This window comes from Micromonospora sp. ZG13, assembly GCF_059359355.1.
In genome coordinates, this window is the sequence record NZ_JCADBQ010000015.1 from 1 (window position 1) to 165,373 (window position 165,373).

The window sequence follows — 165,373 nt, forward strand, 5'->3', positions numbered from 1 at the left end:
TGCTCGGACTCCCTGCCCAACCAGGCGATACGGTCACCAGGACGCAACCCCGCCGCCTGGAGACCACGCGCCACCTGATTACTGACACGATGCAGGGTCGCGTAGTCGACACGCCGGCCCTCGCAGATGATCGCGACGGCGTCCGGCTGCTGAGCCGCGTGCCTGCGCGCCACGTCGACGAGCGTGCGCAACTGAACAGTCACCGGGTCCTCCTCAGTGGGCCTACGGATGGAGGCGACTCACGCCGCGAGACGCATGCCGGGCGGGTTGGCCAGAGCCATCCGCACCTCGTCCTCGGCGATGTCGTCGCCACTCCCCTTAGTGCGCGAGCGCGAACTGAACGTAATCAGCGCGCGTCCATCACCCGGTAACAGTGGAAGAACCGGCCCCGCGGGCCCGGGCGACAAATCGGTCCAGCAGCACGCCCCGGCGAGCGGGCGGGCGCACAGGCGGGAGCCAGGCGGAGCACGCGCGCGTGGGGGCCCGGCCGCACGAGCCGGCCGGGCCCCCGGGGGCGTCGCGGTTCAGCCGCCGAGGCTCGCCGCCGCCGAGGCGATCGCCGGGGCGAAGGTGCTCACCTGGGTGTAGACGCCGGGGTAGGAGGGCCGGGCGCAGCCGTTGCCCCAGCTCACGATGCCGACCTGGATCCAGGCGTTGCTCGCGTCCCGCCGGAACATCGGGCCGCCCGAGTCACCCTGGCAGGTGTCGATGCCGCCGCTGGCGTAGCCGGCGCAGATCTCCTCGCTCGCGATGATCTGACCGCCGTAGTAGGAGTTGCAGGTCGCGTCACTGACGAACGGCACGGTGGCCTTGCGCAGGTAGCGCTGCTGCGCGCCGCCCTCGCGGGTGGCGCCCCAGCCGGCGACCGTGAAGGTGCCGTTGTCGTACGCGGTGCTGGTGGCGATCTTCAGCGTCGGGAGCGTGGTGACCGGCGTGGCCAGCCGGATGAGGGCCCAGTCCTTGCCGTTGCCGTTGTAGCCGGGCGCCCGGTAGACGTAGTTCGAGCGCACCTGGATCCGGCTCGACGACTGGAGGTCCACCACGCCGAGGGTGGCGGTGATGCTGGTGTTCGTACCGGTCCCGCCGACGCAGTGCGCGGCGGTCAGCACCAGGCGCGGGCTGTAGAGCGAACCGCCGCAGCCCATGGAGAGCCGCACCATGAACGGGAACTCCCCCTGCGCGGCCAGCGTCCCGCCGACGACGTACGGGGTCACCTCGGGCCCGGGCTTGGCGGAGGCCGGAACGGCCAGGACGAACGAGCCGGCGGTGACCGCCACCAACGCGGCGGCCAACCGGCCGACGAGTGTGCGCCAACGGACCATGGGAGCCTCCCGAACCCTCGCGGCGCGCCGAGACGGTGCGCCGGAAACCGATGGCGGGAGCCTATGGATACGCATCGATGACTGGCAATGGCCCGACCCATCCCGCGTCGGTCATACCGTGGCCCGACGGAATCCGACCGCCCGACCGGACGCCGCCCGTTTTGCACCGGGACCGCCCGGGTACGGCCTTGGCATGGACACGAACACGAAGGCACACCTCGTTGGCGGCCCCCGCGACGGCAGCACCATCGACACGGGCGGCGACGCCCTCGTCGAGGTGGAGATCGACGGCATGATGCACCGCTACGTCCGGACCACCAAGCAGCACGGCGAGGACGGCACGGTCTACAACTACGACGGAATGGTGGCCCCGGACGGCGGGGAGCCCGGCGTCGAGGACCCGGAGGCCCGGGTGGCCTCCCCGAAGGCGGACGCGGAGGGCCACGGCGGGAAGCACTGAGCTGCGGATCAGCCCCGGCCGGGCACGGATGAACCGCGTCCGGCCGGGTAAGCAGCCCGCGACCTGGTGGAACGACCGGAGGTCGCGAGACCCCGCGACCGGACGCGCGGGCGGGCGGCGCAGGCCGGCCCGCCCGGGCGTACGGTCAGTTGTTGCTGATCCAGTTCCAGGCCGACACCACCCACTCGGTCTGCTGGAGGTAGGCGATCCCGAGACCGGCCAGGAAGACCGCCGTCACCAGGTGCGCCCCGCGCGCGCTGCGCCGCACCCGGCCCAACTGCCGCTCCAGCACCACCCGACCGAGCAGGCGGGCCAACGCGAACAGGCCGGCGGCCACCAGCAGGCTCAGCAGGAAGATCAGGAACGGGCCGGCGAGATCGCCGCCGCCCGAGATGGCCCAGATCCCCCAGCAGACGAAGGCGAAGAGCGCGCCGGCGGCACTCCACTCGCCGCCGCGCTTCAACTGCTCGACGTGCCAGCTCAGCGGCCGTCGCGGGGCCGGCGCGTCCGGCCAGCCCGTGCCCGTCGGCTCGTGCTCGACGACGGGGAACGGCTCCGTGCGCGACGTACGGGACTGCCCGACCGAGGCCACCCCCCGCTGGAACCCGTCGCGCTGCGGCGGCACCCCGGCACCGGGCTGCGGCGGCACCTCGACGGTCCGCTCGGCCCACGGCTGCGTCTGGTCGACCATCTCGTCCTCCCCTGGACCGACGGCGACCACCGGCCGCCGTCCGTTCCGAGGGTAGCCAGCCGGCAAACCGGGCGCCGAGGCCGCACCGGGGCACGGCACCCGAACCGCCGGCCCCGGTGCACGGACCGGCCGGGCCTGGCGCCGGGCTCAGGGCCGTGGGCCGTGACCGAGGTCACCGCCCACCCGCCTCGCCACACGCCCCCACCGCGCCACCCGCTCCCCACCGCGCCTTCCGGAGGAGGGCCACCGCTCGACCGACGGCGGACGCGCGAGGCGGCGCGGATCGGGCCGGGGCGGTACGGTCGGCTGATGGGGGACACGGAGCGCCGTCGGCGCCGGCTGCGGCACCCGACCGGTGACACGGGCGGGGCCGGCGGCCCGAACGCGACGACCGCCGGGGTGCACGACGGCCCCGAGCCGCCGCGTGCCCGCCGCAGCGGGCCGGGCGACGAGGGCGACCGCGGCCTGCGGGGTCTCGTCGGCCCCGGCTCCTCCCAGGTGAGCGTGACCGCCGCGATGCGGGCCCGCGACGCCGCCCGCCCCACGGACGAGGACCTGGCCGCGGCCGAGGAACGCGTGGTGATCATCCGCCGCAACTGGACGCCCCGCGAGGACCTCCCCCGCCGCTGACGGCGGATCGTCGTGGAAACCGCGACGGTGGACCGTGGCGGAACCGGTCCCTCGGGGCCACGAACCGTCCCGGATCCACCAGCCTGGCGGCGCCCGGAGTCACCCGGGCGCCGGGACGGCCGGTCGGGCGGTCAGGGCAGCGTGGGGAGCTGGCGGGTGCCCTCGTAGTCGGCCACCTGGGCGATCCGGCGGGCGTGCCGCTCGTTGCCCGAGAACGGGGTGGTCAGGAACGCCTCGACGATGGCGGTCGCCTCGTCCAGCGTGTGCTGACGGGCGCCGACCGCCACGACGTTCGCGTCGTTGTGCTCGCGGGCCAGCTGGGCGGTGTCGATGCTCCAGGCGAGGGCCGCCCGGACGCCGGCCACCTTGTTCGCGGCGATCTGCTCGCCGTTGCCCGAGCCGCCGATGACCACCCCGAGGCTGCCGCCGTCAGCCACCACCCGGTCGCCGGTGTGCAGGCAGAAGGCCGGGTAGTCGTCGTCCGGGTCGAAGGCGTGCGGGCCGACGTCGACCACGTCGTACCCCTCCTTGGTCAGGTGGTTGACCAGGTGCACCTTCAACTCGAAACCGGCGTGGTCGGATCCCAGGTAGACGCGCATACCGCGCAGTCTGTCAGGCCCGTCTCCGGGGCGGCGCGCGGGCGGCGCCCCGGAGGCGGATTCGTCACAGGGTCAGCGGGACAGCTCGGCGACCACCAGGCCGCCGCGCGCCTTCGGGGTGAACCAGGTGCTCTTGCGCGGCATCTTCTCCCGCGCCAGGTTGACCGCGACGAAGTCGTCCACCGTCACCGGTGCCACCAGCACCGCCAGCTCGGCCCGCCCCCCGTCGACCTCGCCGGTCAGCCAGCTCGCCGGGTAGTCGCCGCCAACGTAGGTGATCCGCTTGTCGCCCGGGTCGAGCCCGAGCGCGTCGCGCAGCAGCAGCCGCTCGACCAGGGCGTGGTCCAGGTTCTCCAGCCGGTTGTCGCCGACGTGCGGCAGGGTGACCGCGTACCCCTGGCCGGCGAGGCGCAGGTGCACGGTGCCGCCGGCCGCCGGGACCTCGACCGGGCCGTCGATCGGGCTGATCCGCGCGCCAGCGGCGCGCAGCCTGGCGAGCAGGTCGTCGGCGGTGGTGGGCAGCTCGCTGACCAGCCGGTTGTAGGGCTGAATCGCCACCGACGCCGGGGTCGTGATCACCGACAGGAAGCGCGGCAGCCCGCCGGTCTGGGCGGCGAGGCTGCGGTGGTTGCCGTCGGCCACGACCAGCTCGCCGCCGCCCGCCAGGGCGGTCAGCTCGTCCTGGCGCGGGCCCGGGCCGAGCAGCCAGATGGCGTGGGTGCGCCCCGCCTGGTCGGTGTCGGTCGCCGCCGGCGCGCCGGCCGCGTCGGTCGCCGCCGCCAGGGCGGCGTGCAGCTCGTCGCCGCGCCCGGTCTGGAGCAGGAGTACGGGCGACAGCAGGTGGCCCAGCGCCTCGGCGAGGGCCACCCGCTCCCGCACCTTCGCGATGAAGACGTCCTCGTTGCGGATGACCAGACCGGGCTCGTCGGCGCGGGTGGAGATCTGGTCGGTGTCGACCATGGCGAAGAGCCCGTACGCGTTCTCCTCCCCCGGCGCGCTGATCCGGTAGAGGACCACGACCTGCTCGGCCGGGGTGTAGCTGCCGTCGGCCTTCGCCTCGGCGAGCCGGGTCACCGCGTCCGGCAAGGCGTCGAGGAAGGACTTGCCCAGGCTCTCCGGCGCCCGATGCGGCATCTCGATGCCGAGGGCACTGTGCGGGTTCGCCTCGATGATCGCGGTGATCTCCGCGTCGTCGGCGAACTCGTCGTAGTTCTGCGCGCCGGTGCCGCCAGTGGTGATCCAGGCCCGGGCGATCGGATGCACGACCGTCATGTGCGAAGACGCTACCGGCGGCGCGGGTCCCGCCGGCGCGGGACCCACGCGTGGTCCACCAGATGAAAGAGCTACCGGGCGGGCGCCGGGTTCAGGCGGTGCGGTCGGGCTGTCCCGCCGCCCGGCGGTGCCGACCGCCCGGCGTGGGAGCGCCCGCCGGTCGCCGGCCCGGCACACCCGGCCCGGCGGGAACGATCCTGCGGGACCCGGCCGACGCCGCCGGCACCGGCCGATGCTCGGCGGGCAGGACGGGCGCCACGGACCGGTCGGCGGGCAGGACGGGCCGGTGCTCCGCCGGCGACACGGGCCGGTCGGGCGCCGCGACGGGCCGGCGCCCGGCCGGCGGGGTCAGCCGGGAGGTGGCCGGCACGCGGGCGACGCCGACCACGATCGGCGGGGCGAGCAGGTCCACCATGTGGGCGGGAAGGTCGGGACGGAGCGTCGGCCAGCGGGAGTCGTCGACCGACCAGTACGCCGTGTCCGGGCGCTCGGTCACCCCCTCCCGGGTCGACGGATCGTCACCGGGCACACGGTGCTTGGCCATCGGTTTTGCCTCCACGAGCTGCGGGGTGCGGCCCTGCGGGTCGCTGCGGCGGACACCGGGGCCAACGATCCCGCCGCCGTCCCGGTGACGCCCCGCACACCCTTCCCGCCCCTGCTCACCGTCGTTCCGTGGCCCGGCGAGGGGTCCGGGCCGGGATTCCGGCGCCGGGCCCCTCGGGTCGGCGGGAGGGCGGTCAGTCGAAGATCGGGTCGAGGTCCCGGGAGCGCTTGAGCTCGTAGAAGCCGGGGGTGGCGGCGACGAGCAGGACGCCGTCCCAGAGCCGGCCGGCGGCCTCGCCCTTGGGCGCCGGGGTGATCACCGGGCCGAAGAAGGCGACCGTGCCGCCGTCGGGACCCGGAGCGTGGATCACCGGGGTGCCGACGTCGGTGCCGACCGGGCGCATGCCGGCCTCATGGCTGGCCCGCAGCGCCTCGTCGTGGTCGCTGCCCTCGGCGACGTCGGCCAGCGCCGGGTCGAGCCCGACGTCGGTCAGCGCGGCCACGAACAGCTCCCGCGTGAACTTCTCCCGCCCGAGGTGGATCCGGGTGCCGAGCGCGGTGTAGAGCTTCCGGACGGCGTCCTGGCCGTACCGCTGCTCCACCGCTATGCAGACCCGCACCGGGCCCCAGCCGGTCCGCATCAGCTCCTGGTACTCCTCGGGCAGGTCCCGGCCCTCGTTGAGCACCGACAGGCTCATCACGCGGAACCGGACGTCCACGTCCCGGACCTTCTCCACCTCCAGCAGCCAACGGGAGGTGATCCACGCCCACGGGCAGAGGGGGTCGAAGAACATGTCTACGGCGGCACGCTCGCTCACGGCTGGTCCCTTCGAAACGGGGTGCGCCGGCCTCCCGGCGCCTCCTGCGATCTTCACCCCGGCGGGTATCGACCGACAGCGGAATGAGAGCGTGACCTCGCCCACCAAGGGGTGTTCATGCATGGAAGACTCGAATCCGGCCGTCACGAGCGGCCGATCACGGCGCCAACGGGGCGTGCTGCGAGACGGGATGGAGACGAAAGTGCCGGGAGTGCGCAACCTGACGCAGGTCGAGGCCACCGAGCGGGCCCGCCTGCTCGACGTGACCGGATACGACATCAGTCTGGACCTCTCGTCCGCCGTACGGGCGGCCGAGGCCCGCACCTTCCGTTCGAGGACCGAGGTCCGGTTCCGGTGCACGGAGCCCGGCGCGAGCACCTTCATCGAGCTGGCCGCCGACTCCGTACGCTCCGCCACGCTCAACGGCGCCCCGGTGGACCTGGGCGACTGGTCGGCCGAGAAGGGCCTGACCCTGTCGGGACTGGACAGCGACAACACGCTCGTCGTCGAGGCGGACTTCGCGTACTCGAACAGCGGGCAGGGGCTGCACCGCAGCGTCGACCCCGTCGACGGTGAGACCTACCTCTACAGCCAGTTCGAGACGGCCGACGCCCAGCGGGTCTACGCCTGCTTCGACCAGCCCGACCTGAAGAGCGTCTACACCTGGCACGCCACCGTCCCGGAGCACTGGAAGGTGGTCTCCAACATGCCGGTGGAGCGGGAGGAGGCGGCGGGCGAGGGCCTGAAGACGGTCCACTTCGCCACCTCGGTGCGGATGAGCACCTACATCACCGCCCTGTGCGCCGGGCCGTACCACGAGGTGCGCGACAGCCACGACGGCATCGACCTGGGCGCGTTCTGCCGGGCCTCGATGGCGCCGCACCTCGACTCGGACGACCTCTTCCTGGTCACCAAGCAGGGCTTCGACTTCTTCCACGAGCAGTTCGGCGTGCGCTACCCGCTGCCCAAGTACGACCAGCTGTGGGTGCCCGACTTCAACGCCGGCGCGATGGAGAACTTCGGCTGCGTCACGCACGCCGAGGCGCACTACCTCTTCCGCTCGCAGGTGACCGACTACGAGTACGAGCAGCGGGCCAACACGATCCTGCACGAGCTGGCGCACATGTGGTTCGGTGACCTGGTCACCATGCGCTGGTGGAACGACCTGTGGCTCAACGAGTCGTTCGCCGAGTGGGCCAGCCACTGGTGCAACACCCACGCCACCCGCTTCACCGAGGCCTGGACGACGTTCCTGTCCATCCGCAAGAACTGGGGCTACCGCCAGGACCAGCTCTCCTCCACCCACCCGGTCTACTGCGAGATGCCGGACCTGGAGGCGGTCGAGGTCAACTTCGACGGCATCACCTACGCCAAGGGCGCGAGCGTGCTCAAGCAGCTCGTCGCGTACGTCGGCGAGGAGCCGTTCCTGGCCGGGCTGCGGGCCTACTTCGCCAAGCACGCCTGGGGCAACGCCACCTTCGACGACCTGCTCTCCGAGCTGGAGACGGCCTCCGGCCGGGAGCTGCGCAAGTTCGCCGCCCAGTGGCTGGAGACGGCGCAGGTCAACACCCTGCGCCCGGAGCTGACGATCGGCGCGGACGGCACCTACGAGCAGGTGGTCGTGCTCCAGGAGGCGCCCGCCGGGCACCCGACGCTGCGGACCCACCGGATCGGGGTCGGCCTCTACGACCTGACGGACGGCCGGCTGGTCCGCCGCGAGCGTCACGAGGTCGACGTCACCGGCGACCGCACCGAGGTGTCCGCGCTGCGCGGCGTGCCCGCCGCCGACGTGCTGCTGCTCAACGACGACGACCTCACCTACACCAAGCTGCGCCTCGACGAGCGCTCGATGGCCACCGTCGTGCAGCACATCGCCGGCTTCGAGTCGTCGCTGGCCCGCGCGCTGTGCTGGACCGCCGCCTGGGACATGACCCGCGACGCCGAGCTGGCCGCCCGCGACTACGTGGCGCTGGTGCTGGCGGGGCTGCCGGCCGAGACCGACATCAACCTGGTCAACGCGGCCCTGCGCCAGGCCAACACGACGCTCACCTACTACGCCGACCCGGCCTGGGCGCCGACCGGCTGGGCGGAGCTGGCGCGCACCGCGCGTACGGCGCTGGCGGCGGCGGAGGCGGGCAGCGGCTTCCAGCTCACCTGGGCCCGCGCCTACGCCCAGGCGGCCCGCTCGGCCGAGGACCTCGCCGCCCTGCGCGGCTGGCTGGCCGGCAACGACGTGCCGGCCGGCCTGTCCATCGACACCGAGCTGCGCTGGGCCGTGCTGGACGCCCTGGTCGCCAACGGCGCGGCCGGCACCGCCGAGATCGAGGCCGAGCTGGCCGGGGACCGGACGGCCAGCGGCGAGCGGGAGGCCGCGTACGCGCACGCGCTGGTGCCGACGGCGGAGAACAAGGCCGCCGTCTGGGCCGAGCTGACCGGCCCGGAGGCGCTGCCGAACTGGCGCAACCGGGCGCTGTTGCAGGGCTTCACCCACCCGGCCCAGACGGAGCTGACCGCGTCCTACCGGGAGAAGTACTTCGCCGTGGTCGGCCAGGTCTGGGGCAGCCGGGACAGCGAGCCGGCGCAGGAGTTCGCGCAGCTGGCGTACCCGATGTTCCTGGTGGACGAGGAGACGGTGGCGGCCACCGACGCCTGGCTTGCCGGCGACGGCCACCCGGCGTCGCTGCGCCGGCTGGTGGCTGAGGGCCGCGACGGCGTCGTGCGCGCCCTGCGGGCCCGCGAGCGGGACGCCCGCGGCGCCTGACGTACGCCCGACACGGTGAAGCCCGGCCCGCACAGCGGACCGGGCTTCACCGTTGGACGTCGGGTGGGCTCGGGTCGGTCAGCCCTTGCCGGCGTGGCTGGCGAGCTGGTCGAGGCCGTTGATGATGCCGCCGGCCAGGTCGCCGCCGCCGAACGCCGCCACCATGGAGAGCGCGGCGAGCCGGGCGTACGTGTCGGGGATGCGCTTGCGGGCGTGCCGGCCGGTGACGATCTCCAGCTGCCGCTGGTTGGGCGACACCGCGATCAGGACCGACCGGTCGGGCTCGGCGAGCTGGCGGTGCAGCCGCTCGGCGTGCTCCCGGATCGGCTCGTCGAGGCCGCCGACGAAGACCGAGAAGACCAGACCGGTGCCCTGGTCGGCCAGGCGCAGGGCCTCGTCGATGCGCAGCAGCTGGCGGGTCGAGAACGGCCCGTCCAGCACCTCGGGCGGAGTCCCGGCCTGCTTCTCACCAACGGTCACTTGCGCCTCCGGTTCCACCGGCCGGCGCCTCGACGCCGGCCCGCTCGAGCTTGTGGCTGGTCAGCGCCGGCGCCTGCGCGCCCGCTGCCAGGGCGGTGCCGGCCGAGTCGGCCAGCTGCTCCGGCCGGCCCAGGAACCAGACCGGAGTGAAGTCGAAGCGCCGGCCCGGTCGGTAGCGCTTCGCGCCGCCACCGCCGCCACCACGGTTACCGGCGTACGCCAGACCGGCGATCACCAGCACCGCGGCCGCCGGGATGCCGACGAAGACCAGCAACGTCTCGGTTACAGACAATCCCAACGCCCCCAGGCGGAAGAAGAGACCTCAAGGATCCGGGTCGGGTGGACGATCATGGCGCCGACCGCCCGACACCGCTGCCATTCACGTTAGCGGAGCCCACGGCCCACCAGATTGCGGGGTGGCGATCCCATCCGCCACTGGAGTGCTCCAGTTGCGCAGCCGTGGCGATCAACCTCGCGTCGTCGCCGTACCGGCCAGTCAGTAGGACCCCCACGGGCAGCCCCTCGGCGGTGACACCCACCGGCAGCGAAACCGACGGATCACCCGTGACGTTGAAGACCGCGCAGTACGGCGAGAACCGGCGTTGCCGGTCGAAGTCTTCGGCCGGGTCGCCACCGGAGGCGAACCAGCCCAGCGGCGCCTGCGGCGCGGCGAGGGTGGGGCAGAGCAGCAGGTCGCAGCCGGCGGTACGGCGTACGCCGAGGCGTACCTGCGCCTGGAGTTCGCCGAGCGTGGCGGTGAGGGTGCCGGCGGAGATCTCCGCGCCCCGGGCGCGCAGGTGGCGGGTCAGCGGCAGCAGGTCGGCCTCCCGCTCGGGCGGCACGGGCGCGAGCGCCAGCACGTACCAGACGATCTCGAACAGCGGCCACACGGCGGGCCCGAGGGGCGCGGGGACGTCGACCACCTCGTGGCCGGCGGCGGTGAGCAGCGCCGCGGCCCGGTCCACGGCGGCGAGGCAGTCGGGGTGCACCGGCTCGTCGGCGAGCATCGGGGCGGTGAACCGTCCGACCCGCAGCCGCCCCGGGTCGGCCCGCCGGGCCGCGCCGAGCCAGCCGCCCTCGGGCGGGGCGGGCGCCAGGTAGGGCTCGCCGGGCACCGGCCGGGCCAGCACGTCGAGCAGTGCCGCCACGTCGGCGACCGTACGCCCGATCGGCCCGTTGGTCGGCAGGCCGTAGGCGCCGGAGCCCACCGGCCCGCCGGAGACCAGGCCCCGGCTCGGCTTGTAGCCGACAAGGCCGCACAGCGACGCGGGGATGCGCAGCGAGCCGCCGCCGTCGGAGCCCTGGGCGACCGGGACCAGCCCGGCCGCGACGGCCGCCGCCGCCCCTCCGCTGGAGCCGCCGGCGGTGTACGCCAGGCCCCACGGGTTGCGGGCCGGCGGCGCGACCAGCCCTTCGGAGTAGAGCGAGCAGCCCAGCTCGGAGGTCGTGGTCTTGCCCAGGCTCACCAGCCCGGCCTGCGCCATGAACCGGACCACGTCGGCGTCCACCGGCGGCACGAAGTCGGCGAACGCCGCCGAGCCGAACGTGGTGCGCACCCCGGCGGTGAGGGTGAGGTCCTTGATCGCGGTCGGCACGCCGTGCAACGGGCCGCGCTTGTCGGCCGGTACGGCGTCGGCGGCACGGGCCGCCGCGCGGGCCCGCTCGCCGGTGACCGTGACGAACGCGCCGACGGTGTCGCCGAGCGCGTCGACCCGGGTCAGGTGGTGCTCGACCAGCTCGACGCTCGACAGCTCGCCGCGGGCGATCGCGGCGGCCTGCTCCAGCGCCGTCAGGTCGTGCGGCTCAACCATCCCCTCATCCTGCCCGCCCGGCCGCCACTGTGCCGTACGACACGGCCGGCCCACGGTGCGACGCGCGCCATATCCCCCTGACATGACCACATCGGGATGACCGCCCACCGGCACCCGGCCCGCAGGATGGACCCGATCGATGGCGATCACCGTCCACCCGGTGGCCCCCCGCACCGCCGCCACCGACCCCCACCCCCGCAGGGAGCGTCGCCGTGCAACCCCTACCCGCTCTGCACCCCGTCCCCCGCCGTCGCTGGTCCTCGCGCGCCACCCGGCCGCTGCTGGCCCTCGCCCTGGTCGGCGCGAGCCTGACCGTCACACCCGCCGCACCGGCCGGCGCCCAGGACCTGCCCACGGCCGCGCCGCTCGCCGCCAACCCGTACGAGCGGGGTCCGGCGCCCACCGTGGCGAGCATCGAGGCCACCCGCGGCCCGTTCGCCACCGCGCAGACCACCGTCGCCGCCAGCAGCGTCAGCGGCTTCGGCGGCGGGACGATCTACTACCCGACCAGCACCGCCGAGGGCACCTTCGGCGCGGTCGCCATCTCCCCCGGCTTCACCGCGCGTCAGACCTCCGTCGCGTGGCTCGGCCCCCGCCTGGCCTCGCAGGGCTTCGTCGTCATCACCATCGACACCCGGTCCGTGTACGACCAGCCGGCCAGCCGGGGAACCCAACTGCTGGCCGCCCTGGACTACCTGACCAACACGAGCACCGTCCGCACCCGCATCGACCGGAACCGGCTCGCCGTGATGGGCCACTCGATGGGCGGCGGGGGCAGCCTGTCGGCGGCCAGCACGCGGCCCGCGTTGCAGGCGGCGATCCCGCTGACCGGCTGGCACACCCAGAAGAGCTGGTCGACGGTACGTGTACCGACCCTGGTCATCGGGGCCGAGAACGACACGGTGGCCCCGGTCTCGTCGCACTCGGAGCCGTTCTACACCAGCCTGCCGGCCACGCTCGACAAGGCGTACCTGGAGCTGAACGCGGCCAGCCACTCGGCGCCCACCTCGTCCAACGTGACGGTGGCGAAGTACAGCATCTCCTGGCTCAAGCGGTTCGTCGACGACGACACCCGCTACGAGCAGTTCCTCTGCCCGGCCCCCCGGGGCACGGCGATCGAGGAGTACCGGGACACCTGCCCGCACTCCTGAACCCACAGCTCCGGAGCCGTCGCGCGCACTGGGGGCCGCGACGGCTCCGGATTCCACCCGCCGGGCGGCGGGGCCCTTCGGGGACCGCGTCGCCCGGACGCGGGCTCAGGAGCGGGTGCCGAGGAACCGCAGCGCGTTGCCGCCCAGCAGCAGGGCGCGCTGTTCCCCGGTGAGGAAGTCCGCCTCGCGTACCACCCGGCCGACCGGCCGCTCCCCCAACGGGTACGGGTAGTCGCTGCCCACGAGCACCCGCTCGGCACCCATGGTGTCGACCAGCAGCCGCAGCGCAGGCGCGGAGAAGACCACCGAGTCGACGCAGAACCGGTCGACGTACGAGCTGGGCGGGGCGGTGGAGGCACCACGTACCAGGTCGCCACGGCGGTGCCAGGCGTTGTCGGCCCGGCCCAGCCAGAACGGGAAGCTGCCGCCGCCGTGCGCGAAGCAGATCCGCAGCGTGTCGGGCACCCGGTCGAAGACGCCGCCGAGGATCAGCGCCAGCACCGACAGGTGCGTCTCGGCGGGCATCCCGGCGAGCCAGCGGGCCATCCACCGGTCCAGCCGGGGGCCGCCCGGCATGTCCCACGGATGGACGAAGACCGGTGCGCCCACCTCGGCGCAGTGCGTCAGGAACTCCACGATCCCGGCGTCGTCCAGGTCGCGGTCGCCGACGTGGTTGCCGATCTCCACCCCGGCGTGCCCGGCCGCGAGGCAGCGGTCCAGCTCGGCGCAGGCCGCCTCCGGGTCCTGCAACGGCACCTGACAGAACGGCACCAGCCGGTCGCCACCGGCGGCGGTGACCTCCAGGGTCAGATCGTTGAAGATCCGCGCCACCTTCACCGCCTGCTCGGCGGGGCGGTCGTAGCTGAAGAAGACCGGGGTGGGCGAGACGACCTGCACGTCCACGCCGTCGGCGTCCATGTCGCCGAGCCGGGTCGGCGCGTCCCAGCACTCCGCCCCGACCGGGCGGAACTCCGTCTCCCCCACCATGATCATGGCGGCCCGCTCGGAGTCGACCCGCAGCCGGGGCCAGTCGGACCCGCCGCACGCCGCGCCGAGGTCCGGCCACCCCTTCGGTACGACGTGCGTGTGCACGTCGACCACCGGCGGCCGGGCCTGCCCGGGACCGCGCATCAGCCCTTGCCCGGGTGCAGCGCGCCGCAGTTCGCGCAGGTACGCGCGGCCTCGTCGGCGTAGAACGCCGCGAAGACCGGAGGCAGGTCGGCGGCGATGTCCCGGACCTGCAACTCGACCTCGTGCACCTTGTGCCCGCACTCGGCGCAGTACCACTGGAACTTCTCCAGCGTGCCCTCCTCGCGGACCCGCTCCACGACCACGCCGATCGAACCGGCCTCGGGGCGCTGCGGCGAGTGCGGGGTGTTGCGCGGCAGCATCCACATCTGACCCTCGCGCACGTGCACCGTACGCGGCCCCTCCGGGAGCATCAGGTTGATGTGCATGTTGCCCTTGACCTGGTAGAAGAACTCCTCGTACGGGTCGACGTGGAAGTCGGTGCGCTGGTTGGGGCCGCCCACCACCATCACGATGAAGTCGTCCCCGCCCGGGAACATCTCCTTGTTGCCGACCGGCGGCTTGAGCAGGTGCTGGTTCTCCGCGATCCAGCCCGGAAAGCTGAACGGCTCCGCGATCTCACTCACGACTGACCTCCTGACGGAAGAAGGGCCACGGCCTGGATTTCGATGAGCAGGTGCGGGTGGGGTAGCTGGTGCACGGCGACGGTGGTGCGGGTGGGTCCGGTGGCGTCGAAGTATTCGGCCCAGACCTGGTTGTAGCCGCCGAAGTCGTTCATGTTGACGAGGTAGGTGGTGACCTGCACGAGGTCGTTCAGGTCGGCGCCGACCGTCCGCAGCAGGTCGGCGATGTTGTCGATGACAGCCCTGGTCTGTGCGCGGATGTCGAGGTTGGTGGTGCCGAACTCGTCGACCTGCACGCCGGCGAAGGTGTTGTCGGGTCGGCGGCTGGAGGTGCCGGAGACGAAGACGAATCCGCCGGCGACCTTGACGTGCGGGAACGCGCCGCGGGGTGTGGCCTTGCCGGCGACGACGTGCGCCTGCGCGCTCATTCCGACGCCCGCAGTGAGGCGGTGCCGAGGTGTTCGACGACGGCGCGGACGTGAGCGCCGGGTTTGAGGGGCACGGCGGCGGTGGCGGCGCCGGCGAGGAACACCCAGCCTTCGCGCAGCCGTACGCCGTGGCGGCCGGCGAGGCGGATGCCTTCGTCGAGGGCGCGGCGGGGGTCGCCGAGGATCGCGGCGGTGGAGCCGACCTGCGCGACGCGTCCGTCGATCTCCAGCAGCACACCCAGGTTGTCCAGGCCGTCCGGGACCGGCGACCAGGCGCCGACGACGAACGCGGCGGCGGAGGTGTTGTCGGCGATGACGTCGGGCAGGGAGAAGCTGAAGTTGGCGTAGCGGGAGTCGATGACCTCGATCGCGGGGGCGACCGCCCGGACCGCGTCGGTGAAGTCGCCGACGGGCTCGCCGGGTTCGGGGAGGCGGTCGAGCAGGAACGCCACTTCGGGCTCGACGCGGGGGTGGATGAAGCTGGTGGGGTCGAGGGTGCCGCCGTCGGGGATGCGCATGGTGTCGGTGAGCCGGCCCCAGATGACCTCGTCCACGCCGACCTGCGCCATCTTCGCCTTGCTGGTCAGGCCCATCTTCAACCCCACCGCACGCTCACCCCGGTCGAGGCGACGCTGGATCAACGCGGTCTGCACCGCGTACGCCGCATCCACGTCCAGACCGGTCTCGGCGGCCAACTGCGGGATCGCGGTGGCGGTGTCGGCCGCCACGCCCAACCGCTCGGCGATACCGGCGGTGTCCGGGCCGATCATGATGTCTCCTTGCCGGCGAGGTCCAGTGCCACGTCCACGATCATGTCTTCCTGCCCGCCGACCATGCGGCGGCGGCCCAGCTCGACCAGGATCGAGCGCACGTCCACGCCGTACTTGTCCGAGGCCCGCTCCGCATGCCGCAGGAAACTGGAATACACCCCGGCGTAGCCGAGAGACAGGGTCTCCCGGTCGACCTGCACCGGCCGGTCCTGCAACGGACGCACAATGTCGTCGGCGGCGTCCATCAACGCGAACACGTCACAGCCATGCTCCCACCCGTGCAACTCCGCGACGGCCACGAACACCTCCAACGGCGCGTTACCCGCCCCCGCACCCTGCCCGGCCAGCGACGCGTCCACCCGCACCGTGCGCCCCGACGGCGAGCCCAGCGGACCGTCGCCGGCGATACGGCCGTGTTCGACCGCGACCACGCTGTTGGCCACGCCGAGGGACAGGTTGTGGTGGGCGTGGATACCGATCTGCGTGGTCGGCGCCAACACCTGACGGTACGCATCCACCCGCTCGGCCACGTCCGACATGAGTAGCCGGCCGCCGGAGTCGGTGACGTAGACACAGTGCGCCCCGTACGACTCCATCAACTTCGCCTGCCCCGCCAACCCGGCCGGGTCGTTCATGTGCGACATCATCAGGAACCCGGAGACGTCCATGCCGTTCTCCCGCGCCCACGCGATGTGCTGCGCCGAGATGTCGGCCTCCGTGCAGTGGGTGGCGATGCGCACACTCGTCACTCCGAGGGCCTTCGCCGCCTTCAGATCCGCGATCGTGCCGATACCCGGCAACAGCAGAGTCGTCAGCTTCGCCGAGGTCATCACCTCGGCCGCCGCCGAAATCCACTCGGCGTCACTGGCCGCACCATGACCGTAGTTCACACTCGAACCCGCAAGACCGTCACCATGGGCGACCTCGATCGCCGCCACCCCCGCCGCATCCAACGCCGCGGCGATCGTGCGAACCTGCTCCACCGTGTACCGGTGGGCGACGGCGTGCATGCCATCGCGCAACGTCACGTCCTGGATGTACAGATCGGTCACGACAGCACCCCCGAAGCAGCCTCGGAGCGCACCGCCACCAGCCGCTCGGCCGTACGCAGCGCCGCCGACGTCATGATGTCCAGATTCCCCGCGTACGCCGGCAGATAGTGCCCGGCGCCGGAGACCTCCAGGAACACCGACACCTGCAACCCGCGCAGATGTCGACCCAACGACGGCACATACGCATCCACCGGGTCGAACTGCACGTCCTGCTTCAACCGATAACCGGGCACGTACTCCTGCACCGACGCCACCATCTCCTTTACGGAGGCGGCGATCGCCGCCCGATCCGCGTCCGCGTCCTCACACAGGCAGTACACGGTGTCGCGCATCAACAACGGCGGGTCCGCCGGGTTCAACACGATGATCGCCTTACCCCGCTGCGCACCACCGACGACCTCGATCGCCCGCGCCGTGGTCTCGGTGAACTCGTCGATGTTCGCCCGCGTCCCCGGCCCCGCCGACCTCGACGCGATCGACGCCACGATCTCCCCGTACACCACCGGCGTCACCCGACCCACCGCCGCCACGATCGGCACCGTCGCCTGCCCACCACACGTCACCATGTTCACGTTGCGCTCGCCCAGATGCTCATCCAGATTCACCGGCGGCACCACATACGGGCCGACCGCCGCCGGCGTCAAATCCACCACCAGCCGACCATGCGCACGCAGCACCGCATCGTTACGTCGATGCGCACCCGCCGACGTCGCATCGAACACCAACTCCACATCCGCGAACTCCGGCATCGCCACCAAGCCGTCGACACCCTCAGCGGTCGTCGCCACACCCAACCTGCGCGCCCGCGCCAACCCGTCGGAATCGGGGTCGATGCCCACCATCGCCACCATCCGCAACGACTCCGACAGCCGCAGCACCTTGATCATCAGATCGGTGCCGATGTTGCCCGACCCGATCACCGCCACCCCGACGCTCACGACGCCTCCCCCTCACCGAAGACCGCAACGGTCGCCGACCCACCCCGCACGGTCACGACGCCTCCGCCGAGAAGCAGGTACGCACCGAACCCAGGCCGGAGATACGCGCCTCGTACGCCGCACCGGCCGTCACCGGCACCATCGGACCGAGCGCCCCGGACAGCACCACGTCGCCCGCGCGCAGCGGATCACCGGAGCGGGCCATCGTCTGCGCCAACCACTGCACCGCGTGCAACGGATTACCCAGGCAGGCGGCACCCGCCCCCACCGACACCGGCTCACCGGCCTCCTCCAGGACCATCCCGCACAACCGCAGGTCCACGTCGGCGAGCCGACGCGGCGCGGTACCGAGCACGAACAGGCCACTGGAGGCGTTGTCCGCCACCGTGTCCACGATCGAGATGTCCCAACCCGCCACCCGAGAATCCACGATCTCGATCGCCGGCAACACGTGATCCACCGCCCGGATCACGTCCGCGCTGGTGATCCGCTCGTCGGGCAGGTCCGCGCCGAGCACGAACGCGACCTCCGCCTCCACCCGAGGCTGCAACAGCCGGCCCATCGGCACCTCCGCGCCGTCCGGCACCGCCATGTCGTCGAGCAGCACGCCGAAGTCCGGCTGGAACACACCGAAGCTCTCCTGCACCGCCCGCGACGTCAAGCCAACCTTCGCACCGACCCGCCGGTGGCCGCGCTGCAACCACTGCCGCACCTGAAGCTGCTGCACCAGGTACGCCGACGTGACGTCCCCCTCCGGCAACAACCGCCCCCGCAGCGGCGGGCACGGCTTGCCGCTCTCCCGCGCCTCGACCAGCTCCCGCGCCGCCGCCTCGTAATCGACGCTCATGTCAGCTCCCCGCTCCGCTCGCCGCCGCCGCGACAGCGATGTGCTCGTCACGCCCGCTCATGTCAGGTCCACGCAGACGTTGGTCAACTCGGAATAGAAATCGAGGGAATGCACGCCACCCTCACGCCCGATACCCGACGCCTTCACCCCACCAAACGGCGTCCGCAGATCCCGCAGGAACCACGTGTTCACCCACACGATCCCCGCATCCAATCGCGCGCCGGCCCGATGCGCCCGCCCCACATCCCGCGTCCACACCGCCGCCGCCAACCCGTACTCCGTGCCGTTGGCCAGCGCGAACGCCTCGTCCTCATCATCGAACGGGGCGACATGCACCACCGGCCCGAAGATCTCCTCACGATTGGTCCGCGCATCCGCACCCAACCCCGTCAACACCGTCGGCTGCACATACGCACCACCATCACGAGCGTCACCGAACGCCGGCACACCACCCCCGGCCAACACCTGCGCGCCCTCGGTACGGGCAAGGTCGTAATAGCCCAGCACCTTGTCCCGATGCTGACGCGAAATCAACGGCATGTTCACCGTCGCCTCATCCGCCGGCCACCCGAACGACAGCTCACCAGCCCGCTCCGCCAACCGCGCCGTGAACTCCTCGAACACAGGCCGCTGCACGTAGATCCGCTCCGTGCAAAGGCAGACCTGACCACCATTGGTGAAACTCGACCGCACCGAACCCGCCACCGCCGCATCCAGATCGGCGTCGGCGAACACCAGACCCGCGTTCTTCCCACCCAACTCGAACGACACCGGCCGCACCCCATCAGCCGCCGCCCGCATGATCGCGCTGCCCGTCGCCGACTCACCGGTGAACGTGATCGCATCCACCCCCGGATGCCGGGTCAAAAACTCCCCCGCCGAATCCGGACCGAACCCGTGCACCAGATTGAACACACCCTCCGGCACACCCGCCGCGGCCATCACCTCCGCCAACAGCGTCGCCGACGCCGGCGTCTCCTCACTGGGCTTGACGATCACGGCATTGCCGCAGGCAAGGGCGGGGGCGACCTTCCACGTCAGCAACAGCAACGGCAGGTTCCACGGCACGACCACCGCCACCACACCCACCGGCTTACGCACGGCGTAGTTCAACGCCCGCCCACCCGACGGCGTCACCGTCGTGAACGACTCCGTCGGCGCCGTCGCCACGATCTCCGCGAACGCCCGGAAATTCGCCGCACCACGCGGAATGTCCAACGTGCGCGCCTGCGAGATCGACTTACCCGTATCCGCCACCTCAGCGGTCACCAGATCATCGAAACGACGCTCCAACTCCTCAGCCACCCGACGCAACACCTCCGCGCGTTCCCGCTCCCCCATCCGACCCCACGGCCCCCGCAGCGCCGCCCGTGCGGCGGCGACCGCGTCGTCCACGCACGCCCGATCCGCCTCGGCCACCTCGAACACCGACTCACCCGTCACCGGACTGCGCTTGACGAACCGCCGCCCACCCTCGACGAACTCACCACCGACGAAGTTGCGCAGCAGGCCCGGGCCGTCGGGCGCCCGTCCGGTCATCAGCCGGGGATCCCAGGTCACGGTCATCGACGCCTCCCTCGGCTGATCGTGAGGCCGACCGCCCCGGCCAGCAGCGCAGCCGCACCGGCGGCCACCGCCCCGAGCATCCGGTGCTGGCGGCGGACCCGGCGACGCACCTGGGCGTACGGGGTGGTCGAGAAGGACACCAGCTCGTAGCGGGACACGTACCGGCCCGGCAGCAGCCGCTCCAGCGCGTGCTCGACCTTGCGGCCGGCCTGGAACAGCGGCGAGGCGACCTTGTCCCGCATCTCCACGAAGTTCGCCAACGCCATCTGTGCGATCGCCTCGGCGTTCTCCTGGCGCCGCTGCTGGAACAGCGGCAGCGCCTCCGACCAGTCGTCGGCGCACTCGTCCAGGCAGCGGTCCAGCTCGACCACGTCCTCGAAGGCGCAGTTCGCGCCCTGGCCGTAGAACGGGACGATGGCGTGCGCCGCGTCGCCGAGCAGGCCCACCTTCCCGTACGCCTGCCACGGGGTGCAGCGGACGGTGCCGAGCACGCCCACCGGGTTGTGCTGGTAGTCGTCGACGAGGCCCGGGGCCAGCGGGGGCAGGTCCGGGTAGTGCTCGGCGAAGTGCCGCTCGATGGCCGCCGGGCTGCCCAGCGAGGCGAAACTGGCGGTGCCGTGGGTGGGCCAGAAGAGCGTGCAGGTGAACGAGCGGTCCGGGTTCGGCAGCGCGATCATCATCGAGGTGCCGCGCGGCCAGATGTGCAGCGCCTGCGGGTCGAGGGCGAACTCCCCGCCCAGCGGCGGGATCGTCAGCTCCTTGTAGCCGTAGTCGAGGAAGTCCACGCTCTCGGTCAGCAGCCCGTACGCCAGCAACTGCCCACGCACCGCGGAGCCGGCGCCGTCAGCGCCGAGCACGACCGACGCGGCGGCCGCGACCGTGCCCTGCGGGGTCTCGAAGGTCATCTCGCCGCTGGTCGCATCGAGCCCGACGAGCCGGTGGTCGAAGGCGACCCGCACCCCCGGCAGGCTGGTGGCCGCGTCCAGCAGCGCGTTGTTCAGCGCGCCCCGGCTGATCGAGTTGATTGCCCGGTCGCCGGAGGCGCTGTACGACTGGAACTGTGCCTCGCCGTCCACGGGGTGGATCATCCGGCCGCGCATCGGCAGCCCGTCCGCCAGCACCTGCTCGTCGAGCCCGATGCGGCGCAACGCGTCCAGGCCCCGCTCGGAGAGCGCCAGGTTGATGGAGCGTCCCCGCTCGACGGTGCCGGTACGCGGGTCGGGCCGCCGCTCGTAGAGCGCCACCGGGTAGCCGCGCCGGGCCAGGAAGCAGGCCAGCAGGCAGCCGGCCAGGCCCGCGCCGACCACCGCGATCTCGTTGCGTTCCTCGGTCATGAGTTGTTCACCTCCGCCACCGTGGCCGCCAGTGCCTCGGCGGCCCGCCAGCAGTCGTGGAACGTGGAGTAGAGCGGCACCGGGGCGAAGCGGATGATGTCCGGCTCCCGGGCGTCCGCGATCACCCCGTGCTCGTGCCGCAGCCGCTTGGCCAGCTCGGCCGCGCTGCCCGCGCCGATGCGCACCGAGAGCTGGCAGCCGCGCCGCTCCGGCTCGCGCGGGGTGACCACGGTCAGCGGACGGTTCGCAGTCACCTCGTCGAACAGCCCCGCCAGGTAGCCGGTGAGCCGGAGGCTGCGCTCGCGCAGCGCGGGCATCCCGACGGCGTCGAAGAGCTCCAGCGAGGTCCGTACCGGGCCCATCGCGAAGATCGGCGGGTTGGAGATCTGCCAGGCCTCCACGGTCGCCGGCGGCCGGGAGACGGGTGTCATCTCGAACCGGGTGGCCGCCTCGGTGCTCCACCAGCCCTCGAAGCGGGGCAGGTCCGGGTCGCCGAGGTGGCGCTCGTGCACGAAGACGCCGGCCAGTGCGCCGGGCCCGGAGTTCAGGTACTTGTAGGAGCACCAGGCGGCGAAGTCGACGTCCCAGTCGTGCAGCGCGAGCGGGACGTTGCCGGCGGCGTGCGCCAGGTCCCAGCCGACCACGGCCCCCGCCGCGCGGCCGGCGGCCGTGATCGCCGGGATGTCCATCAGCTCGCCGGTGAGGTAGTTGACCCCGCCGAGCAGCACCAGCGCCACCGTGTCGCCCTCGGCGGCCAGGAACGCGGTCACGTCCTCGGTGCGAAGGGTGTCCTCGCCGGCTCGCGGGCGCAGCCGGACGACCGTGGTGTCCGGGTCGAGGCCGTGGAAGCGGGCCTGGCTGCGCACGGCGTAGCTGTCCGAGGGGAAGGTGCTGTCCTCGATGACGATCCTGGTGCGCGCCCCGGCCGGCCGGTAGAAGCTGACCATCAGGAGGTGCAGGTTGACGGTCAGGGAGTTCATCACCACGACCTCCGCCGGGGTGGCGCCGACCAGTCGCGCGGCCGGCGCCGTCAGCAGCTCGTGGTACGGCAGCCAGGGGCGCTCCGCCTCCAGGTGCCCCTCGACCCCGAGCCGGCGCCACGCGTCCAGGTCGGCGGCGAGTTCGTCGCGGGTGGCCCGGGGTTGCAGGCCGAGGGAGTTGCCGGCCAGGTACGCGGCGTCGCGGAAGCGCCCGCCGTCGGCCGGCGGCACGTGGAACAGGTGGCGGTGCCCGGGATGGGCGGCGTCGAGGCGGCGCGCCTCGGCCTCACCGGCGGCGGAACCGAACAAATCGGATGTGGGGGTGGTCATGGGGTCGTCTCGCTCTCGGGTCACATCGCTGTCCGGGCCGACCACAGCTCGGGGAAGACCACCCGGGCCATGCTGCGCTGCAACCACGCCAGTCCGGCGGAGCCGCCGCTGCCGACCTTGGCGCCCATTGTGCGCTGCACGGCCTTGACGTGGTGCTGCCGCCAGTCGCCGAACTGCTCGGCCACCTCGGTCAGCGCCTCGCCCAGCATCCGCAGGTGGTTCTCCGGGCCGGGCTCGGCGTAGATGCGTACCCAGGCCGCCTCGACGGCGGCGTGCGGCTGGTGCTCGGCGGTGAACTCCCGGTCGAGCAGGTCGGCCGGCAGCTCGTGGCCGTGCCGGGCCAGCAGGGCGAGCACGTCGTCCCAGAGGCTCGGCGCCGCCAGGGTGGCGCGCAGTTCGGCGTACACGTCGGTCTGCCGCCGGAACGGCCGGATCAGCGTCTCGTCGCGGAGGCCGAGCAGGAACTCCAGGTGGCGGTACATCGCCGACTGGAAGCCGGAGCCCTCGCCCAGCAGGTTGCGGAACCGGTTGAAGTCGGCCGGGGTCATCCAGCGCAGCCCGTTCCAGGCCGCGTTCAGCCCCTCCAGGTGCAGCGCGGCGCGGCGCAGCGGGGCGAGCGCGTCCCACACCCGGTCGGCCCGCAGCAGCCGCTGCGTCTCGCGCAGCTCGTGGCAGGTCAGCCCGAAGTACAGCTCCATGATCTGGCTGACCATCAGGAAGGACATCTCGCCGGGGTCGTCGCTCAGCGGCTGCTGCAACCGGTGCAGCGTGCTGGCCTGCACGTACGCGTCGTACGGCACCCGCTCGGCGAACTCCAGCGTCGGTTCGCCGCCGTTGCGGGCGGCGCGGGCGGCGCGCTGCCGCGGGGTCGCCGGGCGCACCGCCGCCTGGACGGGTCCCCGCAGCTCCGTCTGCTCCACCGGTTGGCCTCCCTCTGCTCTGCGTCACCCGGGACGACCGACGGTCGGCCGTTTTCGGGATGACCGACATGATCTCTCGGCGGAACCCCTGATCGGAATGCCGGATCAACGGCACGCAGGCCCTCTGACCTGCGGCGCGGAAGGCATGAGCTGGTTTCGGGTTTGAGGAAGTAAGGTCGCCGCATGGACGACATGGACTGGGCGTTGCTGCGGGAACTGCAGGCCGACGCGCGGCTCTCCTTCAGCGAACTCTCCCGCCGGGTGCACCTGTCGCCGCCGGCCGTGGCCGAACGGGTACGCCGGCTGGAGGAGTCGGGCGTGATCACCGGCTACCACGCCCACGTCGACCTGACCCGGGCCGGCCGCACCGTGGTCGCGCTGATCCGAATGTCCTGCTACGGGTCGCGGTGCATCCTGCACGACCCGGACGTGGCGGGGTGGCCCGAGATCCTGGAGATCCACCGCATCACCGGCGACGCGTGCAGCATGCTCAAGGTGGCCGCCGGGTCGATCGACGACTTCGAGGCGGTCATCGACCGGCTTGCCCCGTACGGCCAGCCGTCCAGCACGATGGTGCTCTCCACTCCGCTGGCGTGGCAGCCCGTGACCCCCCTGCCCCCCGCCGACCGGCCCCGCTGACCCGCCCCGGGTTTGCCCCCCGGCCAGCGGGAAAGCAGGCCCTGTTGCCCGGGGGAGGATTTCCGGTGATCGTCACCGGAAGGGGGGATCATGCCGGTGCTCACAACGTTCCAACGTGCCCTGACCCGCGCCCTGACCGTGTTGGGCCTGGTCGCGGCGTTCGTCCTGACGACCGTCGCGCCCGCGTGGGCGGGAGACAACACCTTCGTCGAGGTGGTGCCCAACAGTGCGCAGGCCGGCACCCGGGTGAGCATCCGGGCCGGTTGCGACAACGCGAACAACCGCCAGGCCGACGTGCGCTCCGACGCCTTCGGACGGGTGATGCTGCGACCGGACAACGGCTTCCTGACCGGCCAGGTCACCATCCCGGGCAGCAAGGAACCCGGCGACTACCCGGTCGACCTGCGCTGCGACAACGGGAACACCGCGACCACCACGCTCACGGTGCTGAACATGGAGCAGCCCAGCAAGGGCCCGGCCACCGGGGGCGGTGGCACCGCCGGCGTCTCGGGCACCGGCTCGATGCTGATGGTCGGCGGTCTCGCGGTGGTGGCGCTGGCCGTGGGCTTCGGCTTCTTCGGCAACCGTCGCCGGACCGGGTCCGGTTCCTGACCCGCCGTCGCCATGGCCGGCTCCCAGAGGCGTACCAGGCGATCCGGGCCGGGCCGGGTCCGGGCGACCACCCGGCGGGCGCTGCGGGCGTCCCGCCGGGCGGCGGCCGCGACGGCCCGCCGGCTGCGCCGGGTGGCCGGGGAGGCGGTGTCGGCGAGCGTCGCCACCACCGATCCGGCCGCCGGTCCGCTGCCCACCCGACCCCGCTACCGCCGGATTCCGGCCGGCGGGCGGCTGGCCCCCGGCCGGGGGCCGGGCCTGCCGGTCCTGGTGATCGCCACGCTCATGGCGCTCATCGTCACCATGCTCGGCGTGGAGCGGATCGCGGGCGTGAGCGTGCTGCCGGAGCGGTTCCTCGCCGGACTGCGGCCCGCGCCGAAGAAGTTCCCGGTGCTGCCCGCCAGCCGGCCCGTCGGCATCGCCATCGACCCGATCGACGTCCGGGCGCCCGTGCACGCGGTCGGCATCGCCCCGGATGGCAGCATCGCGGTGCCCGACGCCGCCCGCGCCCAGGAGGCCGGCTGGTACGACCAGGGCCCGACCCCCGGGCAGTACGGGCCCTCGGTGATCGTCGGGCACGTCGACACCAGCACCGGGCCGGCGGTGTTCCACAAGCTGCGGGACCTGCGGGACGGCGACCGCATCGAGGTGGCCCGGCAGGACCGTTCGGTGGCGGTCTTCGAGGTGGACTCCGTCGAGCGCTTCGGCAAGGACCGGCTGCCGGTGGACGAGGTCTTCGGGGACTTCAGCCGCCCCCGGCTGCGCCTGATCACCTGCGGCGGGCGCTGGGTGGGTGGCGAGACCGGGTACGCCGACAACGTGGTGGTCTTCGCGTCCCTGGTCCGGGCCCGTACGGCGTGACCGGTGGCAGCGCCTCCTCGGCGACCGTCGGCACCGGCCGCGAGCGGCTCCGCCGGGTGCGGCCTGCTGACGCTCGACGCCGCGACCGCCGGGCCATGCGGCGCCGTCGCGTTCGGCGGGACGGGCGACGGTCAGGCAGCCTCGGACTCGCGCAGGTCGAGCCAGTCGGCCCAGCGGGGGTCCGGCGCCCGGTGGCCGAGCACCCGCCAGGCCGTGCCCCTCGGGGCGGCCGGCAGCGCGTGCAGCCGCCAGCCCAGCTCGGCGGGGGTCTTGTCGCCTTTGGTGTGGTTGCACCGGGCGCAGGCGGCCACCACGTTCTCCCAGGCGTGCCGGCCGCCCCGGCTGCGGGGGAAGACGTGGTCGATGGTCTCGGCGGGCCCCCGGCAGTAGGCGCAGCGCCAACCGTCGCGGGCGAAGATGGCGCGGCGGGAGAGCCCGACGTGGGTGCGGTAGGGCACCCGCACGAAGCGGGTGAGCCGGACGACCGACGGCACCGGCAGCGCGTCGTGGGCGCTGTGCAGGATGCCGTCCCCGTCGGCGACGCAGATCGCCTTGGCGGAGAGCACGAGAATGGCGGCGCGACGCACCGACACGACGCACAGCGGCTCGTAGGTGGCGTTGAGGACCAGCGCACCGGAGCCCACCGTGGGTCGTATGTCAGGCATCGCGTTCACCCTCCCGGTTCAGCGGCCCCCTACTCGCCACCGCCGACCGGAAACGGGCGCAGTCGCCCACCACGGCCGACGCCGGCCGGATCACCGACGTCCGTGCGCCCATCGTCCCTGATCGGCCCCCGGATTGCACGCACTAATGTCGGAAGCCGACCGGGCATCACCCGGAAACGGGCAGATCCGCCCTCTGAGCAGCGACGGATCCCTCCCACATCGCCGGCCGTCCGACGCCCGTCACCGCGCCCACCGCCCCGGAATCGAGATCCGATGATCATGCTTACGCATTGAAGCCGGTAAACACGATCAAGGAGAATCGCGATCGCTGGAGTGGCGGACGTGAAGCGGGAATCCACCATGACGCTGGCGGGAGCAAACGCACACGGAGGCTGTCTCCGGCGTCCACTGCGGGCCGCATTCGATCACCACCCGTGCGGTGCGACCCGGCGCCGCCTCCTTCGCGCGTCGCCGGCCGCGCCGGGCGTCGACACGGGCCCTGTCAGACCCGCACCAGGGAGGACAGCAGTGCCGCGGTCTCCTCGGGGTGGACCAGCACGGCGGCGTGGCTGACGTCGAGGGACCGCACGTCGAACGGGTTGTCCGGGGTGAGCGCGTCGGCGTCGGCGATGAACCGGTCCTGGAGCGCGATCGGTATCGCCCGGTCGGCGGTGAGCCGCACGTAGGTGCGGGGGACGCGACCCCAGGTCTCGGGGTCGGCCCGCTCCTCGCCGGCGTCCAGGCTCTCGTCCGGCTCCAGGGTGTTCAGGTAGCCGTGGAACTCGTCGTCGGTGCCGTCGGCCAGGACCGCCTCCCGGAGGATGGCGAGCAGTGCGGGGTCGGCGGTGCGCCAGTTGAACCGCAGCGCGCCGAGTTCCATCGGGTTCGCGGCGAGCAGGCCGCCGACGTCGTTCAGGGCGCTCGACGCGTTCTCCGCCGAGGCCTGGTAGCCGGCCGGGGTGTCGGCGGCGCAGCACCACGCCGAGATGTAGACCAGCCGGTCCACCAGCTCCGGGGCGGCGTTCGCGACCCCGGTCAGGGTGAGCCCGCCCCGGCTGTGCCCGACCAGGATGACCGGCCCGTGCTCGCGTACCCGCCGCACGACGTCCAGGACGTGCGCCACGTTGTCGGCGTGGCCGATGCCGGCCATCGCGCTCGGCGCGGTCGCCAGGGCGGCGAGATCCTGCGGGGCCTGGTACGCCGCCGGGAACGTCGCGCCGAAGCCGTGCCCGGGCAGGTCGACGGCCAGCGAGCGGTGCCCGCGCAGGGCCAGCTCCCGCTGCATGGGCGCCCACGTGAACGAGTTGCTGCCGGCACCGGGCACGAAGACGAAGGTGGAAGCTGTCATTTGATCATGGTAGTTCCGCTGTCACCTCGTATTCCCGGGGCGCACCTGACCCGTGCGCCCGCGCCCGGCGGCACGCTCCAGCCGGGGCCGGGTCACGACCCGGAGGGTCGACGGGATCCGGCCCCGCCGGGTGCGGTACGAAGACAGCGTGACCGTTGCCAGCCTGACGCTGCCCGCCCTGCCCGCCGTCGAGGCGCCGGACCCGGCTCCGTCGCCGACCTGCCTGGACGACGCCCTCTGCAAGAGCGTCTACGACATGACCGGCTCGGTGTGGTTCGCCGAGGGCAGCTACTGGATCCTGCTCAAGCCGCTGCGGATCGTGATGATCCTGCTGCTGGCGGTCGCCGCCCGGTGGCTGGTGCACCGGACGATCCGCCGACTGGTGCGGACGACCACCGACGCCGGCGTACCGACCATGCTGCGTCCGCTGCGCGAGCGGATCCCCACCGCCGCCGTCGAGCCCGGCGAGTTCGTGCCGGAGCGACGCCGGCAGCGGGCCGAGGCGATCGGGTCGGTGCTGCGCAGCCTGAGCACCGCGTTCATCTTCGGCATCGCGCTGTTGATGATCCTCAAGGAGTTCAGCTTCGACCTGGCCCCGCTGCTGGCCAGCGCCGGGATCGCGGGCGTAGCCCTGGGCTTCGGCGCGCAGAGCCTGGTCAAGGACCTGATCGCCGGCCTGTTCATGCTGATCGAGGACCAGTACGGCGTCGGCGACACCGTGGACCTCGGCGAGGCGACCGGCGTGGTGGAATCGGTCGGGCTGCGGGTCACCACCGTGCGCGACGGGCGGGGCGTGCTCTGGTACATCCGCAACGGCGAGATCGTCCGGGTGGGCAACAAGAGCCAGGGCTGGGCCCTGGTGGTGGTCGACCTGCCCATCGGCTTCGCCGGCACGGAGGAGGCCACGGCCGTGCTGCGGACCGCCGCCGCGTCGGTGGCGATGGACCCCGACCTGGCGCCGGAGATCGTCGAGGCGCCGGAGGTGCTGGGCGTCGAGCAGATGACGGTCGACGGCGCGGTGATCCGTACGGTGGTGAAGACGAGCGCCGACGGGCAGTTCGCCGTCGGCCGGGAGCTGCGCCGCCGGCTCGCCGAGGCGCTGGAGAACTCCGGTATCACCGCGAAGATCGCCGCCGCCCGGCTCTATCCCGGCATCCCGGTCCGCGCCCCCGGCGAGACCGGGCAGGGGGGCGCCACCTGAGGCGTCGGGGCGACGGCCGGCGGGGGTCGCGAGCCGGGCGGCCCCTCGGGTATCGTCCGTTCGTTCAGTCGGGGATGCGACGATCAACCCCTTCGCCCTAGCCAGTCGTCGGACGATCGGGCAAAATCCGGTGCACGCGCTCCCCCGGAGCGTGATCACGTCCTCGCTGATCCGTAGATCTGACGACGGTTCCCGGGCCGTCCATCACGAGTGGCCCGCCCAGGGGAACGATGGAGGCGACGGTGCCTGACGAGCGACCATCCCCGGAAGGTCCGGCTACCTTCCGCGAGGTGTTCGCCAATCGCGAGTACGGCGCCGTCTTCACAGCGAGCGCTCTCTCCTGGATCGGCGACTACATCGCCAAGGCCGCGGTCACCCTGCTGGTCTACGAGGAGACCCGGTCCGTCGCGCTCTCCGCCGCCGCCTTCGCGGTGAGCTACCTGCCCTGGCTGGTCGGCGGCCCCCTGCTCGCCACGCTCGCGGAGCGGCACCGCTACCGGCAGGTCATGGTGATCTGCGATCTCGTCCGGATGCTGCTGATGGTGTGCATCGCCATCCCCGGCATGCCCGTCGCGATGATCCTGGCCCTGCTCTTCGCCACCACACTGGCCAATCCACCGAGCCAGGCCGCCAAGTCGGCGCTGATTCCGCTGATCCTCACCGGGGACCGCCTGGTGGTCGGCCTGTCGATGATCAGCAGCGTCGGCCAGGCCGCGCAGGTCGTCGGCTACCTGGCGGGCGCGGCCATCGCCGCGTTCGATCCGACCGCCGCGCTCCTGGTGAACGCGGCGACCTTCGCCCTGTCGGCCGCGCTGGTGCGCTTCGGCGTGACCGACCGGCCGACGGCGATGACCGCCGCGCACCGCAGCCACCTGCTGCGGGAGACCGCGCAGGGCTTCCAGATCGTGTTCGGCACCCCGGTGCTGCGGGCCATCGCCGTGCTGGTCTTCGCGGCCATGCTCTTCTCCGTCGTGCCGGAGGGCCTCGCCGCGGCCTGGGCGAGCGAGCACGCCGGCCAGTTGGACGCCGGGGCCGCCCAGGCCATCATCATGGCCGCGAACCCCGTCGGCTTCATCCTCGGCGGGCTGATCGTCAGCCGGGCGTTCGGGCCGGACCGCCGGCTGAGTCTGATGCGGCCGTTGGCGGTGCTCTCGCCGCTGGCCCTGGTGCCCGCCCTGCTCGACCCGCCGCCGCTGGTGGTGGCGCTGCTCGCCGCCGCCTGCGGGTTCGCCGTCGCCGGCATGCTGCCGGTGGCCAACGGGCTCTTCGTCCGGGCCCTGCCCGACGGCTTCCGGGCCCGCGCCTTCGGGGTGATGGCGACCGGCGTCCAGGTCATCCAGGGCCTGGCCGTCCTGGTGACCGGGTTGCTGGCCGAGCGGTTCTCCATCCCGGTCGTGGTCGGGGTGTGGAGCGCGGTCGGGGTGCTGCTGATGACGCTCGCCGCCCTGCACTGGCCGAGCCGCTCGACGATCGACGCGGCCATCGAAGCGGCCCAGCAGCCGGGCGCGTCCACCCCCCGGCAGGCGGGCCCCGGCACGCCGGGGCGGCACGGGGAGGAACCGGCCGGCGGGCCGGCGCGTCGCTGGGCGGTCGCCCCGGCACGGCGGGACGGCAGCGGCACCCGGTGACCCGGCCCACAGCCGGCACCCCCCGGTCGCCCGGCGCGGCACCTGGCAGGATGGAACGGTGAATGCCGCAGGTGAGTCCGACCGGCCCGGTGCGTCGATGACCCTCTTCGAAGCGGTCGGCGGCGAGCCCACCTTCCGCAAGCTGGTGGACGAGTTCTACGCCGGGGTCGCCACCGACCCGCTGCTGCGCCCCATGTATCCCGAGGAGGACCTGGGCCCGGCTGCGGACCGGCTGGCCCTGTTCCTCATGCAGTACTGGGGCGGCCCCAACACGTACTCGGCGCAGCGCGGGCACCCGCGGCTGCGGATGCGCCACGCGCCGTACCGGATCGGTGCCGCCGAGCGGGACGCGTGGCTGCTGCACATGCGCCGCGCCGTCGACCGTCTCGACCTGCCGCCGGAGATCGCCACCGCGCTCTGGGACTACCTGGAGCGGGCCGCCTTCTTCATGGTCAACGCGATGGAGGACCCGGCGGGCCCGGCCTGATCCCGGTCAGCCCGACCGGGGCCGTGCGCCAGCCCGTGCCCGGCACCGCCCGGACGGCTCAGGTCCGACCGGGGGTCGCCGCGCCGCGCCCCGCGCCACCAGCCACCACGGCACGCCGCAGGCCGGCGTGACCGTGCCGCTGACCGGGACGGCTCAGAGCAGGGCGCCCTCGTCGTGCAGCCAGTCCACGAAGCTGGTGGCGACCGCCGCGCCGCAGTCGAGCATCTCGACCAGCAGCGCGTCGTGCGCCCCGGCGCCGAACGGCACCTGCAACTCCGCGTAGATCGGCAGCTGGCCGCGCTCGGTCGGGTCGCCGATGTAGGCCTTGCAGAAGCGGCGGGTGTGGTTCCACTCGTTGACCACCCGGTAGGCGCGGTCGGCCCAGTCCGGCGGCACCGTCGCGTGTGGACGGGCCCGCATCACCAGGATCTCGTCCTCCGGGCCCTCCAGCGTGACCAGCACGGCGTGCCGCTCCCACATGGCCAGCAGGTTGCCGTCGCCGTCGGCCAGGTAACGCACGTCGAGCATGTCGAGTGCGTCACAGACGCGGCGCAGGGTGACCGGCTCGACCGTGGCGGGCATGTCCGCGATCACGGCTCGCTCCGTCGGTGGGCAGTCGTCTCCCGGCTGACGCGGGGTCGGTGGTCCGACCCGGACGGTGCTCTCCACTGTGACCCCGCTCCGCCTTTCCGGGTCGCCGCCGCCGTTGGCGGGACCGGGGCGCCATGACCACCACGGCATCGCTCGCGCACCTCACTCCCCAGCGGATCCACTCGCCTACGGTGCGTTGGATCCGAGGATGGACGGTACCCGGACAGCCGGGTTGAGGCACCCCCCCAACGACAGCCCCAGGACAGAAGAATGAACACGGGTCATCCGAACGGATGAACTCAGAGCGGCCGCACGGCAAGTTCCGTGGCCTTCTGCGACCAGATCGCTCCGTACGGTCCCACCAGACCGACCCAACGGCCGACCGTCCGCACCTGGACGTCGCCCCCGTTCCCCCTCTCAGCCGACCCCTCGGAGGCCCCCAGGAAGCCCATCCGGACCAACCCCTGGACCATCCGCTGGGTCACCTCCACCGGCTCGCCGGGTGGGTCGTCCGGGGTGACGACCACCGGCACGTGGTCGAGCAGCGCGTCGCGCAGCGCCCGTTGCCCGACGGCACGGCCGCCGACGCCGTGGGTGCCGGCCTCGCGCAGGGCGTCGGCCGCCGCCGCCGCGATCCGCCGCAGCTCGCCGCCCGGCAGCGTCTCCACCCGGCGGCTCGCCGAGGGCGGCAGCGGCCAACGCCACCGCTCGTCCCGCCGCGTCGGCAGGGCCGCTCCGCCCGCCGCCAACTCGGCCAGCAAATCCCCGGCCGAGACCGTGGCGTCGCCGGGGCCGTCGCCGGCCACCGTCCGGACGACCAGCACGCCCCACGGCAGACGCCCCCAGAGGGCCGTACGGCCCCGCACGCCGCCCGACCGGAGCCGGACCGGCGCGTCGCGGTCCAGCCGGACGAGGCGGGCCAGGAAGGCCCCGGCGTCGGCGGCGTCCGCGATCCCGTGCCCGCCGTCGACCGGACCGCCGCCAGCGGCCCGCCCCGGGGCGGCCGGCCCGTCGGTCGCCGTCACGCCGCCGGCCCCTGCGGCGCGTACGTGAGCAGGAACGTCCGCTCCTCCGGGGTGATCCGCCGGGGCCGCTGCCGGGTCAGGTCGAACGGCACCAGCACCGAGCGGGCGCGGCTGGCCAGCACGTCACCGTCGAAGAGCTCGTAGGCGACGGTGAAGGACGCGCCCCGGATCTCCTCCACCCACAGCTCGATGCGCACGGTGGGGGCGGCCTCGGCGGTGGCCCGGCCGAGGGCGTACTCGACCGGGCGCAGGTAGTCGATCTCGTGCCGGCTGATCACGACGCCGTCGGCGAACGAGCCCACCCCCCACGCCCGGCCGCCGGCGAACATCAACGCCACCCGCGCCTCCTCGTAGAGGGTGAGGAAGCGCGAGTTGTTGATGTGCCCGTACGCGTCCAGGTCGGACCACCGCAGGGTGCAGTGGTACACGAAACGATCACTCATGGTCGGCAGCGGTCCGCGGGCTCAGTCGCGGGTCAGCTTGCGGTAGGTCACCCGGTGCGGCCGGGCCGCCTCCGCGCCGAGCCGGTCGATCTTGTTCTTCTCGTACGCCTCGAAGTTGCCCTCGAACCAGAACCACCGGGCCGGGTCCTCGTCGTCGCCCTCCCACGCCAGGATGTGCGTGGAGACCCGGTCGAGGAACATCCGGTCGTGGGAGATGACCACGGCGCAGCCGGGGAACTCCAGCAGCGCGTTCTCCAGGCTGGAGAGCGTCTCCACGTCCAGGTCGTTGGTGGGCTCGTCGAGCAGGATCACGTTTCCGCCGATCTTCAGCGTCAGCGCGAGGTTGAGCCGGTTGCGCTCGCCGCCGGAGAGCACCTTGGTCGGCTTCTGCTGATCCGGACCCTTGAACCCGAACGCCGCGATGTAGGCCCGCGACGGCATCTCGACCTTGCCGACCATGAGGTAGTCCAGGCCGTCGGAGACGACCTCCCAGACGCTCTTGTCACCGTCGAGGCCCTGCCGGTTCTGGTCGACGTACGACAGCGAGACGGTGGGGCCGACCCGGACCTCGCCGCTGGTCGGCTGCTCCAGCCCGACGATGGTCTTGAACAGGGTGGTCTTGCCGACGCCGTTCGGGCCGATGATGCCGACGATGCCGTTGCGCGGCAGCGAGAACGACAGGTTGTCGATCAACAGCCGGTCGCCGAAGCCCTTGCTCAGGTTCTGCACCTCGATGACCGTGTTGCCCAGGCGCGGGCCCGGCGGGATCTGGATCTCCTCGAAGTCCAGCTTCCGGGTCTTCTCCGCCTCGTTGGCCATCTCGTCGTAGCGGTCGAGTCGGGCCTTGGACTTGGTCTGCCGCGCCTTGGCGTTGGAGCGGACCCACTCCAGTTCCTCGGTGAGCCGCTTCTTCATCTTGGCGTCGCGGCGGCCCTCGACGGCCAGCCGGGCGGCCTTCTTCTCCAGGTAGGTGGAGTAGTTGCCCTCGTAGCCGATGGCCCGGCCGCGGTCCAGCTCCAGGATCCAGCCGGCCACCTTGTCGAGGAAGTACCGGTCGTGGGTGATCGCCATGACGGTGCCGGCGTACTTGGCCAGGTGCTGCTCCAGCCAGGAGACGCTCTCCGCGTCCAGGTGGTTGGTGGGCTCGTCGAGCAGCAGCAGGTCGGGGGCCTCCAGCAGCAGCTTGCACAGGGCCACGCGGCGGCGCTCACCGCCGGAGAGCTGGGTGACGTCGGCGTCCGGCGGCGGGCAGCGCAGCGCGTCCATCGCCAGTTCGAGCTTGGAGTCGATGTCCCACGCGTCGAGGTGGTCCAGCTCCTCCTGGAGCCGGCCCATCTCCTCCATCAGCTCGTCGGAGTAGTCGGTGGCCATCTGCTCGGCGATCTTGTTGAACCGCTCCAGCTTGGCCTTGGTCTCGGCGACCGCCTCCTCGACGTTGCCGAGCACGGTCTTGGCGTCGTTGAGCGGGGGCTCCTGGGCGAGCATGCCGACGGTGTAGCCGGGCATCAGCCGGGCCTCGCCGTTGCTCGGCTTGTCCAGTCCTGCCATGATCTTGAGGAGGCTGGACTTGCCCGCGCCGTTCGGGCCGACCACACCGATCTTGGCCCCCGGCAGGAAGCTCAGCGTCACGTTGTCGAGCACGACCTTGTCGCCGTGCGCCTTGCGCGCCTTTTCGAGGACGTAGATGTACTGGGCCACGGTGTGGGCTACCTCCGTAGGGTTGCGACTGGGGCCGGCGGGCGCGGGCGCGGGCGCGGGCTTCGACCTCCGCCCGCCGCCGCCGGCCGGTGGCCGGCCGCACGCACGCCATCCTCAATCCTGACAGGTACGCTGCGCCGCGCCCACATCACCCCGCCCCCGACGCTCCGGACGCGGCGCGCCACCCCTGCTTCCGAAAAGGGGTATCGACAAGATCACGCCAGGGGTTGGACCATCGTGGGAAGGGTAGGTGACTCCGGCACGGGGCCCCAGAAGCCGCAGCTACGCTCAGTACGCTCATTCGCGGTTGACCCGTCAGCACCCGGAGGTGGCCGAACGTGACCGTCCGCAGCTCCTTTGTCGTAGTGGCGAACCGGCTACCCGTCGACGAGGTGAGCACCCCCGAAGGACGGCAGTGGCGTCGCAGCCCCGGAGGGCTGGTGACCGCACTGCACCCCGTCCTCGCCGAACACCAGGGCACCTGGGTCGGCTGGGCCGGCGGCACCGGCGCCGCCCCCGAGCCCTTCGACCTGGAGGGCATCCGGCTGCACCCGGTACCGCTGAGCGCGGAGGAGCTGGAGCGCTACTACGAGGGCCAGTCCAACGCGACGATCTGGCCGCTCTACCACGACGCGGTGGAGACGCCGGCCTACAAGCGCCGCTGGCGCGAGGCGTACCGCCTGGTCAACGCCCGCTTCGCGGAGGCCGCGGCGGAGGTCGCGGCCGAGGGGGCGACGGTCTGGGTGCAGGACTACCAGCTCCAGCTCGTCCCGGCGATGCTCCGCGAGCTGCGGCCCGACCTGCGGATCGGCTTCTTCCTGCACATCCCGTTCCCGCCCATCGAGCTGTTCATGCAGATGCCGTTCCGCACCGAGATCCTGCGCGGCCTGCTCGGCGCCGACCTGGTCGGGTTCCAGCAGCGCCTCGCCGCGCAGAACTTCGTCCGGCTGGCCCGGCACCTGCTCGGGCTGCGCTACGAGGGGCAGATGATCCAGGTCGACGGCCGCCAGGTGAAGGCCGGCGCGTTCCCGATCTCCATCGACACCAGGGAGATGGAGCGGCTGGCCACCGACCCGGCGATCCAGGCCCGGGCGAAGGAGATCCGCGAGGAGCTGGGCAACCCGAAGACGATCATCCTGGGCGTCGACCGGCTGGATTACACCAAGGGCATCGAGTTGCGCCTGAAGGCCTTCCGCGAACTGCTGGCTGACGGAAAGTTGACAGTTCCCGACGCGGTCATGGTGCAGGTCGCCACGCCCAGCCGCGAGCGCGTGGAGCACTACCAGGCACTACGCGTGAAGGTGGAGCGCGAGGTCGGTCGGATTAATGGCGAATTCGGCAGGGTCGGCGTGCCGGCGGTGCATTATCTGCATCAGTCGTACAGTCGCACTGAACTGGCCGCGATGTACGCCGCCGCGGACGTGATGATGGTGACCCCGCTGCGAGACGGAATGAATCTGGTAGCCAAGGAGTACGTCGCATCGCGCGCCGACCAGGGCGGTGCACTCGTGCTCAGCGAGTTCGCCGGCGCCGCAACCGAGCTGCGTCAGGCGTTCCTGTGTAACCCGCACGACCCAGACGCGGTCAAGGACGCCCTGCTGAGGGCCGTGCATGTCGAGAAGCCGGAGGCCCGCCGCAGAATGCGGACAATGCAACGCCACCTACGCACCCACGACGTGGGGCACTGGGCGAAGTCGTTCCTCACCGAGCTCGGTGTGCCTCAATCGGAGGTCGCGTGAACGCCGCCAGCGAGATCGTCACCCCGGCGGCCGGCACGATGGACCCGGAGCTGCGCGCCGCCATCGGCCGCATCGCCCGGGTGCCCCAGCTTCTGATCGCCTGTGACTACGACGGCACCCTGGCGCCGATCGTGGAGGACCCGAGCAAGGCCGTGCCGCTGCCGGAGTCGGTGGCGGCCGTCCGGGCCCTGGCCGCCCTGCCCCAGACCACCGTGGCGGTGGTCTCCGGGCGGGCCCTGCGCGACCTCGCCGCGCTCTCCCGGCTGCCCAGCGAGGTCCACCTGGTCGGCAGCCACGGCTCCGAGTTCGACATCGGGTTCGTCGAGCGGCTCTCCCCCGAGCTGATCGCGGTCCGTACCCGGCTGCGCGACGCCCTGCGCGAGATCGCCTCGGCGCACCCGGGCATCCGGTTGGAGCGCAAGCCGGCGAGCGTCGCCGTGCACACCCGCGGGGTGGCCCCGCAGGTCGCGGCGGCCGTCATCGAGGCGGTCCGCAGTGGCCCCGCCACCTGGGACGACGTCACAGTCACCCAGGGCAAGGAGGTCATCGAGCTGTCGGTGGTCGCCACCCACAAGGGCACGGCCGTCGACCAGCTGCGCACCCAGCTCTCCGCCAGCGCGGTGCTCTTCATCGGCGACGACGTCACCGACGAGAACGCCTTCGGCAACCTGCACGGACCGGACGTCGGCATCAAGATCGGTCCCGGCGACACCAAGGCCGGCTACCGGGTCGCCGAGCCCATCGAGGCCGCCCGCGCCCTCGGCCTGCTGCTGGAGACCCGGCGGCACTGGCTCTTCGGCGAGCGGGCGGTCCCCATCGAGCGGCACTCGATGCTGGCCAACGGCCGGACGGTGGCCCTGCTCACCCCCGAGGCCAAGGTCACCTGGCTCTGCCACCCCAAGCCGGACTCGGCGGCGATCTTCGCCGACCTGGTCGGCGGCAGCCCGGCCGGGCACTTCAGCGTCGCCCCGGAGCGCGGCGGCATCCCGCTCGGCCAGCGCTACCGTTCGGGCACGATGACCGTCGAGACCCGGTGGTCGGGCCTGACCGTCACCGACTGGCTCGACAAGCCGGCCAGGGAGACCACGCCCGACGGCCCGGCCGTCGTCAGCGGCGACTCGACCCTGGTCCGGGTGCTGACCGGCTCGGGCCGGGCCCGGCTGGAGTTCGCGCCCCGGCCCGAGTTCGGCCAGGTCGCGGTGCAGTTGCAGCCGATCGGCGACGGCCTGCTGGTGCTCGGCTCCAACGAGCCGGTCGCGCTCTACTCCCCCGGTGTCGAGTGGCAGGTCAGCAACGACGGCGGCTACGAGACGGCGAAGGCGGTCGTCGACCTCTCCGCCGCCGGTGGGCAGGTCGTGCTGGAGCTGCGCTTCGGCACGCACAGCCTGGAACACCACCGGCTGCCGGTGCACGAGCGGCAGGCCCTGGCCGAGCAGCCGTGGAAGGACTGGGTGGCCACCCTGCGGCTGCCGAGCACCGCCCGGGACCTGGTGGTCCGCAGCGCGCTGACCCTGCGCGGGCTCTGCCACGAGGCCACCGGTTCGATCCTGGCCGCCGCGACCACGTCGCTGCCCGAGGAGCTGGGCGGCGTCCGCAACTGGGACTACCGCTACTGCTGGCTGCGGGACGCGGCGATGACCGCGCGTTCCCTGGTCGACCTGGGCTCGATCGAGGAGGCCGAGGCGCTGCTGCGCTGGGTCGACGGGTGCATCGAGCGCACCGGCGGGCACCCGGAGCGGCTGCACCCGCTCTACACGGTCGACGGCTACGAGCTGGGTGCCGAGGCGGTCATCGACACCCTGCCCGGCTACGCCGGCTCCCGGCCGGTGCGGGTCGGCAACCTCGCCAACCACCAGCTCCAGCTCGACGTGTTCGGGCCCATCGCGGACCTGATCGCGGCCGTCGCCGACGCCCGCGGCTCCGTACGCGAGGACGAGTGGCGGGTGCTCGACAACATGGTCGAGGCGGTCCGCCGCCGCTGGCACGAGCCCGACCACGGCATCTGGGAGGCCCGCCTCCCCCCGCGGCACCACATCTTCTCGAAGGTGATGTGCTGGATGACCGTCGACCGGGCGCTGCACGTCATGCGCCAGCACGGCGGCGAGGACCGCCCGGAGTGGGTGGAGCTGCGCGACCGCATCGGCGCCAACGTGCTGGAGTACGGCTGGCACGAGACCGTCGAGGCCTACAGCGTGGCGTACGGGGACGAGGACATGGACGCCTCGTCGCTGTGGATCGGGCTGTCGGGACTGCTCCCCGGCGACGACCCGCGCTTCCTCTCCACCGTGCTGCGGATCGAGGCGGATCTGCGCAGCGGCCCGGTCGTCTACCGCTACCACTGGGACGACGGCCTGCCCGGGCGCGAGGGCGGCTTCCACATCTGCACGGCGTGGCTCATCGAGGCGTACCTGCGCACCGGGCGGCGTACCGACGCCGAGGAGCTGTTCTCGCAGATGGTGGACACCGCCGGCCCGACGGGCCTGCTGCCCGAGCAGTACGACCCGATGGCCGAACGCGGGCTGGGCAACCACCCGCAGGCGTACAGCCACCTCGGTCTGATCCGCTGCGCGCTGCTGCTGGACAACATGCTCAAGCAGTGACCTGACCAGCGACGACGGCGGCCGGAGAGACTTCTCTCCGGCCGCCGTCACTCATTCCACGGGATCAGCCTGACCGCGCGGAGCGAGCGGGCTCCCCGGAGATCCCTCGGGACCAGCCCCGGCGAGGGCGTCGACCACGTCCCCGACGACCACCACCGCGGGCGGGCGCAGCCCCGCGGCGACCACGTCGACGGCCACCGCGCCGAGCGTGGAGCGCAGCACCCGCTGGGCCCCGGTGGTCGCCTCCTGCACCACGGCGGCCGGCGTCTGCGCCGGCCGGCCGTGCGCGACGAGCGTCGCGGTGATCGCCGCGAGGTTCTTCAGCCCCATCAGGACGACCAGCGTGCCGCGCAGTCCGGCCAGCGCGTCCCAGCGGACCAGGGAGGCCGGCGAGTCCGGCGCGACGTGCCCGGAGACCACGGTGAACTCGTGGGCCACGCCCCGATGGGTGACCGGGATGCCCGCCGCGGCCGGAGCCGCGATCGAGCTGGTCACGCCGGGCACCACGGTCACCGGCACACCGGCCGCCGCGCAGGCCAGCAGCTCCTCGCCGCCCCGGCCGAAGACGTACGGGTCGCCGCCCTTGAGCCGCACCACGGACCGGCCGGCGAGCGCCCGGTCCACCAGGATCCGGTTGATCTCCTCCTGGGCGCGGGACGGGCCGTAGGGGATCTTGGAGGCGTCGACCAGTTCGACGTCGGCGCGCAGCTCGTCGAGGAGCAGGCCGGGGACGAGCCGGTCGGCGACCACCACGTCGGCCTCGGTGAGCAGCCGCCAGCCCCGGACGGTGATCAGCTCCGGGTCCCCGGGGCCGGCGCCGACCAGCGCCACCCGCCCGGGCAGGGTGCCCGACGTCGTCCCCTCCGGCGCGGCGGGCGTCGACAGGGTGCCCTCGCGCACCTCCAGCAGGGCACGCACGGCGTCGCGGACGGCCATCGCCCGGCGCGGGTCGCCCCCGCCGAGCACCGCCACGGTCACCGGCCCGTGCCGGGTCACGGCCGGGGTCCAGGCGGTGGCGGCGGCACGGTCGTCGGCGCGTACGCAGAAGATGCGGCGCTCGGCGGCGGCGGCGCTGACCGACGCGGCGGCGAGCGGGTCGTCGATCGCGGCCTGCACCAGCCACGCGCCGTCCAGGTCGTCGGGGGCGAACCGGCGCGGCGCCCAGTGCAGCCGTCCCGCGTCGACGTGCGCGCGCAGCGCCGGGGTCAGCTCCGGCGCGACGAGCAGGACGTCCGCGCCGGCGTCGAGCAGGGCCGGCACCCGCCGGGTGGCCACCGCTCCCCCGCCCACCACGACCACCCGTCGGCCGGCGAGCCGCAGGCCCAGCGGGTACGGGTTGCCGCTCACGCCACCCTCCCGCCGCCGGGTGCGCTGGTTCGCCCGCTCACTTCTCGGCCACCCCCGCCGAGTCGAAGGTGGCGACCTCGTGCAGCACCCGGACCGCGCCGGTGACCACCGGCAGCGCGAGCAGCGCGCCGGTGCCCTCACCCAGGCGCAGCCCGAGGTCGATCAGCGGCTCCAGGCCCAGCCGGCGCAGCGCGACCGTGGCGCCCGGCTCGGCGGAGCGGTGCCCGGCCACCATGGCGGCCACGGCGTGCGGGGCGAACGCCGCCGCGGCGAGCGCCGCGGAGACCGCGATCACCCCGTCCAGCAGCACCGGCGTGCGGCGGGCGGCGGCGCCCAGGATCAGCCCGGCCAGCGCGGCGTGCTCCAGGCCGCCGACGGCGGCCAGCACGCCCAGCGGGTCGGCCGGGTCGGGGGCGTGCCGGCGCAGGGCGGCCCGCACGACGGCCACCTTGCGGGCGTACGTCGGGTCGTCGACCCCGGTGCCCCGGCCGGTCGTCTCCGCCGGGTCGATGCCGGCGAACGCGGCGATCAGGGCGGCGGCGGGTGTGGTGTTGCCGATGCCCATGTCGCCGGTGAGCAGGATGCCCGCACCGGCGTCGATCAGCTCGCCGGCCACCCGGATGCCGGTCTCGACGGCCGCGCGGGCCTCGTCGCGGGTCAGCGCGGCGGTCACCGCCAGGTCCCGGGTGCCGGCGCGGACGTTCGCCGCGACCAGCCGGGGCTCGTCGCGGGCCGGCCGGTCTCCGGCGTGCCCGCCCGGCGCGGCGACCGGCAGCGCGGTGGCCACGCCGACGTCGACCACGGTGACCGAGGCGCCGGCCTGCCGGGCGAACGCGTTGACCACCGCGCCGCCGGCGAGGAAGTTGCCGATCATCTGGGCGGTGACCTCCTGCGGCCAGGGCGTGACCCCCTGCGCGTGCACGCCGTGGTCACCGGCGAAGATCGCGACGGCGGCCGGCTCGGGCAGCGGCGGCGGGCAGTGCCCCGCCAGGCCGGCCAGGCGTACGGAGAGTTCCTCCAGGGCGCCGAGGGAGCCGGCAGGCTTCGTCAGCCGCCCCTGCAACTCCCGCGCGGCGGCCATGGCCGGCTCGTCGGGCGGCCGGATCGCCGCGATCGTGGTCTCCAGCATCACGCCTCCAGGATCTCTGCCAGTACCTCGGTGAACGCGTCGGTGGTGGCCCGGTCGCGTACGGCGACGCGCAGCCAGTCCGGGCCGAGACCGGGGAAGGTGTCGCCCCGGCGCACCGCCCAGCCGCGCCGCCGCAGGGCGAGCCGCACGTCGGCGGCCCCGGGCACGTGCACCAGCACGAACGCGCTGGCGGGTCGGCCGGCGACGCGTACGCCGGGCAGGGTCGACAGGCGGGCGACCAGGTGGTCGCGGTCGGCGGCGAGCCGGGCGGCGATGGCGCGCTCGGCCTCGACCGCGACGGGCGTGGCGCAGGCCGACGCGGCCGCCAGGGCCGGGGTGGAGACGGCCCAGAGCGGCTGGGCGGCGGCCAACCGCTCCAGCAGCGCGGCCTCGCCGAGCAGGTAGCCGATCCGCAGGCCGGCCAGTCCCCAGGTCTTGGTGAGGCTGCGGACCACCAGCAGGCCGGGCAGGTCCCGCCGCGCGGCCAGCGACTCCGGTTCGCCGGCCACGCCGGGGGCGACGGTGGTGTCGGCGAACGCCTCGTCGACGACCAGCACCCGGCCGGGCCGGGCCAGGGCGGCCAGGTCGGCGGCCGGATGCAGCACCGACGTGGGATTGGTCGGGTTGCCGATCATCACGAGGTCGGCGTCGGCGGGCACCCGGGCCGGGTCGAGCCGGAAGTCGTCGTCCGCGTCGAGCAGCACCCGCTCCACCCGGTGCCCGGCGGCGCGCAGCGCGGCCTCGGGCTCCGTGAACTGCGGATGCACCACCACCGGCCGGCGCACGCCGGTCAGCGCCCGGGCGAGCAGCACGAAGCCCTCGGCGGCACCGGCGGTGAGCAGCACCTCGGCGGGCGGGCGGCCGTGCCGGGCCGCGACGGCCGCGCGGGCCGGCCCCGGATCGGGGTACGCGGCGAGGTCGCCGAGCGCGGCGGTGATCGGGTCGGCCAGCCAGTCCGGCATCGCGTCGCGCCGCACGTTGACGGCGAGGTCGACCAGCCCCGGCCCCACCTCGGCGTCCCCGTGATGGGCGAGGTCCGGTCCGGCCTCGGGGCGGATGGCTTCGGCCCCGGGCCGGGCGGCTTCGGCCCCGGGCCCGGCTTGGGGTCCGGCCTCGGCTTCAGGCCCGCTTCCGGGGAGGGTCTCGGTCGGCTGACCACGCATGTCCGCGATCCTGCCGGGAAGGTGGCGCGCGGGACAGCGCATCCCGGCGTGGGCCGCATCACCACACGGGCGTTCATGAATATTTCTCAGGTACGAATCGGAAATGTCATAACTTGAGCGTGTGAGCAACCGACCCCTTGCTGCCGCTGGTCGTCTCGTTCCCCTCCTCCGCGCCGGACTGATCGCCGGCATCGTGGTCGCCGCCGTGGCGTACCCGGTGGCCGCCGCCACCGGCCTCGGCGCCAAGGTCACGGCGCACGCCATGGAACACAAGACCAAGATCCTCACCACCGCGTTGCCGGCCGAGACGTCGTACGTCTACGCCCCGGACGGCAAGACGGTGCTGACGATGTTCTACGAGGAGTACCGGCAGTACACGAAGCTGGCCGACATCTCGCCGAACATGCAGCAGGCGATCGTCGCCGCCGAGGACAACCGCTTCTACCAGCACCGGGGCGTCGACCCGAAGGGCGTCGCCCGCGCCTTCGTGGCGAACGCCCGCTCCAGCGGCGTCTCCCAGGGCGCCTCCACGCTCACCATGCAGTACGTCCGGATGGCACTGCGGGACAGCGCGAAGACGCCGAAGGAGGTGCAGGAGGCCACCCAGCAGACCAGCCTGCGCAAGGTCCGCGAGATGCGGATGGCGATGGACCTGGAGAAGGAGCTGAGCAAGGACCAGATCCTGGAGCGCTACCTCAACTCCGCGTACTTCGGGCACCGCGCGTACGGCATCTACGCGGCCAGCGAGATCTTCTTCTCCAAGGCCCCCAAGGACCTCAGCCCCGTCGAGGCGGCCACCCTCGCCGGCCTGGTCAAGTCCCCTTCCGAGTACGACCCGGCCAGCTCCGACCAGAAGGATGCCACCGGCCGGCGCAACTACGTGCTCGACCGGATGGCCCAACTCGGCTACCTCTCGCCGGACGCCGTCACGCAGGCGAAGTCCGAGCCGATCCGGCTCAAGCTGACGTACCCGCCGAACGACTGCGCCGCCGTGCCCGAGAAGTGGAACAGCTGGGGCTTCGCCTGCGACTACCTGAAGAACTGGTGGAGCGCGCAGCCCGCGTTCGGCGAGAACCGGCTGGAACGGATGGACAAGCTGCGCCGGGGCGGCTACCGGATCGTGCTCAGCATGGATCCCAAGATCCAGGAGGCGGCGGAGAAGAACGTCGGCGCCAAGGAGAACACCGGCAGCCCCTTCGCCAACGGCATCGTGGTCTCCGAGCCCGGCACCGGGCGGGTCAAGGCGATGGCGGTGAACCGGACGTACTCGCTGGACCTGAGCGAGAACGGGCAGAGCTCCAACCCCGAGGCCGGGCCGAACGTCAAGGCGAACTACCCGAACACCGTGGCGCCCCTGCTCGGTGGCGGCGACCTGCCGGGCTACCAGGCCGGCTCGACGTTCAAGATGTTCCCGATGCTGGCCGCGCTGAACGCGGGCATGCCGCTGTCCACCTCGTTCAACGCCCCGCACCGCTACCGCTCCGAGGTCTACGACGGCTGGGCGCCCTCCAACGCCAGCGGCGCGATGAGCGGCAACCAGACCATGTGGTCCGGCTTCGGCAAGTCGGTGAACACGTACTTCGTGTGGCTGGAGGAGCAGGTCGGCGCGGACAAGGCGGTCCATCTCGCCGAGCAGCTCGGGCTACGCTGGCGCACCGACGTCGACCGGGAGCAGGCGTCTCCGGCGAAGGTGAAGAAGTGGGGCGCGTTCACCCTCGGCGTCTCCGACGCCACGCCCCTGGAGATGGCCAACGCGTACGCCGCCATCGCCGCCGACGGCCGCTACTGCGAGGCGATCCCGGTGCAGGCGATCTACAACCGCGACGGCACGCCGACCACCTGGAAGACGGCCTCCGGGATCGAACGCGAGGTCGCCAAGCCGCGCTGCCGGCAGGTGGTCAACGCCGACGCGGCCCGCGCCGCCACCGACGCCGCGCGCTGCCCGACCGGCGACACCCCGGCCCGGGGAAGCTGCGGCGGCTGGTCGACCGCGGACAGCGTGCGGGGCACCGTCGGGCGCCCGGTGGCGGGCAAGACGGGCACCACCGACAGCACCCGGTCCGCCTGGTTCGTCGGCTACACCCCGGAGCTCGCGGCGGCCAGTTTCATCTCCGACCCGGACAACCCGTTCAACGCGGTCGGCGACGGCCAGTCGCAGATCCCGATCAAGGCGGTGGCGCAGACCCTCCGCGACGGCCTCAAGGGCCAGCCAACCCGCCAGTTCACCCCACCCTCGGACCGCATGGTCGGCTGAGCCGTGCCGGCCACGGTCGGAGGGGTGCCGGTCGCGGCGGCCACCGGAGGGCCACGGTCCCTCGTCCGGCCGCCGGGCCGCCCGCACCGGCCGCTCGGGCCGGGCGCGTCACCTGATCGCCGCGCCACCCGCGTCGGCCGCGCCGGCCGGGGCGCGTCAGCGGAGGTCGGCGGAGACGAGGGACCAGACCTCCAGGTCGACCCGGCCGCCCCGGACGAAGCCGGCGTTGCGGAGCAGGCCCTCGTAGCTGAAGCCACCCTTCTCCGCGACCCGGCGGGAGGCCAGGTTTCCGGGGGCGACCCGCAGCTCGACGCGCTGGAAGCCGTGTTCGAGGATCAGCGCGATGGCGAGCGCGTCGACCGCCTCGACCGCCAGGCCGAAGCCCCGGGCGTGCGCCGCCATCGCGTAGGAGACCTCCGTGCACCGGGCGCCCCAGTCGGTGCGCCGCGTCCACAGGCAGCCCACCACCCGGTCGTCCTCCCGGCGTACCACCGCGTAGTGGTCACCGTCGCCGCTGTCGCGTCGTTGCCGGGCCAGGTCGGTGCACCAGGCCAGCCCGTCGATCTGGCCGGAGGTGTCGGCCAGCGGCAGCCACCGCTGGGTCTGCCGGTCGCCGAAGACCTCGTCGGCCGCCGCCGCGTCGGCGGCGGTCAGCGCGCGTACCTCGGTGCGGGGCGTGGAGACCGTCAGCGCCGGGAAGCGCCGCACGGCCACCTGACCGATCACGCGGGCACCCCGTCCGGCCGGGCGGCCACGGGCTCGGCCGCCGCCGCGTCCGCGAGCCGGGCCGCCAGTCGCGGGTACGCCGCCCAGTGCAGGGTGAGCTGCGAGGCGTGCACGCCCCGCCAGACGAAGCCCTCGGGCGCCCCGCCGTCCCAACTCCACGCCGGCCGCGCCCCGGCGCGCGGGGTGAGCACCCCGCTGTGCTCCTTGTGCCCGGCCACCACCGTGCCCGCCGGGCCCACGAGGCTGTCCGTCAGCGCGGTCGCCGCCCGGTAGCCCACCACCAGGCCGTCACGGCGGGTGCCCACCGCGTCGAGCACGCCGCACATGGGCAGCCCGTCCAGTTCCCGGGCCAGCCAGAGCAGGCCGGCCCCCTCGGCGACGACGGGCCGCCCGGTGCGGGCCAGCTCGGCGACGGCGATGCAGAGCCGACGGTTGGCGGAGAGTTGCCCCGCGTACGACTCGGGCAGCCCGCCGCCGACGACCAGCGCGCCGGTGCCGGCGGGCAGCGCCTCGTCGTGCAGCGGGTCGACCGTCACCACCTCGGCGCCGGCCGCCCGCAGCAGCTCGACGGTCTCGGGATGGCTGTAGCTGCCGCCCGGCGTCCCGGCGACCGCGACGACGGGGCGTGGTCCGGCCGGCGGGCGCCCGGCACCTTCGCGCCCGGCCTCCGGCGTCCAGGGTGGCGCGGGCAGCGGCGGGGCGGAGCGGGCCAGACCCAGCAGCCGGTCCAGCTCGACGGTGGCGGCGACCGCCTCGCCGAGGCGGCGGACCGCGCGGGTGGCCTCGTCGGTGCGGGCCAGCGCTGGCACCGCCCCGTAGCGGCGGGCGGGCAGCACGGACGGCAGGTCCTGGCGGCGCAGCGCGCCGTAGACCGGTACGCCGATGTCGTCGAGCGCCTCACGCAGCAGCTCCTCGTGCCGGGAGGAGGCCACCCGATTGAGGATCACCCCGCCCAGCCAGAGCTGCTCGTCGTACGACCGGAAGCCGTGCACCAGGGCGGCCACCGACTGCCCCGTCGCGGCGACGTCGACCACCAGCACGACCGGGCTGCGCAGCGCGACGGCCACGGCGGCGGTCGACTCGCGCTCCGGGCGGCCGGCGAGGCTGTCGTACAGGCCCATGCTGCCCTGCACCACGGCGAGCCCGGCGCCGGCCGCGCCGTGGCCGACGAGCGGGACGATCCGGTCGGCGCCGACCAGCCGGGGGTCGAGGGTCCGCCCGGGGCGACCGGCGGCCAACCCGAGGTACGCGGCGTCGACCCGGTCGGGGCCGACCTTGAATCCGGCGACGTCGACGCCCCGGTCGGCGAAGGCGGCGAGCAGCCCGATCGCCAGCGCGTTCTTGCCGTGGCCGGAGGACGGTGCGCTGAGCACCAGGCGCGGCACGACGGTCATCATCGACTCCCTGCGGGGCGGCGGGGGACCTGCGGCGGGCCGACCGCGCGGTCCGCCCGCGTGACGATAGCCCAACCGACCGTCGGGTGGCCGCCGCCGAACGGGCATGCCGGCGGTGTCCCGCCGCCGCCGGGCGGACCCCGTCTGCGGTGTCGCGGCGGCGCCTGGCGGGTTCGGGCGTCGAGGTCCGGCCCGGAGGGGGCTGTCGCGGCGAGTGCCTCCGGTCACAGGGGTAGCCTCGTGTGTGTGTACCGGTTCCTGCTGACGCCTCGCTGGCTGGGCATTCTCGTGCTGACCCTGGTCGCCGCGGCGGTGATGGTGCTGCTCGGCAACTGGCAGCTGGACCGCTACCACAGCCGTACGGAGATCAACGAACGGATCGACGCCGGCCTGCGGATGGACCCGGTGCCGCTGCGCGACGTGCTGCCCGCCCCGACCGGCGGCAGCGGCACGGCCGGCCCCGCCCCCGCCGCGGAGAAGGCCTGGACCAAGGTCACCGTGACCGGCCGCTACGACCCGGCGAACGTGGTCCTGGTCCGGGGTCGCTCGGTGGATCGCACCGTCGGCTTCGAGGTGGTCACGCCGCTGGTGCTGGCCGACGGCACCGCCGTGCTGGTGGACCGGGGCTGGATTCCGCCGGCCCGGGGCGGCGACGCGACCGTCCAGCCGGACGTGCCGGCCCTGCCGTCCGGCGAGGTCACCGTGACGGGGCGGGTGCACCTGAGCGAGAGCGGCTCGGTCGCCGTCACCCGGCGCGACGGCAAGCTGGAGACCCGGCGCGTCGGCGTGCCCCGGCTCGCCCGCGAACTGCCCTACCCGGTGCACGGGGCGTACCTGCTGCTGGACGAGCAGTCCCCGGCTGCCGACCCGGTCTTCAAGGACGTACCGGTCGGATACACCAACAACTGGCAGAACTTCGGTTACGTCATGCAGTGGTGGATCTTCGCCGTGATGACCCTCTTCGGCTACGGCTGGGTGGCCCGCCGGGAGGCCCGCCGGCTGGCGGGCGTGGAGCCGAAGCGGCCCGTCGACCGGGCCGCCGAGCCCGCGCCGCAGGGCGCCGCCTGACCGGTCCCCCACGGGACACGGACGGCCCCCGCACGGGTACGCCGTCCCGTCTCACCCGGCGCGGATGCCGGGCGGCCCGCCGGCTCAGCCGGTGACGCGGCCGGCGTGGATGGCGCGTACGGCGTCGATGGTGTCGGCCTCCGCCGCCGTCTTGTCGTCGCGGTAGCGCAGCACCCGGGCGAAGCGCAGCGCCATCCCGCCCGGGTAGCGGGTGCTGGTCTGCACCCCGTCGAAGGCGATCTCGACCACCTGCTCGGGCCGGACCCGCACCACCCAGTCGCCGCGCTCGACGGCGAGGCCGAGGAAGCGCTCGGTCTGCCAGCGCAGCAGCTCGTCGGTGAGGCCCTTGAACGTCTTGCCGAGCATGACGAAGTCGCCGGTGCGCGGGTCGCGGGCGCCCAGATGCAGGTTGGACAGCCAGCCCTGACGCCGCCCGCTGCCCCACTCCACCGCCAGCACCACCAGGTCGAGGGTGTGCCGGGGCTTCACCTTCACCCAGGCCGCGCCGCGCCGGCCGGCGTCGTAGGGGGCGTCGGGCGCCTTCACGACGACTCCCTCCTGGCCGGCGTCGACGGCGGCGGCGAACGCCTCGCCGGCCGGCCCGGGGCCGTCGACCTCCACCCGGCCGACCAGCAGCGAGGCGTCGACGGCGGCGTCGAGCGCGGCCCAGCGATCCCGGCCGGGCCGGTCGACGAGGTCGTCGCCGTCGAGGTGCAGCAGGTCGAAGAAGTACGGCGTCAGCACCGTCTCGCCGGTGGTCTCGGCAGCCGCGCGCACGGCCGGGGCGACCGGGGCGCGGCCGGTGCCGCCCGCCGTGGTGCGCCGCGCCGCCCGGCTCGACGTCTGTTGGAAGGGCAGCGGCCGGCCCGTCTGGTCGAGCCCGATCGCCTCCCCGTCGAGCACCAGCTCGCGGGCGGGCAACGCCCGCACGGCGGCGACCACCTCCGGCACGCGGGCGGTGATGTCGTCCAGGCTGCGGGTGAACACGGCGATGTCGTCGCCCGAACGGTGGACCTGGATCCGGATGCCGTCGAGCTTGACGTCGACCACGGCGGGGGTGCCGGTGGCCGTGAGCGCCTCGTCGACCGACGGCGCGCTCTGCGCCAGCATCGGCGCGAGCGGGCGGCCGACCTGGAGGCCGAAGGCGGCCAGCGCCGCCGCGCCCCCGTCGAGCGCGGCGACCGCGACCGCGCGCAGGTCGCCGGCGAGCAGCAGCGCCCGGCGTACGGCGGCGACCGGCACCTCGGCGGCCCAGGCCACCGCGTCGGCGAGCAGGCCCGCCTGCGCGCCCTGGCGCAGCTCGCCGCTGAACAGCCCGGTGAGCAGCCGCTGTTCGTCGGCGGTGGCGGCGGCGAAGAGCGCGCCGAGCAGCTCCCGGCGGCGGGCCTGGGAGCCCGGCCCGTGCACGGACGCGATCTCGTCGATGGCCGCGTCGACGGCGGCCACGGTCAGGGTCGGCTCGGCGGCCGGCGGCGGCAGGTCACGCAGGCTCGCCCAGCCCACCCCGGTCTGCCGCTGACGCAGCTCACCGGCCAGCCAGCCGGCACCCGCCGGCACCTCGGGCGGGTCGAGCGCCCGCAGCGCGGCGGCGAGCAGCTCCACCTTGGCCCGCCGGGCCCGGGTGGCGCCGACTGCGGCGGAGGTGGCTGCCAGGTCGAGGAACCGCACGGCTCCATCCTGCCAGCCACCCCCGACACGACCCCGGCATTGCCGTGCCCGGGTTCCCACCGGCCTGCCCCGCCGCCTGCGACGCGCCGAGAACGTCGGCCCGTCGGGCAGCGGGCGGGTCAGGCCGAGACGGGCTCCTCGATGCGCAGGCCGCGGGCGCGGATCTCCTCGGCGACCCGGGAGAGCACCGTGTCGAGCGCGACCAGCGCCGCCGACAGGTCACCGAGCTGTTCCTTGAGCGTGTCCTCGGGCCACGCGGAGACGTCGACGTCCCCCAGTGCGCTGACGGCGGCCTCGAGCCGGCCCATCACCTCGTTCGTACGCATGTTCGAGAGGCTATAACAACCCCACGGGCGACACACCGCAAACTCCCACATCGACCCGGAAGTTACGGTTCCGACACCTACCGTCCGTCGACGACCGCCTCGGCCACGTTCCTGAGCAGCAGGGCCTCGGCCAGGCAGACCCGGCCGAACTCCCCGAGGTGCAGGCTCTCGTTCGGGCCGTGCGCCCGGGCGTGCGGGTCCTCCACGCCGGTCACCAGGATCGCCGCGCGCGGGAACATCTCCTGGAAGGTGGCGATGAACGGGATCGAGCCGCCGATGCCGAGGTCCACCGGGTCGGTGCCGTCCCAGGCGGTCCGGAACGCCGAGCGGGCCGCGTCGAACATCGGGCCGGACGCGTCGATGACGCACGGGTCGCCGTCGTGCTCGAAGGTGAGCGTCACCTGGGCACCCCAGGGGGCGTGCTTCTCCAGGTGGGCGCGCAGGGCCGCGTACGCCCGCTTCGGGTCGTCGCCCGGCGCCAGCCGTACGCTCAGCTTGGCCTTGGCGGTCGGCACCAGCGCGTTCGGCGCCTCCCCGGTGGCCGGGGCGTCGATGCCGAGCACCGCCAGCGCGGGCTTGGTCCAGAGCCGGTCGGTGATCCGCCCGGTGCCGATGAGGCTCACGCCCTCGGCCAGCCCGGCCTCGGCGCGGAACCGGTCCTCGGGGTAGTCGACGCTCGCGCCCTCCCGGGCGGCCAGCCCGTCGACCGCCACGTCGCCGGCGTCGGTGTGCAGGGTCGCCAGCAGCCGCGCCAGGGCGGTCAGCGCGTCCGGCACGGCGCCGCCGTACATGCCGCTGTGCACGGCGTGGTCGAGGGTGCGCACCTCCACGAAGCAGTTGACGATGCCGCGCAGGGAGGTGGTCAGCGCCGGTACGCCGATGTCCCAGTTGGCGGAGTCGGCGATGACGATGACGTCCGAGGCGATCTCGTCGCGGTGCTCGGCGAGCAGCCGCTCCAGCGAGTCGGAGCCGTACTCCTCCTCGCCCTCGATGAAGAGCACCACGCCGACCGGCAGCGCGTCACCGTACGCGCGCAGCGCCGCCACGTGCGCCATGATGCCGGCCTTGTCGTCGGCGGCGCCCCGGCCGTAGAGCCGGCCGTCCCGCTCCACCGGCTCGAACGGGTCCGACTCCCACAGCGTCAGGTCGCCGACCGGCTGCACGTCGTGGTGGGCGTAGAGCAGCACCGTCGGCGCCCCGGGCGGGGCCGCCTTCCTGCCCATGACCGCCGGCTGGCCGCCGGAGCGCACGATCTCGACGTCGAGCCCGCAGCCGCGCAGCAGTTCGGCAACCGCCTCGGCGGAGCGCTCCACGTGCGAGTGGTCGAAGCCCTCGAACGCGATGCCGGGGATGCGGACGAGACGTTCCAGGTCGGCGCGGACGCCGGGCATCTCCCGCTCGACGGCGGCCCGGACCTCGGACTCGGACATGATCGGTGTGGTCATGACCGGCATCGTATGCCGGCCTTACCGACCGCACCGCCCGAGCCCGCCGCGACGGCTCGTCCCCGGGCCGCCCGCCGACGCGGCGACCTGGCTCCCGGCCGCCCGCCGACGCGGCGACCTGGCTCCGGACGGCCGACGGCGCACGGCGACCTCGCTCCCGGACGGCCGACGGCGCCCGTGGTCACCCGCCGCCGACGGCCTCAGCGGCGGCGGACGTAGTAGCGGGCGGCATCGTGCGGCAGGCCCGGGGCGCCGTCGACCACCAGGTCCGCGCGCGCCTCGGTGCCGTCGGCGGCGAAGTGCGCCCGCTCCCCGAGGTGCCAGCGGCGCAACTCCGGCAGGATCGCCCGGCCGTCGCGCTCCAGCGCCCGGGCCAGCCGCAGCGGCGCCGGGGCGGTGACGAAGACGGCCAGGGTGAGGTCCGCGGCGACCGCTGCCCGCGCCGCGCTCACGCCCTCGACGAGGAGCACCGGCGCGACCGGGACCGGCACCGGACGCGGCAGGAAACTTCGCCGCACCCAGCTGTACCGGCGGTACGCCCCCGGCCGCCCGGCGCGCAGCGGCCCGAGCACCCACTCCTCCAGCCGGGGCCAGAAGGTGAGCTGGTCGTCCCAGCCGTCCAGCAGGTCGTCGGTGTGCACCACCGGCACCGGACCACCGCCGGGCAGGGCGGCGAGGGCGTCCGCGAGCCGCGCCGCGAACGCGCTCTTGCCCGCGCCGCTCGGCCCGTCCACCGCCACCAGCCGGGTCCGTCCCAACCGCGCCGGCCCGGCGAGCACCCGCCGGGCCAGCCGGTCGTACGCCTCGATCACCGCCACCGCCACGTGGCCGACGGTAACCAGCCCCGGATGCCCGACCACCGCGCGGGTCGGAAGCGCGTCGGCGCAGCCGTCGGTCCGCTGACGTGGGCGGCCCGGCGTGCCCGTCCGGGCGCTCCGATCGGGGGTCGCCCGAACGAGCGGTCGTCGGCTGGGCCGGGGCCATTCGTCGGGCGGAGCCCGGAACGGGGCGGGATGATCTGCTGGTGTCCCACAGCGTGATGAGTCCGGGCGTCGACGCCCTCCTGGAACAGGCCCGCGCCGGGGTACGCCGGCTGACCCCGCACCAGACCGTCGAGGCGGTCCGTACCGGCGCGTTGCTGGTCGACACCCGCACCGACGCACAGCGGCGGGAGCAGGGCGACCTCCCCGGCGCCATCGTGATCGACCGGACGGTGCTGGAATGGCGGCTCGATCCGGCCAGCGCCTGGCGGATACCCGAGGCCACCGGGTACGACCAGCGCATCGTGGTGGTGTGCCGCCAGGGCTACAGCTCCAGCCTCGCCGTGGCGAGCCTGCGGGCGCTCGGGCTGCACCACGCGACCGACATGATCGGCGGCGTACAGGCGTGGCGCGAGGCGGGACTGCCCATGTCCGACCGCCCCGCCGACATCCGCCCCTGAGCCCACCGCCCTGCCCCCTCACCCCACACCGTGCGCCCCCGCGCCGCGCGCCCGGCGCGCCCCGCAGCCCGCAGCCCGCAGCCAATGATCAAGAGGTTTGCGCCCTGATCCGGGGTTCCACAGGACGCAAACCTCTTGATCACTCCGGCGGGACGCGGCACGCGCCACGCGGGTGCGCGCGGGGCACGCGGGTGCGCGCGGGGCACGCGGGCGCGCGCGGGGCACGCGGGCGCGGGTGGGGCGGCGGGGTGGGGTGGGTCAGGGGGTTCCTGGGGCTCCGGGTGGGATGAAGGGGAGGGTGGCGGGCGGGCCGGACTCGACGAGACGCCAGAGGGCTTCGGTGTCGAGGTGCTCCTCGACCAGGTCGCCGAGCAGGTCCAGGGAACGCTCGCGGACGGCGGCGAAGGTCGTGTCGGGGGCCACCGTGAAGCCGGTCCGGCCGGCGAGCCGGGCCACCTCGGTCAGGAAGCGGCGGCGGAACCCGTCGGACTCGAAGGCCCCGTGCCAGTGGGTGCCGTGCACGGCACCCAGCACCGCCCCCTCGCCGCCGCCGTCCGCACAGGTCAGCAACGGGGTCAGCGCCGGGTCGGCGTGGGAGACGTACCCGTGGTGGATCTCGTAGCCGCGGACGGGGACGTCGCCGCCGACGGTGCCGGTCGACTGGCGGACGGTCTTGTGCGGGTCGAAGGTGACCTCGATCGGCAGCAGGCCCAGCCCCGGTACGCTCCCCTGCCGGCTCTCCACGGGGTCGTGGATCGCGCGGGCCAGCATCTGGAAGCCGCCGCAGATGCCGAGCAACGGCCTGCCCGCCGCCGCGTGCGCCAGTACGGCGTCGGCCAGGCCGGTCTGCCGCAGCCAGGCCAGGTCGGCCACGGTCGACTTCGAGCCGGGCAGTACGACCAGGTCGGCGGCGGCCAGTTCGGCGGGCTCGACGGTCAACCGGACCCGTACGCCCGGCTCGGTGGCGAGCGCCTCGACGTCGGTGGCGTTGCTGATCCGGGGCAGCCGGACCACGGCCACGTCCAGCCAGTCGGTGCCGCGCGGGGCGGCCGGTCGGCCGAGCACCCGGCCGTACGCGAGCGAGTCCTCCGCGTCGAGCCAGAGGTCGAGCGCCCAGGGCAGCACCCCGTACGTGGGGCGACCGGTGACCTGACGCAGCATGTCCAGCCCCGGCCGGAGGAGCCCGAGGTCGCCCCGGAACTTGTTGATCACGAAGCCGGCGATCAGCGCCTGGTCGGCCGGGTCCAGCAGGGCGAGGGTGCCGAACATCGAGGCGAAGACCCCGCCCCGGTCGATGTCGCCGACCACGATCGTGGGCAGGTTGGCGTGCCGGGCCAGGCCCATGTTGACGTAGTCGCCGGCCCGCAGGTTGATCTCCGCCGGGCTGCCGGCCCCCTCGCAGACCACCACGTCGTACGCGGCCCGCAACTCGGCGAGCGCCGCGTACGCCGTCTCGGCGAGCCGGGGCCGCAACTCGCGGAAGTTGCCGGCGGTGACCGTGTCGACCGCCTCGCCGAGCAGCACCACCTGGCTGGCCAGATCGCTGCCGGGCTTGAGCAGCACCGGGTTGAACCGCAGGTCGGGGGCGAGGCCACAGGCGGCGGCCTGCATCGCCTGGGCTCGCCCGATCTCGCCGCCCCGGCCGTCCGGGCCGACGACGACGGCCGAGTTGTTGGACATGTTCTGCGCCTTGAACGGCGCCACCTTCACGCCCCGGCGGTGCAGCCAGCGGCAGATGCCGGCGGTGAGCACGCTCTTGCCGGCGTCGGAGGTGGTGCCGGCGACCAGCAGGCCGCCGCTCACCGGTGGCTCCCGAGCCCGGCCGTACCCGCGCCGCCGCCGACGCCGCCCCGCCCGAGGATGGTGCGGCCGAGGGCGCCCGCCAGCCGCCCGAGCGTGAGTGGGTAGGCGGCGGCCAACCCGAGCGCGGCCAGCCCGACCGCGCCGGAGATCCGGGCGGCCCGCTTGAGGTGCCGCGCCTCGGGCCGGGGCCCGTCGCCGAGGAACGGGCGCACCTCGGAGCGGCCGAAGTAGACGTTGCGCCCGCCCAGCCGTACGCCGAGGGCGCCGGCCATCGCCGCCTCGCACTGCCCGGCGTTCGGGCTGGGATGGTCGTTGCGGTCCCGGCGCCACACGTGCAGCGCGCGTTCCCGGTCGCCGTGCGCGGTGGGCGCGACCGCGATGGTGAGCAGGCCCGTCAGCCGCGCGGGCACCAGGTTGAGCAGGTCGTCGAGGCGGGCGGCGGGGGTGCCGAACCGGGCGTACCGAGGCGAGCGGTGGCCCACCATCGCGTCGAGCGTGTTCGCCGCGCGGTAGCCGAGCAGGCCGGGCAGCCCCGCGACGGCGCCCCACAGCAGCGGGGCGACGACCGCGTCCGAGGTGTTCTCGGCGAGCGACTCGACGGTGGCGCGGGCCAGCTCGGGCTCGTCGAGCGCGGACGGGTCCCGGCCACAGAGGTGGCCGAGCCGTTGCCGGGCGGCCGGGAGGTCGCCCGCGCGCAGCGCACGCCCCATGACGGTGGCCTCGTGCCGCAGCGTACGCCCGCCGAGCACGGTCCAGGTGCCGGCGGCGACCAGCGCGGCCCGGGCCACCGGCCGGCGGCGGGTGGCGACCGTCGCGGCCACCCCGAGCAGCACCGGCGCGCCGACGGCCAGCGCGGTGAACGCCGTTCCGGCCAGCCGGTCCGGGCGGTACATCCGCCGTTCAAGGGCCCCGGCGGTGCGGCCGAAGCCGGCCACGGGGTGGTACCGACGGGGGTCGCCGAGGAGCGCGTCGAGGGCGTACCCCGCGACCAGTCCCGCCGCGGTCGCCACCGGCGTCGCCTGTCGCACCCGCCACCACCTCCGGCCGGCCAGCCTAGCCGAGCGCCCACCCGTCCCCGGCCGAACACCCGACCATCCGCGTCCCGTCCGTCGGCGCCCGGCGGCGTCCGACCGCGCCGGGTAGCGCCGCACCGGTCACCCGCCCGCCCCTCCCCGACGGCCCGGTCGTCCGCCGAAGCACCGCGGGCGACACGCGGGGTGACGACGGCACCGCCGCGCCACCCCGCCCCCGTCGTGCCACCCGGGTGCGGACGGTCACGCGGGCTGCGGCACCCGCCCCCGGCCCCGCCGGCCACGACCGGCCGGAGAGCCGCCCGCCTCGGCCGCGTCAGCCTCCTCGGCCGACAGGTCCGAGGGGCCCGGCAGGCCCGAGGGGCCCGCCTCCCCCGCCGCCGCGTCGCGCCCACCACCCCGGGCACCCGGTACGTCCCCCGCCGAGCCGGGCTCCGACGTCGAGCCGGGCTCGGGCACCGACCCGGACCCGGGCGTCGGGTCGTCGCCCTCCGGCCGCGGGTCGTGAGGCTCCTCGCCGTGGGAGTCGTCCGCCGGCTCGTCGAAGGGGTCGAGGGAGTTGTCGACGGTCGGCAGGACGCGTCCGGCCGGGAACGCGCCGAAGTCGGGGTCGAAGTCGTCGTCGAGCGGCCGGCGGTCGGGCAGGACGGGGGCCTCCTCGTCCGGCACCGGCTCGGTCGCCTCGCCGTGCACCCGGTGCTCGGCCTCGGCGTCCTCGACGGTGCTGGTCGTCATCGTCGGCCGGTTGCGCTGGAACCGGCTGCGGCCCCGGGACAGGTCGTGGCCGACGGCGACGGCCTCCAGCTCGTAGAGCGAACGGTGGTTGCCGGCGTCGTCGGTCCAGTCGCGGGTGTAGAGCCGGCCACAGACCACCACCGGGTCGCCGACCATCACGGAGGCGGCCACCCCCTCGGCGAGCTTGCGCCAGCAGTTGACCCGGACGCGCAGGCTGTTGCCGTCGACCCAGCGCCCGCTGTCGCGGTCGAGGCGGCGGGCGGTCGAGGCGACCTTGAAGTTGGCCACCAGGGTGTTGCTCTGGGTGGTGCGACGCCATTCCGGCGCGGTCAACACGTTGCCCACGATCGTGACGTAGGTGTCGAACATCGTCCCTCCAGGGGGAGATCGGGCTTGCCACGGCGAGTCGACTCGGTGCCGAGCCTGGGCCCTCGGCGCGGGGGCGCGCCAGCACCGCGCGTCGACCTGTGGACAACCGGACCGCCTGTGGACAAGAACCTGATCAAGATCCCGGTGTGCTAGGGCCGGTCGGCCCTGGGGAGCCCGCGCGATCGGTCCGATGATCTGGAGGCGGGCCGCCCTGCCGGCGACGGCCGCAGCACCAGGCCCCGCCGTGCGGCGGGAGCGCAGCCAGAACCGGCGGCGGCCGGGCGTCCGCGCCCGGGGTGAGGCGTCACGTTCCGGACGGAGCGTGACGGGGTATGGAGCCGATCAACCGCACCGCCGACAGCACGACGAACGAGAGGTCAGCGATCATGAAGATGACCAGCACCGCAGCCGCCACCGTCTCGGGCGAGGTGCGGCGATGAGCGCCGTCGCCAACCCGGCCACCGTGGCGGAATGCCTGCGGGTCGGCGCGGGGTTCTCCCAGGGCGACCGGAACTGGATCGCGGAGCAGTTCGCCACGCTCGACTCGCGGCTGGCCGGGTTCCACGCCGACGCCACCGAGCTGGAGGTGTCGGTCAAGGACCGGGAGGCCAAGGGTCAGAAGGTCACCCTGGAGTGCTGGATCGCCGGCCGCCAGAAGATCGTCACCACCTCCGGCGAGGAGGACCTGCACGCCGCGCTGAACGACGTCCGGGACGACCTGCGGCGGCGACTCAACGACGCGAAGACCAAGCAGGAGCCGCGGCACAACAAGCACCTGCGCGACGTACCCCCGCCGGTCGTCGAGGTCGAGCCCGACACCGACCCGGCCCGCGCCGAGGCCGAGACCGTCTGAGACGTACGCCTGGGGCCCCGTCCGCCGGGTGCGGGCGGGCGGGGCCGGACGGCGCCCGGGGCTACCGCCCGGTAGCTTCCCGGCGTACCGTCGCGGTCGTGGAACCGGACGTGCTGGGCCCGCCGTACGAGCGGCAGACGATCGACCTGGGCACCGACGACGAGGGCCCGGTGGTCGCCACCCTGGTCCGTCGCCGGGCCGACCGCCCTACGGGGCGGGCCGTGCTCTACGTGCACGGCTTCACCGACTACTTCTTCCAGGGCCACCTCGGTGACTTCTTCGCCGAGCGGGGATGGGACTTCTACGCCCTCGACCTGCGCAAGTACGGACGCAGCCTGCGGCCCCACCAGACGCCGAACTTCTGCCGCGACCTCAGCGACTACTTCCCGGAACTGGACGCCGCCGCGCGGATCATCCGCGAGGACGACGGTCACGACACGCTGCTCGCGATGGGCCACTCCACCGGCGGGCTGATCCTGCCGCTGTGGGCGCACGCCCGCCGCGACGCCGGGATCATCGACGGGCTCTTCCTGAACAGCCCCTTCTTCGACATCAACGCCCCCTGGCTGGTACGCCGCCCGCTCGCCGCCGCCGTCGGCCGGCTGGGCCGCCGGGCGCCCCGCCGGGTGCTGCCGTTCGGGCTGGGCACGGTCTACAGCGAGAGCATCCACGCCGAGCACCACGGCGAGTGGAACTACGACCTGACCTGGAAGCCCCTCGCCGGGTTCCCCGTGCGGGCCGGCTGGCTGAACGCCATCCGCAGCGCCCAGCGGCAGCTCCGCGCCGGCCTGGACATCCAGGTGCCGGTGCTACTCGCCTGCTCGACCCGCTCGTTCAGGGGAAAGAAGTGGCACGAGTCGGCGGCCCTCGCCGACGCCGTCCTGGACGTCGAGCACATGGTCCGCTGGGCTCCCCGCCTCGGCCGGCACGTCACCGTGGCGCGCTTCGACGGCGGGATGCACGACCTCACGCTCTCCGGCACCGCCGTACGGGAAAAGGTCTTCCAGGAGGTCGGACGCTGGGCCGACGCGTTCTTCGACGCCGGGCCGACGGCCCGCACCGGGGAGCGCCCACCGGCGAGCCGGCAGCCGGCGGACGACACCGACCCGGCGGACGCCCCCGTGCGGGGCGGCTGAGCGCCGCCCGCCCGCCGATCACGCCCCACCGACGGGCCGCCGGGTCTCACGACGCGTCGACGGCCGCCCGGATGCGGTCGAAGGTGGCCAGCGGGTGGCCGCCGTCGCGCGCCGGCAGCACCAGGCCCAGGCACCGCAGCCCCGGCCCGCCGTCGCCGTCGGCCTGCACGCCGAACACCGGCGCGCCGACGTAGCCGGCCGGCAGCTCCGCCATGAGCCGCACGACGCCGCCCACGCGCGCCACCCGCTCGATCGCCACCTCCAGCGGCCGGGCGCCGCCCGCGCCGACGCCGTGGGCCAGCACGACCGCCGATCCGGGCTCCGCGCCGATCCGGGCGATCGCGTCCCGATCGGCCGCGATCGCGTCCGGCACCTGTTGGGTACGCCACCGCCAACCTTCCCCGGCCGCGTGCTCGTGCAGCGCGACGGTGGGCAGGACGGCGACGCCGAGATCCCCGTGGTGCCGCCACCGGTCGGCGAGGTCGGACAGGGCCACGGCGTCGGCGGCGACCCCGGCCGGCTCGGTCACGCTCGCCCGCAGCCCGATCTCCCCCGCCCCGGCGTCGGTGAGCGCGTCGGCGGTCAGCAGGTGTTCCCGCCCCTGCCCGGTGAAGAGGAACGCGGTGCCCTCGCCCCGGTCGTCCGCCGCCCCGGCGTCGGTCCGGCGGATGGGCAGGATCGCGCGGCCGAGGAGCTGGCACAACTCGTAGGCGACGTCGTTCTCGGTGTCCGGGTCAAGCAGCACCAGCCGAGGGTACGGGCCGACGCACCCCGGGCCGCGCGGACGGCGGAACCCGCGTGACCGACGCCGGGGACGCGTGCGACCCTGGTCCGCGACGTGGAACGCGACCACCCGTTCCACCGGTCACCCGGTGGGCGGCGGTACCCTTCTCGCGCGACACGCACGCGCGCGCCCGTAGCTCAGCGGATAGAGCAGGGGACTTCTAATCCCAAGGCCGCAGGTTCGAATCCTGCCGGGCGCACAGGTACTTCTCTCGGCCGGACGGCTCCCGTGGAGCTATTCGTGGAGCCATCGAGCTAGCACCGGCCCGGTGGCAGGCATCAAGCGGCAACGTGGCGAGATCATGAAGCTCCCCAGCGGATCACTCCAGCGAGCAGGCCGAATGGGCTCCTACACCTCTCAACGTCTCACACCACTCCCCGCCGTCCCGCGGCCTCTTGCGAACTACATGCGGACTCACGCCGGCCGCGGTGGCGCATCGCCTTGACGACCATCGGCGCACCGGCTCTACTAATCGCCGTGGTGGATAGAGCCCAGGTCCCTCTGCCCGAGGACATCCCCGGGCAGGGGTCAAGTCCCGGGCTCTCGGCGAAGGAATACCTCACCGAGCGACTTGCCCAGTACCAGTCCTGGTACGACAAGAAGGCGGTGAAGGCGAAGGCTACCCACCTTCGAACCCGCACCGCTGCCGTAGTCGGGGGTTCCCTGGTTCCGGTCCTCGTCAACCTCGACTTTCCCTACGCCCAGGCGGTGACCACCGTCGTGAGTCTGATCGTGGCCGGGGCGGTGTCGTTGGAGAGTGTGTTCCGCTATCGGGAGCAGTGGAAGAATTACCGGTCGACGGAGCAGACGCTGGGGCACGAGAGGATCTACTTCCTCACACGAACCGGCGTGTACACCGATCTGGACGACGTCGCAGCCTTCACAACCCTGGTCGAGCGCGTGGAGGCGACGATCGCCAATGAGAATGCCGCGACTCTGAGCGTCATGACCCAAGTTGGCTTCGCTGGCGAAGACGGGCAGGCGGCGATCGAACGACAAGGCAGTAGGCAGTAGCCCTACAGGCGCCGGGGTGGCCGGGGGTCGAACCTCTGCCATCGGGATTAGACAAAGACCGGGATGGCTGGTCGGGCGGCTATGTCCCTGGTCAGCCCGTCCGTGATTGTCGGGCGACGTCGGTCTCAGTGGGCGGCCCTTGCTGCACGAATAGCTGTACAGCCAAGGCCGCACCTCGGCTCCTCACCGGTCATGCCGGACGCGGGCGCGGCGATCACGTCATCCGGGCCGAGAAGGGCAAGAAGTTAGGCAGGCGGCCTGCGAAGGTCGTGGTGCCGCCACTCTGCGCGTTGAGCGGTTCCGACTGGTTGCGCCCGCCGGAGTGGTCCAGGAATCCGGCGGTCGCCGGTGAACCAGGCGAAGGGCCGCTCGATCACCCACCGGTGCCGCCCGAGTCGGCGTGAGGACTCGATACCGCCGATCCCCAGGGTCAGACAGCCAGGGGACCCATGATCCGCTCGACCGGCTCCGGCACCCACTCGACGTCCTCGGCCACTCCCCCACCGGGCGTCGGGCGTCCAGAGAGTGGTCAATCGGCAGAGACCTGAGCGGAACTGACGTACATCAATGTAACGTTTCATCGATGTGAAGTGATGGGTTGCTGGGCGACCTGTCGGGGCAGCGCCGCCTCCACCGCATGAAACGTCGATGTCAAGGAGAGCAGAGCATGAACGAACATCGGGAGGGGCGGCTACGGACGCGATGGCGGCGGGCAGCCCGAACTGCCGTCGCGGCAGCGGCCTCTGTGGGGATCACCGTGCTGGCCCTCGGGTTCACGGCGGGTGCGGCCACGGCGAGCGGCAGCTCTGCCGACCGGGGCACGTCGAACGCCTCGCTCGCCGCCGGGCCGGTGTCCCGGGTCGCCGCAGGCGATCTGCACACCTGTGTGATCCGCACCGATGACGCACTCTGGTGCTGGGGCAACAACTTCTACGGCCAGCTCGGCGACGGCACCACCACGCAACGGACCACTCCGGTCCGCATCGGCGACGCCACCACCTGGGCGCGTATCGACGCCAGCATGAGCACCACCTGCGGGGTACGCACGGACGGAACGCTGTGGTGCTGGGGCAGCAACCACAACGGGCAGCTCGGCGACGGCACGACCACGAAACGGACCAGCCCCGTACGGATCGGCGACGGCACCTCCTGGGCCAGCGTCAGCACCGCCGCCAACCACACCTGTGCCGTCCAGACCACCGGCACCCTGTGGTGCTGGGGGTCGAACCGCCACGGGCAGCTCGGCACCGGCGTGACCCCCTATCTGGCGACCGCCCCGGTGCAGGTCGGCACGGCGACCACCTGGGCGAGCGTCACGACCGGGTACGCGCACACCTGCGCCACCCGCGCGGACCGGACCCTGTGGTGCTGGGGCAGCAGTTCGGACGGGCAGCTCGGTCTCGGCATCCGGGACTACCGGGCGACACCGACGCAGGTGGGCACCGCGACCACGTGGACCGGCGTGACGGCCGGGTACGTGCACACCTGCGCGGTCCGTGCCGACGGGACGCTGTGGTGCTGGGGCGAGAACGGGTACGGCCAGGTGGGCGGGGGCGTCGGCTTCCAGACCACCCCACTCCAGGTCGGCACCGCCACCACCTGGGCGAGGGTCGAGACGGGCATCGACTCCTCGTGCGCGACGCGCACCGACGGCAGCCTGTGGTGCTGGGGCAACAACGCGTCCGGGCAGCTCGGCGACGGCACCACCACCCACCGGTCGACCCCGACCCGGGTCGGTAGCGCCACCACCTGGACGGACAGCCTCGCCGCGTCCTATCACGCCTGCGCGATGCGCGCCGATGGCAGCCTGTGGTGCTGGGGCGACAACTCGTTCGGGCAGCTCGGCGACGGCACCACCACCCACCGGTCGGCCCCGGCACAGGTGACCCTGCCGGGCTGACCGCCACCGTGGACGAGCGGGGCTGTCGGTCCGCGCCGCTGCCGCGTCGGCGACGGCGCGGACCGACGGCCCCGCACCATCGGCCGGTTGACGGCGGCCGTCGCCGCGCCCGAGGGTGACCAGATGACGTCAAAGGTCTGGCTCACCCGTGATGAGGACTTCCGCCCAGGCGCCGAACTCTTCCGCAGCGACCGACTGTTCGCGCTGTGGACGTACTCGGCTACCCACGGGCAGTTGCTGCTGCGGGCGGACCTGGTGCCCGGCGGTGGCGCCCGCCTGCCGACGACGATCGAGGTGCTGTTCCACCCGGTCGACGCGGTGCGGATCGAGGCGGCGTACCGCGGTCTGGTGATCCGGTGCGCGACCGAGGAGGAGGCCACGCGGATCCGCGACGGCCTCTCGGACGACGGACACCGCTCCGGGAACTCCCGGGTGCTCGTGCTGGAGAGCGAGGGGGCGACGGGCTACGTGGTCACGGTCAACGTGGGGTGGTGCGAGGGCGAGCTGTCGGACCTGCAACCCTCGCTCTTCAACACGTTCAGCCCGTACATGCCGATGTGGCCGGTCAAGCCGCTCCTGGGCGTCGGCGGTGAGCTCGACATGGCCTCGCCGCAGGAGGTGGCGGAGGCGTTCCTCACGGGCCTGCCGGAGGGTGTACGACGAGAGCGGTACAGCAGCGTGTACCTGCTCACGGCGGTGACCGAGCAGGACAGCCGTCGACGCCGGGACAACCTGGGCGTCTTCCTCACCGAGGCGGACGCCGAGGAGGCGAGGCGACTGGTCGAGCCCCACGTCGCGAGCTGCTGGGTCGAACCTCTCCCGGTGGTGCTGTAGGAGGTCGTCAGCGGAGCCGGACGTCGAGGGTCGGGAAGTCGTACCAGGTCAGCTCAAAGGACGAGCCGCTCTGCGGCACCACCGGGAACACGCCCCAGCTCTCCACCCGCTCCCCTGGCGCGATGGTGAAGGACTCGTCGGGCCGCGTGGTGGTGCACCAGGTGGAGTCGGGACGCACCGTACGGCCGTCCGCCAGGACGATCTCCGAGGAGGTCCGGTCGACCTCGGCGGTCGGGCAGCTCACCGGCCACGGCACCGACGAGCCGTTGCGGTACGTCAGGTTCAGCCGCAGCTTGCCTCCGGTGGTCTGCGCGCTGACCAGCGTGACCGTCAGGCCCGACTGGCTGTAGACCAACTGGTCGAGCTGGTACGTCCGACCCGCCGGCTGATCCTTCGTCGGCGACGCACCGGCAGCCGGGGAGCCCGACGACGCACCGGCAGCCGGGGAGCCCGTCGACGGGCCGCCGACGGCGCCGGAGGTGGCCGTATCCCGCGCGGACGGTGTCGGGTCGGAGTCGCCCCGGTCGGCGAGGAACCAGCCGCCGAGGGTACCGACCACGGCCAGGCACGCCGTCACGGCGACGAGGGCGAGCAGGCCGACGTACCTTTTCGTCACGGTGGGCTCCCGACGGCGGTGAGAACGGCGACGGCGCGAAGGTAGCACCACCGTCCAAAGTCGGCGGCTCGTCGGTGGTGGGGCGTAGCGTCGGGGCATGGAGGTCGACTGGAACGGTGAGCTGCTCGAACAGCTCGACTGGCACTGGCAACGGCAGGCCCGCCGGCGCCTCGACGGGCTGACCGACGCCGAATACCACTGGGAGCCCGTCCCCGACGCCTGGGGCGTACGGCCGCGCGGGCGCAGCACCGCCCCGATGGCGGTCGGGCAGGGCGATCATCTGATCGAGTTCGCGATGCCGCAGCCCGATCCCGCGCCCGTCACCACGATCGCCTGGCGGATCGGGCACCTCGTCGTGGGGGTGTTCGGCGCACGCGTCGCCGCCCACTTCAGCGGTCCCCCGGTGGACTACGGCTCCTTCGCGTACGCAGGCACCGCCGACGCGGCGCTGGCGCAGCTCGACGAGGCGTACGACCGATGGATGGCCGGGGTGCGCGGCCTGGGCCTCGATGGCCTGGCCCGGCCGTGCGGCCCGGCGGAGGGACCCTACGCGGACCGGTCGCTGGCGACGCTCGTGCTGCACATCAACCGCGAGGCCATCCACCACCTCGCCGAGATCGCGTTGCTGCGCGACCTGCACCTGCGGCTCGGCTGACCCGACGGGATCACCGCCGGCACGGACAGGTGTCGCCGGGGCCGACGCCGGGTGCCATATGCTGCGCCGGTCGTCACGGGGCACGGGGAGGATCACATGCGACGCTGGCTGGGCGTCACGGCTTCGGCTGCGCTGGTCGCTGCGGCGGTCAGCGGGTGCGGCACGCCGGCCGGCACGGACGGGGACCTGACCGACGACTGGCGGCCGGTGGCCGAGGCCCGCCAGTTCACGCCGCAGACCGGCGAGTGTCACGTCGTCGCCGAGCCGACCGCCTACCTCACCAGCCACCAGCCGGTGGACTGCGCGAAGGCGCACCTCGTCGAGACGTTCCACATCGGCACGTTCACCGGCGACCTGGCCGCCCGCCCGGTTCCGCCGCGCGTCGGGTCGGCGGCGATGCGGTCCGCGTTCGCCGAGTGCGACGCCAAGGCCAAGGAGTACGTCGGCGGCGAGTGGCGCGACGCCCGGCTGTCGGTGCAGGTGGCGCCCACGTCGCCGGCCGGCTGGACGGGCGGCAGTCGGTGGTACCGGTGCGACCTGTTCGAACTCGACCCGGTGAGCGGCGCCAACGGCGACAACGATTCGGCCGTCAACCGGGCGGGCAGCCTCCGTGGTGTGCTGAAGGCGGCCACCCCGCTGCGGTACGGCTGCGCCGAGGAGGACGATTGGTCCAACCTGCTGGCGGTCCCGTGCACGAAGGTCCACCGCTTCGAGTACGTGGGCGTGTGGACCGCGCCGGACGTGTCCTACGACGACGCGACGAAGGACGAGGACGCCGTCCACGCGAAGTGCCGGCCGGTCATCGCCCGCTACGCGAAGGTGCCGGTCGACGGCATGCTCCGCTACCGCACGGGCAGCACGTACCGGTTCCCGTCGGAGCAGGCGTGGGCGCGCGGCGACCGGGGGGTGCGCTGCTGGTACTGGTCCAGCGGAAAGAAGCTGACCCGCTCGATCGCGGGCGGCGGCACGAAGGTCCTGCCGATCAACTGACCGGGCGTCGGCAGGGGCGGTGCGGGCAGGTCACCGTTCCGTCGGTGGTGCGCACCGGCCCCGGGAAGGGCTGACCGACCGGCGACACGGCACGCACCGAGGGTGATCGCGGGCGGATGCTCGTGCTATTCTCCGGCGTCGATCCCCCGTTTTGGCCCGGATCGGGTCGTTGTCGCAGAAGGACCCTCTTTCCCGATGCCGGCCGTCGCCGCACCGACCACGTCGCCGACCACGCTGGACACCCCGGCCGGTGGCGCGTTCACTCTCATCTTCACCCGCCTGCCGGCGCTGCTGCGCCTGGCCTGCGGCCTGGTCGGCGCGGTGGTCGCCCTGTCGGTGCGTACCCCGCCGGTCGAGCCGGCGCTGCTGGTTCCGGCCGTCGCGGCCCTGACCGCCTGGTCGGTCTGGTACGCGTTCCGCGCGCTGCGCCACGGCATCGGCCGCCCGATGGTGCTCGGCGACGTGGCGCTGACCGCCGCCGCCTGCCTGGCGATGCCGGTGCTGGTCGCCCCGGAGGTGCTGCCCGGCGAGGTGAGCTGGATCGCGGTGCTGGCCAGCACCACGGTCCTCAACGCGCAGGCCAACGCCCCCATCGGGTGGTCGGTTCCGGCGGGGCTGCTGGTGACGGTGGCGTACGCGGCCGGCGCGCACGCCGCCGGCCAGCCTGACGAGGCCGCCGCGCACGCGGTGACGCTGCTGGTGCAGACGGCCTGCGGCGCGCTGATCACCGCCATCATGCGGCGGCGGATCGGTCGGGCCGACGACGCCTTCGTGGCGCACCAGCGGCTCACCCGGGAGTCGCTGGTCGCCCGGACCTCGCGGGACGCGGAGCGGCGGCAGAACCGGGATCTGCACGACACGGTGCTGGCTACCCTGACGATGGTCGGGCTGGGCGCGGTCGCCGGCCCGTCCGCCGCGCTGCGCGAACGGTGCGCCGCCGACCTGCGTACCCTCACCGCGCTGGCCGACGCGCGGTCCGCGCCCGAGGAGGGGCCGGTGCCGCTGGACGGGCGGCTGCGGGCGGTGCGCGCCCGGCTGCCCGAACTGCCGGTCACCACCGAGCTCGCGCCGTGCGTCGTGCCCGCCCCGGTCGCCGAGGCGCTCGCGGAGAGCACGTACGCCGCGCTGTCCAACGTGCTGCGGCACGCGCCGGGCGCGTCCGCCGCGCTGCGGCTGAGCCGGGTCGCCGACGCCGTCGTGGTCGAGCTCGCCGACGACGGTCCGGGTTTCGACCCGGCGGCCGTTCCCGCGCACCGGTACGGACTACGTGAGTCGGTACGCGGCCGGATGTCCTCCGTCGGCGGGCGCGCCGAGATCGACTCGCGCCCCGGCGCCGGTACCCGGATCCGGTTGGAGTGGTCCGGTGTCGACTGAGACGACGACGGCTCCGGCGACGGCGGTGCCCGCGGCGCGTACGCCGGACGAGGGCCGGTCCCCGGCGGACCCGGCGGCGGCGGTGGCCGCCGCCTCCGACGGTGGCGCCCGGGTGGTGGCGGTGGTCATCGCGCTGGCCTGGCACACGGCGATCGCGCTGCCCGCGGTGCTGGGCGCGTGGGCGGAGCTGGCCGCGCCGGCGGTGGTCCTCGCCGGCTGGCTGCTCGTGGCGGCGGTCGGGGTGCTGGCCGGCCTCCGGCTGCTGCGCGGCGCGCGCCTGCCGGTCTGGCCGTTGGTCGCGCTGCTGCTGGTGGTCGACGCGGTGGTCGTCGCGGCGGCCGGTGAGCGGCAGCTCTTCACCGCCGCGAACTGGGTGTGGGGCACCCTCGGCTGGTTCTTCGTCGTGGTGCTGTGGGGGCGGCGGGCCTACGGGCTGATCGCGGCGCTGGGCGTACACGCGCTGATCGCGCTGGCCGGGGTGCTCGGCCACGGCGCGACCGGCCCCGCCGACCTGGCCCGGTACGCCATGTCCGTCCATGCCACGTCGACCCTTCAGGTGGCGGTCTTCGTGGGCGGCACGGCGATCGCGAGGCTGGCCCGGCAGCGGGCCGGCGCGGCGGCCGCCGCCCACGCGGCGGAGGCCGAGCGGGACGCCGCCGAACGGGCCCGGCGGGAGCGGCGCGCCCGCCTGACGCTGGCCGGTGGCGCCGCCGAGGAGGTGCTCGCGGAGCTGGCCGACGGCCGGGCCGACCCGGCCGACCCGGACGTGCAGCGGCGGGCCGTGCTGGCCGCCGCCCGGCTGCGCCGGCTCATCGCCGAGTCCGACGACGTGCCCGACCCGCTGCTGCACGAGCTGCGGGCCGCCGCCGACCTGGCGGAGCGCAACGGGCTGCCGATCGACCTGGTCACCATCGGCGACCCGCCGCCGCTGCCGGTGCAGGTGCGTCGCCGGCTGGCCGACCCGCTCACCGCGCTCCTGGCCGACGCCCGGGGCTGGGCCCGGCTGACCGTGGTCGCCGGGCCCGACGAGGTGGTGGTCAGCCTGGTCACGCCCGACCGGGTCGGCCCCGACACCGCCGGACCGCCGGGCGTCGACGGGCGGGTGGAGTACCTCTACGAGCGGGACGGGGAGATCAGATGGGCGCAGACCCGGTGGCGGGGATGACCGGTGGTCGGTCGGTGGGCGTGGCGATCGTGGACGACCACCCGGTCGTCATCGAGGGCGTACGCGTCTGGCTGGCCGCCGAGCCCCGGCTGCGGGTCCTGGCGACCGGTGACGACCCCGACGCCGTGCTGCGGGCCGCGCCCGACGCCGATGTGATCCTGCTCGACCTGCGGCTGCACGGGCGGATGGCCATGGACAAGCTCGCCGAGCTGAGCGCGGCCGGCCGGCGGGTGGTGGTCTACTCGGAGCACACCGACCCGCAGACGATGCTCGCCGCCCTGGACGCCGGGGCGGTCGCGTTCCTGGCCAAGCACGAGGGGCGGGAGCACTGCGTGGCCACCGTGCTGGCCGCCGCCAGCGACCGCCCGTACGTGCCGCCGGCGCTCGCCGGGGCGATCGTGGGCGACCCCCGCCCGGACCGGCCCGCCCTGTCCGACAAGGAACGCGAGGCGCTGCTGCTGTGGTTCCAGTCGATGTCGAAGGCGTCGGTGGCCCGTCGGATGCGGATCAGTGAACACACCGTGAAGCAGTACGTCGACCGGGCGCGCATCAAGTACACCCGAGCGGGGCGACCGGCCGCCACGAAGGCGGCGCTGCTCGCCCGGGCGATCGAGGACGGCCTAGTCCGGCCGGAGGAGATCGGCATCTACCGGTCACAGGCTTCCTACGACCGGCCGACCCCCTAACGGGCGTCATGACAGCCGGCCGGGGGTCGGCGACGCTCGTGGTGAGATGCCGTCGGCAGCGGAGGTCATGACGATGCACGATGACGCGTCCCCCTTCTTCATCGCCCCGCACCGCTTCGACGCGGACGACGGCGTGACCCCGGCGCTGGACCGGCGGCACGAGCTGGTCGTCGAGGCCGGCGAGCGGGTGCTCGCCCGGCGCCGGCTGCACGCGTCGGGGCACCTGCTCGGCCCGACGGAGGCGCGACTGCGGTGGACGTTGCCCGAGCCGGTGGCGGTCACCGTCACCGACCGGCGGATCGCGTACGTCGGCGCCGGGCCGCAGCTCGCCCTGGTCGGCGGGGCCGGTGCGGGCGCGCGGCACCGCCGGGGCGTACGGCTGCCGGGCCTGGTCAGCGGTCAGATCCGCTGGCAGTGGCCGTCCCGGCTGGAGCTGCTGGCGGCGGAGCCCGGGGAGCACGCCCGCCTGCTGGTGGTCTGCGACGCGCTGCGCACCATCCAGCAGCCGGCCCTGGGATTCACCGGGCCCGCCGGGGAGATCGTCGAACTGACCCGCCTGGCGCGCCGGGCGGTGGCCGGTTTCCGGCTGACCCACCCCGAGCTGGTCGACCTGTCGCCGCCCGAGCGGGACGTGCTGGCGGTGCGCGCCGGGGCCGGGCCGGGCGCTGGCGAGACCCGGATCACCCTGCCCGGGTCGCTGCCGGTCGAGTTCCAGTCCCGGGAGGACTACTACCGGCCGGGACGCGTCGACCGTGGCTGGCAGGGGCCCGCCGCCGGCGCGGCCTCCGGGCACCGGTGAAGCCGGCGGTACGGGCGGCCGCCCCGGCGCCGACGACCACGTGCGCCGGGGCGAAGCGCCGCCGGGAGGCTGTCACGCGTCGGGCGTAGCGGTGCCGGGAGCCGTCAGGCGCCGGGCGTAGGCGATGCCGGGCGGCTGTCACCGCGTCGGGCGTACGGCCGTGGGGATGTCAGGCGTCGGGGTCGACCGCGGCGGCCCGGCGACGCACCTCCAGCTCGGCGGCCTCCTCCAGGGTGGGTGCGGTGCCACCCAGGTGCTTCGGAAGCCACCAGGTGTCGTCGGGGCCGGCCGGCTTGTCGGGGTAGTCCCGCTGGGCGCGGTCGACGAGCGCGGTGAGCCGCGCCTTCAGGTCGACGGTCATCGCGTTGGCGTCCGGGTAGTCGGCCGGGTCCATCGGCTCGCCGACCAGGATGGTGATCGGGATGTGCCGGCGGTTGAGGGTGCGCGGCCGGCCCTTGGTCCAGAGCCGCTGCGTGCCCCAGATCGCCACCGGCAACACCGGCACGCCGGCCTCGGCGGCCATCCGGGTGGTCCCGCTCTTGAGTTCCTTGACCGTGAACGACCGGCTGATCGTGGCCTCGGGAAAGACGCCCACCACCTCGCCGCGCCTCAGGGCGCTGACCGCCGTCGCGTACGACCCGGCACCCGCCCGCCGGTCGACCGGGATGTGCCGCATGCCCCGCATCAACGGGCCCGAGATCTTGTGCGTGAAGACGGACTTCTTGGCCATGAACCGCACCAGCCGCTTCGCGGGGTTCGCGCCCAGCCCGCAGAAGATGAAGTCGAGGTAGCTGATGTGGTTGCTCGCCAGCACCGCCCCGCCCGTACGCGGCACGTGGTGCGCGCCCTCGATGGTGATCTTCAGGTCGAGGACCCGGAACATCGTCTTGGCGGCAGCGATCACGGGCGGGTACACGAGTTCCGGCATGGCGCGAACTTACCCTGCCCGGCTGAAGGCCATGCCGGCCCGCCGCGCCGCCGTGCCGGAACGCCTCCGCAGCCACTGCCCGCCGCCGCGTCGGGCCTCTCGGGCCGGTCGGGCCTGCCAGACCTGCCAACGAGCCGGCCGGGCCTCTCGGGCCGGCCGGGCCTTTCGGGCTGCGGCCTCGGGCGGCGGCGGGCCGGCGGCGCGCGGTCGGGTCGCGCCGCCGGCCCGGTCGCGCTAGTCGGTCAGCCGGTGCATGTCGAGGCGGCCCCGGGCGAACGCGTCGACGCGGCCCCACCGGCCCGGGATGTCCAGCACCTCGATCCGGCCCATCCCGATCGGCAGCCGGGGTTCCACCGCGAGGTGCCCCTCGTGCGGCTCCAGGCCGAGCATCGTGCGCAGCAGCAGCAGTGGCGTGCCGGTCGACCAGGCCTGCGGGCTGCACGCCGTCGGGTACTCGACGGGGAACTTGGTCAGCTCGCGCGGGTAGCCGCCGAACGCCTCCGGCAGCCGGCCCTCGAAGTAGGTGGCCGCGTCGAGGATGCCGTTGGCGATGACCGCCGCCTCCTCGGCGAAGCCGTACCGGCGCAGACCCCAGGCGATGAACGAGTTGTCGAACGGCCAGATCGTGCCGTTGTGGTAGCCGATCGGGTTGTAGCGCACCTCGCCCTCGGCCAGCGTGCGTACGCCCCAGCCGGTGAAGAGCCGGGGCCCGACCAGGTGCTGGGCGATCTTCTCGGCCCGGTCGTGGTCGATGATGCCGCTCCAGAGCAGGTGGCCGATGTTGGAGCTCAGCACGTCGCACTGGCGGCCGTCCGGGTCCAGGGCCAGGGCGTAGTACTCGCCGTCGTCCACCCAGAAGTCCCGGTTGAACCGTTCCTTCAGCGCCGCCGCCTCCCGCTCCAACCGGTCGGCCAACTCCGGGTCGCCCCAGAACTCACGGGCCAGCCGGGCGGCGCGCACCTTGGCGTCGTACGCGTACCCCTGCACCTCGCAGGTGGCCCGGGGAAACGGCGGCAGCGTGCCGTCGCGGTAGGAGATGGAGTCCCAGGAGTCCTTCCAGCACTGGTTCTCCAGGCCGGTGTCGGTGTTGCGGCGCTCGTACCAGATGTAGCCGTTGCCGACCAGGTCGGCGTAGTCGTCGATCCAGTTCAGCGCCGCCCGGCACTCCCGCTCCAACTCCATGACCAGCTCGACGTCCCCGCTCCACTTCTCGTACTCGTCGAGCAGCACCAGGAACAGCGGGGTCGCGTCCACCGACCCGTAGTACGGCGAGTGCGGCTGTTCCTCGAAGGCGGCGGTCTCGCCGTAGCGCATCTCGTGCAGGATCCGGCCCGGGTCCTCGTCCCGGAAGTCGTCGAACCGGGTGCCCTGCAGGGAGGCCAGGATCCGAAGCGTGGTCTTCGACAGCTCCGGCGTGAACGGCAGCGTCTGGAGGCAGGTCAGGATGCTGTCGCGGCCGAACATGGTCATGAACCAGGGCAGGCCGGCGGCCGGCAACGACGCCCCGCCGAGGGAGAGCGGCGAGAAGCGCAGCGCGGCCAGGTCGATGAGGCTGCGTCGGTACGTCGAGGCGACCCGGTCGTGCTGGCTGTTGACCTTGGGGGCCCTGGCGATCCACTCCTCGAGGTCGTGCTGGAGCGCGAGCCGCTCGGTGGTGTGCGCCCGCAGGCCCATCCGCAGGTCCCGACCGCCCGGGGAGAGCGCCATGGTCTTGACGTCGATCTCGGACTCCCACCGCTCGTTGGGCTGCAGGTGGATGGAGTAGGCGAAGCCCTTGCGGTCGTACCGCGGGGCCGGGGACGCGGAGATCAACGTCTCCCGGATGAAGTTGCCCCGCCGGTAGCCCAGGCGCAGCCGGTCCGACTCGACCTCCGTGTAGATCTCGCCCTTCTTGTTGAGGATCTCGTCCTTGACCTGGAACAGGTCGGCGAAGTCGGATGCCGCCTCCATCCTGATCTCCAGGTCGACCGCCTTCTCGTCGTGGTTGAGGATGGTGAGCGTCTCCCGGAAGCTGCCCCCCACCGCCCGCTCCCGGATGATCGACAATTTCGCGTCCACGTAGTGCGTCGCCATCCCCGGCACCAGGAAGAACCGGGCCTCGTAGTACTGGAGGTCGTCGTACGACAGGGGGGTGAGCCGGTCGCCGTTCACGGTCAGCACCCACGTCGACAGGTACCGGGTGTCCAGGGAGAAGAACCCGGTCGGCTCGCTCGGTGTCGCCTCGATGTCACCGGTGTCCTCCGACACCACGAAGGTGCTGCCGTCCAGGATCCGGATCGTGTTGCTCTGTGCCATCACCGCACCTCCCGATGGACCTCGAAATGCCGGCGTGGTCCGCGGGCGTCCGGATTGCCGGGGAAGAGCCGCTCCATCTGCACCACCAGTCGGAGGTCCCCGCTCACCGTCATGTCCCCCCGCAGCAGCGCCGCCACCCCGTGCTCGCGGCCGGCGGCGAGGTCCTCGAAGAGCTCAGGGCTGGTCCCGACCACCGTGTCGGCCTCCTGGTCCTCCCGGCTCACCTGGAGCCGGCCGTGGTCGATCCGCAGCAGCCAGTGCGTCGTGTGCGCCCCCTCGTGCAGGTCCAGGCGCAGGGTCCCGGAGGACTTCGCCAGCAGGGGGTCGTACCCCCGCCGGTCGAGGTCCTCGAAGAACCTCGTCGTCGCGTCCACCATCGGGTCCTCTCCTCCCCCCGTCGGTCAATGTCCCGAGCAGGGGGTCCCCGTCCGGTGCCGGGCCAACCTCGCCCGGATGGGGTGAGTCGCCTCCGTCCGGCGCGTCGCGCCGGTGCGGCTCGCTCCCCGTTCCGGGGCGCGTCGGCTAGATCACCAGGGTGTCGTAGCGGCCCTTCCACCGGCGGACGTGGCCGCGCCACCCGGCGAGCAGCGCGATGACGGTCCAGCCGACACCGCCGAGGAGCAGTGCCGCCAGCATGCCGCCGGAGTCGACCCGGTCGGCGACCTCGAGGTCGACCACCCCGTCCGGATCGGTGAGCACGGCGAGCCTGTCGCCGACCTGGTGCCCGGGGTTGCTGCCCTGGTGGACCAGCGGCTCGTCGAGGCGCCCGTCGACGCCCTGCAGCGTGAACTCGTACCGCTTGCCGACGACCTGCACGTCGACGATGGTCACCTCCTGGCGGACGCCGCGCGCCTCCAGCACCGCCTCCGGGGCGAGCTGTACCGATCCCACGAGGACGAACAGGGCCGGAACCACCGCGAGGAAGGCCAGCCACGCGGCCCGGTGCAGCAGACGTACGGCGACCACGAAGACCAGGCAGAGGAGCAGGCCGGTGATGATCGGGACGACCGTCGCGCCCACCGCCACGTACGCGACGGCGGTGTTCAGCCCGATCACGACCAGACCGAGCAGCACCACCAGCAACGTCGTCGTGATCGACCTGCCGGCCGACCATGCCCCCGCCATGGGCCCGGAACCGGTAGGCGACGCCGTCATCGTGGATCGGTGGGGAGACCATCCGTTCGGCTGGCTCCGACCTGGTGTGGAGGGCTCCGTGGACACGGCAAGATCATAGAGCGGGCGCGTGAAGCTGACCGCATGTCGCCCCGGGCGACGGCGCCCCGCCCACAGTTGGAGACGCGACGCCGGCTCCCGTCTCGGGGAGCCGGCGCGCCGCGGCGGACGGGTCAGTTGTTCGGTTCGTCGGCGCTGATGTCGGCGAGCACCGACTGCGGCTCCCGCTCCACGGCGAGGTCGCCCATCGAGACCAGGCCGACCAGCCGCCCGTCGTCGATGACCGGCAGCCGGCGCACGGCGTACGTGCGCATCAGGTCGGCGGCGGCCACCGCGTCGTCGTACTGGCTGACCGTGATCACGTCCTTGCTGGTGATCCGGTTGAGCGGGGTCGAGTTCGGGTCCAGGTTCTCGGCGACGCCCCGTACCGTGATGTCCCGGTCCGTCACGATGCCGATCACGTCGTCACCGTCGGTCACCACCACGTCGCCGATGGCGCTGTCGCGCATCTCCTGCGCAGCGGCGGTCAGCGTGTCGTTGCCGTCCATCGTCACCAACCGGGTCGTCATGAACTCTCCGACCGTTGTCATGGTGCTCCCCTCTCGGTGTCGGCACCGCCGTCTACCCGCCGACCGCACGGGGTAACGCGAGGCGCCCCGGGCGGGAAGGCCACGTGAGCGGGGAGGGGTCAGGCGCGCGGTGGGACGCCGTAGAGGCGTTCGACGTGCAGCCGGAGCACGAGGCGCCCCTCGGCGACCATCGCCCGCCGGTAGTCGGCCCAGTCCGGATGATCCCCCTGGATCGCCCGGTAGAGGTCGACCAGCTCGGCGACGGTGGCGTCGTCCGGGTCGGCGGCCACCGGCGTCAGCTCGGCGCGCGCCTCCGCGACCGCGTACGCCCAGCCGTCGGCACTGCTGACGTGGAAGGAGGCGCGCGGGTCCCGGCGCAGGTTGGCGGTCTTGGCCCGGCCGTCGGTCACCGAGACGCGGATCAGGGCCGACGCGCCGTCGAAGGAGTAGATGACGGTGGAGAGCTGCGGGCGCCCGTCCCGCTTGAGCGTCGCCAGCACCCCCAGCCGGTGGCCGGCGACCAGCTCCGTCAACGCCCGCTGGGTCTCGTCGTCCGCCACGGCAAACCTCCCGCTCAAACCGGTCACGGCGGTCCCATCGAACCACGGCGGACGCCCCGCCCGCCGTACGCCGGCGCGACCGGGCCAGCCGAGGGACGCCACCGGCCCCCGCCGAAGCCGGCGGGGGCCCGGAGAGGCGTGCCGGTCAGCGGCGCTCGGCGGCGACCAGCTCGGCGAGCTGCACCGCGTTGAGCGCGGCGCCCTTGCGCAGGTTGTCGTTGGAGCAGAACAGGGCGAGGCCGTGCTCGACGGTCTCGTCCGCGCGGATCCGTCCCACGTAGGTCGGGTCCTGGCCGGCCGCCTGCAACGGGGTCGGTACGTCGGCGAGCGCCACGCCGGGGGCGCCGTCGAGCAGCTCGCGGGCCCGCTGCGGGGTGATCGGGCGGGCGAAGCGGGCGTTGATCTGGAGCGAGTGGCCGGTGAACACGGGCACCCGGACGCAGGTGCCGGAGACGCGCAGCCCGGGGATCTCCAGGATGCGGCGGCTCTCGTTGCGCAGCTTCTGCTCCTCGTCGGTCTCGAAGCTGCCGTCGTCGACGATCGAGCCGGCGAGCGGGAGCACGTTGAACGCGATCGGCCGGGCGAACGAGCGGGGGGCCGGGAACTCCACGGCCGCGCCGTCGAAGGCGAGGCCGGTGGCGTGCTCGGCGACCTTGCGGACCTGCTCGTCGAGTTCGGCGACGCCGGCCAGGCCGGCGCCGGAGACCGCCTGGTACGTCGAGACGACCAGGCTGACCAGCTCCGCCTCAGCGTGCAGCGGCCGCAGCACGGGCATCGCGGCCATCGTCGTGCAGTTCGGGTTGGCGATGATCCCCTTGGGGCGTACGGCGGCGGCGTGCGGGTTGACCTCGGCGACGACCAGCGGCACCTGCGGGTCCATGCGGAACGCCGACGAGTTGTCGATGACGACGGCGCCGGCGGCGGCCACCCGCGGCGCGAGCTCCTTCGCGGTGCCCTTGCCGGCGGAGAAGAGGGCGATGTCGAGCCCGGAGTAGTCGGCGGTGGCCGCGTCCTCCACGGTCACCTCGCCGTCCCGCCAGGGCAGGGTGCGCCCGGCCGAGCGCGCCGAGGCGAACAACCGCACCTGCTCCGCCGGGAACTCCCGCTCCGCCAGCACCTGCCGCATCACGCCACCGACCTGGCCGGTGGCCCCCACAATGCCGATCCTCATGCCCGCGAGGCTACCCAGCCGGGCGGCCCGACCGGGAACGCTTTCCCACCCACCGGGGCCCGTGACGGCGTCGCGGTGGTCACCCCGCAACCGCCACGGGACGAAAACCACACCGCCGGGAGGGCCGGTGGGACGAGAGGATCGTCAGCCGGCGGGGCGGACCGCCGCAGCATCCACGCCGGCCGCCCCCGGGCGGGACGCGGCGCCGGCCGGGGGCGGCGCGACGCACGTCACACCGCCCCCGGCCGGTCAGGAGGCGTCCTCGACGAGTTCGCCCAGGCCGGTGGCGACGAGTTCGTCGCGGATCACGGCGGCGTCGCCCTCCACCACGAGGGTGAGTTCCTCCGGGCGCAGATGCGTGGCGGCCGCCGCGGAGACCTGGGCCACGTCGGCGGCGAGCAGCGACTCCCGCAGCCGGGCGTGGTAGTCGTCGGGCAGGTCGTGCACGACCAGGGTGGTCAGCGCGGCGGCGATGGCCCGGGGGCTCTGCAACTCCACCGAGAGCTGCCCGGCCCGCCAGGAACGCGCGACCGCCAACTCCTCCTCGGTCACCCCGGTCTCGCGGGTACGGGTGATCTCCCCGACGGCCTCGACGACGGCCGGCGCGGTGACGGCCGTCTGCACGCTGGAGCTGACCCCGAAGCGGCCGAACCGGCGGGACGAGGCGAAGTCGCCCCGGATGCCGTACGTGTAGCCGCGCACCTCGCGGATCAGGTGGTTGAGCCGGGAGGTGAACGCCCCGCCGAGCACCGTGCCGGCGAGCGTCATCGGCACGTGGTCGGGGTGGGCGCGGTGCGGCGACGGGTGGCCCAGCCGCAGCGTGGACTGCACCGAGCCGGGCCGGTCCACGAGGATGATCCGCCGGCCGGAGCGGGTCGGCACCTCGATCGGGCCACCCTGCTCGACCGGCCCGCCGCCGGTGCCGGCGAAGGCCGTCGCGCCGAGCGCGTCCAGGTCCAGCCGGTCCAGGTCACCCGCGACGATCAGCGTGCCGGGGCGGATGAACCACTCGGAGTGGAAGACCGTGACGTCCTCGACGTCCAGCGCCGCCACCGACTCCGGGTCGCCGTACATGGGGCGGCCCCAGCGGTTGCCGGCGCCGAACAGGTCGGCGCGCAGTGCCGCGTCGGCCCGCGGGCCGGGGTTGGCCCAGTCCATCCGCAGCGCGGTCGCCTCGTCGTCACGCACCCGCCGGACGTCGTCCGGGTCCAGCTTCGGGGTGCGTACCGCCTCGGCGAGCAGCTCCACTGCGGCGCTCAGCCGTTCCACCGGCACCTGCACGCTGACCTGGAAGGAGTCCCAGTCCAGGCCGATCACCAGCTCGGTGCCGAGCCCTTCGATCGCCAGCGCGTACGCCGTCGCGTCGCGCTGCGCGGTGCCCTCCTCCAGGGCCTTGGCGAGCACCGCGCCGAGCCCTTCCTTGCCGGTCGGTTCGCGCCCGGCGCCCGCGTCGAGCAGCAGCAGCGCCACGGCCAGGTTCTGCCCGGGCAGGTGCGCGGCGACCACCTGACCACCGGCGACCGTGCGGCGGACCACCTGCGGGAACCGGTACGGGCGGGCGGCACCCGGCCCGGGACGGTCAGCGATCAGCGTCATCAGGGCTTCTCCTCGGGCAGGTAGGTCAGGGTCACCCGGTCGTCGGCGGCGAGCACCTCGGCGGCGGCCTCGGCGATCTGCTCGGCGGTCACGGCGAGCCAGGCCGGCAGCCGCTGCGCGGCCTTCGCCGGGTCGCCGAACTGGGTGGCGTAGCGCCCGAGCGTGTCCGCCCGACCGTCCACCGTGGACATCTGTCGCCACCACGAGGTGCTCAGCAGGGACTTGGCCCGGTCCAGCTCGGCGGCGGTGACCGGGACGGTGGCCAACTCGTCGACCACCTCGGCCAGCCCGGCGCCCAGCCGTTCGGCGCTGACCCCGGGGCGGGCCGTGGCGGTGGCGATGAGCGGCGCGGGGGCGTGCGCCAGGTCCACCCCGTACGCCCCGACGAGGTCGGGCTGGGCGATCCGCTCCCCGTCGGCGAGGCGCTGGTAGAGGCGGCTGCCCCGGCCGCTGCCCAGCACGGTGGCGAGCACCGTCAGCACGTCGTAGCCCGGGCTGCCGAAGGGGTGGGTGCGGTGCGCCACGTAGACGCGCGGCGCCGGCACGTCGGCGGTGACCGTCTCCACGGCGGGTCGGCCGGTGGCCGCGACGGTCCGGCCGTCCGGCGCGGGCGGGATCTCCGCGCGCGGCGGGATCGCGCCAAAGTACTTGTCGGCCAGCGCGAACACCTCGGCGGCCGAGGCGTCGCCCACCACGGTGAGCACCGCGTTGTTCGGCGCGTAGTAGGTCTGGTGGAACGCCTGGAAGGTGGCCAGGTCGGCGGCGTTGAGGTCGGCCATCGACCCGATCGTGGCGTGGTGGTAGGGGTGCCCGGGCGGATAGAGCAGCGGCAGCAGCCGCAGCCAGGCGTCGCCGTAGGGCACGTTGTCGTAGCGCTGGCGCCGCTCGTTCTTGACCACGTCCCGCTGATTGTCCAGCGTCTCCTGGGTCAGCGCGGGGACCAGCCCGCCCATCCGGTCGGCCTCCAGCCACAGCGCCAGTTCGAGGTGCTCGGCGGGGACGGTCTCGAAGTAGTTGGTGCGGTCCGGGTTGGTGGTGGCGTTGAGCGAGCCGCCCGCGCCCTGCACCAGCTTCATGTGCTCGGTCTTCGCCACGTTGACCGAGCCCTCGAACATCAGGTGCTCGAAGAGGTGGGCGAAGCCGGTCTGCCCCTCGGGCTCGTGGCGGGAACCGACGTCGTACCAGAGGTTCACCGCGACCGCCGGGGCGGTGCGGTCCTCACTCACCACCACGCGCAGGCCGTTGTCCAGGCGGGTGGTCTCGATGGGCCAGGGGTAACCGCTGTCGGGCATGGCACGACGCTATCCGATCGGGGGTCGCGCAGCGGGACGCGCCGCACGGGGCGAGGCATCGACCGCCGGCCGCCGGGTACCGGGGAGACATGCCGCCTGCCGCCACCGTGACCGACCGGGCCGCCGTCGCGGTCGACCGCGCGACCGCCGCCCTCACCCGGCTGCGCCGGGCCCGCCTGCTGCATCCCGCGGGCCGCTCGTTCGCGGGCGAGGTCGTCGTCTGGGGTACGCCGGGACCGCCGACCGGGGTGCCGCTGCTGGACGATCCGGGACGCTTCCCGGCGACCGTCCGGCTCTCCAAGGGCGTGCCCACCCCGGGCGCCTGGCCGGACGTGCTGGGGCTGGCCGTGCGCCTGCACTCCGACGCGGGCCGGCCCTTCGACCTGCTGGTCAGCTCCAGCGGGGCCGCGCCGCTGCTGCGGAACCTGCCGCTGCCCCGGCGCCGCTTCGCCGGGACGTACAGCACGATCATGCCGTTCCGCGCGGGCCGGCGGCGGCTCTTCCTGGCCGCGCTGGCCGACCCGGAGTCGCCCGACCTGGGCCGCAGCCTGCCCGAGGTCGCCGCCGCGGCCCGGGCGGACGCGCCGCGCCTGGTGCTCGCGGTCGCGTCCGCCGTCGGGCCGTGGCGGCCGTTCGGGCAGGTCGCCCTCGGCGACCAGCTCAGCGCCCGGGAGGACGCCGCGCTGGCCTTCGACCCGATCGGCAACCTGCCGCCGGGACTGCGGGCGGTCGGCCCGATCGCCTGGCTGCGGGAGCACACCTACCGGGCCTCGCAACGGACCCGGGGTGCCGTGCCTCAGTCGGGGGGTTCGATGGGGGTCACCGTCTGATCGGAGGTACGCCGCTCCAGCACGGTGTCGGGGGCGGCGTTGCGGTCCTCCTCCCGGAGGTCGGACTCGGCGAGGATGGCTTCCGCCTGCGCACGGGGGTCGTCGCTGCCGGCAGCCGCCTCCTCGGGCAGCAGGTGGGCTCGGGACTCCACCCGTTCCTGGTCGCTCTGCTCGTGACTCATGACCGCCCACATACCCCGCCGCCGCCTCCGGCACGCCGCATGATCGCGCCCGGCGGGCGGTCAGGAACGGAACGGGCCGCGCACCTCGTAGGTGATGCCCCCGGAGGAGGAGCCGGACGTGCCGCGCTGCGACGAGAAGTAGAACCGGCTGCCGTCGGGCGAGAACGCCGGCCCGCAGATCTCCGACGAGGACTGGCCGGTGATCCGCAGGAACGGGGCGACCACCCCCGCCGGCGTGATCACGTTGATCTCCATGTTGCCGCCGTCCTCGGCGACGTAGAGGTCGCCCGAGCGGGCCCCGGTGATGTTGTCCACCCCGGTCAGCGGCGCCGTCCCGGAGACCAGCGAGTCGTCGTACGCCAGGTCGATGCGCTGGTTGACCGCGTCGTAGGCCCAGACCCGGTTGTCGCCCTTGGTGGTGAACCAGCAGGTGCCGTCGGCGTACCAGCAGCCCTCGCCGCCGTTGAACCTCTTCGCCCCGGAGACCTGGTTGCGGGTGAGCGTGGGCGAGCCGTCCGGGTCGGGCACCCGCGCCCAGCTCACCGGGCCGCTGGTGCCCGTGCCGGCGACCAGCACCTCCAGCGTGCCGGCCGAGAGGTCGCCCCAGGTGGTCGGCCGGAACCGGTAGAAGCAGCCGCTGGTCTCGTCCTCCGTGAGGTAGACGACCTGTCGCTCCGGGTCGCAGGCGGCCGCCTCGTGGTTGAACCGGCCCATCGCGGCCCGCCGCACCCCGGCCCGGCCGCCCTGCGGGTACGTCTCGTAGACGTATCCCCGGCTGACCTCCTCGCCGGAGAGCCAGGTCCCCCACGGGGTCGCGCCGCCCGCGCAGTTGCGGTTGGTGTTCGACAGGATGCGGTACGCCGAGGCGACGCTGCCGTCGGCGTCGAAGCGCACCGCGGAGGCCCCGCCGGTGGTCAGGATCTCGGAGTTCGAGACGTAGATCCATCCGGTTCCGGCGACGAAACAGGCGCCGCCGTCGGGCGCGTCGTGCCAGGTGTACGACGTCCCCGGCACCGTCTGCCGGGAGCGGGCGATCACCCGGCTGGTGAAACCGGCGGGCAGCTGGATGCCGTTGGCGTCGGCCGCGCCGAGCGGCCCGTACGGGCTGGCACCCGGCTGAGCAGGGGCGGCCAGGGCGGCGCCGGCCCAGAGACTGCCGGAGAAGGCGGCGGCGCCGCCGAGGACGGTGGCGCGCAGGACGGTACGACGGTCCATCGGGAACCTCCGGGAAACAGCGGTCGGTGTCGATGAAACTACCGCCGCGCCCATCGATGGAGGTGAACACGAAGCGAGTCTTTCCCGACGACCGGGTGGACCTTCCCGCACGGTCGGGTACGCTGGGCCGCGTGACGCGTTCGTATCGATGGTTTAGGCAGCCGGCTCGCACGCCGGTGACTTCACCATGATCTGACGTCACCACATTCGAGCCGGCCGGGCAGGAGCTTCCGTTCCTGCCCTTTTGCGTACGAGCAGCCGGCTCGACCCGGGCACCGGCCCCGGGGCACGGTCGGCGGAAGGACTCCCACCGTGACGACCCCGGAGACCGATCGGGTCAGCGACCAACGCATCGACCGCGTCGTGCCGTTGACCACCCCGGCCCTGCTGCACCACGAGCTGCCCCTCGACGACACGCTCGCCTCGGCCGTACTGGCCGGGCGACGGGCGGTCGGCCGCGTGCTGGACGGCGCCGACGACCGGCTGCTGGTGGTGGTCGGCCCGTGCTCGGTGCACGATCCGGCCGCCGCGCTGGAGTACGCCCACCTGCTGCGCGAAGCCGCCGCGCGGGTGGCCGACGACCTGCTGGTCGTGATGCGGGTCTACTTCGAGAAGCCGCGCTCGACGGTGGGCTGGAAGGGCCTGATCAACGACCCCGGGCTGGACGGCTCCGGCGACGTCAACACCGGCCTTCGTACGGCCCGCGCGCTCCTGCTCGACGTGCTGCGCCTGGGCCTCCCCGTCGGCTGCGAGTTCCTCGACCCGATCACGCCGCAGTACATCGCCGACACGGTGGCGTGGGGAGCGATCGGCGCGCGGACGGTGGAGAGCCAGGTGCACCGGCAGCTCGCCTCCGGCCTGTCGATGCCGATCGGCATGAAGAACCGCCCGGACGGCAGCATCGGCACCGCCGTCGACGCCATCCGGGCCGCCGGCGTACCGCACGTCTTCCCCGGCATCGACGTCTCCGGGACGCCCGCGATCCTGCACACCAGGGGCAACGCCGACGGGCACCTGGTGCTGCGCGGCGGGGGCGGCCGGCCGAACTACGACGCGGAGTCGGTGGCCGGCGCCCTGGAACTGCTGCGCGCGGCCGGCCTGCCCGAGCGCGTGGTGATCGACGCGAGCCACGCCAACAGCGGCAAGGACCACCGCAACCAGCCGAGGGTGGCCGCCGACGTGGCGGCCCAGCTCGACGCCGGGCAGCGCGGCATCGTCGGGATCATGCTGGAGAGCTTCCTGCTCCCCGGCCGCCAGGACCTGGACCCGACCCGCGAGCTGACGTACGGCCAGTCGGTCACGGACGCCTGCATCGGTTGGGACACCACCGAGGAGGTCCTCAACCACCTGGCCGCCGCCGTCCGCACCCGCCGCCGCACCGCCGTACCCACCTCCGCCTGACCCGCCTCGCCCGGTCGGCGTCGGGGTGGGAGAACAGTGCCGCCCCCGGGCCCTGAGGCTCGGGGGCGGCACTGGTGCCGGTGTGCAGGTCGCCTCTCGGCGAGTGGCGCGACGCGGCTCCAGCCGGACGGTATTCCGCGAAGGCAATTTAGGTGAGGCCCGGGGACACTGGTCACACCGACACCTGACTCAACGGGCGACCCGCCGCCGGTGTTCCGGCCTCCGCCATGAGCGCCGTCACAGCCGGGGCCGCGCTCCCCGGTTCGCTCCGACGAGGCCGCGCCGCGAGGGACGCTCACGCACGGCGCCGGGGTGCGGTGACGTTTGACCGATTCGGTCGCGGGTAGCTGACCTCTCGTGACCGACGACGCACCCGTGACGGACGCGCCCGTGGTCGAGGAGCCGGACACCCGGCGCCTCGACGAGCTGCTGGAGGATCTCTACCACGGCCAGGAGCGGATCAGTCAGGCGGACATCTACCGCCGGGCCGTCTCCGCGGAGCTGCCCGCGCAGCTCCTCACCCGCATCGCCGCCCTGCCCGAGGGCGAGTACGCCGTGGACGAGGTCGCCGACCTGCTCGGCGGTTCGGTCACCTGACGCCCGGCGACCCGGGCCCGCGCGACCCGGGCCGTGGCGGCCGTCGTCCGTGGGGCGGCTCGCGCCGCCCACCCGTCCCCCGGGGCGGACGGCCTCGGCGCACCCGAGGCCGACGAGCAGTGAGGAGAACGAGATGTCCCACCACGAGGAAGAGCACGAGAAGCTGCCGGCGCTCGGTCAGCCCCCCGGGGGCCGGGACACCCTGCCGGAGCCCGACTTCGCCAACGAGCACGACCGCACGGCGGTCGACCGGGACATCATCACCGGGGCGGACGCCGACGAGCGCGAGCCGGAGGCATCCCGCGGCTGGGCCGGCGAGGATCACGGCACGACCCCGACCTGATCCGCGCGACCCGGCGGGGCCGGGGTGGACGGATCGACGTGCGAAGGGGGCCGGCGCGCAGCCGGCCCCCTTCGTCGTACGTCGTCAGTCCTCGTCGTGGTCGCCGCCCTCGGCGGCCTGCTGGGCCACCGCGTACGCCATCTGGAGGAAGTCCGAGGCGGCCACGGCGGTCAGCGCGGTCGCCACCAGGCGGGTCAACCGGGGGGCGAGCACCAGCCCGCCGGTGAGCCCCGTGGCGATCCAGACGGCGAGGCAGAACGGGCAGCTCAGCAGCTCCCCGATCGCGTGCCGGGTGGAGCTGCCCTGGTCACGGACCTGCTCCATTACCTCGCCGCTGCCGATCGGCTTGTCGTAGCGGGTGAACGGCGCCCGCAGCGGACTCGTCACCGCGTCCTTCGACAGCAGCCGGCTCAGCTTGTGGGTGGCGATGCTGAGCAGCACCACGTCGGCCGGGGCGGGCCGGTCGGGCACCGGTCGGCCGGTCGCCCGGACCAGGCCGGCGATGCCGGCGGTCACCCCGGCGTAGGTGCCCATCGCCGCCAGGTAACCGCCCAGCGGCCGGTGCTCGTGCGGCGCGTACGCCTGGCGCAGCCGCGCCACCTTCTCCTTCAGGGCGGTCACCCGGTCTCCTCGGTCTTCTCGCTGGTGCGGGCCGGCTCAGCCGGCCTGCAGGTTGTCGGCCACCACGCGGGCCAGGCTGTCCAGCGCCTCGTCGGCCAGTCGCTCGGCGTCCGGCCCACCCGTGAGGTCGAGCCGCATCCGGGCACCACCCGCCTGGGCGGGCTCCACCCGGATCTCCGCCGACCACTCCTCGGCGGCGCTCCACCGCGCGCGCAGCTCCTCGGCGCTGACCTCGTCCGCCGGGCTGCCGTCGGCGCGTAGCGGCTCGGGCAGCCACGCCGACGCCCGGGCGGGGTCGGTGGCGGTGTTGAAGACCACCTCCGGCGGCGCGGACATCCCGCGCTCGGCGGACGCCATCAGGCGTCCCGCAGCCGGCTCGGGTCGACCTCGCGGCCGGGGTGCCGGGCGAGGTACTCGGTCTCCAGCTCCGCGGTGCGGCGCAGGTGGTTGGCGAGGGCGGAGTCCGACGCGTGGCGCAGCGTGTCCAGGCGCGTACGGTGCAGGCTGTGCATCTCCCGGACCAGGTCCTCGTCGGCCAGCTCGGCCGGGTCGACGCCGAGCAGCTCGCCGTCGGGCTCGTCCGCCTCGCCGGAGGCCCTGTCGTGGACGTGGTCGCCGTCCCACTCGGGCATCCGCTGCTCCGGGCTGCCGAAGTCGTCCTGCCGTACCGATCCCGTCATGATCGACCCCCTGCTCTGGTTTGGGCTCGCGTCTAGACGGATGCCCACACCTGGTGACACCAAACCAGAGCGCCCTACGACGCCGCGTCGGAGACCGCTGCCGCCCCCGGTACCCTCGATGCCATGAGACGGCTCTGGACCCCGGCGTGGATCGCGCGCCACGTGGCCATGGTCGTGCTGGTCACCGGCTTCCTGGCGCTGGGCTGGTGGCAGGTCAGCCGGGCCGCCGCCGGCAACGCGATCAGCTGGGGCTACGCGGTCGAGTGGCCGATCTTCGCGGGCTTCGTGGTCTTCGTCTGGTGGCGTGAGGTCCGGCACACGCTGCGTGGGCCCACGGCGCCGGCCGACGCCCCCGGGGAGGTGCCCGCCGACGCCCCGCAGGCCGCCGCGACGCGCCCGGTCGTACGCCGGCCCGTCCGGGTCGCCCGCGTGTCCGCGGCTGCCGACGGCGGCGAGGACGGCGACCTGGCCGCCTACAACCACTACCTGCAATGGCTTAACGACAACCCGGGCGCCAAGCCCGGTGACTACCCCGGCTGAGGCCGGACGCGAAAGGACGGACGACGGTGGGCGCAGCCCTGACCCGGTACCGAGTCATCGCCTGGATCGTCGGCGTGGCGCTGATCCTGCTGGTCGTGATCGGCATGCCGATGAAGTACGCCTTCGACGAACCGATCCTGGTGGAGACCGTGGGCCAGGCCCACGGCTTCCTCTACATGCTCTACCTGGTGGCCGCCTTCGACCTGTCCCGCCGGGCCGGCTGGCCGCTGAAGCGGATGGTCCTGGTCATGCTGGCCGGCACGGTGCCGTTCGTCTCCTTCTTCGCCGAGCGCCGGGTCAGCTCCTGGGTGACCGCGGAAGAGACCGGGCGCACGCCGGAGCCGGTCGCCGGCTGACGCCGGTCACCGGTTGGGCCGCCACGGGTCGACCGAGGCGAGCGGGTCCTCCCAGCCGCCGTAGCGGTTGATCTCCCGGGCCCGGCGCAGGGCCCGGGAGACCTGGCCGAACTGCCGCTCGTCGTCGCTGCTGAACAGCAGCACCCGCTCGCCCCGGCGCCGCCCCCACAGCTCGTACGCGGGCGGTCGCCACCGGTCCCCCACCAGCGCGACCAGCACCGGCAGCAGGAACACCAGGCCCAGCACGAGGTACGCCCCCGCGGTGAGCCGTTGCAGCCCGCCGGTGAAGCCGAGCAGCAGGCCGACGCCGCCGATCATGGCGCCGGTGACGACGACGGCCCGCACCGCGACGCGGTCGTGCGGGCCCCGGCCGGTGTGCAGGTGGGTCAGCTCGGTGACCTGCCAGCTGTTGCGGCCGACGGTGAACCGGTCGACCGTGACGATGATCCCGGGTCGGGCGTAGAGGAGGGTGTTCTTCGCTGCGGTCACCGGCGGTGACTGCGGCTGTCGGGTGGCGCCTTGAGGGTTCACGGTTCTACCTCCCACGGCTGGTGCCAGGTCGGCTCCCGTCGACGGGTCTCGCGGCGGTGCCGGTCGGCGGGATTCCCGGCTGCGCGCTTCATTGTGTGGCGCACGTGCCAGCCCCGACGGCGATTTCGGCTCGCGTCCGGGGCGGGCGGCCCCGCGTCCCGTCGCTTCCGGCCACCGTGTCGGTCTTGTCGGTCATAACGGACCAGCGCCCGGCGGCATGCGTCGAGAACGACGAATGGCGCATATCGTCCCAACGCCGGCAATAGCCGCGGCGCCCCGCGCCGAGCCGGGAAAAGTTGATCACTCTACGTGTCCTCGGTGATCAACAATTTCCGTCACTCCGCGAACATTCGACCCAGCTTCAACTGCGCATCACTCCCGCCCCGGGATAGGTTGTCCGGGCCGGCCCGGTCGATCGCCGTCCACCCGGACAGCACCGGCCCGGTGTCGTCGGGGGCCTCAGCAGCCCGCGGCGGCCGGTGGGAGAGGAGCCTTCCGCTCTTGTCGTCCCTCAGGAACACGCTGCGCGCCCTGGCGGTCGCCGTGGTGTCGGCCACGCTGCTCGCACCGGCGGTACCCGCCCGGGCCGAACCGTCCCCCGCCGAGCTGACCCGGCGGATCGAGAACTCCTCCACGAAGCTCGAACACGTCGTCGAGGCGTACAACAAGCTCCGCGAGGAGATCAAGGCCAATCAGGCCGCCGTGGCGCGGGTGCAGAGCCGCATCGGTCCGCTGGAGCAGGAGACCGAGCGGAGCCGGGCCGACGTCGGCGAGATGGCGGTGACCGCGTACAAGACCGGCAGCAACCTGACCACCGCCGACGCGCTGCTGCGGCCCGGCGGCGCCGACACCCTGCTGGACCGGCTCGACATGCTGGACCAGCTCACCCGGCAGCGGCAGGCGAAGATCACGAACTTCACCGGCAACCAGCGCCGGCTGCTCGACGAGAAGACCCGGCTGGAGGTCACGCTGGGCCGGCAGGCGGCGCAGGCCCGCGAGATGACCGCCGCGAAGAAGCGGATCGAACGCGACCTGGCCGAGCTCTACGAGCTGCGCCGGCAGGCGTACGGGCGGGCCACCGAGAAGCCGGCCGCCCGGCCCGACAGCGCGAAGCAGGCCCCGGCGGTCTCCGGCCGGGCCGGCACCGCGGTGCGGTACGCGTACGGCGCGCTCGGCAAGCCGTACGTCTGGGGCGCCGACGGGCCGAACGGCTACGACTGCTCGGGGCTGACCTCGGCGGCCTGGCGGGCGGCCGGCAAGTCGCTGCCGCACAACACCCGGATGCAGTGGGGCGCGGTGACCCACATCAGCCGCAGCGATCTGCGCCCCGGCGACCTCGTCTTCTACAGCGGGCTCGGGCACGTGGGCCTGTACGTCGGCGGCGGCCAGGTCATCGACGCGCCGAGCGCCGGTCGCAACGTGCTCAAACGGGGCATGAACCTGATGCCCATCCAGGGCTACGGCCGGGTCCGCTGACCTGGCCCGAGTACGGCGAACGGCCGGCGTCCCCCTATCGGACGCCGGCCGTTCGCCGTTGTTCCTACCCTGCTCAGGCCGCCTGGAGCCCCTCGGCCCTGGCCAGCTCGCGGAGCCGGCCGAGCGCCTGGATCTCCAGCTGACGGATCCGCTCCCGGGAGAGCGAGAACCGCGAGGCCACCTCGGTAAGGGAGTGCTCCCGGCCGTCCTCGAGCCCGTAGCGGGCCCGCATGATGCCGGCCGAACGGTCGTCGAGGTGGTTGAGCAGGCCCTCGATCCGCTGCCGCTCCAGCCCGGTGAGGACGATCTCCTCCGGCGACGGCGCGTCGCTGTCGGCGACCAGGTCACCGAGGTTGGTGTCGCCGTCGTCGCCCACCGGGGTGTCCAGCGAGACGGTGTCCTGCGACCAGCGGACCAGCTCGTTGACCCGCTCGACGGTGACCCCGAGGGCCGTCGCGATCTGCTCCGGCTCCGGGTCGCTGCCCAGCTCACGGGTGAGCTGGCGGGCAACGTTGCGCATCCGGTTGACGTCCTCGACCAGGTGCACCGGCAGGCGCACGGTGCGCTCCTGCTGGGCGATCGCCCGGCTGATCGCCTGGCGGATCCACCAGGTCGCGTAGGTGGAGAACTTGTAGCCGCGCACGTAGTCGAACTTCTCGACCGCCCGCACGAGGCCGGTGTTGCCCTCCTGGATCAGGTCCAGCATGGGCATGCCCGAGCGGACGTAGCGGCGGGCGATCGACACGACCAGCCGCAGGTTGGCCCGGATGAACAGGTCCTTGGCCCGCTCGCCCTCGGCGACCAGGCGTTCCAGGTCGTCCCGGTCGACACCGGCGGGGACGCGGTCCTCACCGAGCAGGTGCTCGGCGTAGAGGCCGGCCTCGATCGCCTTGGAGAGGTCGACCTCCTTGGCGGCGTCCAGCAGTGGCGTCCGGGAGATCTCGTGAAGGTAGACGCCGACCAGGTCGCGCTCCTCGGCAACCTCGTCGGTTCGCATGCCGATGTTCTTGTCCACGTTGCCCACGGTCCCCTCGCTCGCGCCGGTTGCCCGGTTCCTTGCCATCCCCACGTCCATCAGCCCTCCCCCGTAACTTCCGCTGTGCCCACCGGTGCTGACACCTACACAACAGTTGAGACGTGTCGGGGATTCCATGTCGTGAGTCGAAACTGTCACGAATGCCTGATAATCCGCTGAGAGCGCGGTCCATGTTTGCTGTCAGCACCCCATGTGGCGGCTCTCCGGCGGGCACCACACCAGGGGCGGCGGATCGACGTGTCGCCGTCTCCCGATCCATGGCAGCACCGCCCGGTCGGAGGCACAGCGACCCGGGTCACCGTCGCGCTGCGATCCTGGTCACTGCCAGACACGCAGCGGTGGACGGCTCGGTTCATCCACGCCCGTGGTAATACCCCACCCCCCGGTGAACAATCCGCCGCGCCATCGCATGCCCCCGCGTGACGGGGATCGCAGGAAGGGCCGGGCGGGCGGCGGGGCGGGGCAGGACGGGCGGCGGGACGGGGCGGATCAGGAGGCGAGCAGGGCCAGGGCGCTGCGGACCTGGTCGGCGGAGCGGGCCAGGGCGGCCCGCGCGGCGGACACCTCCACCCCGGAGACGAGCGAGACCAGCGCCACCTTCATGTCGCCGTCGGCCTCGACGAGGGCCCGCCGGCAGATCTCCTCCGAGCAGCCGGTGGCCTCGATCAGGATCGAGATCATCCGGCCCCGCAGCTTGGCGTTGGTGGCGACCATGTCGATCATGAGGTTCGAGTAGACCCGGCCCAGTCGGACCATCACGGCTGTGGAGAACGTGTTCAGCACCAGCTTCTGCGCGGTGCCCGCCTTCATCCGGGTCGACCCGGTGACGACCTCCGGCCCGGTGTCCACCCCGATGAAGACGTCCACCGACCGGGCGGCCTCCGCCTCCGGGTTGGCGCAGAGCAGCACGGTCGAGGCCCCCTTGGCGCTCGCCGCGGCGAGCGCCCCCAGGACGTACGGTGTGCGTCCGCTGGCGGCGAGTCCGACCACGAGGTCCCCCGACCGTACGCAGTCGGCGGCCTCGGCCGCGCCGCCCCGGTCGTCGTCCTCGGCGTCCTCCACCGCCCGCCACATGGCCTCCGGCCCGCCGGCGATGTGCGCGCAGAACCAGTGCCGGGGCGAGTTGAAGGTGGGCGCGAGTTCGGCGGCGTCGAGCACGCCGAGCCGCCCGGAGGTGCCGGCGCCGAAGTAGTGCACCCGGTGCCCGCCGCGCAGGGCGGTCACCGCCAGGTCGACGGTCGCGGCGATCTCGTCGAGGACGGCCGCGACGGCGCCTGGCACCCGCCGGTCCGCCTCGTTGATCACCGTGAGCACGTCGCGGGTCGACATGAGGTCGAGGTCCGCGCTGAGCGGGTTGCGCCGCTCGGTCGGCGCGCCGACCCGGATCACCGGCCGGGCCGCCATCGGAGCCGTCACCTCGTGGGGTTCCACCGCGCCCGCCGTCATGCCCGCCTCCGTCCCGGGCCGATCCGGTGTGACCGGACCGCCTCGGCTGTCGCTTCGAGGGCCTTCCTGGCCCGGGACCGGTTGCGCGCGGCCACCCCGACGAAGAGGCAGTCGACGACGGTGAGCTGGGCCAGCCGGCTCGCCATCGCACCGGAGCGGTAGGTCGTCTCGCGGGCGGCCGTGGTGAGCACGAAGTCGGCCACCTCGGTGATCGGCGACCGGGGGAAGTTGGTGAGCGCCACCGTGGAGGCTCCCCGGGCCCGCGCCTGCTCCAGCACCTCGATCACGTCCGAGGTGGTGCCGGTGTGCGAGATGCCGACGGCGACGTCGCCGCGCCCGAGCAACGCGGCCGACGTCAGCGCGGTGTGCACGTCGGGGAAGTAGAAGGCGGTGCGGCCGATGCGGTGCAGCTTCTGCTGGAAGTCCGAGGCGACGAACCCGCTGGCGCCCGCCCCGTATACGTCGATCCGGCTGGCCCCCGCGATGGCGTCGACGACCTGCTCGCAGATCGCCGGGTCGAGCTGCTCGGCCGTCTCCTCGACGGCCCGCGCGTCGTTGAAGGCGATGGTCGCGATGATCTGGGCGAGGTCGGCACCGGGCGGGATGTCGCCGCCGACGACCCGGGCGTCCGGCGGCTCGACCCGGCGGGCGGCCTCGGCGGCGAGCCGGATCCGCAGCTGCGGGTAGCCGTCCATGCCGACCGACCGGCAGAAGCGGATGACGGTCGCCTCGGATGTCTCCGCGGCGGTGGCGAGGTCGGTGATCGTCCGACGGGCGGCGTCGGCCGGGTCGGAGACCACCAGCCGGGCGACCCGCTGCTCGGCCGGCGACAACGAGGGGAGCAGGCCGCTGATGTGGACGATCAGCCCACCCGGCTCGTGACTCGCAGAAATCTTCGGACTCTTCGCCACGGATGAAACTTACTTTCACGAGGCGTGAGCGTCAACCATGACTGGGCGTATTGGGAAAAGTACCGCCCGCCCGGACGTGCCGTTTTGCCCGTCGGTGCCATTCCCACGAACGGTGGCCCCTCCCGGCGCGACCCACGCGAGGGCTGCCGGCCCACCGATCCTCCCTCTCCTGGTGCAGACCATGCCACCTCCCGGCCGTGTGCGATGCCCCGGGCACCCGACGGGACCCGTCGGGCAGCCGCCGCCCACACACCGTCCGCGGCCGGCCCGGACGGTCGACCGGTCGGTCGCGACCGACTCGGGCCACGCCACCGCCGATCGCGGCCGGCTCAGGCCCGTCCCGCCGCGCGGCCGGCTCAGAGCCGTCTCCGCGCCTGCGGCGCGTTCAGGCGTCCCGCCGCGCCTGCGGGCCGGTTCAGAGCCGTCCCGCCGCCCGCGCCCGTTCAGACCCTCCCGCCGCGCCCGCGCCGGTTCAGACGGTCAGCCGGGCGATCGCGACCGGTTCCGCCCCCGGCGGGACGGGCACGACGGCAGGTCGACTCCCGCTGCCGGCCGGCCAGCCGTCGCGCCCCTCGGCCGGCCGGTCGTCGCGGTCGTCGGCGGACGCCAGCCAACCCGCCATGTGGGCCTGGATCTGCCGGGAGACCTCCTCCGGCGGGCGCCCGGCGTCGACCACCACGAAGGTGGGGTACTCCGGCAGCGTCCGGTAGGCGGTGTCCGCGGCGGTCAGGTAGCGCATGCTCTCGTGGTCGGTGCCACGCTGCTCGATCCGCCGGTACGCCTCGGCGGGATCGACGGTCAGCAGGAAGGTCACCTGCGGTCGCGGGAACATCCGGTAGCCGGCCCGGGCCAGCCGCTCCCAGCGCTGCCCCCCGTGCGCCCTGATGCTCGCGTACTGGCAGGCGGAGTAGCGGTCCATGACCGCGACCCGGCCGGTGGCCAGGCAAGTGAGCAGGGCGACGGCGATCGCCAGCCAGCGGAGCACGGACTCCACCGCCAACATGCCGTTGCGCCCCACGAGCCGCTGGGCGTCGGGGCGGCCGAGGCGGTGCGCGAGGCGCCCCAGCCAGCGTCGCCCGCCGGCGTTGCGGTGGTAGGTGGCGGGGCGGCCCGCCGCGGTCAGCGCGTCGGCGAGCCGGTGCGCCTGGGTGGTCTTGCCCGAGCCGTCGATGCCGATCAGGGCGACGGCGCGCAATCGGGCCCTGCCGCGCCGCGCCTCCGGTGATCTGGACACTCTCCACAGGCTATCCGACCCGCGCTCGCGTACCCGGGAGTTTTGTGCTGTGTCCTCCCGGTTGACCCCGACCGCGCCGCCTGCCAGGTGTGGCCCGCCGGGATGCCGGGTACCGGAGTTGGATCAGCCGCCCACCACCATCGACGGGAGACGCCAATGGCAGAGCGCGGGGACGAGAGCCTGGTGCACACGCTGAAGAAGGTCGCCGCCGTGCTCAAGCAGGAAGAGATTCCCTTCGCGCTCGGGGGCAGCTTCGCGGTGTACGCCCACGGCGGTCACTCCAGCGAGCACGACGTCGACTTCCTGATCCGCGAGGTCGACGTGGAGCGCTCCCTGGAGGCGCTGGTCGCGGCGGGCTTCACCGCCGAGCGGCCGCCCGAGGACTGGCTGGTCAAGGTCTTCGACGACGGCCGCATGGTGGACCTGATCCACCGGCCGATCGAGACCCCGGTTACCGAGGAGACGTTCGCCGACACGGTCGTACGACCCGTCGACGCGATCCACATGCCGGTGCTCTCGGCCACCCAGCTCATGGTGCACAAACTGCTGAGCTTCTCGCAGCACTACTGCGACTTCGCCCGGGGTCTGCCGCTGGCCCGTTCGCTGCGGGAGCAGATCGACTGGGAACGGGTACGCAAGGAGACGCAGCACTCGCCGTACGCGGAGGCGTTCCTGGTGCTGTTGGACCGGCTGGAGGTGGTGCCGCACTCCGGCACCGGCGAGGGAGAGGGGACACCGTGACCGAGCACCGCGACGTCGCCACCGGACCGCCCGACGAGTACGTCGAGGCCGAGGTCCACCGCCTGCTCACCGAGGACCCGGACGTGGCCGAACAGGGGATCACCGTGGTCCGCCGGGAGCGCGGCCTGATGCTCTACGGCGAGGTCGAGAGCCCGCACCGTCGGGAGGAGATCCTGCGCCGGGTCGCCGAACGCTTCCCGGACGTGCCGATCACCAGTGACATCGGGGTGATCCGCGCGCAGGCGCCCACGGAGATCGAGCAACTGCCCTGAGGAGGTTCCATGGTGATCCGGATCGCCGCCGTGGGCGACGTGCATCTGGACGAGGACGTCGTCGGCCGGTTCCGGCCGGCACTGGACGAGCTGCATGAGCACGCAGACGTGCTGTTGCTCGCCGGCGACCTGACGCGGCACGGCACCGAGGCGGAGGCCCGCTGCGTCGCCACCGAGTTCGGCGGGCTCGGCGTGCCGGTGGTGACGGTGCTCGGCAACCACGACCACCAGTGCGACCAGGTACCGCAGGTGGTCAAGGTGCTCGAGGATGCCGGGATCACCGTGCTGGAGGGCGACGGCGTCGTGCTCGACTGCGCCGGCGGCCGGCTGGGCGTGGCCGGGGTGAAGGGATTCGGCGGCGGGTTCGCCGGCCGCTGCGCCAGCGACTTCGGCGAACCGGAGATGAAGGCCTTCGTCCGGACCACCACCCAGAGCGCGGACGCCCTGTCCGCCGCGCTGCGGGGGCTGGACTGCGACGTGCTGGTGGCGCTGACCCACTATTCGCCGGTGCCGGACACGCTGGCCGGTGAGCCGCTGGAGATCTATCCGTTCCTGGGCTCGTACCAGCTCGGGCAGGCGATCGACTCGGCGCCGACCGCGCTGGCCCTGCACGGGCACGCGCACGCCGGCACCGAGCGGGGCACCACGCCCGGCGGGGTACGCGTCCGCAACGTCGCGCACCCCGTGATCAAGCAGGCGTACAGCGTCTTCCACCTGGGTGACCACCTCGATCAGACACAGGTTTCCGGCGTCGGCGGCTCGGGTATTCAGCAAACATGGAGCTGATTCTCTGGATTCTCGCAGTCGTACTCGTGGTCGCCGGCATCCTCGCGCTGTTCCGGCGGCAGATCCTGTGGGGCGTCGTCCTCATCGTGGTCGGCCTGCTCGTCGGGCCGGGTGGTGTGAGCATCTTCAATTGACGAGGCGGCTACAGGCCGCCGTTCAGGACCCACCGGGGTCGTCGTGCCCGGAACTCCGTCCTCCCGACAGGAGCCTCCGGCCATGACGACCCCGGTGTCGTGCCGTCCGGAGGGTGACGGCGGGTTTACCGCCCTCACTTTGCGGACATATCTCGGCCATGGAGACGTCTCGGAGCGCTGAACGGACGGGCGGCGCCCGGCAGTGGTGGGCACTGCTCGGCTTCGGGGCGGCGGTGTTCGTCGCCGCGGCGATCGGCGGGCTCGGCGTGCAGGGCACCTCGACCGAGTACGCGGGCCTCGAACAGCCCGCCTGGGCTCCCCCGTCCTGGCTCTTCGGGCCGGTCTGGAGCCTGCTCTACGCGATGATCGCGGTGGCCGGCTGGCTGGTCTGGCGACGGGTCGGCTTCGGCCCGGCCCTCTGGGCGTGGATCACCCAGTTGGTGCTGAACGCGATCTGGACCCCGCTCTTCTTCGGCGCCGGCCGCTACGGGCTGGCGTTCGTCGAGATCCTGCTGATGTGGGTGGCCATCGGCGTGACGGTGGCGCTCTTCCGCCGGGTGTCCCGGCCGGCGACGCTGCTGATGCTCCCCTACTGGGCCTGGGTCACCTTCGCCGCCGCGCTGAACTTCGCCATCTGGCGCCTGAACAGCTGAGCCGACCCGACGACGGCACGGGGCCCCGGCGCGCAGCCGGGGCCCCGTCGCCCGCTCAGCAGCGGGGCACGCCGGGGATGTACCCGTCGTGGCCCGTGTATACGTACGCGTCGGCGATGAAGCGGCCGGAGCCGATCCGGTCCCAGATCGTGCTGGTGCCGTAGGTGCCGGTGACGCTGGTGCCGCTGGTCTGGCAGTGGATGGTCACCTTGGCGCCGTCCGCGACGGTGCCCACCGCGGCGTAGCCGGTGCCCGGGCCGGAGCGGACGGTCAGCGGCGTGCCGCTGGTGTTGACCGTGCCGGAGCCGGAGCTACTGCCGCAGCCGTTGTCGCTGGTGTAGGTCTTCGTGCCCCAGTAGAGGGCGAGCGCGCCGTTGAACCGCACCTGGATGTCGGCGCCGTTGAGCCGCTGCTCGTAGTGCAGGTGCGGGCCGGTGGAGCCGCCGGTGCTGCCGACCCAGCCGATCACCTTGCCGTAGCCGACGGTCTGCCCCACGGAGACGTTGAAGCCGTTGAGGTGGGCGTAGTAGGTGCTGTAGCCGCCGCCGTGGTTGATCCGGACGTACTTTCCGTAGCTGGTGCCGCCCAGATCGGTGACCCGGTCGACGGTGCCCGGGGCGCTCGCCACCACCGGGTCGCCGAGGTCGTCCGTGCGATTGAAGTCCAGCGAATACGCCGGGCTGTGGTTGGTCCGGGTCTGGCCGGACCAGGACTGCCCGCACGGGAACGGCACCTTGAACGTGGGGGCGGCCATCGCCGGGGCCGCCGGAATCAGCGCGCCCACCGCCAGCAGACCGGCCGCCAGCAGGCCCAACCACCGCTTGCCCATCCAACACCTCCTATGTCGAAATCCTTCGATCGGATGGCTCAAGCGTGTCAGAAAATGACATCGATGGAAAGGGGTCGAATTCCCGTGTGGGAGCGCGCCCACCAGGGGGACTACGGGTTTCCGGATTGTTACTTCCTCGTGTCCGGTTAGGGGTGGACCAGGCCAGATGCAAGCGCTTACATGTGGTGACGCCCATCGGACCGGCGCGGGTTCGATCCCTGACGCGCCGGCAAGGAAGGAGAACGGCATGGCGTTTGCCAGATCACGCCAGGCTTTCGCGATCGCCGGCGTACTGGGGCTGGCGCTGAGCGCCACGGCCTGCGGCACCGGCGACGACAAGAAGAGCGACACCGCGGGCTCCGCGGAGTGCGCCGCATACGAGAAGTACGGCGACAACGACGGTAAGAAGGTCACGATCTACTCGTCGATCCGGGACATCGAGGCCGACCGCCTCGCGGAGTCCTGGAAGCAGTTCGAGGACTGCACCGGCATCGAGATCGACCACGAGGGCAGTGGCGAGTTCGAGGCCCAGCTCAACGTCCGGGTCGACGGCGGCAACGCCCCCGACCTGGCGTTCATCCCGCAGCCGGGCCTGCTCAAGCGCTTCGTCGACTCGGGCAAGCTCAAGCCGGTCGGCGCCGACACCAAGAAGATGGCCGAGGAGAACTACCCGGCCGACTGGCTGAAGTACAGCACCGTCAACGGCCAGTTCTACGGCGCCCCGCTCGGCTCCAACGTGAAGTCCTTCGTGTGGTACTCGCCGAAGACCTTCAAGGAGAAGGGCTGGACGGTCCCGACCAGCTGGGACGAGCTGATCAAGCTCAGCGACCAGATCGCGGGCACCGGCACCAAGCCGTGGTGCGTCGGCATCGAGTCGGGTGAGGCCACCGGCTGGCCGGCCACCGACTGGATCGAGGACCTGATGCTGCGGACGCAGACCCCCGAGGTCTACGACCAGTGGACGAGCCACGGCATCCCGTTCAACGACCCGAAGGTCGCCGAGGCCCTCGACAAGGCCGGCACCATCCTCAAGAACGAGAAGTACGTCAACGGCGGCTTCGGCGGCGTGAAGAGCATCGCCACCACCTCCTTCCAGGAGGCCGGCGTGCCGATCACCACGGGCAAGTGCGCGCTGCACCGCCAGGCGTCCTTCTACGCCAACCAGTGGCCGAAGGGCACCAAGGTGGCCGAGGACGGCGACGTCTTCGCCTTCTACTTCCCGGCGATCGACGCCAGCAAGGGCAAGCCGGTGCTGGGTGGCGGCGAGTTCGTCGCGGCCTTCAACGACCGCCCCGAGGTCCAGGCCGTGCAGACCTACCTCGCGTCCGGTGAGTACGCCAACAGCCGCGCCAAGATCGGCGACTGGGTGTCGGCCAACAACAAGCTCGACCTGGCCAACGTCGCCAACCCGATCGACAAGCTCTCCGTCCAGATCCTCCAGGACAAGTCCACCGTCTTCCGCTTCGACGGCTCGGACCTGATGCCGGCGGCCGTCGGCTCCGGGACGTTCTGGAAGGGCATGGTCGAGTGGGTCAACGGCAAGGACACCAAGACGGTCCTCGACGGCATCGAGGGCAGCTGGAAGTGATCTGAACCGGTGGGCCGGTCCGCGTACGCGGGCCGGCCCACCGGCTGATCAGAGACCTGGGAGGGTCGATGGAGTTCGACTTCGCTGAGGAACAGCCGAAGTTCCTCATGCTGATGTACGGGCTGATCGCTTTCGTCGCGGTGGTGGGCGGTCTGCTCCTGCTCCTCGACGTGGTGCCGGCCTGGTTCGCCCGCCGCCGGGAGGAGCAGATCCTTGCCGCCTCCGCGAGCGGCGCCCCGCTCCCCCGCCGGCGCAAGCCGCGCGAGGGCATGTTCGCGCTCTTCTTCCTGCTGCCGACGCTGCTGCTGCTCACCATCGGGCTGGTGGTCCCGGCCATCCGCACCGTGATGCTGTCGTTCATGGACGCGAACAGCAACGACTGGGTCGGGCTGCGCAACTACGGCTGGATGTTCTCCGAGGACTCCATCGTCAGGGTGTTGATCAACACCCTGATCTGGGTGCTCCTCGTGCCGCTGGTGGCCACCTCGTTCGGTCTGCTCTACGCCGTGATGGTGGACAAGGCCCGCTTCGAGGCGGTGGCCAAGTCACTGATCTTCCTGCCGATGGCGATCTCCTTCGTCGGCGCGAGCATCATCTGGAAGTTCGTCTACGCCTACCGGGGCGACGGGCAGGAGCAGATCGGCCTGCTGAACCAGATCGTGGTCAGCCTCGGCGGCGAGCCGAAGCAGTGGCTGCTGGACTCACCGCTGAACACCCTGCTGTTGATCGTGATCATGGTCTGGATCCAGGCCGGTTTCGCGATGGTGGTGCTCTCCGCCGCGATCAAGGCGATCCCGGCCGACATCGTGGAGGCGGCCCGCCTCGACGGGGTCACCCCCTGGCAGATGTTCTGGCAGATCACCATGCCGAGCATCCGGCCGGCGCTGATCGTGGTCGTGGTGACGCTGTCGATCGCCACCCTCAAGGTCTTCGACATCGTCCGGACCGGCACGAACGGCAACTACGACACCAGCGTGATCGCCAACGAGATGTACAACCAGGCGTTCCGGTACGGCCAGAACGGGCAGGGCTCGGCCCTGGCGGTCTTCCTGTTCGTCCTGGTGATCCCGATCGTGATCTACCAGATCCGCAACCTCCGTCAGCAGCGGGAGGGCTGAGATGACCACCGCAACGCCCACCGTCGCCGCCGGCACCCAGAAGACCGACGGCCGGGGCACCAGCGCCGCCGGACGGGTCCGCAAGCGGCTGAACAGCCGTACCGCGACCATCGTCTCGATCGTCATCGCGGTGCTCTGGACCATCCCCACCTTCGGCCTCTTCATCTCCTCGGTGCGGCCGGAGGACGAGATCAAGTCCAGCGGGTGGTGGACCTTCTTCACCAGCCCGTCGTTCACCCTGGAGAACTACCAGGAGGTGCTGTTCGGCCGCTCCTCGTCGTCCGGGCAGCTCGCCAGCTACTTCATCAACTCGCTGGCGATCACCATCCCGTCGGTGCTCTTCCCGCTCGCCTTCGCGGCCCTGGCCGCGTACGCGCTCGCCTGGATCAACTTCCGGGGGCGGGACTGGATGTACATCGCGATCTTCGCGTTGCAGATCGTGCCGCTTCAGATGGCCCTGGTGCCGCTGCTGAAGTTCTTCTCCACCGGCGTCACCATCGCCGGGGTCACCGTCATGCCGGCCTGGGACCTGGTCGACGAACAGAAGTTCGCGCAGGTGTGGTTCGCGCACACCTGCTTCGCGCTGCCGTTCGCCGTCTTCCTGCTGCACAACTTCATCTCGCAGCTCCCGGGTGACCTGATGGAGGCCGCCCGGGTCGACGGGGCCACCCACCCGAAGATCTTCCGCAGCATCGTGCTGCCGCTGATCACCCCGGCGCTGGCCGCGTTCGGCATCTTCCAGTTCCTCTGGGTCTGGAACGACCTGCTGGTCGCGCTGATCTTCGCCGGTGGCGGCAACGAGACCGCCCCGCTCACCGTCCGGCTGGCCGAGATGGCCGGCACCAGGGGCAACGAGTGGCAGCGGCTCACCGCCGGCGCGTTCGTCTCGATCGTCGTACCGCTGATCGTCTTCCTGTCCCTCCAGCGCTACTTCGTGCGCGGCCTGCTCGCCGGCAGCGTCAAGGGCTGAGGCGTCTCCGCCGCCGCCGGTGACCCGGCGGCGGCGGAGCTTGGCGGAGCGGGGGGTACGTGACGAAGATCGACGATGTCGCACGCCTGGCCGGGGTCTCCACCGCCACCGTGTCCCGGGCGCTGCGGGGGTTGCCGACGGTCTCGGCCGCGACCCGGCGCCGGGTGCTCGCGGCGGCCGAGCAACTGGAGTACGCCGTCTCGCCGAGCGCCTCGCGGCTGGCCGGCGGACGCACCGGCACCGTCGCCGTCGTGGTCCCCCGCATCACCCGGTGGTTCTTCGGCACCGTCGTGGAGGCGGTCGAGGACCTCCTCCAGCAGGCGGGCTACGACCTGCTGCTCTACAACCTCGGCGGGCGCGAGCAGGTGCGCCAGCGGGTGCTGCGCACCGCCAACCTGCACAAGCGCGTCGACGCGATCATGCTGGTCGCCACGCCGCTGCGACCCGCCGACCTGACCGCCCTGACGAAGCTGAAGCTGCCCGGGGTGACCATCAGCTCCGGCACGGTGGTGCCCGGCTGGCCCTGCGTACGCATCGACGACGTGGGCGTCGCGCGCACCGCCACCCGGCACCTGCTCGACCTCGGCCACCGCAGGATCGCGCACATCTCCGGCGATCCCGACGACGAGCTGGCCTACACCACCCACCTCGACCGGCGGCGCGGCTACCGGGAGGCGCTCGCCGACGCCGGCATCGACCCGGACCCCTGCCTCGACGTCGAGTCGCAGTTCACCATCAACGGCGGTACGCGGGCCACCGAGGAACTGCTGCGGCGCGGCGACCCGCCCACGGCGATCTTCGCGGCGTGCGACGAGATGGCGATGGGGGCGATGACCGCGCTACGCGACGCCGGCCTGCGGGTGCCGCAGGACGTCAGCGTGATCGGCGTCGACGACCACGACCTGGCCAGCGTCCTCGGGCTCAGCACGATCGCCCAGCCCGCAGCGGAACAGGGTCGCCTCGCGGCGCGGATCCTGCTCGACCCGCTGCACGGCGGCGCCCGGTCTTCGTGGGGCGGCCCCTACCTCGACACGCCCGGGGAGCCGGTGATCCTGCCCACTCGCCTGATCGTGCGTGAATCGACGGCGGCACCCCGGGCACACTAACGGGAAACCGCCGCCGCCCGGCAGCGCCCGACCGTCCGGCTCGACACACGGGAGAAGGCCCTGAACAGCAACCCGACGCACCAGGACACGCCCGCCGGCCCCGCCACCGGTTGGTGGACCAGGGCCACCATCTACCAGGTCTACCCGCGCTCCTTCGCCGACTCCGACGGCGACGGCATCGGTGACCTGCCCGGCATCACCGCCCGCCTGGACCACTTCGTGGAGCTGGGCGTGGACGCGCTCTGGCTGTCGCCGTTCTACCCGTCGCCGCAGGCCGACGCCGGGTACGACGTGGCCGACTACCGGGACGTGGACCCGCTCTTCGGCACCCTCGCCGACGCCGACCGGCTGATCGGCGGGGCGCACTCGCGGGGCCTGCGGGTCATCGTCGACCTAGTGCCCAACCACACCTCGTCGGCACACCGGTGGTTCGCCGCCGCGCTCGCCGCCGCCCCCGGCAGCCCGGAGCGCGACCGCTACGTCTTCCGCGACGGCCGCGGCCCGGACGGCGCACAGCCGCCCAACGACTGGCAGAGCGTCTTCGGCGGGCCGGCCTGGACCCGCGTCACCGAGGCCGACGGCAGCCCCGGCCAGTGGTACCTGCACCTGTTCGACGCCGGCCAGCCCGACCTCAACTGGGACAACCCGCAGGTGCGGGAGGAGTTCCTGGACGTGCTGCGGTTCTGGCTGGACCGGGGTGTCGACGGCTTCCGCGTCGACGTGGCGCACGGCCTGATCAAGCAGGCCGACCTCGCCGACTGGCAGGAGCCGCAGGAGATCCTCTCCGGCCAGGAGGTCGACAAGCCGCGCCCACCGATGTGGGACCAGGACGGCGTACACGAGATCTACCGGGAGTGGCGGCGCCTGCTGGACGGCTACCCGGACGAGCGGATCCTCGTCGCCGAGGCGTGGGTGGAGCCGGCCGAGCGGCTGGCCCGCTACGTCCGCCCCGACGAGATGCACCAGGCGTTCAACTTCGAGTACCTGCTCGCCTCCTGGACCGCGCCGGCCCAGTACGCGGTCATCACCCGCTCGCTGGAGGCCACCGACGCCGTCGGCGCCCCGACCACCTGGGTGCTCTCCAACCACGACGTGGTGCGGCACGCCTCGCGGCTGGGGCTGCCGATCGGCGTCAAGCGGCCCAACGGCATCGGCGCCGGCGATCCGCAGCCCGACGCCGCGCTCGGTTTGCGCCGGGCCCGGGCGGCCACCCTGCTGATGCTCGCCCTGCCCGGCTCGGCCTACCTCTACCAGGGCGAGGAGCTGGGCCTGCCGGAGCACACCACGATGCCCGACGAGGCCCGGCAGGACCCGACCTGGGCGCGCAGCGGCCACACCGAGCGGGGCCGGGACGGCTGCCGGGTGCCGATCCCGTGGGAGGCCGACGCACCGTCGTACGGCTTCGGGCCGACCGACGCGAGCTGGCTGCCGCAGCCGTCGAGCTGGGCGGAGTACGCCCTGGACCGGCAGCGGGACACGCCCGGCTCGACGTACGAGCTGTACCGCACGGCGCTGCGGTTGCGCCGCGAGCACCGGCTCGGCGAGGGCCCGCTGGAGTGGCTCGCCTCCGGCGACGAGGTGCTCTCGTTCCGCAACGGTGGGCTGACCGTGCTGACCAACTTCGGTGACGCCCCCGTGCCGCTGCCCGCCGGGTCCGAGCTGGTGCACGCCAGCGCTCCGCTGGACGACGACGGCGCCGTCGGGACCGACGTGACGGTCTGGGTCCGCCCGGCCTGACGCGACAGGGGTCCCCCGGGCAGCGCCGCACGCTGCCCGGGGGACCCTCCCCGTGCCCCGGTCGGGCCGGCCCGTACGCCTACAGGCGCTCGGCGCGCTCGTGCAGCAGGTCGCGGACGGCGGCGATGTCGTCCGGCGAGGTCCGCGAGGCCAGCCAGTACATGACGCCCGTCGGGATGAAGAAGAGCTGGAAGGCCGCCAGCCCGACGGCGTAGTTCAGCGGCGGCGGGAAGGCCGCCCGCAGCCCGTGGAAGGCCACCCCGACCAGCCCGTTGCCGGCCGCCCGGCCGACGCCGTTGACCAGGTTGCCCAGGCTGTAGACGGTGCCCCGGTGCTCGGGCGGGTTGACGTCGGCGATCAGGGCGAACCAGTTCGGCGAGTTGGCCGAGGTGAGGGCCAGGGCCACCACGGCGGTCAGCAGGCTCAGCCCGACCGTCGGCTCGGTGACCACGCTGCCCAGCACCGCCCGGACCACCGCTCCGGTGCCGGCGCCGTCGGGCACGTCGATGCGGATCGGCACGAAGAAGAGCGCCAGGTAGAACGGCAGCGCCGCGAGGATGCCCACCGCGGCGACCAGCGCCCGCCCCCGGGGCGTACGCCGTTGCAGCGCGTCGCCCACCAGCCCGCCCACGATGGAGAGCACCCCGCCGAGCTGGAACAGGGTGGCGAAGACGCTGCCCACGACCACGGCGGTGGCGGCGGAGTAGCCCTGGTCCTCGGCCCGCTCGGCGAAGAGCACCGGCAGCCAGACCAGCGACCCGAACGCCGCCTGCGCGGTGAGGCCCTGGAGGACCAGCCAGCGGTTCGTCCGCCGGCTCAGGATCCTCGGCAGGTCCGCCCGGCTGATCCGGTAGTCGTACTCGGCGCCGGTGGCCAGCGCGTCGGCCAGTTCCGGCTCGCTCTGCCCGCGCCGGATGTCGTAGGTGAACAGGTAGGCGACGGTCGCCGCGACGCCGACCACCGTCAGCAGCAGGAACGGCCGCCGCCAGTCGGCGGCCCCGAGCAGCCCGCCGACCAGCGTGCCGGCGAGCGTGCCGACGCCCTGGGACAGCCCCCAGAAGCTCATCACCAGCCCCCGGCGGCGGGGCGAGATCAGGTCGGTGACGACCGAGAACCCGACCGACCCGACCGCGCCCAGGCCGACCGCCGCCAGGATCTGCGCCGCCAGGAAGGCCGGATAGTTCGCCGCGAGCGCGCTGCCGCCCGTGCCGAGCGCCCAGATGAGGGTGCCGACCATCAGCAGCGGCTTGCGGTTCGCGCGATCGCCGACGTACGCCCAGCCGACGGCGGCCACGGCGCTGGCCAGGAAGCTCACGGCGGTGACCAGGCCGAGCAGCCGCTGCGGTACGTCGAAGGCGGCGGAGATGGGCCCGTACAGCGGGGGGACCAGGCCGATCGCCACGTTGTCCAGCGAGGCGAGCAGCACGAAGACCACGACGCTGTAGAACCGGTGCGCCGGCGTGCCGCCCCGGGCCCGCGCCGGCCCACCCCTGGTCAAGGTCATGTTCGGCAGCCAACCAGGATCAGGTCACGAGCGGGTGACGACGCGCGGGCGCGCCGCAGCGCTCAGAGATAGCCGCCGATCGTGGGCGGGGCGGCGGGCGCGACCGGCGTGCCCGCGCGCAGCGCGTACAACTCGGCGAGGGTGGCGCCCCGCGACGGCGGCACCTGCGCCGAGGTGCCCAGCCAACCGGCCGCCTCCTCGTACGACAGCGGGCCCACCTCGATACGGGCCAGGCAGCGCCCCGGGCGGACCACCGCCGGATGCAGCCGGGACAGGTCCTCGTTCGTGGTGATCGCGACGAGCACGTCGCGCCCCTGCCCGAGCAGCCCGTCGGTGAGGTTCAGCAGCCGGGACAGGGCCTGCCCGGCGGCCTGCTTCGCCTCGCCCCGGATCAGCTCGTCGCAGTCCTCCAGGATGAGCAGCCGCCACCGGCGGCCCGTGCCCTGCTCGCCGTCCTCGTCCCCGACCGCCACCTCGGACAGGTACGCCGTGTCCGCGAAGAGCACGTCCGGGTCGAGTACGGCGTCGACCTGGCACCAGTCGCGCCACTGCCGGGCGAGGGCGCGCAGCGCGGTGGTCTTTCCCGTCCCCGGTGCCCCGTGCAGCAGCACCAGCCGGCCGGAGAGGCGCTCCGGGGTGGTCGCCATCAGCGCGTCGAGCGCCTCGCGGGCCGCCGCGGTGTAGTTCGGCCGGATCGCCGCCCAGTCCGGCGCGGCGATGGACCGGACGTCGCGCTGGCTGCCCCGGCGGGGGTTCTGGTGCCAGAAGCCGATCCGGCCGGCGCCCGGGTCCTCCGGCTCGGCGGCGCCGTCGACGATCCGGTCGAGGGCCGACCGGCCCACCTCCTCGGACACCGCCGTGACCGTCACCTCGGCGCCGCGCCCCTTCCAGGTGACCACCCGGGCCGTCCAGCCGTCGCCGGCCAGCAGCCGGGACCGCTGCCGGTTCTCGACCGCCGTGCGCAGCAGCCGCCCGTCGGGGGCCGTCAGCGGCGCGTCGGGGCGCACCCGGGAGAGCCGGACGGTGTGCGACCACGGGTGCCGGCCGGTGACGAAGTCCGCCAGGACCAGTGCGTCGATGACGTCGCAGGGGGTGTCCGCGTCGTCGTACTGGAGCATCGAGGGGATGCCGGTGCCGGGTGCCGCGTCCGTTTCGGGGGTGGTCCGCATCCGTCGATGATCGCGAGCCGGCGCGCGCCCGTACAGTCGTTTACCCCGCCACGGCGTCGACCCGGTCGAGGAAGTGTTCGCGGGCGGCGGCGTACCGCTCCCGGACGGCGGGGACGGGGGCGTCCGCGTACTCCTCGGTGCCCGCGACGGACCACGCGGGGGGCGCCGCGCCGCCCAGGGCGACCCAGGCGGCCTGGCGGGCGGCGCCGTCGGCGACGTACTCGCCGGGCGGCGGGACGACCACCGGCACCCCGAGGACCTGCGGGGCGATCCGGCGCACGGCCACCGACCGGGCTCCGCCGCCCACGAGGATCACCCGGCGGACCGTGGCGCCCTGGGCGGTGAGCGCGTCGAGCCCGTCGGCGAGGGCGCAGAGCAGCCCCTCGACGGCGGCGCGCGCCAGGTGGGCCGCCGTCGAGGTGCGCAGGGTCAGCCCGTGCAGGGCACCGGACGCCAGCGGCCGGTCGGGCGTCCGCTCGCCCTCCAGGTAGGGCACCATGACCAGCCCGTCCGCGCCAGCGGGGGCGGCGAGCGCCAGCCCGGCCAGCTCGTCCAGGTCGACCCGGAGCATGGCGGCAGCGGCGTCGAGCACCCGGGCCGCGTTGAGCGTGCAGACCAGGGGCAGGAAGCGGCCGGTGGCGTCGGCGAAGCCGGCGACCGTGCCGCTCGGGTCGGCGGCCGGGGCGTCGGCGACGCTGAACACGGTGCCGGAGGTGCCGATCGAGAGGACCACGTCGCCCGGGCCCGCGCCGACGCCGAGCGCTGCGGCGGCGTTGTCCCCGGTGCCGGGGCCGAGCACCGCCCCACCGGCGGGCAGCCCCGGCAGGACGTCGGGGCGTACGTGGCCGGCCGGCTCCGCCGGGCCGAGCACCGCCGGCACGTGCGGCCGCCGGCCGAACGCCCGCTCCAGCAGGTCGAGCCGGTAGTCGCCGGTGCCCGGGGACCAGTAGCCGGTGCCGCTGGCGTCGCCCCGGTCGGTGCGCAGCGCCGCCAGGTCGGGCGCGCCGGACAGCCGCCAGGTCAGCCAGTCGTGCGGCAGGCAGACCGCCGCCACCCGGGCGGCGCGCTCCGGCTCGTGCCGTGCCAGCCAGCGCAGCTTCGTGGCGGTGAAGCTCGCCACCGGCACGCTGCCCACCGCGTCCGCCCAGAACCGGCGGCCCACCTCCCCGCCGCCGGCCTCCTCGACCAGTTCGGCGGCGGCCCCGGCGGAACGCGTGTCGTTCCACAGCAGCGCCGGCCGGACCACGTCGCCCGCCTCGTCGAGGCAGACCATGCCGTGCTGCTGGCCGGCGACGGAGACCGCCGCCACGTCGGCCAGCCCGCCGGCGGCGTCGACCGCCGCGCCCAGCGCGGACCACCACGCCGCCGGGTCGACCTCGGTGCCGTCCGGGTGCGGCGCCCGGCCCTGCCGCAGCAGCGCGCCGGTCTCCGCGTCCCGGACGACGACCTTGCAGGACTGGGTCGAGGAGTCGACCCCCGCGACGATCGGCATCGCCGGCGGCCCTCAGCGGGCGCCGAGCAGGTGCTCGACGGCGAGCTGGTTGAGCCGGACGAAGCCGAAGCCCTTCGCGGCGGCCGCGTCGACGTCGAACTCCTCGAACGCGGACCGGTCGGCGAGCAGGTCGGCGTAGCCCTCCCCCGGCGCCAGCGTCGGCGTGCCCAGGTCGGCGACCCGGCTGGCGGCCAGCGCCTCGGCGACCTCCGGGTCGGCCCGGAACGCCGCCGCCCGCTCCTTGAGCAGCAGGTAGGTGCGCATGTTCGCCTCCGCCGACGCCCAGACGCCGGTCAGGTCCTCGGTGCGCGAGGGCTTGTAGTCGAAGTGCCGGGGACCGTCGTACGCGGGCCCGCCGCCGGGGCCGCCGTGCTCCAGCAGGTCGACGAGGGCGAACGCGTTCAGCAGGTCGCCGTGGCCGAAGACGAGGTCCTGGTCGTACTTGACGCCGCGCTGGCCGTTGAGGTCGATGTGGAACAGCTTGCCCTGCCAGAGCGCCTGGGCGATGCCGTGGGCGAAGTTCAGGCCGGCCATCTGCTCGTGCCCCACCTCCGGGTTGAGCCCGACCAGCTCGGGGCGGGCCAGGGTGGAGATGAAGGCCAGGGCGTGCCCGACGGTGGGCAGGAGGATGTCGCCGCGCGGCTCGTTGGGCTTGGGTTCGAGGGCGAAGCGCAGGTCGTAGCCGGAGTCGACGACGTACTGGCAGAGCACGTCGACGGCCTCGCGGTAGCGGTCCAGGGCGGCGCGCACGTCCTTGGCGAGGTCGTACTCGGCGCCCTCCCGGCCGCCCCACATCACGAAGGTGCGGGCGCCCAGCTCCGCGGCGAGGTCGACGTTGCGCAGCACCTTGCGCAGCGCGTAGCGCCGCACGTCGCGGTCGTTGCTGGTGAAGCCGCCGTCCTTGAAGACGGGGTGGGTGAAGAGGTTGGTGGTCACCATCGGGACCACCAGGCCGGTCTCGTCGAGCGCCTTGCGGAAGCGGGCCACGTGCTGGTCGCGGGTGGCGGCGTCCGCGCCGAAGGGGATCAGGTCGTCGTCGTGGAGCGTGATCCCGTACGCGCCCAGCTCGGCGAGCCGGTGCACCGCCTCGACCGCGTCCAGCTCGGGCCGGCTGGCGTCGCCGAACGGGTCGCGGCCCTGCCAGCCCACCGTCCAGAGGCCGAAGGAGAACTTGTCGGCGGGAGTGGGACGGGGTGCCATGGCAGACCTCCGGGGTGTCGTCCGCTATTTGTTCAGTGGTTGAATTATTTGGCCGGCCTGTGGCAGTGTCAAGGGGTGACCCGACCCGACGCCCCGCCCGGGCCCGTACGCCAGGGCAGCCTGCGCGAGTGGAACCTCGCCGTGGTGCTCGGCCGGATCGCCGCCGCCGACCGCCCGCCCTCCCGGGCCGAGCTGGCCGCCGGCACCGGCCTCACCCGGGCCACGGTCTCGGCCGTCGTGGAGGACCTGCTCGCCGGCCGGCTGGTCGCCGAGGCGGAGCCGACACCGCGCACCGGCGCGGGCCGGCCGTCGAGGGGCCTGGTGCTCGCCACCGACGGGCCGGCCGGGCTCGGCCTGGAGATCAACGTCGACTACCTGGCCGCCTGCGTGGTGGACCTCGCCGGCCGGGTCCGCCACCACACCGTGCGCCGCGCCGACCTGCGGCCCCTCTCCCCCGCCGACGCGCTCGCCCGGCTCACGGACCTGGCCGCGCACGCCCGCGCCGACGCCACCCGCGAGGGGCTGACCCTGGCCGGCGCGGCCCTCGCGGTGCCGGGCCTGGTCGACGACGCCGGCCTGGTCCGCCTCGCGCCGAACCTCGGCTGGCGCGACGTGCCCGTACCGGCACTGCTCGGGAAGGGGCCGCCGCTGACCGCGCACGTCGACGGCGTGCCGCCGCTGGTGGTCGACAACGAGGCCAACCTCGCCGCGCTGGGTGAACTGCACGCCGGTCCGGCCGGCCGGCCCAGCTTCCTGCACGTCTCCGGCGAGGTCGGCATCGGCGCCGGGATCGTGCTCGACGGTGCCCTCTACCGGGGTGCGCGCGGCTGGAGCGGCGAGATCGGTCACCTCCCGATCCGGCCCGACGGCCCGCCCTGCCGGTGCGGCAGCCGGGGCTGCCTGGAGACGTACACCGGTCAGGAGGCCATCCTCGCGGCGGCCGGCCTCGCCGGCGCGGACCTGCCGGCGGACACCGCGACGACCCGGCTGGCCGAGCTGGCCGGGGCCGGCGACCCCGCGGCGCTGCGGGCCCTGGCCGGGGCCGGGACCGCCCTGGGCGTCGCCGTCGCCGGCGTGGTGAACCTGCTGGACCTGGACACCGTGGTGCTCGGCGGCGGATACGCCCCGCTGGCGCCGTGGCTGCGCCCGCCGGTGCTCGCCGAGATCTCCCGGCGGGTGCTCACCGCGGCCTGGTCCCCCGTCACCGTCCGCCCGGCGGCCCTCGGCGCCGCCGCCGCGGCCGTCGGCGGGGCCGGTTCGGTGGTCCGCCGGATCCTGGCCCGACCGGCCGGCTGGCTGGCCCGCCCGACCTGAGTCCCGTTCCTCCGATGGCGTCGCGGCTTCGCCTCGGTACGCTTGCCCCGAGGCAACGAACCACATCCGAGGAGTGCACGACCAGCATGCGCACAGGTCGACAGACCGGGGTGCCCGGCGAGCGGCGGTGACCACCGCTTCCCGAGGCGGTGTCACGGGCCCGGCCGACGGCGGGCGACCCGCCCACCCCCACCCCGGCCGCTCCCCCGGCACCGCGCCGCCGGCCGATCCCCGGCTCACCCGCGAGGTGCTCGACGGGCTCACCGAGGCGGTCGTGACGGTCGACCGGGCGGGGCTGGTGACGCTGGTCAACGCGACGGCCACCGCACTGCTCCCCGAGCTCACGCCCGGCACGGACCTGCGCGCCTGCCCGGTGCCGGCCGTGGCGCGGGCGGTCAGCGCCGGGGCGGACGGTTTCGACACCGAGCACGGCGGTCGCCGCCTGCGTGGCGTACGGCGCGACCTGGCCGACGGGCGGCACGCCTGGTACGTGCGGGACGTCACCGAGGAACACGCGCGCACCGAGGCGCTGCACGTCGAGCGGTCCCGCACGGTGTTCCTCGCCCAGGCCGGCAACCGGCTCGGGCTCTCCCTCCAACGCGAGCAGACGCTGCGCACCGCCACGACCCTGCCCGTGCCCTACCTCGCCGACCTGGCTCTGGTGGTGCACCTGCCGCCCCCGCCGGCGGCGGATCAGCCGCACTGGATCCGGTACGACGGGACCGAAGCCGCCCCGGCGACAGGCCTGGCGACGTGGTCGTTGACCGGCTCGCTGCCCGGTCTGGCCGAGGCGCTGGCCGGCCACGCGGTGGGCCCGGCCCCCTGGCCGGACGCGGAGGCGGCCGACCCGGCCACCGTGCTGCCGGCCGACTTCGGCCGCCCCGGCACCGTGCTGGTCAGCCCGATGCGGGGCGCCGGGCGCACCATCGGCGCCCTGGTGCTGGTCCGCCGCGCCGGGCGTGCCGGCTTCGACGGCCGCGACGTCGAGCTGGCCCGGCAGTTCGCCACCCGCGCGGGCACGGCCCTCGGCGCCGCGGACCTCTACGGCGAGCAGGTCCACCTGGCCCGGGTGCTCCAGCACAGCCTGCTCCCGCCCGACCTGCCGGTCGTACCGGGCGCCGCCCTCGCCGGCGGTTACCGGGCGGCCGGCGACCGGCTGCGCATCGGGGGCGACTTCTACGACGTGTTCCCCGTCCCCGGGGGCGCGATCTTCGCGCTCGGCGACGTGGCCGGCAAGGGCGTCGGCGCGGCCGTGCTCACCGGTCGGGTCCGCCAGTCCCTGCGGACCCTGCGCCTGGTCGAGCAGCGGCCCCTGGAGCTGATGCGGCTGCTCAACCAGGCGCTCCTCGACGCCCCGGACGCCGCCCGCCGCAGCCAGTTCACCACCCTGCTGCTCGGCACCCTCGACGGCGCGGCCGACGGCGGGTTCACCGTCCGGATCGCCGGCGGCGGCCACCCGTCCCCGCTGCGCGTACGCGCCGACGGCGGGGTCAGCCCCGTCGCGGTCGGCGGGATGCCGGTGGGCGCGCTCGCCGCCGCCCGCTTCGCCGAGGCCGAGTTCCGCCTCGCCCCCGGTGAGCTGCTCTTCGCCTACACCGACGGGGTGATCGAGGCGCGGGGCGGCCCCGACGGTCAGGAGATGTTCGGTGAGGAACGGCTGCACGCGGCGCTGGCCGCGGCCGCCGGGTCGACGCCGGCGGAGCTGGTCGACCGGCTGCTGGAAGCCCTCGACGAGTGGCTCGACGGGCAGAGCCAGGACGACATCGCGATGCTGGTCGTCGCGGCGGCGCCGGCCTGACCCGCCCTCGTGCCGAGCGGCAGCGCCCGACGGTGCTGGGCAGGACCACGTCGGCCGCCGTGCTGCCGGAAACGTGACGGCCTGGTCGTGGGCGCCCGGGTCAGGCCGTCCTGGCCACCCGCGGCCCGTTTTCGGACCGCTCCTGCGTCGGCAGGCTTGCCGGGCGCTCCCTCGGCACGCCCGGCCAGGGGCCGGTCTCCTCGACGGACTCCACGGACGCGTCGCGGTGGCGCGCCGCCTCGTCGAACTCCCGCATGCCCCGCAGCAGGGCCTGCCGCCCCTCGGGGGTCATGTCGGCGAGGATCGCCGCGAGCTGCTGGCGCCGGTCGTCCCGCAGCTCCGCGAGGAGCCGGCGCGCCTCCGGGGTGAGGTGCAGCGCGATCTCCCGCCGGTCGAACCGGCCGGGCTCGCGTTCCAGCATGCCCGCCGCCACGAGGCGGTCGCAGAGTCGGCTGGCGGAGGAGAGCAGCATGTCGAGCCCGGTGGCCAGGCGGCGCAGGTTGATTCCCTCGTGCTGCTCGACGAGCATGATCGCGCGCAACTGCGCGCCCGAGACCCGGCTGGTCGTGCGCTCGCGCGCGGCCTCCCAGACCGTCAGCAGGGCACCGGCCACCGCGTCGAGCTCGACGGCCATACTCGTCTCGGGTCCGTAGGGACCGTGTACTTCCGCCATGGTGGGCCCGAGACTACTCCGAATCCACTGGTCTGGGCTCGTGATGAAGGAGCGATGATGAGCGAACCGGTCAACCGGGCACGGCACGTCCTCAACGAGGCGCCCGCCGATCTCCTGCTGGACCGGATCGCCGACGTCCTGGCCGCGGGCTACGGGACGACCCGGGTGGAGCTGCTCCAGGTCGACTACCGGCTGGCCGCCCTGCTGCCGCTGCTCGGGGACGAGCCCGTCACCGCACCAGGGCATCCCGCCTGGCGCTGCTTCGACCACCAGACCCCGATCGTCGCCGACGACACCGGCTACCTCCCCGTGTCGATGCGCGGTGAACGCCGGGGCGTACTGGTGGTGGCCCCCGTGCCGACGCGACCGGGCGCGCTCGACGAGCTGACGGAGATCGCGACCGCGCTCGCCCACGAGATCGCCGCCGTCACCGAGGGCACGGACGTGTACCGGATGGCAAGCCGCAGCAGGCGGCTCACCCTCGCCGCCGAGATGCAGTGGGAGCTGCTCCCCGGCCGCAGCCGGACCCGCCCGTCGTTCCGCCTCGCCGGGCAGCTGGAACCGGCGTACGCGGTACGCGGCGACAGCTTCGACTGGTCCGACGACGGCACCCGGGTCTGGTTGTCGACCATCAACGGCACGGGCGAGGGGGTGGCCGCCGCGATGCTCACCTCGCTCGCCACCCACGCGCTGCGCAACGCCCGCCGGTCCGGGCTCGGCCTCGCCGACCAGGCCGCCCTCGCCGACCAGGCCGTCTACGACCTGCACCGGGGCGACCGGCACATCGCGGCGCTGCTGATGGAGCTCGACCTGCGCTCGGGGCGGCTCACCGTCGTCGACGCCGGGTCGCCCCGCCTGGTGCTGCTGCGCGACGGGGACGTGCGGGAGCTGCCGTTGGAGGCGCAGTTCCCGCTCGGCATGTTCGAGGCCACCGACTACCAGGAGCAGTGCTTCGAGTTGTGCCGCGACGACCGGCTCTTCGTGGTCAGCGACGGCGTCATCGACGCCACCGGGCAGAGCGTCCGGTACGGCGAGAGCGCGCTGGACCGGTTCCTGCGCCGGACCGGGCCGATGGAGCCGCTGGACGCCGTCCGCTCGCTGATCGGCGACCTGCGTGCGTTCGTCGCCGGCGACCTGATCGACGACGCGGTGGTGGTCTGCCTCGACTGGACGGGCCCGCAGGACTGAGCGGGCTCAGTACGCCCCGCGACTGTTGACCACCGCGCCGAAGGTCTTCCACAGGATCGTCAGGTCGGCCGCGAGCGACCAGTTCTCCACGTAGTAGAGGTCGAGCCGGATGCCGTCCTCCCAGCTCAGGTCGGACCGGCCGCTGACCTGCCAGAGCCCCGTCATGCCCGGCTTGACCAGCAGGCGGCGGGCCACGTCGCCGTCGTAGCGGGCCACCTCCGAGGGCAGCGGCGGACGGGGACCGACCAGGCTCATGTGCCCGAGCAGGACGTTGACCAGCTGTGGCAGCTCGTCCAGCGACCACTTGCGCAGCAGCCGCCCGATCCGGGTCACCCGCGGGTCGTCGCGCATCTTGAACATCAGGCCGTCGGTCTCGTTGCGGGCGGCCAGCGCGGCCAGCAGGGCGTCGGCGTTGACCACCATGGTGCGGAACTTGTAGACGCCGAACTCCCGCCCGCCCTGCCCGACGCGGGTCTGCCGGAACAGTACCGGGCCCCGGCTGTCGATCTTGATGGCCAGCGCGACGGCGGCCAGCAACGGCAGCAGCAGCGTCAGGGCCACTGAGGAGACGGCCCGGTCAACGAAGCCCTTGACCAGCTTGCGGGCCCCCCGGAACTCCGGCGCCTCGACGTGGATCAGCGGCAGCCCGGCGACCGGCCGGGTGTGGATGCGCGGGCCGGCGACGTCGGTCAGCGCCGGGGCCACCACCAGGTCGATGCCGGTGCCCTCCAGCTGCCAACCCAGGCGCCGCAGCCGGGTGGCGGTCAGCTCGCCGGAGGCGGTCACCGCGACGGTGTCCGCGCCGATGGCGGTGGCCGCCTCGGGGATGCCCCGGAACGAACCGACCACCGGCACGTCGCCCAGCCGCTGGGCCACCGGGGCGAGCAGCGCGTCCGGGATGCACGCGCCGACCACCTGGTAGCCCGCGTACGGCTCGCGGCGCAGCGTGTGCACCAGCTCCAGCACGTGCGCGGTGTCGCCGACCACCAGCACCTTGCGCGACCAGCCGGCGCCCTCGGACCGCGCCCGGTGCAACCGCTTGCGGGCGGCGAACCGGGCCACCTCCAGGCCGAGCATCCCGACGGCGAACGAGATGCCGAGGAATCCCCGGGAGACGCCCACGTCGGCGATGTAGCCGGCGATCGCGATGCCGCCGGCGAGGCGCAGGCTGGCGGTGCCGACCCGCCGGTACTCGTCGGCGCCGTAGCCGAGGACGCGGTCGTCGTAGCAGCGCAGCACCCGCAGCGAGACCAGCCAGGCGAGCACCAGCCCCGGGGCTACCAGGACGTAGGGGATCTTCGAGCCGCCGGGGGCGTCGTCGCCGAACCGGGCGACGTAGCCGACGAGCACGGCGACGGTCAGGACGGTGGTGTCCAGCACCACCAGGGAGCGGACGTAGGCGCGCTCGCGGGTGCGGGCCGGCCCTGGTCGTGGTTCGTCCGGTCTCGACGACGTGCTGGCGGGGGTCAACAGCGTCGCTGAGGTCACCGGCCCTCCCCACTTCGGTCGCCGACGGCCCGCCGGCCGGGCCCGGGTCGCGGGCCCGTCACGGGGGCACCAGGACATCCTGCCCCGGCAACCATGGTCGCCGATTGCTTCGGACGCATTACCGTCACTACTTTCCCCGAGGAACCCCTTTCGGGGAAAGGGCCCACGGCACCCGGTCCCGCACGCCGGACCCGCTCCGCGCTGCGTGGCGGCTCAGGCCGGAGCCTTGCGCAAGGCGATCGCCTTGAGGAAGATGTCGCCGATCTTGGTCGGGTCCTCGGTGACGAACGCCCCGCCGCCGGTGACGTCGGTGATCGACTTCAGCTCGGCCTTGCTCACGTCGCTGCCGATACCGATGATCACGACCTGCACGGGCCGCTCCGGATCCTTGATCTTGTTGAGTTCGCCCAGCAGCTTCTGCTGCGTGATGCCGGCGGAGTCCTCGTTCTTGCCGTCGGTGAAGAGCACGATCGAGTTCACCCGGCCGGGCTCCCAGTTGTCCTGCACCTTCTGGTAGGCCGCCAGCACCGTGTCGTAGAGGCCGGTGTTGCCGGTCGAGGAGCGGATCGAGCCGAGGGCTTGCTCCAGCTTCCCGCGCTGGCGGGACAACGGCCCGATGGGCAGCAGCTCCCGGTGGTCGCGGGCGCCCACCAGCTGCGTGGAGAACGTCCAGAGACCGATCGACCAGGAGTCGTCGAAGAGGTTCAGCCCTCGACGGGCCGCCTCGACGGTGACCTGCTGCCGGGTCGCGTTGCCGGCGTTGGCCACCTTCTCCTTCATCGAGCCGGAGACGTCGATGACGGCGAGCATCCGGCCGGACTGGGTGGCGATCGACCAGCTGGAGACCGCCCGGTCCATGGCCTGCGGGTCGAGCCCGCCGGCAGCCGAGCCGCCACCGTTGGTCGGCGGGGCCGGCGCGCCACCGGCCGGGCTGGGCGCGCCCTGCGGCGCGTCGAAGCCCGCACCCCAGTTGCCGTCCGGCGCGCGCAACGACCGGCTCGCCAGCCGGTCACGGAAGCTGTCGCTGCTGAGCACCTCGTAGAGCACCCGCGCCGCCGACGCCTTGGCCGGCTCGATGCCGGGCAGCACCGCGTACGGGTAGTCCAGCGCCGCGGGCGCCGGCTCCAGGTAGAGCGCGGCCAGCCGCACCGGCGGCTTCTTGCTGTTGTACTGGATCACGTCCTCTTCCGAGAGCGCCGCCGCACCCAGGCTGCTCGCGATCGTCGTCGGGTCCGAGGCGGTGGGGAACCGGGCGAGCAGGTCCGGCCGCAGCGCCGAGCGGTCGGTGGCCAGCGCCCGCAGCGCGGCGACCTTCTCCTTCTCGGCGTCGGGGCCGCCGGAGGCGCTGGCGGCGGCCGTCAGCGAGAGCAGGCCGGACAGGCCGGCGGCGTCGCGGGTCGGCTCGACGATCCCGGTGCGCAACGGCTTGTCGCTCTGCACCTGTTGCAGGAGCTGGGTCCAGCTGAACTTCTTCTGCGGCCAGCCCAGCCGGGTCGCGACCGGCTCCGGCATCGCCACGACCACCGGGCTGCGCGCGATGGACGCCCCGTTGCCGGGCTCGAAGGCGGTGGCGCCGCCGGTCTTGAGCCGGAGCAGCCACGTGGAGGAGTCGGGCACCCAGACGTCCGGGCTGACCGACGTACCGCTGGCCTGCCCCACGCCGGCCAGGGTGACGCCGTGCTTGGCGGCGACCGTCGCGGCCACGTCGACGGGATCGGACGCCGTGACGTTCACCGCGATGCAGGTGTCGCCCACCGCGGCACCGTCCTTCACCCACTGCGCGGCGGCGTCATCGACCGCCGGCGCGAGTTCGGCCGCCACCGCGACGGAGAGTTCGAGCCGCCCCGAGCAGTCGGGTTGCGCCAGCTGCTGGTAGCCGAACCAGCCGCCGGCCGTGACGGCGAGGACGCCCACGGCGGCGGCTGCGGTGGCTGCGTGGAGGTTCGTACGCATGCGATGGCGGCCTGCTGACACGCTGACCATCTTGCGGACCTGTCGGGACAACTGCCACGGCCGTTCGGACGAAAGTTACGCAGGAGAAATAGTTGATCGCCAAATCGTCACTTTACGTGACGGCGCCGCCCCGCCGGAGTGACGTCGCGGGCGTCGTGGCTGGTCAGGGCAGCACGCAGGTCGGGCTCAGCACCGCCACGGGCTCCCCGACCGGAGCCGGTACGCCGGTGGCCGCGTCCACCCGGAAGACCCGGACCATGTCGGCCCGCTCGTCGGCGACGTAGAGGTGCTCCCCGGCCCGGGCGAAGTGCCGCGGCCACTCGCCGCCCGTGTCCACCTCGGCGACGAGCTCCGGCAGCTCACCGGAGACGGCGAAGACCGCGACGGTGCCGACCCCCCGGTTGGCGACGTAGAGGTGCCGCCCGTCCGGGCCGACCGCGATCTCCGACGGCTGGACGTGCCCGGGCCGGTCGCTGGCCTCGACCCGGCCCCGCTGGTGCAGCGCCCCGTCGTCGGTCAGCTCGTAGGCGGTGACCGAGCCGTCCAGCTCCCCAGCCACCCAGCAGCGCCGCCCGTCGGGGTGCCGGGCCAGGTGCCGGGGACCGAGGCCGGCGGCCGTACGCACCCGGGGCGCCCGGGGCACCAGCCGGCCGGTGGCGGGATCCAGGTCGTAGCGGTAGATCGAGTCGGTGCCGAGGTCGACGGCGAGCAGCGGGCCCCGGCCCGGAGCCGGGTTCACCATGTGGGCGTGCGCCCGGTCCTGGCGTTCCGGGTCCGGCCCGTGCCCCTCGTGCTCCACCAGGTCGCTGCGCTCGCCGGGTACCCCGTCGGGATCGAGCGGGAACACCGTCACGCTGCCGCCGCCGTAGTTGGCCACGACGAGGTGGTCGCCGCCCGGCACGACCGCCAGGTGGCAGGGCTCCGCGCCCCCGGTGGGCCGGGTGCCGAGCGGGGTGAGGTCGCCGTCGGCGCCGACCCGGAAGGCGCTCACCTGCCCGTCGGGCAGCTCGTTCACGGCATACAGCACGGGCAGCCGCGGGTGCCGGGCGAGGAACGACGGCGAGGGGGTCGTCGCGACGGTGCCGAGCGGGGTCAGCCCACCCGAGGCGGGGTCCCGCCGCGCCGCGACGATGCCGGTGCCCCGCCCCCCGCTGTGCGCCGTGTAGCCGCCGATGTGGACGATCTCGCCCTGACCTGTCACCGGATCCGCCCTCCGTCGATTCCCGTACCGATCCCACCAGCCTTCCCGCTGGGCCGCCCGCTTAGCCCCGAAAACCCCGCCGAATCGCGGCGGCCCGGCCGGGCGGACGCCCGCCGGGACCGCCGCCACGGGCGGTCAGGCCGTCGGCACCGGCTCGCCGCGCTGCCGGGCCACGTGCTCGACCAGCTCGATCAGCACCTCCTTGCCGGACTGCCGGTCCCGCGCGTCGCAGAGCACCAGCGGCACGTCGGGGTCGAGGTCCAGCGCCTGGCGTACGGACTCCAGGCTGAACTTCCGGGCGCCGTCGAAGCAGTTCACCCCCACCACGAAGGGGACGCCCCGCTGCTCGAAGTAGTCGATCGACGGGAAGCAGTCGGCCAGCCGACGGGTGTCGGCGAGCACCACCGCGCCGAGCGCCCCGAACGCCAGCTCGTCCCAGAGGAACCAGAACCGGTCCTGTCCCGGGGTCCCGAAGAGGTAGACCTGGAGATCCTCGTTGATCGTGATCCGGCCGAAGTCCATCGCCACCGTCGTGGTCGACTTCGCCTCGACGCCGGAGAGGTCGTCGGTGCCGATGCTGGCGCCGGTCAGCACCTCCTCGGTCTGCAACGGCCGGACCTCGCTGAGCGCGCTCACCAGCGTCGTCTTGCCGGCGCCGAACCCCCCGGCGATCAGGATCTTGAGCGCGAGCGGGATCCGGGAGCCGGATCCGGTTCGGTCATAGCGCACGGAGTCCACTGACCACCGCCTTGAGGATGTCGTCGTCGGGCAGGTACGTGGCGGCTGTCGGCTGGTGCACCGCGACCAGGCCCCGCGCCAGCAGGTCGCCGAGGAGTACGCGGACCACGCCCACCGCGAGGTCGAGGTCGGCCGCGAGTTCCGCGACGGGGACCGGCCGGGCGGCCAACTCCACCAGGCGCCGGTGCTCGGGGTGCAGCTCGGGGTGGACGGTCGGGTCGGCGGCCGCCTCGGCCAGCACGTACGCGACCAGGTCGAACCCGTCGGCGGCGGAGCGCACCCGGCCGCCGGTGAGGGTGTAGGGCCGCACGACCGGGCCGGCGTCGTCGTCCAGCCACTCGTGCTGCGGCCCGGGCGACTCAGCCCGCATCGGCGACCCCCGCCGTCGACCGGGCGGGCGCGCTCAGGTTCTCCCCGACCCGGGTGACGAGCATCGCCATCTCGTACGCCACCAGGCCGATGTCCGCGTCCGCGTCGCTGACGACGGCCAGGCAGGCGCCCTGCCCGGCGGCGGTGACGAAGAGGTACGCGGACTCCATCTCCACCACGGTCTGCCGGACCGCGCCGCCGGCCACCTGCCGGCTCGCGCCCCGCGCCAGGCTGGAGAAGCCGGAGGCCAGCGCGGAGAGGTGCTCGGCGTCGGCGCGGTCCATGCCGGCGGAGGAGCCGATCAGCAGCCCGTCCGCCGAGAGCACCACCGCCTGCCGGGCGGGCGGCACCCGTTCCACCAGTTCGTCGAGCAACCAGTCGAGATCGGCGCTCTGCCTCGTCGGATGCATCAGGCGTCCCTCTCAGTCGCGGTCATCGGTTCGGGGTCCACCGGCCGCTCGGCCGGCGTCGCGCTCGGGTCCTCGCGTGGCCGGCCCGGCCCGTCGGCGGTGGCCTGCCCGGGAGCCGCGCCGACGGCCGCCACGGTGGCGTGCGGGGCGGCCTGCCCGGAAGCCGGGCCGGTGGCCGCCACGGCGGAGGCGGCCCGCTCCGACGCGGGTGCGGTGGCCGTCGCGGCGGAGGCCCCCTCCGGGACCGCGCCGGTGGCCGCCGCGGCGGAGGCCCCCTCCGGAGCCGCGCCGGTGGCCGCCGCGCGGCCTCGGGCGGTGCCGGCCTGGAGGGCGGACATGGCTCGCCGTGCCTCCTCCGGGCTGCGCGGGGCGGGACTCTCGATCACCGGTTGCCGCAGCGTCGGGCCGTCCAGCGCGGACCCGCGTCCCAGGCCGTCCCCTGCGGTCGGTTGCCCTCCGCCCGGGGCCGCCGCCCGGGGCCGGACCGCCGCCGGCCGCCGGCGCACCCGCCGCGGCAGCCCGTCGATCTCCCCGACCGCCTCGACGGGGGCCGGGCCGCCGGAAGCCGCGCCGTTCAGGACCGGACCGCCAACAGCCGCGTCGCCCGGGACCGGACCGCCGGGAGCCGCGCCGCGCGCTGCGGCACCTTTGGACGACTCGGCCGGCCGCGCGGGGGCCGGAGCCGCCGTGGCGGGCTCGGCGGAGCGGGCCGGGCGCGGCAGCGTGCTCAGCCGGCTCGTCCGGGCGAGCCGCCGCTCCTCCGGGGTCCCCGTGGCCGGGCGCGCCACCGGCGGGCCGCCGGTCGGAACCAGGGCGGGCTCGTCGGTGACCAGGTCGGCGGGGATGAGCACCACGGCGGTCAGCCCGCCACCGTCGGACGGGCGCAGCCGCACCCGGACGCCGTGCCGGGCCGCCAGCCGGGCCACCACGAAGTGCCCGAGGCGGGCGGTCTCGGTCGGCTCGAAGTCGGGCGAGCGGGCCAGCCGCCGGTTGGTGTCCTCCAGCGCGGCGGCGGACATGCCCAGGCCCCGGTCGGTGATCTCGATCGCGTAGCCGTTCGCCACGTGCTGCCCGGCGACCTCGACCCGGGTCTGCGGCCGCGAGAACGCGGTGGCGTTCTCGATCAGCTCGGCGAGCAGGTGGATCACGTCGCCGACGGCCCGACCCAGCACGCCGGCGGGCGCCACGGCGGTGATGTCGACCCGGTCGTACGACTCGACCTCGGAGATCGCACCCCGGACGAGGTCGACCGTCGCCACCGGGTTGCGCCAGCCCCGACCCGGGGCCGCCCCGGCCAGGATGACCAGGTCCTCGGCGTGCCGCCGCAGCCGGGTGGCGAGGTGGTCGACGCGGAACAGCTCCGCCAGCTCGTCCGGGTCCTCGGTGTGCCGCTCCATCCGGTCCAGCAGCGCGAGCTGCCGGTGCACCAGCCCCTGGCTGCGCCGCGCGATGTTCAGGAACACCTCGTTGAGGCCGCGCCGCAGGGTCACCTCGTCGACGGCCGACTGGACCGCGGTGCGCTGCACCTCGGTGAACGCCCGCGCCACCTGGCCGATCTCGTCGCCGCCGTACTCCAGCGGGGGCGCCTCCCGGGCGACGTCGACCTGCTCGCCCCGGCGCAGCCGGGCCACCACGTCGGGCAGCCGGCGCTCGGCCGTCTCCAGCGCCGCCGTGCGTACGCCGGTGAGCCGGTGCGCGAGGTTACGACCGACCCGCAGCGCCACGAGGACCGAGACCACGACGGCGGCCAGCCCCAGCACGCCGGCGGCGCCGAGCCGGACCAGGATGCGTACGGCCGACGGCACCGACCGCTCGGCGAGCCCGTCGGCCTGCGCCAGCTCGAACTCCCGCAGCGCCTCGTGCACCGCCTGGTAGCTCTCCTGCCAGGCCACCGGGTCCACCGCCGGCCGCGTGGTGGACCCGGCGCCGACCAGCGTGTCCTGCATCGACCGCAGCCGACCGAAGGCCTCCCCCTCGGTCAACCGCTGGAACGCGGCGCGCTCGGCGTCCGGCAGGTCGGCGACCGCCGTCTCGGCGAGGAACCGCTGGTTGCCGATGGTCTGCACGAGCTGGAGGTGCTCGCCGTCGGCGAACCGGCCGGCGGTGAACGCCCCGGCGAGCAGGGCGTCGGTCTGCCCGAGCAGCTCCCGCGACCGGCCGAGCGCGGTGACGGCGAGGGCCTGCCGGTTGAGGTCGCGGTCCGGCAGGTTGGCCATCGCGGAGAACGCCTGGAAGGCCGAATTGATCATGCCGCTGTAGAGCCCGACCGCGCCGGCCCGGTCCACCGCGCGCCGGTCGATGAAGCCCCGCCCGGCCGGCAGCGCCTCCAGGGCGGTGGCCAGCTGGTCGAGCCGGGCGTCGAGGATGTCGTCGGCGGCGTCGCGCAGGTCCTCCCCGCCGACCCGGCGGCGCAGCTCGGCGATCGCCCGGTCGGTCCGCTGCCGCTGCTCGGCGAGCCCCGGTGCGTCCCCGTCGCCCGCCAACTGCACCACCGACAGCCGGCGCTCCCGTTGCAGCTCGGCCACCACGGTCTCGCCGGGACGGCCGAGGTCGTAGAGGAGGGTGCGGGCGGCGAGCAGGTCGAGGGCGGGCCCGAAGGTCAGCGTCGTGGCGAAGATCCAGAGCGCCAGCAGCGCGGTCACCGGCACGACGACCAGTGCGGTCAGCTTCGAGCGGATCGGCCAGTCGCGGGTGTTCAATCAGACCTCGCCCGGAAGGTGTGGCTGCGGGGGCGCCGGCGCCGGCCGGGCAGCGTCGCGGTCGGACCGTTCCGGCCCGCGGTTGCCGGGCAGGTCCGGCGGACGCCTTGGGCAGGATACGTAATCCTCGCCCGATGCACTACCGTCCGTCGCGTCGGGCGTACCGGTCCGATCGTCCACAGTCGACGAACGCCCCGCCGGGGGCCGGCGGGGCGTTCGTGGGCGGTACGGGTCAGGCGTCGACGGCGATGCCGAGGCCCTCGGCGACCCGGCGACCGTAGTCGGAGTCGCACTGACTGAAGTGCCAGACCATCTTCTCCTGGATGTGCTTGTCGCACTGCGACAGCAGGGTGGTGAGGTTGAGGATCAGGTCGTCGCGCTCCCAGTCGTCCATCTCGCGGTAGCGCCGACCGGCCTGGGAGTAGTTGTTCTGCCGCTCGATCGGGGCCTTCATGATCTGGCCCGAGACGAACGGACGGTACTCCCGGTAGGACTCGTCGGCCTCCTGGAGGCCCGCGACCGAGGACGGCTCGAAGTTGATGTGCGGGTTGGCACCACGGTTGTCCACCCCGTACGACATCTGGCCGCCGCCCTGGTTGGTGCTGACCCGGACGTCCTCGCGCGGCCGGTTGATCGGCAACTGGAGGTAGTTCGGGCCGACCCGGTAGCGCTGGGTGTCCGAGTAGGAGAACGTCCGGCCGACCAGCATCTTGTCGTCGGAGAAGTCGATGCCGTCGACCAGCACGCCGGTGCCGAAGGCGATCTGCTCGTTCTCGTCGTGGTGGTCGGTGATGTTGCGGTTGAGCGTCATCATGCCGACCGGCAGGTAGGGGAAGTCCTCCTCCGGCCAGATCTTGGTGTCGTCGAGCGGGTCGAAGTCCAGCTCCGGGTGCTCGTCGTCGCTCATGACCTGGACGTTGAGCTCCCACTTCGGGTGGTCGCCGCGCTCGATCGCCTCGTAGATGTCCTTCGAGGCGTGACCCAGGTCGGTGGCCTGGATGGCGTCCGCCTCGGCCTGGGTGAGGTTGTGCTCGCCCTGCTGGGACAGCCAGTGGAACTTGACCAGCACGCCCTCGCCCTCGGCGTTGACGAGGCGGTAGGTGTTCACCCCGGAACCGCGCATCGTCCGGTAGTTCCTCGGGATGCCGTACGGGGAGAAGAGCCAGGTCAGCATGTGCATCGACTCGGGCGTGTTCGACATGAAGTCGAAGATCCGGTTCGGCTCCTGGCGGAAGGTGACCGGGTCCGGCTTCAGCGAGTGGATCACGTCGGGGAACTTGATGGCGTCGCGGATGAAGAAGACCTGGAGGTTGTTGCCCACCATGTCCCAGTTGCCGTCCTCGGTGCGGAACTTCACGGCGAAGCCACGCGGGTCGCGGGCCGCCTCGGAGGAGTCCCGCCCGCCGATGACGGTGGAGAAGCGGATGGTGACCGGGGTCTTCCTGCCCTTGGTCTGGAACAGCTTGGCCCGGGTGTACGTCGACGCCGGCTGGTCGCCGATCGTCCCGTACGCCTCGAACTCGCCGTGCGCGACGAAGCCGCGGGCGTGCACCACCCGCTCCGGGATCCGCTCCCGGTCGAAGTGGCTGATCTTCTCCAGGAAGTGGTAGTTCTCCAGCGTCGCCGGGCCGCGCGAGCCGACCGTCCGCTGTTGCTGGTTGTTGTGCACGGGGTGACCCTGACGGGTGGTGAGGATCGGCCTGCTGGCCTGCGGGTCGCTCATGGCTCTCCTCCAGATCGGTGTGGCGGCTGGCGTCAGCCGTGTCGCGGCTGGCATGCGGGGCACCGGCCCCAGTACGTGACCTCGGTGGACTCCACCACGAAGGCGGAGGCCCCGGGGTCGAGGCAGGGCCCGGGGGCCCGCTTGCGCCGGGTGTCGACGATCGCGCCGCAGTCCCGGCAGACCAGGTGGTCGTGGTCGTCCCCGCCCAGCTCGTACCGGGCCGGCCCGCCGGCCGGGGCGAACCGGCGCAGCAGTCCCGCGTTGGTGAGCGCGTGCAGAACGTCGTAGACCGCCTGGTGGGAGATCCGCCCGAGGCGGATCCGGGCGATTCGGGTGATCGTGTCAGCATCCAGGTGCGGCCGGTCGCGCACCGCCGCGAGCACCGCGAGCCGGGGCCGCGTGACACGCAGCCCCGCAGCTCGCAGGCGTTCGACATCGGATCCGACCGGCATCACCCCACCCAAGCTCGTTTTCTGGAACGAGTCAAGTTTTAGGCTCCCGATCACGCTGTGTGACTCGTCATGCCCGGCCGGGGAAGGGGCCACCGCCGGGTTCGTCAGGAAAGTGCGCCGGAACGGGATTGGCGATCACCGAGCGGAGGGAATACCACCCACGAAGGAGGAGCCATGTCGCCCACGCAGGTAATCGTCATAGTTCTCGTCGTGCTGGTGATCGCGGCCGTGGCCGTGGCCGCCCGGTCGTACGCCCGCCGCCGCGCGCTGCGGTCGCGTTTCGGGCCCGAGTACGACCGCGCCGTCGCCGAGCAGGACAGCCGGACCGCCGCCGAGCGGGAACTGCGGGAGCGGGAGCGTCGCCACGCGGATCTCACGCTCACCCCGCTCGCCCCCGAGTCCCGGGCCCGCTACGCCGCCGCGTGGGAGGAGCTCCAGGTCCGCTTCGTCGACTCCCCCGCCGAGACCGTGGGTGACGCGGACGAACTGGTCACCCGGCTCATCGCGGAACGGGGCTACCCCACCGGTGAGTTCGCCGACCAGATCGCCCACCTCTCCGTGGAGCACGCCCGCACGCTGGGCCACTACCGCGACGCCCACGAGATCCACCTGCGCAACTCCCGGGGCGAGGCGAGCACCGAGGAACTGCGCCAGGCCGTCGTCCACTACCGCGCCCTCTTCGCCGACCTGCTCGGCGAGGAGCCGGTCGCGGCCCGACCGGCAGAGCAGCGCAACCCGGACAGCCAGCACGACGCCACGAGCCGCTAGGAGGATCACCATGCGCCAGGAAGAGCAGCGGGTGGGCAACGAGCACCCCGAGGCCGTCCGGTCCGAGCCGGTGCCGGTGCCGCCTCCGGGCGACCGGGCCGGCCGCGCCGACGTACCCGAGGACGCCCTCGACGACCGGGGCACCTTCGACGACCCGGCGGTCGCCGGCGACGAGTCGTCGCACGGCCGGGGCACCGGCAGGACCCGCACGGACGGGCGGGACGCCGACGGCGACCGCGCCGAGTTCCACGAGCCGGGGCCGGTGCCGACCGCCTTCGGCGCCACCAGCGTCGGCGGCGCGGTCGCCGCGTCCGCCCTGGCCAGCCCGCTTCCCGAGGACGAACCCGACCCGCGTACGGAGTCGACCGCGCGGCCGGGCGACGGCGCCGCGGGCGGCCCCCGGGAGGGCCGCCGGGCGGACCCGACCGCGGAGTTCCACCGCTCCGTCGGGCTCGGCGACGCCCGTCCCGACGAGCGGCAGCCCCGCCGGGGCGACGCGGAGGTGCTGCCCCCGGACGCCGTCGACGGCCGCCCCGAGCGCCGGGCCGACCTGACCGACGATGCGAAGGCGGGTGCGGCCGGGTACGGCAGCGCCACGCCGGCGATGGTCGACCCGGACGCCGAGCACGCGCCGGCCGGACGTGCGGGCGCCGGAAAGCTGGAGGCCGCCGGTCTGGACCGGCCGGCGGGCGCCACGGTGGCCGCCGAACCGGCCAGCCTCTTCGACCCCGCGATGGCGCAGGGCTTCCGGGACCGCTGGCGGGACGTCCAGCTCCGCTTCGTGGACGACCCCCGCGCGGCGGCCGGGGAGGCCCAGTCGCTGGTCGACGAGGCCATCCAGGCGCTCTCCTCGGCGCTGTCCGCGCAGAAGAACAAGCTGGGCGGCTGGCAGGACGCCGGTTCGTCCGACACCGAGCAGCTCCGGATGGCCGTCCGCCACTACCGCGACTTCCTGGACCGGGTCCTCGGGCGCTGACCCCGGTTCCCACAAGGCGCCCCCGGCCGACCGGCCGGGGGCGTCGTCGCGTCCACGGCCCGGGACGCCGCCGCCGGGGTGCCTCGTGTGCACGGCGCGCAGCGCCCGGTGATCCGGCCCGGTGGGGCGCCGCCGCGTCGACGGGTCCCGGTGACGGTCCGGAGGGTGCCGTGGCCGGCCGGGCCGGGGAGGCCCGCGGCGGACTTTTGACCGCCGCAGGCGTGAAAGTGCGCATTCGGGGTAATTGGGCGCGCGCACTAACGGGCACGGACGGTTGACGAAGGGTTACCGGGATGGACGGCGATGGCCTGCGGCTGAACATGAACGTCCTGGACTACGGCATCCTGGCGCTCTACTTCGTCACGGTGCTCGGTGTCGGCTTCGCCGCCCGGCGGGCCATCAAGACCAGCGTCGACTTCTTCCTCTCCGGGCGCTCCCTGCCCGCCTGGGTGACCGGACTGGCCTTCGTCTCCGCCAACCTCGGCGCGTTGGAGATCATCGGTATGGCCGCCAACGGCGCCCAGTACGGCGCGATGACCTTGCACTACTACTGGATCGGCGCCGTGCCGGCGATGGCCTTCCTCGGCATCGTGATGATGCCGTTCTACTACGGCTCCAAGGTCCGCAGCGTGCCCGAGTACCTGCGGCTGCGCTTCAACCGCCCCACCCACCTGCTGAACGCGCTCAGCTTCGCCGTCGCCCAGGTGCTCATCGCCGGGGTGAACCTCTACGCCCTGGCACTGATCATGCAGGCGCTGCTCGGCTGGCCGCTCTGGGTCGCCATCGTGATCGGCGCGCTGATCGTGCTGGCGTACATCACCGTGGGCGGGCTCTCCGGGGCGATCTACAACGAGGTGCTCCAGTTCTTCGTGATCATCGCGGGCCTGCTGCCGATCACGATCCTGGGACTGGTCAAGGTGGGCGGCGTCGCCGGCCTGATGGACGCGGTGCGCGAGTCGAGGCTGGGCGAGGCGGGGCTGCACACCTGGCAGGACACCGGCGGCACCGACAACCCGCTCGGCGCGCACTGGATCGGCATCGTCTTCGGCCTCGGCTTCGTGCTCTCCTTCGGCTACTGGACCACCAACTTCGCCGAGGTGCAGCGCGCGCTGTCGGCCAAGAACATGAGTGCCGCGCGGCGTACGCCGATCATCGCCGCGTACCCGAAGCTGCTCATCCCGGTGGTCACGGTCATCCCCGGCCTGGTCGCCCTGGTGACGGTGCAGGGCCTCGGCGCGGAGAGCGGCGACCTGGTCTACAACAACGCCATCCCCCTGCTGATGCGCGACCTGCTCCCCAACGGCGTGCTCGGCATCGCGGTGACCGGCCTGGTCGCGTCGTTCATGGCCGGCATGGCGGCGAACGTGAGCGGCTTCAACACCGTGTTCACCTACGACATCTGGCAGCAGTACGTGCGCCGGGACCGCCCCGACGACTACTACATCCGCATCGGCCGGTGGGCGACGGTCGGCGGCGTGCTGGTCGGCATCGGCACCGCGTTCATCGCCGCCGGGTTCAGCAACATCATGAACTACATCCAGGCACTCTTCTCGCTGTTCAACGCGCCGCTGTTCGCCACCTTCATCATCGGCATGTTCTGGCGCCGGATGAGCGCGGCGGCCGGCTTCCTCTCCCTGCTCCTGGGCACCCTGGCGGCGCTGGCGACCTACCTGCTCTACAAGGCCGGGGTGGTGCACTTCAACTCGGACCTGGAGGAGAGCTTCTGGGGCGCCGGCATCGCGTTCGTCACGGCGGCCGTCGTCGCGGCGGTGGTCACGCCGTTCACCACGAAGAAGCGCGACGAGGACCTGCGCGGGCTGGTCTACGGCATGGGCGCCGTCGACGTGAAGGGCGACGTGCTGACCGGGGACGCGGTCTGGTGGCGCTCGCCGGTGCTGCTCGGCCTGATCGCGGTCGCGCTCTCCCTCCTGCTCTACGTGCCGTTCTTCTAGGAAGGGGTCCTCGCCATGAGCATGGACAACCTCAACCCGCACGGGCACGACCGGTCGGTCAGGGCCACCGAGGAGGCCCGCCGCCGCTCGGCCGCCGCCCGGCTGTTCGACATCCGCCGGGTGATCGGTGGCCTTTTCACCGCGTACGGGGCGATCGTCACCCTGATCGGGATCTTCGACGGCGATTCCGCCGTGCAGAAGGCCCAGGGCGTCCGGATCAACCTCTGGGCGGGCCTCGGCATGCTCGTCTTCGGCGTGCTGATGCTGCTCTGGCAGTGGCGCAACCCGGTCGAGCCGCCGGAGACCTCCGGGGAGGAGCGCTGAGCCGTCCCGCCGCCGGTATCCGGCATGGGCACCGCCACGCCGGGTACGCGAGCGGGATCAGGAGACACCACCTGGTGACGGGAGGGCAGCGACATGACGGATCGTGACCGTGACCGGCCGTTGGAGGAGAGCCCGGAGATGGCCGCGGCGGCCGAGGACGACACCGGCATCGCGCAGCTGATGACCGGGGGCGGCGCCGATCGCGACACTCCGTCGTTCACCGGGCCCGGGGACGAGGCGGGTGGCGACGAGTTGATCGGCGACCCGTACGCCGCCGGCACCGGCGCGACGGGCACCGGCACGGGCGCGGCCCCGGACGACATCCGCACCGGGGCGGAGCAGCCCTGGGAGCCGGAGGACCTGGTGGCGGCCCGGGGGCAGGACATCACGCCGGAGAACGTCGAGCGGGCCCGCCGGGACCTGGCCGAACTGGGTCGCGCCGCGATCGAGAAGACGGTGCCCTGACCGGCGTACGCGAGGGGGCCCCCGACCCGACCGTCGGACGGTCGGGCCGGGGGCCCGGGGAACCTGCCGCTGGAGCGCCTCACCTACTGCCAGCGGCGGGTGGGCTCCGGTCTCAGAGCGCCGGGTACGCGTTCTGCATGAGCTGCGTGAACTGCGCGGGGAACCAGGCGCCCGAGATCGGGGCGTCCGGCAGGGCGCCGCTCATGCTGTTGCCGTTGCGGGCGTTACCGGTGTAGGTCGGGTCGCACATCCGGTCGAAGCCCTTGCCCTCGTTGTTCGGGATCTCCTTGCTCGAGCCGTCCGACTCGCCCGGGGGCTTCACCCAGACGTAGGCGTCGATGCCCGGCTCCGGCGCGGCCTTCGGCCGCTCGCCCAGGCCGGCCCCGGCCTGGTTGCACCAGTTGCCGGCGTGGATCCGACGGTCCACCCGGCCGCCGTTGACGTAGGTGTCGACACTGGTCGTCGCGCCCGGGCCGGTGGGCCGGGCGGTGCCGCCCCAGCCGTTGCGGGAGGTGTCGATCAGCATGCCGATCTTCGAGTCGAAGCCCTTGGCCACCAGCTCGTTGCGGAACGCCTGGGCGAACGAGAGCTCGTCCACGTAGAAGTTCCAGTCGATCCACTTGGACTGCCGCACGCTGGTGCCGTTGACGTTGTCGGTGATCTTGATGTACGGCTCACGCAGCGCCGAGTAGTTGGCGGTGTTGACGATGAAGCCGTGCACGTTGTTCACCGTGCTACCGGAGGCGACGGCGGCGTCCTTCAGGATCTGCGCGGTCGGGCCGAAGTTGCTGTCCCAGCCGATCCAGCCGTGGTGGGCGGCGTCGATGTAGTTGTAGACGTTGCCGATCGCGCCCAGCTTCGACAGGGCGTAGCCGACCCCGTTGACGTAGGCGCCGTTGGCCTTCACCGTGTCGCACATCGCGGTGCCGCCGGGGTTGCCGGAGGTGTTGGTCACCAGGTTCGGCAGCGAGTCGATCTCGATGATGTTGACGATCCGCAGGCTGGCGTACTTCGGGTCGCCCTGGATCGCGGCGATCGGGTCGATGTACTCGGCCTTGTAGCGCGGCAGCTCGTCGGCCCGCAGCTCACCGTTGGACGCCAGCGCGGCGCAGTCGCGGCCGGGCAGGTTGTAGATGACGAACTGGATGTAGTTCGCCCCCTGCTCGAGCGCCTTGTTCAGGTGGTCACGGACACCCATCGCGCCGTTGGAGCTGCTGTCCGGGGTGCCGTTGATGGCGGCGATCCGGTCGATCCAGACGGCGGTCGGGTTGTTCGACACCCGGTTGCCGCCGGGCACCGACTCGGCCTTGGCCTTCCACTCCGGGTTCACGTACCCCTTGGCGTTCAGGTACGGGTTGTCCACCCGCTGCCCGGGCGGCGGGGTGGTGGGCGGCGGGGTGGTCGGCGGCGGCGTCGTGGGGGGCGGCGTCGTCGGCGGGGCCGTGGTGGGCGGGGTGGTGGTGGGCGGGGTGCCGCCGTTGCAGGTCACGCCGTTGAGGGTGAACGAGGTGGGCTTCGGGTTGCTGCCGCTCCAGGCGCCGTTGAAGCCGATGCTCACCGTGGCGCCGCTGGCCACCGCGCCGTTGTAGGACTCGTTCTGCGCGGTGACGTTCTGGCCGCTCTGGGACCAGCGGGCCGACCAGCCCTGCTGCACCCGCTGGTTGCCGTCGGGGAAGGTGAAGCCCAGCGTCCAGCCGTTGAGGGCGTCGCCGATGTTCTTGATGTTGACGGTGGCGGTGAAACCGCCCTGCCAGTCGCTGGTCGTGTACGACACGTCGCACTGGGTGGCGGCGTGCGCCACGGTGACCGGCAGGGTCACCAGCCCGCCCGCGACCAGGGCGCCCGCGCCGCCGAGCGCGAGGGCCCGGCGGGGGCCGGACAGCCTTCTCCACACATTCATGCCACTGATCTCCTTGGGCGAGACCGGATCCGCGAACGGCCCGGCGTTACGGCCCGATGGGCGTCCTGCGTGGACGACCGCCGGTGCCACGGGTTTCTTCGGGGGGTGCCCGACCCGGACGGGCGTGTTGGTGGTGGTCCGACCGGCAACGACGTGCCGGCCGGGAGGCGGGACGTCGTCCGGCGAACCGGTGCCCTCGACTCCTGCCTGCGCGGTGTGGCTCCCCGAACCGCGTGCAGCGATTCTTGCATGGGAGCGCTTCCATGGCAATGGCTCGATGAAACGGCCGAGGCCCCCGGGGCCGCCGACATCCGGCGGGGCGGGCGGGACGGGACGATCCGGCCGGGCTGGCGTCACGCCGCCCGAGGAGCACCGGGGCACGCCCGCGGTGGCGAACCGCCCGGCCCGCGCGGCGGCCGACTAAAGCGGCGTAGCGGCCCTAGGGGGCTTAGCCCCACGAAGCTGCAAAAACACGAATCTTTCCCTTCATAGCTCATGAAACGGTCTAACGTCATCGGTAGCTCGGTTGTCACCGAGCCCAGGACAACAGGGATGGAGTGACGCAGGTCATGGCAAACAAGATGCTCGGGAAGGTCGTTGCGGGCGCTGCCCTCGGTGGCGCTTCCCTGCTCGTGTTCACGCCGGGGATCGCGTTGGCGGACGGCCACCACGAGGACGAGGGCAAGGTCTACGCCAAGCCGCACGTCGTCAAGGCGGGCGACACGGTCAAGCTGCTCGAGGTCTGCCCCGAGCCGCAGGAGCACGCCTACGTCTGGTCGAAGGTCACCGGCAAGGTGAAGCTCAAGCCGGCTGAGGGCCGGGGTCACTGGCGTGGCGGCGACGAGGACTCCCGCGACCGCGACAAGGGCCGCGACCACGAGGACAAGGGCCGCGACCACGACAAGGGCAAGGACCACGACAAGGGCCGCGACCACGACAAGGGTGGGGACGGCAAGGACGAGACCCCGAGGCCGCAGCCGCCGGCCAACGGCGGTCAGCCCCCGGCCAACGGTGGCCAGCCGCCCGCCGACGGTGGACAGCCGCCCGCCAACGGCCAGGGTGGTGGCGCCGCCGACGCCGCCGGCGACGAGGGCGAGCGCGACTGGAAGGGCTACGAGCACGGCCAGGACGCCGAGGGCGACCGCGGCGACAAGGGCCACGAGCACGGCCAGGACGCCGGGGGCGACCGCGGCGACAAGGGCCACGACAGGGGCGACCGCGAGGGTCGCGAGCACGAGTACGGCTCGGACAGCTACGGCTCGGACGAGTACGACCGCGAGGACCGCAAGGGCTGGTCGGACGAGTACGACCGCAAGGGCCACCACAAGGGCTGGTCGGACGAGGAGTCCGAGGGCAACGGCAAGGGCGAGGACCGCTGGAAGCACAAGCGGGACTTCGTCTACTACGGCGAGGCCGAGGTGTCCGAGCACGCCAAGCCGGGCCGCTACGAGCTCAAGGGCTCGTGCGGCGAGGGCGAACTGGTCGTGCTGCCGCGCGGCGGGGTCGACGGTGGTGACGGTGGCGCCGCCGCCGGCACCGACCGGGGCCTGGCCGCCGGTGGGGCGAGCCTGATCGGCGCTGCCGCCCTGGGCGGCCTCGTGCTGATGCGCCGGCGTCGGACCGATGAGTCCTTCGTCTGACACGACGGCGACACCGGCCGGCGGCCGTCACGGGAGACCGTGGCGCGCCGCCGGCGCGGCCGTCGTCGTCGTGGTCGCCATGGTCGGCGCGGGCCTGATCGGCGCCTCGCTCAAGACCGCGCCCGCTCCCCTGCCCCCGCAGCCGCTGGCCGCGCCCGTCAGCACCGGGCCGGCGGTCGCCGACGTGCCCGCCCCCGACGCGGACCCGGACCTCGACACCGGCAACGGCAACGGCACCGGCCTGGCCCGCTCCGCCCCCACCACGATCACCATCCCCCGGATCGGGGTCGACGCCTCGATCATGCCGCTCGGCACCAACCCGGACGGCACCGTCCAGGTGCCCCCGCTCGAACGGGCGCAGCTGGCCGGCTGGTACGAGCCGGGGCCCAGCCCGGGTGAGATCGGCAACGCGGTCATCGTCGGGCACGTCGACTCGGCGGAGATCGGGCCGGCGGTCTTCTTCTCCCTCGGCGCCCTGCAACCGGGCGACACCATCACCGTCACCCGCGAGGACGGCCAGCAGGCCACCTTCACCGTCGAGTCGGTCAAGGCGTACCCGAAGACGCAGTTCCCGACCGAGCAGGTCTACGGTCCCAGCGACCGACCCGGCCTGCGCGTGGTCACCTGCGGCGGCACCTTCGACAAGGCCGCCGGCAGCTACCCGGACAACGTGGTCGTCTTCGCCTCCATGCCGGTGTGAGCCGGCGGCCGTGCGGAGGCCACCGCCCGGCACGGCGCGGCCCGGCCGGTCGGGACACCGACCGGCCGGGCCGTCCGCCGTACGCGTCAGGCGGCGGCGGAGGTCCGCACCAGGGTGCGGATCTGGCGCAGCAGCACCGACAGCGCGGCGAGGTCCGCCCGGGACTCGTCGAACTCCCCCATCGCCCGCTCGGCGCGGTGGATCGAGGTGGCGTTCGACTGCTCCCACTGCGACACCCGCTCCTGCGGCGACAGGGCGCCCGGGGTGGAGTCGAGAACCTCCACGGTCAGCGCGGCCAGCGCGGCGTACAGGTCGTAGCGCAACGCCATCCGGGCCAGCGTCTGCCAGCGGTCCTCACGCGGCAGCAGCGAGATCTTCGACAGCAGCGAGTCGACCCGGAAGCGGTCGGAGAGCACGAAGTAGACCGAGGCCACCTCGCCGACGTCCCGCCCGCTGCTCGCCGCCGTCTCCACCACGTCGAGCAGGCCGAAGCTGTACATCAGCCGGGTCGCCAGCTCGGCCAGGTCGCGCGGCAGCCCCCGCTCGGTGAGCGAGTCGATGTGCGCCGCGAGGGACTCCCGCTCGCTGCCGTGGAAGCGCTCCTCCAGGTCGGGCAGAAGTCGGGCCACCCCGTCGCGCAGCCGGGCGATCTCCGCCGGCACGTCGATCGGCGAACGGCGGTTGGTCACCAGCCACCGCACCGCGCGGTCGAGCAGGCGCCGGGTGTCCAGGTAGACGCTGGTCTGCAACTCGGGGTCGACCTTGTTGTCCAGGTCCTCCACCGCGTCCCAGAGCGCGCGCAGCCCGAACACCTCGCGGACCACCACGTACGCCCGGATGACGTCCGCCGCCGAGGCCGCCGTCTCCTCGACCACCCGGAAGACGAACGAGATGCCGCCCCGGTTGATCGCCTCGTTGACGAGCACCGTCGTCACGATGTCCCGGCGCAGGCGGTGCTGGCCCATCCGGTCGGCGAACCGCTCCCGCATCGGCGTCGGGAAGTAGTTGACCAGGACGTCGGTCGTCCACTCCTCGTCCGCGAGCCCCTCGGCCAGGATCTCCGTCTCAAGGACGATCTTGACGTACGCGAGCAGCACCGCGAACTCCGGCGCGGTCAGCCCGGACTCGGTCCGCACCGCCAGCTCGTCGTCCGGCGGCAGCGCCTCCAGGGACCGGTCCAGCGCGCCGGAACGCTCCAGATCCGTGATCATCCGCCGATGCACCGGCAGCAGCGAGGCGGCCTGCGCCTGCGCGTTGTTGATCGCCCGGGCCTGGTCGTAGTTGTCCCGCAGCACCAGCTCGGCGACCTCGTCGGTCATCCCCGCGAGCAGCTCGTCGCGCTCGGGCAGGTCCAGCGCTCCGTCCGCGACCGCCGTGTTCAGCAGGATCTTGATGTTCACCTCGTGGTCGGAGCAGTCCACCCCGGCCGCGTTGTCGATGAAGTCCGTGTAGATCCGCCCGCCGGTCTGGGCGTACTCGATGCGCCCGAGCTGGGTCCAGCCCAGGTTGCCGCCCTCGCCCACCACCCGGCAGCGCACGTTCCGGCCGTCCACCCGGATGGCGTCGTTGGACTTGTCGCCCACCTCCGCGTTGGTCTGGCTGGACGCCTTCACGTACGTGCCGATGCCGCCGTTCCAGAACAGGTCGACCGGCGCGGTCAGGATCGCCTTCATCAGCTCCTGCGGGGAGAGCTGCTCGGTGTCGGCGTCCAGGCCGAGCCGCTCCCGGACCTGCGCCGAGATCGGCACCGACTTGGCCGTACGCGGGTACACCCCGCCGCCGGCCGAGATCAGCTCCCGGTCGTAGTCCTCCCACGACGAGCGGGGCAGGTCGAACAGCCGCTTCCGCTCGGCGTACGAGGACGCGGCGTCCGGGTCCGGGTCCAGGAAGATGTGCCGGTGGTCGAACGCGGCCACCAGCCGGATGTGCTCCGACAGCAGCATCCCGTTGCCGAACACGTCACCGGACATGTCACCGACGCCGACCACGGTGAAGTCCTGGGTCTGGGTGTCGTGGCCCATCTCGCGGAAGTGCCGCTTCACCGACTCCCAGGCGCCCCGGGCGGTGATGCCCATCTTCTTGTGGTCGTAGCCGGCGGAGCCGCCGGAGGCGAACGCGTCGCCGAGCCAGAAGTTGTGCGCCGTGGAGATCTCGTTGGCGATGTCCGAGAACGTCGCCGTGCCCTTGTCCGCCGCGACCACCATGTACGGGTCGTCGCCGTCGTGGCGGACCACGTCCTCCGGCGGCACGATCTCGCCGCTGACGATGTTGTCCGTGACGTCGAGCAGGGCGGAGATGAACTCCTTGTAGCAGATCACCGCCTCGTCGCGGTCCCCCGGCTTCTGCTTGAGCACGAAGCCGCCCTTCGCGCCCACCGGCACGATCACGGCGTTCTTCACCATCTGCGCCTTGACCAGGCCGAGCACCTCGGTGCGGAAGTCCTCGCGGCGGTCGGACCAGCGCAGCCCGCCCCGGGCCACCGGCCCGAACCGCAGGTGCACGCCCTCGAAACGCGGCGAGTAGACGAAGATCTCGAACTTCGGCCGCGGCGCCGGCAGGTCCGGGATCGCCTGCGGGTCCAGCTTGAGCGCCACGTACGACTTCGGCCGCCCGTCGGAGCGCTTCTGGTAGAAGCTGGTGCGCAGGGTGGCCTGGATCATCGTCAGGTAGGCGCGCAGGATCCGGTCCTGGTCGAGGCTGGCGACGTCGTCCAGCGCGGCCCGGATGTCGCCCACCAGCTCGGCGCTGCGCTGCTGGCGCCGCTCGTGGCCGTCCTCGCCGGGCGCGAACCGCACCTCGAACAGCTCCACCAGCAGGGCGGCGATCCTCGGGTACGCGATGAAGGTCTGCTCCATGTACTCCTGGGAGAAGACCGTGCCGGCCTGGCGCAGGTACTTCGCGTACGCCCGCAGCACCACCACCTGCCGCCAGGTGAGACCGGCGCGCAGCACCAGCTCGTTGAAGCCGTCCACCTCGGCCTCGCCCCGCCACGCCGCCGCGAAGGCGTTCTCCACGTGCGGGCGCACCTCGGCCAGCTCCTGGTGCCCCTCGGGCAGCCGCAACCCGAAGTCGTAGAGGTAGACCCGACCGTCGATCCGGTCCACCTCGTGCGGGTGCTCGTCGACGACCTTGACGCCGAGCGAGTGCAGCACCGGCAGCACGGCGGAGAGCATCATCGGCTCGCCGTAGCGGTAGACCTTGAAGCGGACGTCCATCGCCTCGTCGACGTCCGGCCCCCGCCCGCCGGCCCGCGGCGCGAGCTGCTTGCGGAACAGGTGCATCTCCAGCTGGCCGGGCTCCTCCAGCAGCTCCAGCTTCGCCAGGTCCTTCATCGCCTCGTACGGCGTGTGGCCGTCCTTGTAGCCCTCGGGGAAGGCGTCGGCGTAGCGGGTGAACAGGTGCTTGGCCTGCTCGTCGCCGAGCTTGCGCTCCAGCACCAGCCGGTAGTCGTCGTCCCAGAGCCGGGTGGCGTCGGCCAACTCCTCGGCCAGCAGGTCGGCGTCGATGTCGCCGGGGACCTTCGTCGGGTCGGTCCGGACGATGAAGTGCACCCGGGCGAGCATCGACTCGGTGACCCGGGTCGTGTAGTCGACCCCGACGCCGTTCAGCTCGCGCAGCAGGATGTCCTGCATCCGCAGCCGGTTCTGCGTGGTGAACCGGTCCCGGGGCAGGTAGATCAGGCAGGAGATGAACCGCCCGTACGCGTCGCGGCGCAGGAACACCCGCAGCTGCCGGCGGCCGGCCATCCGCAGCACGCCGATCACCGCGTGGTAGAGGTCCTCCGTCTTGATCTGGAACAGCTCGTCGCGCGGATAGGTCTCCAGGATCTGGAGCAGGTCCTTGCCGGAGTGGCTGCGCTGGCTGAGGCCGGAGCGGTCCAGCACCTCGGCCACCTTGCGGCGCACCACCGGCAGCTCCTGCACGCTGGTCCGGTACGCGGCCGTGGAGAACAGGCCGAGGAAGCGGCGCTCGCCGACCACCTCGCCGGCCTCGTTGAAGACCTTGAAGCCGATGTAGTCGAGGTAGGCGGAGCGGTGCACGGTGGCCCGCGAGTTCGCCTTCGTGATGATCAGCAGGCGCTTCTCGGTGACCTTGTCGTGCGCCTCGGGCGTCATCGACGACAGCGGCCGGGCCTCCGGCGAGTCCTGACGCAGGATGCCCAGCCCGGTGCCGAGCACCGCCTCCAGCGCCTGACCGCTGCCCCGCTCCCCGTCCCCGGCGGTGTCGACCAGCCGGTACTCCCGGTAGCCGAGGAACGTGAAGTGGTCGTGAGCGAGCCAGCGGAGCAGCTCCACCGAGTCCGTGATGTCCTTCTCCGGCACCGGTGGGCGGTTGTCCGACGTACGCGCGGCGGCCAGCTCGTCGGCGAGGGCGAGGGCCCGCTGGCGCATCTTCGGCCAGTCCTCCACCGCCTCCCGCACGTCGGTGAGCACCCGCTGGAGTTCTCGGCGCAGCCGGTCCCGCTCGGCGGCGTCGCGTACCGGGTCGACCTCGATGTGCATCCAGCTCTCGACGATGTCGCCGGCGATGGCGTCGTCGGGCTCGACGTCGGCGGAGACCTCGACCAGCCGGCCCAGCGGCTCGCGCCGGACCACCACCAGCGGGTGGACCAGCAGGTGCACGTCCAGGTGGTGCGAGTTGAGCAGGGCGGTCACCGAGTCGACCAGGAACGGCATGTCGTCGGTGACGATCTCGATGACGGTGTGGTGCTGGTCGGCGTCGGGCTCGTGGATGCGCAGCTTCAGCTCGCCCGGTACCCGCTGCTGGGCGAGGTCGCGGTGCGCGCGGGCCGCCTCCAGCATCTCCTCGGCGGTGAAGCCGATCAGCTCCTCGTCCGGCGCGAACCGCCAGAAGCGGCTGACCAGGGTCGCCGCGTCGTGGTCGTCGCCGGCCAGCGCGACCGCCTGGGCGACCAGGCGCTCCACGTTGGGAACGGGCTCGTCGAGCTCGTTGTCCTCCACGTCGTCGGCCAGCGCGTTGGCGGGCAGACCCAGGTCGTAGAGGGTGTCGATACTCGAACCGGTCATCCCGGTCACTCCTGTGTCGAGCCGGCCGAAGCCGTCCCCGTCGGTCGCCGAATCGAAGCTGTCGTCCCGGCTGGTGTCATCCTGCCGGAGGTCGGGTCCCGGTTTGATCGCCGGACGCCGGTCCATCGGTGCCACTCCCCTCGACCCACCGCGTTGTGGGTCACTCTGCCGCCCAGCCTAGGCCCTGCCGTTCCGCCCCTTGCTCGGCGGACCTCAGTGCGGACGTCCGGTTCCGGACTTCGTCCTTTCACCCGTTGCGGGTACGAGGTTGGCCGGTTCGGGAGTACCCCGCCTCCAGTCGTTCATCACCCGTCACCGACCTCTCTTTCCGCACGTCCCGGTGCGGGGGGACGGTGCGGACGGCGCCGCCGTACTAGCGTGCAGGGCAGTTCCGAGATCGGAGATCCGTTCCATGCGCCTGTCGTACCCTCGCCGCCCCCGCCGCAACCGGCTCCGCCCGGCGCTGGCCCTGCTCGCCGCGACCGCGCTCGCGGGCGGCGCCCTCACCGCGTGCTCGGGCGGTGACGGCCCGGAGCGCGAGGTCGACGCGTTCCTCGCCGGCTGGCGCTCGGGCGACCTCCAGGCCGTCGGCTTCGTCGACCCGACCGGCGCCAAGGTGCCGGCGGCCGACGTCGTCCGCGAGCTCAAGGAGCTCTCCGGCGAGCTGGCGGCCACGCCGCCCACGCTGACGCGCCGGGGCGAGGCGAAGGTGACCAAGGACGTCGCGACCGCGGTGGTCAAGGTCGACTGGGCCCTCCCGGGCGGGACCCGTTGGGCGTACGAGCGCCCGGTGCGGCTCACCCGCGGCGGCGACGAGTGGCGGGTGATCTGGGAGCCGCAGCTGGTGCAGGAGCAGCTCACCCGGGGCGACCGGCTGGGGCTGCGCCGCGACACCGCCACCCGGGCCGCGGTGCTCGACGCCGCCGGTCAGCCGATCGTGGCGCCCCGGCCCGTGGTGCGCGTCGGGCTCCAACCGAGCGAGGTCACCGACGCGGCGAGCCTGACGCGCAGGCTGGACGCGGCGTTCCGGGCGATCCGGCCCGCGATCACCCCGCCGGTGGACCTCACCGACCTGCCTGAGCGGCTCGCCGACGCGGATCCCGGCGCGTTCGTCGAGGTGGTGACCCTGCGGGAGGAGGCGTACCGGCAGATCAAGGCGCGCATCTACGACCTGCCGGGCACGAAGTTCCGCAGCGACAAGCTCGACCTGGCCCCCACCCGCGAGTTCGCCCGGGCGGTGCTCGGCTCCGTCGACCCGGCGCAGGCCGACGACCTCGCCCGGCACCCCGACCGCTACGAGGCCGGCGACCTCGTCGGCCACGGGGGCCTCCAGGGCCGCCACGACGAGCGGCTCCGCGGCGCGGCGGGGCTGACCGTGATCACGCAGCGTCCCGGCCCGGACGGCACGTTGGTGCCCACCGGCACCGAGGTGTTCCGCAGCGAGCCGAAGCCGGGGCAGCCGGTGAAGACCACTCTCGACGTGCCCACCCAGAACGCGGCCGACGCCGCCCTGCGGGCCGAGAAGCGCCGGGCGGCATTGGTGGCGGTACGGATCAGCGACGGCGCGGTGCTCGCCGCGGCCAACGGCCCCGGGGCGGCCGGGGAGAACCTGGCCTTCACCGCCCAGGTTCCGCCGGGCTCCACCTTCAAGATGGTCAGCGCGCTCGGCCTGCTCGACCGGGGCGCGGTCACGCCCGACGCGACGGTGGGGTGCCCGAAGACGTTCACCGTCGACGGCCGGCCGTTCAAGAACTCCGACAACTTCGTGCTGGGCGCGGTGCCGTTCCGCACCGACTTCGCCAAGTCCTGCAACACCGCGTTCGCCGCGCTGGCACCGAAGCTCGGCGCCGACGGGCTGGCCGTGACCGGCCGCTCCCTCGGGCTGGAGGGGCAGTGGGACGTCGGCCTGGACGCCTTCACCGGCAAGGTCTCGGCGAACGGCGGCGCGACCGAGCAGGCCGCCGCCGCCATCGGCCAGGGCACGACGCTGGTCAGCCCGCTCGCCATGGCGTCGGCCACCGCGGCGGTCGCCCGGGGCGGCTTCGAGCAGCCCAAGCTGGTGCTCGACCCGGCTCCGGCCCAGCCCGCCGCCCCCGGCCCGCAGCTCAAGCCGGAGTCGGTGCAGGCCGTACGGGCGATGATGCGGGAGGTGGTCACGGCCGGCACCGGCAGCGCGCTGCGGGACGTGCCGGGCGCGCCGGTGCACGGCAAGACGGGCACCGCCGAGTACGACGACAACCCGGCCCATACCCACGCCTGGTTCGTCGGCTGGCAGGGCGACGTCGCGTTCGCGGTCTTCGTGGAGAAGGGCGGCGCCAGCACCGCCACCGCCGTCCCCGCCGCCGAACGCTTCCTCCGCGCCCTCGGCCGCTGACAGCCCACCGGTCCCTGGCCGGACGCCCACCGGTCCTTGGCCGGACGGCCCCCGCCCTCCGCCACCCACCGCACGCAGCCGCACCCGGCACCGTCTTCACCTGACGCCGTCGGCACCCGGCACCGTGTTCGCCCGGCACCGTGTTCGCCCGGCACTGGCCTCACCCGACGCCGTGCCCGCCCGGGGCCGTCGGCGGCGTCTGCCTGGACGGTAGCCGAGCCGGGTCCTCGTTGGCCTCGTCATCGAGGGCGAGGGCCGTGACTGCCCTGCCCGTGTGACGCTGTCGAGCTGCCCCTACGGACGGGGCACACACACCGACCGGGCCGCGACGCGTCTGCTGGCGCAGGTCGCTGTGGCTGAGCCGCACGGTGCCCCTCGTCCGGCAGCCATGGGTGGAACCTCAGGGGTGTCAAAGCCCGTCGGTGACACCCCTGGCGTTCCACCCATGACCCGGGTACGCCGGACGTCATCCCGACTGGGCGCGGGCAGGCACCAGCGGCGCCACGGCAGGAGACGGCCGGGACGGCTGCACGCCACCAGCGCCCGGGACCCGGCCTCGACGGACGGTCCCCGACACCCCGCCGCATGGGCACCAGCCGGTCGGGACCGATCACGACCTCGACGAACGGTCCCCGACGCCCCGCCGCATGGGCGGCTTCCGGCAGATCCCGCCCGACAAAGGACGACTGCGGCCGACTGGTCCGGTCCGGAGGGAGGTCCGGCGGTCAGGCGATGCCGGCGGCGGACGGCGAGGTGCCGTCCTCGGGCGCGGGCAGCGGGTCGTCCGGGTCGAGGTCCGCGAGCGGCGTCCGACGCAGCAGGCCCGGTCCGGCGGAGGCGGGCGGGCCGACGGGTTCCGGCGCGGCCGGGTCGTCGGAAGCGGCAGCCGCGGGCACCGGAGTGCCCGACCCGTCCGCACCGATCGGCCCGAGCGGCACCACCGCCCCGAGCGATCCGACCGCCCCCGGCGGAGCTGACGGGACCTCCTCGGCCCCGCCCGCGCCACGGTCGCCGTCGCGCTCAGGACCGGGGACGACGACCGGGTCGGCGGCGGACGCGCCAGCGACGGATGGCCCGGCGACGGACGGGCCGGCGACGACCGGGTCGGCGACGGACGGGCCGGCGACGGACGGGGGCACGGGGACCTCTGGACGGCCATTGCCCCGCCGCGCCGAGGGGACCGACGACAAACCGGCCGAGACGGCAGACGAGGGGCCAGCCGAGGGGACCGACGAAGGGCCGCCGGACGAGGCGGCAGAGGAAGGGCCGGCGAGGGCGGGATAGGAAGGCCCGGCCGAGGCGGCAGACGATCGGCCCACCGACGGATCCGACGAGGGGCCAGCCGGGGCAACGGACGAACGGCCGGCCGGGGCGACAGACGACGGGCCGGCCGAGCGGGCGGATGTCGACGGGCCCGGCAGCAGTCGGGGTGGCGCCGCCGCCGGCGCGGAGACCGGACGCAGCCCGGCGACCACGGTGTTGACGATCTCGGCCGCGTACGAGCCGTCGGGGTCGTAGTCGGGGTCGAAGACGGTCAGCTCGACGCCGAGGCAGTGCGGAGTGTCGACCAGGCCGGCGAGCAGGATCTCCAGCTCGGCGAAGGCGATCCCGCCCGGGTCGGGGGCGTCGACGGCCGGCATCACGGCGGGGTCCAGCACGTCCACGTCGATGTGAACCCAGTAGCCGGCGCAGTCGGCGAGCTGCTCGTGCGCCCACTGCGCCGTACGCGCGGCGCCCTCGGCGCGCAGCGCCGGCACCGGCCGGGTGGTGATCCCGGCGGCCTGGAGGTCCAGGCGGTACTCGTCCTGCGCCCGGATGCCGAGCACCACCACGTCGATGTCCCGGAAGTACGGCCGACGGCCCTCGATGGCGGCCAGGTCGGCCTGCCCCCGCCCGGTGACCAGGGCGAGGTCCTCGCCGGCTGCCGCGCCCACGTAGGACGCGTTGCCGGGGTGCCGGAAGTCGGAGTGCCCGTCGACGAAGACCAGCCCGATGCGCCCGCCGACCGCCTCGCCGAGCCGGTGCATGGCCAGCGCCGAGCCGAGCAGGATGGAGCAGTCGCCACCGAGCACCAGCGGGAACTCGCTGCGGTCGATGATGGCGCCGATCCGCTCCGCGAGCGCCACCGAGTAGTCGGCGATCTCCCGGGCGTGGCACACGCCGTCACCCGGTCGCCAGTCGCCGGGGTCGTAGCGGGGCGCGGTGAGGCAGCCGGCGTCGCGGGCGCGCAGCCGGGCGAGCAGCCCCTGGTCGCGCAGCGCGCCCGGGGCCTTCCCACAGCCGGGGACCGAGGTGGACGTGGGTGGGCGCAGGCCGAGGTTGCTGGGCGCGTCGAGGACGGCGATCCGGCGCATCATGGGCTCCCGTCCTCGAGGTGTCGGGCGGGCCGGCCGGAACGCCGGCCCGCGCTGGCGTGCTACAGGTTCCGGGCGCGCTCAGGAACAGGGCGGGCCCGGAACAAGGGTGCTCAGAACAGGGCGCTGGCCAGGGCCCGGCGCGCCGAGGCGACCGCGGGATCCTCCGGCCCGGCGACCGTGAAGAGGCCGACCAGGTGCTGGCGTACCCTCTCCCGCTCGTCGCCGGCGGTGCGGCGGACCAGGCCCACCAGGCGGGCGTACGCCGCCTCGGCCTGACCGCTGAGCACCTCGATGTCGGCGGCCAGGAGCTGGGCCTCGACGTCGTCGGGGTTGGCCTGGGCGGCGGCGATCGCCGCGCCCGGGTCGGCCCCGGCCACCCGGCGGGCGAGCCCGACCTGGGCGAGGCCCGCCTCCGCCGCGGCGTCCGCCGGCGACTCGGCGAGGATCTTGCGGTACGCCCGCTCGGCCGCGTCGAGGTCGCCGCTCATCAGGGCGTCGTCCGCCTCGTCGAGGCGCGGGTCCTCCGGCTCCTCGACGCTCACGCCACCGGCCTTGAGCACCGCCTGGATCCACTGCCGCAGCTGCGCCTCGGGCACCACCCCGGAGAAGGCGTCGATCGGCTGGCCGCCGACGACCGCGTAGACCATCGGGATGCCCTGCACCCGGAACATCTGGGCGATCCGGGGGTTGGCGTCCACGTCGACCTTGGCGAGCACCCACGCGCCGCCGCCCTCCGCGGCCAGCCGCTCCAGCACGGGGCTCAGCTGCTTGCACGGCTCGCACCACTCGGCCCAGAAGTCCACGATCACCGGTGTGGTGAGCGAGCGCTCGAGAACCTCGGACTGGAATGTCGCCTCGCTCACGTCGATGACGGCGACGCCGCCACCGGCGGCGCCGGGGAAGTCGGCGGAGGGGGCGGACTGGGCCGGGGTGGCGGGGCGGGCGGGGGCCGGTGCGGGGGTGCGCAGCGCGCTGAGGTCGACCGCGCCGCGGGTGAAGATCGACGAGGTGATCCGTGGGTCGCTCATGGTTACCTAGTCTCGCACGCGACCCGCCGAACTCAGATCAACCGCGACGGCGACAGTTGCGACTGTCACGGCTGCTCCCGCCCCCTGCCCCGCCCTCCCGGCCGGCACTGCCGCGACCGTGCGCCCGCGCCCCCGGCACGCGGACTGCGCGGTACTGGCGGGGGCGCGGGAGACAGGGGTCGCAGTGTGCGGCTGACGGAGGGACGGGGCCGGGAACGGGATGGGTCAGAAGCGGGCCGGTTCGCGGTAGACGCCCCACTCGGCGCGCAGGGCGTCGCAGATCTCGCCGAGGGTGGCCTCGGCGCGCACGGCGTCCAGCATGGCCGGGATCATGTTGCCGTCGGTCCGGCCGACGGCGACCATCCGCTCGATCGCGGCCTTGACGGTGGCCTCGTCGCGGCCGGCCTTCCGCTCGGCCAGCACCCGGCGCTGCTCCAGCTCCACCTCGTGCGAGATGCGCAGGATCTCCAGGTCCTTGGCGACCGTGCCGGTGTGGCAGTTGACGCCGACGATCCGCTTGTCGCCCTTCTCCAGCGCCTGCTGGTAGACGAAGGCGGACTCGGCGATGTGGCCGGTGAACCAGCCGTCCTCGATGCCGCGCAGGATGCCGGAGGTCATCGGCCCGATCTGGTGCGGCCCCTCCCCGCCGAGCTGCCGGATCCGGGCGAAGATCTCCTCCGCCTCGGCCTCGATCTTGTCGGTGAGCGCCTCGACGTACCAGGATCCGCCCAGCGGGTCCGCCACGTTGGTCACCCCGGTCTCCTCCATCAGCACCTGCTGGGTACGCAGGGCGATCTCGGCGGACTCGTCGGTGGGCAGCGCCAGGGTCTCGTCCAGGGCGTTGGTGTGCAGCGAGTTGGTGCCGCCGAGCACCGCCGCGAGTGCCTCGACGGCCGTCCGCACCACGTTGTTGACCGGCTGCTGGGCGGTCAGCGACACCCCGGCGGTCTGCGTGTGGAACCGCAGCCAGAGGGCCTTCTCGCTGGTCGCGCCGTAGACGTCGCGCAGCCAGCGGGCCCAGATCCGGCGGGCGGCCCGGAACTTCGCGATCTCCTCGAAGAAGTCGACGTGGGAGTCGAAGAAGAAGCTCAGGCCGGGCGCGAAGACGTTGACGTCCAGTCCCCGGGAGAGGCCCAGCTCGACGTAGCCGAAGCCGTCGGCGAGGGTGTACGCCAGTTCCTGCGCGGCGGTCGAGCCGGCCTCGCGGATGTGGTAGCCGGAGACCGAGAGCGGCTTGTAGCGCGGGATCTCCCGGGCGCAGTACTCCATCAGGTCGCCGATCAGGCGCAGGTGCGGCTCGGGGTCGAAGAGCCACTCCTTCTGCGCGATGTACTCCTTGAAGATGTCCGTCTGCAGGGTGCCGTCCAGCTTGGACAGGTCGGCGCCCTGCCGCTCGGCGGCCACCAGGTACATGCAGAACACCGGCACCGCCGGCCCGGAGATGGTCATCGACGTGGTGACCCCGGCCAGGTCGATGCCGTCGAAGAGCGCCTCCATGTCGGCGGCGGTGTCGATGGCGACGCCGCAGTGGCCCACCTCGCCGAGCGCCTGCGGGTCGTCGGAGTCCCGGCCCATCAGCGTGGGCATGTCGAAGGCGACGGAGAGGCCGCCGCCGCCGGCGCCCAGGATCATCTTGTAACGCTCGTTGGTCTGCTGGGCGTTGCCGAACCCGGCGAACTGCCGGATCGTCCAGGTCCGCCCGCGGTAGCCGGTCGGGTGCAGGCCCCGGGTGTACGGGTACTCGCCCGGCCAGCCGATCCGCTCGAAGCCCGGGTAGGCGACACCCTCCGGCGGCCCGTAGACCGGGTCGACGGGCATCCCGGAGAGCGTGGTGAAGTCGGCGTCCCGCTTGCGCGCGGCGTCGTAGCGGGCCTGCCAGCGTGCCCGTCCGGCGGCGATCTCGTCGGCGTTCATCCGCGGGGCTCCTCCTCGAGTCCTCGACTGCACTGCGAGTGTAGAGCCCCGACCTGAACGATCGCTAAGTAAGTTCGTACCGGCAGGTAACCTGGACCGCCCGACGCCTCACGCGACAGGTGCCGCCGGACCGCCCAGGGCCACGTCGTCGACCCTGATGTTGATCTCGTCGACCCGCAACCCGTACGCCTCGACCGCCTCCGTCACCTGCGCGCGGACCTCGCCGGTCACCTGCGGCACCGCGCGGCCGGCCTCGATCACGATGACCAGGTTGACCACCGCCGCGCCGTTGGTGACGTGGGCCGAGCAGCCGCGGCGGGCGTCGCCGACCTGGTCGAGCCCGACCTTGTCGAGCACCGCGTTGAAGAACCGGGCCACGTCCCCGCCCAGCTCGACCACCCCGGGCACGGACCGCGCGGCGGCCACGGCGATCTTCTCGACCACCTCGTCGGACACGTGCGTGCTGCCGCCCGCCACCGCGCCCGGTGCCACCGACAGCTCCTGCGTCGCCTCGTCAGCCATGATCTCCCCATACGTCGCACCGCCCCGCGCCGTCGGGGCGAGGCGGTGCGAGCGTACTAGGCGGACGCCGTCCGCAGTGGACGCGCGATCGGCTCAGGAGGCGATCTGGGCGAGCAGTTCGTCGGCCGCCGCGTACGGGTCGAGAGAGCCCTCGGCCACCTTCGCGGCGAGCGCCGGCAGCTCCGTACCGTCGCGCAGGGAACCGATCCGGGCGCGGAGGGCGCCCAGCGCGATGGCCTCGACCTCGGCGGCGGCCCGCGCCTCCTGGCGGCGGCGCAGTTCGCCGTGCTCGACCAGCCAGGCACGGTGCTTGTCGATGGCGGCGGCGATGTCGTCGATGCCCTCGCCCCGGGAGGCGATCGCGCGCACCACCTGCGGCCGCCAGTCGCCCGGACCCCGCTCGCCCAGGGCGATCATGCCCTGGATGTCGCGGTAGGTGGCGTCGGCACCGTCCCGGTCGGCCTTGTTGACCACGAAGACGTCGGCGATCTCCAGGATGCCGGCCTTGACCGCCTGGATCGCGTCGCCCATGCCCGGGGCGAGCAGCACCAGCGTGGTGTCGGCCAGCGAGGCCACCTCCACCTCGGCCTGCCCGACGCCCACGGTCTCCACCAGCACGACGTCGCAGCCGGCGCCCTCCAGCACCCGCACGGCCTGCGGCGTCGCCGCCGACAGCCCGCCGAGGTGGCCCCGGCTGGACATCGACCGGATGTAGACGCCCGGGTCGGTGGCGTGGTCCTGCATGCGGACCCGGTCGCCGAGGATCGCCCCGCCCGTGAACGGGCTGGACGGGTCGATGGCCAGCACGCCCACCCGGTGGCCGCGGGCACGCAGCGCCCGGACCAGCTCGTTGGTGGTGGTCGACTTGCCCACCCCGGGCGAGCCGGTCAGCCCGACCACCTGGGCCTGACCGGCGTACGGGGCGAGCGCCGCCGCGATGCGCGGCAGCGTCTCGTCGCCCGACTCGACCAGGGTGATCAGCCGGGCCACCGCGCGCGGATCGCCCGCCCGGGCCCGCTCGACCAGCATCGGCACGTCCCGGCTGCGGCGCACCGGGGGTGCGCCCGCCGCCGGGACGTCGTCGACGATCTCGCTCACTGTGCTGCCTCTACGGGGTCGGCCGGACCGCGGTCAGTGACCGCTCTCGCCGGGGGCCGGGACGTGGATGATCAGGGCGTCGCCCTGGCCGCCGCCGCCGCAGAGCGCCGCCGCGCCCGTGCCGCCGCCCCGGCGCTTGAGCTCCAGGGCGAGGGTGAGCACCAGCCGGGCGCCGGACATGCCGATCGGGTGGCCCAGCGCGATCGCCCCGCCGTTGACGTTGACCTTGTCCGGGCTGACCCCGAGGTCACGGGTGGACTGGATGCCGACCTGGGCGAACGCCTCGTTGATCTCGATCAGGTCCAGGTCCTCGATGCCGAGCCCGCCCTTCTTGAGCGCGTGCTGGATCGCGTTGGACGGCTGCGAGTGCAGGGAGTTGTCCGGGCCCGCGACGTTGCCGTGCGCGCCGATCTCGGCCAGCCAGGTCAGCCCCAGCTCCTTGGCCTTGGCCTTGCTCATGACGACCACGGCGGCGGCGCCGTCGGAGATCGGCGAGGAGCTGCCGGCGGTGATCGTGCCGTCCTTGGCGAACGCCGGGCGCAGCTTCGCCAGCGACTCGGCGGTGGTGTCCGGCCGGATCCCCTCGTCCTCGCTGATCACCAGGGGGTCACCCTTACGCTGCGGGATGACGACCGGGGTGATCTCCTCGGAGAAGTGGCCGTTCTTCTGCGCGGCGGCGGCCCGCTGGTGGCTGGTCGCGGCGAACGCGTCCTGCTCCTCGCGGGTGATGCCGTGCCGGCCGTTGTGCCGCTCGGTGGACTCCCCCATGGCGCAGCTGTCCCAGGCGTCGGTGAGCCCGTCGAGCGCCATGTGGTCCTTGACCACCACGTCGCCGTACTTGTAGCCGCCGCGCTGGCCCAGCAGCAGGTGCGGGGCGTTGGTCATGGACTCCATGCCGCCGGCGACGACGATGTCGAACTCGCCGGCGCGGATCAGCTGGTCGGCCAGGGCGATCGCGTCCAGGCCCGAGAGGCAGACCTTGTTGACGGTCAGCGCCGGTACGGACATCGGGATGCCGGCCTCGACCGCCGCCTGGCGGGCCGGGATCTGCCCGGCGCCGGCCTGGAGCACCTGCCCCATGATCACGTACTGGACCTGCTCGGGGGCGACGCCGGCCCGCTCGAGCGCCGCCTTGATCGCGACGCCACCGAGCCTGGTCGCCGGGAGGTCCTTGAGGTTGCCCAGCAGGCGCCCCATCGGGGTCCGCGCGCCGCTGACGATCACCGAAGCCATGCCTGCCTCCGAGGGGTGCCGACCTGTACGCCTTAACGATTGTTCGGTCAGACTAGCGCCATGGCTGAGAACTCCCCCGTCGAGACCGCTGCCGACTATGTCACAGACATCGGCCTGCGCCGCATCGACCACGTCGGGGTCGCCGTCGCCGACCTGGACGCCGCGATCGACTTCTACCAGCGCACCTTCGGGATGCGCTGCGTGCACACCGAGGTGAACGACGAGCAGGGCGTACGCGAGGCGATGCTGGCCGTGGGCCCGGACGCCGAGGGCGGCTGCGTGCAACTGCTCGCCCCGCTGAGCCCGGAATCGACCATCGCCAAGTTCCTCGACAAGAAGGGCCCGGGCGTGCAGCAGGTGGCGTACACCGTGGCGGACATCGACGTCGCCTGCGCGAAGCTGCGCGAGCGGGGCGTGAAGCTGCTCTACGACACCCCGAAGCGCGGCACCGCCAACTCGCGCGTCAACTTCGTCCACCCGAAGGACGCCGGCGGGGTGCTGGTCGAACTCGTCGAGCCCGCCGCCGGGCACTGACCCCACCGCCGGCCCCCGTCACCTGGGCGGGGGCCGGCGCCCACCGCCCCGCCGAGCGCGCCGCTGCGCGGTTCCACCACCGCCCGGACACCTCCACTCATCGGCCAATGCAGTTTTTCACAGAGGACTTCCGGCCCTACCTACTGTTCAGTAACGTCCCGGCCCACAGGAGCGCGGCCGGTGCCGGTTGTGTCGGACACCGACATGGCGGTCGGCCGCACCGGCGCCGACGATGGCAGCACCCAGGCCCGCGTGGGCGGGGTGCGGACGAACGGGAGGTCGACGTGCAGGACATCCTCGAAGCGATCATGGCGGCGGAGGGATCCGACCAACCCGCACGGGAACTCGCCGGGATCGCCGGCCTGCCGGTACCCGAGACGTACCGCGGCGTGGTGGTGCGCGCCGACGAGACCCGGATGTTCGACGGCCTGGCCACCCGGGACAAGGACCCGCGCAAGGCGCTGCACGTGCAGGAGGTGCCGACGCCGGAGCTGGGGCCGGGCGAGGCGCTGGTGGCGGTGATGGCCAGCGCGATCAACTACAACACGGTCTGGACCAGCATCTTCGAGCCGCTGCCGACCTTCAAGTTCCTCCAGCGCTACGGCCGGCTCTCCGAGCTGACCCGCCGGCACGACCTGCCGTACCACGTGGTGGGCTCCGACGCCGCCGGCGTGGTGCTGCGCACCGGGCCCGGGGTGACGAAGTGGAAGGCCGGCGACGAGGTCGTCGCGCACTGCCTCTCCGTGGAGCTGGAGGACGCGGCCGGGCACGACGACACCATGCTGGATCCGCAGCAGCGGATCTGGGGCTTCGAGACCAACTTCGGCGGCCTGGCCGAGCTGTGCGTGGTCAAGGCCAACCAGCTGATGCCCAAGCCGCGCCACCTGAGCTGGGAGGAGGCGGCCAGCCCGGGGCTGGTCAACTCGACGGCGTACCGGCAGCTGGTGTCGCACCACGGGGCGAACATGAAGCAGGGCGACGTGGTGCTGATCTGGGGCGCCTCCGGCGGCCTGGGCGGCTACGCCACCCAGATGGCGCTCAACGGCGGCGCGATCCCGGTCTGCGTGGTCTCCTCGCCCGAGAAGGCGGAGCTGTGCCGGAAGATGGGCGCCGAACTGGTGATCGACCGCACCGCCGAGGGCTTCCGCTTCTGGAAGGACGAGCAGACCCAGGACCAGGACGAGTGGCGCCGCTTCGGCGAGCGCATCCGCGAGCTGACCGGCGGCGAGGACCCGGACATCGTCTTCGAGCACCCCGGCCGGGAGACCTTCGGCGCCAGCGTCTACGTGGCCAAGAAGGGCGGCACCATCGTCACCTGCGCCTCCACCAGCGGCTTCCTGCACCAGTACGACAACCGCTACCTCTGGATGCACCTGAAGCGGATCATCGGCAGCCACTTCGCCAACTACCGGGAGGCGTGGGAGGCCAACCGCCTGGTGGCGTTGGGCAAGGTCCACCCCACCGTGTCGAGGACCTACGCGCTGGAGCAGACCGGCCAGGCCGCGTACGAGGTGCACCGCAACGCGCACCAGGGCAAGGTCGGCGTCCGCTGCCTCGCCCCGTCGGACGGCCTCGGCGTACGCGACCGCGAGCTCCGCTCCCGGCACGAGGACGCGATCAACCGGTTCCGGGGCCACTGACCCGGCGGATGAGGCGGGGCCGACCATTGCGGTGAACGGCGATTGCCTTTCCGCCGGGTGTCGGACACTCATTCGAGTGATGCCGACCATGGCGCGACAAAGGGCCGCGGGGTACTCCCGCGGCCCTTTTCCATGTCACGCTCCGTGCCCTCTCCCCTGTCACTCTCCGTGCCGTCCGACCCGCCCGGGACCTGCCAAGATCGGCGATCCGTCCCGCCGTGGACGGAGCTGTAGTTGACCATGTAAAGAGGACACGAAAGCTCGGGACCGCTCTTGCGAAGCACCCTGGGGGGTCTGCGAGTATGTCCCAATGCCCCAGCAGTCCTCCCCTCTTGCGTTCTTCGATAACGCGAACTCGCAGCCCGATTTCACCGTTGGCCTGCGCGGCTACAACACCCACCAGGTCGATGACTTCATCGGCCGGATGACGGCCGCGCTTACCCAGTCCGAGCAGGCCCGCGCCGAGGCCGAGCAGCGGATGAACGACGCCCAGCGCCGCCTGCGCCAGGCCGAGCAGCGCATGAGCGCGCTGGAGCAGAAGCTCGCCGACACCAACAAGCAGCTCGAGGAGAACAGCCGACCCACCCTCTCGGGCCTCGGCACCCGCGTCGAGCAGATCCTCCGGCTGGCCGAGGAGCAGGCCAACGACCACCGCAACGAGGCCAAGCGGGAGTCGGAGGGCATCCTCTCCGCCGCGCGCCTCGAGGCGCGCGAGATCACCGACAAGGCGCGCGCCGAGGCGGCGGCCATGAAGGCCAACGCCGAGCGGGAGGCCGGCAGCGTCCGCACCGCCGCCGAGCGCGAGGCCGCCGAGGTCCGCGTCCAGGCCCGTCGCGAGGCCGACACGCTGCGCGCCGACGCCGACCGGGAGACCAAGCAGCTGCGTACGGTGACCGCGCACGAGGTCGCCGAGCTGAAGTCCACCGTCGAGCGTGAGGTCGCCACCCTGCGGGCCACCGCCGAGCGGGAGATCACCCAGCAGCGGGCGAAGGCCGCCCGCGAGGCCGAGGAGAAGCGCGCCGAGGCGACCAAGCTGCTCACCGACGCCCGCGACAAGCGCGACAAGGACCTCCAGGCCCTCGAGCTCCAGCTCGCCGAGCGCCGGGAGAAGGCCGAGCGCGAGGAGTCCGAGCGGCACGCCGCGCAGGTCGCCCAGACCCAGAAGCTGGTCAGCGAGGCCGAGCAGCGCGCCCACGCCGCGCAGGAGCGGGCCAAGGAGATCGAGCAGCGCGCCGAGGCCCGCCGGGTTGAGTCGGAGCGCACCGCCAACGAGACGGTCGACAAGGCCAAGGCGCTGGCCGACAAGACGCTCACCGAGGCGAAGGCCGAGGCGAAGCGCCTGCTCACCGAGGCGCGCACCGAGGCCGAGCTGACCACCCAGGCGGCCCGCCGCGAGGTCGAGGACCTCACCCGGCAGAAGGACGCCGTCACCTCGCAGCTCGGCCAGATGCTCTCCGGTCTCGCCGGCATCGTGCCGGGCGTGCCCGCCACGCCGCCCGCCGCGCAACCCAAGCCGGAGGCGAAGAAGGCCGACAGCACCGACGAGCGGGTGACCGCCGAGACGTCCAACTGACCCAGACCGACCCACCCGACCGGGGCATGATCGACGGCGCGGGGTGACACCGGGTGACCGGTGCGCCCCGCGCCGTACGCTTTTTCGCGCCGGACGAATTGCCCGGGCGTGTCGGCAGTGAAGTAGGTCCTATCCGGGGCGTCCGTATCGCCCCAGCCGGACTGGAGGCGTGTGAGGATGGGGGCATGTCGCACGGCGAGGAACTGTTCGCTCTCGGCGGGGACGTGACCACGGAGCCCAGCTTCGAGTCCGCTCTGCGGGGGTACGAGAAACGACAGGTCGACCGGTACGTCGCTCGCGCGGAGCACGAGATCGCGGCCCTGGCGGCCGAGCGGGAACAGGCCTACACACAGATCCACAAGCTGGCCGGCCAGGTCGAGGTGCTCCAACGCGACCTCGCCCAGGCCCGCAGGTCGTCCGGGGCGTTGGAGAACGTCTCCTACCGGCACCTGGGCCCGCGGGTCGAGCAGATCCTCACCATCGCCGAGGAGCAGGCCGACGCGATCCTGGCCGCCGCCAACGAGGAGATCGAAGCTCGCCGGGCCGCCGCCGAGCACATCGTGGACGAGGCCCGCGAGCAGGCCGCCACCGCCCTCAAGGACTTCGAGATCGCGCTGGCCGCCCGCCGGACGGAGGAGGAGCGGCACAGCGCCGCCCGCAGGGCCGAGGCGGACGCCGCGGTCAGGGCGGCCAAGGAGGAGTCCACCCGGCTGCGCAAGGCCGCCCAGGACGCGCTGGCCAAGGCCCAGCAGGAGGCCACCCAGCTGCGGGACGCGGCGAAGGAGATCCACCAGCGGGCCCAGCAGGAGGCGACCAAGCTGCGCGAGGCGGCCAAGGAGGTGCACGCCAAGGCCCAGCAGGAGGCCACCCAGCTGCGTGAGGCCGCCAAGGAGGTGCACACCAAGGCCCAGCAGGAGGCCAAGCGCCTGGTCGACCAGGCCACCGAGGCCGGCCGGGCCACCCACGCCAAGGCGCAGCGCGACGCCAAGCAGATCATCGACGACGCCGCCGGCGCCGGGCGGGCCACCCGGGAGAAGGCCCGCCAGGAGGCGGAGCGGCTCACCACTCAGGCGGCCGAGACCGCCAAGCGCAACCGCGCCGAGACCGAGGCGTACGTGCAGCGGATGCGCACCGAGACCGAGGCGTACGTGCAGCACGCCCGGGCCCAGACGCAGCAGGAGCTGGGCGCCTGGCGGGCCGGGGTGGAGCAGGAGGTCAACAACCGGCGCGAGGCCGCGGACCGCGAGCTGACCCAGCGCCGCGCGAAGGCCGAGCAGGAGTTCACCGCGCGCCGCGACGAGTTGGAGAAGCAGTACAAGACCCGCCTCGCCGAGCTGGACGAGCAGCACACGAGCCGGCACGACGAGCTGGAGTCGGAGTTCGAGGCGCGCCGCACCGCCCTGGAGACGGAGTACACCGCCCGCCGGAACGAGATCGAGCAGAGTGCCACCGCCGTCCGCAAGGCCGCCGAGCAGGACGCCCTGACGATGCGCCAGCGGGCCGAGGAGGAGGCCGCGGCGCTGCTCGGCCGGGCCGAGTCGGAGGCGGCCGAGAAGCGCCGCAGGGCCGACGAGCACGTGGCGACGTCGCGCCGGCAGTTCGAGGAGTACGCGGCCACGACCCAGCAGCACCTGGCCACCACCCAGCAGCATCTCGCCGCCACCCAGCAGGAGGCCGCCGCGAGCCGCCAGCAGCTCGCCCAGGTGATGCTGGAGATCGCCCAGGCCCAGCAGGAGCTGGCCGACCTGCGGCAGGAGACCTGGAAGTCCCGGCAGGAGTCCGACGAGCTCCAGCGCCAGGTGGCGGAGCTGCGGTTGGGCGTACTCGGCGCGGCCGACCGGCCGGGCGGAGCGGACGGCGCCGTCGCCCCGGTCGTGGCGGGCGGCAAGCCCGCGCCGGCCACGGCGAACGGCAGCAAGCCCCGTCCCGACGCGGCCAAGACCCCGGCGGACGCGGCCCCGGCCGGCGGGAACGCCGCCGACAAGGCCACGGTCGACGCGGGCGCTGTCCCGGTCGGCGCGGACAAGGCCAAGGCGGGCACGGCGGACAAGGCCCCGGTCGGCACGGACAAGGCCCCGGTCGGCGCGGACAAGGCTCCGGCGGGCGCGGACAAGGCCCCGGTCGGCGCGGACAAGGCTCCGGCGGGCGTGGGCGCGGCGGACAAGGCCCCGGGCGGCGCGGGCGTCGGGACGACAGGCGCCGCGGAGGGCGCGGCCTCCTCGGGTGAGAAGCCCGCTGCCGGCAAGGTGGAGCCCGAGGACGCCGGGCAGCCGGCCAAGGGCCGGATCGAGCCGGCGGACACCGGGCAGCCGACCAACGGCAAGGTCGCCACCGTGACCACCGTCGACGGGGGCACGGCCAGTGCCGGCGTGGACGGAGAGCCGACCGTGGCGGCGGTACCCGGCGAGGGCGGCCGGGGCGCGACCCCGACGAAGATCACCAGCACGGGCGAGAACGGCAAGCGCCCGGCCAAGCCGACCACCGACGAACGCAGCGCCAAGCCGAGCAAGGTGGTCGTCGACAAGGACTGACCCCTGCGCACGGCACCGCCCGACGGCCTGGGTCGTCGGGCGGATCTTGGTAAGAAGCGGCCCCCGGAGGGGCCCGCTCCTACCAAGATCTCAAGATCCGGGCCTGCCCCACACCCCAGCGGGGTGTGTGGGCGGGCCAGAGTGGGTCGGCCGGCCAAGTGGGTCGGGCGGGCGATGTGGGTCGTTGGGCCAGATGGGTCGGGCGGGCTGCGGGGGCGGGTCGGGCCTGCGGCGTACGCTCCCGGGTGGGATCCTTCGACGCGAACCCGTGGTGGGGCCGCCGGCGGAAGTCGATCAGGGGAGGTCCGATGGCAGACGACGGACCGACGGCGTCGAGCGGGAACCCGGAGCCCGGCAGCAGCCCGGGACCGGGCGACGGGAGCCGGAAGCCGGAGCACGCCACCGCGCCCGAGCACAGCACCCGCCCGTCGGGCACCACGGACGGCGGCGGGACGGCGGCGGGCGCCACGGACCGGAGCAGGCCGGGGGCGAACGGGTCGAGCCGGTTCGGTACGCCGGGGCGGCCGCTGAAGCGCAGCAGCTTCCTGGTCGGCTTCACCGGCGCGGCGGGGGTGCTGCTGGCGTACGCCCTCTATCTGGGCCTGCGCAACGCGGCCGGCATCCTGGTCCTGGTGGTCATCGCGCTCTTCCTCGCGGTCGGCCTGCACCCCGCGGTGGTCCGGTTGCGCTCCTGGGGGCTGCCGCACGGCATCGCCGTGGCGGTGGTCGCGCTGACGGTCGTGCTGCTGCTCTGCGGCGGCGTGTTCGCCCTGGTGCCGCCGATCGTCACCCAGAGCGGGCAGTTCATCGAGCAGCTACCGAGCTACCTGGAGGCGTTGCGCCGCAACGAGACGGTCAACGACCTGGTGGTCCGGTACGACCTCATGGAACGGTTGCAGAACGCGGCCAACGCCGACACCGTCGGGCAGGCCCTCGGCGGGGTGCTCGGCGGCGCCCAACTGCTCTTCGGCACGGTCTTCCGGGGGCTGACCGTGCTGGTGCTGACCATCTACTTCCTGGCCTACTTCGACCGGCTGCGCGACCTGGGCTACTCGCTGGTGCCCCGATCGCGCCGGGAGCGCGTGCAGCTCATCGGGGACGAGATCCTGACCAAGGTGGGGGCCTACATGGTGGGCGCGCTCAGCATCGCGGTGCTGGCGGGGATCTCCACGTACGTCTTCGCGCTGATCGTCGGGCTGCCGTACCCGTTCGCGCTGGCCGTGGTGGTCGCGGTCACGGACCTGATCCCGCAGATCGGCGCGACCCTGGGGGCGGTGATCGTCAGCCTGGTCGGGTTCGCCACGGACCTGCCGGTCGGCATCGCCTGCGCGGTGTTCTTCCTGATCTACCAGCAGGTCGAGAACTACCTGATCTACCCGAAGATCATGCGCCGGTCGGTGTCGGTCAACGAGGTGGCCGCCCTGGTGGCCGCCCTGCTCGGCGTCTCCCTGCTGGGCGTGGTGGGCGCGCTCATCGCGATCCCGGCGGTGGCCGCGCTCCAGCTCATCCTGCGGGAGGTGGTCCTGCCCCGGCAGGAGTCCCGCTGACCCCGCCCGGCCCGGCCGGCCAGCGCTGGACAGGTCGGGCTCCGGTGGACCGGTCGGCCGGGTCCGCGACGGGAGCGCGGGGCGGAGGGTCGGTCAGCCGGCCTGGCCGGCGGGCGGGCCGGGCACCGGGCGGTCCGCGAAGGAGGCCACCGTGCGGTCGGCGTACGCGCTGACGTCGCCGGTCTCCATCGGGCCGTCCCAGGTCGTCGGCAGCGGCACGGCGGCGGCCGGGTTGACCCGGCGGACCACCTCGTCCAGCACGGTCTCGGCGTCGCCGACCCAGAGGTGCTTCGCCCCGGGCACCCCGACCACCTCGGCCTGCGGCACCGCCGCGAAACGCTCCCGCGCCTCGTCGGGGCGCAGGTAGTCGTCGAACTCGGGCACCAGCGCGGTCAGCGGCTTGCCGGACCCCGCCCAGTGCTCCAGGTCCGCCGGCGCGGAGAAGCGCAGCGGCGGGGAGAGCAGGATCGCCCCGGCGACGGCCGGGTCGCAGCCGTACTTGAGGGTCAGGTCGGTGCCGAACGACCAGCCCAGCAGCCAGATGTTCGGCAGCTCGTGGAACTCGGCGTACTCGATGGCGGCGGCGACGTCGAAGCGCTCGCCGACCGCGTTGTCGAAGGCCCCCTCGCTGGTGCCGCGGAGGCTGCTGGTGCCCCGGGTGTTGAAGCGGAGCACCGCCAGGTCGGCCAGGGCCGGCAGCCGCCACGCCGCCTTGCGGAACACGTGGCTGTCCATCATCCCGCCGTGCGTCGGCAGCGGGTGCAGGCAGACGAGGGTGCCCACCGGCTCACGGTCCAGGGGCCGGGCCAGCTCGCCGACCAGCCGCAGACCGTCGGCGGTGTGCAGCTCGATGTCCTCGCGGTGGCCGGGCAGGATGGAGGACGCGCGGATCGGTGTGCTCACCCCACCAGTCTCGCCGGTACGGCCGGGAACCGCCGGGCGGGGCGGAAACAGCGTGATCCAGATCGCTCAGCCGTAGCGGGGAGCGCCGCGACCGCGCTGCACGGCGGGCCCGCGCCGGTCCCGGGCCCGCCAGCACCCGCTGTGCCAGTGCCGCCGGTCGGTCAGGTCGCCCCGCCCGTCCGCCGGCCACGCCACCAGGTGCGCCACGCCGGGCCGGATCTCCTGGTCGCAGCCCGGACAGCGGTACGTCTTGGTGGAGGCGCCGCCGCTGATCCCGCGTACCTGCCAGTCGCCGTCGCGCCACTGCTGCACCGAGGCGACGCCCTGGCGGACCCGGTCGGAGTCGAGGTGCACGGCGTCATCGCGGCGGGGTCGGTTGCGACGGGGGCTCACGCTTGCCAAGCGTACGGGCCGACGGCGGGGCCGACCCGCGGCGGGCGGACCGGCGCACGTACACGTCCGGCCGGTCCACCCGGGCGATCTTCCGCCAGTGCACGTACGCGCGGGCCGGCACGTCCTGGGTGAGGTCCTCGGCCCGGTGCTCGTCGCCCGTCAGCAGCCGGGCCAACCGCATCAGGGCGGCCTCGGCTGCTGACGTACTCCTCGAAGGTCACGCCATGCAGACGCCGTCACCGGCGCGCGGCGTTGACCCGGTCAGCGGCGGGTGTGGTCGCGGAAGCCCCGGCCGCTCTTGCGGCCCAGGTAGCCGGCCGTGACCAGGTGCTCCAGCAGCGGGGCGGGGGCGAAGCCCGGCTCGCGCAGCTCCAGGTAGAGCTCCCGCTGGATGGCCAGCGCCACGTCCAGACCGACCACGTCGAGCAGCTCGAACGGGCCCATCGGGTACCCGCAGCCCAGCTTCATGGCGTGGTCGATGTCGTCGGCCGTCGAGTAGCTCGCCTCCAGCATCTTCACCGCGTCGTTGAGGTACGGGAAGAGCAGCGCGTTGACGATGAAGCCGGACCGGTCGCCGCAGACCACGCCCGTCTTGCCCAGCGCGGCGCAGACGGCGCGGGCGGTGGCGGTGGTCTCCGCCGAGGTGCGGATGGTCTCCACGACCTCGACCAGCGGCATGAGCGGCGCCGGGTTGAAGAAGTGCAGCCCGACCACGTCGGCGGGCCGCTGGGTGGCCATCGCGACGTCGATCACCGGCAGCGACGAGGTGGTGGTGGCGAGCACGACGCCCGGCTTGCAGATCTCGTCGAGGCTGGCGAAGAGGGCCTTCTTGACGCTCAGCTCCTCGACCACGGCCTCGACGACGAGGTCGACGTCGGCGAGGTGCTCCAGGGTGGCCGACCAGTTGATCCGGCCCAGCGCGGCGTCGCGGTCGGCCTCGCTGAGCTTGCCGCGCACCACGCCCTTGTTGAGCGAGGTCTTGACGGCCTCGAAGACCTTGGCGGACTTCTCGGCACCCCGGGTCACCGAGACGACCTCGTAGCCGGCCTTCGCGAAGACCTCGATGATGCCGGTGGCCATCGTCCCGGAGCCGACGATACCGATCTTGCTCACGGCGGCGGGGCCGGCAGACTCTCCCCCCGCGCGGGTGCCGTCGCCGAGCGCGGCGTCCGCCGTCACCGGCGTCTGCTCGTCGGGTACGACGACCGGGGAGCCCGGCCGCTCGTAGGTGTAGAAACCCCGGCCGGACTTGCGACCGAGGAGCCCGGCGGTGACCATCTGCTTGATCAGCGGCACCGGGGCGTGCCGGCGGTCCCGCCCGCCGCGCCGGTACATGGTGTCGAGGATCTCGTACGCGGTGTCCACGCCGATCAGGTCCATCAGCGCCAGCGGGCCCATCGGCAGGCCGCAGCCGAGCTTCATGGCGGCGTCGATGTCCTCGCGGGTGGCGTAGTGCGACTCGAACATGCCGACGGCGTGGTTGAGGTAGCCGAAGAGCAGCGCGTTGGCGATGAAGCCGGCCCGGTCGCTGATGGTGACGTCGACCTTGCCGAGCCGCTTGCACAGCCCCTCCACGTCGGCGACCACGTCGGCGGAGGTGACCACCGTCCGCACCACCTCGACCAGCTTCATCACCGGGGCGGGGTTGAAGAAGTGGATGCCGATGACCTGGTTGGGCCGGCTGGTGGCGACGGAGATCTCGGTGACGCTGAGCGACGAGGTGTTGGTGGCGAGGATCGCCTCGGGCTTGCAGACCCGGTCCAGCTCGGCGAAGATCCGCTGCTTCAGGTCCAGGTGCTCGGGCACCGCCTCGATGACCAGGTCCACGGAGTGCAGCGCGTCCAGCCCGACGGCGAACCGTACGCGGCTCAGCAGCGCGTCCCGGTCGGCCTCGGCGAGCTTGCCCTTGGCCACTGCCCGGTCCGTCGACCCGGTGAGGATGGCCCGCCCGCGTTCGAGCGCGTCCTCGGAGACCTCCACGGCGACGACGTCCACCCCGTTGCGCGCGAACACCTCGACGATGCCGGCACCCATGGTGCCCAGACCCACTACGCCCACGCTGGTGAAATCGCGCGCCACGGCCAGCCTCCTCGATGCTCCGCACGGCCGCATGAACGACCATTAAGGTTATGCGCGCGAGTCTGCCACCTGACGCTGAGTTGTCGAGGCGCCGTGGGAAATTTCACGAGCCCAGCGGGCCTGCGCACCGGTCGGGCGGCGCCGTCGGTCAGCCCGCGCCGCGTCGGTCAGCCCGCCGGGTTGGTCAGCCTCAGCAGCTCGGCGACGAACTCGGCCGGCCGTTCCAGGTGCGGGCTGTGCCCGCAGCCGGGCAGCAGCACCTCACGGTACGACCCGCCGGCCGCCGCGTACCGCTCCAGCACCGCCCGGGTCTGCCCCACCATCGGCTGCGCCGGGCAGGCCGCCTCCCCCGGCCAGCCGGGCAGCACGCCCAGCGAGCCCAGGTGGGCCAGGTCCATCATCGCCGTGTCCGAGACGATCACGTCGGCGTCCCCGTGGATCCAGGTGATCGGCGGCTTGCCGGCCACCGCGACCAGCTCGTCGGCGACGCGGAAGTACGCCGGCGAGAGGGCGTTGAGCACGCCGCGCCGGCCGGGGGCGGTGCCGGGCCAGTTCGCCGAGGCCACCGCCGTACCGGGGTAGTTGTCGTCGCCGGTGGCGGTGGAGAGGAGGCTGTCCAGCAGCAGTTCTTCGTCGTCGCCGAGCGAGGCAGGGTCCGCCACGTAGGTCGCCCGCAGCACGGCGCGCGGGCTGGTCGGGGCGTCCACGCCCCGGTCGCCGGCCGCCAGCCGCTTGACGAAGTCACGGTTGCCGGTGCCGCCGCCGGTGCCGGCGAAGTCGGGGGTGGTCGGCGTGCCCGTCAGGTCCCGGGTACCGCCGTAGCCGTACGGCGAGACCGGAGCGGCGAGCAGCAGCGCGCCCACCCGGTCGGGGTGGTCGACGAGCAGCCGCATGGCCACCCCGCCGCCGAGCGAGTGGCCCACGACCACCGGCCTGGCGCCGGACGGGAAGAGGGACGGGTCGTCGAGCAGCGCCGCGACGTCGTCGGCGAAGTCGCTGAGCCCCCGGGTCGCGTCCACCCCGACGGTGTCGCTCAGCCCGTAGCCGCGCAGGTCGGGCGCGACCACCCGGAGGGTCGCCGGCAGCCGCCGCACCAGCGGCTCCCAGAAGGCCGCCGACGAGCAGTTGCCGTGGATCAGCAGTACGGGAGCGCCGTCCGGCGGCCCGGCCACCCGTACCGCCTGGGTGACCCCGTTCGCCGACACCAGCCGCTGTCCGGTCTCCATCCGCCGGATGCTGCCACGGCGACGCCGGACGCGTCCATGGGCCGGCCCGCCACCTTCGGGCACCGTACGGTGTGTGCCGGCGGCCCCGGTCAGGACGGAGCGGACGACACCGCCGGAACCGCCCCCGGCGCCGGGTCGACGGCCGGGACCGCCACCGCCACCGGGTCGACGGCCGGGACCACCGGCGGCGGCGCCGGGCCGACGGCCGGGGTCGCGAGCGGCAACGGCAGGGTCGGGCGACGGTCGCGGCGCGGCGGGTTGAAGCTGAAGCTGAAGCCCACGGGGTCGGTGCGCGCCACACCCGGGTCGTAGACGCGCAGTTCGGTGCGGCCGAGCCGGATCACGTCCCCGTCGGCCAGCCGCTCCACGCCGGTGATCCGCCGGTCGTTCAGCCAGGTGCCGTTGGTGGAGCCCAGGTCGGCCAGGGCCGCCCCCTCCCCCGTCAGCCACACCTCGGCGTGCCGGCGGCTCAGGTGGGCGTCGTGCACCACGACGTCGACGGTCGGCGCCCGACCGATGACCTGCCGCTCAGGACCCACCCGGAAGCTCAGTCCCCGCATCGCCCCGCCGGCCACCGTCAACAACGGTCTCAGTTCCGGATGTTCCTCCATGGACAGTCAGCCTCCACCCCGCACGGTCACCCCGTGCGTCAGCCTGCCAGCACACGGTAGTCGCCCTCCACCGCCGCCTGGTCACCTACGCGCCCCCGGCCGGACACCCCGCGTTCAGCGGTTCGGCGCGTATCGGCCCAAGAATCATCACAAGTCCGACCGAGGGCCGTCCACCCCGTTCCGTGCCCTGTGCGGCCGGTCCGGCGGACGGGACCGCCGCCCGCGCCCCTACCGGCGAGTAATCCTCGGGTCTAGACTTCCGCCATGACGGCTGTGCATGTCCCGGGCACCCCGGTCATCGAGGACGGTCGGCTGGTCTCGACGAGCCCCGCGACCGGAGCGGAGGCCGGGCGCCTGCCGGTCGCCACCGCCGAGGACGTCGGGCGGGCCGTGGACCGGGCCCGCGGGGCCGGCGAGTGGTGGGCCGCGCTCGGCTTCGACGGGCGCAGGGAACGGCTGCTGCGCTGGCGCGGCCTGCTCGCCCGGCGGATCGAGGAGATCGCCGAGCTGGTGCACGCCGAGGGCGGCAAGCCGGTCGCCGACGCCGTCGTCGAGGTCGTCACCGCCGTCGAGCACGTCGACTGGGCGGCCCGCAACGCGCGCCGGGTGCTGGGCCCCCGCCGCGTCCGCTCGCGGCTCGTCCTGGCCGAGTTCTCCGCCCACCTCGAATACCAGCCGTACGGGGTCGTCGGCGTGATCGGCCCGTGGAACTACCCCGTCTTCACCCCGATCGGCTCCGCCGCGTACGCGCTGGCGGCGGGGAACGCGGTGGTGCTGAAGCCCAGCGAATACACCCCCGTCGTCGGCCAGTGGCTCGTCGACACCTTCGCCGAGGTCGTGCCCGAGCAGCCGGTGTTCACGGCGGTGCACGGGCTCGGCGACGTCGGGGCGGCGCTGTGCCGCTCCGGGGCCGACAAGGTGGCCTTCACCGGCTCGTCGGCCACGGCGCGCAAGGTGATGGCGGCCTGCGCCGAGTCGCTGACGCCGGTGCTGCTGGAGGCCGGCGGCAAGGACGCGATGATCGTCGACTCCGACGCCGACCTGGACGCCGCCGCCGAGGCGTGCGTCTGGGGCGCGCTGACCAACGCCGGGCAGACCTGCATCGGCATCGAACGGGTCTACGCGGTCGAGCCGGTCTTCGACGCCTTCGTCGGCAAGGTCGTCGAGCGGGCCGGCCGGCTGACCGTCGGCCCGGACGACGCGGACATCGGCCCGATCACCATGCCCAGCCAGCTCGACGTGATCCGCCGGCACATCGACGACGCGCTGTCGCGGGGCGGTCGGGCCGTGCTCGGCGGCGCGGACGCCGTGCAGCCGCCGTACGTGCGGCCGACCGTGCTGGTGGACGTCCCGGAGGACTCCGCCGCCGTACGCGAGGAGACGTTCGGCCCGACCCTGACCATCAACCGGGTCCGCGACGCCGACGAGGCCGTCGACCGGGCCAATGCCCTGTCGTACGGCCTGGGGGGTTCGGTCTTCGGTCGGCGGCGCGCGGTGGCGATCGCCCGGCGGCTGCGCTCGGGCATGGCGTCGGTGAACTCGGCGCTGACCTTCGCCGGGATGTCCACGCTGCCGTTCGGCGGCGTCGGCGACTCCGGCTTCGGGCGCATCCACGGCGAGGACGGGCTTCGGGAGTTCAGCCGCGCCAAGGCCGTCACGCGGCGGCGGGCCCGGTCGCTGCTGCCCTCGACGACCTTCGAGCGGACGCCGGCCGACGTCGCGCGGCTCGTGAAGGCCATCAAGGTCATGTACGGCAGGTGAGTGTCGGATAACCGATCATGAAGGTCCCCACGTGTGTCCAACGTGGTGGGAGCGGTACATTGCGTTAAATGCGCCCCCATCGATTGCGCTTCCACCTCGTCGACAGTGACCGGTCGTGGAGTGCCCGGCAGCGACGTCGACGCGCCGACTGGCTGGCCCGCACCTTTCCCGACCTGGAGAAGATGCACGTCATCGACCTCGGGGGCCGGCTCGGCACCTGGACCCGCGCCGACGTGCGGCCGGCACGCGTCCACGTGGTCAACCTGGAGCGGCCGCCCGCGGACGTCCCGGATTGGGCGCAGGTCGACCGGGCCGACGCCTGCGACCTGCCGGCCCGGATCACCTCGCGCCGCTACGACCTGGTCTTCTCCAACTCCGTGCTGGAGCACGTCGGTGGCCACGAGCGGCGGCTGCGCTTCGCCGACGCCGTGCGCGGGCTCGGCGACCGGCACTGGGTGCAGACGCCCTACCGCTACTTCCCCATCGAGCCGCACTGGATCGCGCCGGGGATGCAGTTCCTCCCCGTACGGCTGCGGACGGCGTTCGCCCGCCGCTGGCCGCTCGGGCACAAGCCGACCCGCACCCACGAGGCCGCCATCCACCAGGTGCTCTGGACGGAGCTGCTCGACCGCTCACAGATGCGGCACTACTTCCCCGACTCGCGGATCCTCGTCGAGCGGGTGGCCGGGCTGCCCAAGTCGCTGATCGCGGTCCGCGCGGACGGCCCCTCGGCCCCGCCGCACTGACAGGTCGTGTCTCCGGCCTCCGCGGCACCCGCCGCGGGCGACCTTCAGAAGAGGGTCAGCTCGTCGCGTTCGATGCCGCGCAGCTTGTCGTAGTTCACGACCACGCAGCGGATGCCCCGGTCCATCGCGAGCACCCGGGCCTGCGGCTTGATCTCCTGCGCGGCGAAGACCCCGGCGACCGGCGCGAGCAGCGGGTCGCGGTTGAGCAGTTCCAGGTAGCGGGTGAGCTGCTCCACACCGTCGATCTCGCCCCGGCGCTTCACCTCGACGGCGACGGTGCCGGACGCGGCGTCCCGGCAGAGCAGGTCGACCGGGCCGATGGCCGTCATGTACTCCCGGCGGATCAGCGTGAACCCCTCGCCGAGGGTCTCCGGGTTGGCCGCCAGCAACTCCTGGAGGTGCGCCTCCACACCGTCCTTGCGCAGGCCCGGATCGACGCCCAGCTCGTACGAGGTGTCCTGGAAGATCTCCTCCAGGGTGATCCGCAGCTCCTCGCCCGCCTTGTTGACGACCCGCCAGACGCCGGGGGCCTCCTCCAGCCGGCAGGGCGGGCTCATCCAGTTCAACGGCTTGTACGCCCGGTCGTCGGCGTGGATCGACACCGACCCGTCCGCCTTCACCATGAGCAACCGGGTGGCCGGCGGCAGGTGGGCCGAGAGCCGTCCGACGTAGTCCACCGAGCACTTCGCAATGACCAACCGCACCCGACGAGGGTAGCCGAGACCCCGACCCACGCCAGCGAGCGGCACTGGCGTGCCGGTGCCATGCTGAGACGGTGCTCGAAGTTCTCACCGGTACGGGTCTCGCCGCCTCGGCGGGGCTGAACGCATACATCCCCCTGCTCACCATGGGCCTGCTGGCCCGCTACACCAGCCTGATCGACCTGCCCGGCGGGTGGCAGTGGCTGGGCAACGGCTGGGTGATCGCGATCCTGGCGGTGCTGCTGGTCGTCGAGGTCGTCGCCGACAAGGTCCCGGTGGTCGACCACGTCAACGACGTCGTGCAGACCGTGGTCCGGCCGACGGCGGGCGGCCTGGCGTTCGGCGCGGGCTCGTCGTCGGAGACGGTGACGGTGAGCGACCCGGGCAGCTTCTTCTCGTCCAGCGAGTGGGTCCCCGTGGTGACCGGTGTGCTGATCGCCCTCGGCGTGCACCTGCTGAAGTCCGCCGCGCGACCGGTCATCAACGCGACCACGGCCGGCGTCGGAGCGCCGGTGGCCAGCACCGCCGAGGACGCCACCAGCGTCGTCATGTCGGTGGTGGCGATCATCCTGCCGGTGCTGGTGCTGGCGTTCCTGCTCGGGCTGGTCGTCTTCCTCTTCTGGTTCCTGCGCCGCCGCTCCGAACGCCGCCGGGAACGTCAGGCGGCGCGGGCCGCCGGCTTCCGCGTCTGACCGGCGTACGCCCCGACCGCCTCCTGCCCGCCGGTGGCGCGGTGCTGCTCTTCACCCGGCACGTTGGCGAACTGGCCACGGCCCGCCGAACGCCCGCCCCGGTCCCGGACATGCGTCTGGCCGGCACCCGAGTCGGGTGCCGGCCAGACGCACTTGCTCACGAATTGTGGTGTGGTGGTGGTCAGCTGTTCCAGTACTCGGCGACCAGGTCGGCGGCCTGCTGCTCCCACTGGGCGTAGTGGTCCGGGTAGGCCGACACCTGCACGGTCTGCG

At 73.4% G+C, this 165,373-nt stretch carries 147 protein-coding genes, 1 tRNA gene and 6 pseudogenes; 63 read left to right on the forward strand and 91 right to left on the reverse strand.

Annotation, left to right across the window (positions count from 1 at the left end; translation table 11 throughout):
- The coding region (locus AC5L34_RS24020) for an AMP-binding protein (protein ID WP_494827084.1) at positions 1-203 on the reverse strand (203 nt) is incomplete at its 3' end.
- A 321-nt stretch (positions 204-524) separates the two neighbouring features.
- On the reverse strand, positions 525-1,322 hold the full coding sequence (locus AC5L34_RS24025) for a S1 family peptidase (protein ID WP_441177004.1): 798 nt from the start codon (positions 1,320-1,322) through the stop codon (positions 525-527).
- Between the two features lie 193 nt (positions 1,323-1,515).
- On the opposite strand from AC5L34_RS24025, the gene AC5L34_RS24030 reads away from it, so the two are divergent.
- Positions 1,516-1,782, forward strand: coding sequence for a hypothetical protein (locus AC5L34_RS24030; RefSeq protein ID WP_441177005.1), 267 nt, complete (start codon positions 1,516-1,518; stop codon positions 1,780-1,782).
- Positions 1,783-1,927: 145 nt separating this feature from the next.
- Here AC5L34_RS24030 and AC5L34_RS24035 read toward each other — a convergent pair whose 3' ends face one another.
- Entirely contained in the window at positions 1,928-2,473 is a 546-nt protein-coding gene (locus AC5L34_RS24035) for a hypothetical protein (RefSeq protein WP_441177006.1), read from the reverse strand.
- A 309-nt stretch (positions 2,474-2,782) separates the two neighbouring features.
- Here AC5L34_RS24035 and AC5L34_RS24040 point away from each other — a divergent pair, with 309 nt between their 5' ends.
- Entirely contained in the window at positions 2,783-3,103 is a 321-nt protein-coding gene (locus AC5L34_RS24040) for a hypothetical protein (protein ID WP_088998807.1), read from the forward strand.
- 131 nt (positions 3,104-3,234) lie between these two features.
- On the opposite strand, the gene AC5L34_RS24045 is transcribed toward AC5L34_RS24040, so the two are convergent.
- From AC5L34_RS24045 to AC5L34_RS24060, 4 genes are all read right to left on the reverse strand, one after another.
- Positions 3,235-3,702: a ribose-5-phosphate isomerase gene (locus tag AC5L34_RS24045; protein WP_441177007.1), complete on the reverse strand. Its 468-nt coding sequence runs from the start codon at positions 3,700-3,702 to the stop codon at positions 3,235-3,237.
- A gap of 72 nt (positions 3,703-3,774) precedes the next feature.
- Positions 3,775-4,974 carry a DUF1015 family protein gene (locus AC5L34_RS24050; protein ID WP_494827085.1) on the reverse strand — a complete coding sequence of 400 codons (1,200 nt, stop codon included), beginning with the start codon at positions 4,972-4,974 and terminating at the stop codon, positions 3,775-3,777.
- Positions 4,975-5,065: 91 nt separating this feature from the next.
- On the reverse strand, positions 5,066-5,518 hold the full coding sequence (locus AC5L34_RS24055) for a hypothetical protein (protein WP_441177009.1): 453 nt from the start codon (positions 5,516-5,518) through the stop codon (positions 5,066-5,068).
- A gap of 193 nt (positions 5,519-5,711) precedes the next feature.
- Complete coding sequence (locus tag AC5L34_RS24060) at positions 5,712-6,335, reverse strand: mycothiol-dependent nitroreductase Rv2466c family protein (RefSeq protein ID WP_441177010.1); 624 nt, start codon at positions 6,333-6,335, stop codon at positions 5,712-5,714.
- 211 nt (positions 6,336-6,546) lie between these two features.
- On the opposite strand from AC5L34_RS24060, the gene pepN reads away from it, so the two are divergent.
- Positions 6,547-9,096 carry an aminopeptidase N gene (gene pepN, locus AC5L34_RS24065; protein ID WP_494827154.1) on the forward strand — a complete coding sequence of 850 codons (2,550 nt, stop codon included), beginning with the start codon at positions 6,547-6,549 and terminating at the stop codon, positions 9,094-9,096.
- A gap of 78 nt (positions 9,097-9,174) precedes the next feature.
- On the opposite strand, the gene AC5L34_RS24070 is transcribed toward pepN, so the two are convergent.
- The 3 genes from AC5L34_RS24070 to AC5L34_RS24080 are packed head-to-tail and all read right to left on the reverse strand — an operon-like array spanning position 9,175 to position 11,387.
- A complete protein-coding gene (locus AC5L34_RS24070; RefSeq protein WP_088998801.1) occupies positions 9,175-9,576 on the reverse strand; it encodes a DUF5130 family protein in 402 nt (133 codons plus the stop codon).
- Positions 9,563-9,874: an aa3-type cytochrome oxidase subunit CtaJ gene (ctaJ, locus tag AC5L34_RS24075; RefSeq protein WP_435832544.1), complete on the reverse strand. Its 312-nt coding sequence runs from the start codon at positions 9,872-9,874 to the stop codon at positions 9,563-9,565. The genes AC5L34_RS24070 and ctaJ overlap by 14 nt, the downstream gene beginning before the upstream one ends.
- Positions 9,875-9,923: 49 nt before the next feature.
- Positions 9,924-11,387, reverse strand: a complete 1,464-nt coding sequence (locus AC5L34_RS24080; RefSeq protein WP_494827086.1) for an amidase — start codon at positions 11,385-11,387, stop codon at positions 9,924-9,926.
- Positions 11,388-11,599: 212 nt separating this feature from the next.
- Between AC5L34_RS24080 and AC5L34_RS24085 the strand changes: the two genes are divergently transcribed.
- A complete protein-coding gene (locus tag AC5L34_RS24085) occupies positions 11,600-12,538 on the forward strand; it encodes a poly(ethylene terephthalate) hydrolase family protein (protein WP_441177012.1) in 939 nt (312 codons plus the stop codon).
- A 105-nt stretch (positions 12,539-12,643) separates the two neighbouring features.
- Here the strand turns inward: AC5L34_RS24085 and AC5L34_RS24090 are convergent, their stop codons facing one another.
- Genes AC5L34_RS24090 through AC5L34_RS24140 form a run of 11 tightly spaced genes read right to left on the reverse strand, consistent with a single transcriptional unit; the run spans position 12,644 to position 23,355 of the window.
- Positions 12,644-13,669: an amidohydrolase family protein gene (locus AC5L34_RS24090; protein ID WP_441177013.1), complete on the reverse strand. Its 1,026-nt coding sequence runs from the start codon at positions 13,667-13,669 to the stop codon at positions 12,644-12,646.
- A complete protein-coding gene (locus AC5L34_RS24095; protein WP_088998797.1) occupies positions 13,669-14,193 on the reverse strand; it encodes a 3-hydroxyanthranilate 3,4-dioxygenase in 525 nt (174 codons plus the stop codon). The genes AC5L34_RS24090 and AC5L34_RS24095 overlap by 1 nt, the downstream gene beginning before the upstream one ends.
- Positions 14,190-14,618, reverse strand: a complete 429-nt coding sequence (locus AC5L34_RS24100; protein ID WP_494827087.1) for a RidA family protein — start codon at positions 14,616-14,618, stop codon at positions 14,190-14,192. Before AC5L34_RS24100 ends, AC5L34_RS24095 begins: the two co-directional genes overlap by 4 nt.
- Positions 14,615-15,388, reverse strand: a complete 774-nt coding sequence (locus tag AC5L34_RS24105; protein ID WP_494827088.1) for a 2-keto-4-pentenoate hydratase — start codon at positions 15,386-15,388, stop codon at positions 14,615-14,617. The genes AC5L34_RS24100 and AC5L34_RS24105 overlap by 4 nt, the downstream gene beginning before the upstream one ends.
- Positions 15,385-16,440, reverse strand: a complete 1,056-nt coding sequence (dmpG, locus tag AC5L34_RS24110) for a 4-hydroxy-2-oxovalerate aldolase (protein ID WP_494827090.1) — start codon at positions 16,438-16,440, stop codon at positions 15,385-15,387. The genes AC5L34_RS24105 and dmpG overlap by 4 nt, the downstream gene beginning before the upstream one ends.
- Positions 16,437-17,378, reverse strand: a complete 942-nt coding sequence (locus AC5L34_RS24115; RefSeq protein WP_494827092.1) for an acetaldehyde dehydrogenase (acetylating) — start codon at positions 17,376-17,378, stop codon at positions 16,437-16,439. The genes dmpG and AC5L34_RS24115 overlap by 4 nt, the downstream gene beginning before the upstream one ends.
- A 52-nt stretch (positions 17,379-17,430) precedes the next feature.
- The gene (locus AC5L34_RS24120; RefSeq protein WP_494827094.1) at positions 17,431-18,225 is read right to left on the reverse strand and encodes a 2-keto-4-pentenoate hydratase; all 795 of its coding nucleotides are present in this window, start codon (positions 18,223-18,225) and stop codon (positions 17,431-17,433) included.
- 57 nt (positions 18,226-18,282) lie between these two features.
- Positions 18,283-19,764, reverse strand: a complete 1,482-nt coding sequence (locus tag AC5L34_RS24125; protein WP_494827155.1) for a 2-hydroxymuconic semialdehyde dehydrogenase — start codon at positions 19,762-19,764, stop codon at positions 18,283-18,285.
- A gap of 23 nt (positions 19,765-19,787) precedes the next feature.
- On the reverse strand, positions 19,788-21,125 hold the full coding sequence (locus AC5L34_RS24130) for an FAD-dependent oxidoreductase (RefSeq protein ID WP_441177018.1): 1,338 nt from the start codon (positions 21,123-21,125) through the stop codon (positions 19,788-19,790).
- Positions 21,122-22,435: a kynureninase gene (kynU, locus tag AC5L34_RS24135; RefSeq protein WP_494827096.1), complete on the reverse strand. Its 1,314-nt coding sequence runs from the start codon at positions 22,433-22,435 to the stop codon at positions 21,122-21,124. The genes AC5L34_RS24130 and kynU overlap by 4 nt, the downstream gene beginning before the upstream one ends.
- Positions 22,436-22,455: 20 nt before the next feature.
- Positions 22,456-23,355: a tryptophan 2,3-dioxygenase gene (locus AC5L34_RS24140; RefSeq protein ID WP_494827098.1), complete on the reverse strand. Its 900-nt coding sequence runs from the start codon at positions 23,353-23,355 to the stop codon at positions 22,456-22,458.
- Positions 23,356-23,538: 183 nt separating this feature from the next.
- Here AC5L34_RS24140 and AC5L34_RS24145 point away from each other — a divergent pair, with 183 nt between their 5' ends.
- The 3 genes from AC5L34_RS24145 to AC5L34_RS24155 all read left to right on the forward strand — a co-directional run bounded on the left by AC5L34_RS24145 (position 23,539) and on the right by AC5L34_RS24155 (position 25,467).
- Positions 23,539-23,994, forward strand: a complete 456-nt coding sequence (locus tag AC5L34_RS24145; protein WP_441177021.1) for an Lrp/AsnC family transcriptional regulator — start codon at positions 23,539-23,541, stop codon at positions 23,992-23,994.
- Positions 23,995-24,084: 90 nt separating this feature from the next.
- Entirely contained in the window at positions 24,085-24,606 is a 522-nt protein-coding gene (locus AC5L34_RS24150; protein WP_441177022.1) for a hypothetical protein, read from the forward strand.
- A gap of 12 nt (positions 24,607-24,618) precedes the next feature.
- Positions 24,619-25,467, forward strand: coding sequence for a class F sortase (locus AC5L34_RS24155; RefSeq protein ID WP_441177023.1), 849 nt, complete (start codon positions 24,619-24,621; stop codon positions 25,465-25,467).
- A 131-nt stretch (positions 25,468-25,598) separates the two neighbouring features.
- Here the strand turns inward: AC5L34_RS24155 and AC5L34_RS24160 are convergent, their stop codons facing one another.
- Both AC5L34_RS24160 and AC5L34_RS24165 read right to left on the reverse strand, forming a co-directional pair.
- On the reverse strand, positions 25,599-26,132 hold the full coding sequence (locus AC5L34_RS24160; protein WP_441177024.1) for an HNH endonuclease: 534 nt from the start codon (positions 26,130-26,132) through the stop codon (positions 25,599-25,601).
- A gap of 502 nt (positions 26,133-26,634) precedes the next feature.
- Positions 26,635-27,480, reverse strand: coding sequence for an alpha/beta hydrolase (locus AC5L34_RS24165; protein WP_441177025.1), 846 nt, complete (start codon positions 27,478-27,480; stop codon positions 26,635-26,637).
- Positions 27,481-27,658: 178 nt separating this feature from the next.
- Here AC5L34_RS24165 and AC5L34_RS24170 point away from each other — a divergent pair, with 178 nt between their 5' ends.
- The 3 genes and pseudogenes from AC5L34_RS24170 to AC5L34_RS24180 all read left to right on the forward strand — a co-directional run bounded on the left by AC5L34_RS24170 (position 27,659) and on the right by AC5L34_RS24180 (position 30,796).
- Positions 27,659-28,681, forward strand: a complete 1,023-nt coding sequence (locus AC5L34_RS24170; RefSeq protein ID WP_357723977.1) for a mechanosensitive ion channel family protein — start codon at positions 27,659-27,661, stop codon at positions 28,679-28,681.
- A 230-nt stretch (positions 28,682-28,911) separates the two neighbouring features.
- Positions 28,912-30,309 carry an MFS transporter gene (locus tag AC5L34_RS24175; RefSeq protein ID WP_441177027.1) on the forward strand — a complete coding sequence of 466 codons (1,398 nt, stop codon included), beginning with the start codon at positions 28,912-28,914 and terminating at the stop codon, positions 30,307-30,309.
- Positions 30,306-30,796: pseudogene (locus AC5L34_RS24180) on the forward strand (globin). The gene AC5L34_RS24175 and the pseudogene AC5L34_RS24180 overlap by 4 nt, the downstream one beginning before the upstream one ends.
- Positions 30,797-30,949: 153 nt before the next feature.
- On the opposite strand, the gene AC5L34_RS24185 reads toward AC5L34_RS24180, so the two are convergent.
- From AC5L34_RS24185 to ettA, 4 genes are all read right to left on the reverse strand, one after another.
- The gene (locus tag AC5L34_RS24185) at positions 30,950-31,537 is read right to left on the reverse strand and encodes a type III secretion system chaperone family protein (RefSeq protein ID WP_088998782.1); all 588 of its coding nucleotides are present in this window, start codon (positions 31,535-31,537) and stop codon (positions 30,950-30,952) included.
- Positions 31,538-31,686: 149 nt separating this feature from the next.
- A complete protein-coding gene (locus AC5L34_RS24190) occupies positions 31,687-32,412 on the reverse strand; it encodes a DUF8185 domain-containing protein (protein WP_441177028.1) in 726 nt (241 codons plus the stop codon).
- A complete protein-coding gene (locus AC5L34_RS24195) occupies positions 32,409-32,855 on the reverse strand; it encodes an acyl-CoA thioesterase (RefSeq protein ID WP_441177029.1) in 447 nt (148 codons plus the stop codon). The genes AC5L34_RS24190 and AC5L34_RS24195 overlap by 4 nt, the downstream gene beginning before the upstream one ends.
- A 21-nt stretch (positions 32,856-32,876) precedes the next feature.
- The gene (ettA, locus tag AC5L34_RS24200; RefSeq protein WP_088998780.1) at positions 32,877-34,553 is read right to left on the reverse strand and encodes an energy-dependent translational throttle protein EttA; all 1,677 of its coding nucleotides are present in this window, start codon (positions 34,551-34,553) and stop codon (positions 32,877-32,879) included.
- Positions 34,554-34,891: 338 nt separating this feature from the next.
- Between ettA and AC5L34_RS24205 the strand changes: the two genes are divergently transcribed.
- Positions 34,892-36,292: an alpha,alpha-trehalose-phosphate synthase (UDP-forming) gene (locus AC5L34_RS24205; RefSeq protein WP_088998779.1), complete on the forward strand. Its 1,401-nt coding sequence runs from the start codon at positions 34,892-34,894 to the stop codon at positions 36,290-36,292.
- A gap of 38 nt (positions 36,293-36,330) precedes the next feature.
- Positions 36,331-38,892, forward strand: coding sequence for a trehalose-phosphatase (gene otsB / locus AC5L34_RS24210; RefSeq protein ID WP_441177114.1), 2,562 nt, complete (start codon positions 36,331-36,333; stop codon positions 38,890-38,892).
- A gap of 51 nt (positions 38,893-38,943) precedes the next feature.
- Here the strand turns inward: otsB and cobA are convergent, their stop codons facing one another.
- The 3 genes from cobA to cobC are packed head-to-tail and all read right to left on the reverse strand — an operon-like array spanning position 38,944 to position 42,531.
- Positions 38,944-40,239, reverse strand: a complete 1,296-nt coding sequence (gene cobA / locus AC5L34_RS24215) for a uroporphyrinogen-III C-methyltransferase (RefSeq protein ID WP_441177030.1) — start codon at positions 40,237-40,239, stop codon at positions 38,944-38,946.
- Between the two features lie 37 nt (positions 40,240-40,276).
- Complete coding sequence (gene cobT / locus AC5L34_RS24220) at positions 40,277-41,368, reverse strand: nicotinate-nucleotide--dimethylbenzimidazole phosphoribosyltransferase (RefSeq protein WP_393399705.1); 1,092 nt, start codon at positions 41,366-41,368, stop codon at positions 40,277-40,279.
- Positions 41,368-42,531, reverse strand: a complete 1,164-nt coding sequence (gene cobC, locus AC5L34_RS24225) for an Rv2231c family histidinol phosphate aminotransferase CobC (protein ID WP_494827101.1) — start codon at positions 42,529-42,531, stop codon at positions 41,368-41,370. The genes cobT and cobC overlap by 1 nt, the downstream gene beginning before the upstream one ends.
- A 121-nt stretch (positions 42,532-42,652) precedes the next feature.
- On the opposite strand from cobC, the gene AC5L34_RS24230 reads away from it, so the two are divergent.
- Entirely contained in the window at positions 42,653-44,785 is a 2,133-nt protein-coding gene (locus tag AC5L34_RS24230; protein ID WP_441177032.1) for a transglycosylase domain-containing protein, read from the forward strand.
- A gap of 156 nt (positions 44,786-44,941) precedes the next feature.
- Here the strand turns inward: AC5L34_RS24230 and AC5L34_RS24235 are convergent, their stop codons facing one another.
- Entirely contained in the window at positions 44,942-45,511 is a 570-nt protein-coding gene (locus AC5L34_RS24235; protein ID WP_088998774.1) for a GNAT family N-acetyltransferase, read from the reverse strand.
- On the reverse strand, positions 45,508-46,905 hold the full coding sequence (locus AC5L34_RS24240) for a cobyrinic acid a,c-diamide synthase CobB (RefSeq protein WP_494827103.1): 1,398 nt from the start codon (positions 46,903-46,905) through the stop codon (positions 45,508-45,510). Before AC5L34_RS24240 ends, AC5L34_RS24235 begins: the two co-directional genes overlap by 4 nt.
- Before the next feature lie 240 nt (positions 46,906-47,145).
- Here AC5L34_RS24240 and AC5L34_RS24245 point away from each other — a divergent pair, with 240 nt between their 5' ends.
- Positions 47,146-47,973: an SURF1 family cytochrome oxidase biogenesis protein gene (locus AC5L34_RS24245; RefSeq protein WP_494827105.1), complete on the forward strand. Its 828-nt coding sequence runs from the start codon at positions 47,146-47,148 to the stop codon at positions 47,971-47,973.
- 84 nt (positions 47,974-48,057) lie between these two features.
- On the opposite strand, the gene AC5L34_RS24250 is transcribed toward AC5L34_RS24245, so the two are convergent.
- From AC5L34_RS24250 to AC5L34_RS24265, 4 genes are all read right to left on the reverse strand, one after another.
- Entirely contained in the window at positions 48,058-49,641 is a 1,584-nt protein-coding gene (locus AC5L34_RS24250; RefSeq protein ID WP_441177036.1) for an ATP-dependent DNA ligase, read from the reverse strand.
- Positions 49,642-49,760: 119 nt separating this feature from the next.
- Positions 49,761-49,967: a hypothetical protein gene (locus tag AC5L34_RS24255; RefSeq protein WP_101412453.1), complete on the reverse strand. Its 207-nt coding sequence runs from the start codon at positions 49,965-49,967 to the stop codon at positions 49,761-49,763.
- A 77-nt stretch (positions 49,968-50,044) separates the two neighbouring features.
- A complete protein-coding gene (locus AC5L34_RS24260; RefSeq protein WP_441177115.1) occupies positions 50,045-51,397 on the reverse strand; it encodes a dipeptidase in 1,353 nt (450 codons plus the stop codon).
- Between the two features lie 215 nt (positions 51,398-51,612).
- Positions 51,613-52,236 carry a uridine kinase family protein gene (locus AC5L34_RS24265; RefSeq protein WP_441177037.1) on the reverse strand — a complete coding sequence of 208 codons (624 nt, stop codon included), beginning with the start codon at positions 52,234-52,236 and terminating at the stop codon, positions 51,613-51,615.
- A 215-nt stretch (positions 52,237-52,451) separates the two neighbouring features.
- On the opposite strand from AC5L34_RS24265, the gene AC5L34_RS24270 reads away from it, so the two are divergent.
- Positions 52,452-52,853 carry a rhodanese-like domain-containing protein gene (locus tag AC5L34_RS24270; protein WP_441177116.1) on the forward strand — a complete coding sequence of 134 codons (402 nt, stop codon included), beginning with the start codon at positions 52,452-52,454 and terminating at the stop codon, positions 52,851-52,853.
- A gap of 258 nt (positions 52,854-53,111) precedes the next feature.
- Here AC5L34_RS24270 and AC5L34_RS24275 read toward each other — a convergent pair whose 3' ends face one another.
- The 3 genes and pseudogenes from AC5L34_RS24275 to ssb all read right to left on the reverse strand — a co-directional run.
- Positions 53,112-54,656: a cobyric acid synthase gene (locus AC5L34_RS24275; protein WP_441177038.1), complete on the reverse strand. Its 1,545-nt coding sequence runs from the start codon at positions 54,654-54,656 to the stop codon at positions 53,112-53,114.
- Positions 54,653-55,684 (reverse strand): cobalamin biosynthesis protein, encoded by a 1,032-nt coding sequence (locus AC5L34_RS24280; RefSeq protein ID WP_441177039.1) that lies wholly within the window; start codon positions 55,682-55,684, stop codon positions 54,653-54,655. The genes AC5L34_RS24275 and AC5L34_RS24280 overlap by 4 nt, the downstream gene beginning before the upstream one ends.
- A gap of 401 nt (positions 55,685-56,085) precedes the next feature.
- Positions 56,086-56,791 (reverse strand): annotated as a pseudogene (ssb, locus tag AC5L34_RS24285) (single-stranded DNA-binding protein); the annotation flags it as partial.
- Between the two features lie 436 nt (positions 56,792-57,227).
- Between ssb and AC5L34_RS24290 the strand changes: the two are divergent.
- Positions 57,228-57,644, forward strand: coding sequence for an HPF/RaiA family ribosome-associated protein (locus AC5L34_RS24290; protein WP_101412457.1), 417 nt, complete (start codon positions 57,228-57,230; stop codon positions 57,642-57,644).
- Between the two features lie 98 nt (positions 57,645-57,742).
- Positions 57,743-58,780, forward strand: coding sequence for an alpha/beta hydrolase (locus AC5L34_RS24295; RefSeq protein ID WP_441177040.1), 1,038 nt, complete (start codon positions 57,743-57,745; stop codon positions 58,778-58,780).
- A gap of 46 nt (positions 58,781-58,826) precedes the next feature.
- On the opposite strand, the gene AC5L34_RS24300 is transcribed toward AC5L34_RS24295, so the two are convergent.
- The gene (locus AC5L34_RS24300) at positions 58,827-59,525 is read right to left on the reverse strand and encodes a hypothetical protein (RefSeq protein WP_494827107.1); all 699 of its coding nucleotides are present in this window, start codon (positions 59,523-59,525) and stop codon (positions 58,827-58,829) included.
- Between the two features lie 165 nt (positions 59,526-59,690).
- Here AC5L34_RS24300 and AC5L34_RS24305 point away from each other — a divergent pair.
- A tRNA-Arg gene (locus AC5L34_RS24305) sits at positions 59,691-59,763 on the forward strand.
- 242 nt (positions 59,764-60,005) lie between these two features.
- Entirely contained in the window at positions 60,006-60,578 is a 573-nt protein-coding gene (locus AC5L34_RS24310) for a DUF4231 domain-containing protein (protein ID WP_441177041.1), read from the forward strand.
- 329 nt (positions 60,579-60,907) lie between these two features.
- On the opposite strand, the pseudogene AC5L34_RS24315 reads toward AC5L34_RS24310, so the two are convergent.
- A pseudogene (locus AC5L34_RS24315) lies at positions 60,908-60,994 on the reverse strand (IS5/IS1182 family transposase); the annotation flags it as partial.
- 251 nt (positions 60,995-61,245) lie between these two features.
- Between AC5L34_RS24315 and AC5L34_RS24320 the strand changes: the two are divergent.
- Together AC5L34_RS24320 and AC5L34_RS24325 are read left to right on the forward strand one after the other, a co-directional pair.
- Positions 61,246-62,478, forward strand: coding sequence for an RCC1 domain-containing protein (locus tag AC5L34_RS24320; RefSeq protein ID WP_441177042.1), 1,233 nt, complete (start codon positions 61,246-61,248; stop codon positions 62,476-62,478).
- Between the two features lie 123 nt (positions 62,479-62,601).
- Positions 62,602-63,312: a hypothetical protein gene (locus AC5L34_RS24325; protein WP_441177043.1), complete on the forward strand. Its 711-nt coding sequence runs from the start codon at positions 62,602-62,604 to the stop codon at positions 63,310-63,312.
- A gap of 7 nt (positions 63,313-63,319) precedes the next feature.
- On the opposite strand, the gene AC5L34_RS24330 is transcribed toward AC5L34_RS24325, so the two are convergent.
- Positions 63,320-63,928 (reverse strand): hypothetical protein, encoded by a 609-nt coding sequence (locus tag AC5L34_RS24330; RefSeq protein WP_441177044.1) that lies wholly within the window; start codon positions 63,926-63,928, stop codon positions 63,320-63,322.
- Between the two features lie 97 nt (positions 63,929-64,025).
- Between AC5L34_RS24330 and AC5L34_RS24335 the strand changes: the two genes are divergently transcribed.
- The 6 genes from AC5L34_RS24335 (at position 64,026) to AC5L34_RS24360 (ending at position 69,597) form a co-directional block, all read left to right on the forward strand.
- On the forward strand, positions 64,026-64,583 hold the full coding sequence (locus AC5L34_RS24335) for a DinB family protein (RefSeq protein WP_441177045.1): 558 nt from the start codon (positions 64,026-64,028) through the stop codon (positions 64,581-64,583).
- A gap of 96 nt (positions 64,584-64,679) precedes the next feature.
- A complete protein-coding gene (locus tag AC5L34_RS24340; protein WP_441177046.1) occupies positions 64,680-65,573 on the forward strand; it encodes a septum formation family protein in 894 nt (297 codons plus the stop codon).
- 195 nt (positions 65,574-65,768) lie between these two features.
- Positions 65,769-66,947, forward strand: a complete 1,179-nt coding sequence (locus tag AC5L34_RS24345; protein ID WP_441177047.1) for a sensor histidine kinase — start codon at positions 65,769-65,771, stop codon at positions 66,945-66,947.
- The gene (locus AC5L34_RS24350; protein ID WP_494827111.1) at positions 66,937-68,112 is read left to right on the forward strand and encodes a hypothetical protein; all 1,176 of its coding nucleotides are present in this window, start codon (positions 66,937-66,939) and stop codon (positions 68,110-68,112) included. The genes AC5L34_RS24345 and AC5L34_RS24350 overlap by 11 nt, the downstream gene beginning before the upstream one ends.
- Complete coding sequence (locus AC5L34_RS24355) at positions 68,085-68,798, forward strand: response regulator (protein ID WP_494827112.1); 714 nt, start codon at positions 68,085-68,087, stop codon at positions 68,796-68,798. Before AC5L34_RS24350 ends, AC5L34_RS24355 begins: the two co-directional genes overlap by 28 nt.
- Positions 68,799-68,871: 73 nt before the next feature.
- Entirely contained in the window at positions 68,872-69,597 is a 726-nt protein-coding gene (locus tag AC5L34_RS24360) for a hypothetical protein (RefSeq protein WP_441177117.1), read from the forward strand.
- Between the two features lie 169 nt (positions 69,598-69,766).
- Here AC5L34_RS24360 and AC5L34_RS24365 read toward each other — a convergent pair whose 3' ends face one another.
- From AC5L34_RS24365 to AC5L34_RS24405, 9 genes are all read right to left on the reverse strand, one after another.
- Positions 69,767-70,525, reverse strand: a complete 759-nt coding sequence (locus AC5L34_RS24365; RefSeq protein ID WP_441177050.1) for a lysophospholipid acyltransferase family protein — start codon at positions 70,523-70,525, stop codon at positions 69,767-69,769.
- Between the two features lie 234 nt (positions 70,526-70,759).
- The gene (locus AC5L34_RS24370; RefSeq protein ID WP_441177051.1) at positions 70,760-72,820 is read right to left on the reverse strand and encodes an amylo-alpha-1,6-glucosidase; all 2,061 of its coding nucleotides are present in this window, start codon (positions 72,818-72,820) and stop codon (positions 70,760-70,762) included.
- A complete protein-coding gene (locus tag AC5L34_RS24375; RefSeq protein WP_441177052.1) occupies positions 72,820-73,197 on the reverse strand; it encodes an SCP2 sterol-binding domain-containing protein in 378 nt (125 codons plus the stop codon). Before AC5L34_RS24375 ends, AC5L34_RS24370 begins: the two co-directional genes overlap by 1 nt.
- A gap of 145 nt (positions 73,198-73,342) precedes the next feature.
- The gene (locus AC5L34_RS24380) at positions 73,343-73,945 is read right to left on the reverse strand and encodes a hypothetical protein (RefSeq protein WP_441177053.1); all 603 of its coding nucleotides are present in this window, start codon (positions 73,943-73,945) and stop codon (positions 73,343-73,345) included.
- 221 nt (positions 73,946-74,166) lie between these two features.
- Entirely contained in the window at positions 74,167-74,583 is a 417-nt protein-coding gene (locus tag AC5L34_RS24385; protein ID WP_441177054.1) for a CBS domain-containing protein, read from the reverse strand.
- A 98-nt stretch (positions 74,584-74,681) separates the two neighbouring features.
- Positions 74,682-75,122 carry a PPOX class F420-dependent oxidoreductase gene (locus tag AC5L34_RS24390; protein WP_441177055.1) on the reverse strand — a complete coding sequence of 147 codons (441 nt, stop codon included), beginning with the start codon at positions 75,120-75,122 and terminating at the stop codon, positions 74,682-74,684.
- 145 nt (positions 75,123-75,267) lie between these two features.
- Positions 75,268-76,293, reverse strand: coding sequence for an aspartate-semialdehyde dehydrogenase (locus tag AC5L34_RS24395; RefSeq protein WP_363899415.1), 1,026 nt, complete (start codon positions 76,291-76,293; stop codon positions 75,268-75,270).
- A gap of 249 nt (positions 76,294-76,542) precedes the next feature.
- Positions 76,543-77,889: a M16 family metallopeptidase gene (locus tag AC5L34_RS24400; protein WP_441177056.1), complete on the reverse strand. Its 1,347-nt coding sequence runs from the start codon at positions 77,887-77,889 to the stop codon at positions 76,543-76,545.
- Entirely contained in the window at positions 77,889-79,181 is a 1,293-nt protein-coding gene (locus tag AC5L34_RS24405; RefSeq protein ID WP_441177057.1) for a M16 family metallopeptidase, read from the reverse strand. The genes AC5L34_RS24400 and AC5L34_RS24405 overlap by 1 nt, the downstream gene beginning before the upstream one ends.
- Before the next feature lie 89 nt (positions 79,182-79,270).
- Here AC5L34_RS24405 and AC5L34_RS24410 point away from each other — a divergent pair, with 89 nt between their 5' ends.
- Positions 79,271-80,011, forward strand: coding sequence for a phosphodiesterase (locus AC5L34_RS24410; protein ID WP_441177058.1), 741 nt, complete (start codon positions 79,271-79,273; stop codon positions 80,009-80,011).
- On the opposite strand, the gene AC5L34_RS24415 is transcribed toward AC5L34_RS24410, so the two are convergent.
- Both AC5L34_RS24415 and AC5L34_RS24420 read right to left on the reverse strand, forming a co-directional pair.
- On the reverse strand, positions 79,978-80,193 hold the full coding sequence (locus AC5L34_RS24415; protein ID WP_441177059.1) for a hypothetical protein: 216 nt from the start codon (positions 80,191-80,193) through the stop codon (positions 79,978-79,980). The two genes, AC5L34_RS24410 and AC5L34_RS24415, sit on opposite strands and share 34 nt — an antisense overlap.
- 60 nt (positions 80,194-80,253) lie before the next feature.
- Positions 80,254-81,408, reverse strand: a complete 1,155-nt coding sequence (locus AC5L34_RS24420) for an alkaline phosphatase PhoX (RefSeq protein ID WP_494827117.1) — start codon at positions 81,406-81,408, stop codon at positions 80,254-80,256.
- Positions 81,409-81,720: 312 nt separating this feature from the next.
- On the opposite strand from AC5L34_RS24420, the gene AC5L34_RS24425 reads away from it, so the two are divergent.
- The 3 genes from AC5L34_RS24425 to AC5L34_RS24435 all read left to right on the forward strand — a co-directional run bounded on the left by AC5L34_RS24425 (position 81,721) and on the right by AC5L34_RS24435 (position 83,749).
- On the forward strand, positions 81,721-82,809 hold the full coding sequence (locus tag AC5L34_RS24425) for a 3-deoxy-7-phosphoheptulonate synthase (protein ID WP_441177061.1): 1,089 nt from the start codon (positions 81,721-81,723) through the stop codon (positions 82,807-82,809).
- 357 nt (positions 82,810-83,166) lie between these two features.
- On the forward strand, positions 83,167-83,406 hold the full coding sequence (locus tag AC5L34_RS24430; RefSeq protein WP_357723719.1) for a hypothetical protein: 240 nt from the start codon (positions 83,167-83,169) through the stop codon (positions 83,404-83,406).
- A 133-nt stretch (positions 83,407-83,539) separates the two neighbouring features.
- The gene (locus AC5L34_RS24435; RefSeq protein ID WP_441177062.1) at positions 83,540-83,749 is read left to right on the forward strand and encodes a hypothetical protein; all 210 of its coding nucleotides are present in this window, start codon (positions 83,540-83,542) and stop codon (positions 83,747-83,749) included.
- Positions 83,750-83,833: 84 nt separating this feature from the next.
- On the opposite strand, the gene AC5L34_RS24440 is transcribed toward AC5L34_RS24435, so the two are convergent.
- Genes AC5L34_RS24440 through AC5L34_RS24450 form a run of 3 tightly spaced genes read right to left on the reverse strand, consistent with a single transcriptional unit; the run spans position 83,834 to position 85,053 of the window.
- Positions 83,834-84,370: a DUF1360 domain-containing protein gene (locus AC5L34_RS24440; RefSeq protein ID WP_441177063.1), complete on the reverse strand. Its 537-nt coding sequence runs from the start codon at positions 84,368-84,370 to the stop codon at positions 83,834-83,836.
- A gap of 36 nt (positions 84,371-84,406) precedes the next feature.
- Positions 84,407-84,727, reverse strand: a complete 321-nt coding sequence (locus tag AC5L34_RS24445; protein WP_441177064.1) for a hypothetical protein — start codon at positions 84,725-84,727, stop codon at positions 84,407-84,409.
- Positions 84,727-85,053 carry a DUF6158 family protein gene (locus AC5L34_RS24450; protein ID WP_441177118.1) on the reverse strand — a complete coding sequence of 109 codons (327 nt, stop codon included), beginning with the start codon at positions 85,051-85,053 and terminating at the stop codon, positions 84,727-84,729. Before AC5L34_RS24450 ends, AC5L34_RS24445 begins: the two co-directional genes overlap by 1 nt.
- A gap of 120 nt (positions 85,054-85,173) precedes the next feature.
- Here AC5L34_RS24450 and AC5L34_RS24455 point away from each other — a divergent pair, with 120 nt between their 5' ends.
- Both AC5L34_RS24455 and AC5L34_RS24460 read left to right on the forward strand, forming a co-directional pair.
- A complete protein-coding gene (locus tag AC5L34_RS24455; protein WP_494827119.1) occupies positions 85,174-85,590 on the forward strand; it encodes a hypothetical protein in 417 nt (138 codons plus the stop codon).
- Between the two features lie 26 nt (positions 85,591-85,616).
- Positions 85,617-85,946, forward strand: coding sequence for a DUF3817 domain-containing protein (locus tag AC5L34_RS24460; RefSeq protein ID WP_088998732.1), 330 nt, complete (start codon positions 85,617-85,619; stop codon positions 85,944-85,946).
- A gap of 6 nt (positions 85,947-85,952) precedes the next feature.
- Here AC5L34_RS24460 and AC5L34_RS24465 read toward each other — a convergent pair whose 3' ends face one another.
- A complete protein-coding gene (locus AC5L34_RS24465) occupies positions 85,953-86,435 on the reverse strand; it encodes a DUF6232 family protein (protein WP_357723709.1) in 483 nt (160 codons plus the stop codon).
- Between the two features lie 543 nt (positions 86,436-86,978).
- Here AC5L34_RS24465 and AC5L34_RS24470 point away from each other — a divergent pair.
- The gene (locus AC5L34_RS24470) at positions 86,979-87,953 is read left to right on the forward strand and encodes a C40 family peptidase (protein ID WP_494827121.1); all 975 of its coding nucleotides are present in this window, start codon (positions 86,979-86,981) and stop codon (positions 87,951-87,953) included.
- Between the two features lie 73 nt (positions 87,954-88,026).
- Here the strand turns inward: AC5L34_RS24470 and AC5L34_RS24475 are convergent, their stop codons facing one another.
- The 4 genes from AC5L34_RS24475 to AC5L34_RS24490 form a co-directional block, all read right to left on the reverse strand.
- Entirely contained in the window at positions 88,027-89,016 is a 990-nt protein-coding gene (locus AC5L34_RS24475; RefSeq protein ID WP_250100525.1) for a sigma-70 family RNA polymerase sigma factor, read from the reverse strand.
- Between the two features lie 462 nt (positions 89,017-89,478).
- Positions 89,479-90,435 (reverse strand): N-acetylmuramic acid 6-phosphate etherase, encoded by a 957-nt coding sequence (gene murQ, locus AC5L34_RS24480; protein WP_363899386.1) that lies wholly within the window; start codon positions 90,433-90,435, stop codon positions 89,479-89,481.
- Positions 90,432-91,346: a MurR/RpiR family transcriptional regulator gene (locus tag AC5L34_RS24485; RefSeq protein WP_101412493.1), complete on the reverse strand. Its 915-nt coding sequence runs from the start codon at positions 91,344-91,346 to the stop codon at positions 90,432-90,434. Before AC5L34_RS24485 ends, murQ begins: the two co-directional genes overlap by 4 nt.
- 472 nt (positions 91,347-91,818) lie before the next feature.
- The gene (locus AC5L34_RS24490) at positions 91,819-92,580 is read right to left on the reverse strand and encodes a dTMP kinase (RefSeq protein ID WP_494827123.1); all 762 of its coding nucleotides are present in this window, start codon (positions 92,578-92,580) and stop codon (positions 91,819-91,821) included.
- Positions 92,581-92,682: 102 nt separating this feature from the next.
- On the opposite strand from AC5L34_RS24490, the gene AC5L34_RS24495 reads away from it, so the two are divergent.
- The 5 genes from AC5L34_RS24495 (at position 92,683) to AC5L34_RS24515 (ending at position 95,166) form a co-directional block, all read left to right on the forward strand.
- Positions 92,683-93,321, forward strand: coding sequence for a nucleotidyltransferase (locus AC5L34_RS24495; protein ID WP_121400101.1), 639 nt, complete (start codon positions 92,683-92,685; stop codon positions 93,319-93,321).
- Entirely contained in the window at positions 93,318-93,593 is a 276-nt protein-coding gene (locus tag AC5L34_RS24500; protein ID WP_088998725.1) for a hypothetical protein, read from the forward strand. Before AC5L34_RS24495 ends, AC5L34_RS24500 begins: the two co-directional genes overlap by 4 nt.
- A gap of 9 nt (positions 93,594-93,602) precedes the next feature.
- A complete protein-coding gene (locus AC5L34_RS24505) occupies positions 93,603-94,379 on the forward strand; it encodes a metallophosphoesterase family protein (protein ID WP_441177068.1) in 777 nt (258 codons plus the stop codon).
- On the forward strand, positions 94,370-94,513 hold the full coding sequence (locus tag AC5L34_RS24510; RefSeq protein WP_165947907.1) for a GPGG-motif small membrane protein: 144 nt from the start codon (positions 94,370-94,372) through the stop codon (positions 94,511-94,513). Before AC5L34_RS24505 ends, AC5L34_RS24510 begins: the two co-directional genes overlap by 10 nt.
- Before the next feature lie 158 nt (positions 94,514-94,671).
- Positions 94,672-95,166 carry a TspO/MBR family protein gene (locus AC5L34_RS24515; protein WP_441177069.1) on the forward strand — a complete coding sequence of 165 codons (495 nt, stop codon included), beginning with the start codon at positions 94,672-94,674 and terminating at the stop codon, positions 95,164-95,166.
- A gap of 55 nt (positions 95,167-95,221) precedes the next feature.
- On the opposite strand, the gene AC5L34_RS24520 is transcribed toward AC5L34_RS24515, so the two are convergent.
- Positions 95,222-95,995 carry a M23 family metallopeptidase gene (locus AC5L34_RS24520; RefSeq protein ID WP_441177070.1) on the reverse strand — a complete coding sequence of 258 codons (774 nt, stop codon included), beginning with the start codon at positions 95,993-95,995 and terminating at the stop codon, positions 95,222-95,224.
- 247 nt (positions 95,996-96,242) lie between these two features.
- Here AC5L34_RS24520 and AC5L34_RS24525 point away from each other — a divergent pair, with 247 nt between their 5' ends.
- The 5 genes from AC5L34_RS24525 (at position 96,243) to AC5L34_RS24545 (ending at position 102,514) form a co-directional block, all read left to right on the forward strand.
- Positions 96,243-97,583: an ABC transporter substrate-binding protein gene (locus tag AC5L34_RS24525; RefSeq protein WP_441177071.1), complete on the forward strand. Its 1,341-nt coding sequence runs from the start codon at positions 96,243-96,245 to the stop codon at positions 97,581-97,583.
- Between the two features lie 68 nt (positions 97,584-97,651).
- Positions 97,652-98,701: a carbohydrate ABC transporter permease gene (locus tag AC5L34_RS24530; protein ID WP_441177072.1), complete on the forward strand. Its 1,050-nt coding sequence runs from the start codon at positions 97,652-97,654 to the stop codon at positions 98,699-98,701.
- A gap of 1 nt (position 98,702) precedes the next feature.
- Positions 98,703-99,671: a carbohydrate ABC transporter permease gene (locus AC5L34_RS24535; RefSeq protein ID WP_441177073.1), complete on the forward strand. Its 969-nt coding sequence runs from the start codon at positions 98,703-98,705 to the stop codon at positions 99,669-99,671.
- Between the two features lie 59 nt (positions 99,672-99,730).
- Positions 99,731-100,777, forward strand: coding sequence for a LacI family DNA-binding transcriptional regulator (locus tag AC5L34_RS24540; protein ID WP_441177074.1), 1,047 nt, complete (start codon positions 99,731-99,733; stop codon positions 100,775-100,777).
- A gap of 60 nt (positions 100,778-100,837) precedes the next feature.
- Entirely contained in the window at positions 100,838-102,514 is a 1,677-nt protein-coding gene (locus AC5L34_RS24545; RefSeq protein ID WP_441177119.1) for a glycoside hydrolase family 13 protein, read from the forward strand.
- A 79-nt stretch (positions 102,515-102,593) separates the two neighbouring features.
- Here the strand turns inward: AC5L34_RS24545 and AC5L34_RS24550 are convergent, their stop codons facing one another.
- The 4 genes from AC5L34_RS24550 to xylA form a co-directional block, all read right to left on the reverse strand.
- Positions 102,594-104,018, reverse strand: coding sequence for an MFS transporter (locus AC5L34_RS24550; protein WP_494827128.1), 1,425 nt, complete (start codon positions 104,016-104,018; stop codon positions 102,594-102,596).
- Between the two features lie 62 nt (positions 104,019-104,080).
- Positions 104,081-105,187, reverse strand: a complete 1,107-nt coding sequence (locus AC5L34_RS24555; protein ID WP_494827130.1) for a DUF5925 domain-containing protein — start codon at positions 105,185-105,187, stop codon at positions 104,081-104,083.
- Between the two features lie 40 nt (positions 105,188-105,227).
- Positions 105,228-106,679 carry a xylulokinase gene (xylB, locus tag AC5L34_RS24560; RefSeq protein WP_441177077.1) on the reverse strand — a complete coding sequence of 484 codons (1,452 nt, stop codon included), beginning with the start codon at positions 106,677-106,679 and terminating at the stop codon, positions 105,228-105,230.
- A 12-nt stretch (positions 106,680-106,691) separates the two neighbouring features.
- The gene (gene xylA / locus AC5L34_RS24565) at positions 106,692-107,879 is read right to left on the reverse strand and encodes a xylose isomerase (RefSeq protein WP_441177078.1); all 1,188 of its coding nucleotides are present in this window, start codon (positions 107,877-107,879) and stop codon (positions 106,692-106,694) included.
- A gap of 75 nt (positions 107,880-107,954) precedes the next feature.
- Here xylA and AC5L34_RS24570 point away from each other — a divergent pair, with 75 nt between their 5' ends.
- Both AC5L34_RS24570 and AC5L34_RS24575 read left to right on the forward strand, forming a co-directional pair.
- The gene (locus tag AC5L34_RS24570; protein ID WP_441177079.1) at positions 107,955-109,193 is read left to right on the forward strand and encodes an ROK family protein; all 1,239 of its coding nucleotides are present in this window, start codon (positions 107,955-107,957) and stop codon (positions 109,191-109,193) included.
- Positions 109,194-109,320: 127 nt separating this feature from the next.
- Positions 109,321-110,991 carry a PP2C family protein-serine/threonine phosphatase gene (locus AC5L34_RS24575; RefSeq protein ID WP_441177080.1) on the forward strand — a complete coding sequence of 557 codons (1,671 nt, stop codon included), beginning with the start codon at positions 109,321-109,323 and terminating at the stop codon, positions 110,989-110,991.
- A 100-nt stretch (positions 110,992-111,091) separates the two neighbouring features.
- Here the strand turns inward: AC5L34_RS24575 and AC5L34_RS24580 are convergent, their stop codons facing one another.
- On the reverse strand, positions 111,092-111,625 hold the full coding sequence (locus AC5L34_RS24580) for a MarR family winged helix-turn-helix transcriptional regulator (protein ID WP_441177081.1): 534 nt from the start codon (positions 111,623-111,625) through the stop codon (positions 111,092-111,094).
- A 96-nt stretch (positions 111,626-111,721) separates the two neighbouring features.
- Between AC5L34_RS24580 and AC5L34_RS24585 the strand changes: the two genes are divergently transcribed.
- Positions 111,722-112,852: a PP2C family protein-serine/threonine phosphatase gene (locus AC5L34_RS24585; RefSeq protein ID WP_441177082.1), complete on the forward strand. Its 1,131-nt coding sequence runs from the start codon at positions 111,722-111,724 to the stop codon at positions 112,850-112,852.
- Positions 112,853-112,858: 6 nt separating this feature from the next.
- Here the strand turns inward: AC5L34_RS24585 and AC5L34_RS24590 are convergent, their stop codons facing one another.
- The 9 genes and pseudogenes from AC5L34_RS24590 to AC5L34_RS24630 form a co-directional block, all read right to left on the reverse strand.
- A complete protein-coding gene (locus tag AC5L34_RS24590; RefSeq protein WP_441177083.1) occupies positions 112,859-114,340 on the reverse strand; it encodes a sugar transferase in 1,482 nt (493 codons plus the stop codon).
- A 213-nt stretch (positions 114,341-114,553) separates the two neighbouring features.
- Complete coding sequence (locus tag AC5L34_RS24595; protein ID WP_441177084.1) at positions 114,554-116,314, reverse strand: substrate-binding domain-containing protein; 1,761 nt, start codon at positions 116,312-116,314, stop codon at positions 114,554-114,556.
- A 142-nt stretch (positions 116,315-116,456) separates the two neighbouring features.
- Positions 116,457-117,494: a lactonase family protein gene (locus AC5L34_RS24600; RefSeq protein WP_494827134.1), complete on the reverse strand. Its 1,038-nt coding sequence runs from the start codon at positions 117,492-117,494 to the stop codon at positions 116,457-116,459.
- Between the two features lie 135 nt (positions 117,495-117,629).
- Positions 117,630-118,232: a GTP-binding protein gene (locus AC5L34_RS24605; RefSeq protein ID WP_441177086.1), complete on the reverse strand. Its 603-nt coding sequence runs from the start codon at positions 118,230-118,232 to the stop codon at positions 117,630-117,632.
- Positions 118,213-118,602 carry a DUF742 domain-containing protein gene (locus AC5L34_RS24610; protein ID WP_363899319.1) on the reverse strand — a complete coding sequence of 130 codons (390 nt, stop codon included), beginning with the start codon at positions 118,600-118,602 and terminating at the stop codon, positions 118,213-118,215. The genes AC5L34_RS24605 and AC5L34_RS24610 overlap by 20 nt, the downstream gene beginning before the upstream one ends.
- Positions 118,592-119,011, reverse strand: coding sequence for a roadblock/LC7 domain-containing protein (locus tag AC5L34_RS24615; protein WP_357723646.1), 420 nt, complete (start codon positions 119,009-119,011; stop codon positions 118,592-118,594). The genes AC5L34_RS24610 and AC5L34_RS24615 overlap by 11 nt, the downstream gene beginning before the upstream one ends.
- Positions 119,012-119,286: 275 nt before the next feature.
- A pseudogene (locus AC5L34_RS24620) lies at positions 119,287-121,710 on the reverse strand (sensor histidine kinase); the annotation flags it as partial.
- Between the two features lie 232 nt (positions 121,711-121,942).
- The gene (locus AC5L34_RS24625) at positions 121,943-123,433 is read right to left on the reverse strand and encodes a catalase (protein ID WP_441177087.1); all 1,491 of its coding nucleotides are present in this window, start codon (positions 123,431-123,433) and stop codon (positions 121,943-121,945) included.
- A 32-nt stretch (positions 123,434-123,465) separates the two neighbouring features.
- Complete coding sequence (locus AC5L34_RS24630; RefSeq protein ID WP_494827137.1) at positions 123,466-123,885, reverse strand: Fur family transcriptional regulator; 420 nt, start codon at positions 123,883-123,885, stop codon at positions 123,466-123,468.
- A gap of 174 nt (positions 123,886-124,059) precedes the next feature.
- On the opposite strand from AC5L34_RS24630, the gene AC5L34_RS24635 reads away from it, so the two are divergent.
- From AC5L34_RS24635 to AC5L34_RS24655, 5 genes are all read left to right on the forward strand, one after another.
- Positions 124,060-124,653: a hypothetical protein gene (locus AC5L34_RS24635; RefSeq protein WP_441177089.1), complete on the forward strand. Its 594-nt coding sequence runs from the start codon at positions 124,060-124,062 to the stop codon at positions 124,651-124,653.
- A 10-nt stretch (positions 124,654-124,663) separates the two neighbouring features.
- Positions 124,664-125,629: a hypothetical protein gene (locus tag AC5L34_RS24640; protein ID WP_441177090.1), complete on the forward strand. Its 966-nt coding sequence runs from the start codon at positions 124,664-124,666 to the stop codon at positions 125,627-125,629.
- 293 nt (positions 125,630-125,922) lie between these two features.
- Positions 125,923-127,581: a sodium:solute symporter family protein gene (locus tag AC5L34_RS24645; RefSeq protein ID WP_441177091.1), complete on the forward strand. Its 1,659-nt coding sequence runs from the start codon at positions 125,923-125,925 to the stop codon at positions 127,579-127,581.
- Between the two features lie 15 nt (positions 127,582-127,596).
- Complete coding sequence (locus AC5L34_RS24650; protein ID WP_494827140.1) at positions 127,597-127,905, forward strand: hypothetical protein; 309 nt, start codon at positions 127,597-127,599, stop codon at positions 127,903-127,905.
- 93 nt (positions 127,906-127,998) lie between these two features.
- Positions 127,999-128,370: a hypothetical protein gene (locus tag AC5L34_RS24655; RefSeq protein ID WP_363899298.1), complete on the forward strand. Its 372-nt coding sequence runs from the start codon at positions 127,999-128,001 to the stop codon at positions 128,368-128,370.
- 112 nt (positions 128,371-128,482) lie between these two features.
- Here the strand turns inward: AC5L34_RS24655 and AC5L34_RS24660 are convergent, their stop codons facing one another.
- Positions 128,483-130,270 (reverse strand): glycoside hydrolase family 6 protein, encoded by a 1,788-nt coding sequence (locus AC5L34_RS24660; RefSeq protein WP_494827142.1) that lies wholly within the window; start codon positions 130,268-130,270, stop codon positions 128,483-128,485.
- 569 nt (positions 130,271-130,839) lie between these two features.
- Here AC5L34_RS24660 and AC5L34_RS24665 point away from each other — a divergent pair.
- Complete coding sequence (locus AC5L34_RS24665; RefSeq protein ID WP_494827144.1) at positions 130,840-131,910, forward strand: hypothetical protein; 1,071 nt, start codon at positions 130,840-130,842, stop codon at positions 131,908-131,910.
- Positions 131,894-132,610: a class F sortase gene (locus AC5L34_RS24670; RefSeq protein WP_441177095.1), complete on the forward strand. Its 717-nt coding sequence runs from the start codon at positions 131,894-131,896 to the stop codon at positions 132,608-132,610. Before AC5L34_RS24665 ends, AC5L34_RS24670 begins: the two co-directional genes overlap by 17 nt.
- Before the next feature lie 86 nt (positions 132,611-132,696).
- On the opposite strand, the gene AC5L34_RS24675 is transcribed toward AC5L34_RS24670, so the two are convergent.
- Entirely contained in the window at positions 132,697-137,763 is a 5,067-nt protein-coding gene (locus AC5L34_RS24675) for an NAD-glutamate dehydrogenase (protein ID WP_441177096.1), read from the reverse strand.
- 286 nt (positions 137,764-138,049) lie between these two features.
- Between AC5L34_RS24675 and AC5L34_RS24680 the strand changes: the two genes are divergently transcribed.
- A complete protein-coding gene (locus AC5L34_RS24680; protein WP_441177097.1) occupies positions 138,050-140,011 on the forward strand; it encodes a penicillin-binding transpeptidase domain-containing protein in 1,962 nt (653 codons plus the stop codon).
- A gap of 1,441 nt (positions 140,012-141,452) precedes the next feature.
- On the opposite strand, the pseudogene AC5L34_RS24685 reads toward AC5L34_RS24680, so the two are convergent.
- From AC5L34_RS24685 to AC5L34_RS24710, 6 genes and pseudogenes are all read right to left on the reverse strand, one after another.
- Positions 141,453-142,368: pseudogene (locus tag AC5L34_RS24685) on the reverse strand (arginase family protein); the annotation flags it as partial.
- A 110-nt stretch (positions 142,369-142,478) separates the two neighbouring features.
- Positions 142,479-143,396, reverse strand: a complete 918-nt coding sequence (locus AC5L34_RS24690) for a tetratricopeptide repeat protein (protein WP_441177098.1) — start codon at positions 143,394-143,396, stop codon at positions 142,479-142,481.
- A gap of 225 nt (positions 143,397-143,621) precedes the next feature.
- Positions 143,622-145,310 (reverse strand): coenzyme B12-dependent isobutyryl-CoA mutase large subunit, encoded by a 1,689-nt coding sequence (gene icmA / locus AC5L34_RS24695; protein ID WP_357723613.1) that lies wholly within the window; start codon positions 145,308-145,310, stop codon positions 143,622-143,624.
- Between the two features lie 108 nt (positions 145,311-145,418).
- The gene (locus AC5L34_RS24700; protein ID WP_441177099.1) at positions 145,419-145,832 is read right to left on the reverse strand and encodes an Asp23/Gls24 family envelope stress response protein; all 414 of its coding nucleotides are present in this window, start codon (positions 145,830-145,832) and stop codon (positions 145,419-145,421) included.
- Between the two features lie 93 nt (positions 145,833-145,925).
- Positions 145,926-146,861, reverse strand: a complete 936-nt coding sequence (gene meaB / locus AC5L34_RS24705) for a methylmalonyl Co-A mutase-associated GTPase MeaB (protein ID WP_441177120.1) — start codon at positions 146,859-146,861, stop codon at positions 145,926-145,928.
- A gap of 102 nt (positions 146,862-146,963) precedes the next feature.
- Positions 146,964-148,163, reverse strand: coding sequence for an acetyl-CoA C-acetyltransferase (locus AC5L34_RS24710; protein ID WP_441177100.1), 1,200 nt, complete (start codon positions 148,161-148,163; stop codon positions 146,964-146,966).
- A 60-nt stretch (positions 148,164-148,223) separates the two neighbouring features.
- On the opposite strand from AC5L34_RS24710, the gene mce reads away from it, so the two are divergent.
- From mce to AC5L34_RS24735, 5 genes are all read left to right on the forward strand, one after another.
- Positions 148,224-148,697: a methylmalonyl-CoA epimerase gene (gene mce / locus AC5L34_RS24715; RefSeq protein WP_363899270.1), complete on the forward strand. Its 474-nt coding sequence runs from the start codon at positions 148,224-148,226 to the stop codon at positions 148,695-148,697.
- A 284-nt stretch (positions 148,698-148,981) separates the two neighbouring features.
- A complete protein-coding gene (gene ccrA / locus AC5L34_RS24720) occupies positions 148,982-150,337 on the forward strand; it encodes a crotonyl-CoA carboxylase/reductase (protein ID WP_441177101.1) in 1,356 nt (451 codons plus the stop codon).
- Positions 150,338-150,647: 310 nt separating this feature from the next.
- Positions 150,648-151,910 (forward strand): coiled-coil domain-containing protein, encoded by a 1,263-nt coding sequence (locus tag AC5L34_RS24725; RefSeq protein ID WP_101412527.1) that lies wholly within the window; start codon positions 150,648-150,650, stop codon positions 151,908-151,910.
- Positions 151,911-152,095: 185 nt separating this feature from the next.
- On the forward strand, positions 152,096-154,441 hold the full coding sequence (locus tag AC5L34_RS24730) for a coiled-coil domain-containing protein (protein ID WP_494827148.1): 2,346 nt from the start codon (positions 152,096-152,098) through the stop codon (positions 154,439-154,441).
- A 308-nt stretch (positions 154,442-154,749) separates the two neighbouring features.
- On the forward strand, positions 154,750-155,988 hold the full coding sequence (locus tag AC5L34_RS24735; RefSeq protein WP_494827150.1) for an AI-2E family transporter: 1,239 nt from the start codon (positions 154,750-154,752) through the stop codon (positions 155,986-155,988).
- A gap of 93 nt (positions 155,989-156,081) precedes the next feature.
- Here the strand turns inward: AC5L34_RS24735 and AC5L34_RS24740 are convergent, their stop codons facing one another.
- The 6 genes and pseudogenes from AC5L34_RS24740 to AC5L34_RS24765 all read right to left on the reverse strand — a co-directional run bounded on the left by AC5L34_RS24740 (position 156,082) and on the right by AC5L34_RS24765 (position 161,200).
- On the reverse strand, positions 156,082-156,891 hold the full coding sequence (locus tag AC5L34_RS24740; RefSeq protein ID WP_441177104.1) for an alpha/beta hydrolase: 810 nt from the start codon (positions 156,889-156,891) through the stop codon (positions 156,082-156,084).
- Between the two features lie 66 nt (positions 156,892-156,957).
- Entirely contained in the window at positions 156,958-157,245 is a 288-nt protein-coding gene (locus tag AC5L34_RS24745; RefSeq protein ID WP_494827157.1) for an Rv1322 family protein, read from the reverse strand.
- 88 nt (positions 157,246-157,333) lie between these two features.
- Positions 157,334-157,505, reverse strand: a pseudogene (locus AC5L34_RS24750) (sigma factor); the annotation flags it as partial.
- Between the two features lie 40 nt (positions 157,506-157,545).
- Positions 157,546-159,363, reverse strand: coding sequence for a 3-hydroxyacyl-CoA dehydrogenase family protein (locus tag AC5L34_RS24755; protein ID WP_441177105.1), 1,818 nt, complete (start codon positions 159,361-159,363; stop codon positions 157,546-157,548).
- Positions 159,364-159,530: 167 nt separating this feature from the next.
- Entirely contained in the window at positions 159,531-160,589 is a 1,059-nt protein-coding gene (locus AC5L34_RS24760; RefSeq protein ID WP_441177106.1) for an alpha/beta fold hydrolase, read from the reverse strand.
- An 89-nt stretch (positions 160,590-160,678) separates the two neighbouring features.
- On the reverse strand, positions 160,679-161,200 hold the full coding sequence (locus tag AC5L34_RS24765) for an FHA domain-containing protein (RefSeq protein WP_441177107.1): 522 nt from the start codon (positions 161,198-161,200) through the stop codon (positions 160,679-160,681).
- A 264-nt stretch (positions 161,201-161,464) separates the two neighbouring features.
- Between AC5L34_RS24765 and AC5L34_RS24770 the strand changes: the two genes are divergently transcribed.
- Both AC5L34_RS24770 and AC5L34_RS24775 read left to right on the forward strand, forming a co-directional pair.
- Complete coding sequence (locus AC5L34_RS24770; RefSeq protein ID WP_441177108.1) at positions 161,465-162,961, forward strand: aldehyde dehydrogenase family protein; 1,497 nt, start codon at positions 161,465-161,467, stop codon at positions 162,959-162,961.
- 68 nt (positions 162,962-163,029) lie between these two features.
- Positions 163,030-163,707, forward strand: a complete 678-nt coding sequence (locus AC5L34_RS24775; RefSeq protein ID WP_441177109.1) for a methyltransferase domain-containing protein — start codon at positions 163,030-163,032, stop codon at positions 163,705-163,707.
- Positions 163,708-163,751: 44 nt separating this feature from the next.
- On the opposite strand, the gene nucS is transcribed toward AC5L34_RS24775, so the two are convergent.
- Entirely contained in the window at positions 163,752-164,411 is a 660-nt protein-coding gene (gene nucS / locus AC5L34_RS24780; RefSeq protein WP_357723580.1) for an endonuclease NucS, read from the reverse strand.
- 71 nt (positions 164,412-164,482) lie between these two features.
- On the opposite strand from nucS, the gene AC5L34_RS24785 reads away from it, so the two are divergent.
- Complete coding sequence (locus AC5L34_RS24785; protein WP_441177110.1) at positions 164,483-165,100, forward strand: DUF4126 domain-containing protein; 618 nt, start codon at positions 164,483-164,485, stop codon at positions 165,098-165,100.
- Positions 165,101-165,373: the final 273 nt, after the last annotated feature.

Coding starts and splice junctions, on each gene's coding strand:
- AC5L34_RS24770 (WP_441177108.1), top strand. CDS start 161,465: ATGACGGCTGTGCATGTCCCGGGCACCCCGGTCATCGAGGACGGTCGG.
- AC5L34_RS24360 (WP_441177117.1), top strand. CDS start 68,872: ATGCACGATGACGCGTCCCCCTTCTTCATCGCCCCGCACCGCTTCGAC.
- AC5L34_RS24395 (WP_363899415.1), bottom strand. CDS start 76,293: ATGAGGATCGGCATTGTGGGGGCCACCGGCCAGGTCGGTGGCGTGATG.
- AC5L34_RS24125 (WP_494827155.1), bottom strand. CDS start 19,764: ATGACCGGACGGGCGCCCGACGGCCCGGGCCTGCTGCGCAACTTCGTC.
- AC5L34_RS24535 (WP_441177073.1), top strand. CDS start 98,703: ATGACCACCGCAACGCCCACCGTCGCCGCCGGCACCCAGAAGACCGAC.
- AC5L34_RS24165 (WP_441177025.1), bottom strand. CDS start 27,480: ATGACAGCTTCCACCTTCGTCTTCGTGCCCGGTGCCGGCAGCAACTCG.
- meaB (WP_441177120.1), bottom strand. CDS start 146,861: ATGCTGGTCGAGCGGGCCCGGGCGGGCGATCCGCGCGCGGTGGCCCGG.
- AC5L34_RS24520 (WP_441177070.1), bottom strand. CDS start 95,995: ATGGGCAAGCGGTGGTTGGGCCTGCTGGCGGCCGGTCTGCTGGCGGTG.
- AC5L34_RS24510 (WP_165947907.1), top strand. CDS start 94,370: ATGGAGCTGATTCTCTGGATTCTCGCAGTCGTACTCGTGGTCGCCGGC.
- cobC (WP_494827101.1), bottom strand. CDS start 42,531: ATGCGTGGTCAGCCGACCGAGACCCTCCCCGGAAGCGGGCCTGAAGCC.
- AC5L34_RS24255 (WP_101412453.1), bottom strand. CDS start 49,967: ATGCGTACGAACGAGGTGATGGGCCGGCTCGAGGCCGCCGTCAGCGCA.
- AC5L34_RS24055 (WP_441177009.1), bottom strand. CDS start 5,518: ATGGCCAAGCACCGTGTGCCCGGTGACGATCCGTCGACCCGGGAGGGG.
- AC5L34_RS24660 (WP_494827142.1), bottom strand. CDS start 130,270: ATGAATGTGTGGAGAAGGCTGTCCGGCCCCCGCCGGGCCCTCGCGCTC.
- AC5L34_RS24100 (WP_494827087.1), bottom strand. CDS start 14,618: ATGAGCGCGCAGGCGCACGTCGTCGCCGGCAAGGCCACACCCCGCGGC.
- AC5L34_RS24665 (WP_494827144.1), top strand. CDS start 130,840: ATGGCAAACAAGATGCTCGGGAAGGTCGTTGCGGGCGCTGCCCTCGGT.
- AC5L34_RS24435 (WP_441177062.1), top strand. CDS start 83,540: ATGTCCCACCACGAGGAAGAGCACGAGAAGCTGCCGGCGCTCGGTCAG.
- AC5L34_RS24240 (WP_494827103.1), bottom strand. CDS start 46,905: ATGACCGTCGTGCCGCGCCTGGTGCTCAGCGCACCGTCCTCCGGCCAC.
- cobT (WP_393399705.1), bottom strand. CDS start 41,368: ATGCTGGAGACCACGATCGCGGCGATCCGGCCGCCCGACGAGCCGGCC.
- AC5L34_RS24090 (WP_441177013.1), bottom strand. CDS start 13,669: ATGCGCGGTCCCGGGCAGGCCCGGCCGCCGGTGGTCGACGTGCACACG.
- AC5L34_RS24355 (WP_494827112.1), top strand. CDS start 68,085: ATGGGCGCAGACCCGGTGGCGGGGATGACCGGTGGTCGGTCGGTGGGC.
- AC5L34_RS24530 (WP_441177072.1), top strand. CDS start 97,652: ATGGAGTTCGACTTCGCTGAGGAACAGCCGAAGTTCCTCATGCTGATG.
- murQ (WP_363899386.1), bottom strand. CDS start 90,435: ATGACGGCGGGCGCGGTGGAACCCCACGAGGTGACGGCTCCGATGGCG.
- AC5L34_RS24550 (WP_494827128.1), bottom strand. CDS start 104,018: ATGACCTTGACCAGGGGTGGGCCGGCGCGGGCCCGGGGCGGCACGCCG.
- AC5L34_RS24455 (WP_494827119.1), top strand. CDS start 85,174: ATGAGACGGCTCTGGACCCCGGCGTGGATCGCGCGCCACGTGGCCATG.
- AC5L34_RS24320 (WP_441177042.1), top strand. CDS start 61,246: ATGAACGAACATCGGGAGGGGCGGCTACGGACGCGATGGCGGCGGGCA.
- AC5L34_RS24120 (WP_494827094.1), bottom strand. CDS start 18,225: ATGAGCGTCGATTACGAGGCGGCGGCGCGGGAGCTGGTCGAGGCGCGG.
- xylB (WP_441177077.1), bottom strand. CDS start 106,679: ATGCCGATCGTCGCGGGGGTCGACTCCTCGACCCAGTCCTGCAAGGTC.
- AC5L34_RS24735 (WP_494827150.1), top strand. CDS start 154,750: ATGGCAGACGACGGACCGACGGCGTCGAGCGGGAACCCGGAGCCCGGC.
- AC5L34_RS24400 (WP_441177056.1), bottom strand. CDS start 77,889: ATGACGCTGATCGCTGACCGTCCCGGGCCGGGTGCCGCCCGCCCGTAC.
- AC5L34_RS24325 (WP_441177043.1), top strand. CDS start 62,602: ATGACGTCAAAGGTCTGGCTCACCCGTGATGAGGACTTCCGCCCAGGC.
- AC5L34_RS24445 (WP_441177064.1), bottom strand. CDS start 84,727: ATGGCGTCCGCCGAGCGCGGGATGTCCGCGCCGCCGGAGGTGGTCTTC.
- AC5L34_RS24385 (WP_441177054.1), bottom strand. CDS start 74,583: ATGACAACGGTCGGAGAGTTCATGACGACCCGGTTGGTGACGATGGAC.
- AC5L34_RS24555 (WP_494827130.1), bottom strand. CDS start 105,187: ATGCGGACCACCCCCGAAACGGACGCGGCACCCGGCACCGGCATCCCC.
- icmA (WP_357723613.1), bottom strand. CDS start 145,310: ATGAACGCCGACGAGATCGCCGCCGGACGGGCACGCTGGCAGGCCCGC.
- AC5L34_RS24040 (WP_088998807.1), top strand. CDS start 2,783: ATGGGGGACACGGAGCGCCGTCGGCGCCGGCTGCGGCACCCGACCGGT.
- AC5L34_RS24080 (WP_494827086.1), bottom strand. CDS start 11,387: ATGGTTGAGCCGCACGACCTGACGGCGCTGGAGCAGGCCGCCGCGATC.
- AC5L34_RS24195 (WP_441177029.1), bottom strand. CDS start 32,855: ATGAGTGATCGTTTCGTGTACCACTGCACCCTGCGGTGGTCCGACCTG.
- AC5L34_RS24670 (WP_441177095.1), top strand. CDS start 131,894: ATGAGTCCTTCGTCTGACACGACGGCGACACCGGCCGGCGGCCGTCAC.
- AC5L34_RS24045 (WP_441177007.1), bottom strand. CDS start 3,702: ATGCGCGTCTACCTGGGATCCGACCACGCCGGTTTCGAGTTGAAGGTG.
- AC5L34_RS24640 (WP_441177090.1), top strand. CDS start 124,664: ATGCGCCAGGAAGAGCAGCGGGTGGGCAACGAGCACCCCGAGGCCGTC.
- AC5L34_RS24380 (WP_441177053.1), bottom strand. CDS start 73,945: ATGGCGGGGGCATGGTCGGCCGGCAGGTCGATCACGACGACGTTGCTG.
- otsB (WP_441177114.1), top strand. CDS start 36,331: ATGGACCCGGAGCTGCGCGCCGCCATCGGCCGCATCGCCCGGGTGCCC.
- AC5L34_RS24730 (WP_494827148.1), top strand. CDS start 152,096: ATGTCGCACGGCGAGGAACTGTTCGCTCTCGGCGGGGACGTGACCACG.
- AC5L34_RS24655 (WP_363899298.1), top strand. CDS start 127,999: ATGACGGATCGTGACCGTGACCGGCCGTTGGAGGAGAGCCCGGAGATG.
- AC5L34_RS24050 (WP_494827085.1), bottom strand. CDS start 4,974: ATGACGGTCGTGCATCCGATCGCCCGGGCCTGGATCACCACTGGCGGC.
- xylA (WP_441177078.1), bottom strand. CDS start 107,879: ATGGCACCCCGTCCCACTCCCGCCGACAAGTTCTCCTTCGGCCTCTGG.
- AC5L34_RS24030 (WP_441177005.1), top strand. CDS start 1,516: ATGGACACGAACACGAAGGCACACCTCGTTGGCGGCCCCCGCGACGGC.
- AC5L34_RS24270 (WP_441177116.1), top strand. CDS start 52,452: ATGAGTCCGGGCGTCGACGCCCTCCTGGAACAGGCCCGCGCCGGGGTA.
- AC5L34_RS24775 (WP_441177109.1), top strand. CDS start 163,030: ATGCGCCCCCATCGATTGCGCTTCCACCTCGTCGACAGTGACCGGTCG.
- AC5L34_RS24505 (WP_441177068.1), top strand. CDS start 93,603: ATGGTGATCCGGATCGCCGCCGTGGGCGACGTGCATCTGGACGAGGAC.
- AC5L34_RS24290 (WP_101412457.1), top strand. CDS start 57,228: ATGAGCGCCGTCGCCAACCCGGCCACCGTGGCGGAATGCCTGCGGGTC.
- AC5L34_RS24610 (WP_363899319.1), bottom strand. CDS start 118,602: ATGCGGGCTGAGTCGCCCGGGCCGCAGCACGAGTGGCTGGACGACGAC.
- AC5L34_RS24345 (WP_441177047.1), top strand. CDS start 65,769: ATGCCGGCCGTCGCCGCACCGACCACGTCGCCGACCACGCTGGACACC.
- AC5L34_RS24150 (WP_441177022.1), top strand. CDS start 24,085: ATGCCGGTGCTCACAACGTTCCAACGTGCCCTGACCCGCGCCCTGACC.
- AC5L34_RS24725 (WP_101412527.1), top strand. CDS start 150,648: ATGCCCCAGCAGTCCTCCCCTCTTGCGTTCTTCGATAACGCGAACTCG.
- AC5L34_RS24650 (WP_494827140.1), top strand. CDS start 127,597: ATGAGCATGGACAACCTCAACCCGCACGGGCACGACCGGTCGGTCAGG.
- AC5L34_RS24415 (WP_441177059.1), bottom strand. CDS start 80,193: ATGAGTCACGAGCAGAGCGACCAGGAACGGGTGGAGTCCCGAGCCCAC.
- AC5L34_RS24515 (WP_441177069.1), top strand. CDS start 94,672: ATGGAGACGTCTCGGAGCGCTGAACGGACGGGCGGCGCCCGGCAGTGG.
- AC5L34_RS24155 (WP_441177023.1), top strand. CDS start 24,619: ATGGCCGGCTCCCAGAGGCGTACCAGGCGATCCGGGCCGGGCCGGGTC.
- AC5L34_RS24645 (WP_441177091.1), top strand. CDS start 125,923: ATGGACGGCGATGGCCTGCGGCTGAACATGAACGTCCTGGACTACGGC.
- AC5L34_RS24025 (WP_441177004.1), bottom strand. CDS start 1,322: ATGGTCCGTTGGCGCACACTCGTCGGCCGGTTGGCCGCCGCGTTGGTG.
- AC5L34_RS24525 (WP_441177071.1), top strand. CDS start 96,243: ATGGCGTTTGCCAGATCACGCCAGGCTTTCGCGATCGCCGGCGTACTG.
- AC5L34_RS24615 (WP_357723646.1), bottom strand. CDS start 119,011: ATGCATCCGACGAGGCAGAGCGCCGATCTCGACTGGTTGCTCGACGAA.
- AC5L34_RS24580 (WP_441177081.1), bottom strand. CDS start 111,625: ATGGCCGTCGAGCTCGACGCGGTGGCCGGTGCCCTGCTGACGGTCTGG.
- AC5L34_RS24410 (WP_441177058.1), top strand. CDS start 79,271: ATGCCGCCTGCCGCCACCGTGACCGACCGGGCCGCCGTCGCGGTCGAC.
- AC5L34_RS24710 (WP_441177100.1), bottom strand. CDS start 148,163: ATGGCTTCGGTGATCGTCAGCGGCGCGCGGACCCCGATGGGGCGCCTG.
- AC5L34_RS24260 (WP_441177115.1), bottom strand. CDS start 51,397: ATGTCCGAGTCCGAGGTCCGGGCCGCCGTCGAGCGGGAGATGCCCGGC.
- AC5L34_RS24035 (WP_441177006.1), bottom strand. CDS start 2,473: ATGGTCGACCAGACGCAGCCGTGGGCCGAGCGGACCGTCGAGGTGCCG.
- AC5L34_RS24160 (WP_441177024.1), bottom strand. CDS start 26,132: ATGCCTGACATACGACCCACGGTGGGCTCCGGTGCGCTGGTCCTCAAC.
- AC5L34_RS24585 (WP_441177082.1), top strand. CDS start 111,722: ATGAGCGAACCGGTCAACCGGGCACGGCACGTCCTCAACGAGGCGCCC.
- AC5L34_RS24630 (WP_494827137.1), bottom strand. CDS start 123,885: ATGCCGGTCGGATCCGATGTCGAACGCCTGCGAGCTGCGGGGCTGCGT.
- AC5L34_RS24175 (WP_441177027.1), top strand. CDS start 28,912: ATGGAGGCGACGGTGCCTGACGAGCGACCATCCCCGGAAGGTCCGGCT.
- AC5L34_RS24760 (WP_441177106.1), bottom strand. CDS start 160,589: ATGGAGACCGGACAGCGGCTGGTGTCGGCGAACGGGGTCACCCAGGCG.
- AC5L34_RS24335 (WP_441177045.1), top strand. CDS start 64,026: ATGGAGGTCGACTGGAACGGTGAGCTGCTCGAACAGCTCGACTGGCAC.
- AC5L34_RS24145 (WP_441177021.1), top strand. CDS start 23,539: ATGGACGACATGGACTGGGCGTTGCTGCGGGAACTGCAGGCCGACGCG.
- AC5L34_RS24495 (WP_121400101.1), top strand. CDS start 92,683: ATGCCGGGTACCGGAGTTGGATCAGCCGCCCACCACCATCGACGGGAG.
- kynU (WP_494827096.1), bottom strand. CDS start 22,435: ATGACCACCCCCACATCCGATTTGTTCGGTTCCGCCGCCGGTGAGGCC.
- AC5L34_RS24765 (WP_441177107.1), bottom strand. CDS start 161,200: ATGGAGGAACATCCGGAACTGAGACCGTTGTTGACGGTGGCCGGCGGG.
- AC5L34_RS24405 (WP_441177057.1), bottom strand. CDS start 79,181: ATGCCCGACAGCGGTTACCCCTGGCCCATCGAGACCACCCGCCTGGAC.
- AC5L34_RS24365 (WP_441177050.1), bottom strand. CDS start 70,525: ATGCCGGAACTCGTGTACCCGCCCGTGATCGCTGCCGCCAAGACGATG.
- AC5L34_RS24185 (WP_088998782.1), bottom strand. CDS start 31,537: ATGCCGTGGTGGTCATGGCGCCCCGGTCCCGCCAACGGCGGCGGCGAC.
- AC5L34_RS24680 (WP_441177097.1), top strand. CDS start 138,050: ATGCGCCTGTCGTACCCTCGCCGCCCCCGCCGCAACCGGCTCCGCCCG.
- AC5L34_RS24130 (WP_441177018.1), bottom strand. CDS start 21,125: ATGACCGAGGAACGCAACGAGATCGCGGTGGTCGGCGCGGGCCTGGCC.
- AC5L34_RS24635 (WP_441177089.1), top strand. CDS start 124,060: ATGTCGCCCACGCAGGTAATCGTCATAGTTCTCGTCGTGCTGGTGATC.
- AC5L34_RS24375 (WP_441177052.1), bottom strand. CDS start 73,197: ATGGTGGACGCGACGACGAGGTTCTTCGAGGACCTCGACCGGCGGGGG.
- mce (WP_363899270.1), top strand. CDS start 148,224: ATGGCTGAGAACTCCCCCGTCGAGACCGCTGCCGACTATGTCACAGAC.
- AC5L34_RS24675 (WP_441177096.1), bottom strand. CDS start 137,763: ATGGACCGGCGTCCGGCGATCAAACCGGGACCCGACCTCCGGCAGGAT.
- AC5L34_RS24105 (WP_494827088.1), bottom strand. CDS start 15,388: ATGATCGGCCCGGACACCGCCGGTATCGCCGAGCGGTTGGGCGTGGCG.
- AC5L34_RS24690 (WP_441177098.1), bottom strand. CDS start 143,396: ATGAGCGACCCACGGATCACCTCGTCGATCTTCACCCGCGGCGCGGTC.
- AC5L34_RS24625 (WP_441177087.1), bottom strand. CDS start 123,433: ATGAGCGACCCGCAGGCCAGCAGGCCGATCCTCACCACCCGTCAGGGT.
- AC5L34_RS24370 (WP_441177051.1), bottom strand. CDS start 72,820: ATGGCACAGAGCAACACGATCCGGATCCTGGACGGCAGCACCTTCGTG.
- AC5L34_RS24420 (WP_494827117.1), bottom strand. CDS start 81,408: ATGGACCGTCGTACCGTCCTGCGCGCCACCGTCCTCGGCGGCGCCGCC.
- AC5L34_RS24340 (WP_441177046.1), top strand. CDS start 64,680: ATGCGACGCTGGCTGGGCGTCACGGCTTCGGCTGCGCTGGTCGCTGCG.
- AC5L34_RS24700 (WP_441177099.1), bottom strand. CDS start 145,832: ATGGCTGACGAGGCGACGCAGGAGCTGTCGGTGGCACCGGGCGCGGTG.
- AC5L34_RS24475 (WP_250100525.1), bottom strand. CDS start 89,016: ATGGCAAGGAACCGGGCAACCGGCGCGAGCGAGGGGACCGTGGGCAAC.